Here is a 223,734-nt window from a genome sequence, read left to right on the forward strand (position 1 = left end):
CCGGCCTCCTTCATCCACCGCGCGGTCTCCAGGACCGCCGCGACCCCGCTGCCGTTGTCGTTGATCCCGGGCCCCTCCCGCACGGAGTCCAGGTGCCCGCCCACCACCACCGTGTTCCCGGCGTCCCCTGCGGTGTCGGCCAGGATGTTAAAGGACTCCACCGTCTTGCCGCGCCGGCCGTCCTCTTTGAACGTGAAGCTCTGCCGCACCGGCGAGTACCCCGCGGCACGCAGCTGTTCCTCGACATAGCGGGCCGACTCCTCATACCCGGAGGTCCCCGAGGCCCGGTTCCCGCCGTTGGCATCCGCCACCCGCTGCAGCGCCTGCAGGTGCCCCGACATGTCCCGGGACTTGAACGCCGCCAGCACGGCACGCGCATCCACCGTGCTCCCCGGGGTCAGCTGCGGGACCGCAGCACTCGGAGTGGCGGACTCGGGTGCGGCGGACTGGCTCGTGCCGCCGGATTTGCCCGTGGCGCCACCTGAGGGTGTGCCAGATGGTGTGCCACCGGACGGAATGCCGGCCGACGGGATGCCAGCCGCGACCCCGGAGGTACAGGCCGACGTCGAGAGCAGGACCAGGGCGAGGAGCGAGGGAAGTACGTGCTTGCGGAGAGTGATCATGCCGGGAGCCCATCACTAGTCGGTACAAGTTCGCTTGCTCCGGCTCGATCGGTCAGGACGCTCGCCACTGACGCTCCAGTAAGTCGCGGCCACCATCGCCCGGCAAATACTCCTATCAGGTCGAACCATTGTCGGTCGTCCCGCTGTATCCGCGATAGTGCCCCGCTGTGAATTTGCTGTGCAAATCGGGCCCCGCATAAACCGGCGGCCGGGGGAGTGTCCCCAGTTCAAATTCCGGAGTTTCTTAAAGCAATACAACTGTTGACTAGTGAGCAACTTCACAGTTACAGTTGCGAAACCGAAAAGCCGCCGGAAGGCGGACTCGAGATCTCCAGGTGGAATGGATGGCGCGCGCGAACCGCGGCTGTCACTTCTCCTTCTCTCTTCACTTCTTCTCCTTCACTGCGCCACACGCAATCACACGCACCGCACCCCGCTACGCCCGCAATCCTGCACGCCCTCTTTTGGCGTGCCCGCGTCCATGAGAGGCACTTCCCCCATGACAGCATTCCGTTCCACTCCCTTTGACCGCAGGCAGCTCCTCAAAGCGGCAGCGCTGACGCCATTTGCGGGTCTGGCGCTCTCCGGCTGCGCGGCGAAGCCCGCCGAAAGTGCCGCTGCCAACAAGACAGTGACCGTCACGTCCTATGGTGGCTCGTACAACGACCAGCTGACCCAGACAATCCTGGACCCGTTCTCCAAGCAGTCGGGGATCCAGACGACGCTGCTGGCCAACACCTCCCTGGCCGCGCTGAAGGCCCAGGTCCAGTCCGGCGACGTGCAGTGGGACCTCGTGGAAATCACGGCGCCGGAGTATGAGGTGGCCGTGGCCGAGGGGCTGTTAGAGAAGTTCGACTACAACATCATCAGCGACAAGGGCCTGCCCGGATACGCGAAGGCTGAATACGGCATCAACTACCTGAGCTTCCTGTTTGTCATGGCGTGGGACCAGAAGGTCATTTCCGACGCGCAGGCCCCGAAAGACTGGGCCCAATTCTTCGACCAGGGCAAGTACAACACCAAGCGCTCGGTGTACAACCAGCTCTCCGACAGCTCCGTCCTGGAAGCCGCGCTGCTGGCCGACGGTGTCCCCTTCGACAAGATCTACCCGCTCGACGTCGACCGGGCCCTGAGGGTTCTGGGCCAGCACCCGGGAAAGGACCGGCTGCTGTACCACGCCGCCAACCAGGAGCCCATCCAGCAGCTCACCTCCGGCGAGGTCTCACTCTCCACCAGCTTCAACAACCGCATTAACGCAGCCCGCAACGACGGCGCGAAACTGAACTTCTCCGCCGAAAACGCCGTCCTTGCCGGCGACTACTTCGTGGTTCCGAAGGGCGCCAAGAACAAGGAAGCGGCCTTCAAGCTGATGAACTTCATGTCCAACGACGCCGAGGCCGGCGCGGCGTTCGACAAGGTCACCAACCTGACCCTGGCCAACACCCCGGCGCTGTCCAAGCTGCCGAAGGAAATCGCCGACACGCTTCCCACCAGCCCCCGGCTCGCGGACAAGATCCTGGTCCGCGACGACAAGTGGTGGTCGCAGAACCTGAAGAAGACCGAGCAGCAGTTCAAGCTCTGGCAGGCCAGCTGACATGAGCAACGCAACTCTCGAGCGGCCCCGGCCGCGGGGCCGCGGTGCGCCTGCCTCCGCCGAGGCACCACCACGACGGCGGCGCAGCGGCTGGTGGCTGCTGCTGGCTCCGATCCTTGCCTTCGACGTCGTGCTGTTCCTGACGCCGCTGGGCAAACTGGTCGGCGCAAGCTTTGCCGACAACGCCTACCAGCGGGTCCTTGAGGACCCGCTGGTGGTGCGCGCCCTGGTCAACACCCTGACCATCAGCCTGGCCAGCACCATTGTCACCGTGGTGCTGGGCTACATCATCGCCATGGTGCTGTGGCGGGCCGGCAACGTCACCCGGGTGATCCTGTTCGCCGTCGTACTCCTGCCGTTCTGGACCGGCATCCTGGTGAAGAACTTCGCCTGGGCCGTCCTGCTTCAGGACAACGGCATTGTGAACGCCTTCCTGCAGGGAATCGGGCTGACCGGTGCGCCGATCCCGTTGCTGCACAACCGGTTCGCCGTGATCGTCGGCATGGTGCACTGCCTCCTGCCGTATGCGGTGTTCCCGATCTTCTCCTCGCTGACATCGATCGATGACCGGCTGGGGCTCGCGGCCCGCTCGCTTGGCGCGCGGGAAGGATCCGTCTTCCGCACGATCACGCTGCCGCTGAGCATGCCCGGCATTTCCGCGGCCGGGCTGCTGGTCTTCATCATCAGCACAGGCTTCTTCATCACCCCGGTGGTGATGGGCGGGCCCGGCGACATGATGATCGCCAACCAGATCGACTACTACGCCCGACAGCTGACTGACTTCTCCGGGGCCGCTGCGCTGGCCGTCATCCTGACGGTCATGGTCAGTATCCTCGTGGCCGTCTACCAGCGCGTCCTCAAGGCAGGAGGCCACCATGAAGACAACTAATCCGCAGCACCGGATGCTGGCGCTGCTTTCCATCCCGGCCTTCCTGTTCCTCGTCATTCCGACGGCGATTGTGGTGCCGGTCGCGCTGAACGACAGCCGCTACATCACCTTCCCGCCGGAGGGAATCTCCTTCGCCGCCGTAGCCGGATTCTTCGCCGACCGGGCCTGGACCTCCGCACTGACGGCCAGCCTGCAGTCGGCGGCGATCGCCGTCGTGATCGGCGTGCTGCTGGGCGCCACCGCGGCGATCGGCCTGCACGGGCGCAAGTTTCCCGGCCAGCCCGCCGTGGTGGGTCTGATTCTCGCGCCGATGATCGTGCCGACCGTGGTGCTGGCGCTGGCGTTCTACCAGTTCTTCATCTCGATCGGCATGGTGGGCAGCATTGTCCCCATCGGCCTGGCGCACGCCGTGATCGCGACCCCCTATGTGTACCTGACCACCCGCGCCAGCCTCGCCGGGCTCAACCCGGCCCTGGTCCGGTCGGCGCAGAGCCTCGGGGCCGGACCGCTCTCCGTCCTGCGGCACGTGTATCTGCCCATCATCCTGCCCGGCCTGATCTCCGGGGCGCTCTTCGCGTTCTCGGTCTCCATCGATGAGACGGTGATGTCCCTGTTCATGCAGTCCCCGGGGGCCACCACCTTGCCGGTGAAGATGTTCACGGATATCCAGTTCAACCTGACCCCGAAGATCGCGGTGTCCTCCGCCCTGCTGGTCAGCGTCGCCACCATCGGGCTGCTGCTCCAGGTCTTGTTTGTCCTCAAGCGCCGCTCTTCAACCCGGATGCTGCCGCTGGCCGTGTCCGCACAAACGTAAGGAAAGTCGATGACCGCATCAGTGATTTCCGCGGGGCCCCTTCCCGGCACGGGCAGGGCCGCCCAGGGCGCCATTGAGCTCCGCCAGGTCAGCAAGCACTACGGCGACGTCGTTGCCGTGGACGAACTGGACCTGACAGTCCAGCCGGGGGAGTTCGTGACCCTCCTGGGCCCCAGCGGCTCCGGCAAGACGACCACCATGATGATGGTGGCGGGATTTGAAGAACACACCGCCGGAGCCATCCTCATTGACGGCAAACCCGTGGACACGCTGCCGCCGCGGGACCGCAATCTCGGTGTGGTGTTTCAGAACTACGCCCTGTTCCCGCACATGAGCGCGCTGGAAAACGTGGAGTTTGCTCTGCGCATGAGGAAGGTGCCGCGCGCGGAACGCCGCCAGCGCGCCGAGGAAGCTCTCGACCGTGTGGGACTGGGCAAGATGGGCGGGCGCAAGCCGCGCCAGCTCTCCGGCGGACAGCAGCAGCGGGTGGCGCTGGCCCGGGCACTGGTCTTCAACCCGGCGGCCCTGCTGCTGGATGAGCCGATGGCAGCCCTGGACAAGCGCCTTCGCGAGCAGATGCAGGAGGAGATCAAGACCCTGCAGAAGGGCCTGGGCATCTCCGTGCTGTTCGTGACACACGACCAGGACGAGGCCATGGCCATGTCGGACCGGATCGTGGTGATGCGGGACGGGAAGATCGTGCAGTCCGGCCCGCCGGAGGAGGTGTACAACCACCCCATGACCGACTGGGTGGCCAGCTTCCTGGGCGACACCAACCTCATCCCGTGCACCATCGTGGGGCGCAACGGCGAGGAAGCCGTGGTGGACCTCGGCGGACTGGGTATGGCAAAGGTCCGGGACCGCGGGGCAAGCGGTGAGAACTACGCCGTCTCCATCCGCCCGGAGCACCTCAAATTCAGGACACGGGCCGCGGCGGGCAACGGATGCGCCGCGACCCTGGTGTCCTCCACGAATCTTGGCGCCACGGTCCGCCACCGCCTCACGGCCGGCGGCCACGACCTCCAGCTCCGTGAGCTGAGCTCCGACAGTGTCGCCCGGATCCGGCCGGATGAGGAGCTGTGGGTGGGCTGGGACGCGGACAAGGCCCAGCTGCTGGTCCTGGAGTCCTGACCGCCGGATGCTGTGACGGCCGGGCCGGTTCCGGCACCCCTCCGCGGGACATGCCCTCCTCCGGCGCCCAGGGATGGACATATGCCCACTATGTCCATCCCTGAGCCGCGCCGGGGGACAAGTCCATTCCTGAAAAGGGGGCATGTCCACTGCCGGACACGCTGACTCTGGCCGGTAGTACTCAGCCGAACTCTTTGATGAAGTCCAGGGCGGTTTGGGCGACTTCAGGCCAGCCGTGATCGATCGTGAGAGAGTGGCCGCGGTCCTGCAGCTCCTTGATTGCCGTGTGCGCCGAATTTCCTTTTTGACGCTTGTAGGACGCATTGGCGATGGCCCACGGCACGGTGTGGTCTTTCTCCCCGGAGATGATCAGCAACGGCCCCCGATCCGGATTCTTCGTGTCGACCTTGGCCTCGGTGAACGGGTTGAGGTTTGCGGTTGCAGCCTGGAACAGAGGCACGCCAGAGGCCGCGACATGAAAGGTGTCAAACAATTGGCGGGCTTCGTCCTCGTCCACGGCATTGGCCCAGCCGAAACGGAATTCGTCAAAAGTCAGAGACACTGCACGCTTGGCGTTGGCGGGATTCGCGATCACAGGCGCTGCTGACTTTAGGGCTGAGGCCGGCAGCGGCAGGACTCCCCGGAACGGTGCGGGGTCGATCGCCACCGTGACTGCGGAGGCTCCGGTTCCGGCGATCCTCTGGGCGATGAGTCCGCCGAAGGAATGCCCCACGACAGCGGGCTTGATGGTGAGCTGGCCAATCGCGTCGAGGTAGTGCTCCGTGACTTGCCTGACCATCTTCTTGGCAAAGACCTCCGGGCTGCGTCTGGCCTCATCGACGCTTTCGGGATCATCGGGCCACGTGGGGGCGAGCGTGGTGTAGCCGTTCTCCTCATAGAGGGCCCGCCACCGGTCCCAACTGCTGGACAGGAGCCATAGTCCGTGGACGAAGACGACGGGTTTGAGGCCGGAAGCGTTCGCCCGGTCCACCTGCTGTTGCTCGAGGTTGGTCATATCAGCCATGGCGCTCATCCGTTCGCGTGTGCATCGCGGGCCGTCTGTGGGGGACGCGGGGACGTCCTCCCGCAGGCACGAGTATGCCTGCGGGCCATGGCGAAGGCAATGACTTTGCTGAATACCGGTACGGGCTGCAGGCCGCATGGGGCATGTCCGTGGCCGGTCGGCGACGCGGAGTGCAGCCATGGTCTGCGGTCCGCCACGCGCACCGGGTCCCAAACCCGTGGCTTGTCAGGACCGGCCCTACAATGGTCTCGATGATGCCAGGACATATAGCAGCTGCTGACGGAAAGAACGTGCTGAGCATCAGTGCGGGCATCATCACATCCGTCTGGCAGCCGGGCACGTTTGTTGATGTCGACGATGCCAGGGACGCGATGCTGGCCGTAGCGCAGATCAGCGGCGGAATACCGATGCCGATGCTCTCCGAAATGACGGACGTTGAGATCAGCGCGGCCGCCAGGTACGAGTTCGCGCAGACAACAGGGGTTCTGGCGATTGCCGTGCTTGGATCCAGCACCGTGGATCGTGTGATCGCGGCGGCCATGAGCCGGCACACCCGCTACCCCCACGAATTCTTCACTTCCCGGGACAAGGCCACGGCCTGGCTGAGCAACTTTACCTCCAGCGGCCAGTCCGGTGGATACACGGACGGCATATCCGCCCTGGCGTGAGAGTGCCGGCTGCCCCGGTCAGGTCTTGTCCACAGTAAAAGCCGCCCCGGCCTCCTTGGCTTGCTGGTTGGTCGCGGCCCAGCTGGCCAGCAGCCGCAGCGCATCTTCCGACGCGGAGCCGGGCTCGGCGTTGTAGACCAGCAGGGACAGCCCGGCGTCGGCGGAGACGTCCATTGCCTCGTACATCAGGTGGAGATCCCCGACCACAGGGTGGTGCAAGTGTTTGAGCCCGGTGTAGTGCTGGCGCACGTTATGCGCCGCCCACAGGGTGCGGAATTCCTCGCTCCGCGTCGAGAGTTCCCCGATCAGGTCGGTCAGCCCGCGGTCGTAGGGATCCCGGCCGGCCTCGGTGCGCAGGATCGCGACGGTGTCGCTCGCCGCACGGTCCCAGCCCGGGTAGAAGCTGCGCGATCGCGCGTCCAGGAAGATGAACCGGGCATGGTTGGCCGGGCGGGCCGGACCCGCGTACATGTCCGAATACAGGGCATGGCCCAGCGGGTTGGCCGCAAGGATGTCCATGCGTCCGTTCCGCACAAAGGCGGGCGCGTTGGCGATGGCGTTCAGCGTCAGCTGAACGCTGCGCCGGACGGACTCCGCGGGACGGGGACGACGGCGGGTCCGGCTGCCCGGGGCCGCTGCCCGGGCCAGATCGAAGAGGTGGGCCCGTTCGGCGTCGTCGAGTTGGAGGGCCCTGGCCACAGCGTCCAGAACTCCCTCCGAAACGCCGGACAGGTTTCCCCGCTCCAGCCTCGTGTAGTACTCGACGCTGACGCCGGCCAGCATGGCGACTTCCCCGCGGCGGAGTCCGGGGACCCGGCGTTTCGCGCCGTAGATCGGCAATCCCGACTCTTCGGGGGTGATCTTGGCCCGGCGCGAGGCAAGGAACTCGCGGGTCGCCTCTCGATTGTCCATGCCATCAACGTTAGGCCTTTGGGCTCTCTGAGGGAGGCCCTGCCAGTACCCCTATCAGCAGGGACTCCCTCACGGCTGCGTTACCGGGTTTGATGGATGGTGTTCCGTTGAACAACCCCCAACGATCAACAAGCAGGAGATTCATTGCTTACTGTCAACGCTTACGCATCACCGTCCGCGACCGGGCCGCTCGCCCTCACCACCATCGAGCGCCGCGACGTGGGACCCCACGATGTCCTGATCGAGATCAAGTACGCCGGGATCTGCCATTCCGATATCCACACTGTCCGCGGCGACTGGGGCCCGCAGACCTATCCGCTGGTTCCCGGCCATGAAATTGCCGGCATTGTCACCGAGGTGGGAACGGCCGTGACCAAGCACGCCGTCGGTGACCGGGTCGGCGTCGGCTGCATGGTCAATTCCTGCGGCGAGTGCGTCAACTGCCAGGCCGGCGAGGAGCAGTACTGCCTCGTCGGGAACACCGGCACCTATGGCGCCGTCGACCGAGACGGCACCATCACCCAGGGCGGCTACTCCACCCACGTCGTTGTGACCGAAGATTTCGTGGTCACCATTCCCGAGGGCATCGAGCTCGACGTCGCCGCGCCGCTGCTGTGCGCCGGCATCACCACCTACTCGCCGCTGAACCACTGGGGCGCGGGTCCCGGTAAAAAGGTCGCGATCGTCGGCCTCGGCGGACTGGGCCACATGGCAGTCAAGATCGCCCACGCCATGGGCGCCGAGGTCACGGTCCTGTCGCAGTCGCTGAAGAAGCAGGAAGACGGGCTGAAGCTGGGCGCGGACCACTACTACGCCACGAGCGACGAGAACACTTTCACGGACCTTGCCGGCACTTTTGACCTGATCATCAACACGGTCAGTGCCGCGATCGACATCAGCTCCTACCTGCAGCTGCTGACCCTCGACGGCGCACTGGTCAACGTCGGCGCCCCCGCGGAACCGCTCCCGGTGAACGCGTTCGCCCTGATCATGGGCCGCCGTTCCTTCGCCGGCTCGATGATCGGCGGCATCCGTGAAACTCAGGAAATGCTCAACTTCTGCGCCGAGCACGGCCTGGGCGCCGAAATCGAGGTCATCCCGGCCGCGAAGATCAACGACGCCTACGAGCGCGTCCTGGCCTCCGACGTCCGCTACCGCTTCGTGATCGACACCGCGACCCTGAACTAGGACGCAGCGCACCACCTCGCGATGTGGGAAGCGCCAGCAGAGGGCGCGGAGTCCGAGTGGGGTGACCTCGTGACCGACGAGGAATACAACGGCGCCAAGTAGCGCGACCGCCAGGCAGTTAGCGCGGCTGCGCTAAAACATCCGGCGCTGCCGGTGCGGGGCCAGCCCGGGGGACTGGCCCCGCACTGACATGAGCGGTTTCATGTGCAGGTTCACGGCGCCGGTGGAATTGATCATCAGTGACAGGGCGACGGCGTCGGCCTGGTCGGGGATATCGAAGACTCCGACAACGTCGGTCTCCCCGAAGGCGTAGTAGAAGCTTTCCAGCGAGCCGTCCACCGATTTGAGGGCTTCGACAACGGCATCACGCCGTTTGGTGCCGCCCTCACGCATGAGTCCCTTGATTCCGTCGCCGACGTAGTTCGCTTCGAACAGATATTTGCTCATCGTTTTTCCTATCCTGTGTTCGCCCAGGACATCGGCATCCGAACGTGTGCCCGCTCCCAACGATGGAAGGTCCGAGGCTGGCCCCAGAGTGGGGGTCTGCCCACATGCTAGGCCTTCCACTGCACCCTTACAACGGTTCATTTGCCGCCACAACCGGGCTCCGGGCGGTCCGGGACTACCGCCGGCCGGAGGACAGGAACATAATCGGCGTATCAACCCGTACGGACAATGGAGGCGATCGACGTGTCTGTTTATACGCTCGGAATCTGGCTGGTGCATCCCGGCCGCGAGAACGATTTTGTGCAGGCCTGGCGGGATCTGGCCAGGAAGACGAAGGAAGACTTTCCCAACGCCAAAGCCGTGCTGATGCACGATCGCGACGTCAAGAACAGGTTCATCAGCACCGGCCCGTGGGAGTCCCTGGAACAGATTGAACAGTGGCGGGATTCTGCCCTGTTCAAGCAGGGCCTCGAGGCAATGAAGGACATGCTGGAGCATTTCGAGGCGCGCACCCTGGACGAGGCCGCGAGCATCGGGTGGGATGCGACCGATATGTGAATTTACCGGGAACCGGGTCGCCGCCGGCTGCGCGGCGCGCGTTCCCGCCGGCTAAGCGGCCTGCAGCGCCTCGAGTACGGCGGCCAACAGGACATCGTTCCGGCCCCAGACGGGATCGAAGATTTCCACGTACCAGGCATCCGCCAGGACCAGGGCCAAGGTCTCGTTGGTCTCGGCTGCCCAGTCCCTGAGCTGGTCCTCCCCAACGGGCCCCTCGCTGCTGCCGAGCAAGGTCGCGACGTCGTCGTCCTGTACGGTCACCGGGATGGAGACGCTGCTCGCCTCACCGGGGTCGTGGACGACCGTCACCAGGCCGGTCCGTGCGGACAGGGCCAGGAGTGCCGTCGCCGCCTCCGGGCCGCAGAAGGCCGTCACGTAGGCGCGCTGGGCGAGGCCCCCGGCCTGAACGCCCGGCTGCGATTCCTTGGTGAAGAGCCCGTTGCGGTTCAGCCGGGCGAGCTCTCCGGCGATGGCCGCGGTCTCCTCGTCGAACCCGGGCGCGAAGACGCCCGGCTGGTATTGGCTGTTGCCCTCCAGCCAACGGGCGGTCAGTTCGCCGGCCGCCGGGATGGTGGAGGCCTGCCGCCAGACTTCGCGGTCCGCGAGAAGGCGGCCGAAGCTGTCCCGTTCCGTCGTGAACCTGGCGTCTGACATTTAGGCCTCCTGTGCTGTGGGGTGCGGGGTGGACTGCGCCGTGAGATGTGGGGTGGGGTGCGCCTGCGGGGCGTGGTGCTGCAGGAGGACGGACAACCGTTCGCAGCTGATCCGCAGCGCCTCCAGTTCACGCCGGCTGTAGTCCTCGATGATCGAACGGATCCGCTCGGTGAGGTGCTCGTCGTCGACCTCGAACTCGTGGTTCAGCGTGACCACGGAGAGCCCGTCCGCCGGCCGGATCTCCCAGTCGCCGCCGAGCTCCCGGAACGGGGGCTCGAGGTCCAGCTGGTGGAACTGGGCGCGGTGGCTGGCGGTGTCAAAGACGCGCCAGCAGTGGCTTGAACTGAGTGAGCCGTTGGACACCACGGAGGTGCGCAGCTCGTGGCCGGCGTCGTCGCCGCTGACGCGCTCCGAGTACACCGTCAGGCCCTCGAGGTAGGGCCAGTGTGAGGCGTCGCGCAGCATGCTGAAGACAAGGTCCGCCGGGGCGTTGATGCCGAGCCGGTGCGTGGTCCGGTGCGTTTGCTGGTGCGTGCTCACTGACAAGTTCACCCCTCCTGTGTCGTGCTGTCACCTTGCAGGTCTTCTATGCAGGCTAGGCCAGTTGCGGCCTGCCGTGAACAATTCCGTCCCGTCGCGTCACGCAGGGCAATCTTCGGTAACACAGGGCGTCCGCAGGCAGCGTCCGCGGACGCCGGATGAACGGGTATTACCGCCTGTATCCCTTGGTTTCACCCGGTTTCACGGCGCTTTGACTGGCTCTCCCGGGCCCCGGATAGTTGCTGGCACCAGCACCATTTCAGTCCACTCTCAAGGGGAGAACATGTCCAGTCTTTCGTTTAAATCAGGCGCCGCGGTCGCGTTGGCGGCCACCACTGTCCTGGGTCTGGCGGCCTGCTCCGATCCCGGCGCCGCTGCTGCCGGCGGCCCGTCGGCGGCGCCGTCGTCGTCCACCGGGGTGAAGCAGTTCAACCTCTCGCCGCAGCAGGACCGCGTCAAGGCCACGGTGGATGCCGCGGCCGCCGCGCTCGTCCCGGAAGCCGTTAAGAAGGACGGGAAGCTGACGGTGGCGGTGAGCCCGTTTGCGGCACCGCTGGCCGTTTACGCCACCGACAACAAGACCCCGGTGGGCAACGAGGTGGATATCGCCGTCGCTCTGGCCGAGTCCCTGGGCCTGGAGGCAGACATTGTCCCGACGGCCTGGGCCGACTGGCCGCTCGGCGTCGACTCCGGCAAGTACGAGGCTGTGCTGTCCAATGTCACCGTCACGGAGGAGCGCAAGCTCAAGTTCGACTTCGCCAGCTACCGTGAAGACAAGCTCGGCTTCTATGCCAAGGCGGACAGCAGCGTCACCAAGGTCGAATCGGCCCCGGACGTCGCCGGCAAGCGCGTGATCGTCGGTTCCGGCACCAACCAGGAGGCAATCCTGCTGCGCTGGGATGAGGAGAACAAGAAAGACGGCCTCAAGCCCGTGGAGTTCCAGTATTACGACGACGACTCCGCCTCCCAGCTCGCCATCCAGTCCGGACGGGCGGACGTCACGTTCGGCCCCAACGCCACGGCGGCCTACAAGGCGGCCTCCGACGCCAAGACTAAGCTCGTGGGCCTGGTCGACGGCGGCTGGCCGCTGAAGGCCAGCATCGCCGTCACCACGAAGAAGGACAACGGGTTTGCCGCAGCGGCCCAGGCCGGACTGAACCACCTGATCCAGGACGGAAGCTACGCCAAGATCCTGGACCGTTGGGGGTTGTCCGCGGAAGCCGTCGCGAAGTCGGAGCTGAACCCGGCGGGCCTGCCGAAGAAGTAGCCCGCCCGCGTTGGTTGAATGAACGGTACCGAAAGCCAACGAATCCCCGCCGGGAACGTCTCCGGCGGGGATTCGTTGTGGCTGTCTGGTGACCCAGCGGAGATCGTCTAGGCCTGTGCCGTGACGGAGGCCGCCTCGACGCTGGCGCCTGTGCGGGCCGGGGTGGCCAGGCCGAGGTTCTCCCGCAGCGTGCTGCCCGCGTACTCCGTGGGGTACACACCGCGCTGCTGCAGTTCCGGCACGAGGTGGTTGACGATGTCGTCGAGGCCGGACGGGATGAGCCACGGCGAGATGTTGAAGCCATCGACGGCGCCGGTCCGGGCATACTCGCTGAGCCGGTCCGCGACCTCGGTGTACGAGCCGGTGAAGGTGGAGTCGCCCCGGCTGGTCTTGGCCGAGACGAATTGGCGGATGGACAGGCCCTTCTCCTTGGCCTCGGCCCGCCACTGGTCGGCCAGCTGGCGTGCCTTGGCGCCGTGGAAGCCGCTGCCGCGCGTTTCGGAGGTTTCTTCCACCACGGGGTCGATGTCCGGCAGCGGGCCGTCGGGATCGTAGCCCTGCAGCTCCCGGCCCCAGAACTGTTCGAGGTACGCGATGGCCTGCTGCGGGCCGATCTGCAGACTGCGGACCCAGGCCTTCTTCTCGAGGGCCTCCCGCGGCGTGGCGGCGAGGATGAACTCGCTGGCGGGCATGATCTTCACGTCCTGGGCGCCGCGGCCGGCCCGGAGGGTGCGCTCCACGATGTCGCGGCGGAACTCCAGGGCATCATCGAGCTGCGGGTGCGCGGAAAAGATGACGTCCGCCTGCCGGGCGGCGAAGTCCCTGCCCTCGGGCGAATCCCCGGCCTGGAACAGCACCGGCCGATACTGGGCGCTGCGCGGCAGCCGCGGGGTGACGTCGACGGTGTAGTGCCGGCCGGTGTGGCGCACCCGCCGGACCGCGCCCTCCGCCGACCGCCGCTCGGCGGAGGCTGAGCCCGCGACGGCGCCGTCGTCCCACGCGTCCCAGATCCGCTTGGCGGTTTCCACGAAGGCCTCGGCGTGGGTGTACCGGTCTGCGTGGTCCAGGTAGCCGCCGCGGCGGAAGTTGGCGCCGGTCCAGGCGTTGTCCGTGGTGACGATGTTCCAGGCGGCGCGGCCGCCGGACAGCAGGTCCAGCGTGGAGAGCCGGTGCGCCAGGTCTGCGGGGTCGTTGTACGTGGTGTTCTGGGTTGCGACGAGCCCGATCTTGGTGGTCACCGCGGCGAGGGCGGCGAGGGCGGTCTGCGCGTCGGGACGGCCGGCGACGTCGAGCGCGTGCGGGCGGCCAAGGTGCTCGCGCAGCCGCAGGCCTTCGCCGAGGAAGAACGCCGCGAACAGGCCGCGCTCGGCGGTTTGGGCGATGCGCCGGAACGATTCGAAGTCGGTCTGGGAGCCGGATTCGGCTGACTTCCAGACGGTTCCGGAGTTGACGCCCTGGAAGAACACGCCCAGCTGGAGCTGACCTGAGGGGATGAACCCGGACGCGGTGAATTCAGCGGCGGGGTGGGTGCTGTGGCTCATGGTGGGCTCCTTAGTTTTCCGCGCCGGGGGCGCTGGATGCGGCGGCGTAGCGGCTGGCTGGCCGTGCCAGCCCCAGCTGATCGCGGAATGTGGCGTCCGGGCTGGTGGGGGCGAGGACCCCGCGCCGGCGCAGTTCGGGCAGCACCAGCCGCGTCAGTTCCTCAAGATCCGTGTCCAGCGCGGCGGGGTGCAGGCGGACCCCTTCGGCCCAGGCCAGCACCTCGGTGAGCAGATCGGTAAGCCCGGCCGCCGAGCCGATGAACTGTGCGCGCGGGCTCTGCCACGGGGTGTGGCCGTTCAGTCCGGCCAGCCGCTCAGCGGCGGCCTGGCCGCGGGAGTCCAGCACGACGTCGAGCTCGGCGATCAGCGCAGGCCCGTTGCCGCCGGCGGCGAGTCCTGCGCGCGTCGCCGCGAGCTCGGCGGCCAGGAGCCCGGGCGTCGGGGCCGAGACCAGGAGCGCGTCGGCTGCCCCGGCCGCGACGGCCTCCGCGGTGAGGAGCCCGGCCGGGGCCAGTACGGGCAGCTGGCCCTGGGGCGGCCGCGGAATGATCGACGGACCCTTGACGGAATAGCTGCCGTTTTCGACGTCGATGTAATGCAGCTTGTCGACGTCGAGGTAGCGCCCGGTGGGGACATCGCGGATCACGGCGTTGTCCTCCCAGGAGTCCCAGAGCCTGCGGCTGACCTCGATCGAATCGGCGGCCTCGCGGGAGAGCCGGTCCCCGCGCACCGTGTCGCGTCCGACGGCGGCGGCATCGGCCGCGCTTGATGAAGCGGCTACCAGCCAGCCGGCCCGTCCGCCGGAGACGTAGTCGAGGCTGGCGAGCTGGGTGGAGATGTGGAAGGGCTCGGTGTAGGCGGTGTCCACTTCCGGAATCAGTGCGAGGGAGCGGGTCACGGGGCCGGCGAACGCGGCGCGCTGCAGGGCGTTGAGCCGGGCCGCGGCGTCCGGGTGCCCGGGGGCCGGCAGGCCGGGGTCGGAAAACGTCGCCGCGTGGAACCCGGCGGACTCGGCGGCGAGCACGGCGCCGCGGAGGTGTTCCGGTCCCAGCACAGCTGCCGGGGCCGTGCGGGAAACCCGCCACGCGGCCGGGTGGCTGCCGGCACCGTCGAGCTCCAGCAGGAGGAGGCCGTGTTCGCGGGGCCCGTCCTGGGCGGGATGGGTGCTCATGATGCGTCCTGTCGTTCGTAGGGGATCTGTTCGCCGGCCTCGATGGGCACCGGCAGGCGGTTCTCCGCCGCCGGCAGCGGGCACGTGGCGAGGTCCGTGTAGGCGCACGGCAGGTTCACCGCCCGGTTGAAGTCGAGCCAGACCGTGCCGTCGGGGCCCGGAGCGGCCACGGTGAGCGAGCGGTTGGCCGCGTAGGTGCTCTTGCCCGAGGTCGCGTCCGTGAAAAGCACGGACAGCGTGCCCGGAGTGTGGCCGTTTAAGGCGGTGAGGCTCAGGTCTTTGCCGTGGAGCCGGAAGCGGATTTCCCCCGGGGCTTCGTAGACGTGGTGGATTCCTTCGACCGCCGCGCCCACGGTGGTGGGCCGCGGTTCGGCGAACGGCACAAATATTCCTGAAATGGCATATTCGATGCTGGGGGCGTAGGCGGGGGTGCCGCGGTAGCCGGTGAGCAGCGGGTTCAGGGGATGCCGCGGCCGCACGACATAGCGGCCGCCGCGCTTGGCGAGCTCGATCACGGTATGGCCGGCGCCGGCATCCTCGACCCGCAGATTCAGGCCATCGCGCTCGGGAATCGGGCCGAGGAACACGGTAGCTCCGGTCCCGTCCGCGTTCAGTTCCTGCCCGTCGCGAAGGACGCGGTCGCCTGCCCCCAAAGCCAGGCGGACGACGTCGTCCTCGACGCTCCAGGTGCCCGGCGCACCGTCCAGCCGGGCGGGTGAGCACTCGAGCCAGTGCAGGTGGGTGACGGCGAGGAAGCCGTGGGGGCTGGCGCGGTGGCGTTCGTGCGCGGCATGCCAGTCCGCCCAGGCGGCTTCGAATTCCAGGTCGGGGTGGCGGTCGGGACGAAGGTCAGGACGGCCGTCGGTGTCAGTGGGCGTGGACATGGGAACTCCCGTGGTGGTTGTGGTCGGCTGTGACGCGGGTGGCGTCGGTCTCAGTAGTGCCGGCGAATGCCGGCCGGCCGGCGTACGGGTCGCCGTCGCCCCAGAGCGTGGTGGGCGCGGCGGCGCGGACGGCCGGAATGACTTCCAGGGCGAAGCGCTCCAGGATTTCCAGCTGCTGGGCGAAGGGCAGCGTGGTGGGCAGCGCGATGGACTGCAGGTCGTGGCCGTAGAGCGCGTGGTAGCTGAGGATCTTGTCGATCACCTGCTCCGGGCTGCCCACCAGAGCCGGACCGTCGGCGACGGCGTGGTCGATGTCCCGGTAGGGGGAGTTGTTGCCGGGAACGTTCCGGCCGGTCGTGAGGGCCTCGTAGACCGGGCCGAATTGCCGCTTGGCCTCCTGCGTGGTGTCCGCGATGAACACCCCGCCGGCGCCCGATCCGGAGCCCAGGTACTGGTGCCGGGGATCGTGGCCGTGGCGTGCGTATTCCTCGCGGTAGTGGTCGATGAGCACCTTGTAGTTTTCCCGCGGCTGGATCGCGTTGGCCGTGAACAGCGGATCGCCCCACTGCGCGGCGAGGGCCGCCGAGGCCAGGCTGGTGGCGGAGCCGTGCCAGACCCGCGGCGCCCCGGCGAACGGCCGCGGCGTGGTGGTGGTGGGCTCCGTCAGCGCGGCCCGGAACCTCCCGGACCACGTGACGTTTTCCTCGGTCCAAAGCCGGCGGAGCAGGGCATATTTCTCCGCGAGGAGCTCCCACTGGTCCGCCAGGTCCAGGCCGAACAACGGGTACTGCAGCACCTCATTGCCCTTGCCGATCACCAGTTCCAGCCGGCCGCGGCTGAGCTGGTCGATCGTGGCGTAGTCTTCCGCGACCCGCACCGGGTCCAGCACGGACAGCACCGTCACGCCGCTCTGCAGCCGGATCCTGGTGGTCACGGCGGCGATGGCGGCGAGCACGGTGGTGGGGGAGGAGGAGATGAACTCACCCGCGTGGCGTTCCCCGATGGAGAGGCTGTCGTAACCGAGCTCCTCCGCCCGGCGCGCGGTCTCCACCACCTGGTTGAGCCGGTCCGCGGTGGAGACGATCTCCCCGGTGACCGGGTTCTTCAGGTGCGGGATGATGTCGAGGACCTGGAACCTCACTGTGTTTTCCCTGTCTGTGCTTTCCCTGAAGGGGCTGTCCCGAAGTTGGCCTCAGTGACGGTCGTGGACTCGGGAAGGGCTTCCTCGGAGAGTCCCCAGCGGTCCAGGACCTTGGCGTAGGAGCCGTCCTTGATGGCGGAGTTCAGGGCGTCCGTGATGGCCGGGGCCAGGCCGTTGCCCTTGAGCGTGGTGGCCGCGACCAGGGTCTCGGACGGCCACCCGGCGTTGACCTTGCCCACCACCTTGAGGTCGTCGCGGGTGTTTTCCCGGTACGTGACGGACGGGTAGGGCGCGAGGTTCAGGTCAGTGCGGCCGGAGGACAGGGCCAGGATGGTGTCGGCGTCGGAGGAGTAGTACTGCAGCACCGCGGGTGCCTTGCCCTTGGCCTCGAGCTCCTTGTTCCAGGCGATCAGGATCTTCTCCTGGTTGGTGCCCGAGCCCACCGAGATCTTCAGCCCGGAGATGTCGTCGGAGCCCTTGATGTTGTAGCCGGAGCTCTTCTTGGCCTCGAAGCCCATGTACGCGGCGCGGTAGCTGGAGAAGTCGAAGAGCTTCACCCGGGCGGCGTTGATGCCCACATTGGAGAACACGGCCTCGAAGTCACCGGACTGGGTCTTCAACGGCCAGTTCTCCCAGGAGGTCACCTGGACGTCCAGGTCCAGGCCCAGCTTGTCCGCGATTAGCTGGGCCAGGTCCACCTCCACGCCGATTGGGGTCTTGTCGTCCGTGGCGTGGAAGGACAGCGGAATCGCGCCCGCCGTCGTCGCGACGGTCAGCTTGCCGTCCTTGCCGATCAGCGCAGGGACCTTCGCGGCCAGGGCGGCGTCCTTATCCGCCCGGATCCGCTGCTGGTCCGGCGAGGTGTTGTAGACGACGCCGTTGCGCGCCGCCGTCGTCGCCGGCTGCCCGCCGGCAGCCGCGGAGGCGCCGGGATCCGCGCAGCCACTCAGGGCCAGGGTGCCGGACAGGGTGCCGATAAGGACGACGGCGGGAAGCGCCGCACGCGTCCGCCGGGGACCAGTACTCGCGCGGGCGGTGCGGGGGGCGGAGCTGATTGCCATGGGGTTCCTTAGATGTTGAAAGCGGGTTCGATGACTTTGGAGAAGAAGCTCCGGGTGCGAACTTCGCGCGGGTTGGTGAAAATTTCCTGGGGGGTGCCTTGCTCGACGATCTGGCCCTGGTCCATGAACACCACCGTGTCGGCGACGTCGCGGGCGAAGCCCATCTCATGCGTGACGATGATCAGCGTGGTGCCGGACTTGGCCAGCCCGCGGATGACGTCCAGGACCTCGTTGACCAGTTCCGGGTCCAGGGCCGACGTGGGCTCGTCGAAGAGCAGGATCTTCGGGTCCAGGGCAAGCGCCCGGGCGATCGCGACGCGCTGCTGCTGGCCGCCGGACAGCTGGCGCGGGTAGGCGCCGGCACGGTCCTTCAGGCCCACGCGGTCCAGCAGTTCCAGCCCGCGGTCGCGGGCCTCGGCCTTGGAGAGCCGGGGTTTTCCGGCCCGCGGCGCGACGATCGGTGCCTCGGTGACGTTTTCCAGCGCGGTCAGGTGCGGGAAGAGGTTGAAGTTCTGGAACACCATGCCGATCTCGGTGCGCTGCTTCAGGATTTCCTTTTCGCGCAACTCGTGGAGCCGGCGCCCGCGGACCTCGTAGCCCACCAGCGTGCCGTCGATCGCGATGAACCCGGCGTCGACCTTTTCGAGGTGGTTGATGGTGCGCAGGAGGGTGGATTTGCCGGATCCGGACGGTCCGACGATCACGGCGACACCCCCGGGCTCGACCGTCAGCGTGATGCCCTTGAGGACTTCCGCGGCGCCGAAGGACTTGCGGACCTTCGTGATCTCGACGAGGCCGCGGGTTGTTACGGCGTCCGTGGCAGCGGCCGCGGACGGGGTCTGGGTGGTCGTACGGAGTGCGGTGCTCATCGGGTGCCCCTTTCCTGGTTCGATTCCCGGGCGGCGGGCGTATGGACGGCGAGGAATTTGCGGGCCTTCTGCAGCGGCGTCAGGGGCAGCGTACGGACCGCGCCCTTGGAGTAGTGCCGCTCGATGTAGTACTGGAAGACGCTCAGGACCGAGGTGATGACGACGTACCAGAGCGTGGCCACGAGCAGCAGCGGCAGGACCTGCTGGGTGCGGTTGTAAATGACCTGGACGGTGTAGAAAAGCTCGGAATAGGCCAGGACGTAAACGATTGAGGTGCCCTTGACCAGGCCGATCACCTCGTTGAAGGCGGTGGGCAGGATGGCCCGCATGGCCTGGGGCAGGACGATCCTGGTGGAACGCCGCCAGGCCGGAATGCCCAGGGCGGTTGCGGCCTCGAGCTGGCCCTGGTCCACGGACAGGATGCCGCCGCGGATGATCTCGGCGGAGTAGGCGGCCTGGTTCAGGGTCAGGCCGAGGACTGCCGCGGCGAACTGGCTGATCAGGGTGGTGGTCTGCGCCTCAAAGAAGCGCACGTCCGTGAAGGGGAGCCCCAGGCTGATTTTCTCGTAGAGGTAGCCCAGGTTGTACCAGAGCAGCATCTGCACCAGCAGCGGCGTGGAGCGGAAAATCCAGGAGAACGTCCAGGAGACGGAGACCAGCAGGGGCGACGCCGAGAGCCGCATCAGCGCCAGGATGAAACCCAGGATGAAGCCGAGCGCCCCGGAGATCGCCGTCAGCTTCAGGGTCTCCAGCAGGCCGTTCACGATCGACTGCGCGGTGAACCACTGCGCCACCACGCCCCACTCCCAGCGCGGGTTGGTGGCCAGCGACCAGGCAATGCCGGCCACGCCCACGGCGACGACGGCGGTGCCCACCCAGCGCCACGGGTGGCGGGCCGGGACCAGCCGGTAGTCGGCGTAGTCGGTGGCGGCCTTGCGGCCCACCGAACCGGAGCCGACCGTTCCGGCCGGTGCGGTCTCGCCGGCGGGTACGGGTCCTGCGGCCCGGACCTCCGCGGTCTCAGGTGCGGATTCGATGCCGGCGGACGCCGGCTCCGGGGCGGACTGTGCCACCGGGGTTGCTGTTGAACTCATGCGCCACCTCGCTTCTTCCAGTTGCTGTGGGGGTAGTTGGCTGCCAATCTAGGGCCGTGCGAAATCGCGCGGCAAGGCGGCAGGTTGCATACGTTCACGCAGGTTCGCACGGCGTCACACGACGAATTCTTGCCTCGATTTACGCCGCGTGACGCGGGGTGAACGGCCGTGACCGGCGCCTCGACCGGCTCCATTTCGGGTGCCTAGCATGAGGGCTCCGCACCCGAGCCAGGAGACCGTCATGCCAGTGAATGCCCCGTCCGTGGTCCTCATCGGCGGCGGCCCGCGCGCGGCCGGGCTGTTGGAACGCCTCGCCGCCAACCGGCCGGAGCTGCTCGACGGCGCCCTGCAGATCCACGTCGTGGAGCCGTACACCCCGGGTGCCGGCAGGATCTGGCGTTACGAGCAGCATCCCGGGCTGATGCTCAACTCCGCGGCGGCGGACGTCACGATGTTCACGGATGCCTCCGTCCAATGCGAGGGACCCGCGGTCGACGGCCCCGGCCTGGCAAAGTGGGCCGCCGGGGTCCTGGACGGGTCCATCGCGGATGTTCCGGAGCTGCCGGCGGAACTCCGGCGCCAGCTGACCGCTCTCACCGGTGCCACCTTCCCCACCCGGCAGCTGCAGAGTGTCTACCTGGAATGGTTCTTCCGCCGCTCCGTCGCCGCCCTCGGACCGGACACCACCGTCACCGTGCACCGGGACACGGCGTCCGCCGTCGAGCCGGTGCAGCATGTAGCCGAACAGGGTCCGGAACGCTACCGCGTCCGGCTGGCCGGCGGCGCGGTGCTGCCCGCCGACGTCGTAATCGCCTCCCTGGGGCACGCGGATTCGCTGCCCGATGCGGAGTCTGCGGCGTGGGCCGGTTTTGCCGCCCGGCACGGCGCGTTTCACGCGGCGCCCAGCTACACCACCGACGTCGACTACTCACCCCTCGCCGCCGGCCAGGACGTGATTGTCTCCGGCATGGGCCTGGCCTTCGTGGACCTGCTGGTCCTGCTCATGGAGGGCCGCGGCGGCAGGTTCGAGGAGCTGCCAGGCGGCGGCCTGCGCTACGTGCCCTCCGGTGCCGAGCCGCGGCTGTGGGCCGGCTCCCGCCGCGGCGTGCCCTACCACTCCAAGATCACGTCCGCCCTGCGCGGCGACGCGGCGGGCGAGCCGGCGTTCTTCACGGCTGACGCCGTCGCGGCGCTGCTGGATGCGCCCGGCGAGGTGGACTTCCGCGCCCAGCTGTGGCCCCTGATCGCCAAGGACGCCGGTTACGCGTACTACCGCGAGCTGTTCACCGGTTACCCGGAACGGGTCCGGACCGGCTGGCAGGAATTCGCCGAACGGTTCGCCGCGGCGGACTGGTACAGCCAGGAGCGCCGGCGGCTCGTCGCCGGGTCCGTCCCGGACGCAGGGCTCCACCTGGACCTCGAACGGTTGGACCATCCCTTCGCCGGCCGCGTTTACGCGGGTCACGCAGACTTCCAGTCGGCGGTGGCAACGTACATTGGCCGCGACCTTGAGCTGCGCACCGGGCCGGACCATTCGGAAACCCTGGCCCTGTTCACTTCCTTGCTGAAGTCCTACATGGACCTGGGTCGGCTGGTGCCGTCCGAGCGGCTGAACGCGCGGTCGCAGCGGGAGGTCCAGGGCTGGTGGCACGGCTTCTTCAGCTTCGTCGATTCCGGGCCGCCGCCGCGCAGGCTGCGGGAGATGCTGGCGATCCACCGGGCCGGGCTGCTGCAGTTCATTGGCCCGGGGCTGGAGATCGAGACCGCGGAGCGCGCGGGCCGGTTCGTCGCCCGCTCGGCCCAGTCCGGGATCACCGTGTCAGCGCCGGCCCTGATCGAGGCCCGGCTCCCGGCGCCGTCGGTGGCCCGCTCCGCGAACCCGCTGCTGCGCCAGCTGCACGCCTCCGGGCTCGGCACCGAACAGCAGCTCCTCACTGCCGACGGCACGCACGCGACCGGACGGCTCCTGGTGTCCGCCCACAACGAGCTCATCAGCCCGGTGGGGGAGCGGCGCGAGCGGCTGTTCGGCGTCGGGCCCGGTACTTCCGGCTGGGGCGCCGGCGCCTTCGCCCGGCCCGGCACCAACGCCGCGCCGTTCCGCGAAAACGATGCCCTGGCCCGGCGCGTCCTGAACCTGCTGGCGAAGCCCAACAACGGCCCGGCCGACAGCGGCCTGGCCAACAACGATCAAACCGACGCCGGCCGGGCGGTGCCGCAGGCCGCCGCCGGCGGAAAGGACCCGTCATGACCCCGCCCCCACTACACACCCCGCCCGTGGACACCCCGCCCGTGGACACCCCACCCGTGGACACAGCCGCGCTGACGGTCCTCAATCTGCCGATGAGCGATCCCAGGGTCCGTCCGCTCCTGGATGAGCTCGCGCTCGAATACGACACCCGCTACGGCAACCTTTTTGGCCGCGGGGCCGCCGCGGAGGAACTCAACCGCTACCCGGCCGAGGAATTCGCCGCGCCGGGCGGGGTCCTGCTGATTGTGCGCGAGAACGGCGAATCCGTGGCCGGCGGCGCGTTCCGCCGGCACGGCCCGCAGACCGCCGAGTTCAAGCGGATCTGGACGCATTCGGCGCACCGCCGCCGCGGACTGGCCCGGTTTGTCCTGGCCGAGCTGGAGGCGCTGGCCGGCCGCCGCGGCTACCGGAAGGTCTACCTGACAACCGGCCCGCGCCAGCCGGAGGCGAAACACCTTTACCTGAGCACCGGTTACGAGGCACAGTTCGATCTCTCCGCCGACCCGGAAACCATCGGGCCGCTGGCATTCACCAAGGACCTGCCCGCCGCAAACCCCGCCGCGCTGCTTGGTGGGCGTGGGCCGGGAACCGGTGCTTCGGGCTAGAGTTCACACAGGGGGTCTGCCCTGAAACAACGTATTAACGAGCCGCCGCGGACCCGGCGCAGAAACAGCCGGGAGTCAGCAGTGCGGCCTGGATCCAAGCCCACCATCCGCGATGTCGCGCAGACGGCCGGGGTCTCCCTGACCACCGTCTCCTATGTGCTCTCCGGCCGCTCCGGCGGAACCACCCGGATCAGCGAGGCCACCCAGGACCGGGTGCACGCCGCGGTCCGCGAACTTGGCTATGTGGCCAACAGCGCCGCCCGGGGAATGCGCCGGGGCCGGACGGAGCTGGTGGCCGTGGCCGTACCGGACCTCGAGCAGCCCCGGGACAGGGCCATCGCCACGGTGCTGGCCAGGATCCTGCCGGAGCACGGCTACCAGTCGGTCATCCTGCTGGGCGGGAACTGGCGGCAGTTCATGCTCTCCGGCGGTGCCGACGGCGTGATCCACACCAGCGCGCCGGAGGCAGACGACGATTCCGGTGCCATGGCAGAGCTCGCCGGCCGCGGCGCGCCCCGCGTGCTCATCACGGACGACGCCGGGCCCGGCAGCCCTGGTGTCCAGGGCGGACACGAGGTGGTCCCCGCCGGAACGGACACCCCCGAGATCCTGGCCGGGCGCGCCGTCACTCGGCTGCTGGCACAGTTGCGAGGCTAGGACCCCTTAGGCTTCCAGCGCGGCCTCCGGTGCCGCGTCCCGCGTTGCGGCCTCCTGGGTTGCGGCCTCCCGGAGGGGACGCCGGGCCAGCCACGCGGCCACAATCGCGCCGGAGACGTTGTGCCACAGGGAGAAGACCGCAGACGGCAGCGCCGCCAGCGCGCCGAAGTGCGCGGTGGCGAGGGTGGCGGCCAAGCCGGAATTCTGCATCCCTACCTCGAAGGCGAGGGCCCTGCGCGCCTTGTCATCCAGGCGCCCCAGCTTGCCGGCCAGGTAGCCCAGGCCCAGGCCGAAGCCGTTGTGCAGCACCACGGCGAGGAACACGATGCCACCCGCGGCCACCATCTTGCTGGCGCTGCCGGCCACCACAATCGCGACGATCAGGGAAATCACGACGGCCGAGGCCCACGGCAGCGCGGGCAGGACCTTGGCCACGAGCTTCTTGAGGAAGAGGCGGGCCAGCAGGCCGGCGATGACCGGCAGGAGGACGGTCTTGACGATGTCCTGGACCATGCCCCCGGCGTCGATGTTCAGGTACGAGCCGGCCAGGAACAGCACCAGCAGCGGCGTCACGATCGGCGCGATCAGGGTGGACACGGAGGCGACGGCCACGGACAGGGCGACGTCGCCCTTGGCGAGGAACGCCATCACGTTGGAGGCGGTGCCCGACGGCGCGCAGCCCACCAGGATCAGGCCCACCGCAAGCTCCGGCTCGAGGTGGAGTCCGACGGCGATCAGCCAGCCGGCCCCCGGCATGATGACGTAGTGCGCCACGATTCCCAGGGCCACGGCCCAGGGCCGCTTGGCCACCGAGGCGAAATCGGGCGGCGTCAGGGTCAGGCCCATGCAGAACATGATGATGCCCAGCAGGAAGGGCACGCTGGGGGCGAGGGGTTTGAACGCACCGGGGAGCAGGAAGCCGGCGAGCCCGGCCACCACCACAAGGACCGGGAAGACCGTCACCGCGATGCGGGCAATCTTTGCCTCGGCGGCGAGGGCGGGATTGGCCGGGACGTCGGCGGCAGTGCCCGCGTCCCGGGCGGTATTCGGAGTTTTAGTTGCCTCAAGCATCCAAGAATGGTGCCATCGGCGTCCACGGGGTGGCCACTTCGTGACCACCTGTCGGACAAATATGTCAGATTTTTAGGCCGCCGTGCGGGCGGGAGTCCGGCGGGTAGGGTTCATTGCGTGGGTGAGCCCAAAAAGGCGAACTCCCCACCCCGGCGCGACGCAGCGCCCCACCTTCCCTGAATTGTGCACATTCTTTGACATCTGGCGGCCGTTGGGCCTCCTTGACCACGAACGGAGCCAGCGATGGCCACCAGTATCGACGCGCCGGCCCCGGCCGCCACGCCTGCACAACTGCAATCGGTCCGAGGCGCCTTGACGTCCCCGCGACGGCTCAAGACCGAGGTTTTGGGCGGCCTCGTGGTGGCACTGGCGCTGATTCCTGAGGCGATCGCCTTCTCGATCATCGCCGGCGTGGACCCGAGGATCGGACTCTTCGCGTCCTTCACGATGGCAGTGACCATCGCCTTCGTCGGCGGCCGGCCGGCGATGATCTCGGCGGCCACCGGCGCCGTCGCCCTGGTAATCGCCCCACTGGTGAAGTCCCACGGACTGGATTACCTTGTGGCGACGGTGATTCTGGCCGGCATTTTCCAGATCGTGCTGGGCCTCTCCGGGGTGGCGAAACTGATGCGGTTCATCCCCCGTCCGGTCATGGTGGGGTTTGTGAACGCCCTGGCCATCCTGATCTTTCTGTCGCAGGTGCCCGAGCTGGTCGGCGTGCCCTGGCTGGTCTACCCGCTCACCGCGCTGGGCCTGCTGATCGTCTTCGGCCTGCCCAGGCTCACCAAAGCCGTCCCCGCACCCCTCGTGGCCATTGTGGCCATGACGCTCATCACGGTGACGGCCGCCGTCGTCGTTCCCACTGTGGGGGACAAGGGTGCACTGCCGGACTCGCTGCCCTCTTTGTCACTGCCCAACGTGCCGTTCACACTCGAAACGTTGCAGGTCATCTTCCCGTTCGCGCTGGCCATGGCCTTCGTGGGCCTGCTCGAATCCCTCATGACCGCGAAGCTCGTGGATGACATCACGGACACGCGTTCAGCCAAAACCCGCGAGGCCTGGGGGCAGGGTGTCGCGAACATTGTCACCGGCATCTTCGGCGGCATGGGCGGCTGCGCCATGATCGGCCAGACCATGATCAACGTCAAAGCCTCCGGCGCCCGGACCCGGATCTCCACCCTTCTGGCCGGCGTCTTCCTGCTCATCCTCGTGGTGGCACTCGGAGACATTGTGTCCCTCATCCCGATGGCCGCGCTCGTGGCCGTCATGATTTTCGTATCAGTCGCCACCTTTGACTGGCACAGCATCCGGCCCGCCACCCTCAAGGCCCTGCCCAAGAGTGAAACCGCCGTCATGGCAGTGACGGTGGCGGTCACCGTTGCCACGCACAACCTGGCAACCGGCGTCGGGGTCGGCGTACTCGTCGCGATGGTCCTGTTCGCCAGGCGGGTGGCCCACTTCGTCACCGTCGAGCGCACCGTGACGGGGCACGACGGCGGCCGGGCCACGTATCGCGTGGACGGCGAGCTGTTCTTCGCCTCCGCGAATGACCTCTACACCCAGTTCGAGTACGCACTGGACCCCGAACGCGTCGTCATCGACATGCGCGACTCCCACCTGTGGGACACCTCCACGATCGCCGCTTTGGATGCCATCACGGAGAAGTACCGGCAGCACGGCAAGAGCGTTGACGTCGTGGGCCTGAACCAGGCCAGCGCCCTGATGCGCGAACGCCTGGCCGGCAAGCTCGGCGCGGGGAATTGACGGTGCGGCGCGACCGGGCGGACCGGTATTAGGTCACACGTTTGGGTCTTTTTGTTTGCCTTGGTGCGGCCTAGCGTGGATTTACGGCGCCGCCCGTCCGGGTGGCCGGAGCATGGAGGAAATCCAATGACGACGCACGTAGCCGACTGCAGCGTGAGCAATTGCTCCTTCAATGACCACTCCCACTGCAACGCCGCCGCCATTACCGTCGGCGGCGCCGCAGACCATGCCTCCTGCGCGACCTTCATCGACATCGGTGTGCACGGCGGGCTCCCCAAGGTGCTGGCCGACGTCGGCGCCTGCCAGCGTTCCGAGTGCACCCACAACGACCATCTGATGTGCAAGGCGCCCGAAGTTCACGTGGGCCCGGGCGTCGACAACGCCGACTGCCTCACCTACGCCCACACGTAGCCGCACCCGCCGTCCGCGTCCATCGACCATCCGCCCCGCTGGCGCTGAAATTCCCCACCTTTGGTCGCCGCACCCGGCGTGTCGGGCGGACCGCCGGTGAGGCCCGGCGTCGCTGGTTCAAAGGTGGGGAGGATCGGTGGTGGCAGAGGGCACCCGCGGAGGCAGGCACGCGCTAGCCCTGGGTGAGCCGGTACCGTTCGATCTGCTTGAGCCGGCGCAGGAGGCTGTCGCGCCGCGGGTGCGGGACGGCGTCGGCCGGCTCGGCGGTGAGCTCGATGTGTTCGGTGCCGTACTGCCACAGCAGCAGGTCATCGAGGAGCCGGTCCGGGCCGGGGGAGTAGCGGTGGTCCAAGGCCTTGCGGACCTCGGTGATCCGGTTGGCGCTAAGCAGCCCGGCGAGCTGCATGGTCTGGTTGAGGCCGTGGGCGGCCATGAGCTCCGCGGCCCAGCCCCAGTCGTCGTCGACCTTCCGGTCCACGTGCGGAAGCAGGGTCCGCCAGACGTCGCGGATCCGGTTGGGCGTCAGCTGCGCCGCACCCTCCCCGTCCATGTCCCAGTAGCCGCGGACCTCCTCGTAGCGTTCGTGCAGGTCCGAGAACGCGCTCTCCACGGTCTCCAGCATGGCGGCCGTCGCGGTGAACTGGCGGTCGAAGTGCGGGGTCCACGCCCGCGGGTCCTCGGCCTTGAAGCGGATGTCGTGCTCGATCTCGCTCCAGGCGTGGGCGAAGACGGTCCGGATTTGGCACTCGAAGAAGTAGCTGCCGTTCGGCGGGACGTCCGGGTTGAAGGCCAGCTGGTAGTCCTTGACGGCCTCGTTCTGGATGGTCCGCAGGATCAGGTGCCGGCTGGAGTAGCCGTATGTGCCGGACTCGATCGAGCCGATGTCCTTTTCCCGGTCCCCCCGGCAGTCAAAGAGCTGGCGCTGGCGCTTGATCAGATTCGCCACCACCGCGTTTTCCGCCGGCAGCTTGGTGATCACACGGATTCCCACCATGTCATTCAGGGTCCGGAACGGGTCCGGGAACTTCAGCACAGGTGGCCCGCCCGGCTCCAGCGGTTCTTCAGTGCGGGAGATCTTCTCGCGGAAGGATTCAACGGTCTTGGTGCGTCCGGTGACGAACAACGGCGTGACTTCGGTGTCCTTGAGCATGGTCCGCAGCGTGAGCAGGACCTCCCGGGTGACCAGCTTCAGGGCAGGCCGGACCCGCTCGTACAACTCCACGTTCTCCTGCACGGAATCGCGCAGGCTCACGTCCAAACGGTCCCAGTTGCTCGCCATGGATCCAGCTTACGGCGCACCACCGACACCGGCCCGCAGGCTGGCACCGCCGGGCACGCCCGCAGGCAAGTGCAGCGGAGCAGGCATGGGAGGGGTCCGGCATGGGAGGGGTCCGGCCTGCGCTGGGCCGCTTGGTGCCCAAGGTAGGCTCAACACATGGCTGAAATGCGGCGGCGGACTATGATCGCGGCCGCAGCGGCGGTGACTCTGGGGGCAGTCTCCGCCGCCTGTTCACCGGGCCCCAAGGAGGACGCTGTGAAGAGGCACAAGTACCAATATGGCGAGGACCCCAGCCAGTGGGGTGAGCTCTTCCTCCCGGAGGTTGCCGCGCCCAAGGGTGTGGTGGTGGTGATCCATGGCGGGTACTGGCGTTCGCAGTACGGCGCAGAACTGGGGGAGCCTCTTGCCAAGGACCTCGCCGCGCACGGCATGGCAGCCTGGAACCTGGAGTACCGGCGGGCCGGCAACGGCGGAGGCTGGCCCAACACCTTCGCCGACGTCCTGGCCGGCATCGACAAGCTCGGTGAACTGGCCGACGAGCACGGGCTGGGACTGGACCGCGTGGTGGCCCTGGGCCACTCGGCTGGCGGCCACCTCGCCGTCTGGGCGGCGGGACGCCGCCGGCTCGCGGGGCTTGGTGCCCCGGACGCGGACCGCCAGCTGACGCGTCGGGGCGACGACGACGGCGCGGTGCAGCTCACCGGCGTCGTCAGCCAGTCGGGGGTACTTAACCTCGCGGCCGCCGAGCGGCTTAACCTCAGCAACGGCGCCGTGAGCAACTTCCTGGGCGGCTCGTCGGAGAAATATCCCAAACGGCATAAATTTGCGGACCCCATGAGTGCGGTGCCGCTGGGCGTGCCCGTATATGCCGTTCACGGCACGGAGGACGATACCGTGCCGGTAAGCCAGTCCGAGACCTACGCCGGCGCAGCCAAGGCCGCCGGTGCGCCGGTCCAGCTGCTCAAGGTCCCGGGCGACCACTTTGCGCTCATCGATCCAAAGGCACCCGCGTACCGGAAATGCCGTGAACTCGTGCAGCAGCTGCTGGTCTGACGCCCGGACGCCGCCAGGCCGGCATGCCCGCCGCCAGGCCGGCCCGCCCGGCGGCCGGGATGGGGTTTCCGGTGTCCCTGACGGCATCCCCTGGCCGGCGAAAGCGCATAGACTGGAGCGCAGGTGCGCCGGGAAGTCTGGTCGGCATAGTTTCGCCGACCCATTTTGAGGATCCCATGAGCGCCCTGCCCCCTTCGCCAACACCCTCTTCACCCACACCGCCTCCTCCTTCGCCGCCGCGCCTCACCATTTTCGGCCGGGGCAGCTATGCCGAGGCCTTGCGGATCGGCGAGATCCTCCGTAAGGAAACCGTGGGCGGCGCCCTGCTGGTCGCCGCGGCGATGGTGGCCCTTATCTGGGCCAACTCCCCGGCCTCGGAGAGTTACTTCGCACTGCGCGACTTCACCATCGGCTACGCGCCCTGGCATCTGGACCTGAGCCTGGGCGCTTGGGCCGCCGACGGCCTGCTGGCCATCTTCTTCTTCCTGGTGGGGCTCGAACTCAAGCGCGAGTTTGTCGCCGGAGACCTGCGCGAGCCGAGCAAATCCGTGGTTCCGGTGGCCGCCGCCGTTGGCGGTGTGGCCGTTCCGGCGCTCATCTACGCGGCCATCAACCTCTCCGGTCCCGAAACGCTGCACGGCTGGGCCATTCCCACCGCCACCGACATCGCCTTCGCCGTCGCGGTGCTGGCGCTCATCGGTTCCCACCTGCCCAGTGCGCTGCGGATCTTCCTGCTGACCCTCGCCGTCGTCGACGACCTCCTGGCCATCGCCATCATCGCGATCTTCTACACCAGCGATCTCCACCCCGAGCCGTTCCTGCTGGCCCTGCTCCCGCTGGGCCTCTACACGTTCCTGGCGCACAAATACCGGCGGTTCTTCGGCACGCACGCAGCCGCAGCCTGGGTGATCCTGCTGCCGCTCGGCTTCGCGACGTGGGCCCTCGTGCACGCATCAGGCATCCACGCCACCGTGGCCGGGGTCCTGCTCGGATTTGCCGTTCCGGTCAAACGTTCGAAGGCCAGCGGCGGCCCTGATGCCGGCCCGGGGCTGGCGGAGATTTTCGAACACCGGTTCCGCCCCATCTCGGCCGGGATCGCGGTCCCGGTGTTCGCGTTCTTTTCCGCCGGGGTGGCCATTGGCGGCTGGCAGGGCCTCGGTGCGGCCCTGACGGACCCCGTGGCGGTGGGCATCATCGTGGCGCTGGTTGCCGGAAAGCCGGCGGGGATCCTCGGCACCACATGGCTCATCACCAAAGTCACGCGGGCCCGCCTGGACGCGTCCTTCAAGTGGATCGACGTCTTCGGCCTCGCCATCCTCGCGGGCATCGGTTTCACGGTCTCGCTGCTGCTTGCCGAGTTGAGCTTCGGCCAGGGCACTGCGCATGAAGACCACGCGAAGGTAGGGATCCTCGCGGCCTCACTGCTCGCCGCGCTCCTCGCCACCACGGTGCTCCGCACACGCAACCACCAGTACCGGCGTGCGGAGGAGGCGGAACAGGTCGACTCGGACCAGGACGGCATCCCGGACGTCTACCAGCAGGACCGCCCCGCAGGCTAGGTTGGCGGGCCAGGCCGACGGGCTATATTTGGGGGTGTGGCGGGAGGGGCCGTCCGGAGGGTCAATGATACCCCAAGGGGTATCATGATTGAGCTGGAATACGCGCGCCGGGCCGTCCGGCGCCCGCGAAAGGAACAGGCATGAAGAGCATTTCCGTCAAGGACCTGGCCGCCCTGGGCGATGCCACCGAAATCGTCGATGTCCGCGAGGAAGACGAATACGTCGCCGTCCGCGTTCCCGGCGCCCGGAGCATCCCGCTCTCGCGGTTCGTCCAGTCCCTCGCCGAGGTCCCGGCCAGCGGCACCGTCTACGTCATGTGCGCCGCCGGGAGCCGCAGTGCCCAGGCCGCCACCTACCTGGAGGACCAGGGATACGACGCCGTCAACGTCACCGGCGGGATCATGAAGTGGCAGGACGAAGGACACCCCGTCAACCGGGGCTGACCTTCAAGGGGCTGACCGCACCGGAGGGACCATGGAAGTCATCGTCATCGAGACCCCGCAGCTCGGGGACCGCAGCTACCTGGTCCACGACGGCTCGGTGGCGCTGGCGATCGACCCGCAGCGCGACACGGACCGCATCGAGGCGGCCGCCCGTGACGCCGGAGTAGCCATCACGCACGTGGCCGAAACGCACATGCACAATGACTACATCACCGGCGGGCTGATCCTGGCCCGCGCCCACGGCGCCAGCTATCTCGTCAACGCCGCCGACGCCGTCGGGTTCGAGCGCACTCCCATCACGGACGGCCAAACGGTCCGCGTGGGCTCGCTTACGGTCAAGGCGGTCGCCACGCCGGGCCACACGCATACCCACCTGTCGTTCATCGTGGACGACGGCGGGAAGCAGGCCGTCTTCTCGGGCGGCAGCCTCCTGTATGGCTCGGTGGGCCGCACGGACCTTGTCGCCGAGGCGGACACGGTTGGCTTGACCCACGACCAGTACGCCTCGGTCCGTCGCCTCGCCGCCGAGGCCGGCCCTGACGCGGCACTGTTTCCGACCCATGGATTCGGCTCGTTCTGCTCCTCCGGACCCGCCAGCGGTGCCCGGTCCTCCACCATCGGCGAGCAGCTTGCCGCGAACCACGCCCTAACGGACCCCGATGAGGACCACTTCGTCCGCCAGCTCATCGCCAACCTCACGGACCACCCCTCCTACTACGCCCACATGAGCCCGGCCAATGTCCGGGGCCCGGGCCCCGCGGAGCTGGCCGTTCCGGCATCGCTCGATGCCGCCGAACTCACCCGGCGCCTGGACGGCGGCCAGTGGGTGGTGGACCTGCGCCGGCGCGTGGCGTTCGCCAACAGCCACCTCAAGGGCAGCGTCAGTTTTGAGTACGCCTCCGGCTCCAGTTTCACCACCTATCTCGGCTGGGTGCTGCCTTGGCGCGAACCGCTGACCCTGGTGGGCTCGCGGGAAGATGTTGAGAACGCCATCCGCGACCTCTCCCGGATCGGCATCGAATCCCCCGACGCCGCGCTCGGTTCCGAGCCGCACGCCCTCGCCCCGCAGGCCGGCCTCGCCTCCTACCCGCGGGTGGGCTGGGACGGCATGCTCGCCGGCCGGGCGCCTGATGACACCGTCCTGGACGTGCGCCGGGCCGACGAATTCGCCGCCGCCCGCGTGGTGGGCGCGGTCAACGTGCCGCTGCACGAGCTGTTGCTGCGCCTCGGGGACATTCCCGCCGGGAAACTTTGGGTGCACTGCGGTTCCGGGTACCGTGCCGGGGTCGCCGCCAGCCTCCTGCAACGGGCAGGCCGGGACGTGGTCCACATCGACGCCAGGTTTGCCCATGCCGCGTCCGCTGGGATCGCGCTGGACACCTCCGCGGCCTGAGCGCCGGCGGCCCGGGAGCGCCGGCAGTGACGCCGGCACGGCGGACGCGGGAGGTGGGCGCAACACACGGCACCGGAGCGCATTCTCTGGCAGAGTATGGTCATGCTCACAGTTATTGGCGAGGGGCTGGTTGATGTAGTCCAGCGGTCCTCCGGCGTCCAGGCCCATGTCGGCGGCAGCCCCCTCAACGTGGCCGTGGGGCTGGCGCGGCTGGACCATCCGGTCCAGTTCATCGGCCGCTACGGCCGCGATGCGTATGGTGAGGCCCTCGCCGCGCACCTGAAGTCGAGCTCCGTGCTGCTCCCGCTGGGACCCGACGAGCTGCCCACCAGTGTGGCCGCCGCCCTGATCGACGACGCCGGCGCCGCCACGTACACGTTCGACCTCGCCTGGGAGCTTCCCGGCGTCGCGGCGCGACTGCCGTTCCTGCTCCAGGGAACCACGCTGCTGCACACCGGTTCGATCGCCACCATGCTGGCCCCGGGCGCCGCCGACGTGTTTGCCGCCGTCGAGCGCGCCCACCCGTCCGCCACCATCAGCTTCGACCCCAATTGCCGTCCCAGCATCATCCCGGACGTGGACTACGCCCGCGGGCAGGCCGAAAAGTTCGTGCGCCTCGCCGACGTTGTGAAGGCCTCCGACGAGGACCTCGAATGGCTCTACCCAGGCGTGGACCCGCTGGACTCGGCCCGCCGCTGGCAGGCGCTGGGCGGTTCCGAAGGGCCGGCAATGGTGGTGGTGACCCGCGGCAGCAAGGGGCCCTGGGCCATCAACGCCGCCGGTGAGGCGCAGTTCCCCGCCCCTGAGATCAACGTCGCGGACACAGTCGGCGCCGGGGATTCCTTCATGGCCGCGCTCCTGTCCGGCGTGGTGGATCTGGGCCTGGACGGGGCACAAAACCGCAAGGGCCTGCGCGAACTCTCCGCCGAAAGCCTCCGCGATGTCCTCGCCCATGCCTCCCGGGCAGCGGCGGTCACCGTGTCCCGCGCCGGCGCGAACCCGCCCACGCGCGCGGAACTGGCACGGATGGAAATGGGGGCCCAGCCCCTGCAGTGAGTGAAAGGCAGCCATGACACGCCACGATGTTCCGGTGTTCCCCGTCCGCAGTGAATCCTTCGCGGAGGGCCAGACGCTCCCGGCCGCCCAGCGCAGCGGCAAAATGCGCGCCGGCGGCCAGGACGAATCCCCGCAGCTGAGCTGGAGCGGCGCCCCGGCCGGCACCAAGGGCTACGCGGTGACGATGTTCGACCCCGACGCCCCGGGGCGCGGCGGCTTCTGGCACTGGGCCGTGCTGGACGTCCCCGCCGACGTCACCTCGTTGCCGGCAGGAGCGGGCGCCGAGGGCGGCAGGCTCCTTCCCGCGGGCGCCATCCAGTTGAAGAACGACGCCGGGTTCCACGGCTACCTGGGCGCCGCACCGCCTCCCGGACACGGGCCGCACCGGTACGTCATCACCGTCCACGCGCTCGACATCGCACCGTCCGGACTCAACGAGCACACCGCCCCTGGCAGCCTGGAAGCGAAGCTGTCGCAGCACACCCTGGGCCGGGGCACGCTGACCGGCATCTTCGAACGTCACTGAGCCCCCCGCCGCCCGCCTGCCGCCGCGCTCCGCCCATGACGCCGATTTCGCCGGAACCTGCCCAATTCGCCGTGATTGTCCGGCGAACCCGACGCCGTCCGGCGAACTCGGCGAACCCGGCCGCGAGGGCCTGCCGCCCCGGCGCACGTAGACTGGCACTATGCGGCTGGTAGCAAGTGACATTGACGGAACGATCCTCGGCCATGACGGCAAAATCAGCGACCGGACCGTCCGCGCGTTCCACGCCTGCCGCGACGCCGGGCTGGAACTGGTGTTTGTCACCGGGCGGCCGCCGCGCTGGCTCCACCCCCTGCAGGACCAGCTGGGGCATACCGGAACGGTCATCTGCTCCAACGGCGCCGTCGTGTGGGACCTCGAGGCGGACCGCCTGCTCTCGGCGCGGACACTGGACCTCGACGCCGTGTTCGAGGTCCGCCGCATCATCAAGCGGCTGCGTCCCTCCGCGCTGTTTGCCGCCGAAACCCTGACCGGCTTCCATCTGGAACCGGGCTTTATCGAAAACGGCTCGAGCGAACTGCTCGCGGATTTCACCCCGGCCCCGCTTCACACCACCCTCACCGAGGCGGACGCCGTGGCGAAGTTCCTGGCCATTGTCCGCGAAGGCACCGCCGACGAGTTCCTGGCCGAGGTGACGCCCGCCGTCGCCCATCTGGCCGCCGCGACGCACTCGGCGCCGAAGATGGCCCTCCTCGAGCTGTCCCTGCCAGGCGTGAACAAGGCCGTGGCCCTGGCTGAATATGCGTCGTCCCTCGGCATCGGCGCCGCGGACGTGGTGGCATTCGGGGACATGCCCAACGACATCGAGATGCTTCGCTGGGCCGGGCACGGCTACGCGATGGCCAGCGGCCACCCGGAAGCGATCCGGGCCGCCGGGCGGCAGGCCCCGCACTTCGACGACGACGGCGTCGCCCAGATCCTCGAGTCCAAGCTCGCCGAACTCGGCGTCCGGCTGCCCTAAAACCCCGACCCAGGACCCGGTCTCCTCGTCCCAGCAGCCGGCGCCGGCCTCACGTCCCCGCACCCGGCCCGGTCCCCGCACCGATCGCACGGTTCACGGCGGACACCGGATTCCCAGCGGACGGTCAACTGGCGTTCACCTTGGCCTCCTAGGCTGAAAGCTCGCGACGAAACGTTTGACCGAGAGTGGGGACATCATGGCCAGGCACCGCATCAACAACACGGACGAACAACCCCTGCACCCGGTGGAACCGGACCGGCACTGGCGGCAGCTGCGCCAGGGCGACCGCGTCAGCGTCCGGCTCGCCCCGGGCGTTGAGACCGGTGGGCTTGTGGACGCCGTGACGGCGGACCACAGCGTGGTCTGGGTCGACCTCGACGGCGGCCGCGGCCGCACGCTGCTGCACTGCAGCGACGGCGTCGAAATCCGCCGGCAGGCTGCTGACACCCCGTCCCGCTGAGGCCGCTGACCCGGCCCCGCTGACCTGGCCCCGATGGGCCCGGGCCGCCAGTACCGGCCCGCAAGCCCCGGTCCCGTCAGACCAAGGTACGCTTCAGGAGTGACTGACCTGCACCCCTACTTTGCCCCTCGCGGGGATCGCGACGGCGGCCCGGAGGGCGCCGCCACCCCGGCCCCGGGCGGTTCCCGGGCGCCGCTGGCGCTGGCCCACCGGGGCTTTTCGCTGGACGGGCTGGAGAACTCGATGGCCGCGTTCCGAGCTGCGGTCGACCTCGGGTTCCGGCATCTGGAGACGGACGTGCACACCACGGCCGACGGCGTGTTGGTGCTCTTCCACGACAAGACCCTGGACCGGATCACGGAGGGCCGGGGCCAAATCGCGGACCTTCCGGCCTCAACCGTGGCCCGGGCCAGGATCGGCGGGACCGAACCGATCCCGCGGTTCGATGAGTTGATCGCTGCCTTCCCGGACGTCCGGCTCAATATCGACGTCAAGGACTGGAACTCCGTGGGCACCCTGGCCTCGGCGATTGAACGCCACGGATTGCACGACCGCGTGCTGGTGGCCAGTTTCTCGGACCGGCGGCGCCGGGCAGTGCTGAAGCAGCTGAGCCGTCCGGCCGCGAGCTCGGCCGGTATCGTGTCCAACGCCGTGTTCGTCCTGCTGGGCCCCGTGCTGCCGACGCAGCTGATGTCCGCCGTGGTGCGCCGGGAACTGCGCGGAGTCCACGCCCTGCAGGTCCCCGTCCGCTACGGTGCCGTGCCGGTGGTGACGCCGGGCTTCATCCGCCGGGCACACCGGCACGGACTGCAGGTCCACGTGTGGACAATCAACGAGCCCGCGGAAATGCACCGGCTGCTTGACCTCGGCGTCGACGGGATTGTCACGGACCGCGCGGACCTGCTCAAGTCGGTCCTCCAGGAGCGCGGGACCTGGTCCTGAAGGATCGCTCCGCTCAGGCGGAAAGTTCCATCATGAGTGGCGGCAATTCGTCGGTTAGCTCCCGGGCGAGATAGCCCAGCCCGCCCAGCCGGCTGGCAAGGCGGTCTCCGGCCGCAGCATGCAGATGCGTTCCCCAGCAGGCGGCCTGCGCATTGCCCGTTCCCCTGGCGCGGAGGCCGGTGATGGCGCCGGAGAGGACATCCCCGCTGCCCGAGGTGCCCAGCCCGCTGTGCCCTGTGGTGATTTCCCAGAGGCCGGCCCCGGACGCGGCAGCCCTGCTGCTGCGGGGTTCTGCGATGGCCCCCTGACACGTGACTACGGCCCGGTATTTGTCGGCCACCTCAGGGAGCTGGCGGTGCAGGTCCTCGACCTCCCGCCCGAGCAGGATGCCCGCCTCCGGGATGTTCGGGGTCAGGATCAGCCGGCCGGCCCACGGCGCCAGTTCGGCTTCGAGTTCCGGGACACTGGCCAGGGCAAAAGCATCCAGGACAATGCACGGCGGGCTGCCCGGGGTGGCTTGGAGGAGTTCGCGCAGCAGCGCCGTGGTCTGGTCCTTGTCGTCCAGGCCCGGCCCCACCAGGACGGCGTCGGCGGTTTCCAGCTCGGCGGCCAGGGACCCGGCGGCGGAGCCGACCAGGGTCCCGGCCGTCGTTTCCGGCAGGCCAATGACGCCGGCTTCGGGCAGGGCGATGGCGAGCGGCACCGCCACGGACTCCGCCACGGCCAGGGTCAGCCGGCCCGCGCCCGCGCGGAGGGCGGCGACGCCGGCGAGCAAGGCCGCTCCGGGCGTCTTGCGCGCACCGCCGATCACCAGCACGGAGCCCCGGTCATCCTTTCCGGAGCCGCCGTCAGGGAGCGGCCAGGCGCGCAACAAAGAGGGGGTGACGGCCTCGGCCTGGGGGCGGCGTTTCGCCTGCCGGGAGTTAGCGGGGGTGGACATCGGCGTCTCCCGAGTGCTGGGTTACCGGGACACCTTCGCTCGTGAGGTGGTCGGCCATATTGAACGCCTCCAGCTGCCATTCCCCCCGGCCGCCGGGCCGGACGAAGCGGCTGACGGAGGCGTTGAGGATGGTGGACGCGGCCGCGATGTCCAGCAGCTGCTCCTCCGAGAGCCCCTCCAGGATGTAGCGGATGAGCAGGATCACGGCGTCGTGGCAGACCAGCAGGACGCCCCCGCCCGGATGCCTGTTGTCGAGGTCGGCGAGCAGCGAGCGAAGCCGCAGCACGACGTCCGCCCAGGACTCGCCGCCCGGGGGCCGATAGTAGAACTTGCCGAGCCACCGCCGCCGGCCGGCCTCCTCCGGGAGGCGGGCTTCCACCCCGGCCGAAGTGAGCATGTCCAGGATGCCGAGCTCACGGTCGCGCAGCCGCTCATCGATCAGGACAGATGTTTGCCAGCCGCCGGTCTGGACGGCGAGTTCCGCGGTCTGGCGTGCGCGCAGGTAGGGCGAGGACCAGACTGGCGTGCGCCGGCCGTCCGGGTAGCCCGCGAGGAGCCTGCCCAGGGCCAGCGCCTGCTCCCGTCCCGTGTCCGACAATCCGACATCCGCATCCCGGGCCGGGACATCAATGACATGCGCGCCGGCCTGCTGAGCCAGCGTGGCGGCAACGTTGCCCTGGCTTTCACCGTGCCGCACCAGCAGTAACTCGGTCACGCCCGGAACGCCGTGTCCGTAGTGGCTCACCGATCCCCCTATCCGTTGCTTTCCAACGTTGTCCTCTGCCGGGGCTGGCCCGGGCTGGAATATGTGTGGCAGACAGGTTACTCCCAGTGGCATGGATTTGTCCCTGCACCGGCGATGGGGCAACATCGGGGGCCGCCGGGCTGGCAGGATAGAGCCATGCGCATCCTCATCGCCCCGGACAAGTTCAAGGGCTCCCTCACCGCCGTCGAGGCCGCCGCGGCCATTGCCGAAGGCGCCCTGCGCGTCTACCCCGAGGCCGACGCCATCCAGTTTCCGGTGGCCGACGGCGGCGAAGGGACCCTCGAGGCGGCCGTCGCGGCCGGCTACGAGGAACGGCTCAACGCGGTTGTCGGCCCGATCCTGGCCCCGATCGGTGCCGCGTGGGCCATCCGGCCGGATGCTTTCGGCGGGGCCACCGCGGTGATTGAAACGGCGCAGGCCTCAGGGCTGGCGCACATGGAGCCCACACCGGCCAACGCGCTGCGCGCCCACAGCTATGGCTGCGGCCAGCTGATCGCCGCCGCGCTGGACGCCGGTGCCACGGAAATTGTGCTGGGCGTGGGCGGTTCGGCCATGAGCGACGGCGGCAGCGGCGCCCTCCGCGCCCTCGGACTCAAGCCGTTGGACGCCGCCGGCAACGTGGTGCCCCTCGGCGGCGGGTCGCTTGCCGACGTCGCGTCCGTGGACATCAGCGGCCTCGACCCGCGGCTGGCCGGGGTGAAGTTCAGGATCGCCGTCGATGTCCAAAACCCGCTGTTCGGCAGCGACGGCGCGGCACACGTGTTCGGCCCGCAAAAAGGCGCCGACGCCGATGCGGTGGAGCTGCTCGACGCAGGCCTGCGCAACTGGGCCTCGGTCCTGCGCCAGAGGACCGGCCGGGACGTCAACGTGCCCGGCGCCGGAGCGGCCGGCGGGTTTCCGGCGTCGTTCCTGGCCTTCAGCACGGCCGCCCTGGAAGGCGGCTTCGAGCTGGTGGCCGGCCTCACCGGGCTGGACGCGAAACTCGCGGTGGCTGATTTGGTCATCACCGGAGAAGGCTCCATGGACAGCCAATCGCTGACAGGCAAGGCGCCGATCGCCCTCGCCGATGCCGCCCAGGCCCTTGGCATTCCGGTGGTCGTGGTGGCCGGACGGATCCTCGTCACCCCAGAGGACCTTGCCCGTCACGGCGTGGTGGCCGCGGCGCAGCTGCTGGACGTCGCCGGCAGCCCCCAGGACGCAGTAGCAAACGCCGCAAAGTACCTTACCTGGGTCACCAGCCAGGTCCTCGAAGGCGCCTGAAGCCCCTGATGGCCGGCCGTGCCGGCCGGCCTGCCCTCTAGGCGCCGGTCTCGTAGTGCGGTTCGGCCACGGGTTTGGACTCGGGGGAGCCCTTCTCGCGCAGGTAGACCGAGGCGCCCACCAGGACCGCCACGGCGAGGAACTCGCTCTGCCAGTTCTGGAAGGACTCGAACCAGAATCGGCTCGTCGCCAGATAGCCCAGCACAGTCACGGTGGGCTGTCCGTGCGCCTCCTGGTCACTGTTGTAGTCCTCCGCGCCGCCAACCGCGTGCAGGGCGATCGACGCCAGGAACAGCAGGAGGAACATGATCGAAAGCGAGTGTTCGTAGAGCTTGAGGACCCAGCCGCCGTGCCGCACCGGCCACGGCGTGGACTCTTTGAGCTTTGCCTGCCGGGGGTCCTCGTCCTGCGGGGAGGTCCGGCCCATCGGCTTGGACTCGGAGGACCCCTTCTGGAACAGGAAGACGGTGAGGATGACGTACATGCCCATCTGCAGGAATTCCGACTCCCAGTTCTCGAAAGTCGCCTCGAGGAAGTTCCCGGTGCCAAGGTACTGCAGGACGGTCACGGCAGGTTCGCCGTGGGCAAGCTGCTCGTCGCTGTAGGTGCTTGCCCCGCTCAGGACCATGCCGCCGAAAAACACGACGAACAGCCCGATATTGGCCAGAAGCAGTCCATGTTCCTTGACCCACTTGCCCATGGTTCCCGTGCCTGCGGTGTGGCGCTCATGTGAAACGTTTGTCATAGCGACTCCTCTTTGCGGGCCCGTCGACGGATCCAGGCAGGGACAAGTACCAGCAGCAGCACCAGCACGGCGAGCAGCCCGACGCCGGCGATCACGCCCGCCGTCCGGCCTACCGTGACATCGAAGATGAGTGAGGTGGTGCCCACGCTCAGCAGCCCCACCCCGGTCAACGAAAACCTGACGATGATGTCCGCGCTGCTCACGAGGGCCTGCTTCAGCCCTTGCCGGAACAGACGGCGGTGCACGCTCACAGGCAGCAGGATCGTGGCCGTGGTCAGGGCAGCCAGGACGACGTTGGCGAGATACAGGCGGGTCTGGTAGTCATCGAGCGTCTCGAAGCGCGACTGGAACGGCAGCGTCAGGAGGAAGCCGGCGAGAATCTGGACGCCGGTCTGCAGTACGCGCAGTTCCTGCAGCAGTTCGACCCAGTTGCGGTCCATCCGCTCCGCAACGGACTCGTCCCTGCCGTCGTTCTTCGGCACTACTGGGCCAGTCATCGGTACTCCTCCGCAAAATCCTGAAACCAAGGAAACCGCCACAACATGCGGCCCCACCCTCAACCTAGGCTTGAGAGTTGCCAAAAACAAGTTGGTACTAAGCTTGCTGACGATATTGTGGTTAGGGTAGAAACTGATTACTTCGCCGGGATGGATTCAGCGGACCCCCGCCACACGGGACCGATGAACCTCCCTGGAAACCGACACGTTGTTAGGTGGACTATGAGCGACTCAAGCGAACGGCAGGACCAGCCCAAGCAGCCCGAACAGCCCCGCGATCCGCGCGCCGGCTACCATTCCGGCCCGTTCCCGGAACAGGTCCAAAAGCAGCCCGGCCTCACCGCGCCTATGGAGCCCAAGCCGGACCACGGCGAGGAAAGCTACCGCGGCAGCGGTGCCCTGAGCGGCAAGGCCGCCCTGATCACGGGCGGCGACTCCGGGATCGGCAGGGCGGTGGCGATCGCCTTCGCACGTGAGGGGGCCGACGTCGCCATCTCCTACCTGCCGGATGAAGAAGACGACGCGCAGGACACCGCCGAGTGGATCCGAAAGGCCGGCCGCAAGGCCCTGCTGCTCCCCGGCGACGGCCGCAGCGAGGACTTCGCGGCGGACATCGTGAAGGCGACGCTGGCCGAATTCGGGCGCCTCGACGTCCTGGTGCTCAATGCGGCCTACCAGAAGAACCGCGAGAGCTTCGAATCACTGCCCACCGAAGAGTTTGACCGAGTTTTCAAAACCAATCTGTACTCCCTGCTCTGGACGGCCCGTGCCGCGGTCCCGCATCTGGAAGCGGGTGCGTCGATCATCACCACTGCGTCAATCCAGGCCTTCAACCCGTCCCCGGAACTCATTGACTACGCCATGACCAAGGCGGCCCAGGTGGCCTTCACCAAAGCCCTGGCCCAGGAGCTCGGACCCAAGGGCATCAGGGTCAACGCCGTGGCCCCGGGTCCCATCTGGACGCCGCTGATTCCGGCCACCGAATGGCCCGACAAGCTCCCGTCCTTCGGCCAGGACACGCCCCTGCAGCGGGCGGGGCAGCCGGCGGAGCTCGCGGCCGCCTATGTCCTTCTCGCCTCCGACCACGGTTCCTACATTTCCGGAGCCGTGCTTCCGGTCACCGGAGGCAAAGGCCTCTGAACCCGCTCCGGACCCGTCCACTGCCAGCTAGTCCCATTTCCAGCACCAGTTTCCAGTACCAGGAGGAATGACATGACTGAAAACCAGCAGTATCCCAAGACCGTCACCGAGGAAGCGGGCGGCTACGGCACACCGACCGCCGAGCAGGAGATGGGCGGCGATGGGAAGAAATTCGCCCAGCCCCGCGAGGAGGAGGCCTTCGACGCCGCCGGGCTGAACCAGGACAGCCCCGACGGCGAGACGTATCCGGCCGGCGCGCCGGACCTGAGCCAGTTCGGTGCAGAAGATCAAGACAGTGCAGGAGAACCCGGAGCAGGTCGCTTCGGAGGAGCGGAGGAACAAATGAGTTCAGAAAACGCCAGCGCAACCCCCGGCTTCGACCCGGACGCCTCGGAGAATTCCGAGGCGGCAGTGCCGTCGTCGGAAGCGGAGATGGACGGGGCCAACACGGAAGAGCCCGACGCCGGGCGGCCCTTCTCCTCTGAGTCCGGACAGGACGCGGCGGGGCTGCCGGACGGCTCCGGGACGGACCTGCCGGAGAACAAGTCGCCGAAGGACCGCGACGATGACAAGGACGCCTTCGACGCCGGCTAGTCCCAGGGCCGTCGCGCCCCGCCACTGCCGGCGCTGCCGGCCGTGACAGCGAAAAGGCCGGACTCCTGCCCGTGGGTGGAGTCCGGCCTTTCTCGTCGGCGGGGTTGCCCGCCCGCCGCGCGCTTCCGGGCGGCGTTCTTTAGCGGCGCTTCTTGGGGGAGCGCTTGACGGCTGCCTTGACCGCGGCCGTCGAAGCTGCGGCCGGCGCGGGATCTTCGGTTTCCGGTTCGGCCACCGTGCCGCGCACCCTCGCGATCGCCTTCATGCCGTGGTAGATCACCAGGGCCGCGGCCGAGCCGAGCGCAATCCCGGTGAACTTCAAGTCGCCGATGGTCCAGGTGTAGTCGGCAATCCCGACAATAAGGGCGACGGCGGCCGTGGTCAGGTTGATCGAGTTGGAGAAGTTCACCTTGTTCTGGACCCAGATTTTCACGCCCAGCACGCCGATCATGCCGTACAGCATCGTGGCCGCACCGCCCAGGACGCCGGCGGGGACCGTGGCGATAAGCTCGCCAAACTTCGGCGAGAAGCTCAGGATCACTGCGAAGCCGCCGGCCACCCAGTACGCCGCCGTCGAATACACCTTGGTGGCGGCCATGACGCCGATGTTCTCGGCGTAGGTGGTCGTCCCGGACCCGCCGCCGAGACCGGCAAGTACGGTGGCGGCGCCGTCGGCCAGCAGCGCGCGGCCGGAGACGCCGTCGAGGTTCTGCCCCGTCATGGCGGACACGGATTTCACGTGGCCGATGTTCTCTGCCACCAGCACCAGAACGACCGGCACGAAGAGGCCCACGACGCCGAGGTGGAATTCGGGGGTCTGGAAATGCGGCAGGCCCACCCACCCAGCACTGTCCACCTTGGAGAAGTCCACCTCGCCCCGGATCATCGCAACAAGGTAGCCCACCAGGACACCCACCAGGATGCTCAGCCGGCCCAGCATGCCGCGGAACAGCACGCTGACCACGATGATGACGGCCAGGGTGATGAAGGCGGTCACGGGGGCCTGGTCGAAGTTGGCCTTCGCCGCGGGTGCCAGGTTCAGGCCGATCAGCGCCACGATCGCGCCGGTCACGATCGGCGGCATGACCCGGTTGATCCAGCCGGCGCCGAACTTCTGCACCACGGCGCCGACGACGGCGAGGGTCGCGCCTGCCAGGACCACGCCGCCGAGTGCCCCGGGGACGCCGAACTGCTGCTGGGAAGCCATGATCGGCGCGATGAACGCGAAGCTGGAACCGAGGTAGCTGGGCACCCGTCCCTGCGTGATGACCAGGAACAGGAGCGTGCCAATGCCGGAGAAGAACAGGGTGGTGGCTGGCGGCATGCCCGTGATGATCGGGACCAGGAAGGTGGCACCGAACATGGCCACAACATGCTGCATCCCGATCCCCACCGTCAGGGGCCAGGTGAGCCGCTCATCCGGCCTGACGACCTCACCGGGGCGGACGGACTTGCCGTTGCCGTGGAGCTTCCATTTGGTGCCGAGCATGCTCATGCCGGGAGCCTTTCAGAGAATGTGGGGCGGGCGGGAAGGAATCTTCCCGAGCAACTTTACCGCGCAGCATTTCCCGGCCGGCCCGTCGGGCCGGCGTGCTGCGTGCGGGGCCGATGTGCCCGAGGTCACAGGGCGTAGCGGGAAGCAGGCGTCGTCCGTTGAAGTTGCAACTATTGATAGCAGGAGACGCCGGCCGCCCAAGTGCGCCGGCCCAGCGAAAGGGATGCCCATGACACTCGCCCACGATGAAGCAGTAATCGAGGCAGCCGCCGTCGACGCCATCTTTGCCGAAGCCCGCACGGCGAACGCCTTCACCGGCGACGTCACCGACGAGCAGGCCCGCGCGATTTACGAACTGACGAAGTTCGGCCCCACGGCGTTCAACTCCCAGCCCCTGCGCGTTACGTACGTGCGCTCCGACGAAGCCCGCGCCACGCTTGTAGATGCGCTGGCCGCCGGAAACCGCGCCAAGACGGCATCAGCGCCGCTCGTCGCGGTCCTGAGCTACGACACCGCCTGGCAGGACCAGTGGGACGCGTTCCTTCCCGGCTACAACGCCCCCAAGGCCATGTATGACGCCGCGCCGGAACTCGCAGCGGCCACGGGCAACAACAACGCCCACCTGCAGGCCGGCTACTTCATCCTCGCGGTCCGCACCCTGGGCCTCGCGGCAGGTCCCATGACCGGTGCCGACTTCGCCAAGATCGACGCCGCGTTCTTCCCCGACGGGAACCAGAAGAGCTTCCTGGTGGTCAACATCGGCCAGCCCGGGGCAGACGCCTGGGGCGAAGCCAAGCCGAAATTCGCCTACGAGGACGTCGTCCGCACCGTCTAACAGCCCCCCGCGCCGTTCTCCGGCACTGTCCTCCCGCGGAGGTGCCTCCGGCACTGTCCTCCCGCGGAGGTGCCTCCGGCACTGTCCTCCCGCGGAGGTGCCTCCGGCACCATGGGGGACAGGCCGGAGGCACTCGGGATGCGATTCTGCGGTTCAGCGCAAGGCCCACATCCAGGGCCACTTCCCATTTTAGTCCGCGCCGTCGCCGCCGGCACTGTGAGTTTGAGGCGCCCGCCCGGCCCCGGAGGCGCCGCGGCGTGGCACACTTTTCCCATGCGGAACCTGATCGCGGTGGCCTTCGTGGAACCGGTAGCCGAGGGGCTCGAGTTTCCCCGGGATGACTGGCCGCTGCACCTCACCCTGGTCAAATTCGACGTGGTCAAGGCCGGCGTCCTGAAGTCCGACGTCGTCGAACCCGGCCAGGAAACCCGCGCGGAACCCGCGCCGGGCACGCCGCCAGCCGCGGGCGATCCGCTCGCCGGCCACATCGCCGCCCTCATGGCGGACCCGGTGGCCGCTGCCCTGGGCTGCCGGATCAGCGTGGGCGGCGAAGCCGGGTTCGGGCGCGCAGGGTCAATCCCGGTCAACCTGATTGAACCCAGCGATGAGCTGCAGGTCCTCCACAACGAGCTGGTCCGGATCGTGGATCAGCTGCCCGGCCGGATCTCCACGCCTGCCTTCACCCTGGAGGGGTACCGGCCGCACGTCTCGCACCACGGCGACAAACGGCTCCGGCAGGGCGACACGTTCGCGCTTGACCGAATAGCGCTCGTGGACATGGCGCCCGACGGCGGGCACGCCACGCGCCGGATCCTGAAGTTGTGGACTGTCGGCCAGGCGTAGGCGCCAGAACGGCGTCTGGGGAGGGCACGACGTCATATCCGCGACGCCGGCGCTGGATTCCTGCGGACCGGGTGCCATACTTGGGTCAACTTCGGCAGCTATTCGACGGTAATTCGAAGACGAAGTGAGTATTTAGGGCAAGTCACAGCGGACCGGGGGGACCACTAAATGATGCTTGACGCCGCGACACTGCGGGTTGCCTTGGCGCTTGTCGACCTCACACTGCTCATGCTTTTCTACTTCATTACATTCCGGCGCACCCGGTCGCACTACAGCGGCTGGTGGTGCATGGCGCTCCTGCTGTTCCTGGTCGGCAACGGCGCGTACCTGCTGGAGGGTACGACGCAGCAGGGGTGGGCCATCCCTGCCGGCAACGTCCTGCTGGTCGCCGGTGCCGCCAGCATCTGGGCCGGCGGTCGATCCCTCCGCGCCCCCTCACTCCGGCCTTGGCAGCTCGCGGCCGGTCCTGCCGCGACCGCCGTCGCTTCCTTCCTCGGCCACCCGGCCACCAACGTCTGGGCGGGAGGCCCGGTGTACCTGGGATTCATGGCCGTGTTGATCGGCCTGGCATCCCGGGAGCTGTTCCTGCTCGAGCGCGACTACTCGCGCGTCCACCGTCCCCTCGCCGTGGGCGCCGGCATCCTGGCCGTGTTCTACCTGGGCCGCCTTGTCGCTTTCCTGGCGAACGGACCGGATGGTGCCGTCTTCACGTCGGTGTTCGGCTCCGTCCCGATGACGGTCTTCTCGACGATCACGCTCGTGGTTGCTTCCTTCACCATGGCCGAGCTGAGCTACGAACAGCAGACCCAGGACCTCCGGGCACGGGCCACCGTGGACGGCCTCACGGGCCTGCTCAACCGTTCAGCGTTCCTGGACCTCGCGGAAAACGAACTGCGCCGTTTGCGCCGGACCGGCACCACGGCATCGATCATCCTCGCGGACCTGGACCACTTCAAGGCCATCAACGATCAGTTCGGCCACTCGGCAGGGGACTCCGCGCTGCAGGCCTTTGCCAGGGCCTGCTCCGGCACCGTCCGCTCCACCGACCTCGTGGGCCGTTACGGCGGTGAGGAATTCATCCTCCTGCTGCCTGGCGTCACGCCGGACCGGGCACGGGAAATCGCTGCCGACATCAGCGTCCGGCTCCATCAATCCGGGTCCGCAGTGATTCCCCGGCTGCCCACCGTGAGCTACGGCATCGCGTCCACCGGCGCCGGAGCGGGCAGCCTCGACGCCGCAGTGATCTCGGCCGACGCGGCCCTCTACCAGGCAAAGACGCTTGGCAGGGACCGCGCCGAGTTGGCCACCGGCGGCTGAACTACGAGATAACCCCGTCCACCAGCGCCTTCGCCTCGGCCTGGACCTGCTTGAGGTGCTCGGCACCCTTGAAGGACTCGGCGTAGATCTTGTAGACATCTTCCGTGCCGGAGGGCCGGGCTGCGAACCAGGCGTTTTCGGTAACGACCTTGAGGCCGCCAATCGCGGCCCCGTTGCCCGGCGCCTCGGTCAGTTTGGCCGTGATCGTTTCGCCGGCCAGTTCGGTCGCGGTAACGTCCGACGGCGAGAGCTTGCCCAGCGCCGCCTTCTGCTCCCGGGTGGCGGCCGCGTCGATCCGGGCGTAGACGGGGTCGCCGAACTGGTCGGTGAGGCCCTTGTACAGCTGCGACGGTGATTTGCCCGTCACCGCCGTGATCTCCGAGGCCAGCAGGGCCAGCAGGATGCCATCCTTGTCGGTGGTCCAGACGCTCCCGTCCATCTTGTTAAAGGAGGCGCCGGCGGATTCCTCGCCGCCGAAGGCGCCCTCTCCGGACAGCAGCCCGGGGACGAACCACTTGAAGCCCACGGGCACTTCGACAAGTTTGCGGCCCAGGCTCTCGGCCACGCGGTCGATGATGGATGAGGAAACCAGGGTCTTGCCGATCACGGACTGCGGGTTCCAGCCGGTCCGGTGCCGGTACAGATAATCGATGGCGACGGCGAGGTAGTGGTTCGGGTTCATCAGCCCGCCGTCGGGGGTGACGATCCCGTGGCGGTCGGCGTCGGCGTCGTTGCCGGTGGCGACGTCGAACTTGGCGCCGTCGGACATGCGGTTGATCAGGGACGCCATCGCCGACGGCGAGGAGCAATCCATCCGGATCTTCTCGTCCCAGTCCAGCGTCATGAAAGCCCACTGCGGGTCGACGGTGGGGTTGACCACGGTGAGGTTCAGGTGGTGGCGCTCACCGATCTCGCCCCAGTAGTCCACCGACGCTCCGCCCATCGGGTCGGCGCCGATCCGGACGCCCGCCTCGCGGATCGCGTTGAGATCCAGTACCGAGGGGAGGTCGTCGACGTAGCTGCTCAGGAAGTCGAACTTGCCGGTGGTCCCGGCGGCCAGGGCCTCGGCCACCGGAATCCGCTTGACGCCGCGCAGGCCGTTTTCAAGCAGCTCGTTGGCGCGGTTGGCGATCCAGCCGGTGGCGTCGGTGTCCGCGGGTCCGCCGTGCGGAGGGTTGTACTTGAATCCGCCGTCGCCCGGGGGGTTGTGGCTGGGGGTCACCACGATGCCGTCGGCCTGCGGCGCGCCAGGGGCGGCATTGCGGTTGTGCGTCAGGATGGCGTGGCTCAGGGCAGGGGTGGGCGTGTAGCCGTGGCGGGCGTCGATGAGGACGTGCACGCCGTTGGCGGCCAGCACCTCAAGGGCGGAGTTTTGTGCGGGCTCGCTCAGGCCATGGGTGTCCTTGGCCATGTAGAGGGGGCCGGTGATGCCCTGGCCTGCCCGGTATTCCACGATCGCCTGCGTGATGGCGAGGATGTGGGGTTCGTTAAAGGACGCCTTCAGGCTCGATCCACGATGCCCGGAGGTGCCGAAGGCCACCCGCTGGCCCGGGTCCGAGAGGTCCGGCGAAACGTCGTAGTACGCATCCAAAAGCGCAGTGAGGTCAACAAGGTCTTGGGGTTGGGCAACTGTGCCCGCGCGGCTAGCCATGGCACCAGCATGCCAGACGAGGGCGGGGTGCAACACGGTTTCGCGCCAAACCCGCTCCTGTGACGAAAGAAAACCCGCCAATAGGCCCGGTCCCAAGCCAACCGTGCGGCGGTACTCTGGATCCAGGGACTTCTTGAGGGGACAAGCCATGACTGAACAGCCAAAACAAGGCAAAGACGAGACCCCGGAGGGCTACCAGCCGACCCTGCGCCTCCCGGACCAGCAACCCGACGTTCCGCCGGGGCAGACACCACCCGCCGGCCAGGACCAGGGACCGTCGGCGACGCAGCAGTTCGCGCAACCCGAATCCCCGCAGCAGCCCTACCCGGGCCAGCAGCCTCACACAGGCCAGCAGCCCGACACGGGGGAGCAGCCCCACGTCGGACAGCAGCCATACACCGGACAACAGCCCTACACCGGCCAGGCGGCACCTGACCGCGGCCAGTACTCAAGCCCGTACCCCCCGATCTACAGCCAGCCGTCCGCCCCGTATGGCCAGCCGTCGCCGTATGCCCAGCCGGGCAGCCCCAACGCCTACGGCCAGCCCGCGTACTACGGCCCGCCGCCGTCGCCCAAGAGTCTGAGCATCGCCAGCATGTGTTGCGGCATCGCCGCGCTGGTGGGATTCGGATTCTTCCTGCTCCCGCAGCTGGCCGCCGTGATTCTGGGGCACCTGGCCCTGCGGCGCGAACCGGCCGGCCGGGGCATGGCGATCGCCGGCCTGGTGATGGGTTACGTGGGCATCGCCGTGACCATCCTGGTCCTGGTCATTTTCGGACTGGTCATCGGCACCGCGCGCAACAGCGGGTACGGAGCCTAGGTCTGCCCTGTGGCGCCGGAGCCGCGCCTGGTCAGGTTGTCAGTGCAGCCACCAGGGGCTTCGCGTTGGCCTCAAGCCAAGCGCGCCGGCGGTTGATCTGGCCGCCCACGCCGTCCTGCCACATCCGCGCCCAGCCGCCGCCCAGGGCCGCGGCGTTGTGCCGCATCCGCTCATAGCTGAGCGCCGCGGCGTCGATCCCGGCGCCGGGAACCCGGCGTCGTTCATCCTCGCTCCAGCCGTAGGCGTCGGCGAAGATGCGCAGCCGGCGGAACGGATTCTGGTCTTCCCAGCCCGGCCACGCATCTGCCGGGTCGTGGAGCGGCACCCAGTGCATGGCGGTGTTGAGCGAATCGTGAAGTGCCGTGGCGGGCCCGGCGAGGTCAAAATCCACCAGTCCCGCGGCCACGCCGTCCCGGACCACCACGTTCTGGGGTGTCACGTCCAGGTGGCAGATGAGTCCGGCGGCGTCGGTGGGGTTAGGCCGGACCGGCCGGGGCGGGAACGCGTGGGCCCGCGGCACGAAGCCGGCGGAGGCGGTGTGCAGGCGCCGCACCAGGCGGGCCACGGAGGCCAGCAGGTCCTCGGACTGCACCCAGGATTCCGGCGGCGACCCGGCGCAGTCTCCCGGCACGAAGGTCAGGACGTCCCGGCCCTGCGGGTCGCGGCCGAGGAAGCGGGGGGAGCCCTCAAAACCGGCGTCGTCCAGCCAGTCGAGGTACTCGGCGACGGCGAGGGATTGCGGCTGGTGCGGGCGGCGGATAGTTCCGCCAACCCGCACCACGCCGTCGGTGACATCGCCTGCCGGCATGAGTTCGACGTCGGACGCCTCGCCGGGGGCGGGGGTGTAGCCGCGCGAAGCAACCGGAACGCGATGTGCGGTGCTCATCGGGTCAGCGTACGCCGCCCATGAGCTTCTTGATCGCCGGGGAGGCGACCGCCAGGCCCACAGCCAGCAGCATTGCGGTTCCGCCGATGCCGATGAAGTAGGGCAGCTCGTCCTGCGGGTTGTACAGACCGGACAGGATGCCGGCCAGGGTGGTGCCCAGGGACACGGACAGGAAGAACAGTGCCACCATCTGGGTGTGGAAGGCCTTGGGCGCCAGCTTGGTGGTCACAGATAGGCCGATGGGGGAGAGGAACAGCTCTGCAAGCGTGAACAGAAGCAGGATTCCGACCAGGGCCAGCAGAGGGGTCTTGCCATCGCCGGCCAGCGGAATGAATGCCAGGAACGCAAGGCCCATCACGAACAGGCCGATCGAGAACTTCAGGGCCGAACCGGGCTGCTTGCGGCCGAGCCGAGTCCAGAGGGCGGCCATGATGCCGGCGAAAATGATGATGAACACCGGGTTGATGGACTGGACCCAGGCGGCAGGCATTTCCCAGCCGAACAGGTTCCGGTCCAGCTTCTCCTCCGAGTACACGGCGATGAAGGTGAACTGCTGCTGGAACAGGGCCCAGAACGCGGCGGAGGCGATGTACAGCGGGATGAATGCTGCGACCCGTCCGCGCTCGGTGGGGGTGACCTTCTTGCTGCTGAAGATCAGCGCGAAGTACAGCACCGACGCGCCGATTGCGGCGTAGGCCATGGACATGGCCAGGTTTTCGGCGTTCACCGTGCCGGTCACGAGCAGCACGGCGATGATCAGGGCGATGCCGGCGAATACGAGGCCGTAGCGGGTGCGCTGGGCGGCCGGGAGCGGGTTCGGTACCCGGTGTGCTTCTTCGGGCAGCTTCTTGCGGCCCAGCGAGTAGATGACAAGGCCAATGGCCATGCCGACGGCGGCAGCGCCGAAGCCCCAGTGGAAGCCCTGGCTTTCCTGCAGCCAGCCGGTGACCAGCGGGCCGATCAGCGCACCGGCGTTGATGCCCATGTAGAAGATGGAGAACCCGGCGTCGCGGCGTTCGTCCTTCTCCCCATACAGGCTGCCGACGAGGGCGGTGGCATTGGCCTTTAGGCCGCCGGAGCCGACGCCCACCAGCACCAGTCCGGCGATCAGGCCGGGTATGCCGGGCACGAGTGCCAGCCCGATGTGGCCGGCCATGATCAGGACGGCCGCGCCGAACAGCACCCGCTCGGACCCGAAGAGCCGGTCCGCGAGCCAGGCGCCGAGGATTGTGGAGAGGTAGACGCCGCCACCGTAGGCGCCGACGAGGCCGGCCGCCAAAGCTTGTGGGATCTCAAGGCCGCCCTGGGCAGCCGTGAAGTACATGTAGTAAAGGAGGATCCCCTGCATTCCGTAGAAGGAGAAGCGCTCCCACATCTCTACGGAGAAAAGGCTGGCCAGCATCTTTGGGTGGCCAAAAAACGAGGTGTCGCCCGGTGTTTTGGTGGGGGGACGTAACGAGGGATCGCCCGGCGTTATAGCGGGGGGATTGGATAAATGAGTTGTGCTCATTTACTTAATGGTGACATTGTGACGCGCGATTGTCACATTCGAGCAGGCCCGAGGCAAGCAGCCCGGATGGTGTTTTGCCTCTCTTTCGCCTCTCTTTCCGCCGGTTTCGCGGGCGTTCCGGGCTGGGCGGTCGTGTCCTAGACGGGCTTGCCGGCGGGCTCCTGGGCGGGCTCGCCGGCGTCGAACATAATGATCTGCCGGATGGCGTGGCCGTCTGCCAGCTGGTCCATGGCCCGGTTGATATCGGCCAGGGCGATGCGGTCCGAGATCAGCTCCTCGACGGGCAGTTTCCCGTCCCGCCACAACTGGGCGTATTTCGGGATGTCCCGCGACGGGACGGCGGAGCCCAGGTAGCTGCCCACGATCGTCCGGGCTTCGGCGGTGACGGTCAGCGGTGCCAGCTGGGCGCGGGCCTCGGGGGAGGGCAGTCCGGCCGTGACGGTGGTGCCGCCGGGGGAGGTGGCGGCAAAAGCGGTCTCGAACGCGCGGGGATTTCCCGCGCACTCGATCACGAACCTGGCTTTGACCCCGGCGTCGAGGACCTGCTGCGGGGTGTATGTCTCGTGGGCGCCGAGGCGGCGGGCGTGATCGAGTTTCTGCTCCAGCGTGTCCACGGCGATGATCCGCGAGATTCCTTGCGAGACGGCGGTGATGAGCGCCGCCATCCCCACCCCTCCGAGGCCGACGATCATGATGCTGTCCTGCGGGCGGGGCCGGGCCGCGTTGAGCACCGCGCCGCCGCCGGTCAGCACGGCGCAGCCCAGCACTGCCGCAATGTCCGCGGGGATGTCGTCGTCCACCGGCACGGCGGAAGCGCGGTCCACGACGGCGTGGGTGGCGAAGCCTGAGACGCCCAGGTGGTGGTGGACGGGCTCGCCGTCGCGGCTCAGGAGCCGGGATCCGTGCAGCAGGGTCCCGTCGTTGTTGCTCTTGGACCCTGCCGTGCAGGGCAGCCGGCCGTCCTCGGCGCAGTTCGCGCAGTTCTCGCAGCGGGGCAGGAAGGACATGACCACGCGCTGGCCGGGCTGCAGGTCCGTGACGCCGGAACCGACCGTCACGATGCGGCCCGCGGCCTCGTGGCCCAGCAGCATGGGAACGGGCCGGACCCGGTTGCCGTCGACGACGCTCAGGTCCGAGTGGCAGATTCCGGCGGCCTCCATCCGGACAAGGATCTCGGTGGGCCCGGGAGCCGCCAGTTCCAGCTCGGAGATGCTGATCGGCCGGGACTCCGCGAAGGGGCGGGGGCGGCCGATTTCCTCAAGTACTGCACCGGTGATCTTCATCGATCCTCTTTCGCGGCCTGGTCGGGTTTGAGTGAACGATAGCCGCCTGCCGCCGCCAGCGTCCATTTGGGGGAAGGGGAGGTCCGACGGCGTCCGCGGGCTTGGGGTGGCTGGGGGCTTGGGTTGGCTGGTTTCCTGGGCCTCACCGGGGGACATGCCCATTCTTGGTGCCCGGGCGTGTGCGTGTGTTGGCTGAGTTCCTGGATGCCAGTTGGGGACATGCCCGTTCTTGGTGCCCGCGTGCGTGTGTTGGCTGAGTTCCTGGGCCTCACCGGGGGACATGCCCATTCTTGGTGCCCGGGCGTGGACAAGATGGCATTATGTCCATCCGCCCCGGCCGCAGGCGGACATGTCCGTGATGAGCACTGGGCATGTCCATTGCGCGGCGTGAGGGGCGGGCGGGTCCGATGCGGGGCCTGAGGAACGGGCACGTCCCGGCTGGTGGAGGACGGACATGTCCGGTGCCCGATGTGAGTTCCGGACATGTCCCCTGCGCGGCGTCAGGAGTGGGCATGTCCCCAGGTGAGTGCCGGGTCCGCGGCTAGAAGCCCAATTGGGCGGCCACCTGCAGCAGGAGCCCCTCGGAGTCCATCGGCCCGATCAGCTGGATGCCCATCGGCAGGCCGGAACCAGGGGCGCCGCCGGTCCAGTGCACCGGGATGCTGATGGCCGGCAGCCCGCAGACGTTGACCATGGATGACCACGGCGCGTACTCGCACTGTTTGCGGTAGTCGCCGTCGGCGTCGCCTGCCCATTCCGCGGCCGGCCAGTAGCCTCCGCCGTGGGTCGCGCCAGTGAACCAGCCCACCGGACGGGGTGTCTGCGCCAGGGCCGGCGTCACTATGAGGTCCCATTGGGCGTACTGGACAATGGTGTCCTGCTGGAACTGCCGGAGGAACCCGAGGGATTCGTTGAGTTTGGCTGCACTGCGCTGCTGTGCCCGCCGGCGGAAAGTCCTCGTGAGCGGCGTCAGGAGCGCCTCGCGCTGCGGCGAGATGCGCGCGCTGCCAATGCCGGCCGTCCACGCTGTGGTGAAAGCATCCGGGTAGCGGTTGTCGTAGCGAATCGCCGCTTCCATGGCCTCGTGCCCCGCCGCCTCCAGCCGCGAGATGCCGTCCGCGAGTGCGTCGAGCGCCTCACTGTCCGGGATGAAGGGAAACTTCGCTTGCCACGGGCTGTCGAGACTTATGCCGATCCTCAGTGGGCGGGGCTCCCTGGCGGTCAGCTCGAAGTAGCTGGCGTGCGCCCGGCCGCCCATGCCCGGACCGCCCGCACCCTGTCCGCCCGCACCCTGATTGTCCGGGCCCGGCACCAGGGCATCCAGCAGCAGCGCGGCGTCGGCGGCGGAGCGGGCGAGCGGTCCGGCAACCACGAGCTGCGCGGGATCGCCCGAGCTTTCCCCGGCCGGCACCAGCCCACGTCCGGGCTTCAACCCGACCAGCCCGCATGCCGCGGCAGGGATCCGCACGGAGCCCCCGCCGTCGGACCCTGGGGCGAACGGCAACAGCCCCGCGGCCACCGCGGCAGCGCTGCCGCCCGAGGAGCCGCCCGAACTGCGGCTGAGTGCATACGGATTGCGCGACGGCGGGGCGATCCGGTTCTCGCTGTAGGCGGTCAGGCCGAACTCCGGGACCTGTGTCTTGCCCAGCGAGAGGACCCCGGCGGCCTTGAGCGCGGCGGGAACTGCGCCGTCGGCCAGGGCCGGCTTGCGTTCCAGGGCCGCGCTTCCATGCGTGGTGACGACCCCTGCCACATCCGTCAGGTCCTTGAAGGCGACCGGCATTCCATGCAGCAGGGGCAAGTCGCCGCCGTTCCGGCTCCGGAGGGCGTAGCGCCGGTCGGCTGCCGTGGCGTCTTTCCGCGCCTGTTCCGCGGTGACCGTGATGAAGGCACCGAGGTGCGGGTTCTGGGCTTCGACCCGGTCCAGGAAATGATCGGCGGCGGCCCTGGCGGACAGCTCCCCGGAACGGAGCGCATCGCGGAGCTCGACGGCGGAGAGTTCGTGGATTTCAGCCAAGGAGGCGGGACTCCGGCCGTACCTGGGGCCGCGCGGGCCGGCTACCCGGGGGACATGCCCATTCCTGGGACCGGCGGAAGGACACATTTGCATCATGCCCAGCGCTCGCGGCCAGGGCAGGGCATGTCCCGTGGCGGGGGCCGCGGACCGGCCGCTCCGCGGGCTGTTCGGCAGCCATGAGGTCTCCTTTGTGGTCCCCAGAAGCGTAACGTGCCGCCAGCGGGGGTGCGGTGCCAGCGGCGGGGGATACGCTGGGATCGGAGCTTGAATTCTGCGGAAAGGGTCAACATGAGCGACTTCCAGAGCGTAAGCGTGTCTGGCATCCCCGATGGCGCCAAGATCGTGGACGTCCGCGAGGACTATGAGTGGGCTGCGGGCCACGCCGAGGGTGCCCTGCACATTCCCATGGACCAGTTGCCCTCCCGGATTGAGGAGCTGGACCCGGACGAGGACGTCTACGTCATCTGCCGCACCGGCGGCCGCTCCTTCCGGGCCACCCAGTGGCTGGTCGGAATGGGATATTCCGCCGTGAATGTGGCCGGCGGCATGGACCGGTGGGTTGAGACCGGCATGCCGCTGGTGTCCGACAACGGCCTCAAACCGGTTGTCCTGTAACTGAAGAAGGAAGAACTGATGCCCGCACCGACGCTCACCTACACATTCCTCGGACCCGAGGGCACCTTCACCGAAGCGGCCCTGATGCAGGTCCCGGACGCGGCGGAGGCCATCCGCATCCCGTCCTCGAATGTGAACACGGCGCTGGACAAGGTGCGGGACGGCTCCGCCGATGCGGCCATGGTACCGATCGAAAATTCGGTCGAGGGCGGGGTCACCGCCACCCTCGACGCCATCGCCACCGGCCAGGAACTCAGGATCCTCCGGGAGGCCCTGGTGCCCATCAGCTTCGTCTTGGTGGCCAGGCCCGGCGTGGCGCTCGGGGACATCCGGCGCGTCTCCACCCACGGGCATGCCTGGGCCCAGTGCAGGCTCTGGGTGGACGCCAATATTCCCAATGCGGAATACATCCCCGGTTCTTCCACCGCCGCTGCCGCCATGGGCTTGCTGGATGGTGACGGCGCCCACTACGACGCCGCGATCTGCGCCCCGATCGTGGCCACCGAACAGCCGGGCCTGATGGTGCTGGCGGAAAACATCGGCGACAACCCCGGAGCCGTCACCCGGTTCGTGCTGGTGGGCCGCCCGGGTGAACTGCCGGCCCCCACCGGAGCCGACAAGACCACTGTCGTGGTGCCGCTGCCCGAAGACCGGCCGGGTGCGCTGATGGAGATCCTGGACCAGTTCGCCACCCGCGGCGTGAACCTGAGCCGGATCGAATCCCGGCCCACCGGGCAGTACCTGGGCCACTATTTCTTCAGCATTGACGCCGACGGCCATGTCGCCGACGCCCGGGTGGCCGACGCGCTCGCGGGTCTTCACCGGATCAGCCCGGCCACCCGCTTCCTCGGGTCCTACCAGCGTGCCGACGGCCACCGAACCAGCGTCGCGCCGCATACCTCCGACCAGGCATTCCGCGCCGCGCATGCGTGGGTGAAAGACATACTGGGGGGCGCATCTGCTGTGCCGGAATATACCCCGGGGGCTTCGCCCAGAGCGTAGGCAAATGCCATATGGCGCACTTCCACCCCCTCCCAACTGTGCGTATGCTTGCCTGATCCATATTGGGGAATTCCCCTACGGGAGGGAGCGGGTCATGTCAGGCACCAGCACAGAAAATGACGGCCAGGGAATGATTGTCAATCCCAAGCCGACAGCTGAAAATCAGGACTGGGACGGCGACGACGCCGACCGCGCGGACCGCCTGCGCTTCGAAGAGGAGCAGGCAATGATCCGTGAGCAGTCCGAAGCCCGGGCCGCCAAGGCTGCGGCCGAGGCGAAGAAGGCGGCAGAGGCCAAGAAGGCCGCTAGCGCCTAGTCCCTCGCTCCTGGCGCGCTGCAGTGGCGCGCTCCAGCCGCCGTCGGCCTAGCGGCCTTCGGTGCCGTCCTTGACCCTCACCAACAGGGATCCCGGGTCCACCTCGACGGTGACCATCGTGGCCTCGCCGGAAGGATCGCCGTCGACCTGGGTGGGCATAGGTTCCGGGCACCGGATAGTGATCTTGCCGCACCGGTAATACGTCATGACCGGCAGGTCCTTCTTGTGCTTCAGGACGATCTTTGTGTACATGGCCAGCCAGCCGATCGCACTGCGCGGGCTCATCACCACCACGTCCAGCATCCCGTCATCGATCATGGCCTGCGGGATGAAGTCGATTCCCCCGGGGATCAGGCCGCAGTTCGCGAACAGGACGCTGCGGATCTTCCGGGCCTGCTCAGGCTGGCCATCCAGCGCGATGGAGACCTTCTTGCGGCGCCCCAGAAGGTGCCTGGCCCCGGCTTCCGTGTACGCCAGCCAGCCCACCGCCCTCTTCAGGCCGTCAAGGGTGTCGCTGACTACTTCGGCGTCCATGCCGATGCCTGCAATCACCAGGAACGTGTGTTGCGCTGACTCCCCGGTGAGCGAATTTTCCAGGGTGAGCCGCGCCGTATCGATGAACCGCTGGTCCCCGAACAGGGCGGCCTGCACGTTGCCGGGCAGGTCGTTGACCTCCAGATGCACATTGCGGGCCAGGAGGTTTGCGGTGCCCAGCGGGATCACGCCCATGGCGGTGTCCGTCCCGGCGAGGACCTCCGCCACCACACGCACGGTACCGTCGCCGCCGCCGGCCAGGACGACGTCGGCCCCGTAGGCCACCGCAGCCCGCGCCTGCGAGAAGCCGGGGTCCTCTGCGGTGGTTTCAAAGACGCGGGGCGCCGGCCAGCCGGCCGCCGCGCACGCTGCTTCAATCAGGCCACGGGCCTCGGCAGACTTGGCCTTGATGGGGTTCAGGACCACGGCCACCTTCTGGCGGCCCGGGCCCGGGCTGTGGGTTTCCTCCCACACGGCACTGCGGGTGTGCTTGGCCTTCAGCCGGCGCACCCCCCACCAGCTGGAGACGGCAAAGACCAGGGCCCCAGCGATGACGAGGTAGAGCAGCCAGTCGCGCATTGTGATCCAACAGTATCCCGCCAGCGCATGCAGGCCGGCTTGCCGGGCAACCGTGACCGGATTGGATACTCTTGTCTGGTGATCGACGTAAAAGACCTCAGCGAAAATCCGGACAAGTTCCGTGCCAGCCAGCGCGCCCGAGGCGCCGACGAATCCGCGGTGGACGCGATCATCGCTGGGGACTCGGCCCGGCGGGCAGCCCTGATCCGGTTCGAGAACCTGCGGGCCGAGCAGAATGCGTACGGGAAGAAGGTCGCGCAGGCCAAGGGCGAGGAAAAGCAGGCCCTCCTCGCCGAGGTCAAGGCTCTGGCGGCCTCCGTCAAAGCGGCATCGGCCGAGGCCGATCTCGTCCAGGCCGCCCAGGACGAACTCCTCCGGACCATCCCCAACCTGATCGAGGACGGCGTCCCGGCCGGTGGTGAGGACGACTACATTGTGGTCAAGACGGTGGGCGCGCCGCGCGAATTCCCCGACTTCGAGCCGAAGGACCACCTCGAGATCGGTGAGCTGATCGGGGCCATCGACATGGAACGCGGGGCGAAGGTTTCCGGTTCACGCTTCTACTTCCTGCGCGGCGTCGGCGCCCGGCTTGAAATGGCGCTGCTCCAGATGGCCATGGAACAGGCGATCGACGCCGGGTTCGTCCCCATGATCACGCCCACCCTGGTCCGCCCGGAAACCATGCAGGGCACCGGCTTTGACGTCAAGCACGACGCCGAGATCTACCGTCTCGCCGAAGACGACCTGTACCTCGTGGGCACCTCGGAGGTGGCCCTCGCCGGCTACCACGCCGACGAGATCCTGGACCTTTCGGCCGGCCCCATCCGCTATGCCGGCCAGAGCTCGTGCTACCGGCGCGAGGCGGGCTCGCACGGCAAGGACACCCGCGGCATCATCCGCGTCCACCAGTTCAACAAGGTGGAGATGTTCATCTACACCACGGTTGAGGACGCTGCCGCCGAGCACGCCCGCCTGCTGGCATGGGAAGAGGAGATGCTGGCCAAGTGCGAGCTCCCGTACCGCGTCATTGACACCGCCGCCGGCGATCTGGGCAATTCCGCGGCCCGGAAGTTTGACTGTGAGGCCTGGGTCCCCACCCAGGGCGCATACCGGGAGCTGACCTCGACGTCGAACTGCACCACGTTCCAGGCGCGCCGGCTGAACATCCGGGAACGGGTTCTGAACGAGGACGGCGCGCCCAAGGGCACGCGGGCGGTCGCCACGCTCAACGGCACCCTGGCCACCACCCGCTGGATCGTCGCCATCCTGGAGCACCACCAGAACCCCGACGGCTCCGTCAACGTCCCCGCCGCCCTGCAGAAGTACCTCGGCGGCATGACGGTTTTCCCCGTCCTCTAACCCCGGTCCCGACCCCAGCCAGGCCTCCGATGGCCGCCGGGTAAACGCCCACAACGGGGACATTATGTGGGTGTTTACCGCAAGTTCACGCCTTGCTGTGGCGTGTGTCCTAGCGGCAGTCGGGGGTCTCTGCTCTACTTGTGAGATGACAACAATGACTGAATCCTCAGTCGCCGGCAACGATGACCGGCGCACCACACACCAGAACATGACAGACCAGAACACGGCGGCCCCGAATACGGCGGCCCCGGCCAGCGCGGCCCGGGTGGGAAACTCCCGGAACCGAGCCGGCGACAAGATGCTGATCGCCCTGGACGTCGATGGCACCCTTGTGGACCACGACGGGCATATGTCGGTTCCTGTCCGCGAGGCCGCCCAGGCCGTGGTGGCCGCGGGCCACCACGTCATGATCGCGACCGGCCGCTCCCTCAACGCCACATTGCCCGTCATCGAACATATCGGGATCGAGAACGGTTACGCCGTGTGCTCCAACGGCGGTGTGATCCTGCGCGTCGACTCCGGACTGCCCGAGGGCTACGAAATCCTCCACAAGGCAACGTTTGACCCCGGGCCGGTCCTTCGCGCGCTGCGCAAGCGGTTGCCCTCGGCCAAGTACGCGCTCGAGGACGGGGACGGCAACTTCCTGTCCACAGAACGCTTCCAGGACGCCAGCTTCGGCGTCGAAGCGGTCGGCGTCGACTTCCAGACCATGCTGGAGGCTACCGCCGTGCGCGTGGTGGTCTTCAGCTCGGAGAATACGCCCGAAGAATTCAACACCGCGATCCGCCACATCGGGCTCGCCGGCGTCACGTATTCGGTGGGCTGGACGGCGTGGCTGGACATCGCCGCTGCCGGTGTCACGAAGGCCAGCGCACTGGAACAGCTCCGCGACCGGCTCAGCATAGAAACGCACCGCACTGTCGCCGTCGGCGACGGCCGCAATGACATCGAGATGCTGACCTGGGCGCGCCGCGGCGTGGCCATGGGCCAGGCCCCCGTTGAGGTGATTGCCGCCGCTGACGAAGTGACGAAATCGGTCTACGACGACGGCGCCGCGCACGTGCTTCGCAGCCTCCTCTAAGGCCTCAAGGGCGCGGCAAACGGTCGGGCGGTTCCGAGGAAGGGCCGGGACGGCTAGCGGACGTCGAGGATGAGGCTCAGGAGCCGCGCCGCAGCGGGCCGGGCCGCGTGCTCTTCGTTCCACTGAGACCGGGCCACGGCCTTGCTCACGGCCTGGGTGGTGATCCCGAGTTCCTCTGCGACCGCCTTCTGCTGACCCCGCACCCCCGGGGTGAGCAGGTCCAGTACCCGCCATTCCGCCTGGCTGCGGTCGTGCACAATGTGGCCCAGGAGGCGCAGCACGGCTTCCGCCTCTGCGGCAAGATCGGCCAGCGGGCCCTCCACGGCCACCCGGACGCGGTCCTTGTGGTTCCGGAGACGATCCACCGCGCGCCGGGCGTAGATCAGCCCGTGCCCGGAGGCGTCCTTGATCTGGTTCGGCAGGGGTTCATTGACCGGGCCCACGCCAATGCCCACGTACCAGCTGCCGCTGCGAAGGGCGATCATGGCCGCTTCCACCGTCTGATGCGGACAGTCCAGGATCCCTTGGACCTCATCTTCAACGGAACGATCGAAATCAAGGCGCGCCGGAATGTGCCGCAGGTCCTTGAGGAGCTGCGGCACGCGGTCGCCGTCGCGCCGGCTGTCGGTTTGATTGATGGTCAGCGTGAACATTCTGGATGACACACTACCTGCTGGCACTTGCGGGGCAAGTTGCCGGCGGCCGGTGACGGACCGGGGTTGTGCCCCGTCCGCCGAACGTGTTGCGATGGACCAAATGTGCCGACGCAGGACCCACGAGGCGAGGATCCCAGTGAGCAATGACGTGAATGGAACCACCCGCGCACAGATGCCGGCCGACGGCCCGTCCCTGGACAATGCGGTCCTGGAGACAGGGATCCTGGACGCCGCGGCCCTGGACCTGGTGGACCGCTGGTGGCGGGCGGCGAACTACGTCTCGGTGGGGCAAATCTACCTCCGGTCCAATCCGCTGCTGCGCGAACCCCTCCGCGCGGAACACACGAAGTCCAGGCTCCTTGGTCACTGGGGGACCACACCCGGACTGAATTTTGTCTATGCCCACCTGAACCGGGCTATCCGCCGGGACAGCCAGCAGATGCTCTTCATCGCCGGTCCCGGCCATGGCGGCCCCGCGGTGGTCGCCAACGCCTGGCTGGAGGGGACCTATTCGGAAATTTACGGCCACGTTGGTGACGACGAAGCCGGCCTGTCCGAGCTGTTCAGGCAGTTCTCCTACCCCGGCGGCATTCCAAGCCACGCCGCCCCGGAGACCCCCGGTTCGATCAGCGAAGGCGGCGAGCTCGGCTACTCGCTGGCACACGCGTATGGGTCTGTCTTCGACAACCCGGACCTGATCACGGCCGTCGTCATCGGTGACGGCGAAGCCGAGACCGGGCCGCTGGCTGCCAGCTGGCATTCGCACAACTTCCTGAACCCGGCGGCCGACGGCGCCGTGCTGCCCATCCTGCACCTCAACGGTTACAAGATCGCCAACCCCACGATTTTGGCCCGTATGCCCGAGGCCCAGCTGGAACAGCTGCTGCGCGGCTACGGGCACGTCCCCCATTTCGTCACCGTGGCCGATCCGGCCGACACAGCCGCGGCGCACCGGGATTTCGCGGCCGCACTGGACGCCTGCCTGGCCGGGATCCGGACCATCCAGCAGCGCCACCGCAGCGGCACTGCGCAGGACGGCACTGCGCAGGACGGTGCTGCGCAGTGGCCCATGATCGTGCTCCGTTCGCCCAAGGGCTGGACCGGGCCCAAGACGGTGGACGGGGAGCGGGTGGAGGGCACCTGGCGCAGCCACCAGGTTCCGCTGAACGAGGTCCGCACCAATCCTGGGCACCTGAGCCAGCTGCAACAGTGGCTCGAGTCCTACCGGCCGGCGGAACTCTTCGACGACCGCGGACGCCTGAGGCCGGAGACGGCCAGGAACGCCCCGGCCGGTGCGCTGCGGATGAGCGCAACCCCCCATGCCAACGGCGGGATCCTGCTGCGCCCGCTCAACCTGCCGGACTACCGCCGGCACGCCGTCGACGTCGCCGAGCCCGGCATCGAAAGGATCAGCCCCATGGTGACGCTCGGCCCCTGGCTGCGCGACGTCATTGCGCTGAACCCCGAGGCCTTCCGGCTCTTCGGCCCCGACGAGACGGCATCGAACCGGCTGCAGGACGTCTACGAGGCCACCGACAAGGTCTGGCAGTACAGGATTGATGCGCTGGATGAGCATATTGCCCGCGCCGGGCGGGTAATGGAAGTCCTCAGCGAACACCTCTGCCAGGGCTGGCTGGAGGGATATCTGCTGACGGGACGGCACGGGGTGTTCAACTGCTACGAGGCGTTCATCCACATCATCGATTCGATGTTCAACCAGCACGCCAAATGGCTCAAAGTCCACCGGCAGCTGCCGTGGCGCCAGCCCGTGGCCTCACTAAACTACCTCTTGTCCTCCCACGTGTGGCAGCAGGACCACAACGGCTTTTCGCACCAGGATCCCGGCTTCATCGACCACGCCGTGAACAAGAAGGCCGAAATCATCCGGGTCTACCTGCCCCCGGACGCCAACACGCTTCTGGCCGTGATGGAGCATTGCCTGGCCTCCCGCGACTACGTCAACATCGTGGTCAGCGGCAAGCAGCCCTCGCCAACCTGGCTCGGGCCCGACGCGGCCTCGCACCATTGCCGCCGGGGCCTGGGCATCTGGGAGTTCGCCGGCTCCGAAGTCGCCGGTGAGGAGCCCGACGTCGTCCTTGCCTGCGCCGGCGACGTCCCCACGGTCGAAACCGTCGCCGCGGCCGAGCTCCTGAAGCAGGGGGCGCCCGGGCTGAAAGTGCGGGTGGTCAACGTCGTGGACCTCATGCGGCTCCAGGACGCCAGCGAGCACCCGCACGGGCTGACGGCCCGGGACTTCGACGGCATCTTCACGGCGGACAAACCGGTGATCTTCGCCTATCACGGCTACCCCGCGCTGATCCACCGGCTCACCTACCGGCGCACCAACCGGGAGGGCCTGCATGTTCGCGGCTACAAGGAGGAAGGCACCACCACGACCCCCTTCGACATGGCCATGCTGAACGGAATCGACCGCTTCCAGCTGGCAATTGACGCGATCGACCGGGTCCCCGGACTGCCCGGGAGGCACTCGCTGCTGCGCCAGTCCCTGCAGGACAGCCGCATGCGGGCCCGCGACCACACCCGGGAGCACGGCGAGGACCCGGCGGAGATCAGCACCTGGTCGCTGCGGATTTGAGCAGCGCCCGCCCGGGACTAGCCCGGGAGCTCCTGCAGCCCGCCCCGGGGCAGATGGATCCAGCCTTCGGTCAGGGCGGCCGCGGCGTGCCCGGGACCGGGCCGCAGCGTCGCGCCGACGGCGACGGCCCGCGCGGACAGGGCGGCGATGAGGGCATCGAACATGTCATCGGACGCCGCAAGATCGGCCCGGTACTCCGCCGGGTCCAGCCATGGCGCCTTCACGGCCAGATCCGCTACCGCTGAGGACAGCTTTCCCGCCTCCGGCGCCCCGCGCCCCTTGTAGCCGCGGGCATGGATCCCCCAGAGCTTCAGCGACGCCGCCGGGTACACCTCGGCAAGCCGGCCGCTGCCGTCCCTGGCCTGCGGCCCGTACTCCCTTGCGATCTTCGCCTGGATCACCGCGCAACGCATCGCCGGGTGGGCCAGCCGGTCCGCGGAGACGCTGAGCGGGATCAGGCCGGTGTTGCCGGTGACGAAACGGTCGGTGTCGCGGTAGGCGAGCAGCCGGCGGCCCTCGATCCCGTCATGGTCCAGCACTGGATGGGGTTCGAAGCTCAGGTGCCCGGCGATGAAGGGAAGAAACGCGTCCGGCCAGCCCAGCGGGGAATCGATCCCCGTCATGGCGCTGGTGCCGAAGAGGCGGAGGATCTCCTCGTCGCCCACGTCCAACGACAGATGCGCCAGGCGCGCCAGGCGCGCCGCGCCGTGATCCCATTCGATGACGGCCGCTGCCGTCTTCTTCGCGGCGGCAGCGAGGTCGACGCCGAGAGTCCGCATCACCGCGCCCCAGCCACTTGACTGAACGCCAATCGAAAAACGCCCAACAAAAACGCGGGGTCACGTACCGCCCGTTCCGGAACCCCGGATGGGCGGTACGTGACGCTTCGGCGGCGGCACGGTCGCCCCAGCCCTCGGCCTTGACCCACTTGCCCGGCTCCAGGTCCTTGTAACGGGTAAAGAAGTGCTCGATTTCCTTGATCAGGAACTCGCTGACATCGCTGATCTCTTTGATGTGGTCGAACCGCGCATCGGTCGGGACGCACAGGACCTTGGCGTCGCCGCCGCCGTCGTCGGTCATGTTGAACACGCCGATCGGGCGGGACTCGACTATCACGCCGGGGTAGAGGTCGAAGTCCTGCAGGAGCACCAGCGCGTCCAGCGGATCCCCATCCTCACCCAGGGTGTTCTCGAAGAAACCGTAGTGGGTGGGGTACTGCATCGACGTGAACAGGACGCGGTCCAGGCGGACGCGGCCGGTCTCGTGGTCGACTTCGTACTTGACGCGCGATCCCTTGGGGATCTCGATGGTCACGTCATGCTTCATGGAATGCTCCTTGACGAATTCAGGGGGTGCGCGGCACGTGCATAAGGGCTGTCGGTGCCGCCGACTACTATTGAGGATATAGCGAGAGGCGCTGGTTTCAGGAACTAGTGGGGACATTTCAGGACTAAGGACCAGCAGCAGCATGAAACCGAGAACCAGCCGCGAGGGTACCCAGCCGGTGCCCGGCAGGGGTCGCAGGATGCCCGCGCTGCTGCTCCAGACAATCCTCGTGGTGGCAGTGGCTGTGCCGGCCGGCATCGCCATCTCCCCGGCGTTCCTCAGCCATGACGGGTCCTCCGACGCCTCGCAGACAGCACCGCCCTGGCAGCAGATCCCCGCCACATTGAGCCCTCCCGGCAACAGTTTGGGGGCAGTCGGGCCCCTCAGCACTTCCGCCCCGGTTCCGGCCGGGGCCGCCGTCGCCGCGCAGTTGAACAAGACCCTTAGGCCCGACGGCGCCGGCACCTTCACCGGCATCGTCCAGGACGCCGCGACGGGGAAGGTCCTCTTCGACCGGGCTGCCGACGAGGCCCGCGTTCCGGCGTCGAACATGAAGCTCCTCACAGCCGGTGCGGCCCTGCGTGTCCTGGGCACCGACCGCCGCTTCAGTACCCGCGTGCTGGCAGGGCCGACCCCCGGCTCGGTGGTCCTGACCGGCGGAGGTGATGTCCTCCTGGGCGCCGGAGAATCGGCCCCGGGCGCCGTTCTGGGCCGCGCCGGGCTGACCACGCTCGCGAAGGCCACTATCGATGCCCTCAAAGCCGGCGGCGTCACCGGCACGGTGAACGTCCTGCTGGATGACTCCCTCTTCAGCGGCCCCTCGCTCAGCCAGGCGTGGAGCCCAGAGGACGTCGCCGCCGGCGAGATGGCCCCGCTGTACCCGCTGGCGCTGAACTCCGCCAGGTTCGATCCCGCCAAGACCACCGGACCCCGCCCGCAGGACGCCGCCATGACCACCGCCGAGGTGTTCGCCGCCCGGCTCACGGCGGCCGCGGCGGCCGGGGGGCTGTCCGTGGCCCCCGGCGTCGCCCGGGGCCGGCCCGGTGACGCGCCGGAGGGCGGGCACGCCAAAGTCCTGGCCGAGGTCCAGTCCGCCACGGTGGGGCAGCAGGTGGACTTGATGCTGCAGACCTCGGACAACTACCTCGCCGAGGTGATGGGACGGATGACTGCCCTCGGCGTCGGCCGGCCCGGCAGCAGCGACGACGCCATTGCCGCCGTGCTGCAGCAGGTCAAGGACATGGGCGTTCCCACTGACTCGCTCCGGGCCGCGGACGTCTCCGGCCTGGCCCTGGCCAACAGGGTCTCGGCCCGGCAGCTCACGGACGTGGTCCGGGCCATGACCTCGGGCACAGACCCCCGGCTGCGCGCCGCCCTGAGCGGGTTCCCGGTCGCCGGGCTCACCGGCACCCTGGGGGACCGCTACACGGATGCGTCCTCGGCCGCGGGCGCCGGGCTGGTCCGCGCCAAGACGGGCACACTGAACACAGTCATTGCGCTTAGCGGTTCCGTGGTCGACGCCGACGGCCGGCTCCTGGTCTTTTCCTTCGTCGGCAACGGGCTGACCCCCGGCGCCGCGAACAAAGCCGCGCTGGACCGCTCCGCCGCCGTCCTCGCCGGCTGCGGCTGCCGCTGACGGCGCGGGCCGGCCGGGACCCCGCGCAGGTCTGGCTCTTCGCGCCGGTCTGGCCCTTCGGCCGGAGGTCCCGGAGCCCCGGCCGGTTCGCCGGTCAGCGAAAATTAAGGCGCATTGTCGGGGCCCTGTGATCTGATGGACCCCATGGAGTCCTCTGCAAGCGAGACATCACCCAAGACGCCGAGTGCGGCATCGGTCCAGGTCCCGGATCTCATCAACTGGGAGCTCGCCGCGTCCACGGCAGCCCGGCTGACGCCGGCGGGCCCCGTCCTGGGCAGCGCCGAGATCGGCGCCGCCGTCGAAAATCTGCGGCTCATGGCGGACATTTCCGTGCCGCACGTCCACCACATCACCGGCCTGGACGCCGCCCGGGACCTGCGTGACTCCGAGGTCCTCGTCGTGGACCGGGCCTCATGGGCCAAGGCCAACACGCAGAGCTTCGCCGTCATGCTCAAGCCCGCCATGGGAAAGCTGCTGGAGGGCCGCGGTTCCATCAGCCCCGGCGCTGCCGGGGTCAGCGCAGCCATCACCGGCAGCCAGCTCGGCGCCATCCTGGCCTTCCTTTCGAGCAAAGTCCTGGGCCAGTACGATCCCTTCTCAGCGCTGGCCGAAAACTCCACGGCCCCCGCTTCCGGACGGCTGCTGCTCGTAGCGCCGAACATCATCTCCGTGGAACGCGAACTGAAAGTCGAACCCGCGGACTTCCGGCTCTGGGTCTGCCTCCACGAACAAACCCACCGGGTGCAGTTCGCCGCCGCACCGTGGCTGCGGCACCACATGCTCCAGGAGATCGAAAACCTCAGCGGACTGTTGCTGGGCAATGTCGATTCCCTGATGGAACGGGCCTCGGCGGCCGCGAAATCGCTGAAGGACCGCGCGGCACCCGGCGCCGCGCCCGGACGCGGCGCCATCCTGGACCTGCTCCAGAACCCGGAGGAAAAGGCGGCCCTGTCCCGCCTGACTGCCCTCATGAGCCTGCTCGAAGGTCACGCCAATGTGGTCATGGACGCCGTGGACGCCAGCATCGTTCCCTCAGTGAAGACCATCCGGCAACGTTTCAACGACCGCGGCCAGGACCGCGGCATGATCGAGAAATTCATCCGCAACCTGCTCGGCCTCGACGCCAAGATGCGCCAGTACAGTGACGGCGCCAAGTTCGTCCGGGAAGTGGTGGCCGCCGCCGGCATGGGAGGCTTCAACAAAGTCTGGGAGTCCGCGGACCACCTCCCCAGCGAACCCGAGATCCACGACTCCCGGCTCTGGCTCGACCGGATGGGCCTCTAGCCGCCATGACTGCCGCCGACGGCGCCGGTTCGACCTCGATTTCCAGCGGACGACGCCGGCCCGGCCGCCTCGCGCCGGTGGTCGGCACGGCCCGAAAAATGCTGCAGGACGCCCTCGCCGCGGCCGGCTACCCGGACCGCGTCCTGGTTGCCTGCAGCGGCGGGCCGGACTCGCTGGCTCTCGCCGCCGTCGCCGCCTATTTCGGGCGCCGGGGCCACGTGGACGGCCATCCTGTTTCTGTCGGCGCCGTCGTCGTGGACCACCAGCTGCAGCCGGGCTCGGCCGCGGTCGCGGCCACCACGGCCCGGACCCTCGAGGAGCTCGGGCTCTCTCCCGTGACGATCAGGACTGTCGACGTCGCCTCCAGCGGCGCGGGCCCCGAGGCCGCCGCCCGGGACGCCCGCCATGCGGCCCTTGAGGCCGCCGCGGACGAGGCAGGTGCAGCCGCGATCCTGCTCGGCCACACCCTCGATGACCAGGCCGAACAAGTGCTCCTGGGCCTGGCGCGCGGGTCGGGCACCCGGTCCCTCGCCGGGATGCGGCCGGCCCGCGGCCGGCTGCTGCGCCCGTTCCTGGGCCTGCGGCGCGCGGACACCTTGGAGATCTGCCGGGTGGAGGACCTGGAGCCCTGGCACGACCCGTCCAACACCGATCCCGTGTACGCGCGTTCCCGGACCCGGGTTGAGGTGCTGCCCCTGCTGGAGGACAAGCTTGGCCCCGGCGTTGCCGAATCGCTCGCCCGCACGGCCGCGATCCTGCAGCTCGACGCCGATTATCTGGAGGACGTGGCGAACGACACGTTCGAGCGGCTGCGCCAGCAGACAGGGGAGGAGATCAGCCTTCCGGAGGCCGGGCTGAGGGATCTTGCCCCGGCCGTGAGGTTCCGGGTGATCGCCAAGGCCGCCGCCGCCGTCGGCGGTCAGCAGCCCAGCTACCAGCGGCTGCTCGCGGCGGAAGCGCTCCTGCGCCGGCAGGGATCGGCCGGCCCGGTGGAGCTTCCCGGCGGGGTCAGCGTCTTCCGGCTCTCGCTCGCGCAGCTCCTTGCGGCGGAGCCGCCCGCCGCCGGTGTTCCCCGCGAAGCCGCCCGCTGTGGGAAGCTTGTATTCCGGCCTCAACAGCCGCCCCGAAATTAGTCGCACCCCGCATCTACACAGGAGCCATTGGTGGATTCAAACGACGTCCAGGCAGACCTCAAACACGTTCTCTACACCAAGGAACAGATCCAGCAACGGATCACCGAACTCGCGGCGCAGATCGACAAGGACTACGAGGGCCGCGACCTCCTGATCGTCGGCGTGCTCAAGGGCGCCGTCATGGTCATGGCAGATCTGGCCCGTGCGCTGCACACCCACGTCTCCATGGACTGGATGGCCGTCTCCTCGTACGGCTCGGGCACGCAGTCCTCAGGCGTGGTCCGCATCCTGAAGGACCTCGACACCGACCTCATGGGCAAAGACGTCCTGATCGTCGAGGACATCATCGATTCCGGCCTCACGCTGTCCTGGCTCAAGACGAACCTGGAATCGCGCGGCACGGCGTCGGTGGAAATCTGCACCGCCTTCCGTAAGCCGACGGCCGCCAAGGTCAAGATCGACGTCAAGTACGTCGGCTATGACATCCCCAACGAGTTCGTGGTGGGCTATGGCCTGGACTACGCCGAGAAGTACCGCAACCTGGACTTCGTCGGCACCCTGGCTCCGCACGTCTACGAGTAAATCGTTCACGCGAAGGCAACCCCGTCCGGGCCCCGGGCGGCCGGAGGCCCGGCCCCGCTACGCCCACAGGGAACTTTTGCCCTTTGCCGTGCGTGAGGTAGTGCGACGGTGTATAGCTAGAAGCTGACGCAGCACCACACGCGCGCAGACCGGTCGCCGTGCAGCACTACCAGGAGGGACGGGGCCAGCCCCGAACAGATGAAAGCTAAGAGTTTCTTCAAGGGCCCCGGCATCTGGATTGTCGTCGTGGTGGCCATGCTGCTGCTGGCATTTGCCACGCTTGCGCCGGGCGGCGCCAGCCGGATCGACACCGACAAGGGCCTTGAGCTGCTGACAGCCGGCGGCAAAGTTGAACAGGCCAAGATTTTTGACGCCGAGAACCGGGTGGACCTGGTCCTGAAGGACAACCTTCAGGTCGACGGGCAGGACAAGGGCAAGAACGTCCAGTTCTACTTCGTCAACGCCCGCGCCCAGGACGTCGTCAAGGCCGTCACGGACTCCAAACCGTCCGGCGGCTTCACCGACCAGCCGATCGAAAACAACTGGTTCTCCGGGCTCTTCTCCCTGCTGGTGCCCGTGCTGTTGCTCGGCGTCCTGTTCTGGTTCCTGCTCTCCCGGATGCAGGGCGGCGGGTCCAAGGTGATGCAGTTCGGCAAGTCCAAGGCCAAGCTCGTCAACAAGGACATGCCCCAGGTGACCTTCAGCGATGTCGCCGGCGCCGATGAGGCCGTCGAGGAACTCGAGGAGATCAAGGAATTCCTGCAGGAACCGGCCAAGTTCCAGGCCGTTGGCGCCAAAATCCCCAAGGGCGTGCTGCTCTACGGCCCTCCGGGCACCGGCAAAACCCTCCTGGCCCGCGCGGTTGCCGGCGAGGCCGGCGTACCCTTCTTCTCCATCTCAGGCTCCGACTTCGTGGAAATGTTCGTCGGCGTGGGTGCCTCCCGTGTCCGCGACCTCTTCGAGCAGGCCAAGTCCAACGCGCCGGCGATCATCTTCGTCGATGAGATCGACGCCGTCGGCCGGCACCGCGGCGCCGGAATCGGCGGCGGCAACGACGAGCGCGAGCAGACCCTGAACCAGCTGCTGGTGGAAATGGACGGCTTCGACGTCAAGACCAACGTCATCCTGATTGCCGCCACGAACCGCCCCGACGTCCTGGACCCCGCCCTGCTGCGTCCGGGCCGCTTTGACCGGCAGATCGGGGTTGAGGCCCCCGATTTGATCGGCCGCGACCAGATCCTGCAGGTGCACGCCAAGGGCAAGCCGATGGCTGCCGGCGTCGACCTCAAGGCTGTTGCCAAGAAGACCCCCGGCTACACGGGCGCGGACCTGGCCAACGTTTTGAACGAGGCCGCCCTGCTGACGGCCCGGTCCAACGCCAACCTGATCGATGACCGCGCCCTGGACGAGGCGATCGACCGCGTCATGGCCGGCCCGCAGAAGCGCAGCCGGGTCATGAAGGAACACGAACGCAAAGTCACCGCGTACCACGAAGGCGGCCACGCCCTCGTCGCGGCTGCCCTGCGGAACTCCGCCCCGGTCACCAAGATCACCATCCTGCCCCGCGGCCGTGCCCTCGGCTACACCATGGTGGTCCCGGAAAACGACAAGTACTCCATCACCCGCAACGAACTGCTTGACCAGATGGCCTACGCCATGGGCGGCCGCGTCGCCGAGGAACTCGTCTTCCACGATCCGTCCACGGGTGCATCCAATGACATCGAGAAGGCCACCGGGATCGCCCGGAAGATGGTCACCGAGTTCGGCATGAGCGAACGGGTCGGGTCCGTGCGCCTCGGTCAGGGCGGCGGCGAGCCGTTCCTGGGCCGCGACGCCGGCCACGAGCGCAACTACTCGGACCAGATCGCCTACATCGTCGACGAGGAAGTGCGCCGCCTGATCGACGGCGCCCATGATGAGGCCTACGCCATCCTGACCGAGAACCGGGATGTCCTGGACGAGCTGGCGCTGGAACTGCTCGAACGCGAAACACTGAACCAGGCCGAAATCGCGCAAATATTCACCCACATCCGCAAGCGCGACTTCCGCGACGTCTGGCTCTCCAAGGAGACCCGCACGCTCCAGACCGCCGGCCCGGTGGAGTCACGCCGTGAAAAGGCGGAGCGTGAAGCCCAGGAGGAAGCCACCCACGCCCGGCTCGAAGAGCCGCTGGACGCCCAGCCCCCGCATGCCCAGGGCGTCGGCGGGCAGGAGTCCTTCCAGGGCGGTGCAACAGATATCGGGACTGATGGTCATCCCGGCTAGGCTTCTTCTGTGACTTCTAACTTCGACGACGACGTTCCCGCCCCCGCCGCTGCTTCGGCGGGGGACGGGGGAGCCCCGCATTCAAAGTCCAAAGTGGACCGCCCCAGGATCGAAGCGGCAGTACGGGAAATCCTGCTGGCGATCGGTGAGGACCCGGACCGCGGCGGCCTCATTGACACCCCGAAGCGGGTGGCCAAGGCCTACGTGGAAATGTTCGCAGGCCTGCACCACGACCCCGCCGAGATCCTGGCCACCACCTTCGACCTCGAGCACGAGGAACTCGTGCTGGTCAAGGACATTCCGTTCTATTCCACCTGCGAGCACCACCTGGTGCCGTTCCACGGGGTGGCGCATGTGGGCTACATCCCGTCCCACGACGGCAAGGTCACGGGCCTGAGCAAGCTGGCGCGCGTGGTGGACATGTTCGCCAAGCGCCCGCAGGTCCAGGAACGCCTGACCACCCAGATCGTCGAGGCCCTCGTTACGCACCTCAATCCGCGTGGCGCGATCGTCGTCGTCGAATGTGAACACCTGTGCATGTCCATGCGGGGAATCCGCAAGCCCGGCGCCAAGACCGTCACCAGCGCAGTGCGCGGGCAACTCCATGACCCGGCCACCCGTGCCGAAGCCATGAGCCTCATACTCGGAAGGTAAGAACACAGACCATGGACTCCCTAGCTGCAGCCCCGGGCACCGGCCCCGCCACTTCGCCCCTGCCCATCCTGCGCAAACCGCGCCCGGCGGCGAAGTTCCAGGACCTGCCCACGGACCGGACACTGGTGATGGGAATCCTCAACGTCACCCCTGATTCCTTCAGCGACGGCGGAGCCCACGCGACGGCGGACACGGCGATCGCGGCCGGGCTGCGGATGTTCTACGCCGGGGCGGACATCATTGACGTCGGCGGCGAATCCACCCGCCCGGGTGCCACGGCAGTCGGCGCTGACGAGGAACAGCGCCGCGTCCTGCCGGTCATCGAGGCCCTGGTCAAGGCCGGCGCCCTGGTCAGCATCGACACCACCCACGCCGCGACGGCTGCCGCGGCCCTGAAGGCCGGCGCCGCGATCATCAACGACGTCTCGGGCCTGACCATGGAACCGGAAATGGCCGAACTCGCCGCCCGCACCAAGGTCCCCTACATCCTCACGCACCGCCGCGGCGACGCCAGCACCATGAACTCCCTGACGGACTACCGTGACGTCGCCGGGGAAGTCGTGACGGAGCTCGCCGGCGTCCGCGACAAGCTGTACGCCGCCGGGGTCGCGCCGGAACAGATTATTGTGGACCCGGGACTGGGCTTCGCCAAGAACGAGGGCCAGAACTGGGAGCTCCTGCAGCACCTGGATGTCCTGCAGGCCATGGGCCATAAGGTCCTCGTCGCCGGCTCACGCAAACGCTTCCTGGGCAGTCTCCTGACCGTGGCCGGCAAGGCCGCCCAGCCGGTTGAACGCGACGCCGCCACCGCCGCCATGACCGCCATCAGCGCCTTCCGCGGCGCCTGGGCTGTGCGCGTGCACGACGTAGGCGCGAGCCTGGACGCCGTCAAGGTCGCCGCCCACATGGTTCCCCCGGCACCGGCCGGTTCCGCCAACGCCGGCACGAACTGACCGGCCGGCACCATGGATCAGATCACGCTGAGCGGCGTCACCGCCGTCGGCCATCACGGTGTGTTCGATTTCGAGCGCCGCGACGGGCAGCCATTCGTTGTCGACGCGGTGCTGCACCTGGACTTCAGCAAAGCGGCCGCTTCCGACGACGTCGTGGACACCGCGCATTACGGCGAGGTGGCCAACTGCATCCGGGACTGGATCACCGGTGAGCCGCTGAACCTGATTGAGGCCCTCGCGGTGCGGATTGCCGAGGACGTCCTGCAGAAATTCGCCGTCGCCGCCGTGGACATCACCGTGCACAAGCCCAAGGCCCCGATCGAAGTCGACTTTGGCGACGTCGCCGTCAGCGTGCACCGGAGGCGGACGTGAGCCCGCTCTACACCCGTGCCGTGATCGCGCTCGGCAGCAACCTGGGGGAGCGCAGCGACACCCTGTCCGCCGCCGTTGCAGACCTCGTCGACCCGCCGGAGGTGCGCCTGCTGGCCATCTCGCCGATCGTCCAGACCAAGGCCGTGGGAGGTCCGCCGGACCAGCCCGACTTCCTGAACATGGTGATTGCCGTCGAGACGTCGCTGCCGCCGCTCGGACTGCTCGAGCACTGCCAGGACGTGGAGCAGAAGCATTTGCGCGTGCGCGAGGTCCGGTGGGGGCCTCGGACCCTGGACGTGGACATCATCACGTACGGGGATGTGGTCAGCTCCGATCCCGAGCTCACCCTGCCCCACCCCCGGGCCGCGGAACGGGCGTTCGTGCTCTATCCGTGGTCGCTGATCGATCCCGTGGCGGAGCTCAACGGCGAACGCGTGGGCGACCTCGCGGCGAAAGCCGCCGATTTCGCCGACCTTGCCACCTTTGACGGCTTCCAGAACTCCGCCGCAGCGGATGTCACTGCCACGGAGATCACCGGCGTGCCCGGTGCGGCGGAGCGGCCGTGAAGCTGACCAGCCCCCTGCTCCTGCTGGCCATTTGCGTGGTCCTGGCCGTGGCCGGCTGGTTCGCCACCATGCTCTCCGGCCGCTACGGCCTGGCCACCCCGGTGCTGCCGCTGACGGGCCTGGTGACCATGGGCGTGATCGTGGCCCTCACGCTGGTGCTGGGCATCCGCGTGCTCCGGTGGCGCAACGGCAAGAAGAAGAAAATCCTCAACCCCATCCTGGCTGCCTGGACCCTGGTCCTCGCGCAGGCCTGCGCCTACACCGGGTCGGTCCTGCTGGGCTGGCACGCGGGAATCGTGGTGGAGCAACTGAGGCTGTGGAACCTGCGCAGCAACCAGGAGATCACCTGGCAGGCCCTGGCTATGGCTGGCGGCGGGCTGATCATGGTGATCGTCGGGCTCGTCGTCGAGCGGTTCTGCCGGATTCCCCCCGAGGACGGCGACGCCGATTCCCGGCCAGGCGTGCAGGGAAAACGCAGCAAGCCCTCGGCGGAAGGCGAATATGCCTACCGAAGCGATTGATCCTCCGGGCATCGACTGGCTCCGGATCTCCCCGAAGTACGTCACCGTGCGCCTCGCGGGATGGGCGCTGGGAACCCTGGTCGCGGTGGCCCTGCTGTCGCTTCCCCTCATCCTGGTGCTGACCGGCGGGTGGACTTGGCTGCCGGTCTGGCTGGCCGTCGCCCTGCCCGCGGTAGCGCTGCTGCTGGCCCTGTGGCGGCTCGCGCTGATTCCCCGGCAGGTGCGCTCGATCGGCTACGCCGAGCGTGAGGATGACCTCCTGATCCGGCGCGGCATTTTCTTCCAGCGCACCCTCGTGGTTCCTTACGGGCGGATGCAGTACGTCGACATCGCGGTGGGCCCGGTCGAACGCCAGCTGGGCCTGTGCACACTGAAGCTGCACACCGCGGCCGCCGCGACCAGCGCCGAGATTCCGGGGCTGCCCGCGAGCGAAGGCGCCCGGCTCCGCGAACAACTGTCCGCCCGCGGCGAAGCCCGGCTGGCCGGGCTGTGACGGGAAGGCCGTGACGGGATGGCGCTGACACCGGAGGATGCCGGACGCGCCGCCGACGCAACCGCCGTCGGCTCCGGAATCGAAGGAACCGCCGACGCCGGCTGGCTGCGCGTGCACCCCGCCTCACCCTTTGTCCGCGGCTGGGTGGCGCTGGCTGCGCTGCTGTTCTTTTTTGGGCGCGACAGTTTCGAACGGTTCCTGCAGGGCGGCCCGCTCTTTGACGAGCGGCTGGCCGGACGGGCGCCCTGGCTGCTGCTCGGCGGCGGCGCCCTGATTCTGCTGACCGTTCTCGGCTACGTCCTGAGCTGGTACTTCACCCGCTACCAGGTGGCCGGCGGCTACGTGCGCGTCAACACCGGTTTCCTGTTCAAGCAGCAGCGGCAGGCCAGGCTGGACCGGGTGCAGGCGATCGACGTCGTGCAACCTCTACTAGCACGGATCTTCGGACTGGCTGAATTGCGGTTCGAAGTCGCCGACGCCGGCCAGTCCGCGGTGCGCCTGGCGTACCTGCGCGCGGACGAGGCCCGGCAGCTCCGCGCGACAATCCTGGCCCGCGCCTCCGGTGCCGCGGGCGGAACGCCGGTGCGGGAACCGGGAGACCCGGAGTCCGGAGAGCTGGAGGCCGCCGCCGTGGAAGCCCCGGAACAGGCCGTGCTCACCGTGCCGCCGCCGCGCCTGGTGGGCTCGCTGCTTCTGAGCGAACAAAGTGTCGTGATCCTGGCTGGCGGCATTGCCTCGGTGATGCTCTCCGCCGTCACGGAGAACCGGAACTTCACGGTCTTCCTGATCCCTGCCGCGATCGGACTCATCGCCTCCTACTGGTCCTCGTTCAACAAGGGCTACAACTTCACGGCCGCCATTTCCCCGGACGGCATCCGGCTGCGGTACGGCCTGCTGGACACGCAGGCGCAGACCGTTCCGCCGGGCCGGATCCAGGCGCTGAAGGTCAGCCAGCCGCCGCTGTGGCGGATGTTCGGCTGGTACCGGATCCAGGTCAACGTGGCCGGCTACGGCCTGGCCGGCAGCGCCGGCGAAGGATCGGCCCGAACCACGCTGCTTCCGGTGGGATACCTCGGCGACGTCATGGATATCCTCTCCCTGGTGCTCCCGGATCCTGGGACCCCGGACCCGGTGGGGCTGTTCACCGCGGGGATCACCGGCCTCGCGGACCCTGCCGGGATCCCGGGCAGCGCAGCAGGGAAGGACGCCGACGGCGGCTTCGTCACCAGCCCGCGCCGGGCCCGGTTCCTGGCGCCGCTGGGCTGGCGGCGCAACGGCTTCGCGGCAACGGAGACCGCCCTGCTCCTGAGGTCGGGCCGCTGGTGGCGGAACTTCGTGGTGGTGCCGCACCAGCGCACCCAGTCCATGGCGCTCCAGCAGGGCCCGCTCGCCCGGCGGTTCCGGGTGGCGGACCTGGTCCTGCACACCACGGCCGGTCCGGTGGCCCCGCGGCTCATCCAGGCCGGGCTCGACGAGGCCCGGGCCCTGTTCGATGCCCAGTCCGCCCGTGCCCGCGCCGCGCGCAAGCACCAGAAGAGCGAACACTGGCTGGAGCCGGCGGCCCAGCCGGCCGCACCACCCGTCGAAGACCCCCAGGAAGGCCCGCATCATGGCTAAACCAGGACGCCTCGGCGTCGGAATCATTGGCGCAGGGAAGGTCGGCGCCGTCCTGGGGGCGGCGCTGCGCGGAGCCGAGCACGCCGTCATCGGGGCGTCCGCCGTTTCGGACGCCAGCAAAGAACGCGTCGAAACGCTCCTGCCCGGCGTCCCGATCCTGGACGTGCAGGACATCGTGGAGCGGGCCGAACTGGTCCTGCTCGCCGTCCCGGACGATGCCCTGGGCCCGCTGGTGAACGGACTGGCCAAGCTCGGCGCCTGGCAGCCCGGCCAGCTCGTGGCACACACCTCCGGGCGCTTCGGCGTCGGGATCCTGCATCCGGTCCGCGCCGCCGGTGCCGTGCCGCTCGCGCTGCACCCGGCCATGACGTTCACGGGCATGAGCCTGGACCTCACCAGGCTCCTGGACTGCACCTTTGGCGTCACGGCCGACGCCGCGATGCTGCCGATCGCCCAGGCACTCGTCGTCGAAATGGGCGCCGAGCCCGTCGCGATCGCCGAGGCCGACCGCGTCCTCTACCACGCTGCCCTCGCGCACGGATCCAACCACCTGGTCACGCTCGTGGCGCAGGCCTCGCAGCTGCTCCGCGACGTCGGCGTCGACGCCCCGGACCGGATGCTGGGCCCGCTGCTGCGCGCCACCCTCGAGAACGCCCTCGCCTCCGGTGAAACGGCCCTGACCGGGCCCGTGGCCCGCGGCGACACCGGCACGGTGGCCGCGCACGCCGGCGCCCTCCGCGAGTACGACGGCGGCGCGGCCGGCGATATTCTTGAGGCGTACCTGGCCATGGCCCGGGCGACAGCCCGCCGGGCAGGAAGCCGCGGGCTCCTGAAGCCGGAACAACTCGACGGCATCGAACAGGCGCTCGGCGGCCCCGGCCAGAACGGGACGCCCGCCCCGGAAGGACCCTGACATGGCAATCCAACTCGTCACCACTGCTGCCCAGCTCCGCGCCGCAAGCGCCCGGCTGCTGGCACAGAAAGGCGGCACGTCCCAGGGTCTCGTGCCCACCATGGGCGCCCTGCACGAGGGACATGCCCAGCTGGCCCGGACGGCCGTCGCCCAGAACGACGTCGTGGCGGCCACCATCTTCGTCAACCCGCTGCAGTTTGGCGAGGCCGCGGACCTCGAACGCTACCCCCGGACGCTCGACGCCGACCTCGCGCTGCTCGACGCCGAAGGGGTGGACCTGGCGTTCGCGCCGGGTGTTGAGGAGGTCTACCCCGGCGGGGCACCCCTTGTGCGGATCACGGCGGGACCCCTGGGCGAAAAATGGGAAGGCGCGTCCCGGCCGGGGCACTTCGACGGCGCGCTGACCGTCGTCGCGAAACTGCTCCACTACGGCATTCCTGGGGCCGGCCTGCCCGGGGGCGGCCAGCCCGCGTACCGCGCCTATTTCGGCCAGAAGGACGCGCAGCAGCTGGCCCTGGTCCAGCGCATGGTGGCTGACCTGAATTTTCCCGTGGAGATCGTGCCGGTGCCCATTGTGCGCTCGGCCGACGGCTTGGCGCTGTCCAGCCGCAACCGCTTCCTCTCCGAAGACCAGCGCGAGGCGGCCCTGGTGCTCGCCCGCGCGCTGCGGCTCATCGAGGAGCGCGCCAACGCCCATGAGCCGCTGGACATCGATTCCGCGCAGGCCCTCGTCCGGTCCCAGCCGCTCGTGGAGCTGGACTATTTCGAGGTGGTGGATCCGCGCACTCTCGAGCCCCTGGCGGAGAACTGCCGGGACACCCCGTTCCGCGGCGAGGGGCTGGCGATCATCGCTGCCAAGGTCGGCCCCGTCCGCCTCATCGACAACGCGCCCCTGAACTCCTAGCCCCAACCCCACCACCAATAAGCAACGCGGGGTCAGATACGGCCCATGCCGCCGCCCGTCATCGGCTTATCCGAACCCGCGTTGTTTTCGCGGTGACGGGAATGCCCCCGGGCCCTAGACTGTTGGAACCTGCAGCAGCGCCGACGCTCGCCGGACCCACACCAAACTCCCTGAGGGAATTCCCATGTCAACAGACGTCTCTTCCAACGCCTCTGGCGATCCCGCACCGGGCGCTGCCCCCGCCATCCCCGGATCGGCCACGCCGGCCGCGCCCGCGGCATCCACCGCGCCCACCGCGCCGGCAAAGATGCCCCGGGAGTCCGTGGCCATCATCGCCACGCTGCTGGTGGCCACCTTCGTCGTGATCCTCAACGAGACCATCATGAACGTGGCCCTGCAGCGGCTGATGGTGGATCTGAACATCGATGCGCCTACCGTGCAGTGGCTATCCACGGGTTTCATGCTCACCATGGCCGTCGTGATCCCCACCACCGGGTTCATCCTGCAGCGGCTGACCACCCGTGCCGTGTTCATGCTGGCCATGGGACTCTTTTCCGGCGGCACCCTGCTGGCCGCCCTCGCGCCGGGCTTCGAAGTCCTGCTGCTGGCCCGCATCGTCCAGGCCGGCGGCACCGCCATCATGCTCCCGCTCCTGATGACCACCATCCTCACTCTCGTGCCGCTGGAGCGCCGCGGCGCAGTCATGGGCAACGTCAGCATCGCCATTTCGGTTGCGCCGGCACTGGGCCCGACAGTTTCCGGCCTGATCCTCCAGCATTTTTCCTGGCGGTTCATGTTCGTCTTCGTGCTGCCGATCGCCCTCGCCGCGCTCGCCATCGGGGCCAGGTATCTGACCAACATCGGTGAGACCGAGAAAACCCGGCTCGATGCCCTCTCCGTGGTGCTCACGGTCCCCGCCTTCGGCGGCCTGGTGTACGGCCTGAGCCAGATCGGCGGCGGCCAGGCGGGCTCCCGCACCCCCGCCGTGGTGGCACTGGCCGTTGGTGTGCTGGCCATGGCAGCTTTCGTCCTGCGCCAGTTGAAGCTCCAGAAGACCGGCGGCCCCCTGCTGGACTTGCGCGCCTTCACGTTCCGGATGTTCACCGTTTCCGTGCTGCTGCTGGTCGTGGCCATGATCGCGCTGTTCGGCGCGGTGATCCTGCTGCCGTTGTACCTGCAGGAAATCCGCGGCCTGACCTCCCTCGAGACCGGCCTGGTCCTGCTGCCCGGCGGCCTCGCCATGGGCCTGCTGGGGCCCTTCATCGGCCGCGTATTCGACAGGGTCGGGCCCTTGCCGCTGACAGTGACAGGCTCGATCATGATGGTGCTGTCCCTCTGGCAGTTCTCCATGCTGGACGCAACGTCGCCGCTGGGGTGGATCATCGCCCTGCACGTGGCACTCAGCCTGGGCCTGGCGCTGCTGTTCACCCCCGCCTTCACGACCGGGCTGAACCCGCTGCCGCCGCACCTGTACTCCCACGGCTCGGCCATCATGAGCACGCTGCAGCAGGTGGCCGGCGCCGCCGGCACGGCGCTCCTGGTCTCGATCTACGCCTTCGTGGCCGTTGCCTCGGGCATGGTCGCCGGCATGCATGCCGCATTCCTGACGGCGGCCGTCATAGCCGTCGCCGCCGTCGTACTGTCCACCATGATGCGCAAAACCGAAGGTGCGGGACACCCGGCCGCCCACTAGCTGCAATTAAAAAAACAACGCGGGGTGACTTAGCGCCGGTCCGGACCTCCGGAATGGGCGCCAAGTGACCCAGCGTTGCTTGATAGGGCGTTGCGTTTAGGGCGTTGCGTGGTGCGGGTTAGCCTGCGTAAAACGCGCTCAGCTCGGCGATCAGCTTGTCCGGCGCCTTGTTGACACCGTCGTGGCCCATGCCCGGCAGGATCGTATAGCTGGAGCCGGAGAGGACATCGTGGATCTGGGCGCAGGCCACCCCGAAATAGGCCGGACTCTTCTCGCCCACGATGATCAGCGTTTCCAGCGGCAGTTCCAGGAAGGGTTCGGCCGGCATGTCCGCGGCGATGATCGCCTTGATCTCGCGGACGCCGGTCTGCATGAGGTCGCGCAGCTGCTTGCCGATCGGGGTGCCCGCCGAAAGCTTGTTCGCCAGCGTCAGCATGGACAGCGGCATCCGGGACAGGGCGCTGCCGGTCTCCAGGCCCTTGAGCAGGACGGCGAGGGCGCGGTCGTCGTCGCCGGCTGCGGTCGCCCGCTCGTATTCGGGCGTCCAGTCCGCCGTGACGCTGTGGTTGACGGACACGGCGGGGTCATACACGGCCAGCCGTTCCACCGGCAGGGTGCGGGCCGCGTGCAGGGCCACTGCCCCGCCGAAGCTATGGCCGAAGACGTCCGTGCTGGCGGTGTGCTTCATGACGGCGTCGAGGTCGTGGATGTCCACGTCGAGGGTGTAATCCTCAGGCTGCGGGGAGGACGAGCCGCGGCCGCGACGGTTGAAGGTGTGCACCGGCCGTCCAAGTGACGCGCTGAGCTTCTGCGCGAAACGGGTGTAGTCGGCGGCCGTCACCATCGAGGCCGGCACGACAACGATGCCCGAACCCGCCGAGGCGAGCTCGGCGCCCGTGCTCAAAAGCTCGATCGTTCCGCCGTTGGGGGTTCTGATGTTCTCGCGGGTCATGCTCCGAGCCTAGCCGAGGCCACGCCCCAGTGCAGTAAGCCGCGGTGCACTATGGCGCCAGTCCAGTAGGGCGCAGCCCACTATGACCGCAATCCACTATGACCGCAGTTCAGTTGTGGTCCCGTCGCAGCGGCGCCGCACGATCGCGCCGTCGCTAGTTGCCCAGCCGGCCGCCGGACACCTCGAGGTAGCAGGCGCCGCAGAGTGACTCGTACCAGACGTCCTGGCCATCGATCGCAACCTGGTTCCCGTCGAACACCACGTGGTCCCCGATCCGGCGCGTGTTGAAGATGGCCTTCCGTCCGCAGCGGCAGATGGTCTTGAGCTCTTCGAGGGTGTGCGCGATCTCCAGCAGGCGCAGGGAACCTGGGAACGCGCGGGTCCGGAAGTCGGTGCGGATGCCGTAGGCGAGGACGGGGACGTTGTCCAGGACCGCGATGCGGAAGAGGTCGTCCACCTGCTCCGGTTCCAGGAACTGGGCCTCGTCCACCAGCAGGCAGGCCACCGGCGGGGTGTCCACGTGCTGCAGGAGGGCGTCGGGATCGTCGCCGTGGGCCTGGGCGGTGAACAGGTCGCGGGCCGACGCGCCGGCGGGGATCAAGAAGTCCACCGAACGGGTCATGCCCAGGCGGGACACGACGTCGGAGTCGCCCTTGGTGTCCACGTCCGGCTTGGCCAGCAGGACCCGCTGGCCGCGTTCCTCATAGTTGAAGGCCGCCTGCAGAAGCCCCGTAGATTTGCCGGAGTTCATGGCGCCGTAGCGGAAGTAGAGCTTGGCCAAGGGGGTCCTTTCGAAAGGGTCGCCCCCGATTCTAGCGGTCGGTCGCGTCGCAGCACTCAGCGGCCGGGCCCACTGCGCCGCCACCGGGCCGGCACGCCCGCGGCTGCAAGGCTGCCGGCCAGGCTGACGGGCGGCGGGGTCGCAGCCCCGGGTCCGCCGTGGAGGAACCGGGCCGTGCGGAGGGCCAGCCGGCTTCCCGGCCGGATGGGGCCTTCGTGGAGCTGCCCGGGGACCACGGCGAAGCTGACCGCGGGGACGGCGTCGGCAAGCTGGTGGCTCGTGTCGGCGAAGTAGCCGGGGCTCCAGCCGCCGCTGAGCATGAGGGTGGGGGTGGTGATGGCGGCAAAATCCTCGAGTTCGGCGTCGGCATCCAGTACGGCGCGCATCTCGGCGACGGCCGTGGGCAGCAGTTGCCGCATTTCGGCGCCGAGCCTGGTCCGGGCCGAGAGGATGCTGAGCATGCGCAGTGCGCCCAGGGGCAGCATGGACACCGGGCCGGCCGTCTCCAGGCCTTGCACCAAATGCGCCCAGGCGTGGTCGAGTTCGCCGGCAGCCACGGACCTTTCCAGTTCGGGCCGCCAGCGCTGGGTGAGGTTCCCGGAGAGGCTCACGGCGGCGTCGTAAGTCACCATCCTGCGGATCGGCATGCGCCGGGCGGCCTCGAGGGCCACGAACCCGCCATAGCTGTGGGCCACGACGTCGCTGGCGCCGGTCTCGCGGAGCACCGTTGCCAGGTCGGCCACCTCGGTGGCGGCGGAATAGTCGGCCGGCTGGTGCGAGGAGCCGGCGCGTCCGCGGCGGTTGTAGCAGTGCACCGGCTGGTCCAGCAGCCGGCAAAGTTTTCGGGCAAAGGACCGGTAGAGCGCATCGGTGATCAGGGTCCCGTGCACGACGACGACGCCGGATCCTTCGCCGCGGGACGCCACGGCGGCGTCGGACGCGGCTGTTCTGCCCGGTGCGTGCCCCGCCGGGCGGATGGTGTGCAGCTCAAGGTGTCCCTTGCCGTCGTCGGTCCTCACTGTCCATGTCTCCACAACTTCGAGTCTATTCCCGCACCCCGTCCGCCTGGCTGCCGCCCGGGCAGAACCGGGCCGGGACCTTCCCGGACGCAAATCGACGGTAAACTTGGGGATTGTGACTTCCCAAAACACCCCCACCCCGAACACCGCCGCCGAGCCGCATGATGCCAGCGAACAGACCCGCATCCGCATGGAGAAGCGCGCCAAGCTGATCGAACGCGGCGTCGAGGCATATCCGGTGGGTGTCGAACGCACGCACTCGCTCACGGAAATCCGGGAGAAATACGCCTACCTGCAGGCCGATGAAACCACCGGCGACGCCGTTGGCGTGACCGGCCGCATCGTCTTCATCCGCAACACGGGCAAACTCTGCTTCGCCACCCTCCAGGAGGGCGGCCTGGACGGCAAAGCCGTGCGGCTGCAGGTCATGCTGAGCCTGGCCAACATCGGTGAGGAGGCACTCGCGGAGTGGAAGTCCCTCGTGGACCTCGGCGATCACGTCTTCATCAAGGGCGAGGTCATTTCCTCACGCCGCGGCGAACTCTCCGTCATGGCGGATTCCTGGACCATGGCCTCGAAGGCGCTGCGCCCGCTGCCCGTGCTGCACGCCGGGCTGAACGAAGAAACGCGTGTCCGCCAGCGCTACGTGGACCTCATTGTCCGCGACGAAGCCCGCGAGATGGTGTACACCCGCGCCGCGATCACCCGCTCCATCCGCGAAACCCTGCACCGCCAGGGCTACGTTGAGGTTGAAACCCCCATGCTGCAGCTGGTTCACGGCGGCGCCACGGCCCGTCCCTTCGAGACGCACATGAACGCCTTCGACCAGAAGATGACGTTGCGCATCGCTACCGAGCTCTACCTCAAGCGCACGGTGGTCGGCGGGATCGACCGCGTCTACGACATGGGCCGGGTCTTCCGCAACGAGGGCGTGGACTCCACGCACAGCCCCGAGTTCACCACCCTGGAGTCCTACGAGGCGTGGGCGGACCAGTTCGTCATGGCGGACCGGATCAAGGAGATCATCCTGGACGCCGCCGACGCCGCCGGTGTGGGCCGCGTGCTGCAGACCGAAGCCGGGGAGATCAAGCTCGACGGCGAATGGACCTGGCTGGCGGTCTACCCCGGGCTGTCCGACTTCGTGGGCCAGGAAGTAACCCCCGATACCCCGGTTACCGAGCTGCTGGAGCTGGCTGCCAAGCACGAGGTTAAGGTCGACGCCGCCTGGGAAGCCGAGAAGCTCGTCGTCGAACTCTTCGGCGAACTGGTGGAGCCGACGTTGCTCAACCCCACGTTCGTCTACGACTATCCGCCGTCCGCGCAGCCGCTGGCCCGCCAGCACCGCGAAGACGGCCGCCTGATCGAGGCCTGGGACCTCATCATCGGCGGCATGGAGCGGGGCACGGCGTTCTCCGAACTGATCGACCCGGTCATCCAGCGCGAACGCCTCACCGAACAGTCCCGCCGTTCCGCCGCGGGTGACGTGGAGGCAATGCAGCTGGACGAAGACTTCCTCCGTGCGCTCGAGTACGGTGCGCCGCCGATGGGCGGGATCGGCCTGGGCATCGACCGGCTCGTGATGCTGTTCACCGGAGCCGGCATCCGCGAAACGATCCTCTTCCCCCTGTTGAAGCCCGAAGGACACTGAGCATGGACTATATTGCCGTATTGCTGCCCCCCATCGTGGTGGGCCTGCTTTTCTGGTTTGCCATGAAATCCATATTCAATGCCGACAAATCAGAGCGGCAGGCAGAAGCCCGCGCCCATGCCGAAGCCGAAACTAGGGCCAAAGGACCGGATTCCGGGACCCTGGGAAGCTAATTACCCGAAAGAAGTAATAGTTCCCTATTGCCGCCTTCGGTTTTCCTTTGGGCAGAGTTTTGCGCTTTGACTCCCTGCTGTAACGCGGAGGATACTTATTCCAGATACATCCTGCTTTTCTAAACGCTCGATCTTTGGAAAGAGAGTCCTTTATGGCACAGAAAGTAAAAATCATCCTCGTTGATGATCTGGATGGGGGATCCGCGGACGAAACTGTCCGGTTTGGCCTTGACGGCGTCAGTTACGAAATAGACCTGTCGTCAAGCAATGCATCAGAACTGCGCTCCGCGGTGGACCGATTTGTGACGCACGCGCGCAAAACGTCAAGCGGACGCGCCACGCGCACGAAAATTTCCAGCGGACGGAATCAGGACTCTGCCCAGATCCGCCAGTGGGCACGGGACAACGGCTATGCGGTAAACAGCCGCGGACGCATCCAGGCTGAAATTCAGGAAGCCTACCAAAAGGCTAATTCCTAGCAGGGACCCGCGTCAGGGTGCAGTGCCGGGCCCGTCATGAGGGCGCAGTATCAAGCCGCAATCACGTTTCATGCCGTCGTAATCGAGCGTCTGTCAAATGCCAATGCCCCCGTTATCTGACGGGGGCATTGCCATGCCCGCAGCGGAGCGCCCGTCCGGCAGAGCGGAGCGCCCGTCCGGCAGGGCGGCCCGCCCGTCCGGCGATGAACAGGCTCCGCCGCCCGGCCGGAACGGCCCGCTTAGCAGCCGGTTGAGGCCGTCCGGCTCGGCAGGATGCGCCCTTCCGGAAGGGCCGGATGCGCCGGTCCGGAGGGGTTCGGGGCGGTTCTTGCCCCTGGCCGGGGACCCGTCCGGGCGCGGTTGCGCAACCCTCCGGTTTCCCCTGTGGCGAACAAGCCCCAAATCTGGAACCCGGCCACGTAGCATCAAAGTACGTCGTAGCTAGGAGTGTGGCGAAATGTTTGAGCGATTTACGGACCGTGCCCGTCGCGTAGTTGTGCTTGCCCAAGAAGAGGCACGCATGCTGAACCACAATTACATTGGTACCGAACACATCCTCTTGGGTCTGATCCATGAGGGTGAAGGTGTTGCCGCCAAAGCCCTTGAATCCTTGAGCATTTCGCTCGACGGTGTCCGCGAGCAGGTCCAGGAGATCATCGGCCAGGGCCAGCAGGCGCCCTCCGGCCACATCCCCTTTACCCCCCGCGCCAAGAAGGTCCTGGAGCTCTCGCTGCGCGAGGCGCTGCAGCTGGGCCATAACTACATTGGTACCGAGCACATCCTCCTCGGCCTTATCCGGGAGGGCGAAGGCGTTGCCGCCCAGGTGCTCGTCAAGCTCGGCGCAGACCTGAACCGGGTCCGCTCGCAGGTTATCCAGCTGCTCTCGGGTTACCAGGGCAAGGAAGCCACGGGCGCCGGTGTAGGCCCCGGGCAGGCTGAGGGGACCCCGGCCGGGTCCGTTGTCCTGGACCAGTTCGGCCGCAACCTGACCCAGGCGGCGCGCGAGAACAAACTGGACCCTGTGATCGGCCGCGAGCAGGAAATGGAACGCGTCATGCAGGTCCTTTCCCGCCGCACCAAGAACAACCCTGTGCTGATTGGTGAGCCCGGCGTCGGCAAGACCGCCGTCGTCGAGGGCCTGGCCCAGGCGATCGTCCGCGGGGACGTCCCGGAGACCATCAAGGACAAGCAGCTGTACACGCTGGACCTCGGGTCCCTCGTGGCCGGCTCCCGCTACCGCGGCGACTTCGAAGAGCGCCTGAAGAAGGTCCTCAAGGAGATCCGCACGCGCGGCGACATCATCCTGTTCATCGATGAGATCCACACCCTGGTGGGCGCCGGTGCCGCCGAAGGCGCCATCGATGCGGCCTCGATCCTGAAGCCCATGCTGGCCCGCGGCGAGCTCCAGACCATCGGTGCCACCACACTGGACGAATACCGCAAGCACATCGAGAAGGATGCCGCGCTGGAGCGCCGCTTCCAGCCGATCCAGGTCAAGGAACCCTCCGTCGCGCACGCGATCGAGATCCTCAAGGGCCTCCGCGACCGGTACGAGGCACACCACCGCGTCACCATCACCGACGGCGCCCTCGCCTCGGCGGCGGCCCTTTCCGAGCGCTACATCTCGGACCGCTTCCTGCCGGACAAGGCAATCGACCTGATCGACGAGGCCGGTGCGCGGCTCCGCATCCGCCGCATGACTGCCCCGCCGGAGCTCAAGATCATGGACGAGAAGATCGCCGCCATGAAGCTGGAGAAGGAATCCGCGATCGACGCGCAGGACTTCGAAGGCGCCGCTTCGCTGCGCGACAAGGAGCAGAAGCTCATTGCCGAGCGCGCCGAGAAGGAACGCCAGTGGAAGACCGGCGGCATGGACGACATCTCCGAAGTTGATGAAGACCTCATCGCCGAGGTGCTGGCGAACTCCACCGGCATCCCGGTCTTCAAGCTGACCGAGGAAGAGTCCTCGCGCCTGCTGAAGATGGAAGACGAGCTCCACAAGCGCGTGGTCGGCCAGAACGAGGCCATCAAGGCCTTGTCCCAGGCGATCCGGCGCACCCGTGCAGGCCTCAAGGACCCCAAGCGTCCGGGCGGCTCGTTCATTTTCGCCGGCCCCACCGGCGTCGGCAAGACCGAACTGGCCAAGGCCCTCGCCGAGTTCCTGTTCGGCGAGGAAGACGCCCTGATCACCCTGGACATGTCCGAGTACTCGGAGAAGCACACGGTGTCGCGGCTCTTCGGTGCCCCTCCGGGCTACGTGGGCTACGAGGAAGGCGGGCAGCTGACCGAGAAGGTCCGCCGTCGTCCGTTCTCCGTGGTCCTGTTCGATGAAGTGGAGAAGGCGCACGCCGATCTCTTCAACTCGCTCCTGCAGATCCTGGAAGACGGCCGCCTGACCGACTCCCAGGGCCGCGTGGTGGACTTCAAGAACACCGTGATCATCATGACCACGAACCTGGGCACCCGGGACATCTCCAAGAGCGTTGCCACCGGCTTCCAGTCCGGCACGGACACGCAGACCGGCTACAACCGGATGCGGGCCCGGGTCACGGAAGAGCTCAAGCAGCACTTCCGCCCCGAGTTCCTGAACCGTGTTGACGATGTTGTGGTCTTCCCGCAGCTGACCCAGGACGAGATCATCGAGATCGTGGACATGTTCGTCGCCCGCCTGGAGAAGCGCCTCAAGGACAAGGACATGGGCATCGAGCTCACGTCCGCGGCCAAGGTGCTCCTGGCGACCCGCGGCTACGACCCCGCCATGGGTGCCCGGCCGCTGCGCCGCACCATCCAGCGCGAGATCGAGGACCAGCTCTCCGAGAAGATCCTCTTCGGCGAACTGCACTCCGGCGACATCGTGGTGGTGGACGTGGAAGGCGAAGGCGACGACGCGAAGTTCACCTTCGCCGGCAACGCCAAGCCGCGCATCCCGGAGATCGCTCCGAGCGTCTAAGCACCATCAACAACGGCCCCGCTGCCCCGAAAGGGGCGGCGGGGCCTTTGCGTTGCCCGCCGCACTGAACCATTTGCCAGAGATGGCCGCTATGGGAGCTGGCTTAGCGGCCATCTTCGGCGAACGGCGAACGGTGGCCGTGCTGAAGCGCCAGGGCCCGTCCCGCATGATTCGGGAGCTGTGTCTGAAAGCAATGTTTCACTCTTAGTGAACGTTTTGTGATCGATACCACATACGGTGTTGAATCGGTGCATGGCTGCTAAGGACTCAGAGACCCTGAGCGAACAACCCGAGACCCCCTTCCACGATCTGGACCACTACCTCGCGATCCCCAGAGTGAGCGGTTTGACGCTGAGCCCGGACGGCGCCCGGCTGGTGACCACCGTGGCGACCCTCGGCGCGAAGGGCACCGAATACTGCACCGCGCTGTGGGAGGTGGATCCGGGCGGGGCCAAACAGGCCCGCCGGATCACGCGCAGCGCCAATGGGGAGGCCGGTGCGGTGTTTGCCGCCAACGGCGACCTGTACTTCACCTCGGCCCGTCCCGATCCGGAGAGCCCCGAGGCAGACCCGGTGAACGCCCTCTGGATCCTGCCGTCCGACGGTGGCGAAGCCCGGGTGGCCTTGTCCCGGGCCGGCGGAATCGGCGGGGTCCACGCCGCCAAGGACGCCGACACCGTGGTGGTCGCGGCCTCGGTCCTGGCCGGCTCCACGGACGAGGACAATGACGAGGAACGCCGGAAAGCGCGCAAGGACAACAAGGTCGCGGCCATCCTGCACAGCGGATACCCTGTCCGCTACTGGGATGCGGACCTGGGCCCGGCGCAGCCGCGGCTGTTCGCCGTCGAACCCGGAGACCCGTTGGAGGCCGGAAAGCCGGCCACCATCGACGCCGCGCCGCCGCTGAAGATGCGCAACCTGACGCCCGACGCCGGCACGCGGCTCAGGGACGCCGAATCGGTGCTCAGCCCGGACGGCACGACGATTTACAGCAGCTTCGCCAAGCCCCTCGCCAATGCCGATTCACGTTCCGTCCTGGTCGCCATCGACGTCGCCACCGGCACCCGCACGGTCCTGCTGGACACGGAAGGCCAGAGCTACTTCCCGGGCCCGGTCAGTCCGGACGGCCGGAGCCTGGTGGTGGTCAGCGAAAGCGACACCACGCCGCTGGCGGCCCCGCGGGTCCTGCTGCACCTCCTCGACGTCGCCGGCCCGGCGGCCGGGGACGGCGCCCTGACGCCGCTCGCCCATGACTGGGACCGCTGGGCCCGCCCTGCCGCATGGCTGCCGGACGGATCGGCCCTGCTGGTCACCGCCGACGAGGACGGCGCATCGCCGGTATTCCGGATCGGTGTGGCCGGAGACCCGGGCGGGGCGGCCCAGGTGCTGCGCCTGACGGCCGACGCCGCGGCGTACACCGACGTCGTCGTCGCACCGGACGGACGCAGCGCCTACGCCCTGCGCAGCTCCTACGAATTCCCCGCCGAACCTGTACGGATCGACCTCGCCTCCGGTGACGTCGTCCGCCTGCCCGCGCCCGCGGAACGCCCGCACTTCACGGGCACGCTGGAGCGCGTGGAGACGACGGCGGCCGACGGCGCCCGTGTGCCCGCGTACCTGGCTCTGCCGGAGGGCGCGTCCGCCGCGGCCCCGGCCCCGCTGCTGCTCTGGATCCATGGCGGCCCGCTGGGATCCTGGAACGCCTGGACGTGGCGCTGGAACCCGTGGCTGCTGGTGGCGCGCGGCTACGCGGTGCTGCTCCCGGACCCCGCCCTCTCCACCGGCTACGGCCAGGACCACATCCAGCGCGGCTGGGGGGAATGGGGCAAGGCTCCGTTCACCGATCTGATGGCCATCACCGACGCCGTCGTGCAGCGCCCCGACATCGACCAGACGCGCACGGCCGCCATGGGCGGCTCGTTCGGCGGGTACATGGCCAACTGGGTGGCCGGGCAGACGGACCGCTTCAAGGCGATCGTCACGCACGCCAGCCTCTGGGCCCTGGACCAGTTCGGCCCCACCACCGACGCCGCGCAGTACTGGCTCAAGGAGATGACGGCCGAGATGGCGCTGGAGAACTCCCCGCACCTGCACGTGGAGAACATCCGAACTCCCATGCTGGTCATCCATGGCGACAAGGACTACCGCGTGCCGATCGGCGAGGGACTCCGGCTCTGGTACGAACTGCTCGCCAAGTCGCAGCTGGCGGCGGACGGGAACGGCGAAACGGACCACCGGTTCCTGTATTTCCCGGACGAGAACCACTGGATCCTGCAGCCGCAGCACGCCAAGGTCTGGTACGGCGTGGTGGAGCACTTCCTGGCCAGGAACCTGCTGGACAAGGACGTTCCCGTCCCCGACGAACTCGGTCTCTGACGGACCGGGCCCGGGGCACCCGTAAGATTGGGCTGTGACTGAGACCGTGACTGAGACCGCGACTGAGACGATCCGCATCCGCCCCGCCCGCACCGACGACGTTGGCGCCATCAAGACCCTCGTGGCGCCCCTGGCCGACCAGCGGATCCTCATGGCCAAGGAAACCGTGGCCTATTACGAAAGCCTGCAGGAGTTCCGGATCGCCGAATCCGAAGACGGCGGGGTGATCGGCTGCGGGGCGCTGCACGTCATGTGGGAGGATCTCGCGGAGGTCCGCACCCTCGCAGCCTCGGACGCTTGGCGCGGCAAGGGCGTGGGCCACGCGCTGGTGGAGCGCCTGCTGGAGGATGCCCGCTCGCTGGGAGTCTCCCGGGTCTTCTGCCTGACCTTCGAAGTGGAGTTCTTCAAGAAGCACGGCTTTGAAGTCATGGCTGACCAGACCGCCGTCGATCCCGTGGTGTATTCCGAGCTCCTGCGCTCGCACGACGAAGGCGTGGCCGAGTTCCTGGACCTGGCGCGGGTCAAACCGAACACGCTGGGCAACACCAGGATGATCAAGGAGCTGTAGCCCCCGCCGGGTTGCGGCTGCGCGCGGCTGTTCGCCGGCCAGCGAAGGCGGCTCCAGGCCGGCCCCCCGGCCAGCGAAGGTGGCTCCAGGCCGGCGCCGGCAGCCGCCAGGAACTCGACGTCCACGCAGGGCTTCCCTTCAGTAAATTTGGTGGATAAACTGATGCCGGCCCAGGGGGTGGGCCGCCATACTTCCGGAGGCAAAAAATTGCACAAAGCCGTGATTTTTCCCGATCTCTCCGCAATCCACGGGTCAATCGCCAGCGCTCCGGCAGGGCCGCCGGACCAGCCGCTGGAAGCGCTGCCGCCCGAACCCGCCAAGCACTCCTCGCCCGGCACCGGCGCGCCCGTGACGGGGCAAACCGCCGAGGCGGTATCTGCCGCGTCAGGACCGCCGGCCACGTCCCGCGCCCGCAAGGGCCGGCTCGCCGCGCCGCCGTTCTCGTGGCTGGGCGTCGATGCCTGGCCGCATTCTCCGGCCTGGGCCGACCAACAGGCCTGAAGCGCGGGGGTTCGGAACGCACGGCCACAACCCCGCCGCCCCGGGATTCGCAGCCCATCAGGGAGCCCGGGCCGGGGGAACGGGGAGCCTACCGCCGGCCGTGCCCCGGTAGTAGGGTCTAAGCAAGCAGCCAGGACACCATCCAGGGAGCACCGCCATGAAGAAACTCATCAATGATCCCAAAGCCGTGGTCGACGAGTCAGTGGAAGGGTTCGGGCTTGCTCACGCCGACCTCGTGACCGTCTTCCCGGACCCGAAATACATCGTGCGCAAGGACGCTCCCGTCGCAGGGAAAGTCGGGCTCGTCTCCGGCGGCGGCAGCGGACACGAACCGCTGCACGGCGGGTACGTGGGCCTGGGCATGCTCGACGCCGCCGTCCCGGGCGCCGTGTTCACCTCTCCCACTCCGGACCAGATCCTGCCGGCCACGCTGGCCGTAAGCTCCGGCGCCGGCGTCGTGCACATCGTGAAGAACTACACCGGTGACGTCCTGAACTTCGAAACCGCCGCCGAACTCGCGCAGGCCGAAGGCGTCGAGATCCGCACCGTGCTCGTCAACGACGACGTCGCAGTGCAGGATTCGCTGTACACGGCCGGGCGCCGGGGCGTCGGCGGCACCGTCCTGGTCGAGAAAATCGCCGGTGCGGCCGCCGCGCGCGGTGACAACCTGCACGCCGTCGCCGCGATCGGTGACCGCGTCAACCAGAACGTGCGCAGCATGGGCGTGGCGTTGTCCGCCTGCACCGTTCCGCATGCCGGCGTGCCCAGTTTTGAGCTCGAGGAAAACGAGATCGAGATCGGCATCGGTATCCACGGCGAACCGGGACGGCACCGCATCCCGATGGAAAACGCCGACGGCATCACCGACCGGCTCCTGGATCCGGTGGTCAGCGACCTCGGCCTTGCTTCCGGGGACCAGGTGCTCCTGTTCGTCAACGGCATGGGCGGCACCCCACAAAGCGAGCTGTACATCGTCTACCGCAGGGCCGCCCAGAAACTGGCCGAGCAGGGCGTCACCGTGGCCCGCTCACTGGTGGGCAACTACATCACGTCCCTCGAAATGCAGGGCTGCTCCATCACTGTCCTGCGCCTCGATGACGAGATGACAACACTCTGGGACGCTCCCGTGCATACTCCGGCCCTTCGCTGGGGCGTCTGACCGTGGGCTTGGACGTCGGCTGGGCGGTGCGGTGGCTGACGCTTTCGGCGCAGGCCATGGCGGAGCACCGGGTGGAACTAATCGAGCTGGACCGTCCCATCGGCGACTCGGACCACGGCGAGAACATGGACCGCGGCTTCAAGGCCGTGATGGACAAACTTGCCGAGGCGCCGCCGGAAACCCCGGCCGCGGCCCTGAAACTGACGGCCATGACGCTGATGTCCAAGGTCGGCGGGGCGGCCGGCCCGCTGTATGGCACGGCGTTCCTGCGGGCCGCCACGGCCCTGGGTGAGGCCTCCGACGTCGACGCCGCCACCCTCGCTGCCGCGCTGCAGGCCGCCCGCGACGGGATCGTCGCCCGCGGAAAGGCCGAATCCGGCGACAAGACCATGGTGGATGCCTGGACGCCCGCGATCGAGGCGGCCGCCGCAGCGGCTGGCGACGGCGACGGCGATGTCAGAAAGGTGCTGCTAGCCGCGGCGGAGGCCGCCGAAGCCGGCGCCGTGTCCACGGATCCGATGCTCGCCCGTAAGGGCCGTGCCAGCTACCTGGGGGAGCGCAGCATCGGCCACCGCGACCCCGGAGCGGTCTCCAGCGCGCTGATTCTGCGCGCCGCGGCCGGAGCGGCCGAATGACAGTCCGGCTGGTGGTCGTCTCGCACAGCTCCAAGATCGCGGACGGCGCCGTCGAACTCGCCGCGCAGATGGCTCCCGACGTCCTGATCCTGCCCGCCGGCGGCACCGACGACGGCCGCATCGGCACGAGCCTGGACAAGGTCATGGCGGCCCTGGAGCAGGCAGCCGGTGACGGTGTGGTGGTGCTCGCCGACCTCGGCTCCGCGGTGATGACGGCCGAGTCCGCTGCGGAGTTTGCAGCCGAGCCGGGCTCGGTGCTGATTGCTGACGCGCCCCTCGTCGAAGGACTCGTCGCGGCCGCGGTGGCTGCCCAGGCAGGGGCCGAAGCGGCGGCGGTGAAGGACGCGGCCGAGGCCGTCTACCGGCCGCCGGCCCATCCCGCGGAGGCGGGGCATGTGCACCAGCAGCCGCCGGACGCCACCGGGGACTTTGAGCTCGTCAACCAAGCCGGCATGCATGCCCGGCCGGCAGCGAAGATCGCCGGAGGCCTGTCCGCCATGGACGCCGAGGTGACCGTGAACGGCGCCGACGGCGCCTCCATGACCGAGCTCATGATGCTTGCCGCCGGCAAGGGAACCGTCCTGCACGTGGAGGCCAGCGGCCCGGACGCCGCCAAGGCGGTCGACTACCTGGAACGCCTGGTCGGCTCGGGGTTCGGAGAACCGTAAGCGCTAGGGTGCCTGGCGGAGGCCGGTTGCGTCGAGCACCACGCTGGCGGTGATGAAGGTTCCGCACTGCTCACCAAACGGGTGCGCCGCGCGGGGCGTGAACGCCGCGGTCCGGGCCGGCAGCGGGTTCCCGGCGGTGTCCGTGCCCGTGGCCGTCACCTCGATCCGGCTGGCGCTCAGCGTCTCCATCATCAGCATTCCGGTCAGGGTGCCGTCGGGTGAAGAAGTGGCCGAGCAGACGCCGTCGCCGCCGTAGGGGCCCGGCTCGCAGCCTTGGTCCACGGCCGTGCTTCCGGGAACCAGTTCGAGGTCCGCCTCTTTGCAGCGGCCCTCCTGGCAGGCGGCCAGGTGGATGGTCCGCACTGACGGGGCGTACTCACGGTCCACCGTGAGCGACACAACGGGCGCCTGGGCGATCGCCGGGCAGGCGGCCTCCGGCCGGCACGAGACAGCCAGGACTGCGGTGAGGACCAGCACGGCCGCGGCCGCCAGCTTGCGCATGCTCCAGCGTAGATCCTCAGCCCGGGAGCCGGAAGCCGCCATGGTGCAGTTCGGCGAGGCCGTCGCCCAGCAGCCCTGCCAGCGCCCGTTCCAGCTGCTCGGGGGCCGCGTTGAGCCGGTGCAGGGCCGCGAGCGGGATGCCGACGCCCTCCGGTTCGAAGCCCAGGTCCGCGGGAGCCTGGTGGAACAGGACCGGCGCCACCGGCTCCTCGGCTGCCCGCAGGACGGCCATCACGGCGCCGCGCACCTGCCGGTCCGTGCCGTGCCAGGCCTGGCCCTTGGGCGTGTACGCCGGCGCCGGCTCCCCGGCCGCCAGCCAGGCGCAGGACTCCCGGACAGGGCACTGGCCGCACTTGGGGGTCCGCGCAGTGCAGACCAGGGCGCCGAGTTCCATGACGGCGGCGTTCCAGCGCACCGAGGCGTCGGGGCGGTCCGGGAGCAGCGATGCGGCCAGCCGCATTTCGGCGGCGGTCAGGGCCTGCGCCGGCAGGGCAGAGCCGGTGACCAGCCGCGCGTGGACCCGGCGGATGTTGGTGTCCACCACCGTTTCGCGGCGTCCGTAGGCGAAGGCGGCGACGGCCGCGGCCGTGTAGCTGCCCACGCCCGGCAGGTCCAGGAGTTCGGTGTAGGTGCCGGGGACGGCCCCGCCGTGGCTGTCCCTGATGGCGACGGCGGCGGCATGCAGGCGCAGGGCGCGCCGGGGATATCCCAGCCGGCCCCAGGACCGGACGGCCTCCCCGGCGGGTTCGCCGGCCAGATCTGCAGGTTCCGGCCAGCGGCGCAGCCACTCTTCCCAGACCGGCAGGACCCGGACCACCGGCGTCTGCTGGAGCATCACTTCGCTGACCAGCACACCCCAGGGCGTGCAGTCCGCGGCCCGCCACGGCAGGTCCCTGGCATTGGACGCGAACCAGTCGTCCAGGGCCGTATAGAGCGCTGGGAGATTGCCGGCGCGGGCGGGCGCCCCGGCGGGCAGGGAGTCACGCGGTGCCGCGGCGGATACGGGGGGCGTGGGGGTTAGAGTTTCGATCCATTCAGCGTAATAGATCGGGGTAACGGATCGGGACGGCGTCCGGTCCCGCGGCGTGGCCGGGCGCCAGAGCCCGCGCGGTTCTCTAGGCTAGAACAATGGTCAGGCAAGGCACTTCAGGTACGGGCGGTTCGCGGCCGAAAGGTTCGGCCCCGGGGCAATCCGGGCGCAAATCCGGACGGCCCCCGCTGCGCCGGGTCTACCGCCGCCGCCGGCTGTTTGCAGGGGTGGTCCTGCTGCTCGTCATCGCGGTGGCCTTCGGCGGCTTTGTGGCGGTCTCGAACGCCCTGGGCGGGGGCCAGTCTGCCGGCGCCCAGCCGTCCGGGGCAGGAACGTCGCCGGCGGCCAGCCCGGCTGACTCCGCGTCGGGGAGCCCGACGGCGTCCGGGGAGGCTTCGGCCTCTCCCACGGCCACATCGGGGGAGGGCTGCGAGCAGAATCTGATCACCGTTACGGCCGCCACCGACAAACAGGCTTATGCGGCCGGTGAGAAGCCGCTGCTGAGCCTCACGGTGACCAACAACAACAAGGTCCCGTGCGAGGTCAACATCGGGACCTCGCAGATGGAGTACATGATCACCAGCGGCTCGGACCGGATCTTCTCCTCCAAGGACTGCCAGGCGGAGAGCACGGACCTGATGAAGACCATTGCTCCGGGCAAGAGCGAGACGGCGAACTTCCCGTGGGAGCGCAACCGCACGGTGCAGGGCTGCGAGCCCGTCGAGGCCACGCCCGGTGCCGGCGGCGCCTACTACGTCTTCACCGCCCGGCTGGCGAACAAGAACAGCCCCAAGGCCGTGTTCCAGCTCAGCTGACCCGTGTAACTCCTGTTACCCCCCGACGGGTTTGTGGAGGGGGTTAGAGGAAGCGGTCCAGCAGGCTGGCCTCGGCCATGCGGCTCAGGCCCTCCCTGACGGTCCTGGCACGCTGGTCACCGATCCCGTCGACGGTCATGAGGTCATCGATTGTTGCCGCCATCAGGAACTGCAGGCCGCCGAAGTGGTCGACGAGCCGGTCGGCGACGGCCTTCGGCACGGCCTTGAGCCCGGAGAGCAAGCGGTAGCCGCGCGGCTGCACGACGGCGTCGAGGTTGGCCTCGCCGCCGGCGAAGCCGACGATGCCGGCGATCTTGCCCAGGTCGATCAGCTCGGTTGGGCCCAGGCTGACGAGTGCCTTGACCGCTTTGTCGATGTCCTCCGCTGTTGCGGCCGGCCCGGAGTAGTCGCGGATGATGACGTCGCTGCCCGGGCCGCGGCCGACGGTGAGCTCGTCCAGCTGCAGCGAGAGCAGGCGGCCGTCCTCGCCCAGTTCCAGGACGTACTGGGAGATTTCCTCGGAGATCCTGCGCACCATTTCCTGGCGCTGCAGCGTGACCGCGACGTCACGGACCGTCACCATGGCCTCGATTTCCAGGGCGGAGAGCGAGCTGGTGACCTGGTCCAGGCGCGAACGGTAGCGTTCCAGGGTTGCCAGGGCCTGGTTGGCGCGGGCCAGGACCTTTTCGGAGCCCTCCAGGACGTGGCGCAGCCCGTGCACGTACAGCGCGATGATCTGCATTGACTGGCTGACCGAAATGACCGGGACGCCCGTCTGGATGGCCACGCGTTCCGCGGTCCGGTGCCTGGTGCCCGATTCCTGCGTTTCGATACTCGAATCCGGGACGAGCTGGACCGCCGCGCGCAGGATGTTGCTGGCATCCTTGTCGCAGACGATGGCGCCGTCCATCTTCGCCAGTTCCCGCAGCCGGGTGGGGGAGAAATCGATGCCGATCTCGAAGCCGCCCGAACAGATGGACTCGATGGTCCTGTCGATGCCCAGCACGATCAGCGCGCCGGTCCGGCCGCGGAGGATGCGTTCCAGGCCGTCGCGGAGGGCTGTGCCCGGTGCCACCCTGGCCAAGGTCGCCTTGAGCGCGTCTTCAGGGCTCCGAGCCATAGATTTCCCTTCAAAGGTGCAGGGACGAGCCTGCAAGTGCGCCGGATTCCAGGGTCTCCCGGCAGGATCAAAGTACTCAGTTCCCCGCTCTCCCCATGATAGGGGTAAAGCAAGGCCACTTCCGCACAGGCAAGCCTTAAAGTGGTCCATTGCGGCGTGCCGCCGCGGGCCTCCTGAAGGGCTGCCCCGGGCGCCGTCCGTGACGGCATTTTGGCGCCTTAACGCCGCAGCTTCGTGCCCGGGCCTCGCGTAGCTTCATACGCGGTCCGGCCGCAGCTTCGTCCGCGGTCCGCGGCCTGCGATAAACTTGGATCCTTGGGTGTACCGCGGGCTCTCCGCGCCGTGACCCGTCCACTGCCGCAGCGAAAGTAGCATCGTGTCTCAAGAAGTCCTCAGCCCCGCCCGAGTCCAGGAGATTCACAAGCAGGCGGCCCGGCGCCGGACTTTCGCGGTCATTTCGCACCCCGACGCCGGCAAATCCACCCTGACGGAGGCCCTGGCGCTGCACGCAAAGGTGATCGGCACGGCCGGCGCCTCCAGCGGAAAGGCCAACCGCAAGGAGACGGTCTCGGACTGGATGCAGATGGAAAAGGACCGCGGCATCTCCATCAGCTCTGCCGCTTTGCAGTTCGCCTACCGGGACACCGTCATCAACCTCCTGGACACCCCGGGCCACGCCGACTTTTCCGAGGACACCTACCGCGTGCTCGCGGCCGTGGACTGTGCTGTCATGCTGGTCGACGCAGCGAAGGGCCTGGAAACCCAGACCATGAAGCTCTTCGAGGTCTGCAAGCAGCGCAACCTGCCCATCATCACTGTCATCAACAAGTGGGACCGGCCCGGCCTGGACGCCCTGGCGCTGATGGACGAGATCACCGAACGCACCGGCCTGCAGCCGATGCCGCTGACCTGGGCCGTTGGCATCTCCGGCGACTTCCGCGGCGTCTGGGACCTGCGCAACGACCGCTTCGCGCAGTTCAAGCGCAACAACGCCGGGGCCAACATCGCCCTGACCGAATACTTCACCCCCGACGAGGCCGCCGCCAGCCAGGGCGACGACTGGTCCAACGCCGTGGACGAGGCCGGGCTGGTCATCGAATCCAACCTGGCGTTCGACGTCGCAGCCTTCCACGCCGGCAAGGCGACGCCGATCCTGTTCAGCTCGGCCGCGCTGAACTTCGGCGTCAAGGAAATCCTCGACGCCCTCGTCGACTTCGCCCCGCCCGCTGCCCCGCGGCCCGACGTCGACGGCGACCCCCGCCCCGTGGATGCCCCGTTCGCCGGGTTCGTCTTCAAGGTCCAGGCCGGCATGAACAAGGCCCACCGCGACCACGTTGCCTTCATCCGTGTCTGCTCCGGCATGTTCGAGCGCGGCATGGTGGTCACCCAGACCCGGACGGGGAAATCCTTCGCCACCAAGTACGCCCAGCAGGTTTTCGGCCGCGAACGCGAGGTGATCGACGAGGCTTTCCCGGGCGACGTGGTGGGCCTCGTGAACGCCTCCTCCCTCCGGGTGGGGGACAGCCTGTTCCTGGACCAGCCCGTGGAATTCCCGGCGATCCCGCTTTTCGCCCCGGAGCACTTCCAGGTGGCGCGCTCCAAGGACCCGAGCCGGTTCAAGCAGTTCCGCCGCGGCATCGAACAACTTGAGCACGAGGGCGTCATCCAGGTGCTCCGCTCGGACATCCGGGGTGACCAGGCGCCCGTTCTTGCCGCCGTCGGCCCCATGCAGTTCGAAGTGGTCGAGGACCGCATGGCGCACGACTTCAGCGCCCCGATGCGGCTGGAGCGGCTCCCGTATTCCATGGCCCGGATCTCGACCGCCGACGCCATGCCGGCGCTGGCCAACGTCCCCGGCGCCGAAGTCCTGTTGCGCTCCGACGGGGAATACCTGGCCCTGTTCAACGACGTCTGGGCCCTGCGCCGGATCGAAAAGAACCACCCTGACCTCACCCTGGTGCCGATCGGGACCCACAACCCCGCAAAATAGCCCAAGGCGGCGGACCGAAGACTTCCGGGAAGTCTTCCGGAATCCGGTTTCCGCGTTATGATAAGTAAGCTTGCTTATGATGCGGGTGCCGGGATTTGTCCCGGCTTTGGACTGATCCGCCCCGCCTCCAGCGGCGGCCCCATTAGAGGGACCACGTAGACCTTTGACAACCATGGACCCCGGTTCCCTGCTCAGCGGGCGCTACCGGATCGAAGAGCTCATTGGCCGGGGCAGCCAATCGAGCGTGTACCGTGCCACGGACGAGGTCCTGGGGCGTGAAGTGGCAGTCAAACTCTTCCGCGACGGGACAGTGGACGAAGAACGGGCCCGCAGGCAAGCCGATGAAGTGCGGATCCTGGCGGGGATGGCCCACCACGCCCTCGTGACATTGTTCGACGCCGGCACGGACCTCAGTGACCCGACCCGCCGGCTCAGTTATCTGGTGATGGAACTCGTCCGCGGCCCCGACCTGCGCCGCCGCTCGGCCGAGGGCCCGCTGTCGGCGGCCCACATGGCGCTGATCGGACACGATCTCGCGGACGGTCTTGCGCACATCCACCACCACGGCATCATCCACCGGGACGTCAAGCCGGCCAACATCCTGCTCGTGGACTACAGCGTCGAGGACCGGCGCGCCCGCGCCAAACTCAGCGACTTCGGCGTGGCCATCACCATCCGCGAAGGCCACCACGGCGACCCCGATGACAGCTCCGGCACCCCGGCCTACCTCAGCCCCGAACAGGCTGCCGGCGAACCGGCGGGCCCCGCCAGCGACGTCTATTCGCTGGGGCTGGTCCTCCTGGAAGGCCTGACCGGGAAAATGGCCTATCCCGGCGCGCCGGTGCAGTCCGCCCTGGCCCGGCTGCTCCACGACCCGGACGTCCCTGAAGACATCGCGCCCATGTGGGCGGCCCTGCTGACCTCCATGCTGGACAGGGATCCGGCCGCCCGCCCGCCGGCCCGGGAAGTGTCCCTGGCCCTGCGCCAGGAAGTCATCAACGGCACGGGACGCCGCCGCCGGGACCCGGCCGCGCTGTTGACCGACGAAGAAGGGCGCATGCAGGCGGTCGAGCGGTACCGGATCCTGGACACTCCCGCGGACGGCGTCTTTGACCGGATCGCGGCGCTGGCCGCACGCATGTTCTCGGTGCCCGTGGCGATTGTCAGTGTTGTGGACCATGACCGGATCTGGTTCAAGTCCCACCACGGCACGGATGTCACGGAAATCGGCCGGGACCCCGGATTGTGCGCCTCCGCCGTCCTGCAGGGCGATGCCTGGATTGTCCGGGACGCCGTCAACGATCCCCGGACGCTGGCCAACCCCCTCGTGGCAGGCGAGTTCGGCCTGCAGTTCTATGCCGGGGTGCCGCTGCGCACTCCGGACGGCTACAACCTGGGCACCTTCTGCATCCTGGACCGTGAGCCCCGCGAGTTCAGCGATGAGGACACTGCTGCGCTGGAGGACCTGGCGGCGCTCGTGATGCACGACCTGGAGTTGCGGCTCCACAGCCGGCGGGCGCTCGCCGGGTAACCCGCGGTCCGCCTGACGGGCTGGCCTACCGCCGGCCGGCGTGAAGGGCCAGTTCGAGTTCGAAGCGCGCCGTTGGGTCCTCGAGGGCGTCGCCAAAGAGCTCGCGCAGCTGCGCTGCCCGGTAGCCCACGGTCTGCGGGTGGATCCCGAGCTCGGCGGCCACGGGCGCCCGCTGGCCCCAGTGGCGCAACCAGGAGAGCAGGGTTTCGGCGAGCCGGTCGCGCTGTGCGGGCCGAAGCCCTTCCAGCGGCGCGAGCCGGCGGTTGGCGAGTTCCGTGATCGCAGAGGGTTCTGCACCGAGAATCACCTGCGCCAGGTGCTCGTCGGCCCAGATCGGGGGATCATCCGGTCCCTCCCGCGGAGGCAGTGCTGCGGCCGCCAGCACGGCCAGCCGCAGCGAATCCGGAACCCTCTCCCAGCCCCCGGCCGGTCCCACGGAAGCGCCGCGCCCCTTCAGGGCACGGTCCAGGTCGTCCCGGGCGGAGCGCGACATCCGCGCCGGCACCAGGGCGACAACATCGGTCTCGCGCTCAATCACAAGGGTGCCCGGGCCCAGGCGCAGCCGCAGCCCGGCCGCCCGGTCCAGCGGCAGCGTCACCACCGCCATGCGCTGGGGCAGGGACCAGTCCGCCATCGCCGCCGTCTGGCGCAGGGCCGCCTCGTCGGCCTGGCCTAGCAGGAGCAGGTCCAGCAGTTCGGTGCGCCGCCGGTCCACTGCTCCGGCCCGTTCGGACTGCTCAAAGGCGTAGGCCTCGGCGCTGACCGCCGACAGCTCATCGATGTACGCGAGGATCGATTCGCCCAGGTCCACCACGACGCCCTGGCCCAGATGGTGTTCCACTGAGACTTTGGACATCTCCCGGAACGTCACGCGGGCGCCCATCCGGTAGGCGCTCAGGAGCGCGTCCATGCTCCGCCCCTGCCGGAACTCGCCGCTGCCCAGCCCGGCCACCAGCTCCCGGCTTTCCTCGGACAGCGCCGGCAGCCGGGTCCCGGGCAGTTGCAGGAAGCGGTCCAGCGCCGCGGCCACGCCCCTGCGCAGCCCCCTGCCAAAGCGCCCCTCGATCGGCCTGGCGTACGCCGGGACGAGCTGCGGGACGGCCTCGATGATGGCCTCGACAATGCCGGGCATCCGCGGCCGCAGCATGTCGCTGACCTCCCGCGGCAGGGCCAGCCAGGGAGGATCGTAGGCGGGGGCGGGGCCGGCAGGCTCCCGGGCAGGGGATGTGTTCATGGAAAGTCCGATGAGTTGTTGCGGCGGGATAGTTTTCTCGAGTCGATCGTATGCCTTGGGTGAAGAAGTATGGCGCAATCTGACATAAGCTTGATGAATGATCCGGCTCCGTAAGCTGGCGCGCGCCGCATCTCTACTGACCACCCCACTAGCTCCAGAAGACATTCTGTCGCTGTTCAATCCCGTGTTTTCCGCCCGCCAATTGCGCGGCGTGGTCACCAGGGTGGTTCCAGAAACGGCCGATTCCGCCACCATTTTCTTCCGTCCCGGCCGCGGCTGGCAAGCACATCTTGCCGGCCAGTGGGCCCGTATTGGCGTCGAGCTCGACGGTGTCCGCCACTGGCGGTCCTACTCGCTCAGCGCCCCCGCCGGACAGGACCCGGCAATCACCGTGACCGACATGGGCGCCGTCTCCGGGGCCCTCGTACGCGGCACCAAGCCCGGCGATGTCCTGTTCCTGGCGCCCCCGCAGGGCGATTTCGTCCTTCCCGAGCATCCGCGGCCGCTGCTCATGCTCACGGCCGGCAGCGGGATCACCCCGGTGATGTCGATGATCCGCACGCTCGTTCCGCACCGCCCGGATTCGGACGTCGTCCTGATCCACACCGCCCGCACCGCCGCGGACACCATCTTCCGTGAAGAACTCGCCGAGCTCGCCGACCAGTTCCCCAACCTGCGCGTCACGCACTGGTTCACCGGTGAGAGCGGACGGCTGGACTTCACCTCGGCCGCCGACCTGGACCGGCTCTGCCCGGACTGGCGCCAGCGCGCCGCCTACGCATGCGGTCCGGAAGGGTACCTCAACGACGCCGAGGCGTTGTGGGAGGCCGAAGCGGAGGACGCCCAGCAGGCCGCGGCCAGCTCGGGCACCCTGACCATCGAACGCTTCAGCACCAGCCTCGCCGGCGGCGCCGGGCACGACGGCGGCCTGGTCACCTTCGAGGCCTCCGACCGTGAAGTCGAGGCCGATGGCGACACCCCGCTGCTCGATGTCGGCGAGGACGCCGGCATCCTCATGCCCAGCGGCTGCCGGATGGGTATCTGCCACAGCTGCCTCATCCCGCTGCGGGCCGGCCACGTCCGTGACCTGCGCACCAACGAAGTGCACGGCGAGCCCGGCCAACTAATCCAGACGTGCGTGTCGGCAGCCGCCGGCCCCGTTAACCTCGACCTCTGAGGAGTATCACCGCATGACGATTGTTTCCAACAAACCGGACCTTTCCGACGCCGACACCCCCGCCACCAGCGGTTCAGCCGACACAGCAAAGGTCGTCACGGTCGCGAAGACGCGGCCCGGCGCCCTCGCCGAAACCGGCAGCCCGCTGCTGCGCCCGCCCGCGGCCGCCCACCTCTCCGACGAGCAGGTGGCGGAGCTGGGGCGCGAACTCGACGCCATCAAGGATGACATCCTCGCCAAGCGCGGGTCCGCCGATGCCGCCTACATCCGCCGCATGATCAAGATCCAGCGCGGCCTGGAGCTCTCCGGCCGTGCCCTGCTCCTTGTCAGCAAGAAGAAGCCCGCCTGGTTCGCCGGCACCGCGCTGCTGAGCTTCGCCAAGATCCTGGAAAACATGGAACTTGGGCACAACATCCTGCACGGGCAGTGGGACTGGATGCGGGACCCGGACATCCACTCCACCACCTGGGAATGGGACTTCGTCACCCCCGCGCGCTCCTGGCAGCACACCCACAACGACCTCCACCACCGCTGGACAAATGTGGTCGGCAAGGACAACGACATCGGATACAACCTGCTGCGGATGGATCCGGACCAGAAATGGACTCCCTTCAACCTGGGCAACCCGCTGTACAACGCGCTGCTGGCACCGGTCTTCGAGTGGGGCATCGCGATCTACGACCTCGAACTGGTGGACTACAAAGAGGGCCGGAAATCGAAGGAAGCCCTGACCAAGGACCTGAAGGCCCTCGGCCGCAAGGCACTGACGCAGTTCACCAAGGACTACGCCGCCACTCCCGCCGTCGCCATGCTGACCGGTTCCGGCAAGCAGGCCCTTTACGGCACGCTGACCGCCAACGCCGTCCGCAACGTGTGGGCGCACGCAGTGATCTTCTGCGGCCACTTCCCCGAAGGCACTGACACCTTCACCGAGGAAATGGTGGAGGGCGAGACCCGCGGTGACTGGTATGTGCGGCAGATGATTGGCTCGGCCAACATCTCCGGCTCCAAGTTCATGCACCTCATGACCGGCAACCTCTCGCACCAGATTGAGCACCACCTGTTCCCGGACCTGCCCTCGAACCGCTACGCGGAGGTGCAGCCGAAGGTGCAGGAGATCTGCAAGCGCTACGGACTGCCGTACACCACGGGCCCGCTGCTGAAGCAGGTCGGCTCCACGTGGGCGAAGATCTTCAAGCTGGCCCTGCCTCCCAAGAAGGCCTAGCAAACCCAGGCCGGCTCAGCCGGAGTGAAATCAGAAGAGGGGCGTCTGCCATCGCGGCAGGCGCCCCCTTTTCGTTGTGCCGGAACGCGCTCAGGATTTGCCCGCCACACCGAGGACGTGGGCCAGCCGCGGATTGCCGGGAAGCACCGAAAAGCCGAAGCGCTCGATGCCCTGCACGCTCAGGCCTGCCGCGGCGATCATGGCGGCGGTGTCACGGTTCGGGTGGCATCCGCCTGCCAGCCGGCCCCACAGCGGTGTGAGCAGGTCTTCGGCGGCCCCCAGCAGGCGGTGCGCTGAGCGGACGTGTTCGTAGAACAGCAGCAGGCCGCCGGGCCGCAGGACCCGGACCACCTCCGCCAGGGCGAGGGACGGGTCCGGCACGCTGCACAGCACCAAGCTGGAGACAACGACGTCGGCCGAGGCATCCGCCGCCGGCAGCGCTTCCGCCACGCCGTCCCTCACCGTGACGGGCACAGGCGCCTTACCGGCGGCGGCGAGGGCCAGCGCACGGAGCGTGGGGTCCGGTTCGAGGGCCAGCACACCGGATACCGCGGAAGGGTAGAACGGGAAGGTGGCCCCGTAGCCCGCCCCGATTTCGATGACGAAGCCGTGCGCCGGCGCCACGAGCCGGCGGCGGTGCTCTGCTGCGCCGCGGGCGTCCATCCGCGGACCCACCCGGGCATACGATCTCCCGAATGATGACTCACGGCGGGTGGTTTCCGGCATCGGGGCCTCCAACAGGTCAGCTGACCGCGGCCGGGTTGAGCTTGAGCCTGCGCAGCAACTGGGCGTTCAGGGCAACCACAATGGTCGACGCCGACATCATCACGGCGCCCGCGGCGGGGGACAGGACAATTCCGGCGAAGGCGAGGACACCGGCAGCCAGCGGCACCGAGATCACGTTGTATCCGGTGGCCCACACGAGGTTTTGCCACATCTTCCGGTAGCTCGCACTGGAAAGATCGAGCATTGACAGCACAGCCCGCGGATCGTTGCCGGCCAGGACCACACCGGCGGATTCCACGGCCACATCCGTGCCGCCTCCAATCGCGATCCCCACCTCCGCCCGTGCCAGCGCGGGGGAGTCGTTCACGCCGTCGCCGACCATGGCCACCTTCAGCCCGCGGCCCTGGAGCTCCGCCACTTTCTTGTCCTTGTCGGCCGGGAGCACCTCGGCGAACACTTCGTCGATGCCGAGCTCGGCGGCGACGGCGTGCGCCACCTGCCGGGCGTCGCCGGTGACCATGGCCACCTTGATGCCGCGTGCCTGCAGGGCGCGGACGGCCTGGCGGGACTCGGGCCGCACGGCATCCTCGAGGCTGACAGCACCCAGGACCCTGCCGCCGTCCACGACATGAAGCACCGCCGCGCCGCGCTCCAGCCAGGCGCCGGTCGTGGCGGCCAAATCCGGCGGCTCCTGCAAACCCAGCTCCCGGAGCAGGGCCGGGCCGCCCACCTGGATCGTGCGGCCATCGACCGTGGCGCGGACTCCGCGGCCAGTCAGCGACGTGAACCCGTCCGCCGTAGGAAGCTTAAGTCCCCGTTCGCGGGCCGCGGCAACGATTGAGCGGGCCAAGGGATGTTCGCTGTCAGCCTCCACGGCGGCCGCGAGTGCCAGCACCGTATTCTGCGCAGCGTCTTGGCCGGTTGTTCCCGCGTCTGCGGCGGCGACTTCCTTGAGTTCCGGTTCGCCCCTGGTCAGGGTTCCGGTCTTGTCGAACAGCACGACATCGACTGTCCGCATGCGCTCCAGCGCCATCCGGTTCTTGATCAGGACGCCCGCCCGGGCGGCGCGCTCGGTGGAAATGGCGATGACGAGCGGGATGGCTAGGCCGAGGGCGTGGGGGCAGGCGATCACCAGGACCGTCACAGTGCGGGTGACCGCGTCTCCTAGGCTGCCCATCAGGGTCCAGAAGATGAAGGTCAGGACGCCGGTGCCGGCCGCGAAGTAGAAGAGGAAGGCCGCAGCCCGGTCGGCCAGGGCCTGGGCCCGGGAGGAGGACGCCTGCGCCTCGGCCACGAGGCGCCGGATCCCGGCGAGGGCCGTGTCCTCGCCGATGGCCGACACCCGGACCCGCACGGAGTTGTCAGTGGCGATGGTGCCGGCCACCACGGGATCCCCCGGGGCCCGCAGGACGGTTTTTGATTCGCCCGTGATCATGGATTCGTCGAATTCGGCCTGCCCGCCGCTGACGGTGCCGTCGGCCGGCATCCGGCCGCCGGGGCGGACCAGGATGGTGTCCCCGGCACGGAGTTCGGCGAGGCTGACGGTCTCCGTGCCGGCAGCCGTGACGCGTTCCGCTTCGTCGGGCAGCAGCGCCGCCAGGGCATCCAGCGCACCCTGCGCCGAGCCGAGGGCGCGCATCTCGATCCAGTGGCCCAGCAGCATGATGGGGACCAGCAGCGCCAGCTCCCACCAGAAGTCGAGATCGAAACCGCCGATGCCGAGGCTGGTCACCCAGGAGGCGATAAAGGCGACGCTGATGGCCATGGCAATCAGCAGCATCATCCCCGGTTTTCGCGTCTTCAGTTCATTGAGTCCGCCCTGGAGGAACGGACGGCCGCCGTAGAGGTAGATCGCCGTGCCGAAGACCGGCGGGATCCATGCTGAGCCGGGGAAGGCGGGAGGAGCGTAGCCCAGGAGTTCCGCGAACATGGGGCTGAAGAAGACCACCGGCACGGCCAGGGCCAGTGACAGCCAGAACCTGTCCCTGAACATCGCGACGCTGTGCCCGGCATGCTGGCCGTGAGTGTGTACCGTGTGCTCGTCCGCGGCGGAGCTCACAGCATGGTTGCCGTGCGGCGTCCCGCCCGGGCTGTGGTCTCGGAGGCCCTGGTCCGCGCCGGGGCTGCTGTGCCGGTGTTCCATGGTGTGTGCTCCTGACGGATGCTCAGTCATCTGCGGCTACGCCCAACATACCCCCGGGGGGTATCTTTGGCAAGAGGGCATTTCCAGCCTCAGCGGACCTCTGGCAACTCGCATCGTCCCCAGGTCCCAGACCACCGGGGCGCCCGGCTTCCACGGCGTCAGCTGATCAGCAGTCCCAGGGCCTCGGCCAAGTGGCCGACCTCGCGGACCGAGAAGCCCGCCGGAACCGGTCCGTGCCCGTTGGGGCTGGCCGGTACCACGGCATGGGTGAAGCCGAGCCGGTGCGCCTCCTGGATGCGCTGGTTGATGCCGGGCACCGGGCGGACTTCGCCCGCCAGGCCCACCTCGCCGAAGGCTATGAGCCGCTGGGGGAGCGGCTTCCTGGCCTTGGCCGAAGCCACCGCCAGGGCCACGGCGAGGTCCGTGGCGGGTTCGCTGAGCTTGACCCCGCCGACCGTTGCCACGTACGAGTCGTCCTTGTTCAGCAGGCAGCCGGCGCGCTGCTGCAGGACGGCCAGCAGCATCGCGACGCGCGAGCTGTCGAGCCCGCTGGTGGCGCGGCGGGGCTGGGAGCTGGCACTCTCGGCGAGCAGCGCCTGCACCTCGGCCAGCAGCGGCCGGCGGCCCTCCAGCGTGACCGTGATGCAGGTTCCCGAAACGGGCTCCTTGGTCCGGGAGACGAACAGCCCACTGGGATCGGCGAGGCCCTCGATGCCGTCCTCGTTCAGATCGAAGCAGCCGACGTCATCGGTGGGTCCGTAGCGGTTCTTGACCGCGCGCAGCAGCCGCAGCCGCGAGTGCCGTTCGCCTTCGAACTGGCAGACGACGTCCACGAGGTGTTCCAGCAGCCGGGGCCCGGCGATGGAGCCGTCCTTGGTCACGTGCCCGACCAGCAGCGTGGTCATGTTGCGGCGCTTGGCCGCGGCGATCAGGGACGCCGCCACCTCGCGCACCTGGGACACGCCGCCGGCGCTGCCCTCGACGTCGGCGCTGCTGAGGGTCTGCACGGAGTCCACCACCAGCAGGCGCGGCTCCAGCTTCTCCACCTGCCCCAGGGCCTGCCCCAGGTCAGTTTCGGCGGACAGGTACAGGGATTCGGCGACGGCGTCGATCCGGTCCGCGCGGAGTTTGACCTGGGCCGCGGATTCCTCGCCGGTGATGTAGAGGACGTCCTGCGCCGTGCGGGCGAACTTGGCCGCAACGTCCAGCAGCAGCGTCGACTTGCCCACCCCGGGCTCGCCCGCCAGCAGGATCACGGCGCCTGGCACCAGCCCGCCGCCGAGCACGCGGTCGAGTTCATCCACGCCGGTGGGCAGGAACGCGGCGGTAGTGGCGTCGACGTCGGCGATCCGGCGGGCCGGTTCCAGGACCGTCGTGGCCGCCGTCGTCCGGGCGACGGCGGTGCCGGTCTCCTCCACGCTGCCCCACGCCTGGCACTCGCCGCAGCGGCCCACCCACTTGGCCGTCGTCCAGCCGCATTCGGCGCATTTATAGCCGGGCGCCTTCGGCCCCCGGGAAGTCTTCGTAGCCATTGGTCCACACTATCGGGGGCCAGCGACAACAAGTGCGCCGGCGGCGGGGCCAGCAGGGCCCGTGCGCCAGCTGCAGCAGCTACAGCGGGGGCAGGATGTCCCGGGCTTCCTTGGAATCCAGCCCGGCGGCCTCGAGCAGGTCCACCATGAGCGGGCGGAACAGCATGACCACCGTTTCGCCCTCGAGCCGCTGGACGTCCAGTATCCGCGGATGCAGCCGGCCTGCGATCTCCCGCAGCTCCGAGCGTGCTGTCCGCAGGTGGGCGCGGCGGGCGCCGTCGTGGACTTCCGCCAGGCCGAGCGAGAGCTCGTCGACGGCGGCGGCCGTCTCCTGCAGGACCTCGGCGATGTTCTGGGTGGCCTCGTCCGAGAGCGCCGCATGGTTGATGGCGCTGGTCAGTCGGCGCGCAAAGACCCGGCTGTTGCGCAGCGCGAGATCGATGTAGTCCAGCGACTGCTCCATCTGGTCCAGTTCGTCCCGGTGCCGCCGGTAGGCTGGGGCCAGGGTTGCCACTTCGCCGGAGGCACGCAGCGACTGGCGCATGGCGTCGACGAGCGGCTGGCAGTTCCGGCCCCGGATGAGGGCATGCCAGGCCTGGGTGGAATCGCTGTAGCTCAGCGCCGAGGCGCATTCCCGCAGCACCTCGGCGAGCTCGTGCAGGAGCTTCTTGACGTCGCTGCGGGGTTCACGCCGCGGATCCTTGGGAACGAGGACGGTCATCAGCAGCGCGAACACTCCGCCCACCACGGCGTCGATGCTGCGGGTGAACGGGCCCCCGATCGGTGCGGGCAGGAGCACCACGAGCACCGACTGCAGGCCCAGTTGCGTCGTGAAAATCGTCCCGCTGTCCAGGAACCTGGCCAGCAGGATGGAGAAAAGGAGCACGACGGCGGCCTGCCAGATTCCGGAGCCCAGCCAGTGCAGCAGCAGGTCTCCGACCACGATTCCGAGCGTGCAGCCCAAGCCCACCTCGATGACGCGGCGCAGCCGGGGGTCGCGGGAAAAACCGAGCGCAATAAGGGATGACGTGGCCGCAAACAACGGCCCGCTGTGACCCAGGACGTATTCTGCGAAAGCGTAAGCGCCCACGGCGCAAGTGGTCATCTGGATGGCCGGGCCCAGGGAGTTCCGGCTCCGGACAAAGCCGGTGCGGACCCGGCCGCGCAGAAATCGTGCGCTTGCGGAGAGTCCAGTCGCGGAGGCCATGCCCTCCAGTCTATTTGCTGCGCCGGGACGGCCGGCACGGCAGGACACGGCACGGGCCGCGGGCACTGTGCGGCTGATACGACTGTGACGCACAGAACACAATGGCGGCCCGGCATATGTAAGCCAATAGTCCCGCGTCGTTCACCGGCCGTTCACTTTGGTCCGCAATTCTCTTCACCTGGGCCACTTACGGTCGGTAAAGGTACAAACCCGTACGCATCCCTGCGGGCCTTCTCCAGGCCCGGCACTCACAGCCCTGGAAGGGGTACAACTCAGTGAAGGCTCTCCGCTTCGGCCGCAACGCGGCTATCGCTGTAATCGCCGTCGGCGCACTTGCGCTGACCGCCTGCGGTTCGGACAACGCAACCAACACGGCCCAGACCGCGGCGCCGTCCGCCTCGGGTCCCGCGGTCACCGGCACCCTGACCGGCATCGGTTCTTCCGCCCAGGGCGCAGCCATGGATGTCTGGAAGACCAACTTCGCTACCGCGAACCAGGGCGCAACTGTGCAGTACTCCCCGGACGGTTCCGGCGCCGGACGCAAGGCGATCCTCGACGGCTCGGCCCAGTTCGCCGGCTCCGATGCCTACCTCAAGGATGACGAACTCGCCAGCTCCAAGGAAAAGTGTGGTCCCGACGGAGCCATTGACATCCCGGTCTACATTTCCCCGATCGCCGTCGCCTTCAACGTCCCTGGCATCACGGACCTGAAGCTCGACGCCGCCACCGTCGCAAAGATCTTCCGCGGCGAGGTCGCCAACTGGAATGACCCCGCCATCGCGGCGATGAACCCGGGCGTCCAGCTTCCGGACCTCAAGGTCACCCCGGTGAACCGCTCCGATGACTCGGGCACCACCACCAACTTCACCGACTACCTGTCCGCCGTAGCCCCCACCGTGTGGACCGACAAGGCAGCCGGCGTCTGGCCCGCCAGCCTGAAGGGCGAGAACGCCAAGGGCACCTCCGGCGTCGTCAAGACTGTCACCGACACCCCCGGCGCCGTGACCTACGCCGACGACTCCGCTGTCAGCGGCAAGCTCGGCACCGCGCAGATCAAGGTCGGCGACTCCTTCACGAAGATCTCCGCCGAGGCAGCTTCCAAGGCAGTCGACCAGGGCAAGCCGGTCGAGGGCCGCAACGCCAACGACCTCGCCATCAAGCTGGACCGCACCACCACGGCCGCGGGCGCCTACCCGATCGTCCTGGTGTCCTACCACATCGTCTGCACCACCTACGACACGCAGGCCACCGCTGACCTGGTCAAGGCCTTCGTCAAGTACGCCGCCTCCGACGCGGGCCAGCAGGCCGCGGCCGACGCCGCCAAGTCGGCGCCGCTGTCCAAGACCCTCCAGGACAAGGCAATGGCTGCCGTCGACTCCGTCAAGGCCAAGGCCTAGGAATACGCTGCGCCGCGAGGCGAAGTGGAAAAGGGCATAGTGGAAACACGGGCCTGATCAAGGTTCCCTGCTCCATGGCGGCCGTCACCGGCGGCCGCCATGGAGCAGGGAACTGACGCGTTTGTTCCATACATCAAGATTTGCCGGGCACCGGCCGCGGAGGCCTCCGCACCCGGCGCCCGGATCCCATCCAAACCGAAGGACCGTGAAGTGACCACCACCTCCCTGACCAAGTCCCGGGGCGCAGGCCACGCCGGTGACAAAGTCTTTTCCGCAGCCACCTTGGCAGCAGGGTGTTTGATCCTCGTCGTGCTCTTCGGCGTGGCACTGTTTCTCGTGATCCAGGCGCTCCCCGCCCTCGTGGCTCCGGCGGACAAGATCCAGGGCGGCGAAGGATTCTTCACCTACATCTGGCCGCTCGTCATCGGCACCCTCATCGCCTCGGTGATCGCTCTCGTGATCGCGACGCCGATCGCGATCGGCGTCGCGCTGTTCATTTCGCACTTCGCGCCGCGCCAGCTCGCCTCCGGCCTGGGTTACGTGATTGACCTCCTCGCCGCCATCCCGTCCGTGGTCTACGGCGCCTGGGGCGTCGCGTTCCTGGCCAAGGAAATCTCGCCGTCGTACAACTGGCTGGCCGAGAACATGGGCTGGCTGCCGATCTTCCAGGGCCCCGCCTCCGCCACCGGCAAGACCATCCTGACGGCCGGAATCGTGCTCGCCGTCATGGTCCTGCCGATCATCACCTCTCTGACCCGCGAAATCTTCCTGCAGACCCCCAAGCTGCACGAAGAGGCCGCGCTGGCGCTCGGGGCCACCCGCTGGGAGATGATCCGGATGACCGTGCTGCCGTTCGGCCGGCCGGGAATCATCAGCGCCGTGATGCTGGGACTGGGCCGGGCCCTCGGCGAGACCATGGCCGTCGCGCTGGTGCTGTCCTCCGGAGCCCTGACCGCCAGCCTGATCCAGACCGGCAACCAGACCATCGCCGCCGAAATCGCCCTGAACTTCCCCGAGGCCAGCGGGCTCAAGGTCAGCACGCTGATCGCCGCGGGCCTGGTGCTGTTCGTCATTACCCTCGGAGTAAACATGATTGCCCGGGGAATCATCAGCCGGCACAAAGAATTCTCGGGAGCCAACTAAATGACCTCCACCCTGACTCCGGTACGCAAGCGCTCGGCGCTGACCAGGGGCCAACTGCCCAAGGCCGCGCCGTACATCGTCCTGGCCGTTGCCTTGATCCTCGGCGCGGCGATCCTCGCGCTGATCGGCTTCAATGCCTTCGGCTGGGGAATCGTCTCCGCCATTCTCTTCGCCGCCGGCCTGGTGGGCTGGAGCCTTGTTGTGGAAGGCGCCCGCAAAGCCAAGGACAAGCTGGCCACCTACCTGGTTGTGGGGGCCTTCCTGGTTGCCCTGTTGCCCCTGTTCTCGGTGATCTGGACCGTACTGATCAATGGGCTCCCCGGGCTCCTGGATCCCGGTTTCCTCACCACCTCCATGAACGGGGTCACCGGCGCCTTCGACAACAAGACGGTGGAGGAAGGCGCCCCCCTGCTGGGCGGCATCTACCACGCGCTCATGGGCACCTTGCTGATCACGGTGCTCGCCACCCTCATCTCGGTCCCCGTGGGCCTGCTGACCGCGATCTACCTCGTGGAATACGGTGAGGACCGCGCACTGGCCCGGGCCATCACCTTCTTCGTGGACGTCATGACCGGCATTCCCTCGATTGTCGCCGGCCTGTTCGCCGCCGCCGCGTTCTTCGCGGTGGTCGGCCCGGGCACCAAGACCGGCGCCGTCGCCGCCGTCGCACTGTCGGTGCTGATGATCCCGGTGGTGGTCCGCTCCAGCGAGGAAATGCTCAAGATCGTGCCCAACGAACTCCGCGAGGCCGCCTACGCCCTCGGCGTCCGCAAGTGGCGGACCATCCTCAAGGTGGTCCTCCCGACGGCGATCTCCGGCATCGCGTCCGGCATCACCCTGGCGATCGCCCGCGTGATCGGCGAAACCGCGCCGATTCTGGTCACCGCCGGATTCGCGACCACCATCAACACCAACGTGTTCAGCGGCTGGATGGCCTCCCTGCCGACCTTCATCTACACCCAGATCCTGAACCCCACCTCGCCGTCGAACCCGGATCCGTCCTCCCAGCGGGCCTGGGGCGCGGCCCTGGTACTCATCATCCTGGTGATGCTGCTCAACCTCGGCGCACGCCTGATTGCCCGCATCTTCGCCCCCAAGACAGGCCGCTAGGCCATCCGCGCCCGCCGCCCCTACCTCCAGCAAGTGAAGGAACACCATGTCTAAGCGCATCGACGTCAAGGACCTGAACGTCTACTACAGCAAATTCCTGGCCGTCGAAGGCGTCAACATCAACATCGACGCCAAGTCCGTCACGGCCTTCATCGGCCCCTCGGGTTGCGGCAAGTCCACCTTCCTGCGCACCCTGAACCGCATGCACGAGGTCATTCCCGGTGCGAGGGTTGAAGGCGAAGTGCTGCTGGACGGGGACAACCTGTACGGCCCCGGCGTCGACCCGGTCACCGTCCGGTCCCAGATCGGCATGGTGTTCCAGCGCCCCAACCCGTTCCCCACCATGTCCATCCGGGACAACGTGCTGGCCGGCGTGAAGCTGAACAACACGAAGATCTCCAAGGGCGAGGCCGATGTCCTGGTGGAGCGGTCCCTGCAGGGGGCCAACCTCTGGAACGAGGTCAAGGACCGCCTGGCCAAGCCCGGCTCCGGGCTGTCCGGCGGCCAGCAGCAGCGCCTGTGCATTGCGCGCGCGATTGCCGTTGAACCCCAGGTGATCCTCATGGACGAGCCCTGCTCCGCCCTGGACCCGATCTCGACGCTGGCCATTGAGGACCTCATCAACGAGCTCAAGGACCAGTACACGGTGGTGATCGTGACGCACAACATGCAGCAGGCGGCCCGCGTGTCGGACAAGACGGCCTTCTTCAACATTGCCGGCACCGGCAAGCCGGGCAAGCTGATCGAGTTCGGCGACACCCCCACGATCTTCAGCAACCCGACCGAGAAGGCCACCGAGGACTACGTCTCCGGCCGCTTCGGATAAACCAGCCTGCTACAGGCCGGCCACCGTCGAGAGCGCCAACTGCAGGACGAACGCGGCGGCAGCGGTGACAACCGGGGTCGCTACCCAGAACACCAGGATGCGGATCACCAGCCGCCGGTCGGTGCCCGGGAAACACTGGTTGGCGCCGGCGCCAAGGGTTGCCGCCGTCACCGTGTGCGTGGTGGAGACGGGCCAGTGCAGCCCGATCGCGCCCACCAACAGCATCACCGCACTGTACATCTGCGCGACAAATCCGCGCAGGGGATCGACCCGGGTCAGCCGGTAGCCGATGGTGTAGGAAATCCGCCACCCGCCCGCGAGGGTTCCCGCCGACAGCAAGACGGCCGTCAGCAGGGCCACCCACACCGGCACTGAACCGCCGTCGGAGAGCCCGGCCGCCAGCAGCGCCAGGATCACCACCGCGCTTGTGCGTTGGCCGTCCTGCAGCCCGTGCCCGAAGGCGACGGCGCCCGCGGCAATGGCCTGGGCCCGCCGGGAGCGGGTGTTGACGACATTGGGCGGCGTGTACCGGGCCGCCCAGCCCGCGGGCCAGACCAGCAGGAACGACCCCGCATAGGCGATCACCGGTGAGATCAGCAGCGGGAGCACTACCTGGGACAGGAGCGAGGCGTCAACGCCCATGACGGGGTTTCCGCCGACGGCGACGCTGGCGACCCCCGCCCCGGCGAGCCCGCCGACCAGGGCATGGGTGGAGGACGAGGGGATGCCGCGCCACCACAAGTAGACGCCCCAGAGGATGGCGCTCAGCAGCGCGGCCAGCAGAATCGTCAGGCCGTTTGTGCCCGGCGGCAGCGACAGCCACGCCTGGCTGACGGCCAGAGCCAGGGCGGCGCTCAGCCCGGCACCGATGAAGTTGAACAGGCTGGCCAGAATCACCGCCACTGTTGGGGTCAGCGCGCGCGTCCGCACGGCCAGCGCCACCGACGAGGACGCGTCCCTGAACCCGTTGAGGAATGCAAAGGCCCCGGCGCAGAGCAGCACCAGGGCAAGGAAGAAGAGCACCACGTCAGGATTCCTTGACGATGATGCTGCCCACCTGGGTGGCGATCCGGCGCATGTCCTTCGTGACTTCCACGAGCTGGTTCGCGACATCGCGGTTGCGCGCGTACTGCATGGCCTTCATCTCGTGGAGCATGTCCGCGACCCAGACCCGGTGCGTGCGCTCGGCACGCTTGGCCAGGCGCAGGATCTCGATCCAGTAGTCCTCGAGGTCGTCCAGATTGTTCAGCCGCCGCATCGCATCGACCGTTAGTTCGGCCTGGCGGCTGATGATTTCCAGCTGGTCGGCGGCCCGTCTGGGCAGCCGTTCGAGCTTGTAGAGGGAGACGAGCTCGGCGGCGGCGTCGAGCTTCTCCATGGCCTCGTTGAGGAACCGGGACAGCGTGTACATGTCCTCGCGCGGCAGCGGGTTCACGAAGCTGGTGCGCATGTGGGTCAGGAGGGCAAAGTGCAGCTCCGCGGATTTGGCCTCGTGGTTGTGCATGTCCTCCACCAGCCGGGCATGCTCGCTGGCCGGGGCGCCGAGGATCTCCGAGAGCGTTCCTGTCCCCAGCACGATCTGGCGCGCCATTTGGGAGAGCAGGTTCAGTCCGGCGGACTCCTGGGGGAACAGGCGCAGCTTCACGTGGTGTCACCGGTCTTCCGGGAGGAGGTTCGCGGGTGGAGCCGGCCGGCCGTGTGACTTGACGGTGACCAGTGCATACGCATCACTTTACCGTCCGCGGCGGGTCCGGCCCGGCCCGACGCGGCGTGTGACGGCGCAGGTGAAAACCGGGCGAACATTAGGGTAAGAAGGCATGAAAATGGTGCCGAACCGGATACGCCTCTCGGCGGTAGGCCGCTCTAGGCGGCTAAATGTTGAAGCCCGGGGGTTTCGCGGTTCGGCACCGCTTTTAGTTTTCTACGTAGGTTCATGCAAGTCAACATTGACAGCCTGCCCGCGTCGTGCGTGTCCTGGGTGCTGCGGGCCCGTCATCCGGCGCCTGCCGCCCGGCCCAGCCGGCCCCTCAGTCCAGTTCGCCCAGCCGCCACGCGTTGGCGGCGTGCTCGAGGTCCTCGGCCGTCTTGACGAGCAGATGCGAGTTGCGGGTGAGTTTGCTGGCGTGGTTTTCGTTGCTGTGCTCGGCGTTGTCCGCAAGCGTTGCCTGGCCCAGGGCCACCACGCGGCAGAACGCTGCGGAGCGTTCCAGGGCGACGTCGAATTCGCCGTCGAACGCCCCGGAGAGGATGGCGTCCGCCATGGATTTCATCTCATCGGCGCCGGGCGGTTCGGCCGCGCCGGCGACCACATGCGAAACCTGGGCCGTGTCCTTGCCCGCCTTGAAGTAGACGGAGATCCGCTCGGGATCCTGGATGGTGGCGGCCCGCAGGGCGTACAGGCGCCACAGCGCGCCGGGGAGGGACCGGGCGGGGCTTTCGGCCCACATTTCGGCGATTGCTTCCAGGCCCTGCTCATCGGCGAGTTTGACGAGCCGTTTGGTGACTTTGGGATCGTCGCTGTCCCGGCCGCGGCGCACGAGAGCCTGCGCGGCCAGATGGGCCGCCTCCGAGACGCGGGCAGGATCGGCCCCTCCGGCGAAAGGCTCAAAGTCGATCGGTGCGAAGGGTTTCGGCTTGTGGTGCCGCGGGCCGGGGGCGCTTGATCCTGCTTGCTCGCTCATGCCCCCACGCTACTCCAGTGCCGCAAGGGAATCGAGGATCGGTGCGCGCTGCTGCCATAGACGCAGGGGGCCGACGACGCCGGTGCGGCCAACGTGAAAAAAGCCGGCCCGGGTCTGGGGTACAGTGTTAACGTCCAGAAATGGACTGGGCCGAAACGCGCTGCACCAGCGGATTTATCCGCTGGTTCGGGGCTCTCGGCTGGGGCCTTTAGCTCAGTTGGTAGAGCATCGGACTTTTAATCCGTGGGTCGTGGGTTCGATCCCCACAGGGCCCACTCTTTTAGCGAAGAGTGGAAAAACCCCGGTTTCCTGGCAACAGGAAACCGGGGTTTTTTGTGCCCGCCACCGGGGTCCTGTCCTGGCGGCCGGGGCCCCAGACCCCACGGCTCCGGGGCCCTGGGGCCCTGTGGCTGCAGCCACCCGGATTGTACGACTGGCTAGTTACCAGTTCCGCTAGGCTTGGCGAATGGACTCCCACGGCGCCTCCGGATACTGGTATGGCCCCGATGACAGCCTGGATCCTCCGGCGGCGATCCTGCAGGCCCTCCGCGACTATCGGATCTCGGAGGTGGCGACCAGGCGGTCCGCCCGCGATTCGATGGGGATGGGTGAGACCGACCTGCTGGCTTTGCGCTACCTGCTGCGGGCCAAAGCGACAGGCGAACGGGTTGGCCCGAAGGATCTCAGCCGCGTCCTGGGCATCACCACCGCTTCCACAACGTCCCTGATCGACCGGCTGGTAGCAAGCGGGCACGTCCGGCGGGAGCCGCACCCAACGGACCGTCGCTCCCTTGTGATCGTGCCGACGGTGGCGACGGACTCCGAAGTCCGCGCCACGCTTGGACACATGCACCGGCGCATGATGGAGGTGGCAGAGTCCATGAGCGCGGAGGACGCCCGCGTGGTCATCACTTTCCTCCGCCGGATGAGCGCGGCCATCGGCGCCGAGCGGCATAACTAGCTCGTTTAACTAGTTATATGTATGCTTACTACTTGTTTTTCAGATCTCAACGAGAGTAGGCGCCGTGGCTGAATCCGCAACCCTGACCGGGGACCCCGCGACAGAGCTCCCGCCCGGTGCCCCGCTGCACTGCGGCGCACCCATGCAGTGGACCTCGCCGGAGCCCGCGATGCCCTCCTACTCGTTCGGGCCCGCGGACCCGTCCCTCGATCTCCCGGCCCTGTGGCGCTGTCCCTGTGGCTTCCAGCTCGACGGCGGTATCCAATTGGTGGACGGACTCCACTTCGCCGACGGTTTCCAGGCGGAGAGCGTGTTCCAGCCGGAGGTCGGGTTCCAGTTGGGCGGGATCCAGCTGGATGGTGGCGAACAGGGCGTCGATCAGGCTGCCGCGGGGCTTGCCGCGGCCTGCTGACCCAGCGGCCGCTTCTCACCAGCCCGCTCTTCACCGCAGCACCGCGTCAGCCGGGCCCCGGCTCCTCACCCCGGGGCACCAGCCGGGGCCGGGCCGGCACCAGCGCGGTGGGGGAGGCCACCTGCAGCCGGTCCGCAGGGAGACCCGGCAACCCGGATGCCGCGTCCAGAGGAAACGTTACGACGTCGCCGGAGCGTTCGTGGGCGACGTGCAGCAAACCGTCGCGGACCAGATGGTGCCGGGGCCAGTTGCCGCCGCTGGGGACGTCGGCCACCGGACGCAGCGCCGCGCCCCCGGCCTCCACCTCCAGCACGCAGATCCGGTTCGAACCGCGGACGCCCACATAGGCGTACCTGCCGTCGGCCGCCAACGCGATCTCTGCCGCCGAATCATCCGGCTGCGCCCCGCCGGCGGCGGCGGGCCCGACGAAAGCGAGCCGGAAGTCCCCGGAGTCCGGCGACAACCCGGCCACAGCCACCTCGATTGAATACTCGGTCACCACAAAGACGTGGCCGCCCGGATGCTGGACCAGGTGCCGGGGGCCGCTGCCCCGCGGCAGGACCACCTCGTGGTCCAGGACCGGGCCCAGAGCCCGCTCCGGTCCGGAGCCGACACTCCAGATCCGCAGCAGGTCGTGGCCGAGGTCGGTGGTCATCACCCTGCCGTCGGCCAGCATGAGTGCCGCGTGAGCGCGGCTCGGCCGTTTTTCCCGTTCGCCGGGGCCGCCGCCGGGAGCCTCGCCGTACGGGTCTCGCGATTCGACGCCGGCCGTCCGGTCAACGATGCCGCCGTCAGCGTCGAGCTCATAGAACAGCACCTGGCCGCCGCCCCAGCAGCAGACAACGAGGAAACGGCCGGAAGGCTCGACGGCGACATGGCAGGCCGCGTCACCGGCCGGCCACGCCGGGCCCGCGGGCTCCAAGCCAAACCCGCCGGCCCGGCGGTAGGCCCGGACGGTCCGGGCCTGCTCGGCCACGGCATAGACCACGGGGAGAGAAGGGTGGACCGCCAGGAAGGACGGCGAGTCGGCCGGCGCCGCAACACCCAGCCACCGCATTGTGCCGTCCGCCGCCGCGGCAACCGCGCCGATCCCCGTGCCGCGGCCGCCGGAATCTGCCGTGTAGGAGCCGGTCCAGACGAGATCGTGTGCAGGCAGGGAGTCCATGCTGCCATCCTGCCAGCCGCCGCCGCCAAGGCATCCTAAGCAGGCATCCCAAGCAGGCGGCACAATCCGCCGCCGCAACCCGCCGCCGCAATCCGCCGCCGCAAAACCCGACCAATCACAGCAGACCCAATCACGGCTGGCCGCGGACGGCTTCGGTAGCATGGGGCAATCGAGCAACTGCAGCAAAGGAGGTGGGTCCCGTTCACGCAAGTCCAGCAAGGATGCCCGCCCAGCAGCGCCGGCCGCTGCCGGCTCACGGTGAGGGCGTCTGACACCCGACCGAAAGGCGCTCCCATGCCAGTAATCCGCCATCTTTCCCCGCACGAGATACTCACGGCCAGGCTCCGTTCAGCCGGCTGCGTGTTTGCCGAAGACGAGGCCCGCCTGCTGATCGAGGCGGCCCCGACGCCGGAGGCGCTCGAACGGATGGCCGGCCGGAGGGTCGCCGGCCTTCCCCTCGAACACATTCTCGGTTGGGCGGAATTCTGCGGACTCCGCATCGCGGTCGGCACCGGAGTCTTCGTGCCCCGACGCCGGACGGAATTCCTCGTCCGGCAGGCCGCTGCGCTGCTGGACGCAAGCCGCATGGCGCGGGGCGACGCCCCGGCACCGGTCGTTGTCGATCTGTGCTGCGGGTCCGGCGCTGTCGGTGCGGCGCTCGCGGCCCTCGCCGGCCCCGCCGAACTCCACTGCGCCGACATTGACCCCGCGGCCGTGTCCTGTGCACGCACCAACGTCCTGCCCCTGGGCGGGGAGGTCCACGAGGGTGATCTCTATGCTCCCCTCCCGGAAGGCCTCCGGGGCCGGGTCCGGCTGCTGGCCGTCAACGCCCCCTACGTTCCCTCGGCAGACATCGAAACCATGCCGCAGGAAGCGCGCGTCCACGAGCCGCGGGCCTGCCTCGACGGCGGCGCCGACGGGCTTCAGGTACAGCGGCGGGTCGCCGCCGGCGCACGGCAGTGGCTGGCGCCCGGCGGCCACGTGCTGATAGAGACCAGCCGCCGGCAGTCCGCGCAGACGGCCGGAATCCTCCGCGGGCACGGGCTGGCGGCCCGGGTGCTGCGCTCGGAGGAACTGGGGGCCACCGTGGTGGCCGGCGAGCTGCTGCCCTCCGGCGGGCGGTAGCCGGCAGAGGCGGCGACGGTGGCCCCTCAAAGAACCCCTAGGGCAGTTTGTCCTCGTTCACGTTGGTGGCCGGGCCCGCCGGGGTGGCACCGCCCTCGTCCGACCAGTCCTGGCCGGTCTGGTCGGTGAGCGCAGGGTCGGAATGGACATCGCGGGCCGCGGGTGCCGGCGTTCCGGGCGTGGCTGCGGACGTGCTTCCGTGGCCGGCATCGCGGTGTACAGCGGAGCTTATGACGGTACCGGCACGGCGGGCGGCTTCGCCGAGATGCTCGGAGACCTCGGGGGCTTTGTCTTTGACCGTTTCTGCTGCCGCGGCCACCTTGTCCTGGACCGGCTGGCTGTGCCAGAGCTCTGCCGACTTGGCCTTGAGCTTGTCATAGGCTGCGCGGCCTGACCGCGATCCCAGGACGTACCCTGCTGCCAGTCCGGTGGCGAAAAGAAGTTTGCCTTTCATGCTGTGCTCCTGCTCCCTGACGTAGGTGAAAAGTAGACGTTGTTGTACAGTTCCTGGACAGTGGGCGGCGGTGCCGGCCCGTGCGGCCGGCAGGCCGCCTTGCTGTCAAAATAGTGCAAAAAACCGGCCCCGGGAACAACCCAGGGCCGGTTTCCGGTCAGCTTCCGTATTAGCGGGCTGAGCGCTTGCTGATCATGCCGTAAACGAGCAGGACGATGATCGCACCGCCGATGGCCAGCAGCCAGGTCGACAGCGAGAAGAACTCGTTGATGCCCACGCCGAACAGTGCGCTGCCAATGAATCCGCCGAGCAGGGCGCCGACGACGCCCAGGATCAGAGTGATGATGATGCCACCGCCCTGACGGCCCGGGAGGATAGCCTTAGCGATCGCGCCGGCGATGAGGCCCAGAATCAGAAATGCGAGAAAACCCATTTTTTCGTTCCTTCTTCTTTCATAGAGGAGGCACCCGGATCGCCGGGTGCGCTACATCCTTCTGCCCTAATACTAATCATGCTTAGTATCAAAGAGCCACCCGACACCCGTGGGTTCGGCGGGCGGGGTGCCAAAACAGCCGAATGCGCCCTACCATGCGTAGTCTTCCGGAGCCGTCCGGTGGCCCGGGAAAATCTCGTCGAGGCGCTTGAGCGCATCGGTGTCGAGCTTCAATTTGTGCGCCCTGACGGAGGCTTCGAGCTGCTCGAGGGTACGCGGGCCGATGATCGGAGCGGTGACTGCCGGCTGGTGGAGCAGCCACGCGAGTGCCACGTCCGCGGGTTCCTGACCCAGTTCGGCGGCGAATTCCTCGTATCGCCGGATCTGTTTCTGGTGCGACTTGAGCGCATCGAGGGCCCGGCCCGCGATGCGCCGGACGCCGTCGTTCTCCTTCTTCAGCACTCCGCCGAGCAGGCCGCCGTGCAACGGCGACCATGGCAGGATCCCCAGGCCATACTGCTGGGCGGCCGGGATGACCTCCAGTTCCACGTCCCGGGTCAGCAGGTTGTAAATCGACTGCTCGCTGACCAGCCCGTTGTAGTTGCGGCGGCCGGCGGTTTCCTGGGCCCGGGCGATGTGCCAGCCGGCGAAGTTGCTGCTGCCGGAGTATAGGATCTTGCCTTGCTGGACGGCGACCTCGATAGCCTGCCAGATCTCATCCCAAGGCGTGTTCCGGTCCACGTGATGGAACTGGTACAGATCGATGTAGTCCGTCTGCAGCCGTTTCAGGCTGGCGTCGAGCGCCCGGCGGATGTGTAGTGCCGAGAGTTTGGACTCGTTGGGCCGGTCGGTCATGGTGCCGAACAACTTGGTGGCAAGCACCGTGCGCTCGCGGCGCTCGCCCCCCTGGGCGAACCAGCGGCCGACTATCTCCTCCGTCCAGCCGCGGTGGCTGGACCCGCCATACACATTGGCCGTGTCGACGAAGTTGATGCCGGCGGCCTGCGCGGTGTCCAGGATGGCGAAGGCCTGCGTCTCCTCGGTCTGCGGGCCAAAGTTCATGGTGCCCAGGCAAAGGCGCGAGACTGTCAGGCCGGAGCGGCCCAGATGCGTATAGCGCATGAAGTTTTCCTCTCCGCCCTGGCCTCCTCTGCCCTGACGGGTTGCGGGTTTCTCCGGAGCAAGGCGGTGCGTGCCGGCCCGCTCCGGAGTCTGGCGTCAACGCTCCAGGCGGAACCCCAGCTTGATGGTGACCTGCCAGTCGGCGACCTGCCCGTTTTCAAGGTGGCCGCGGATCTCCTTGACTTCGAACCAGTCAAGGTTCCGGAGGGTCTTGGCGGCCTCGGCGATGCCGTTCCGGACGGCCGCATCGACGCCCTCGCTCGAGGTTCCGACAATTTCAGAAATGCTGTAAGTGTGATTAGACAACTTCGCTCCTCGTGATCGCCATCGATGCCCGGCTGTGGGCCGTTCCTGCAGACTAGCCGACCGAACCCGGCCGGACTAGGGGTTTGTGCCCGGAGTCCGGGACCCCGGGAGGCGGTCCGGGCAGCGGGCGTTTGGCCTGCCGGGGCGGGGCGTCTGCGCGCGGCCTGATCCGGCTCACCATCCAGGGCAGCATGTAGTGCGCCATCCAAGCCAGGTCGCCGGCCCGGGTCTCCCGCCAGTTGCCCGGCGGCATCGGCTTCGGCTCCAGCGGCCGCAGGCGGTGTGGCACGCTGAGCGTGTCCAGGACCATGGCCGCAATGGTGTGGTGTCCCAGCGGCGAGAAGTGCAGGCGGTCCGGATCCCACATCCGCGGATCGCTCAGTTGCCGCAGGGCCCACAAGTCGGCGATGACGACATCATGCCGGGCGGCGATGACACGGATGTTCTCGTTGAATACCGCGACCTTCCCCCGGATGTGTCCGAACACAGCGGTCTCGCCCCAGTCCGGCCCGGTGAACAGGACCACCGTGGCCCCGGTGGCGGAGAGGGCTGCCACGGCGTCGTCCAGGGCCGCGGCCATCCGGTCCGGATCGCCGCGATGAAACACGAGATCGTTCCCGCCGGCGGAGAGCGAGACGAGGTCAGGCTTCAGGTTCAGGGCCGGTCCGAGTTGCTGGTCGAGGATTTCGCGCAGGACCAGGCCGCTGATGGCAAGGTTTGCGTAGCCGAACTCGCGGCGGCCCTCGCCGAGTTCCTCGGCGATGCGGTCCGCCCACCCCCGAATGCCCCCGGGGCTCAGCGGTTCCGGGTCGCCGACGCCTGCCGTGAACGAGTCGCCCAAGGCGACATACCGGCTCCAGGGCCGGGAACGCAGGTCACCGGCACGCCCGCGTGCGGAGCTCTGATCCCCTGGATGCCACGGCCCCGCGGCGGGGAGGTTGACGCCGGTACCGCCGGCGTCCGGCTCTAGGAACCTGGCGGCGTTCACATCACCAGCAATACGCCGATATTCCATGCCTCGCTAGGTACTTATGCCCCTAGCGGGGCGGCATGAGGCCGCGGCGGCCACCCCCGGCCGCCCGCCACCCGGGAGGCGAAATACTCAGGGGGGTATAATGTGGAGCCTGACGCATCGAACCGGAGGAACCAATGGAACTCGATCCCACCGACATGAAGCCTGTTATTAACCGGCTTCGCCGCGCCCAGGGCCAGCTCGCGGCCGTCACCAGGATGATCGAGGAGGGCCGTGACTGCAAGAGCGTCGTGACCCAGCTGGCGGCCGTGTCGAGTGCCCTGGACAAGGCTGGATTCTCCATCATTGCCACGGGCCTGCAGCAGTGCATGCAGCAGGAAGACCCCAGCCTGGACCGCGCCGAACTCGAGAAGCTCTTCCTCTCGCTCGCCTGAGCTCATCATCCGGGCAAAGCGCGGGTCCGCGTCAGGCGGGGCCGCCGGCCAGCACGAAGGTCTTCAGGTCGTCAAGGGTCTGCTGCATGTGGGCGTCCATGGCGTCGCGGGCGCGGTGCGGGTCGCGGGAGGCCAGGGCGTCAGCGATGTTCTGATGGTGCCCGATGGCGTGCTCCTGGATCTCCGGCACCTTGGAGGTTTCCGTCCGCCGTTTTTCCAGCACGCGGTGCAAGGGTTCGAATAACACGGCGACGAAGACGTTTTCCGAGGCCTGCAGGATGAGGTCGTGGAAAGCGAGGTCTTCCTCCACGAATGCCGCGAGATCATTCCTCTCGTGGGCCAGCCGCATCCTGTCGACGTGCGCGCGGAGGGCCTGGATATCCGTGTCCGACATCCGCCCGGCAGCCAGTTCGCAGGCGCCCGTCTCCAGCATCCGCCGGAGCTCGATGAGCTGGATTGCGGCCGAGGCGTCATTTGTGCCCTCCGAGGCTGCCCGCAGTACGGCGTCCAAGGAGCCCCAGCGGTTCACCGGGTTCACGAACGTGCCCCGGCCGCGTTCCACGCTGAGGATCCGCTGGGCTTCAAGGGTCTTCATGGCCTCGCGCACGGTCATGCGGCTGACTTCGTGCCGGGAGCTGAGCTCCAGTTCGCCGGGGACGCTCGCGCCGGGCGGAAACTCGCCGCCAATAATCCGGTCCAGCAGTTCGTCGGCCACAACGCCGACCAGCGATTTCCTAGCCAATTCTCCCCGTCCAGCGACTTGTTGCCTGATGGCGTGCTCCGTGATGGCCAAGTCTACTTGCGCGTCGTTGTGCCATATGCCACACTAGCATTCATATGCAAGATGTCTGACATCTTACATTTTGTTCCTGCTGCGGCTCGCGGAGAACCGCAGTTTTCCACTGACAGATCCACACACAATGGAGTGCATAGTGCCCCTCGAAGCAGACGTGCTGGCCGCTTTCCCCGCGGAAGTACAGATCCCCGCCCGGCTGGTGGCAGACAGCGTGGCCGCCTCCTCCGTGGCATCCCCCCGTGTCCTGGTCGTACTCGACGACGACCCCACCGGCACCCAGTCCGTGGCGAACCTGCCGGTCCTCACCCGCTGGGAAGTGGCGGACTTTGCCTGGGCGTTCGCCTACGAAGTCAACGGCCAGCGCCAGCGCGCGGTCTACGTGCTGACCAACACCCGCAGCCTTGACCCTGCCGAGGCGGCTGCCCGCAACGAGGAGATCGTCCGTAACGCACTCGCGGCCGCAGCGTCCGCTGAACCCGCGCTTCGGCTCAGCTTTGTCAGCCGCAGCGACTCCACCCTCCGCGGACACTACCCGCTCGAACCGGACGTCATCGCCGCCACCGTCACCGCCGTCAACGGCGAGAAGACGGACGGCGTCGTGATCGTTCCCGCGTTCCCCGACGCCGGCCGCGTGACGGTCGGCGGCGTGCACTTCACCCGCGGCACAGGCAAGGACGCCGGGCAGCTCACCCCCGTGGCCGAGACCGAATTCGCCCGCGACGCCAGCTTCGGCTTCGCCAACTCGGAGATGGCCAAGTACGTCGAGGAGAAGTCGAACGGCCGGTTCCCCGCGGATTCGGTGATCGTGCTGGATCTGGACATCATCCGGGCGTCCGCCGATCCGATGATCTCCGCCAAGGCCATTGCCGATGCCATCGATGCCGCCACGGATTCGACTCCGATCGTGGCGGACATCGTCACCGAAAACGACCTGCGGGCACTGGCCCTGGGCCTGGAAGAAGCGGAAAGCCGCGGCAAGAAGCTGCTCTACCGCGTGGGCCCGCCGTTTGTCCGGGCACGGATCGGCCAGGAAATCCGCACCGAACTCAGCGGCGAGGAAGCCTATGCGGGCAATACCCCCTCGGAAGCCGGTGGCCTGATCGTGGTCGGTTCGCACGTCGGTGTCACCACCCGCCAGCTCAACGCCCTCACCGTGCAGCACAGCGCGGCCCGGATCGTGGAGATCGACGTCGAGAAGCTCCTCGGCGACAACGCGGGGGATTACCTGGACGAAACCGTGGACACGGTGGTCGCTGCACTCCGCGACGGCGACGTGATCGTGCACACGAGCCGGCTCCTGATCAAGACCTCCGACGCCGCCGAAAGCCTGCGGATCGCCCGCACCGTCTCCGCCGCCGTCGTCGCGGTGGTGAACCGCACGCTGAAGACTTTCCCGCCCCGCTTCGTGATCGCCAAGGGCGGCATCACGTCCTCGGACGTGGCCGCACACGGCCTGGAAATCCGGCACGCGATAGTCCGCGGGCCCATGCTGCCGGGCATCGTCAGCCTGTGGGAACCGGTGGACGGACCGGCCAAGGGCATCCCGTACATCGTCTTCGCCGGCAACGTGGGCGACGACCAGTCCCTCGCCGATGTCACGCGCAAGCTCAGCAACACCTTCTAATCCACGCCGGCTCCCAGCCTTCACAACCTCAGGCAGGGCCCCCGCCGGTATGGGCCCAGCACCACACGTCATTCGATGGAGAACACCATGACCAGCAACTACACCATCACCGTCCTTGGCCTTGGCGCCATGGGCCTGCCCATGGCCACGCGCCTGGCAAGCGAGCTCACCGTCCACGGCTTCGACATCGCCGAACCGCGCCTGAAGCTGGCCGAAGAGGCAGGCATCCGCACCTTCGCCTCCGCACGGGAAGCCTCGAAAGGCGCCGACGCGCTGCTGCTGGCAGTGCGCAACGGTGAACAGCTGGGCGATGTCCTGTTCGGCGAGAACGGCGTGGCCTCCGTGCTCAAGCCGGGCGCCGTCGTGATCCTCGGCAGCACCGTGGGCACCGACGCCATCCCGGCCACCGTCGACCGCCTGGCCGAATACGGCGTCGAACTGGTTGATGCCCCGCTGTCCGGCGGCCCCAAGCGTGCCGGCGAGGGCGACCTCCTGATCGTGGTGGGCGCCTCGCCCGAGGCCCGGGAAAAGGCCCGCCCGGCCCTTGAGCTGCTGGCCTCCACCCTGACCGTGGTCGGCGACAAGCCCGGCGACGGCCAGGCCCTCAAGACCGTCAACCAGCTGCTCTGCGGCATCCACATCGCCGCCGCCGCCGAGGCGATGGCCCTGGCCGACGCCCTCGGCCTGGACCAGGCCAAGACCCTCGCCGCCCTCGAAGCCGGCGCAGCGGGCTCCTTCATGCTCTCCAACCGCGGACCGCGCATCCTGGAGGCCTACACCGAGGACGGCGCCGAAGTCCTCAGCCGGCTGGACATCTTCGTCAAGGACATGGGGATCGTCGGCAAGGCCACCCGCGCCGCCGGCCTCGCCGCCCCGGTAGCCGCCGCCGCCGAGCAGCTCTACCTCCTTGGCCAGGCCCAGGGCCTCGCCGCCGCCGATGACTCCGCCGTCATCAAGGTCGTCGCGCCCACCAGGCGCACCGCCTAACCAGCCATCCCATCCCCGGCGACTGACTCGTTGGGCGACCTTCCTGTCAAAGGAGACACCTCTTCATGACCCCCCTGCTCAATTCCCTGATGGTGCGCGCCGCCGACGCGCCCGTCATCAAGCCGGCCGTGGAGCTGGGAACTCCGCTGCTGCTGACAATCGCGGCGGCCGGCGTCGCCCTGCTGCTGGTGATGATCATCCGCTTCAAGATCCAGGCCTTCGTTGCCCTGCTGACCGTCAGCATCCTGGTGGCCGTGGCCGCGCAGATCCCGCTCAAGGACGTGTTCACCGTGGTGGCCGCCGGGGTGGGAGGCACCATGGGCAAGGTCGCCCTCCTGATTGCGCTCGGCGCGATCCTGGGGCGGATGATCGAGGTCTCCGGCGGCGTCCAGTCCCTCGCCGACCACTTCACCGCCAAGCTCGGCGCCACCCGGGTGGCCGTGGCCCTCACCGCCGTCGGTTTCCTGGTCGCGATTCCGGTGTTCTTCGAGGTCGGCATCATTGTCCTGGTGCCGGTCGTCTACGCCTTCGCTAAAATCGCCAACGTCCACCCGGTGAAGTTCGGCCTGCCCATGGCCGGCATCATGCTGGCCATCCACGTGGCCGTCCCCCCGCACCCGGGGATTGTTGCCGGCGCCGGCGTGCTCGGCGCCGACATCGGGCTGATCGCCCTGATCTCGCTGACGATCTGCGTGCCGCTGGGCTTCCTGTCCTACTGGGTCGCCTCCATCATGAACCGCAAGACCTACGAGCTGCTGCCGGCCGTCAGAACCCAGGTGGACGAGTTCGGCTCCGCCACCATGGTCCGCGTTGGCCACGAGGGCCCGGGCAGCAAAGCCATCGCCCCGCCCCGTCCGGGACTGATCATCTTCCTCATCGCCACCCCGATCGTGCTGATCCTCCTCGGCACCGTCGGCACCCTGGTGATCGACAAGAACGACTTCTGGTACGGCGTCGCGGCGTTCGTAGGCAACCCCGTCTTCGCCCTGCTGGTGGCCGTTGCGCTCTGCTTCTTCCTCCTGGCCGTCCGCCGGCAGTGGTCGCTGACGGAAACCGGCGAAATCTTCGAAGGCGCGCTGCCTCCGATCGCGTCCATCCTGATGGTTGTTGCGGCAGGCGGCGTGTTCGGCAGCGTCCTGCAGGTGAGCGGAATCGGCAAGGCTCTCTCCGAATCCCTCGACACGCTCGGCGTTCCGCTGCTGCTGCTTGGCTTCATCATCTCCCTCGCCCTCCGCGCAGCCCAGGGCTCGGCCACCGTCGCGATCGTCACCACGGCCGGCCTGCTCTCCTCCGCCGTCGCCGGCGGCGGATACACGCCGGCGCAGACCGCCGTGATCGTGATCGCCATCGGATTCGGCGCCCTCGGCCTCTCCCACGTGACCGACGCCGGTTTCTGGGTGGTTGTGCGCTACTACGGACTGACCGTCGCCGACGGCCTCAGGACCTGGACCGTGCTCACCACCGTGCTGGGACTGGCAGGCTTCGCCCTGACATTCGTCGCCTGGATGCTGGTGGGGGGACTGAGCGCCTGATGCGTACCCAACTGGACACCCTGGTGACCGGCGCCCTGCAGCAAGGCTCTGCCGTTCCGGCGTTCACCTGTTACGACTTCACCACCGCGCTCGCCGTTGTGGGGGCGGCCGAGGAATCCGGCCGGGGCGCCATCCTGCTGGTCGCGCCGAAGACCGCGGCAACGCCCAACGGGCTGCGGCTGATCGCCGCCCTGCGCGGACTCGCCGACGCAGCCTCGGTGCCGATTGCGGTGCAGCTGGATCATGCCACCGACCCGCAGGTGATCGCCGACGCCGTCAGCGCCGGGGCCGACTCGGTGCTGGTCGACGGGTCCTCGCTGCCGTACGAGGACAACATCGACCTGGTCCGGAACGTCCGCGCGGCCTTGGCGGCGCAGGGCCGGGCCGACGTCGTCATTGAAGCAGAACTCGGCGGACTCGCCGGCGACGAGGACCGGGCCTTCGGGACCGACGCCGCGGATAACGCAGGCAACGCCGCAGATAACGCAGGCAATGTGGAGTCGGACGCCCCCGCCGGGCTCACTGACTCCGCCCAGGTGGAGGACTTCGTGGCCCGCACCGGGGCGCAGTTGCTCGCCGTGGCTGTGGGCAATGTCCATGGCAAGTACAAAGGCGAGCCCCGGCTGCGCTGGGACGTGCTGCAGGACATCGCCGTGCGGACCCGGATCCCGCTGGTCCTGCACGGCGCCTCCGGCATTCCGGCCGAGGAACTGGTCAAGGCCGCCGCGATGAACGTGGGCAAGGTCAACTTCAACACGGAGCTGCGCACCGGCGTCCTGGCGGTCCTTGAGGAACAGACCGCAGCGCACCGGGCCGACGGCGAGAACCTCCAGGCACTGCTGGGCCTGTGGAATGCCTCGGCCAGGACCTTCGCGGCCACCGCCCTGGCCACACTCTCGCGCTGACACTGTGACTGCCAGAGCAGTATGGCCCGCAGCCGGCGCGCATCCGGGCCATACTGCTCTGGCAGCCAGGGCGCCCCGGCCCGACAATGATGGCACCACAGCCTGCCTTCCCGAGGGGTGCCATGCTTGCGCAGCAGCGGCCAGCCGGCGACCCGGCGCCGACGCCGGACCGAGACCCGGTGATCGACCTTGTCCGCTTCTTTTGCCTGGCATTGGTGGTGGTCGCGCACACCATGATGGTGAGTCCCGTCCTGCACCCGGACGGCACCGTGACGTCCGAGAACACCTTGGGCGATCAGCACTGGTTTGAACCAGTGGTGTGGGTCTTCCAGATCATGCCGCTGTTCTTTGTGGCCGGAGGCATCACCGGGCTGCAGTCCTGGCGCCGGCTCCGCGCCAGGGGCGGCAACGCCTTCGATTTCATGCAGGCCCGGCTGCTGCGCCTGATCCGGCCGGCCGCCGTCCTGCTGGCGGTCATGTTCGTTGGCCTGTCGGCGGCCCGCCTCGCAGGGGTTGACCCTCAGGTCGTCGAGCTTCTCACCAGCGGGGCCGGCATGCCGCTGTGGTTCCTGGCCGCATACCTCGCCGCGCAACTCAACCTTCCCTGGCTGGCGGCCCTCCACGCCCGCGCGCCATGGATGACCTTCGCCGGCCTCACCGCCCTGGTGGTGACGGTCGATTGCCTGCGGGGAGTGCTGCCGCTGCTGGCATACCTGAACATGCTGTTCCTGTGGTGCGCCGTGCAGCAGCTCGGATTCATCGTGGCGGATGGCCCGCGGCTGCTGCCGGGCCGGCCGGCGCACCTGGGCATCATGGTTGCCAGCAACATGCTGCTGGGGTTGCTAGTCCTGCTGGGGCTGTATTCCGGGAACATGCTGGTGAACCTCAATCCGCCCAATGTGACCCTGCTGCTCCTGGGCATCTCGCAGGCCGCCGCCCTCCAGCTCTTCCGGCCCGTTCTGTCACGGATCGCGTCCGTGGCCGGGGTGCGCCGGATGATGGGCGTGGCCGGCCGGCGGTCCATGACTGTTTATCTGTGGCATCTGCCCCTGCTGGCGGCGATGTCCGGTTTGCTGCTGCTGACGGATTTCCCGCAGCCCCCCGGGGGTAGTGCGGCCTGGTGGTGGGGGCGGCCCCTGGTGCTGTTGGGGGTCATCGCCCTGCTGCTGCCGGTGGTGGCATTGTTTGGCAGGCTGGAGGAGCGGCCGACGGCGTCCGGCCCGTCGCCGAGCCGGCCGGCGGCCGCCGTGCTGCTGGCCGCCGTCGCCGTTTTTGTCCCGGCAGTCAACGCCGCGCTCACCGGCCTCACGCCCGGGCTCCTCGGCGGGGGCGCCGCCTGCTTCGCGCTCGCCGTCGTGCTCCTGGGCCGGATTCCGGTTCGGCTCACGACGCCACCTGACGGGCAGGGCGGATCGGAACCGCCATTGCCACGCCCGCCATTAAGTGCCAATGTCGAACCATGACGGAGAACTCGGCAACCACGGAAGACACCTTCACCCCGGACGTCTCCACCACCCGGAACGACGAGCTGCACCGTTACGAACTCCGTGTCGGCGACAAGCTGGCCGTCCAGGTGCGCTTCATCGACAGGCCGGGCCATATCGACTTCATCCACACGGATACCGCAGAGCAGTTCCAGGGCCAAGGGCTCGCCAAAGTGCTGGCGCACTTCGCCCTCGATGACGTGGTTGCCTCCGGCAAGCGGATTATCCCGAATTGCCCGTTCATGTACCGCTACCTGCGCAAACATGAGTCGTACCACCAGTATGTGGACTGGCCGGAGCGGGTCCCCGAGGGAGCCTGAGCGCCTGGCCCGGGGGCCGGAACGGCGTCATCGGCCTGCCCGCTTGTGGGCAGCGGACCAACCTCGTAAAGTTTGACCAGAGTTATGCAGTTGGCTCTTGGACAGGTGACTTTGGAGTACCCCATGAACCATAAACTGCGTGTGCTTGTCCGGGTGGACGTCGATCCCGCACAGGTCACCCTCGAAATTACCGGCTGCGTTACCCAGTCTGACGCAGCAGCCCTCCTGCACATCGTGCGCCGCGCCTGCCGCCTCGAACCGGGCGCCGCCGTGGTCATCGACCTCCACGGCGCCTCCCACCTGGACCCTGAGGTGCTGCTGGACCTCCGGCGTCTCGCTGGTGCCGGACACCTGCCCGCTCCCGATGCCGGGGGCTCCGCAGAGGCCGGGCCGCTTCGTTTCGCCCTCGATGAGCCGGCGGTGCTGCCAATTTGCCTCGTGCACGTCGGCGCCGACGCCGAGGTCCTCGCCGGACTCGACACCGACCACCGCCCGGCCCCCGTCGCCGTCGCCGGGAACGGAGACAGCGAAGCTGCCGGACTGCTCGACGTCGGGCCCGGCTCCGGATCCGACTCCGGGCTGGGGGAGGCCAACAGCCCGCTGGCCGCGGAAACCGGCGGTCCCAGCGACCTTGGCTCCATCGACGGGCTGGCGCTTTCGGAGTACTTCGAGGGAACGCTGGATCCTGTGGCCACGGTCCGGGCACTGTCCGACACGGCGCTGTGCCGGCTCGCGGACGCTCTCTACCGCCACCTCGACACCAGCAGCCCGTCTTTCGGGGCGCACACCTGGTACGAGCTTGCGGCCGAAGAGCTTCAGAACCGCCACCTGCTCGATGACGGTGACCCGGCAGGGGACGAACTGGCGCAAGACACGGCCCTGGCCTGAGCCGGGACGAGACTAGGCTGTCGCTATGAACCCTCAAACAGCCTCTACATCCGGCAGCACAGCCCTGGTCACGGGCGCGACGGCAGGCCTTGGCGCCGAGTTCGCCCGCCAGCTCGCCGAGCAGGGCCACCGCGTGGTGCTCGTGGCCCGCGACGCCGGCCGCCTCGCGGCCACCGCGACGGAGCTGGGGAACAGCTACGGGACCGCGACGGAGACGATCGCCGCGGACCTGACCGACGACGCCGGGATTGCCGCCGTCGTCGCGCGCCTCAGTGACCCCGCGCGGCCGGTGGAGATCCTGGTCAACAACGCGGGAATCGGCCTGCTGCGGCCCTTCGAGGACAACGACATTGCCGAGGAGAAGAAACACCTGAAGCTCCATGTCGAAACCGCCATGGAGCTCAGCCATGCCGCCCTGCAAGGCATGCTCGGGCGCCAGTCCGGCAGGATCATCAACGTCGCCAGCGTGGCGGCCTTCCTGCCCCGCGGCACGTACTCGGCAGCGAAGGCCTGGCTGCTGAGTTTCTCGCGCTCGGCCAACATGGCCTATGCGGCGCGCGGGGTGAAGGTCACCGCCGTGTGCCCCGGCTTCACCCACACCGAGTTCCACGACCGGATGGGGATGGACAAGACGGCGACGCCGCGGTGGATGTGGCTCGAGGCCCGGCAGGTGGTCAGCGAGGGACTGGCGGATAACGCCAAGGGCAAGGCCGTCTCGATCCCCAGCAAGCGCTACAAAGTCCTGACCTCGGTTTCGCGGGTGCTGCCCTCAAAGCTCGTCGCCGGGCCGGCGCGGCGCGCCAAGTAACCGCCGGGTACGTCAGCGGACGGCCGGGCGCCGTCGGCGGATCAGTACGACGACGGCGATCCCGACGGCGGCGCCCACCAGTGTCTCGACGGCCCGTTCGGTCACCAGTACGGCGGGATTGGCCGGCGCGGCAAGCTGTCCGACCAGCAGGATCACCGGGGTGAAGGAGACCATGGCGAGGCCGTAGTGCCGGGTCATGAACAGCTCGGTGCTGAACTGCAACACGATCACGAGGCAGACCAGGACGGCGGCCTCCTGCCCGGGGAAGGCCAGCAGCGGTGACCCCGGCCACGGGAACAGGACCGCCGCGACCACCACGAGGCCGATCAGGGTGCCGACAATCCGGTGGATGCCGCGGTACACGCTGCTGGGCAGGTCCGCCCCGGCAAGCGGCACCGCCGCCGCGGCCATGGCCCAGTGCGGGTGGCCGCTGCCACTGAGGACCCCCAGGGTGCCGGCGCCGCCGACAGCGGTGACGTAGCGGGCGGCATGCAGCCACGCCGCCCGGCGCCCTGCCCCGCGCAGTATTATGACGTCCCGTCGCCTCCCGCGCTGCCAGGTGCGGCCGACAAACCAGCCGCCAAAGCCGACCAAGATGGAGAACGCGGCCGATCCCGCGGCGATGAGAAGGCCCGTGTGCCAGGGGGCGGCGGCGGGAACGGAGGCGCACGCGCCTAGGGCCAGGATCCCGAAGAAGGGACCGGCGGGTTTCAGGGCAGTCTTGTCCGTGAACAGCGAGCCCACGCCGGCGAACGCGGCCTCAATGATCACCAGGGCCCACGAATGAATGTGGTGGGCCGAGAGGAAGACGCCGACTCCTACGCCGGCAACCAGAAGGACAGCCGCCTGGCCTTGATGGCGGAGTCGGAGCTGGTGCGGCTCGGTGCGGCCGTACATGCCGGTCAGCGCGCCGAAAACGGCGTAGCCGGCCAGCTCGGGGCGACCGGCTGCCAGGAGCGCCAGGGACGGAACGGCCACGCTGATCGCCATCCGCCAAGCCGACACGTGGTCCTTGTTGGCCGGGGACAGGGTGTGCAGCGAACGGATGTGGTGCAGCAGGGACATCACGACCGCCTTTCCGGTTCCTGTGGTTTCAGTGGTTTCAGTGGTTCCCCGGATCCCGGGGGTTGGCGGGGGCCCCGGCGCCCGGGTGCTGATAGCGGTTCGGACACGCCTAAGGCCTGCCCGGATGCGTCCCCCAATGGGTAAGTATCCGGAACAGGCCTCAAAGGGCGGGGCTGTCAGCTACGTAGCCTGGACTACTGCTGCCGGTCCGGTCGGACCGGCGGGCTTAGGCTGTGGCCGGGACTTTCTCGGCTTCCCCGCGCCCTGCGGTGGAATCGACGGCCGGTGCGACCATGGGCATGTCCATGTGCTCGAGGTCGATCAGCGGGTTCTCGTCCTGCGTCGCGACCAGCTCGCGGGCCTCAGCCTGGGTGTCCACGCTCGGCATGGAGCCGGGCAGCGGCATCTGGGCGGATTCCTTGAGGAAGTAGATCGCTACTGCGCCGATCGCCGAGGTGGCCATCAGGTAGTAGGCCGGCATCATGTCGTTGCCGGTTGCGCTGATCAGGGCGGCAACGATGAACGGCGTGGTGCCGCCGAAGATGGCCACCGAGAAGTTGTACGCGATGCCCATGGCGCCGTAACGGCTGGCCGTCGGGAACTGGGCCGGCAGGGCCGACGCCAGGTTGGCCACGTAGAACGTCACGGGGAAGGCAATCAGGGAAAGGCCGGCCAGCGTGGACCAGATTTCACCGATGCCGATCAGCAGGAAGGCGGGGGTGGCGAGGACGACGGTGCTGATGGCGCCGATCCACAGCACGGGGCGGCGGCCGATCCGGTCGGAAAGCTTGCCGGTCAGCGGGATGCAGAGGCTCATGATGACCAGCACGGGGATGGTCAGCAGCGTGCCGTGCAGCTCGTCGTAGCCCTTGGATTCCGTCAGGTACGTCGGCATGTAGGAGGTCAGTGCGTAGCCGGCGGTGTTTGCCGCCGCGACCAGGATCATCGCGACGATGAGGGAGCGCCAGTACGCCTTCACGATGCCCACCGGGCCCTTGGAGGCTGTGATGTCCGAGGCGGTTGCGTCCTTGGCGAGGTTCTCCTGGGCATCCAGGGTTGCCTGGAACTGGGGGGATTCCTCGATCTTGCTCCGGAAGTACACGGCGATCAGGCCGAGCGGGCCGGCAAGGAGGAACGGGATGCGCCAGCCCCACTGCTCCATGGTGTCCTGGCCGAGGGTCAGCTGCAGCACCGAAACGAGGGCCGCGCCAAGGGCGAAACCGAGGTAGCTGCCCATGTCCAGGAAGCTGGCGAAGAATCCGCGGCGCTTGTCAGGGGCGTACTCGCTCACAAAGGTCGTGGCGCCGGCGTATTCACCGCCGGTAGAGAAGCCCTGGATAACTTTGAACAGGACCAGCAGGACCGCAGCCCAGATGCCGATCTGTGCGTAGCCGGGCAGGAGCCCGACGGCGAAGGTGCTGGCGGCCATGATCATCAGGGTCGCGGCGAGGACCTTCTGGCGGCCGATCTTGTCGCCAAGCCAGCCGAACACGACTCCGCCGAGGGGGCGGGCGATGAAGGTTGCGGCGAAGGTTCCGAGCAGGAACAGGGTCTGGACGGACTTGTCCGCCTCCGGCAGGAACACCGGTCCCATGGTGGTGATCAGGTAGCCGAACACGCCGACGTCGTACCACTCCATGGTGTTACCCACGATGGTGCCGCCGAGTGCCTTCTTGAGCATCGGCTGGTCGACAACGTTGACGTCGGACTCGCGGAGTCGACGGCGACGTAGCTTCGGTTTCTTCACACCCTTGGGTGCGCCTTGGTTGGTTCCGCTGGCGTCGATGACGCCTGCTGAAGAGTCGGTCGTGCTTCGGTCTGTGGGCATTTGGGAAGCTCCTAGGGAGATCATTTGCTTGCGACTTGTAGCTGCCCCGCTCTGGGCAGGCTTTCAATTTTACGGGAATTCTATGGAGTTTCCGAGTTGTGTGCCGTATGATCGCCCATTTCGGGTGCGAATTGGGGGCAATTCACTAATTTCTTTGCCCGCTTTCACCGCGCGGATACTGGGAACCGGCCATCCCTGCGGCGCCGCGCCCAAAATTTTCCGCGCCAGCCCTCGATTGCGGGGGTTTCCGACGGGATTCGGGCCGCCGGAAAGTCAGACGGCGGGCGCTACAGACATCTCCCCGGGGCAGTCCTACGATTGATGGACACTTCATTTCACAGCGGTTAATTACAGCGGAAAGGAAGATCAATGGCGGATCATCAGTTCGGAGAAGAAATCGAGCCCGAGGTCGCGAGCCATCTGGCGCAGTCCATGGCTGAAGCCCCGGGACCCGAGGCCCTGCACCACGCTCCCCCCGGGCCCGGCCAAGGACAGCAATGGCCGGACGGCAGCGGCAAGCAGCGGCACCCCAAGGACCGCGACAGCGCCCGCGGGCGGCAGGGCCAGCAGGTGGCCGCCGGCGCCATGCACCGGCAAAGCCGTCCGCAGCTGCCCCACCACGACTAGCCCCATCACCGCTGGCCCCCACACGGCTAGGGGCCGGCGGCAGGGTCTGCGACGACGTCGGCTGGCGCCTTATGCGCCACACCGGGTGCCGGAGCTTCCCGCTGCCGGTCCATTCCCCGAAGGTGACCTCACCGACGAGTTTTGCGCTCACCCAGTTGGCGTCTGCCGCGTCAGCGTCCGGCACGTCCCGGAACGGGGAGGTCTTCCGTGGCAGGGCGTCGAGTTGTTGCCTGAGTTCCTTGAGTTCACGGGTGCTGAAGCCGCTGCCCACCCGGCCTACATACCGTAGTTTCGAGCCGTCCGGAATCCCCAGCAGCAGCGAGCCCACGGATTCCCGGCGGCCCCCTTTCCCGGGCCGCCAGCCGCCCACCACCACCTCCTGGGTCCGTTCAACCTTGAGCTTGAGCCAGGACCGGCTCCGCTGGCCGACGTAGCGCCCGTCCGTGCGCTTGGCCATGACTCCCTCGAGCCCGAGCTCGGCGGCGCTTTCCAGGATGTGCGCGACGTCGCCATCGATCACGCCGGAGAGCTCCACCGGGGCGGCGGAAGAGCGGAAGAATTGCTCCAGCCGGCGGCGCCGCTCACTCAGCGGCTGGCGCCGCAGGTCCTGGCCGGCGTCGAAGAGCAGATCGAACAGCATCAGCCGCACGGGCGTCGACTCCTGCGCCCGGGCGACGTCGGCGGCCCTGCTCAGTTTCATCCGGCCCTGCAGCAGCCCGAAGTCGGGCCGGCCGGAGCGGCCGACGGCGATGATCTCGCCGTCGGCGACGAAGCCCTGCTCCGGCCAGCAGGACCGGGCCGTCAGCTCGGGGTAGCTCACTGACATGTCGATGCCGTTGCGGCTGATGAGCCGGACTGTCGTTGCGTCGCCGATCACCAGGGCCCGCACCCCGTCCCATTTGAGCTCGATCTGCCAGTCCAGGTCCGGAAGGTCCGCCAGGGTCCCGGAGGTGGCCAACATCGGGCTGAACCCGGAGGCGTCCGGGGCTCGTTCGGTGCCAGCGGCGGTTTCCGCTCCGCCCTCGCCGTGGCCGCGGCCGTCCGCTGAGCCGTCCTCCCCGCCGTCGTCCGCGGCCTCGTCGGTGTCTTTCTCCGTATTGTCCGCCGTGCCGGCCGGGCGCGGCGGCCCGGGACGGCCTTGCGGGCCCGCGGGGTCCATCAGGTGGATCAGCCACTGGTCATCGGCCCGGCCGGTGTGGATCAGGGCGAACCTGCGCGGTCCGCCGAGGCCGCCGCCCTCCGCTCCGGTCAGGGTGGCGATGACCTCCTTGCCCGCGATCCATTTTTCGCATTCGTAGTGTCCGTGGTCCCAGATGCTGACCGTCCCGGCGCCGTACTGGCCCTTGGGAATGTCACCCTCGAAGTCGGCGTAGTCCAGCGGGTGGTCCTCGGTCTGGACCGCGAGGTGGTTCTTGGTTTTGCTGGTCGGGACGCCCTTGGGCAGCGCCCAGGACACCAGCACGCCGTCGCGTTCCAGCCGGAAGTCGTAGTGCAGCCGGCTGGCGTGGTGCTCCTGGATGACGAACTTCTCCCGGCGTGTCCCGCCGTCGTCCCCGGCGTGGTGCCGGTCCGCGGTGAAGGGCTCGGGAGTGGCCGACCTGTCCCGTTTGGTGCGGTACTTTTCCAGCCGCGGATCGGTGTCGCCGCCGTCGCCGGCCGGCTCGGGAGAGATTTCTGCCAGTCCGCTGAGCCGGTGGTCCGCCCGGTGGTCCGGCGCGTGCGCCGGGGCTCCGGCGCCGTGCCGGCCGCCGGAAACCGGGGCGAACGGATCCTTGCCGGCTGCGACGCGCTTCATCACCTCCTGGAAATCCAGCTGGTGCAGCGACGCGGAGCTGAGTTCCCTCCATGTCCGCGGGGCGGCCACCGTAGGCCGGAGCCGGCCGCGCAGCGAGTACGGCACGATGGTGGTCTTGGCGGCGTTGTTCTGGCTCCAGTCCACCAGCACCTTGCCCGTGCGCAGGGTCTTTTTCATGTCACTGACAGCGAGATCCGGGTGGTCTGCCTCGAGCGAGCGGGCCAGTTCGCGGGCGAAGTCGGAAATCCGGTCCGAGCTCTGGGACCCGTCCAGGGCCGCGTAGAGGTGGATGCCCTTACTGCCGCTCGTCACCGGCACGGGGTCCAGACCAACGTCCTGGAGGATGGTGCGGGCCAACCTGGCCACCTCCACGCACTGCGCCAGACCCGCGCCCTCGCCCGGGTCCAGGTCCAGCACCAGCCGGTCGGGCGGCATGGCGTTGCCGTGGGAGTCAACCCGCCACTGCGGCACGTGGATCTCCAGGGCCGCGATCTGGGCCAGCCAGGTGAGGGTGGCGGGATCATTGACCAGGGGATATTGGATGGTCCGGTCCTTGTGCGTGATGGCGGCACGGGGCACCCAGCCGGGCGTTGAATGGTCCAGGTGCTTCTGGAAGAACATGTCCCCGGGGGCATCTGCGGTCCCGACGCCGTGGACCCAGCGCTTCCGCGTGGCCGGCCGGTTGCGGGCGGCGGGGATCAGCACCGGCGCGACGGCGGCGTAGTAGGCCAGGACGTCGGCCTTGGTGGTGCCCGTCTCCGGGTACATGATTTTTTCCAGGTTGGTGAGCACCAGTTCGCGTCCGTCCACGCGGACGCGTTCCTTACCGTTGGGCAAAACCCTTCACCTCCGCGCAACTGTGATGTTCACTTGATCCATGAGAGCCATCTGGAAAGGCGCAATAGCGTTCGGGCTGGTCAACGTGCCGGTCAAGGTCTACAGCGCCACCGAGGACCACGACATCAGCCTCCACCAGGTCCACAACGCCGACGGCGGCCGGATCCGCTACCAGCGCCGTTGCGAGGTCTGCAGCAAGATCATCGACTACGAGGACATCGACAAGGCCTACGAGGACGACGGCCGCACGGTGGTCCTGACGCGCGACGAGCTCAAGTCCATCCCGGCGGAAAACAGCCACGAAATCGAAGTGGTCCAGTTCGTCCCGGTCGACCAGCTCGATCCGATGATGTTTGAAAAGAGCTATTACCTTGAACCCGACTCCAAGTCGCCCAAGGCGTATGTGCTGCTGCGGCGCGCCCTCGAGGACACGGACCGGGTGGCAATTGTGCAGTTCGCGCTGCGGGACAAGACCCGGCTTGGCGCGCTGAGGATTCGTGACGAGGTCCTGGTGCTGCAGTCGCTGCTGTGGGCCGACGAGGTCCGTGAGGCCAGCTTTCCCGCACTCGAGACCTCCATCCGGATCTCGGCGCAGGAACGCGAGATGTCCGCGGCCCTGGTTGACTCGATGGCCTCCGACTTTGAGCCGGACCAGTTCACGGACGATTACCAGGAGCAGTTGCGCCAGCTGATTGAGGCCAAGCTGGACAAGGGGGAGTCGCTGGACACGGAGGAGACCTTCGGCGTCCCCGCCGAGGCCGGCGAGGGCGAAGTTATCGACCTGATGGAAGCCCTCAAGCGCAGCATCGAGAAAAAGCGCGGCGGTGGGCCGGCGGAGACTCCTGCCGGGGACTCCGGTTCTGCTGCGAAGGCCGCCCCGAGGACCTCCGCCACGACGGCGGCAGCCAAGTCCACAGGCACTAAATCCACGGCCGCCAAGACGGCGGCAACCAGGACTGGTTCGAAGACTGCGGCGGCTTCCAAGACTGAAGCGGCGCCTAAAGTGACGGCGTCGAAGCCGGCGCGAAAGCGTGCCTGAGCCCGGATGCCGGCTGGCGCCGTCGTGCACGTTAATCAGGAGTTCCGCAGGGCGGAGATGAGTTCGCTCTTCTTCTTGGCCGAGTAGCCTTTGAGGCCGATATCCTTGGCGCGTGCCTTCAGCTGCGGCACCGTCCAGTCCTCGTAGTCTCCGGCCTTGCCGCCCTTGCGGCCGACCGAGGAACGGCCCCGCTTGGCGGCGGCGTTGGAGATCCTGGCGGCTTTTTGCTTGGAGGCGCCGTCCTCGAGCAACTTCTCATAGAACTCGGGGTCCTTGATGCTGGGGCTCTCTGAGCCTTGGGGCTCGCCCTTCTTCGTTGGCATGGCTGCGCGATCATCTCCTTCGGCCGGGAACCACATGGGCGGCGGCCCGCGGTCGGTGCCGCCGGGGATTCCAAACTAGCCGCGCCTCGGGGCCGTGACAAGCATTTGCTAAGGCCCCTTATAAAAGTTGCCCTGACGGTCCGCCGCCAGAGCAACGCGGCAGGCAACGCGAAGGCCCGGCCGGCCCCTGATCGGGGGCGGCCGGGCCAACTGAAGCTGCCGGTGTTCCGGCGCGGGGCCGGAAGGTGAGGCTATTCGGCGTCGTGATCCGTCTCAAGGATCTGCACGAGGCGGTCAAGTGCGGCGTCGGCGCCCTCCCCTTCGGCACGCAACACCACAACTTCGCCGTGCGATGCGCCGAGGCTCATCAGCGACAGGATGCTGGCGGCGTCCATCGCCTCGTCCTCCGGCTCGCCCAGCCGGGCAATCGTGATCTCGAGGTTGTCGAACTCGCCTGCAGCCTCGGCGAAGATGGCGGCCGGACGGGCGTGCAGCCCGACCCGGCTGGCAATGGTGGCGTTACGTTCGGTCATTTCTGCTCCTTGAAGTCAGCTTGGGTGTTTGTCAGCTGTGAGTATCTGCTGGGAAAAGCGTCCTGGTTCAGGCGGCTACGGGAACCGTTTCCACCGTATCAACCGGCTTCTTGACTGCCCAGCGCTTGAGCCCGATCACGGCGAAGGCGCCGACAACGGTACCGGCCGCAATGGCGATGCAGAACCACAGGAACGAATCGATCGCGAAGAAGACGAAGATTCCGCCGTGGGGGGCCTTCGAGCCCACGCCGGCCGCCATCGAGATGGCACCGGTCACGGCGCCGCCGAGCATGCTGGCGGGGATGACGCGGAGCGGGTCAGCGGCGGCGAACGGGATGGCGCCTTCGGTGATGAAGGAGGCCCCCAGCAGCCAGGCAGCCTTGCCGTTTTCCTGTTCCGCAAGGCTGAAGAGCCTCTTGTTCAGCACGGTCGCGGCCAACGCCATGGCCAGTGGCGGGACCATGCCGGCGGCCATGACGGCCGCCATGATCTGCCACGGGGCCTGGTTGGTGATGGAGGCTGCGCCCAGGCCGGCGACTGCGAAGGAATAGGCAACCTTGTTGACGGGACCGCCGAGGTCGAAGCACATCATCAGGCCCAGGATGACGCCCAGGGCGATGGCGCTGGCACCGGTGAGGCCGGACAGGAACTCGTTGAGCCCGACAGTGACCCGGGCGATGTAGGCGCCCAGGAACACGAACAACAGGCCCGACGCCGCGAGCGACGCCACGAGCGGGATAACGACCACCGGCATCAGTCCGCGCAGCCAGCGGGCCACTTTAAGCTTGCCGATCGAATGGGCCACGTAGCCGGCGATCAGGCCGCCCACGATGCCGCCGAGGAACCCGGCACCCATGAAGACGGCAACGGCGCCGGAAACGAAGCCCGGGGCGATGCCGGGCCGGTCAGCAATGGCGTAGGCGATGTAGCCGGCCAGCGCGGGTACGAGGAAGCCCAGGGACAGGGCGCCGATCTTGAAGAGCACGGCCCCCAGGTAGGCGCCCAGCGGGCCCCAGGCCAGTTCCGGGTACGCGGTGGGCAGGTTAGTGAGGCTGTTCTCCGCCAGGATCTTGTCCGCGAAGGCGGTGATGTTGTAGCCACCCAGCAGGAAGCCGAGGGCGATCAGCAGACCGCCGCCAGCCACGAACGGGATCATGTAGCTGACACCGGTCAGGAGGGCCTTCTTCAGCTTCGTGCCGATGTGCTCACTCTTTTCCTCGGCGGCCATCTCGGCCTGCTCCTCGGCGCCGAAGTGGGGCACGCGGTGGGCGTGCGGGTTGTCCGCTGCGGCGAGAGCCTCGGCGACCATCTTGTCCGGTTCGTCGATGCCGCGCTTGACCGGCGCGTTGATCACCGGCATGCCGGCGAAGCGCTCCTTGCCGCGCACGTCGACGTCCACGGCGAAGATCACGGCATCGGCGGCGGCGATCACGGCGGGGTCGAGGGCCTTGGCGCCGGAGGATCCCTGGGTTTCGACCTGCAGGTCCACGCCGACCTCCTTGGCCGCGGCGACGAGCGAGTCGGCGGCCATGTAGGTGTGGGCGATGCCGGTGGGGCACGCGGTGACGGCGACGAGGCGCTTGGGCCCCTTGGCCTTCGCCGCGCCGGCACCTTCACCGGTTGCGGCCGCCGCGGCTGTGGCGCCGGCCGCGGATGCGGCGCCGGTCGCTTCGGCAGCGGTGTGGGCGGCCGGCTTGTCCGCCAGGGCGGCGTCGACGAGGTCGACAATTTCCGCCTGGGAGGTCGCGGCGCGCAGGCTGGCCGTGAAGTCCTTCTTGATCAGCGACCGCGCCAGCTTCGAAAGCAGCTTCAAGTGGTCCTGGTCCGCGCCCTCGGGAGCGGCGATGAAGAAGATGATGTCCGCGGGCCCGTCCTTGGCGCCGAAGTCGACCGGCTGGGACAGCCGCGCCATCGCCAGAGTGGGTTCGGTGACCGCCGTCGAACGGCAGTGCGGGATCGCGATGCCGCCCGGGACGCCCGTGGCGGTCTTGGATTCCCGGGCGTAGGCGTCGGCGAAAAGCCCTTCGGCCTCGGTGGCGCGTCCGGTGGCTGCAACCCTGCCTGCCAGATGCCGGATCACGTCCTCGGGCGAGCTGCCCAGATTCTGGTCGAGCTCGACCAGTTCGGTAGTAATGAGCTGTGTCACTGTCAATCCTTCCGGAGGGCCGTGATGGTTACGGCATCAGGGGTGGTTTGGTTGACTGCCGGGACAGTGGAGCCAGGCAGGGAAGCGGCGGCGGCACCATGGGCCACCGCCTGACGGAGGCAATCGACCGGGGCGGCGCCCTGGCTGGATGCGAGCAGGTATCCGGCCAGCGAGGAATCGCCGGCGCCGACAGTGCTGACCGCGGTGACCGGCGGGTGCGTGGCCAGCCACGCGCCGTCGGCCGTCACAAGAACGGCACCCTTGGAGCCGAGGGTGGCCAGTACGGCACCCACTCCGGAGCGCACGACGGCGGAGGCGGCAGCTGCTGCAGCTTCCGGGTCCGCTTCGAGCTCCTCGGCGGACTTGTTCGTGGCGAAACCGGCTGCGGCAGCCAGTTCCACCAGTTCCTCGGCGTTGGGTTTCAAGAGGTCCGGTTTTCCCGAGGTGTCGCCGGAGACCGCTGCGGCGAGGGGTTCGCCGGATGAATCGACGGCGACCCGTGGTGCGGCCTCGCCGTCGAACAGGGAACGCAGCCGCCGGGTGACGGTCGCGTAGAAGTCGGCCGGGACCCCGGGTGGGAGCGAGCCGGCCAGGACTACCCAGGCGGCACCGCGGGCGTGGTCCAGCAGCAGGCTGATCAGGGCCTCCTGCTGGTCCTCGCTGAGGGCCGGTCCGGGTTCATTGATCTTGGTGGTGACGCCGCCGGGCTCGGTGAGGGCCACGTTGCTGCGCAGCGGCTCGCCAATCGGCAGGGCCGCGAACGGAACGTCGGTCTCCCGCAGACCGGTGAGGACGGGGTCGGCCTCGGCGCCGGGGAGAACGGCGACTGTCTTCAGCCCCGACGCGACGAGGGCGCGGGAGACGTTGACTCCCTTGCCGCCGGATTCCTGGCGGACGGAGATGGCCCGCTGAACTTCCCCGCGGAGGAGGGGGCCGGGCAGCGCCACGGTGCGGTCCAGGCTGGGGTTGGCGGTGAGGGTGACAATCACGCGACCACCACCTCCACTCCGGCTTCCGCAAGGGCGTCGGCGAGTTCCCGGCTGGGTTGCGAGTCTGTGATCACGGTGTCCAGATCTTTCAACGAGGCGAACTGGACCAGCGTTTCCGCGTCCAGCTTGGAGGAGTCAGCCAGCACTACAATGCGGCGCGCTGATTGGACGAAGGCAGCCTTGACAGCGGCTTCTTCAGGATCGGGTGTGCTCAGCCCGAAGGCTGCATGGATGCCGTTGGTGCCGATGAAGGCGATGTCCGGGCGGATCCGGCGGGCGGCTTCCACCGTGGACTGGCCGACCGCGGCCTGGGTCAGGCCGCGGACCTTGCCGCCGAGCAGGTGCAGGGCGATCCCGGGTCCGCCGGACAGCCGGGACGCGATGGGCAGGGAGTGGGTGATGACGACGAGTTCGGCGTCGGACCCAGATGCCGCAACGGTGCCCTGCGCGGCGGCTCCGGCGGCCCGGGCGGACAGGAGTTCGGCGAGGGCCTCCGTGGTGGAGCCGGCATCGATCAGGATGCTGCCGGTGAGGCCCTGGGGAATGAGGGCCAGGGCGGCCTCGGCGATCCGGGTCTTCTCGGGCTGCCGCTGGACGGTCCGTTCCAGGATGCTTTCTTCCGTGGTGCTGAAGCGGTCCGGGGAGACCGCGCCGCCGTGCACCCGGCGGACGCTTCCGGAGGCTTCCAGGGCGGCGAGGTCCCGGCGGATGGTTTCGGTGGTGATGCTGAAACGCTCGGCCAGGTCCGTGACACTGGCCCGGCCGCTGGCGTAGATGAGCCCCACGATCAGCTGCTGGCGTTCTTCGGCGAACACTTACCCTCCATTGCGTACTGCGTCTGACTTGTTTTCTGTTCTGGCCGTGCGTTGGGCTGGAAATGCGCCCCGGCCGCTTCGGTGACTCCCGTCACATGAAGTGGAATTATTTGACTTTATCTTTGTTCTTGTTGGTTTGTCAATGAAAAACCACATGAACGCAGAAGGGTGGGCTTTCGCCGCGGGACATGCCCAGTGGCCGGGCCGGTCCCGCCGGGGACATGTCCAGTGTTCGGGCCGCGGAGTGGGCACTTGGGGGATATGTCCATGGGCTGCCGCGGGGGTTGGGCATGTGCTGCGCTTGGTGTGGTTGCGGGCCGGGCATCTGGGGGCATGTCCAGTGTTCGGGCCGCGGAGTGGGCATTTGGGGGATATGTCCATGGGCTGCCGCGGGGGTTGGGCATGTGCTGCGGTTGGGGTGGTTGCGGGGCGGGCGCCGGGGGACATGTCCAGTGGTCGGGCCGGGGAGTGGGCCCGGATGGCGGAAGCCGGGCCCGACCTCGAGGTCCGGCCCGGCTTCCGGGTCGTTGGATTCCGCGCCGCTTAGTGGGTGCGGGGAAATCTCAGATGCCTGCGTCGCGGCTCTCATTGCGGGTGATGGTCTCGCCGGTGTTGGGGTCCACTACCGTGCGGCTTTCGCTGACCCGGCGCGTGCGGCCCCGTCCTGGGCCGGCGAGGACGAGAGAAGCGATGAGTCCAAGCACGCCGACCGCCATCAGGATGTAGCCGATCATGGCCTGGTTCACATTGGGGATCAGCCCCGGGGCGACGGCCCAGGCGAGGATGGCGCCGATGGCGATGAGGAAGATTGCGGAACCGATTCTCATAACGTGCTCCTTGATGCCCGGGGGCGGGCTGATGATGGTAAGCATGCTGTCCAGCGTCACGCTACAACCCCGCCCCGGCTGTTTCAATGAAGCGCCCTCCGCCCCGCGGGGAAATTTCCGCGCCGGTTTCGGCCAGCCGCGCCTTTTCCGGACGGATGCGCCACGGATCCGGGGGGGGCGGAGGTCCGCTTACGCCGCGGAAACCGCGGAGCGCGGCCCGTGCGGGGCGGGACGCGTGGCGGTGCTGGATAGGCTGAGCCAATGGAGACGGTGATCTGGTCGAAACCCGAACACGAACGCGGTGGCACCCCGCTGCTGGTGATGCTGCACGGCTACGGTACGGACGAATTCCGCATGTCCAAGCTGTTCGCTTCCCTGCCGCCCGAGTTCAGCTGCGCCGCCCTGCGTGGACCCAAGGACATTGGAGACCACTACGGCTGGTTCCTGCTGGACTATTTCCTCACCCACGACTTTGCCGACGTCATCGCCTCCACGAACGCGGTCTTCGCCTGGATTGAGTCGGTCAAAGCCCGGCACAGCAGCGTCAGCCTGTTCGGATTTTCGCAGGGGATGGCGATGGCCAGCACGCTCCTGCGGCTCCGGCCGGAACAATTCCGCGCAGCTGTGGGGCTCTCGGGTTTTGTCCTGGACAACGAACTGCTGGCGATGAGCGAATCGTTCACCGCCCGGCCGCCGTTCTTTTGGGGCCGGGACAAGGGCGACGTCGTCATCAACGACGCGGCTACCGAGCACACCGAGGCGTGGCTGAACCGGAATACCCAGCTCACGGCCAGGACTTATCCGGGCATGGGCCACACGATTTCGAAGCCCGAACTCGTGGACGTCAGCGCGTTCCTGCGGCACTACGTCCTGCGCTGACCGGGCGCTGACCGGGCGCTACATCCTGCGTGACCAAGGCGCTACCAAGGCGCTGACCGGGCGCTACATCCTGCGTGACCAAGGCGCTACCAAGGCGCCGACCGGGCGCTGACCAGGACGCCCGCCGGGCCCTGCCAACCCCCGGCCAAGCGGGCCTGCCAACCCGCTCCCAATCCGCTGCCAAACTCCGGATCATCCACTTGCATGCCAAATATGTAAGCGCTTACAATCGACCTCGGCCATGAACACCGGGCCCACTACTTCGGGGGGAAGAAAGGGCTGAGCCCGTGCCGCAGGCCAACACCCCGCGCGTGAGCATCCAGGACGTCCCCGCGCTCCCCGGACTCTCCATCTGCACCGTCTCCTCCGGACCTCGTGCTCGACGCCGGCTCCGGCATCGAAGGCGGCCGGCTGGCCATGGTGGAGCCTGTGGAAAACCCAGGGATGCCGTCCGCGATCCTCGCTCGTTGCGACGGGACAGCCTGCTGTGTGCTCATGGCCATTCGGGAGCCCGGTTTGTCAGCGCCGGAAAACGTGTCCATCATAGGAATAGACGATCATCAGATGAGTTGGTTCCTGGGCCTGACCACAATTGCCCAGCCACTGGCCGACCAGGGCGCGTTCGCGGCCAACCTGCTGATTGAAAGACTTCATCGCTCAGGACTTGCCAATCCGCCGCCTGCCAGTCCGCCGTCGAACCATCTGCCGGACACCACATTCGTAGAGCGCACCGGCACACGCCGACGCTGATCCGCACGGCGTCCGACGCCGGAACGGCCCCAAACGAGCAGCCCTGAACTGCCTGCCTTAGACCATCGCTTTGACCAAACCGTCTTGCCTGCCCGTCGTCTGAAAGGACCTCGACTCATGACTGTAGTTCCCGACACCTCCGGCCTCGCCGGTGCGCTCTCCGGTGCAACCGCCATCCTTTTTGACCTCGACGGCGTCCTGACCCCCACCGCCGTGGTGCACGAGCACGCCTGGAAGCAGCTCTTTGACGGCTTCCTGGCCTCGGTCCCCGGTGCTGAGCCGTACCGTGAGAGCGACTATTTCGACCACATCGACGGCAAGCCGCGGTTTGACGGGGTCCGGGACTTCCTGGCCTCCCGCGGGATTGTGCTGCCCGAGGGCCCGGTGAACGACGAGCCCGCGCATGACACGGTCCACGGACTCGGCAACCGCAAGAATAAGGTCTTCAACGACATCGTCGAGGCCGGTGGAGTCCAGCCGTACGAGGGCTCCGTCCGGCTGGTTGAGGCCGCGCTGGCCCGCGGGCTCAAGCTCGCCGTCGTCTCCTCTTCCCGCAATGCCCCTGCCGTGCTGAAGGCTGCCGGCCTGTCCGACTACTTCCCGGTGGTGGTCGACGGCGTCGTCGCCGTCGCCGAGGGACTGCCCGGCAAGCCCAGCCCGGCCACCTACGAATACGCCGCGCGGCTCTTGGGCCTGCCGAGCCAGGAGTGCGTCGTGGTGGAGGATGCCGTCTCCGGCGTCCAGGCCGGCAGCGCGGGAGACTTCCGCTCGGTGATCGGCGTCGACCGCGGCGCCGGCCGGCAGACCCTGCTCGACGCCGGGGCCACGGTCGTGGTCAACGACCTCGCCGAACTGCTCTAGCCCGGCCCGCTCACCCCACCGCCCAACCCACTGCCACTCCCGCCGAAGGAACCCCCCAAACCATGGCTCTCATCACCTCGGACCGCGCCCGGTTCCCCAACGATCCCTGGCAGCTGGTCGAGACCGTTCACCTCCCCGGCAATGCCGGCACCCTGGAGACCCTGTTCAGCCTCGGCAACGGGCACCTGGGCATCCGCGGCGCGCACTGGGGTGCCGCGGACGCCGAACTTCCGGGAAGCTTCATCAACGGCTTCCACGAGACCTGGGACATCAAGCACGCGGAAAACGCGTACGGCTTCGCCCGCACCGGCCAGCGGATCCTCTACGTCCCGGACGCCAACAACTTCACCGTCATCATCGACGGCGAGCCGCTGAGCCTGGAGGAGTCCACCGTGCTGGACTACCGCCGGTCGGTGGATTTCGCCACGGGTATCTACGAGTGCCGGATCACCTGGCAGTGCCGTTCCGGTGCGACCGTGACCACCACGGAACGGCGCGCCGTCGGTTACGCAACCCGCGGGGCGCTGGGCATCAGCCTCGAAGTGGCGGCCGACCGGGATATCTCCGCGGACGTCACGTCCTCGGTCATCAACCGCCAGGACCAGCCGGTGGAGGACCACTCCGCCCATGATCCGCGCCGCGCCGGCCGGCACGCCGGCCGCGTGCTGCTGCCCCTTCGGCTCGACGGCGGGGACGGCTCCCTGCGCCTGTCCTGGGAAGCCTCGGAATCCAAGCAGCGGCTCGGGATGGCCGTGGATCACTGGACCTCGGCCGGCGTGCAGCCGTTCGACACCCAGGTGGACCAGGACGACAGCAGCGTGCGCTACGTGCTCGCCGTCAGCGCGGACGCACCGTTCCTGTTGGAGAAGAGCGTCAGCTACGCCGTGGGCCAGGCCGCCGAGGACCTCGCCGACAGTGCCGAAGCCAGCCTCAAGCCGGTCAGCGAGATCTTCGCCGAGAGCGAGGACCACTACCGCGCCTACTGGAGCACGGGCGACATCGTCCTGGCGGGCCAGACCGAGCTCCAGCAGGGGGTGCGCTGGAACCTCTTCCAGCTCGCGCAGGCCACGGCCTGCGCCGATGTGGCCGGCATCCCGGCCAAGGGCGTGTCCGGCTCCGGCTACGACGGCCACTACTTCTGGGACCAGGAGGTGTACCTGCTGCCCTACCTGACCTACACGAACCCGGGCAACGCCCGCCAGGTCCTGGAATTCCGCCACGACCTCCTGCCCGAGGCGAAGATCCGCGCCAAGGAACTCAGCGTCGACGGCGCGCTCTTCCCCTGGCGCACCATCAACGGACTCGAGGCCAGCGCCTACTACGCGGCCGGCACAGCACAGTTCCACATCGCCGCCGCGATCGCCTTCGCGACCAACCGGTACATCTGGGCCAGCGGGGACGCCGAGTTCCAGGCCACCCTAGGCTCCGATCTGCTGATCGAGACTGCACGGATGTGGGTCTCACTCGGCTTCTTCGGCAAGGACGGACTGTTCCACATCCACGGCGTCACGGGCCCCGACGAGTACACCGCCGTCGTCAACGACAACCTGTACACGAACGTCATGGCGCGCTTCAACCTGCGCGCCGCGGCGGCGCTGGACCACCCGGAGATCGACGACGCCGAACGCCAGCTCTGGGAGCAGGCAGCCAACCGCATGCAGCTGCCCTACGACGAGGACCTCCAGGTCCATTCCCAGGACAACGACTTCATGACGCTGGAACCGTGGGACTGGACCACGCCCCGGTCCAAGTACCCGCTCCTGCTGCACTTCCACCCGTTGGTGATCTACCGGCACCAGGTCCTTAAGCAGGCCGACACCGTGCTGGCCATGTTCCTGCAGTGGCAGGACTTCACCGCCGAGGAAAAGCGGCGCGCCTTCGATTTCTACGACCCCATCACCACGGGCGACTCCACGCTGTCCGCCTGCGTCCAGGGCATCATGGCGGCCGAGGTCGGCTATGGCAAGGCCGCGCTGGACCACTTCACCCACGCCCTGTTCATCGACCTCGACGACACCCACGGCAACACGATCGACGGCGTCCACATCGCCTCCACCGGCGGGGTGTGGAGCTCGCTGGTGAGCGGCTTCGCCGGGCTGCGGGACCAGGGCGCGGTGCCGTACTTCGATCCCCGGTTGCCTGCCGAATGGGACGGCCTCGAGTTCCACCTGAAGATCCAGGGCAGGCTCCTGCACGTCGGGCTCGAGCAGGATTCGATCAGCCTGACCGTCCGCGACGGCGCGCCGCTGGAGGTCGACGTGCGCGGGGAACTGCTCACGGTCGACGGCGGCCCGGTCCGGGTCCCGCTGGCGCCCGTCACCGCCCCGGAACCGACCATCTTCCCCAGCGGCCTTCCGACGTCGTCGATCCCGGTGGTGCGCGCCGCAGTCTAAACCGGGCCGGGCTGCCCTGGTCCGGAGGATTCGGCAGGGGTCGGGGCGTCGGCGGGCTCCTCACCGCCGGCAAGGGGGTGGGCCAGTTCATCGGCCGGCATCCGCGCCACGGCCATCGCGACGACGGCCATCGCCGGGCACACGGTCCCGGCGACGAGGAAGATCAGCCACACCGGCAGCACCTCGGCGGCCGGCCCGGCGAGTGCCATGGAGACCGGCATGAGGGCCAGGGATACAAAGAAGTCCAGGCTCGAGATGCGGCCCAGCAGATGCGGCGGCACCCGGCGCTGGAGCAATGTTCCCCAGATCACCATGCCCACGCCGCCGGTGGCGCCGAAGATGAAGAGGGCGGCGGCCACGGCCCAGAAACTGTCCATGATTCCGACGGCGGCGATCGGCAGGCTTCCCGCTCCCCAGGACACCATCATCACGGTGAGGTAGCGGCGCGGGAGGGGAAAAGAAGCCGTGGCCAGCGAGGCTGCGGCACCGCCCACGCCCATGATGGCGAGCAGGAAACCGAACATGCGCGCGTCCCCGCCGAGCTGGTCCCGGACCACGAAGGGGATCAGGACCTCGATGGGGCCGATCAGGAACAGCACCGAAATGCAGGCCCAGAGCAGGGTCCACAGCAGCCAGAGCGTCCGGACGGTGTAGCTGACGCCCTCGCGGAGATCGTGGCGCAGGGACGCCTTGGCCCGCGACTGGCCAGATTCGGTAGCCTCTCCGCTGACCGGGACCCCTGCCGCGGGCTGGCGGTGGAGGAGGTTCAGGATGCAGAAGGCCACCAGATGGCAGGCCGCCACTCCGGTGACGGCGTAGGCGGGGGACAGGGCCGCCACCAGGATGCCCGCAACGGCCGGTCCGGCGGCCTGCTGCAACAGCGGCCGCATGGTGCCTTCCAGGCCGTTGGCCGCCAGCAGGTCCTCGGGCGGCAGGATCCGCGGCAGGATGGCGGAGTAGGCGGGGAAGAAGAACGCAGCCCCGACGCCGAGCACGAAGGCCCCCAGCGCGAGATGCCACAGCTCGAGCAAGCCGGCCAGGGCCAGCCCGCTGACAGCGGCAACGACGGCGAGGTTGGCGCCCTCGACCGCGATGATCAGGAGCCGCTGGGGCAAACGGTCCGCGGCGATGCCGCCGGCCAGCAGAAACGTCACCAGCCCGACGCTGCCCGCCGCAGCCACGACCGAAAGCTCCAGCGGTCCGCCGCCCAGGTGGATCACCTCGTAGACCATCGCGACGGCCCACATCCCGGAACCGAAGATGGAGATGGCCAGCGCCGTGATCAGCACGCGGTACTCCCGGTGCGCGAAGGGGCGGAGGGCTCGCAGGGCGGGCATGGGCCCAGTCTAGTAGCCAGCCGCGCGGCCGGGCTGAGACCCCTCCGGGGCGCAGCGGCGACCCCGCCTGCCTGCCCGTGTGTAGTGTTAAGTGCACTTAGTTTTATGGTTCCGACGAGAGGCGATCATGGCCAAGCGCAGCAACCCGGCAATGAAGATTGCCCAGGAAACAGCCCACAGCGCGATGTTCGACGCCGCAGGCCAGCCCCGGCCCGGCCTGCACAAGGTGCTCCTGCGGGCGGTTGAAGTCCAGCGGCCGCTGGTGCTGGCCAATATCCGCAGGCTTCAGCGCAGGCATCCGCACGCCACCGCGGCGCAGCTCGCCGCCATCCTGGAGCGCGACTACCTGCTGGCCGTCACCGGCGGCGGTGCGCTGGTCGGCGGGGCCGCCGTGATTCCGGGCGTCGGAACTGCGGCCGCACTGGGTCTCTCGGCCGCCGCAGCAGTCGGGTTCCTCGAAGCCACCGCACTGTATTCCACGGCTCTTGCTGAACTGCACGGCATCCGGATGGTGGACCCGGACAGAGCCAGCACCCTGGTCATGGCGGTCATGCTGGGCGAGGAAGGCACCCAGCTGCTGAGCTCGCTGAGCGGACAGGCGGCGGGCCGGGGCAAGGGGCCCACCCAGGCGTGGACCGCGGCCTTCACCCGCCGCGTCCCTCTCGCCGGCTTCGGTACAGTGCGGGCCAAGATGCAGACGATGTTCCTGCGCTCCCTGCTCAAGACCCAGGGCACAGCCTGGCTGGGCCGTGCCCTGCCCTTCGGTATCGGCGCCGTCGTAGGCGGCGTGGGCAACCGGGTGATGGGCCATGCGGTCGTCGCGAACGCCAAGGAAGCCTTCGGGCCCATCCCGGACACGATTCCGGGAGAACTGCAGGCCCTTGCGGAAACCACCGGCCCGGCCGCGCTCTACGAAACTTCCCTGGACGCGCAGCCGGACGGCGGCGCGTCGGGCGGCGGCACCCAGGACAGCGGCCGCCCGGACGGCGGCACCCGGGGCAGCGGCGCTCCGAAGACTTCAACGAAGGACGGCGGCACGTTTTGGATCTGAACACTGACCTGGGGGAGTCCTTCGGGACCTGGACCAAGGGCGCCGACGCCGCGATGTTTCCGCTGGTCACGAGCGCCAGCGTGGCCTGCGGGATGCACGCCGGGGACCCCGTGACCATGCTGGACACCTGCCGGGCGGCGTACGAGCTCGACGTCAACGTCGGTGCCCACATCGGCTACCCGGACCTGGCCGGCTTTGGCCTGCGCTCGCTGGATATGACCTTTGACGATCTCTTCGGCGCGGTCCTCTACCAGCTCGGGGCGCTCGACGGCGTCGCCCATGCCGTGGGCGCCTCGGTGGACTACGTCAAGCTGCACGGGGCGCTCTACGACCGCACCGTGCACGACGGCGAGCAGGCCTCCGCCGTGATCGCCGCTATCCAGGCCTACGATCCCGGACTGCCCGTCCTCGGCTTCCCCGGCTCAGCCCTGCTGGAAATCGCCAAGGAAGCCGGGCACCCCGTCTTCTCCGAGGCCTTCGCCGACCGTGCCTACTTCCCCGACGGCACCCTCGTGCCGCGCACCGAGGTGGGGGCGGTGATGCTCGACGCCGGACAGGTTGCCGAGCGGGCGGTCAGGCTCGCCACAAAGGGCGAAATCGAGGCCGTCGACGGCACCGTGCTCCGGATCGAGCCGCAGTCGCTGTGCCTCCAGGGCGACACCCCCGGCTCCGTTGCCGCGGCGACCGCGATCCGTGCGGCGCTGGAGGCTGCCGGCGTCGAGCTGGAAAGCTTCGCCTGAACCGCTGGCCCTGACCCGCTGGCCCTGAACTGCGGGGCCGGCCGGGCAGCTCCCGGGCCGATTGGACCCGGGGATGCCACGGTGTCCTAAGGCCCTGTTCCGGCCAGAAGGGGCACCCTAGCTTGAAGGAATGACTGCCGGAGACGCGGCGGGGCTGGACGGGCCCGCCTCGGATGCAATGTTGAAGCTGGGCCGATTCTTTACGAAATGGGACCAGACCGACGACGGCAGGGCGGTGTTCCGCGAGGGTGGCCGCAAGGGCGACATCTTCTACCGGGACCGCTGGAGCCACGACAAGGTGGTCCGGTCCACGCACGGGGTGAACTGCACCGGCTCCTGCTCCTGGAAGGTGTACGTCAAGGACGGCATCATCACCTGGGAATCCCAGCAGACCGACTACCCCTCCGTGGGGCCGGACAGCCCGGAATACGAGCCGCGGGGCTGCCCGCGCGGCGCGGCCTTCTCCTGGTACACCTATTCACCCACCCGGGTGCGTTTTCCGTATGCGCGGGGCGTCCTCGTCGAGATGTACCGCGAGGCCAAGGCCCGGCTGGGTGACCCGGTGCTGGCCTTTGCCGACGTCGTGGGCGACCCCGAGCGGCGCCGCCGCTACCAGCAGGCCCGCGGCAAGGGCGGCCTGGTGCGGGTCTCCTGGCAGGAGGCGATCGAAATCGCCGCCGCCGCGCACGTGAACACCATCAAGGCCTACGGCCCGGACCGCTGCGCCGGGTTCTCGCCCATCCCAGCGATGTCCATGGTCTCGCACGCCGTGGGGACCCGCTTCATCCAGCTGATCGGCGGGGTGATGACGTCCTTCTACGACTGGTACGCAGACCTCCCCGTGGCCAGCCCACAGGTGTTCGGGGACCAGACCGACGTCCCGGAATCGGGGGACTGGTGGGACGCCCGTTATCTGATGATGTGGGGATCCAACGTCCCCGTCACCCGCACCCCGGACGCGCACTGGATGGCCGAGGTGCGGTACCGCGGCACCAAGGTGGTCACGGTCAGCCCGGACTACGCGGACAACACGAAGTTCGCCGACGAATGGCTCCCCGCGCAGGCCGGAACCGACGCCGCGCTGGCCATGGCGATGGGGCACGTCATGCTCAAGGAATTCTTCGTCGACCGTGAGGTGCCGTTCTTCGCCGACTACGTCCGCCAGTACACCGACCTGCCGTTCCTGGTCCGTCTCGAACGGCGCGATGACGGCTCCCTGACACCGGCCAAGTTCCTCACCGCCAAAGACCTTCCCGCCGCTGCCGGGGCGGAGGACGCCGCGTTCCGCACGGTCCTGTTCGACAAGAAGACCGGGCTGCCGGCGGTCCCCAACGGCTCCATGGGCTTCCGCTACTCAGAGAGCGGCGAGGGCAAGTGGAACCTGGACCTCGGAGCGATCGAACCGGCGCTGTCCCTCCGGGAAGTGTCAACGGAAAGCGCCGAGATCCTGCTGCCGTGCTTCGAGGACGCCGGCGGGGACGGCAGCGTGCTCCGCCGCGGCGTGCCCGTCCTGGAGGTGGAAGGCCAGCTGGTCACCACCGTCTTCGACCTCATGCTGGCCCAGTACGGGGTCGGCCGCGACGGGCTCCCGGGGGACTGGGCCGCCGGCTACCACGACGCAGCGACACCCTACACGCCGGCCTGGCAGGAGGAGATCACCTCCGTCCCGGCGCAGGCCTGCATCCGGGTGGCCCGCGAATTCGCCCGCAACGCCGAACAGTCCAAGGGCCGGTCCATGATCATCATGGGTGCCGGGATCTGCCAGTGGTTCCACGGCGACACCACCTACCGGGCGGTGCTGGCCCTGGTGATGCTGACCGGCTGCATGGGCCGTAACGGCGGCGGCTGGGCGCACTACGTCGGCCAGGAAAAGACCCGGCCGGTCACCGGCTGGCTGTCGCTGGCCAACGCGCTGGACTGGTCCCGGCCGCCGCGGACCATGATCGGCACCGGCTACTGGTACATGCACACGGACCAGTGGCGGCAGGACGGCTACTGCGCGGATGCGCTGAAGTCCCCGCTCTCCACCGGGGCCCTGGACGGCATGCACACCGCGGACGCCCTGGCCCAGTCCGCGCGGCTGGGCTGGATGCCGTTTTACCCGCAGTTCGACCGGAACCCGCTGGACCTCGCGGACGAGGCCGGGGCGGCCGTCGCCGCCGGCACCGCGACGGACGCCGCCGGCTACATCGCCGATGCCCTGAAGAGCCGCACCCTGAACCCGGCGATCGAGGACGTGGACGCCCCGGAAAACTGGCCGCGGACCCTCGTGCTGTGGCGCTCCAACCTGTTCGGCTCCTCGGCCAAGGGCAACGAGTACTTCCTGCGGAACCTGCTGGGAACCCACAACAATGTCCTGGGCCAGGACCATGCCGAGGGGCTCAAGCCCAAGGATGTGAAATGGCATGAGCAGGCGCCCGAAGGGAAGCTGGACCTGCTGGTTTCCGCTGACTTCCGGATGACCTCCACCACCCTGCTGTCCGACGTCGTGTTCCCGGCCGCCACCTGGTACGAAAAGCACGACCTGTCCTCCACCGACATGCACCCGTTCGTGCACGCCTTCACCCCCGCGATTGACCCGCCGTGGGAGACCAAGACGGACTTCGACACCTTCCACCTGCTGGCCCAGGAGTTCTCCCGGCAGGCCAAAACCCACCTCGGCGTCCGCCGGGACCTGGTGAGCGTGCCGCTGCAGCACGACACGCCCGGCCAGCTGGCCCAGCCCGGCGGGATTGTGCGGGACTGGCGGGACATGTCCATCCCCGCGGTTCCGGGTCAGAACATGCCCATTTTTTCCGTCGTCGAGCGGGACTACACCGCCATCGCGGACAAGCTCGCCGCCGTCGGGCCGCTGGCGGACAAACTGGGCTTCACGGTCAAGAACGTCACGTACAAACTTGCCGGCCCGTTGGACCGGCTCAGCCGTTCCAACGGGGTGATGCTTGGCGGGGCAGCGGACGGCCGCCCCGCGATCGACACGGACGCGAAGATGGCCGAGGCCATCCTGGCGTTCTCCGGCACCACCAACGGGGCGCTGGCCGTGCAGGGCTTCAAGGACCTGGAAATCCGCACCGGGAGGAAACTGGCGGACCTGGCCGAAGGCTCCGAAGAAAAATTCATCTCTTTCGCCCAGACCCAGGCCGGCCCTGTTCCGGTGATCACCTCGCCGGAATGGTCCGGCTCCGAGACCGGCGGCAGGCGCTATGCGCCCTTCACCATCAACGTCGAGCGGCTCAAGCCCTTCCACACGCTGACCGGCCGGATGCACTTCTTCCTGGACCACGACTGGATCCGGGACATCGGCGAGTCCCTGCCGATCTACCGGCCGCCGCTGGACATGCACCGGCTCTTCGGCGAACCCAAACTCGGCCAGGACGGGAAACTGGAGGTGGTGGTCCGCTACCTGACCCCGCACTCCAAGTGGTCCATCCACTCCGAATACCAGGACAACCTGCTGATGCTCTCGCTCTCCCGAGGCGGCCCGACCGTCTGGATGAGCCCCGCCGACGCGGCGGCCATCGAGGTCAAGGACAACGACTGGGTGGAGTGCCTGAACATCAACGGCGTCCTGGTGGCCCGGGCGATCGTCAGCCACCGGATGCCGGCCGGCGTGGTCTACGTCCACCACGCGCAGGAACGCACCATTGACGTGCCCAAGTCCGAGGCCACCGGCCGCCGCGGCGGCATCCACAACTCCGTGACCCGGCTGCTGGTCAAGCCCTCGCACCTGATCGGCGGCTACGCCCAGCTCGCCTACGCGTTCAACTACCTTGGCCCCACCGGAAACCAGCGCGACATGGTGGCCACCGTCCGGCGTCGTTCCCAGGAGGTGCAGTACTGATGCGTGTCATGGCCCAAATGGGCATGGTCATGAACCTGGACAAATGCATCGGCTGCCACACCTGTTCCGTGACCTGCAAGCAGGCCTGGACCAACCGTGCCGGCACCGAATACGTGTGGTTCAACAACGTCGAAACCCGCCCAGGGCAGGGCTATCCGCGCCGCTACGAGGACCAGGAGAAGTGGCACGGCGGCTGGGCGCTGAACAAGCGCGGGAAACTGGTGCTCAAGGCCGGCGGCCGGGTCAAGAAGCTCTTCGGGATCTTCGCCAGCCCGGTCCAGCCCCAGCTCAAGGACTACTACGAGCCATGGACCTACGACTACAAGACCCTCGTTGACGCGCCCCTGGGCGACGACTTCCCGGTGGCCCGGCCCAAGTCCCTGATCACCGGGGAGGACACCAAGATCACCTGGTCCGCGAACTGGGACGATGACCTCGGCGGCTCCGCCGAGAACGGCCATCTGGACCCGATCGTGGAGAAGGTCCGGCGGGAATCCGAGGACAAGATCAAGTTCGCGTACGAACAAACCTTCATGTTCTACCTGCCGCGGATCTGCGAGCACTGCCTGAACCCGTCCTGCATGGCTTCCTGCCCCTCCGGCGCGATCTACAAGCGGGTGGAGGACGGGATTGTGCTGGTGGACCAGGACAAATGCCGCGGCTGGCGCCAGTGCGTCACCGGCTGCCCCTACAAGAAGATCTACTTCAACCACAAGACCGGCAAAGCCGAGAAGTGCACCTTCTGCTACCCGCGGGTGGAGGTGGGGCTCCCGACAGTCTGCTCCGAGACCTGCGTGGGCCGGCTGCGGTACCTGGGGCTGTTCCTGTACGACGCCGACGCCGTCACCGCGGCGGCCGCCGTCACGGACCCCCGGGAACTCTACGACGCCCAGATGGACGTGCTGCTGGACCCGAACGACCCCGCCGTCCAGGCCGAGGCCCGGGCCCAGGGCATCCCCGAAGACTGGATCGACGCCGCCGGGCGCTCTCCGGTCTACGCCCTGGCCAAGGTCTACAAGGTGGCGCTGCCGCTGCACCCGGAATACCGGACCATGCCGATGGTCTGGTACGTGCCGCCGCTCTCACCCGTGGTGGACCTGCTGCGCGACCAGGGCCACGACGGCGAGGACACCGGCAACCTTTTCGGCGCCATCGACGCGCTGCGCATCCCGGTGGAATACCTCGCTGAACTCTTCACCGCCGGCGACGCGGACCGGGTCACCGCGGTGCTGAAGAAGCTCGCAGCCATGCGCTCCTTCATGCGCGGCATCAGCCTCGGCGATGACCCGGACGACGCCATCCCGGAGGCCGTGGGGATGGACAGCCAGAGCATGTACGAGATGTACCGGCTGATGGCGATCGCGAAATACGAGGAGCGCTACGTCATCCCGAAGGCCCACGTGGAACAGGCCCACGACCTCGAGGAAATGGGCTGTTCGCTCGACTTCGAGGGCGGCCCCGGCATGCAGGATACCGCCCGATTCGGCGAAGCCAGCGGCCGGCCCGTCCCCGTGGCGGTGGAAACCTTCAACGCCCTCCGGGACCGGCAGACCTCCGGCTCCGCGCCCGGCGAAACCACCCTGCGCGGCAGGGTGAACCTGCTGAACTGGGACGGCACCGGAGCACCCTCCGGGCTTTTTCCGGAAAAGGCGTTGCTTCCGGAAAAACCGCCTCCGGCGGAACCGCCGCCGTCGAAACCGGCGGGCCCCGCGGAATCCCCTCCGGCGGGGGAGCAGCCATGACCCGCCGCCAGCAGGTCCTCTACCTCGCTGCGGCCTGGTGCCTGTCCTACCCTGACGAGGAACTGACCGGCCGGGTCCCGCTGATGCGGGCCGCGCTGGCAGAGTTCCCCGGCGCCACGGCGGACTTCGTGGCGGTCCTGGACCAGCTGGAGTCCACGCCGCCGATCCAGCTCCAGTCCCAGTACGTGCGCGAGTTCGACCTCGGAAAGCGCCACGCCCTGCACCTGTCCTACTGGACTGACGGGGACACCCGGCGCCGCGGCGAGGTTCTGGGCAATTTCAAGAAGACCTACCGGCAAAGCGACATCCTCGTGGACACCCACGGCGAACTGCCCGACTACCTCCCGATGGTCCTCGAATACGCCGCGCTGGTGGACCTGGCGGCCGGCCGCGAGCTGCTGACGCGCTTCCGGGCGAGCCTGGAGATGCTCCGCTTCGGGCTGCTCCGGGACCAGCTGCCGCACGCCCGGATCCTGCAGGCCGTCTGCGCCACGCTGCCCGGGAAATCCCCGGCGGACGAGCAGGCCGTCATGCGGATGGCCGGCTACGGCCCGCCCACCGAGGCCGTGGGCCTGGACCCGTACGATCCGCGCCTGCTGCCCGTGAAGGGGGCCTGAGCATGCTGGCATTCGAAGCGGAACCCGGATCCGCCGTCGGACTCTCCGCACTGGACATCGTGGTGTGGGGCGTTCTCCCTTACGTCATGGTGGTGGTCTTGGTCGGCGGACTTCTCTGGCGTTACAAGTACGACCAGTTCGGCTGGACCACGAGGTCTTCCCAGCTCTATGAGTCCAGGCTGCTGAGGATTGCGTCCCCGTTGTTCCACTTTGGCCTGCTCGCCGTGATCGCCGGTCACTTCTTCGGCCTGGTCATTCCGATGGCGTGGACCCAGGCGGCCGGGATGAGCCAGGAGTTCTACCACTTCAACGCCCTGCTGGTCGGCGGGATCGCCGGGGTGGGAACGCTGGGCGGGATCCTCCTGCTGATCTACCGCCGCCGGACCACCGGGCCGGTCTTCATGGCCACGACCGGCAATGACAAGACCATGTATGTGGTGCTCACCGCGGCCATTGTGTTCGGGCTGTGGACCACCTTGGCGAGTGTTTTCGAGGGCGAGCACGGGCACAATTACCGCGAGACCGTGGCCCCGTGGTTCCGTTCGCTGTTCATCTTCCAGCCAGACATCGCGGCGATGGCCGCGGCGCCGTTCTCGTTCCACCTGCACACCCTGGTAGGCATGGCGCTGTTCGTGATCTGGCCGTTCACGCGCCTGGTCCATGCCTTCACGGCCCCGTTCCACTACCTCTTCCGCCCCTACATCGTTTACCGCTCCCGGGACCGGGACACCGGCGGGGCCGGGGCCAAAGGCACAGCTGGCGCCCGGAGCTCCACGGCCGGCGCGCGGCGGGGCTGGTCCGCCGTCGGAACCCGGGACCGGGACACCAGGAACCGGTGACCCGGCGCCATCGCTGAAGCTGCGTTGCTGAAGCTGCGTTGCTGAACCGCTGTTGAACCAGGAAGGAGACCGCCGTGGCCGGAGCAGTGTCCCCGCCCGTCGCCGCCCCTGCGGGCCGGGCGCTCAATCTGACGCTCGCCACCTCGACCTCCGTGGTGTGCTTCTGGGCCTGGAACTCCATCGCCACGCTGAGCGCGTTCTACACCCAGCATCTGCACCTCAATCCGGCCACCACCGGCGTGCTCGTGGCCATGCCCGTCTTCGTCGGCTCGCTGGGGCGGATCGTCGTCGGCGCCTTGACGGACAAGTACGGCGGCCGCGCCATGTTCACTTTTGTCCTGCTGGCCTCCATCGTCCCGATCCTGCTGGTGGCCGTCGGCGGCAGCCTCGACTCCTTCGCCCTGGTGCTGGCTGCCGGGGTGCTGCTGGGGGTCGCCGGAACCGTCTTCGCCGTCGGGATCCCCTTCGTCAGCGCTTGGTACGAGCCCGCCCGGCGGGGTTTCGCCACCGGCGTCTTCGGCGCGGGCATGGGCGGAACGGCCCTGGCCGCTTTCCTGAACCCCCGGCTTGTCGCCGCCATCGGCTACGTTCCCACCCACCTGCTGATCGCCGCGATTCTGGCGGTCATGGCCGCCATCATCTGGTTCCGAATGAAGGAGGCGCCGGGCTGGACCCGCAGCAACGCGCCCGTGATGCCCAAGCTGATCGACGCGGCGAAGACCCCGGTCACGTGGAAGCTGTGCTTCCTCTACGCAGTCCTCTTCGGTGGCTTCGTTTCCTTCGCCACGTATCTGCCCACGTACCTCCGGGATGTCTACAGCTTCGATCCCAGCGCGGCCGGCGCCCGCACCGCGGGGTTTGCGCTCGCCGCCGTGCTGGCGCGGCCGGTGGGCGGCGTACTCGCCGACAAGATCGGTCCCAAGCCCGTGGTGATCGCCGCCCTCGCCGGCGTCGCCGTCCTCGCCTGGGTGGTGAACCTGCAACCCGACGGTGATGTCCCCGCCGGCCTGACGTTCGTCGCCATGGCGGCGGCGCTGGGCCTGGGCACGGGCGGGGTATTCGCCTGGGTGGGCGTGCTCGCGCCGGAGGGCAAGGTCGGCAGCATCAGCGGGGTGGTCAGCGCGGCCGGCGGCCTGGGCGGCTACTTCCCGCCGCTGATCATGGGCGCCACCTATGACGCCGTGGCGCACAGCTACGCGATCGGGCTGCTGCTGCTCGTCGCCACAGCGCTCGCGGCGCTGGTCTTCACCATCTTCGCCATGCACGGCAGGACCAAGGCCAAGGTCGCGGCCGCCTAGCGCAGCCCAGGGACTAGCCGAACAGCAGGGTGGCCAGCGTAAAGATGGCCAGCCCGGCCAGGGCGCCCACCACCGTGCCGTTGATCCGGATGAACTGCAGGTCCCTGCCGACCTGCAGCTCGATCTTCTGCGACGTCTCTTCGGCATCCCAGCGGGCCACGGTGTCCGTGATGACCCCCGCGATGTCCGAGCGGTAGGTCTTCACGAGGTAGCCGGCCGCGTCGCCGATCCAGGCGTTCACCTTGCCGGCGAGCTCGGGATCGACCAGCAGCCGGGTGCCGAAGTCATGCACGGCCGCCTTGAACTTGACGGTCAGTTCACTGTGCGGGTCATCGACGGCGGTGAGCAGGGCCGTCTTGATGGTGTCCCAGGTGCGGGAGGCGAGCTCGCGGACCTCCGGGTCGCCGAGCACCTGGGCCTTGATGCCCTCGGCGCGGGCGATCATGACGGGATCATGCTGCAGGTCCTGCGCGAGTTCCTTGAGGTACTTGTCGATCGAGAGGCGGACCTGGTGCTGCGGGTCGGACTGCACGGCGCGGGTGAACTTGAGGATCTCCACGTACACTTTGTCGCCCACCAGCCCGTCCACGAACGAGGGCACCCACGTCGGGGACCGGTCGGTGACCAGCCTGTTGACCGTCTCCTGGTTGTCCCGCACCCAGTCCACGGTGCGGTCCACCATTAGGTCCACCAGCGCATGGTGGTGCCCGTCGTCGAAAATCCGCTCGGCGAGGCGGCCCACCGGCGGCCCCCACGGCGGGGTGAGCAGGTGCTTGCGGACCATGGACTCGATCACGGCCTGGACGTCGTCGTCGTTGAGGACCTTGAACGCGCCGCGGATGACGGCGGCACCCTCCTTGGCGACCCGGTCCGGGCCGCCGGGGCTGGACAGCCAGGCGCCGGCCTTGCGCGCAATGTCTGCGGACGCCAGCTTCTCCTGGACCACCTGTTCGGAGAGGAAATTGGTTTCCACGAATTCGCCCAGCGAGGCGCCGATCTGGTCCTTGCGGCGCGGGATGATCGCGGTGTGCGGGATCTTGATGCCCATGGGGTACTTGAACAGGGCCGTGACGGCGAACCAGTCCGCGAGGGCACCGACCATGCCGCCCTCGGCCGCGGCGCGGACGTATTCGAACCCCGGATACTGCTTCTGCAGGGCGAACGCGACGATGAAGATCACCGCCATGACGACCAGCAGCGAGAGGGCCAGGAGCTTCATCCGGCGCAGCGCCGCGGCCTTCTCGACGTCGCTGGAGGCAGCGGAACGCTGTCCGGGGGGACCGCCCGGTCGGGCGCCGCCCGGACGTCCCGCGGCGCCGGTCAGGGAAGTTGACTCAGTATTGACCTGCATGAGCCCAGCCTAGCCCGCCACCGAAACGGACGTTCCGCTAACGTGGCACCATGACCACTGATGAGCCTGCCGCTGCCCGGCCTTTGGTCTATGCCCACCGCGGCGCCAGCGGAACCTTCGCCGAGCACACCCGGGCCGCGTACCTGCAGGCCATCGCCGACGGCGCCGACGGCGTGGAATGCGATGTCCACCTGACCCGGGACCAGCACGTGGTGCTCCTGCACGATGCCACCCTGGACCGCACCTCGGACGGCACCGGCCAGGTGGCCGACCGGACCCTGCAGGAACTCCAGGAACTGGACTTCTCCTCCTGGAAGGGAGCCCGGATCCCGGAGGCCTACGGCGCCAAGTCCGGGCAGTTCCTGACCCTGCCGGACCTGCTCGACATCCTGCGCGCGGCCGGCCGCGGGATCGGGCTGGCGATCGAGTTCAAACACCCGAGCCCGTACCAGCTCAGACTCGAGGACCGGGCGCTGGAGGTCCTGAGGGCCCAGGGCTGGGATCCGCGGACGTCGATGCTGGAGAACATCACGGTTTCCTTCATGAGCTTTAGCCCCGACTCCGTAAAACACCTCCTGGAGTCCGTACCGGCCGCGGCTGTCTGCCAGCTCGTGGACGACGTCAATGTGGCGGACATCCGGGAGGAACTGGGCCTCGGTGCCCTGACCGGCGGGGCGCTGGCCAACGTGATGAAGGCCGCCCAGGCTGAGGGGGAACGGATCCTGGCTGCGGCCGAGGCGGGCATTGCCGGCCCTGGCATCGGGTACGTCCGCACGCACGCCCCGGCCGTTCAGCGCTGGCTCGCCTCGGGGCTGCGGTGCCGGGTGTGGACGGTCGACACCGAGGACGACGTCGAACGGTGCCGGAAACTCGGGATCCAGGAAATCACCACCAACTGGCCGGCCCAGGTCCTCTCCCAGCTCATGGCGGACAGCCGGCCCCCACGGTAGCCGCCTGGCCGCTCCACGGAACCTGGGCCGACATCTTCACATCCCCTGCGTCCCCGCGGATTACGGCCGGCGTGGCCGCTGTGGTTGAGTTGTTGCATGCCATTTCGCCGGCCCGTCCCGGACCTCCAGACGCTGTCCGCGGCACTGCTGAGCGCGCTGCTGCTCAGCAGCCCGTGAGGAATGGGTGGCAGTGAGCGGGCTGCTGGAAGCCGCCGCCGCCGTCGGGCTCCTGGTCCCGGCCACCCGGAGGGCCGCCGCGGGCTGTGTCACGGCGCTGTTCGCCGCTTTCCTCGCCGGCCACGTGGACGCCCTGCGCAAAGCCTACGGGCCGGAGGGCTCGCCGCGCCGGCGACGCGTGCACACCCTGCGGCTCCCGCTCCAGGCGCCCCTCATCGCATGGGCCTGGACTTTGACACGGCGGAACCGGCGCTCGTGAAGATCCTGCAGTCACCGGCGGTGCGGATCGGTTTGTCGATCAGCATCGCCACCGGCCTCTACGGCGTCTCCTTCGGCGCGCTGTCCGTAACCTCAGGCCTGGATTTCTGGCAGACCATGGCGCTGAGCCTGCTGCTGTTCAGCGGCGGCTCGCAGTTCGCCTTCATCGGTGTGGTGGCCGGCGGCGGGTCCGGCGTCGCCGCGATGGGTGCCGCGACGCTGCTGGGCATGCGCAACGGCATCTACGGCATGCAGATCAACGCCCTCCTGCAGCCGCGCGGGTGGCGGAAGTTTGCCGCGGCCCAGCTGACCATCGACGAGTCCACCGCCACCAGCACCGGGCAGACGGACCCCGACGAGCAGAAACGCGGCTTCTGGACCGCCGGAATCGGCGTCTTTGTCCTCTGGAACCTGTTCACCGCCCTCGGCGCACTGGCCGGCGGGGCACTCGGGGATCCCAAACAGTGGGGACTGGACGGCGCCGCCGTGGCGGCCTTCCTAGGCCTGCTCTGGCCGCGGCTGAAAGGCAGGGAACCTGTGGCCATCGCGGTGGTCTGCGCGCTGGCCACCGTGCTGGCCGTGCCGTACGTGCCCCCGGGAGTGCCGATCCTCGTCGCCGCCGTGGTCGCGGCGGGGATCGGCTGGTTCAGCCACGGCCGCAGCGACGAGGGCCTGGAACCGGACGTCGATCCGTACGCGGAGGACCACGTGCACCACCACCACCACGACCCTGCCCGCGATTCCCGCGGCGAACGCACCGGAGACGACGCATGAACCTCTGGATGTGGCTGCTGCTCTCCTGCCTGCTCGCCTACGCCTGGAAGCTGCTCGGCTACCTGGTGCCGGCCAGCCTGCTCCGCAACCCGCGGACGTCCAGGATTGCCGGGACCACGACAATCGGGCTGCTGGCGTCCCTGACGGTGGTCAATGCTGTGGCCACCGGCCAGTCGCTCGTCTTGGACGCCCGGCTTGGCGCCTTGGCGGCGGCGGCCATCGCCTTGTGGTTGCGCGCGCCGTTCCTGGTGGTGGTGATCGCCGGCGCGGCCGCGGCCGCCGGGCTCCGGCTGCTCGGCTGGGACTGACCCGTTCGTGGGACGCCTGACCGCGCTGGGCCGCGGACCGGCTGTGGGTGCGGCCGGAACGGTCTTTAGTCCCTACTTGGTGCCGGGATCGCATGGGAGCATTCGAACATGACTGAACACGACGGCGAGCTGCCGGCTGCCGACCGGGAGGCTGCCGACGAGCAGGCCGCGGAGCAGCAGACCGCAGAGCAGCAGGCCGCGGAGCAGCAGGCCGCGGAGCCGCGCAAGGATCAGCGCACCAAGCAGCACGAGCCGTATGTTTCCGGCGGGGCTGAGTCCACCCGTGAAATGCGCGAAATGTCCCGCCGCCGTCGGGAAGCCGAAGAGAAGCTTCAGCAACACCTTCTCGAAGCCAAGGAAAAGCCGGCCGAAGACTAGCGCCGGGCACCGGGCTGTCGGGGCACCTGCAGGAACCGGCGCTTATGGGTGCTAGCCGAGAACGGCGTCGAACGCGGTGCCCGTCAGCGGGGCCTGCGGCGGCAACGCCCGGTCCGGCCGCTCCGTCCGGATGGCGTCCTCAACCAGCGCCACGGGCCGGCGCCACGCGTCGGAGCCCGGCTCCATGGTGTCCACGACGCCGATCAGCATGGCCAGCAGGCGGATCATGTCCGTCATGGAAATATCGCTGCGCAGGGTGCCCTGCCCCTGGCCCCGGCCCAGCAGCACGGCGATGGATTCAATCAGACCGCCCGTGATCCCGGTCAGCAGCCCGCGCCGGCCCGCGACAGCTCCCAGCAGGTTGGCTTCTTCGCTGGCGACATGCATCGTGGCATCGATGACCCGAAAGAGCCCTGCGGCGGCGTCAGGATCGGCCAGGGCCTCATCGATGGCCGGATCCACCTGCAGCCGGAGCTGCTGGTTCAGGGCAGCGAGCACCAGCTCTTCCTTGTCGGCGAAATTCCGGAAAAGGGTGGCGGGACCCACGCCGGCGGTGACGGCAATGGTCTGCAGCGGCACCTCGGGGCCGTGCTCGCGGAAGCACTGGCGGGCCGCGGCGATGATTTTGTCCACGTTGCGCGCGGCATCTGCGCGGAGCGGCCTGCGGTCTACTGCCCGGTTCATTTGCCTAGGGTAGCAACGCGAAGGGTGCGCGAACCTGTTACCGGCGGGTAGTGACTTATGTGACGGTGGCGGAGGTGCCCCCGGCCGCTGCCGGGCTGGAATCGCGTGAAAGACTGGTGCCGGACAGCCCGGAAGTTTTCGCCCCCGGTGTCCTGACTGAGTGAAGGGAACCACCACATGCTGGTCGCATTCTCCGTAGCACCCTCCGGTGACCCAGCCAACGCGCAAGCGCCCGGCGACGCGTCGGTCCACGACGCCGTCGCGGCCGCGGTGCGGATCGTCCGGGAGTCGGGCCTGCCCAACCGGACGAGTTCCATGTTCACCGAGATCGAGGGCGACTGGGACGAGGTCATGGACGTCGTCAAGCGGGCCACGGACGCGGTGGGCGCCTACGGTTCGCGCGTCTCGCTGGTCCTCAAGGCGGACATCCGGCCGGGCTACAGCGGCGAGCTGACCGGCAAGGTGGAACGGCTGGAAAACGCCATCGACGGGCAGGGCGCCGGCGGGACCGGCCCGCAAATCCCAACCCGGCCGGGAAACTAGGCGTACTGAGCCGGACCGGACGCCGAAACGCCGGCGGGAACGGCGCGCCCGGAGGGGTACCGCCGGGCGCGGGCGGCTGGAACACTGGGGGCATGATCGAGCATCAATCCGCCCCCGGCTGGGTCGCCGTCGAGAACTTCCTCTCCGACGCGGTGGTCCGCCCGGACCGTTCACTCAAGCGCGCCGTCACCAGCGCGCTTGAGGCAGGCATGCCGCCCATCGAAGTCGCCCCCAACGCCGGCAAACTCCTGAAACTGCTGGTCCAGCTCTCCGGTGCCCGCCGCGTCCTGGAGATCGGCACGCTGGCCGGCTTCAGCACCATCTGGATGGCCCAGGGACTGCCCGACGACGGCCGGCTGGTCACCTGCGAATACCTCCCCCTGCACGCCCGCGTCGCGCGCACCAACGTTGACGACGCCGGGCTGGGCCACAAGGTGGACATCCGGGTCGGCGCGGCGCTGGACACCCTGCCCGAGCTGGAAAGCGAGGCCGGGCCGCCCTTCGATTTCGTGTTCATCGATGCCGACAAGGAAAACAACCCGCACTACCTGGACTGGGCCATCCGGCTTGGCCGGCCCGGCACCACCATCGTGGTGGACAACGTCGTGTGGGAGGGTGCGGTGCTGGACGCGTCGATGGACCCGGTCAACGCCCCCGGAATCATCAGCACCCTCCAGATGATGGGCGATGACCCTCGGCTGGACGGCACCGTGATCCAGACCGTGGGTTCGAAAGGCTGGGACGGCTTCGCCCTCGCGATCGTCCGCTAGGTGCAAGAGATTGTCCGCCGGGGCGAACGCGCCGGTGGCAGCCGACCCCGTGAAGCGCCCGGCCACCCCCAAGTGCTAAGTATGCTTAGATTACTTGTCGACGGCGCCAGCGATGGCGGCGCGGCCGCGGACGCGCAGGACTTCAGCCACGTGGCCGGGCCCAGCCCGATCCGCCCAGCCCGATCCGCCCAGCCCGAAGGAACACAGGCCGCCGAAATGAACGGGATCCCCATCTCGCACCACCCCCTACCTGTCCGGATCAGCTCCGCGGCCGCGGAACTGGAGACGATCAGCCCCCTGCTGTCCGAGGCGCAGGACGCCGTCGGCGATGTGCCGGCGCTGCTGGAGCTGGCCAAGGCGGCCGCGGTGGCGGCGCCCAAACCAGGGGACGGCCGGACCGCGTTCCTGTGGGAGATTCTGGCCTCCGTGACCGCCGTCGATGTCGCCGCCGGACGGGTGCTGGAACCACACCTGGATGCCGTGGCGATCCTGGCCCAAGCCGGCGATGAGGCGGCACGGCACGGCCGGGACTGCCCGGACCCGGACGATGCCGACTTCGAGGGGACCTGGGGTGTGTTCGCCGCCGAGGCGCCCGGCCTGCGGCTCGAAGCCAAGGAAGCCGCAGATGGCTGGATCCTGCAGGGATCCAAGCCCTGGTGCTCGCTCGCCGCCCAGCTGGACCATGCCGTGCTGACGGCCCATCTGGAGGCCGGCGGCCGGGCCGCCTTCGCCGTCGACCTCCACGCGAACGGGGTGGGCTTCGCGAATCCGGAGTGGACCAGCCGGGGGCTGCGCGAGATTCCCAGCGGCACAGTCCACTTCGAGGCCGTTTCCGCCGTGCCCCTCGGCGGCGCCGGCTGGTACTATCAGCGCCCGGGTTTCGCGTGGGGCGGCATGGGCGTGGCCGCCTGCTGGCTCGGCGGCGCCGTCGCCGTGGCGCGCAGCTTCGCCGACTCCCTGCGGCACGCCGCCGACGGCGGACGGGAACCGGACCAGATTGCACTGGCCCACCTCGGCGAGATTGACCGAACGCTGGCCGCCCTGACCGCCTACCTGGCCGGCACGGCCGCGAGGATCGACGCCGGCGAACTCTCGGACCGCGGTGCGTGGCAGGAAGCCCTGCGCGTGCGCGGCAGCGTGGCCGCCGCCGTCGAACGCGTCCAGACGCTCGTGAGCCAAAATCTCGGTCCGGCCCCGCTCGCCTTTGACGAGCGCTACGGAAAACGGATGGCCGATCTCGCCCTGTACATCCGCCAGCACCACGCAATGCGCGACGACGCGCAGCTGGGCGCCCTGGCGCTGGCCGAAAGCAACCCATGGTGACCTTCACCCACAACGACGCCGGGACCACCGAGGCCGCCTGGGCCGGCAGCCGTGCCGCCGGGCTGCCGGACCTGCCGCTGGATGACGCGGCGCTCGCCGGCCGGGCCTTCGTTGTCCTGGCCGCGCACCCGGACGACGAATCGCTCGGGGCCGGCGGGCTGCTGGCCCGGCTGCACGCCGTCGGCGCCACGGTCCGGGTGCTGCTGTGCACGGCGGGGGAAGGATCCCACCCCGGCTCGCCAACGACGACGCCGGAACAGCTCGCGGCGGTCCGGCTGCAGGAGTTCGGCGACGCCCTGAAACGCCTTTCCGGAGCCGGGAACGGGGCCGGGGACGTGGCGTGGCAGTGCCTGGGCCTGCCCGACGGTCACCTCGCCGGGCACCGCGAAGAGATCCGGAAGGCCGTCCGGGACGCGGTCCGGGAGGCGGCGGCCGTGTGCGGTCGCGCCGCCGACGAGGTGGTCCTCGTGGCGCCCTACCGCTCCGATGGACACACCGACCACGACGTCCTCGGATCCGTTGCCGCCGGGCTCAGCGCCGCGGCGGGCCACGCCCTCCTCGAGTACCCCATCTGGTACTGGCTGTGGGCGGCACCAGGCGCGCCGGACGCCGGCGACGACCCGGCCGGGGCGGCCGGCCTGACCGGACCCGGCGACCCGGCCGGCGGCGCATGGCGCGACTGGTTCCGGCTGCCGCTGCGCCCGGCAGAGCTTGAGGCCAAGGCCGCCGCGATGGCGGCACATGTGTCCCAGGTCCGCCCGCTCTCCGGGCTGCCGGGCGACGAAGTGCTCCTGCCTCCGGCCTTCCTGGCACACTTTGCGCGGACCTGGGAGACGTTTGCCTGGCACCCCGCGGTCGCCCCGCCCGACGGCCAGGCGGTCAGCCCTGCGGACGGCCCGGGCGATGGCGGGTCCCGGCGGCCCTTCGTCGCGGGCGACGCGGAGCGCGTGTTCGATGCGGTCCACGCCCGGGAGGAGGACCCCTGGCAGTACACCTCGAGCTGGTACGAGCAGCGCAAACGCACCCTCACGCTCGCCGCGCTGCCCGGCAGCAGCTACACGTCCGGGTTGGAGATCGGCTGCTCCATCGGGACTCTGAGCGTGGAACTCGCGCCGCGGTGCGGAAGCTTCCTCGCCGTCGATGCCAGCGGCGCCGCGCTGGACCGTGCCGCCAGGCGGCTCGCGCACCTGCCCGCGGCGACGACGCGACACCTGACCGTCCCGAACGAGTGGCCGGACGGATCGTTCGACCTGATCGTGGTTTCAGAGGTGGGCTACTACCTCTCACCGGCAGAGCTCGCCGGACTGTTCGACCGGATTCAAGGCTCGCTCATGCCCGGCGGGACCCTCGCGCTGTGCCACTGGCGGCACCCCATTTCCGGCTGGGAACTCGACGGCGACGCGGTCCACGCCGCGGCCCGGCGGCACCTGGGCTGGGCCGGCAGCGGGAGCTACCAGGAGCGCGACTTTGTGCTCGAGGTGTTCCTTGCCCCGGACGCTGTACCGGGTGCCGCGCCGGGCCTGGGCGGCCCGGAACGGATGCGGTGACCCCGATGACGGCGTTGCCATTGCCGCGCGGGCACCGCATCGACCGGGTCGCCGTCGTCATGCCCGCAAACAACGAGGAAGACCACCTGGAACTGGCGTTGGAGGCCGTCCAGCGGTCCGCGGACGCCCTCCGCAGGGTCCGGTCCGACGTCGAGACCCGGGTGACGGTGGTACTGGACAGCTGCACGGACGGCTCCGCCGCCGTCATGGCCGGCTTCGCAGCCTCGGACCCGCGTTTCAGCGCACTGGCGGTCAGCTACCGCAGCGCCGGCGCCAGCCGGGCCGCTGGCGTCCGGGCCTCCGGCATCGGCGTGACCCGGCGGCGGCCGCCCGGCCAGCGCTGGACGCCGCCGCCCTGGGCCGGTCGGACCTGGCTGGCCAACACCGACGCCGATTCCCGGGTGCCGGAGAACTGGCTGGTGCACCAGCTGGCGTTCGCCGAGGCCGGGGCCGACGCCGTGCTGGGTTCCGTGGAACCGGACCCCGCCGGGATGGACCCTGAGCTGCTCCGGCGCTGGCACGAACGCCACCCCTTCCGCGAGGACCACCCCCATATCTATGGCGCGAATTTCGGGGTCCGGGCTTCCGCCTATCTTGCCGCCGGAGGGTTCGCCCGGGTCACGTCCGAAGAAGACCGGACCCTGGTGCACAGCCTCCGCAGCCGCGCCTTTACGGTCACCGCAACGGACAGCATCAGGGTCATGACCTCCGGCCGGACCCATGCCCGGGCGCCCCACGGCTTTGGCACCTACCTGCGGAGCCTGGGCCACCTGCTGCCGCCTGCCGGCTGAAGATTCATTGACGCCGGGACCCGGCCGCTCCACACTGAAGAAGTGACGGACGATGCGAAAGAACCCAGCATTGATCAGGTTGTCGAGCGTCTGGCTGCCAGGTTTCCGCACGTACCGCGGATGCACATCGCCGGTATCGTCGGCGAGGAATTCGATGCCCTGAACGCAGGCCGGATCCGGACCTACATACCCACACTGGTTGAGCGCGGTGCCCGCGTGCGGCTCAAGAGCGAGTTCGGGATCAGCGCCGCCGAAGACTAACGCACGTGACGCCGCCCCCTAGCCGCGAGTTCGCCGGATGCGCGCGACCCGGCACCCCCGCACCCCGCGTGACCCCGCACCCTCGAGTTCGCCGGATCCGCGCGACATCGCCGTATAGTTCCGGCGATCCCGCAGGTGTCCGGCGATTTCGACGGCGGCGGCCCGGGGCAGGCGGCACAGTAGCCGGAGGGGGCGCGCGGGTCCAAAGCCCCTGACCCCGGAACACCGATCCCGCGCAGTATGGGTCCACCGACAATCCACAGGAGTGCTGTGATGGCTGAATCGCCCGTGTTGTGGTTTGACGAGATCGGCATGGCCGACGTCCCGCTGGTCGGCGGGAAGAACGCCTCGCTCGGCGAGCTCATCCGGACCCTCCAAGGCGAGGGGATACGGGTCCCTGACGGGTTCGCCACCACAGCCGCCGCGTACCGCTCGTTCGTCGCGGCCAACGGGATCGACGCCGCCATGCGATCGCGCATTGCCGCCTACCGGGCCGGGGACGCCACACTGCGCGCCACCGGAGACGCCATCCGGGACCTGTTCCTGGCCAGCGAGTTCCCCGGCGACATCGCCGACGCCATCCGCGCCCACTACCGGACCCTGGGGGACCGGGCCGGCATGGACCGGCTCGCCGTGGCCGTGCGCAGCAGCGCGACGGCGGAGGACCTCCCGGACGCGAGCTTCGCCGGGCAGCAGGAGACCTTCCTGAACATCGCGGGTGAGCGGGAACTGCTGGACGCCTGCCGCCGCTGTTACGCCTCACTCTTCACGGACCGGGCCATCAGCTACCGCGAGGTCAAGGGCTTCGACCACATGGACGTCGCCCTCTCGATCGGCGTCCAGCGGATGGTGCGCTCCGACGTCGGCGCCTCCGGGGTGATGTTCTCCATCGATACCGACTCGGGCTTTCCCCGCGCCGCCGTCATCAGCGCGGCCTGGGGCCTTGGCGAAACCGTCGTCCAGGGCACCATCAATCCGGACAAGTACCTGGTCTTCAAGCCGCTCCTGACAGAGTCCGCGGCCGCAGAGGGCATCACCCCGATCATCGAGAAATCGCTCGGCTCCAAGGCCCGGAAAATGGTCTACAGCCGCGGCGGGAGCGCCCGCACCCGGATGGTGGACACCTCGGAGGCCGAGCGCCGGGCCTTCGTGCTGGGCGACGCCGAGATCCTCGCCCTCGCCCGCTGGGCCGTCACGGTCGAAAACCACTACGGCCGGCCCATGGACATGGAATGGGCCCGCGACGGCGAGACCGGGGAACTCTTCATGGTCCAGGCCCGGCCCGAGACGGTCCAGTCACGCCGGACCGGGCCGCAGTTCACCATCCACCACCTGCTGGAACAGGGGCCCGTGCTCGCCACCGGATCGGCCATCGGCGACTCGATTGCGCACGGCACGGCCTGCGTCATCCGGACCGCGGCGGACATCGCGACGTTCCGCGACGGCGCCATCCTCGTGACCGAAATGACCGACCCGGACTGGGTGCCCATCATGAAACGGGCAGCCGGCATCGTCACGGACCACGGCGGCCCCACGAGCCACGCGGCGATCGTCAGCCGCGAGCTGGGTGTCCCCGCCGTCGTCGGAAGCGGCAACGCCACGGCCGTCCTGGCCGAGGGCCGGCCCGTGACGATCTCCTGCGCCGAAGGTGATCTGGGCCGGGTCTACGACGGCACCCTGGCGTTCGAAACCGAAGAGGTGGACCTCGGCGCGCTGCCTGCGACGCGCACGGCCGTCATGGTCAACATCGCCAGCCCAGCCGCGGCCTTCCAGTGGTGGCGGCTGCCGGCGGACGGCGTCGGGCTTGCCCGGATGGAATTCATCATCAGCAGCCTGATCCGCGTCCATCCCATGGCGCTTGTCCACCCGGAACGGGTCACGGATCCGGCCGAGGCGCACCAGATCCGGGAGCTGGCGCAGGCCTATGCGGACCCGGCCGAGTACTTCGTGGACGCCCTGTCGCTGGGGATCGCCAAGATCGCCGCGCCGTATTACCCGCGCCCCGTGATCGTCCGGCTCAGCGACTTCAAGACCAACGAATACGCCCACCTGCTCGGCGGTGGCGCCTTCGAGGAACCGGAAGAGAATCCCATGCTCGGGTTCCGCGGCGCCTCGCGCTACTACGACCCCCGTTACCGCGAGGGGTTCGCGCTCGAATGCGCCGCGCTCAAACGTGTCCGCGAGAAGCTCGGGTTCACCAACGTGATTGTCATGGTGCCGTTTTGCCGCACGCCGCAGGAGGCGGACAAGGTCCTGGCCGTGATGGCCGAGCATGGTTTGGTCCGCGGCAGCAACGGGCTGCAGGTCTACATGATGTGCGAAATCCCCTCCAACGTGGTCCTGGCCGAGAAGTTCGCCACGCGGTTCGACGGGTTCTCGATCGGCTCCAACGACCTCACCCAGCTGGTCCTGGGCGTGGACCGTGACTCCGGCCAGCTCGCGGCGCTCTTCGATGAGCGGGACGAGGCCGTGATGGCGATGATCAGCGAGGCCATCCGCAAGGCCCACGCCGCCGGCATCAAGATCGGCATTTGCGGGCAGGGACCGAGCAACCACCCGGAGTTCGCCGCGTTCCTGGTGCGCGAAGGGATCGACTCGATCTCCCTGAACCCGGACAGCTACCTCAAGACCGTGCCGCGGATCGCGGAAGCGGAGACTGAGTCAGCCGTCGCGGCAGCAGAGACAGAGTCTGCCAGGAAATAGTCATCCCGGTAGCGGGGCCTGCCGCGCGCTTTCCCGGGACCGCACCGGGCTGGCGGCGCCGTGGCGGCCGGGGCCGAGTGAACGCAGGGCATTGAGGATCGTGGCGAGGTCCACCAGTTCCTGGGACAGGGCGCCGGCGATGGCCGGCACGTAGCCCGCGGCCGCGGCCAGCATGAGGGCCACGCTCAGGCCGATGCCGATCCAGATGCTCTGCAGGGCCACCTGCACGGTGCGTTGCCCGATCCGGACGGCGGTCCCCACCTTGGAAAGGTCATCGAGGATGATCACGACGTCGGCCGACTCGCCGGCCGCCGTCGAGCCGCGGGCGCCCATGGCGATTCCGACGTCGGCGACCGCCAGGACGGGGGCATCGTTGACGCCGTCGCCGACCATCATGACCGGACGGTCCGGCAGCGACCTGACGGCCTCGACCTTGTCCCGCGGCAGGCATTCGGCGCGGACGTCGGTGAGCCCTGCCTCGTCCGCGATGTGCCGGGCCGTGGCGAGCGCGTCACCGGTCAGCATGACCGTTCGGCGTACGCCCAGGGCCTTGAGGTCGGCGAGGGTGCGGCGGGTCTCTTTGCGGATGGGATCGCTCATCACCAGGGCGCCCACGAATTTTCCGCCGGCACCGACGTAGATGGCGAGCTCGCCGCTGGCCAGCCCCTCCTCCGCAACGCCGGACGCCCACTCTGCGACGAACGCGGGCTTGCCCACCACCACGTCCTGGCCGTCGAACCTGGCGCGGACCCCGTGGGTGGCGAATTCGGTGGCTTCGGTGGCGGCCGCGAAGGGCAGGGCCCGGTTCCGGGCGGCCTCCATCACCGAGGCGGCCAGGACATGCGAGGAATACTGTTCCGCGGACGCCGCCAACTGCAGGACCTCGTCCTCTGCGAGGGGCCCGGCGGTCCGGATACGCAGCAGGGACGGGCGGCCGTACGTGAGGGTCCCTGTCTTGTCGAAGGCGGCCGTTTTGATCCGGCTCAGCTGTTCCAGCACCCCGGCGTACTTGACGATGACACCGGAGTGCGCGGCGCGGCTCATGCCGCCGAGGAACGCCACCGGCGCTGCGATCAGCAGGGGGCACGGCGTGGCCACCACGAGGACCTCGGCGAAGCGTTCCGGGCTGCCGCTGATGATCCAGCCCACGGCGCCGAGCACGTACGCGAGGGCCGTGAACGGCACGGCATAGCGGTCGGCGAGCCGGACCATGGGCGCCTTGCTGTCCGCCGCCTCCTGCACGAGGGCGACGATCCGGCTGTACTGCGAATCCTCCATGCGCGCCGTGACCCGCATCCGGACCGCGGCCTCACCGTTCAGCGAACCACTCATGAGGCCGTCCCCGGCGGACCGCTCCACCGGCAGGCTCTCCCCGGTGAGCGAGGACTCATCGAACGAGCCGGACTCGGAGAGCAGGACGCCGTCCAGCGGGACCACCTCGCCGGGCCTGACCAGCAGGATGTCCCCGATCTCGACGTCGGCGGCCGCCACGTCCTCGTGTTGGCTCTCCGTTGGGGTTCCGGCGGCGGCGGGGGTTCCGGCTGTGTGGGTTCCGGCTGTGTGGGTTCCGGCGGCGGAGCCGTTGCGCTCCCGGTGGGCCGTCTGCGGGACGCGTTCGAGCAACGCGGTGAGTTCGCCCTTGGCCCGGCCGGCGGCGTAGTCCTCAAGGGCAGTGCCGCCCGCGAGCATGAGTACGACGATCATCGAGGCGACGTACTCGCCCACCAGCACGGTGCTGACGATTGCGGTGACGGCCAGGATGTCGATGCCGAACTGGCCGCCTGCGAGCCGGCGCGCCATCCCGACGGCGAGGTAGGCCGCCACGGCCAGGGCATAGACGCTCGCAACGGCCCGTGCTATGCCTTCTTGCCCGGAGAACAGCAAGACCAGCACGGCCAGCAGGACGACGAGGGTCCCGGCCACGAGCGGATACCGGAGTACGAATTTCACGGATGTTCCGCCTTAGCTTCGTATCAGTTTTGGCGTCTCCCTGAATCCTACTGCGCGGCCGCGACCGGCTTGCCGGGACGGCCTCCCGGACCGTCCCCGGACCTCGGCATGAGAGGCTGGAAGAGCATCCGTCCCGATCAAGCGGGCCGGCGCGCAGGGACCCGATACAGGCGATGGGCGCGGCGCAGCACAAGCGATGCCAGGAGGAATGACGTGCGAAGCAGTTCAGAGACCGTCGACACCCGGACCGCCCTGGTGGTGGGGGCAAGCGGAATTGCCGGATCCGCCCTGGTGGACAGGCTCGTCGAGGAGGGCTGGGACGTGGTGGGGCTCTCCCGCAATCCCCTCCGCCGCCGTGACGTACGCCATGTGAGCGCGGATCTGACATCCGTGGAGAACCTGCGCGAGGCCCTGGCAGGTGTTTCGCCCACCCATGTGTTCTACACCGCCTGGTCCAGGCGGAAGACCGAACAAGAGAACATCGACACAAACGCGGGCATGCTGCGGAACGTCCTCGCCAGCCTCAACGGCAAGCCTGTGAAGCACGTCGCCCTCATGACCGGGCTGAAGCACTATCTGGGCCCGTTTGAGGCGTATGCGGCCGGGGAAATGCCGGACACCCCCTTTCGGGAGAGCGAGCCGAGGCTGCCGACGCCGAACTTCTACTACGCCCAGGAAGACGAGTTGTGGGCTGCGGCCGCGAAGCAGGGCTTTGGCTGGTCCGTGCACCGGGCGCATACGGTGATCGGGCATGCGGTCGGGAACGCCATGAACATGGGGCTCACCCTCGCCGTTCAGGCATCCATCTGTAAGGAACTGGGCCAGCCGTTCATCTTCCCGGGCTCCGAGACGCAGTGGAACAGCCTCACGGACATGACCGACAGCGGACTGCTGGCGGACCACATGATCTGGGCGGCCACAGCGGACAACGTTGGCGACCAGGCCTACAACATCGTCAACGGCGATGTCTTCCGCTGGCGGCGCATGTGGCCTGCGCTGGCCGACTACTTCGGGGTCGAGCCGGTGGGTTACAGCAACGAACCGCGGCCATTGGAGCAGCAAATGAGCGGCATGGAAGGCGTGTGGTCGGGCATCGCCGCCCGCCATGGGCTGGCCGAACCCGACCTCGCGCAGGTCGCCTCCTGGTGGCACACGGACGGCGACCTGGGCCGGAACCTCGAGGTGGTCACGGACATGAGCAAGAGCCGGCTCGCCGGTTTCACCGGGTACCGCCGCACGGAAGACGCCTTCCTGCAGCTGTTCGACCGGTACCGTGCGGACGGCCTGATTCCAGCTTGATTCCGGCTTGATTCCGGCGTCCTCCTACGCTGCGACAAGGCCGCGCGGGCCTTTCAGCACTGGACCGGCCGTGACCGGTGGGGCCACAGTGAACCATGCGGTCCATGATTAGCGGCGGCCGGCGCCGGCTGATGATGATCGCGGCCGTCGTGGCTGCGCTCGGGCTGCTCGCCGCCGGCGTCGCGGTCCTGCTGTTGCCGGGGACGCCGACGGCGTTCCCGCCCGCATTTACGCCTGTCACCGCGACGGCATCCGGATCCGCCTCCGCAACTGCCTCCATCCCCGCAACTGCCTCCGCCTCCGAGACACAGACCCCTGCCTTGACGACCGCGGCATCGCCGCCCCCGGGCACCAGCCTGCCTGCGCCGGCCGTGCCGGTTCCCGTCCCGCCGCCGGCACCAGAACCAACCGAAGCCGCTCCCGTGCCGCCTGCGGTGCCCCCCGCGGCGCGGTTCCCCGCCGCGCTCGCCGGCCACGACGTCGAGAGCATCCCGGGCGCCGGAACCGTAGTGGCCCTGACCTTCGACGCCGGCGCCAACGCTGCCGGACTGCCGAGCATCCTGCAGAGTCTCGCCGCCGCGGACGTGCGGGCCACGTTCTTCCTTACCGGCAGCTGGGCTGCCGCGAACCCCGGAGGAGTGGCGGCGATCGTCGCCGGCGGGCACCGGGTGGGCAACCATTCCATGACGCATCCGGCATTCACCGGGCTGCCCGACGTCGGCATCAAGGACCAGGTCCGGTCGGCCGAAGAGGCCATCCGGACGGCCGGGGCTGACCCGCGGCCGCTCTTCCGGTTTCCCTTCGGCGACCGCGATGCCAGGACCATCGCCACCGTCAACAACCTCGGCTACCTTCCCGTCCGCTGGAGCGTCGACACCCTGGGCTGGAAAGGCACCAGCGGCGGAGTGACGGCGCAGGTCGTGGCGGACCGCGTCCTGTCGGGCCTGCAGCCGGGGGAAATTGTCCTGATGCACATCGGCTCCAACCCCGACGACGGCACCACCCTGGACGCCGCTGCCCTGCCCCAGGTCATCAGCCGCATCCGCCAGGCCGGCTACGGCTTCACCACCCTCGATGCAGTCCTGGGCTGAGCGCGGCCGGGCCAAAGGCCGCTGTTACTCCGCAGCGACCGCCGGTAGGACTGGGCCATGACGGAGTCGCCCACAGCTGCCGCCGCGCTGGCGTGTCCCTGGCGTCGGTGCGGTGACTTGCTTGGGGTGGTTCCGGGCTATGTCGCGTCCATGTGCAGCACGGCTGCTCCGGTGATCCGGTCCTCCGCCAGGTCCCGCAGGGCCCGGTCCGCGGCCTCGAACGGGTACGGCACAGTGGTCGGGCGGAGCGGGATCTCGGCGGCGAGCCGGAAGAACTCCTCGCCGTCGGCCCTGGTGTTGGCTGTGACACTGCGCAACTGGCGCTCTTCGAAGAGCTCGTCGGCGTAGTGCAGCGACGGAATATCGCTCAGGTGGATGCCCGCGACGGCGAGCGTCCCGCCGCGGTCCAGGGCCCGGAGCGCAACCGGCACCAGCCCGCCCGCGGGGGCGAAGAGGATCGCGGCATCCAGGGGATCGGGCGGTTGTTCCTCGGCCCCGCCCGCGAACGTCGCGCCCAGGTCCAGGGCCAGCGCGCGAGCCTGCGCGGACCGGGTCATGACGTACACGCGCGCACCCCGGTAAAGGGCGATTTGGGCCGCCAGATGCGCGGAGCCGCCGAACCCATAGATGCCCAGCCGTCCGCCGATCGGCAGTTCGGCCCGGGTCAGGGCCCGGTAGCCGATGATGCCTGCGCACAGGAGCGGCGCAGCCTCCTCATCGCTGAACGTCTCCGGGATCCGGTAGGCGAAGTTCTCCGCCACGGTGATGAGCTCGGCGTACCCGCCGTCGCGGTCCCAGCCGGTAAACGTGGGGGACAGGCAGAGGTTTTCCTGGCCGCGCAGGCAGAACCGGCAGGCGCCACAGGTGCCGCCCAGCCAGGCCACGCCCACCCGTTCGCCGATGCCGAACCTGGCGGCCCCCGGTCCCTGCCCGATCACCTCACCCACTACCTCGTGGCCCGGGATGACCCCGGCATGGCGCGGCGTGAGGTCGCCCTCGGCCAGGTGCAAGTCCGTGCGGCACACACCGCAGACCCGCACTTTCAGCAGGACTTCGCCGCGTCCCGGCACAGGATCCGGGCGGTCGGCTGCCACGAGGGGGCCGGTGGACATGGGGCCCGGAAGTCCAACTTGCCATGCTCGCACCGCGGCCTCCTTCTTGCAGCGTCTGCAGGTCCGAATCGGTTGCGCTGGCGGCGGCTAGCGGGTGACTAGCACGTTGCAGCGCGCCTTGTGCAGCACGGCGGAGACCGTGTTGCCGGCTCCGGCCGCAGGGTTGTGGGTCCCGAGCACCAGCACGTCGGCGTCGTCCGCGGCGTCGAGGAGCTCCCGGGCCGCATGGCCCTCACGCAGGACGCCGGCAACCTCCAGCCCGGGCGCCATCCCGCGGGCCTCGTCGATGGCGCGCTCGAGCAGATCCTGGCCGTGGAGCAGGGCATGGCGGCCGTGCTCTTCCCGTGCCCCGCCGCGCAATGGATCGACGTGGACGAGGTGCAGCGGGGCGCCGAGGACTTTGGCCAACCGGATGGCCTCGGCCACCGTGGCGGGGCTGCGGGGCGAGGCGTCGACTCCCACGACAACGGGGTGGGCCCGGCGGCGCGGGCGCCGGATTATCATCACCGGGCAGGGTGCCGAGCCGGCCAGATCGACGCAGACCGAGCCGGCCACCTGGCCCAGGACGGCGCCGAGGCCCCGGCTGCCCACTACCAGCAGCCGTGCGTCCCGGGAGGCGTCGCGCAGCACGGGCGCCGGGAGCCCGGCCTCCATGACGCCGTCGACGGCGGGGCCCGGACGTTCCGGCTGTTGCCCGGTAACGGCGCGCTCGGCCCCCAGCGGTGCGCCAGCGGCCGCTTCGCGTGCGGCGCCGCGTGCCAGCTCGATGCCCTCGGCGAGGACGGCTTCCGCGGAATGCCGCAGCCCGCTGCCGGCCACGCCCTTGACAGGGCCCAGGTTCTTCGTGAAAACCGGCCACACCCAGGCGTGGATCACCAGGAGGTCCAGCCCGGCCGCGGCCGCGTATTCGGCCGCCCAGCGAACAGCGAGTTGGGCGGCCCCGGATCCGCCGTAGCCGACCGCCACGGTGCCGCCCTGCTGCCCTGTGGGTGCCGACATTTTTCCTCCCGGCTCGTCGGACGCACCCCTTCGCCCGGCACTATGTGCAGCCCCAGTAGAACCCTGCGGCCCGGGAATGTGTAGGGGCTTTGGTCCCGCGGGCTGGCCGCGTCCGGGGCCGCGTCAGGGGCTGCCGGTGAACTAGGGTTGAAACATGCACAATGCGGGGGATAGCTGATGGCCAAGCGGGGCAAAGGGCGGGGCGTCCAAGCCGCCGGGCCGGGTGTTGTGGAAGTGCCCAAGGGTTCCCGCCCGGCCGGTCCTTTGGCCGGGGTGTACTACATCGATACCGGGGACTGCGAGCTGATCCCGGACCAGGACAATTCCACCGGCTGGCTCCTGCGCATCAACGGCGTCATGAGCTCGCACATTGACCTCGCGGACCCGTTGTTCCTCGACTTCGAGTACATGCGCTGGATAGCAGCCCTGGTGGAGTCGCGCTGGCCGCGGGAGCCTGGGCCCAAGCTGCGCGCCCTGCACCTTGGCGGGGGAGCATGCTCACTGGCGCGCTATTTCCACGCCGCCTACCCGGACGCCCGCCAGGTGGTGGTGGAGCTGGACGGCAAGCTCGCCGACTACGTCCGGGGCTGGTTCGACCTGCCCAAGGCGCCGTTGCTGCGCCTGCGCGTGGGAGAGGCCCGCGAGGTCACCGAGAGCCTGACCCCGCAGACCCGGGACCTGATCATCCGCGACGTCTTCGCCGGCTCGCTGACCCCGCGGCCGCTGACCACCCGGGAATTCATCGAGCACGCCAAGCGCGTCCTGGCCCCCGGCGGGATATATGTAGTCAACTCCGGCGACGCCCCGGACCTCAAGAATGCCCGCGAGGACGCCGCGACCATCGCCGACGCCTTTGCCTACACCGTGATCATCGCGGATCCGGCCATGCTGAAGGGCCGGCGCTTCGGCAACATGGTCATGGCCGGCAGCGATGTCCCGTTCGACGACGACCCCGGCCTCGCGCGGCGCCTGCTCGGCGGTGCGGTACCGGCCCACATCTGGAACGACGAAAAGGTGCGGGCGTTCGCGGCCGGCGCCGCCGTCCGGCATGACCCGAAGTCGCCCGTGCCCGCTGAGCCGGCCGCGGAACCGCCCGTTCCCGCTCAGCCGCCCGCCGAGCCCCCGGCCGGGCCCCGCGCAGGGACGCCGACTGCTCCGTAGCGGCCCTTTTGCGGCACTATATTTGCGGCACGATAAAGGCGGCTACGGAGCAATCGATGGGGCTGCTCCCCGTCCCAGCAGGGCATCGCGGTGCGCCGCGGTCTGCTCCCGCAGCGCCTGCACGAGCGCGGCCACCGCCGGCCGGCGCATCGAATCGGGCCGGAGCACCATCCAGTAGGGCAGCAGCTCCGCGAATTCGTCCGGCAGGAGCCGGACGAGGTCCGGATGCAGGTCGGCCGCGAAACAGGGCAGGAACCCAATCCCGGCGCCGGCCCGGGTGGCCTCCACGTGGACGAAGACGTTGGTGGAGCTCAGCCCGTCCCGCATGGTGGGCACCAGCCGCCGCGGGGCGTCCAGATCGTCCACCTGCAGCATCGAATCGACGAAGTAGACCAGTGAGTGGGCCGTCAGCTCCTCCACGGTGGCCGGGGTGCCGTACTCGGCGAGGTAGCCGCGGGAGGCGTACATTCCCAGCATGTACTCGCCGAGCCGCGCGGCCTCTGCCCGGTGCACCTGCGGCTCGCCGACCACCACCTCGATGTCCAGGCCGGACCGCTGCTGGAGCGCCCGGCGCGTCACGGTGATGATCTCGACGCTGAGGCCGGGATGGTCGCGGCGGAGCCGGGCCACGGCCGGGGCGGCGATGTAGGCGCTGAATCCATCCGTCGCGGTCATCCGAACTACGCCGGTGATGGGGTCCGGGGTGTGCCCGGGCTGCTCGAGGGTGCGCACGGCACTCTCGACCTGCTCGGCCACCCGAACGGCCTCGGCACCGAGTTCGGTGAGCTCCCAGCCTCCCGAGGCGCGGGAGAGCACGCGGCCACCCAGCGCCTTCTCCAGCGCCGCGATCCGGCGGGAAACGGTGGTGTGGTTCAGTCCGAGCGTCTGTGCCGCCGTCGTGAATTTAGCCGAACGGGAGACCGCGAGCAGGACCAGCAGGTCATCGGGATTGGCGTTCATATCTGCAATTCTGCACATAGCGGGTGCTGGTTTGGCCATTGAATCGCCGTGGATGTGCGGCAATACTCAATGAAGCCATTTCAGTGCTGTGCGTCACAGCGCGTGTCACCGTGGACACTAAGGAGAATCAGATGAGCGTAAACGAACGCTCTGCAACAACCGCCGCAGCACCCGCATCCAAGGGTTCCGGGCTCAAGAAAATCGTCGCCGCATCGATGGTGGGAACCGTCGTCGAGTGGTACGAATTCTTCCTCTACGCCACCGCCGCCACCCTGGTGTTCGGCAAGTACTTCTTCCCCGCCACGGGCAACGAACTGGACGGCATCATCCAGGCGTTCCTGACCTACGCCGTCGGTTTCGTGGCCCGACCCCTGGGCGGCATTGTCTTCGGCCAGATCGGCGACAAGCTCGGCCGCAAGCCCACCCTGCAGCTCACCATCATCATCATCGGTGTCTCCACCTTCCTGATGGGCTGCCTCCCGGGCTTCGCCACCCTCGGCTACCTGGCGCCGGCGCTGCTGGTCCTCCTGCGCTTCATCCAGGGCTTCGCCCTCGGCGGCGAATGGGGCGGTGCAGTCCTGCTCGTCGCCGAGCACAGCCCCAACAAGTCCCGTGGCTTCTGGTCCAGCTGGCCCCAGGCCGCCGTTCCCGTGGGCAACCTGCTGGCCACCCTGGTCCTGTTCATCATGTCCAACGTGCTCAGCTCCGCCGACTTCCTCAGCTGGGGCTGGCGGGTGGCGTTCTGGCTTTCCGCCGTGATCGTGTTCGTCGGTTACTACATCCGCACCCACGTCTCCGAATCGCCCATCTTCCTCGAGGCCAAGGCCCAGCTGGAAGAGGATCAGTCCGCCAGCTACGGCGTCCGCGAAGTCATCCGCAAATACCCCAAGGGCATCCTGCAGGCCATGGGGCTCCGGTTCGCGGAAAACATCATGTACTACCTCGTGGTCAGCTTCGCGATCGTCTACCTGAAGTCCGTGCACAAGTACGACACCTCCTCGCTGCTGCTGGCCCTGCTGATCGCCCACGTCGTCCACTTCCTGGTCATCCCGCAGGTCGGGCGCCTCGTGGACAGCTGGGGCCGGAAGCCGGTCTACCTCATCGGTGCTGTCACCGGTGCCACCTGGCCGTTCTTCGCCTTCCCGATGTTCGATACCCGCAACCCGGTGATCATCGTCCTGGCCGTCACGATCGGCCTGTGCCTGCACGCCTTCATGTATGCCGGCCAGCCGGCCCTCATGTCGGAGCTGTTCCCGACCCGGATGCGCTACGCCGGGGTCTCCCTTGGCTCGCAGGTCACCTCGATCTTCGCCGGTTCGCTGGCGCCGCTCCTGGCCACCCAGTGGCTCAAGGACACCGGCTCCTGGCTGCCTACCGCGATCTACCTGCTGGTCGCCTGCGCCATCACCACCGTCGCAGTGCTGACCCTGAAGGAAACCAAGGGCATCGCGCTGGAGGACGTGGACCGGGCCGACGCCGAACGCGAAGGCCTGCCCGTAGCAGCCACCCGCTGAGCTGCTTGAGTTTTGGGSCSGCTCCAGCCCCCCGGGGGCCCGCACGGAAGGCTGAGTTATGGAAAACACGCTGAACGGACGCAAGGCCCTGGTCACCGGCGGCGCCGGCGGGATCGGCGCGGCGAGCGTCCGGGCCCTGGCTGCGCGCGGGGCCAAGGTGGTGATCGCGGATATGGACGAGGCCGCAGCCGCCGCGCTCGCCGACGAGGTCGGCGGCACCGCGTGGGCCGTCAACCTGCTCGACGTCGAATCCCTCCAGACGCTCAGCCTGGACTGCGACATCCTGGTGAACAACGCCGGAATCCAGCGCATCAGCCCCATCGAGGAGTTCGATCCGGCCGACTTCCGCCGCATCATCACCCTCATGCTGGAGGCCCCGTTCCTGCTGATCCGGGCCGCGTTGCCGCACATGTACGCCAACAACTTCGGCCGCATCATCAACCTGTCCTCCGTGCACGGGCTCCGGGCCTCGCCGTTCAAGAGCGCCTACGTCTCGGCCAAGCACGGGCTCGAGGGCCTGAGCAAGGTAACGGCCCTCGAAGGCGGGGCGCACGGGGTCACCTCCAACTGCATCAACCCCGGCTACGTCCGCACGCCCCTGGTTGAATCGCAGATCGCGGACCAGGCCAAGGTTCACGGCATCCCGGAGTCCGAGGTGCTCGCCAAGATCATGCTGACCGAATCAGCGGTCAAGCGGCTCGTGGAGCCCGAGGAAGTGGCGTCCCTGGTGGCGTGGCTGGCATCCGACGACGCCGGCATGGTCACCGGCGCCAGCTACACGATGGACGGCGGCTGGTCCGCGCGGTAGCCCGGGCCGGGCTGCCGTGCGGGCGGCACGGACATGGTCCGCGTGCTCGCTCGTTCCTCCCCGCCGTCTCCCTGGCCTCGCAAGCTCGGCCAAGGAACCCGGACGGCGTGGGCCCTGCTTAGACGCACGCTTCCACATGCCCGCCGCCGCCCGCTTCCATCTGCTGGGCGACAGGAATCCGCTAGTTCTTGTTGCCCACGAGCGCCAGGGTGCCGCCCAGCCCGATCATCATCACGCCGCCGGTGGTGCTGAGAGCGGCGATCCGCCGGGGGGAGCGCGCAAACCAGTGCCGGGCCGTCCCGGCCGCGAGGGACCACGTGCTGTCCGAGACCAGGGCAATGAGCAGGAAGACCGCACCCAAGGCGGCGAGCTGCACGGGAATCGCTCCGGCCGAGTAGTCCACGAACTGGGGAAGCACGGCCACGAAAAACACAATCGACTTGGGGTTGGTCGCGCCGACGATGAAGCCCTCCCGGAGCACGCGGGCGGTCGAGGCCGGGTTCGAGGACGACGCCGCCGCCGCGCCGCCGCCGCGGTGCCGGATCGCCTGGATCCCGAGGTAGACCAGATAGGCGGCGCCGGCGAATTTCACCACGCTGAACAGCAGCAGGGACTGTGCCAGCACCACGCCGACGCCCAGGGCCACGGCGGCGATCTGCACCACCTCTCCCGCCGCGTTTCCCATGACGCTCAACAGCCCGCCCCTGCGTCCCAGGGCCAGCGTCCGTCCGATCACGAACAGCACGCTGGGCCCCGGGATGGCGATGAGCACGAGGGCGGCAAGGGCAAAGGCCAAGAGGTTGGTGGCGGGGACCATGCCTGATCCTAACCCCGTGAGGGCCCGCCCGGGAGCGTCTTAATCCCTTGGGTGCGAGCCCCCATCACCGCCCGGCGGGAACCTGCGGGAGCTGGGCGGTTTCGTCGACCAGTTCCGCCCGCGCCCGGCCGTGGCCGCGGACCCAGAGGCGGTAAGCAAGTACCAGGACGCCCAGCCAGACGGCGCCCACGTACAGCGCCACCCGGGTGTCCTCGAAGGCGCCCAGAATCACGATCACCAGGGCCATGAACGCGATGGTCAGTATGGAGGCGGCGGGCCACCACGGTGACGGGAACTCCGACGCCGGCAGGGACTTGCGGGCGATCTCGCGTTTCATGGCGACATGGGAGGCCAGGATCATGGCCCAGACCCAGACGGTCGCGAAGGTGGCGATCGAGGCGATCAGCAGGAAGACGTCTTCCGGGATCACGGCGTTCAGCACCACCCCCACCAGCAGGATGCCGGTCATCATCACCACGGTCATCCACGGCACCCCGTGACGGGAAACCTTGCCGAAGCTCGCCGGTGCGTGGCCCTGCCGGGCCAGGCCGAAGAGGATCCGGCCGGCGCCGAAGATGTCGCTGTTGACTGCCGAGAGCGCCGCCGTGATCACCACGGCGTTGAGGATGTGGGGTGCGGCGGGGATGCCCAGGCCGCTGAAGATCTGCACGAAGGGGCTGCCGTTGCTGCCAATTTCGTCCCACGGGAACAGGCTCATCAGCACGCCGAGGGTCAGCACATAGAACAGCAGGACCCGGACGGGCACGGTATTGACGGCCTTGGGGATGACCTTTTTCGGATCGGCGGCCTCACCGGCGGTGATGCCGAGGGTCTCCACGCCGCCAAACGCGAACATCACCACGGCGAAGGAGGCAAGGAGTCCTTCGAACCCGTTGGGGAACAGGCCTCCGTGATCCACGAGGTTGCCGAGCCCTGGTGCCACGGTGGCGCCGCCGGCCTGGAAGCCGAAGACGATGATCGCCGCCCCGCCCGCGATCATGGCGATGATGGCCGCCACCTTGATCAGGGAGAACCAGAATTCCAGCTCGCCGAACACCTTGACGCTGAGCAGGTTCAGGGCAGCCAGGAAGAAGATGATGGCCAGGATCCAGACCCAGCGCTCCACGCCGGGGAACCAGAATCCCATGTAGATGCTGAACGCCGTGACATCCGCGATGGCCACGATCGCCATCTCAAAGACATAGGTCCAGCCCGTCATAAACCCGGCCAGCGGTCCCAGGTAGCGGCTCGCGTACTGGCCGAAGGACCCGGACACCGGATGCCGCACCGCCATTTCGCCGAGGGCACGCATCACCATGAAGACCGCGGCGCCGCCGATCATGTAGGCCAGCAGGACGGCGGGCCCGGCCTTCTGGATGGCGGAGGCGGAGCCGTAGAACAGCCCCGTGCCGATCGCCGAGCCCAGCGCCATGAAGCGGATGTGGCGGACGTTGAGTCCCCGGCTGAGTACGGAGTCGACGGCTGCGCCGACGGCGGTGGCAGCGCTGCCGGTGCCGGCCTCGGCAGGAGCCGCCTTCGTGGCGGTTTGGGCTTGTTGCATGCGAATACCTTCTCGTCATTGGGAGGGGGATCGCCATCCAGCAGACCACGTCCGGCCTTGCTGTGAGGAGTCTCACGGGAACTTCGTGTCTTTGATTTCAGACTGTGCGGCGCCCCCGCGCGGCGCCGGTCGCCGGCGTCGTCGAACCCCAACCGGCGGGGGAGCGGCGAAAGAGCTTGACAACATGTCAGGATTTCTTCACATTCAAGGTGTCGCGCGGCGCCTGCGGTTACGGAATGGCGAGCTGACCCAGAGGAGAAGCACCATGAAAGCGATCGTCCAGGATGTTTACGGTTCCGTTGAAGTGCTGGAACTGCGCGACGTCGACGCCCCCGTGCCCGGCGACGACGATGTGCTGATCCGGGTCCGGGCAGCCGGTGTCGACCAGGGCGTCTGGCACCTCATGACGGGCCTTCCGTACCTGACCCGCGTGGTCGGCTACGGGCTCAGGAAACCGAAGACCCGCATCCGGGGCCGGGCCGTGGCCGGCCGGGTGGAGGCTGTCGGCCGGAATATTGTCGGCTTCCGGACCGGGGATGAGGTGTACGGCACCTGTGAGGGATCCTTCGCCGAATACGCGTGCGCAAAGGAAGGCCGGCTCGCGCTGAAGCCGAAAAACCTCAGCTTCGAACAGGCCGCCGCCGTCCCGATCTCGGCCGTCACTGCCCTGCAGGCGCTCCGGAACGCCGGCAGGATCCAGGCCGGGCAGGAGGTCCTCGTCATCGGCGCGGCCGGCGGTGTCGGCGCGTACGCGGTGCAGCTCGCCAAGGCGTTCGGGGCGCAGGTGACGGGGGTGTGCAGCACCGCGAAAACCGATCTGGTCCGCTCGATCGGCGCGGACCACGTCATCGACTACACACATGACGATTTCGCAGACGGATCCCGGCAATTCGACCTCATTGTGGACACCGCCGGCAACCGCCCGCTCACCGTCCTGCGGCGGGCGCTCAAGCCGAAGGGCACGCTCGCGATCGTCGGCGGGGAAGGCGGAGGGCGGCTGACGGGCGGATTTCAACGCTCGCTCGGCGCCGGGCTGCTCTCCGTGTTTGTCGGCCAGCGGCTCAGGGGCGTCATGGCCGCAGAGCGGGCGGAGGACCTCCGGTTCCTGACCGGGCTCATCGAGGCGGGCGCGGTGACCCCGGTCATCGGCAAGAGCTACGCCCTGGCGGACGCGCCGGCGGCAATCCGGGACCTGCGTGATGGACACCTCCGCGGGCAGGCCGTCGTCACTATTTGAGCCGGAGCGGTCAGGCCTTAGCCGCCGCCTACGGTGTGCCGGCCGGGAAGCGGGCGACGTACTGCCGCTGCCACGGGGTTTCCACTGTCCGGCGCCGGTACTGGCGGCGGACGTAGGACACAGCCTGGCCGGGCGGGACTCCGTCCAGGATCGCGATGCAGGCCAGCGCAGTGCCGGTCCTGCCGATCCCGCGCCAGCAGGCCACTTCAACCCGTTCGGCCTCGGCCCGGCGCCAGGCCTCCCGGAACGCCTCCAGGGCGTCCGGCTGGTCGACAGGCAGCCGAAGGTCGGGCCAGGGCACCCATCGGGACTCCCACCCCACGGGCGGCGGCTGCTTGCCCAGCAAATACACGCCGAACTCGGGAAACGGCCCGGCCGGAAGGGGGTAGTGCAGGCCGCGGCCACGAACGAGCCGGCCGGACGGAAGAGCCATGATGCCGTCCGCGGAAGCTTCCCACGTGTGCTTCATGAACCGATCGTAGTCCGTCCTGCCGCCGGTTGTCCGTGACCAGGAAGGGGCGGATGTCAGCGGTATCCGGCGGCATCGGCGTCGAGTCCTGCTTCCTGGACCTCAACGAGGTACCTCCAACAGTCCGGCTGCGAGCCGTCGGTGTCGGTGAAGCCGTACTCGCGGGCCAGCGCGCCGGACGAATACGAGCCGCCCGTGCGGCCGAGCACATTGGGATCCGCCGCCAGGGCCGCGACCGCACGCCCGACGAACAGCGGGCTTTCCGAGATCGCGGCGAAGTGCGGTTGCGTCCCGGCGGACTCCCGCCAGTTTGCCTCGGTGACGCCAAAGTGTTCGAGCATCATCTCCGAACGCATCCAGCCGGGCGTCAGCGCCACCGCCGCGCAGCCGGAGGATCTCAGCTCCTCCGCCTGGCTGAACGCCAGGCGGAGCACCGCGGTCTTGACGAGGTCGTAAAACACGGAGACCCGGTAGTGCTCTGCGTTGTACTCGCGCGTGCCGTCGGTCATCTCCACCACCAGGCCGCCGGGGCGGCGGGTGAGCAGCGGCAGCGCGAAGTGGCTCGTAATGAGGTGGGTGTCCAGGCCGAGGTGGAGCATCTGCAGCCCGGCATTCAGATCGTGGGCCCAGAGCGGAGTGTTCCATTCGATGAAGTCCTCGCCGCCCCAGATGTCGTTGACAAGGATGTCCAGCCGGCCCTGCTCGGCGTCGATCCGTTGCACGAGGGCTTCCACCTCGGCGGTCTGGCGGTGATCGACCTCGACGGCGATTCCAGTGCCGCCCGCGGCGCTGACAAGCCCGGACGTCTCCTCGATCGTCTCGGGCCGGTTGTAGTCGGAACGGTGGCGGGAGGTGGTGCGCCCGGTGCAGTACACCACCGCTCCTGCCTCGCCGAGGGCGACGGCGGTGCCGCGCCCCGCGCCCCGGGTGGCCCCGGCAACCAGGGCGACCCTGCCCGACAGTGCTGTATTCACGTCTTGCCTTCCCTCCGGGACCTTACGGGCTGGGCTCAGCCGGCGACGGGCCGGCTCCTATGGCGGGGTCCGATGGCGGGGCACGCACCGGAAAGCCGGCGCCCATGTTCATCGGAACACCGGGGGTCGGCCCGGGCTAGGGGCGGAAGGCCCGCCATCGGAACGTGGCACTTGTCCGGCATTCCAGACAGCCGTTCCTGTGGGAGGCTGTCGGTTGACCGTCGCCGGGCGCATGCTTAAGTACGGGATACCGGACACCACCCGACCGTGAAGAGGATCAATGCCACCCACCAGCACCGCAGTGAGCCCCGCCGCCGCCACGTTGTCCGCAGCGCCTGACACGCCCGCGCCCAAGGCCGTCCACAGGGCCGCCGGAACCAAGGCGGCGTCGAAGGTGCCGGCCGCCGAGAACACGCTGCGCATCCTCAAGCTGCTGGCCTCCCGGCGCGGGCCGATGGCGGCGTCGAACATTGCCACCGCGCTGGGACTGCCGCGCTCCAGCGTCTACCACCTGCTCGGGGTGATGGAGGCGAACGGCTTCGTGCTGCACCTGCACGAGGAGCAGCGCTACGGCCTGGGCATCAGTGCATTCGAGCTCAGCTCGGCCTATTCCCGGCAGGAGCCGCTGTCCCGGCTGGGCCGGCCAATGCTCGCCTCGCTCGTGGACGTGATCGGCGAAAGCGCGCACCTGGCGGTGCTGCACGGCCGCGACGTGCTCTACATCGTGGAGGAGCGGGCCAAGAACCGGCCGTCCCTGGTGACCGACGTCGGCGTCCGGCTGCCCAGCCATCTGACCGCCAGTGGACGGGCCATCCTCGCCGCGCTGCCGAAGTCGCAGGTGCGGGCGCTGTACCCGAACGCTGCCGCCTTCACAGCCCGGCACGAAACCGAATCGCCCATCATGAAGTACTCCGCGCTGTCTTCGCATCTGGACCAGGTCCGCCAGCGCGGCTACGCCACCGAACATGGCGAGGTGACCCCCGGATTCGGTTCGATCGCCGCCGCCGTGACCGACCACGTAGGGTGGCCCACCGCCGCCGTCGCCGTGACGTTCCTGGAGGACAAGCTGCCCGCGGATCATTGGCCGGTCCTGGCCGCCCGGGTCCAGAAGGTCGCCAACGAGCTCTCGGTCCGGATCCACGGCCGCCCCGCCTGACCGGCTGCCCATCCCACCCCTATCCCCACCCCCCGGTTGCGCTGTCACTTAGGGCTCCCATTCGCCCTTTTTAGCAACCGGAAGTGATCGCGCAACGGGGGAGGGGAAGGGTCTGGAATCCCGGACAGCACCCCTCCGGCAGGCCTGTTTCCGCGGCCGCGAAGGGGCTTTAGTTGATACAGAACCTCATTCCTCCGGATACACCAGGACACCCGTCCGAACAGACATCATCCGGCCACATATCCAGCGACAAAGGAGACCCTCATGGCACCCGCCGATTTCACCACCGGTGCCCGCCCGGTCAAAGCAGCCCGCGGCACCGAGCTCACCGCCAAGAGCTGGCAGACGGAAGCCCCGCTGCGCATGCTCATGAACAACCTCGATCCCGAGGTCGCCGAGCGCCCCGATGACCTGGTGGTCTACGGCGGCACCGGCCGCGCCGTCCGGTCCTGGGCCGCGTTCGACGCCATCACCCGCACCCTGGAAACCATGGAAAAGGACGAGACCCTCCTGGTCCAGTCCGGCAAGCCGGTCGGCGTCTTCCGCACCAACGAATGGGCACCGCGCGTGCTGCTGGCCAACTCCAACCTCGTCGGCGACTGGGCGAACTGGCCCGAGTTCCGCCGGCTCGAGGCCGAGGGCCTGATGATGTACGGCCAGATGACCGCCGGGTCCTGGATCTATATCGGCACCCAGGGCATCCTGCAGGGCACCTTCGAGACCTTCGCCGCGATCGCCCGTAAGCTCACCGGGGACGAGAACGGCACGCTCGCCGGCACCCTGACCCTCACCGGGGGCTGCGGCGGCATGGGCGGCGCCCAGCCGCTCGCCGTCACCCTGAACGACGGCGCCTGCCTGATTGTCGACGTCGACGAGACCCGCCTGCGCCGCCGGGCCGGGAAGCGTTACCTCGACGAGGTCGAAACTGATCTCGACGCCGCGATCGCCAAGGTCCTGAAGGCCAAGGAAGAGCGCCGCGGCTGGTCCGTGGGCTACGTCGGCAACGCCGCCGAGGTCTTCCCCGAGATCCTGCGCCGCCACAACGCCGGCGAGCTCACCGTCGATATCGTCACGGACCAGACCTCCGCGCACGACCCCCTGAGCTACCTGCCCGAGGGCATCACGGTCGAGGAATGGCACAGCGAGGCCGCGGCCGATCCCGAAGGCTTCACCAAGAAGGCCCAGGCCTCGATGGCCAAGCACGTCCAGGCCATGGTCGAGTTCCAGGACGCCGGCGCCGAGGTCTTCGACTACGGCAACTCCATCCGTGACGAGGCTCGCAAGGGCGGCTACAACCGCGCCTTCGAATTCCCCGGCTTCGTCCCGGCCTACATCCGGCCGCTGTTCTGCGAGGGCCTCGGCCCGTTCCGCTGGGTGGCCCTCTCCGGCGACCCCGAGGACATCGCAGTCACAGACAAGGCCATCAAAGAGCTCTTCCCCGAGAACAAGCATCTGCACCGCTGGCTCGATGCCGCCGCCGAACGGGTCGAGTTCGAAGGCCTGCCGGCCCGCATCTGCTGGCTCGGCTATGGCGAACGCGCCAAGGCCGGCCTGCTGTTCAACCAGCTCGTCAAGGAGGGCAAGGTCAAGGCGCCCATCGTGATCGGCCGCGACCACCTCGACTCCGGCTCCGTCGCCTCCCCGTACCGCGAGACCGAGGCCATGGCCGACGGCTCCGACGCGATCGCCGACTGGCCGCTGCTCAACGCCCTTCTCAACACGGCCTCCGGCGCCACCTGGGTTTCCATCCACCACGGGGGCGGGGTCGGCATCGGCCGCTCCATCCACGCCGGCCAGGTCTCCGTTGCCGACGGCACCGATCTCGCCGCGGAAAAGCTCGCGCGCCTCCTGACCAACGATCCCGGCATGGGCGTCATCCGCCACGCCGACGCCGGCTACGACCGCGCCGTCGAGGTCGCCAAGGAACGCGGCGTCCGCATCCCGATGAACGAAAAGAAGTAGGAACACCATGACTGTTACAACCCACGAACCGCTCACCGTCACCCTCGGCTCCAGCGGTGTCACCCCCGAGGACGTCGTGGCCGTTGCCCGCCACGACGCCCACGTCACCATCGCCCAGGACGCCCTGGACGCCGTCGCCAAGGTCCGTGCCCACATCGACGACCTCGCCCACAGCGAGGTCCCGGCCTACGGGATCTCCACCGGCTTCGGGGCGCTGGCCAACCGGCACATCCCCAACGAGCTGCGCACCCAGCTGCAGAAATCCCTAATCCGCAGCCACGCCGCCGGCATGGGCCCGGCCGTGGAACGCGAAGTGGTCCGCGGCATCATGTTCCTGCGTGCCAAGACCCTGGCCTCCGGCCGCACCGGCGTCCGCCCGGTGGTGCTGCAGACCATGGTGGACGTGCTCAACGCCGGCATCACCCCGGTGGTCCGCGAATTCGGCTCCCTCGGCTGCTCGGGCGACCTCGCGCCGCTGTCCCACTGCGCCCTGGTCCTGATGGGCGAAGGTGAGGCGACCGGCCCCGACGGCACGCTGTACGGGAGCAAGGATGCCCGCCCGGTCGCCGAGCTCCTCGCCGCGCACGGCATCGAACCCGTCACGCTGGCCGAAAAGGAGGGCCTGGCCCTCGTCAACGGCACCGAGGGCATGCTCGGCATGCTGCTGATGGCCATCGCGGACATCCGCCAGCTGCTTACGACGGCGGACATCACCGCCGCGCTCAGCGTCGAGGCGCTGCTCGGCACCGACCAGGTGTTCCTGCCGGAGCTGCACGCGGCGCTGCGCCCGCACCCGGGCCAGGCCGCCGCCGCGGACAACATGCTCCGTGTGCTGTCCAACTCCCCGATCGTGGCCTCGCACCGGATCAACGACACCAAGGTCCAGGACGCCTACTCGCTGCGCTGCGCACCCCAGGTGGCCGGCGCCGTCCGCGACACCGTGGACCATGCCGCCCTGGTCGCCTCCCGCGAACTGGCCGCCGCGATCGACAACCCGGTGGTCCTGCCCGACGGCCGGGTCAGCTCCAACGGCAACTTCCACGGCGCCCCGGTGGCCTACGTGCTGGACTTCCTGGCGATCGCCGTCGCGGACCTGAGCTCCATCGCCGAGCGCCGGACCGACCGGATGCTGGACCCGGCCCGCTCGCACGGGCTGCCCGCCTTCCTGGCCTCGGACCCCGGCGTCGACTCCGGCCTCATGATCGCCCAGTACACGCAGGCCGGCCTGGTCTCGGACAACAAGCGGCTGGCCGTCCCGGCGTCGGTGGACTCGATCCCGAGCTCGGCGATGCAGGAGGACCACGTCTCCATGGGCTGGCACGCGGCCCGCAAGCTCCGCCGCGCGGTGGAGAACCTGCGCCGGGTCCTGGCGATCGAACTGGTGACCTCGGCCCGGGCGCTGGACATCCGCACCCAGCTCTCCGGCGGCGAACTCACGCCGGGACCTGCGGGCGCGGCCGTGATCGCCGCGCTGCGCGACGTCGTCGACGGTCCGGGCACCGACAGGTTCCTGTCACCGGAGCTCGAAGCGGCGGATGCCCTCGTGGCCTCGGGCAAGGTCCGGGCGGCGGCCGAATCCGCCGTCGGAAATCTCGCCTGAGAAGAAACAAAATGCAGGGCAGCTGAACAATTCCCGGCGCCCCCGAAATCTTTGGCGACACGGACGGCGGGGGCCCGGGAACTGTAGTACAAATGGAGAGTCCACACCAACGAAGTTGTGGCAAAGAACACATACAAAGGGGTAAGAGTTCTATGAAAGCACGCGGCACGGTACTGTCCAGGCGCCTAGCATCCGCAGCTACGGTTTCCGACTGGAGCGGCCTCCGGGTCGGCGAACGCGTCGAAATTGTCAAGCACGCACAGGTCATTGCGGCCGGTGAGGTCGAAGAGGTCTCGGTAAGCGGGAATGTGCTCTGGCTGGTCCCCGCGGGGCCGTCGGAAACGCAGCTTTTCCTGCAGTCCGACGGCGTGCAGGTCCGCCGCAGCTAGGCTGGCCGGGTTTTACGCGTTCACGCGTATCGTTGGGTGAGGGGCGCCGTTCCACAGGGACGGGGCCCCGACTCATCCCCCGGGCATCCGGGCCCGGGCAGGAGGACCACGCAGTGTTTGAGGCTCCCAGCATCGTTTTTGCCGCGGCAGGCATGGCCGTTTTCGCCGCCGCACTCCTGCCCAAGCTGCTGCGAAACGCGCCGCTGTCCATGCCGATGGTCTTCCTGGCCGCCGGCATACTCGCCTTCACATTCATCCCCGGCCTGCCGGCGCCAGATCCCCTGCAATATGGGGAGTTCACCACCCACGTGACGGAAGTCTGCGTCATCATTTCCCTGATGGGCGCGGGCCTCGCACTCGACCGTCCCGTGGGACGACGCGAATGGTCCACCACCTGGCGGATGCTGGGGATCGCCATGCCGGTCTGCATTGTTGCACTGACCCTGCTGGGGCTCTGGGCGCTGGGGCTGGGGCTCGGAGCGGCACTGCTGGTCGCAGCCGCGCTCGCCCCAACCGACCCGGTGCTGGCCTCTGAAGTGCAGGTGGGCGAGCCCGCCGACGACGAGCACGAAACCGAGCGTGGCGAAGACGAGATCCGTTTCGGCCTCACCTCCGAGGCAGGCCTGAATGACGGGCTGGCCTTTCCGTTTGTCTACCTGGCCATCGCCATCAGCCTGTCCGGGTCGGCGCCGTCCGAGTGGTTTTGGCCCTGGTTCCTCACCGATGTCCTGTGGCGGATCGGCATGGGGCTACTCGTCGGCTGGCTGGCCGGGAAAGCGTTGAGCCAGCTGTTCTTCTCCGCCCGCGACAGCATCCGGCTGTCCAACCACTCGGAGGGCTTCGTGGCGCTGGCGGCGACGTTCCTCGCGTACGGGGTGACGGAAATGCTGGAAGGCTACGGGTTCATCGCCGTCTTTGTATGCGCCGTGACCATTCGGGCCGCTGAACGCACGCATGGGTTTCACCGTGTCATGCACGCCTATGTGGAGCAGCTCGAACGTCTCATGACGGTGGTCATCCTGGTGCTGCTGGGCGGCGCGATTGCACGAGGTCTGCTGGCCGGCATTGGCTGGGCGGAGGTTCTGGTGGCGCTGGCGTTCCTGCTGCTCGTCCGTCCGCTGGCCGGCTGGACCGGCCTCGCCCGGGGTAAGACCGGCCCGCGGGAACGGATCGCCATCGCCTTTTTCGGCATCCGCGGCATCGGCTCGCTCTACTATCTCGCATACGCGCTCAGCAACGGCGACTTTGGAGCCCAGGCCGAGGAATTGTGGGCGTTCATCGGCCTGGTGGTGGGGATGTCCATCGTGTTGCATGGGGCGACAACGGCTCCCGTCATGAACCGGCTGGACCGGCTACGCGAACGGAAGGCTGTGCAGCAACATGGCGACGAGGGCAAGGCGCCGAAAACGCCTATCTGAGGCGGCGGCTGACCGTTCCCGCCGCCCCGCCTATCCCAGCAGCGTATTGACCAGCCGGGCGGCCACTTTGGCGGTGCGGCCGTCGATGTCGAACTCCGGGTTCAGCTCGGCGATATCCAGATGCAGGAGCTTCCCGCTCGCGGCCACCTGGCGGCACACGGCGCTGATCACCGGCAGCGGCACACCAAAGGCCGCGGGAGCGCTCACCCCGGGGGCCACGGAGGCCGGCAGCACGTCCAGGTCGATGGTCAGGTACACCGCGTCCACCTGTGCCAGGAAGGCTGCCACAAACGCGTGCGCGGCGTCCGCCGAGCAGTCCTCGTCCAGCAGGTAATCCACGCCGAGCTCGTCTGCCGTCCGGAACAGCGTGCGGGTGTTGTTCGGCTCGGAAATCCCGACGACGGCGTAGCGCAGTTCGCGGCCGGCGGCTGCTTCGGTGCGGGCCATCTGGAGGAACGGCGTGCCGGAGCTGGGCACCGGCTCATCGCGGAGGTCGAAGTGCGCATCGAGATTCAGCACGCCGACGCTCAGGCCCTCGCGCACGGCCGCCGACCCGGCCACGCCGAGATAGCTGGCAAAGGCGGTCTCGTGTCCGCCGCCGAGCACCACGGGAAGCCCGCCGGCGTCGAGCAGACTGGTGATCGCGAGCCCGGCGCGTGCCTGTCCTGCCTCGAGCGCGTCCCCGGCCACGGTGACGTCGCCGGCGTCGTGCACGGCCCGCGTCAGGTGGAACGCGAGCGGGCCGAGCGCGGCCCGGATGGCGGCGGGGGCGGCCGCGGCGCCGGTCCGGCCCTTGTTCCGCCGCACCCCGGCGTCGCTGCCGAAGCCGAGGATGACGGCGGGGCGCGCAGCAGGGACACCCGCCGGAACCGTGCCGGGAGCGTAGGGGGTCACCGCCTGCCACCAGCGCCGGTGCTCGTCGCCGTCGCCGTCGAACCTGCCGGTCCAGGGCTGGGGCGGGACATCAACGGGGAGCGCGGGAGAAACCATGCCCCTAGCTCACCGCAGCCCGGGCCGGAAAACCAGCCGGACCGCCGTCGGACTGTCCGGAATCCCGGAAACCGAGCTTAAACGCCGCCGGGCGGGCCACGCCGGGKGGGCGKGGCCCACCCGGCGGGCGTGACCGCGGGCGGGGCTGCGTTAGTGGATCCCCAGGGCGGCCTCGATCGGGCCGATCGCGAAGAAGAGCAGGAACGCGGACGCCACGGCCCACATCAGCGGGTGCACCTCGCGGGCACGGCCCTCGAACAGGCGGATCAGCACGAAGCTGATGAAGCCAGCGCCCAGGCCGTTGGCGATCGAGTACGTGAACGGCATGAGGGTGAAGGTCAGGAAGGCCGGAATCGCGATGCCCCAGTCCTGCCAGTCGATCTTGCCCACCTGGGAGACCATCATGAAGCCGACCACCACGAGGGCGGGGGCCACGGCCTCGAACGGCACGAGGTTGATCAGCGGGGTGAAGAACATCGCCACGAGGAACAGCAGGCCGGTGACGACGGAGGCCAGGCCGGTGCGTGCGCCTTCGCCGATGCCGGCACCGGACTCGACGTAGATCTGGTTCGAGGAGACGGAGGCGCCGCCGCCGATGATCGCGCCCAGGGCGTCCACCTGCAGCACGCGGTCGACGTCGGGGATGTTGCCGTCCTTGTCGATGGTGCCGGCCTCGGTGGCCAGTCCCACCATCGTGCCCATGGCGTCGAAGAAGATGCTGAGCAGGATCACGAACGCCAGCAGGGTCGCCGCGACGAAGCCGAGGTGTTCAAAGGCGCCGAAGGGGTTGGCCTTGCCGATCAGGGACAGGTCCGGGGCCGTCCACTCGGAGAACTGCGGTGCCACGAGGGACCAGCCCTGCGGGTTGTGGGTCTTGCCGTCAAAGCTGGGCCCGATGTGCAGGATGGATTCCAGGATCACGGACAGGATGGTCGAGGCCACGATGCCGATCAGGATGGCGCCCTTGACCTTCCGGACCACCAGCGCGATGGTCAGGATCAGGCCGAAGACGAACACGAAGGTCGGCCAGCCCAGGAGCTTGCCGTCGAAGCCCAGGCCGACCGGGACGGTGGTGCCGGCGACATCGGGGACGCGGCGCACGAAGCCCGCGTTGACGAGACCGATCAGGGCGATGAACAGGCCGATGCCCACCACGATCGCGGTCTTCAGCCCCTCGGGTACGGCCTTGAACACGGCCGTCCGGAAGCCGGTGAGGACCAGGATCAGCATGGTGATGCCCGAGAGCATCACCAGGCCCATCATGTCCGGCCAGGTCAGGCCGGGGTTCGTGGCCACCGTGACGGCGACGAACGCGTTGACGCCGAGCCCGGTGGCCAGGGCGAAGGGATGCTTGGCCCACGCGCCCATGAGGATGGTCAGGATGCCGGCCACGAACGCGGTGACGGCGGCGACGGCGGGGAAGCCCAGCGTGGCGCCCGAGGAGTCCGGCCCGGAGAGGATCAGCGGATTCAGCACCACGATGTAGCTCATGGCGAAGAACGTGGCGAACCCTCCGCGGATCTCGCGCGAGACGTTCGACCCCCGCTCGGATATCTTGAAATACCGGTCGAGTGCCGAGCCCTGCTTGAGCATTAGGTCTTGCATTAGTCCTCCGGGAGTGATGGGTGTTGCATATATCTTATTTGGCGCCCGAGGGCCAACCCTGCGTTTTCGCCTAGTCTGTAAGGAAGCCAACACTAGGAGTAGCCTGCCCATGCGCCGTATCCGCCAGCTTCGCAGCGCCCTGCTGGGCGCCGTCGTCCTTGTGGCCGTCCTGCTGGGAGCAGTGAGCCCGGCGGCGGCGCACGACACCGCGGAGTCCACCAGCCCGGCTGCCGGGGCAACCGTCGCGGCACCGCCGGAGCAGGTCTCGGTCACGTTCAACCACAATCCGCTCGCCCTGGGGTCGCAGATCCTGGTCAATGACGCCACCGGCGCCAACTGGTCGGACGGTCCCGTGGAAATCGTGGACAACGTCGCTGCGCAGAAGCTGAAGTCCGGCGCCCCCGCAGGGCCGTACACCGTGCACTGGCGGGTGGCCAGCTCCGACGGCCACCCGATCGAGGGCAGCTTCACGTTCACCGCGACGGCGGCTGCGGCAGGCACGACGGCGGCTGCCGGCGTCCCCACGATGGGCACCGCCCAGCCGGGGACCACACCGGCGCCTGCCCCTGCGCCAGCCGGGTCGCAGCAGTTTCCCTGGAGCGTCATGGTCTTCGTCGCCGTCGGGGTCGGCATCCTGGTGGCCCTGGGCCTGATGGCCAAACGCCGCCTCACACCGGACGATGGCGGCGACACCGAAGGCTGAAACAAACCGACGCGACTCCGGCAACGCGGCCAAAGCGCTGCTAGGCGGGGGCGGCCAGGGCAAAGCCGCCGGGCAGCAGCGCGGGGATCCCGTTCGGGTGGACCTTGGCGGAGATTGCCTGTCCCACCACTTTGGCCTGGCGCAGGACTTCCTTGGGCGTCGGGGTAATGAGCTCGCCCACCCCCACGAGGTACATTCCCAAGGCATGCATCGCCGCCATGAGGTTCTGCCCGGCTGCCATGCCAAGTTCCGAGAGCATGCGGCGCAGCTGGCTGTGGGCGCAGCGGGTCAGGACAAGGTGGTCGGCCAGCAGGACGCCGCCCGGGGTCTGGACGGCCCACTTCTCGGTGGGTGAGCCGTCCGTGCCGGCCTCCAGGAGGTCCAGCTGCAGGGCCCGGATGTTGTTCCGCACGTCGAGCTTGTGGCTTGCGGCGTAGTTGCGCAGGTGCCGCAGGATTTCGTTGCGCTCCCTCAGGCTTGCGGCGTCCGCCGCGTCGCAGCGCTGAAGCGAGGAGGTGTTGGCCGGATGGCCGGCACCCAGGAGGTCGAGCCCGTCCACAATGATGGACGCAACGCCCCGGCGCTGGAGCTCGCTGGCCACAGCCAGGCCGGAGAGCCCCGTCCCGATGACTACGGCCGTGGTCCGCTCAATCCCGCCGTACAAAGGCATGCTCGACACTGCAGGGTACCTCCTTGAAATGGTGCGAGTCGCGGGGGAAACCCCGGACGCCAACCCGTGCCTGGTTCCACAGCCCCAGCGGCTGCTTTCTGGAACACCAGTCTCGGTTCAGCAATGCCTCGAAGGATACCTAAGATTCCCGCCCGTGGATAGGGGAGGTAGGACATTGGCTGTGGTGCCGGATTCCGGCGGTTTCCGTGCCCCCGCTCCAGCGGAAACCGGCTCAAAAGCCTGAATTTCCGGGCCGGGAAACGGCGTGTTAACTCTGCGTAAATCCTTCCGCCGCGGGCGGCCGGGGACGCCGTGCCGCCGTCTTGAATGTTCGCAATTAACCGAGAATAGTGAGGAAAATCAGGGGTTCCTGCACGCAGATTCCGGGTCGCCTCGCCGGTGGACGCCGGGCGGCAGTACTTCTGGCAGAATAGCCGCAACATCAGGCAAGAATCGCGAGGAGGCGGACCCTATGGGCCGTGAACAGGTGCATCCGGACCCGGCATGGGAGACCGGTGGCGAGCCGGCGCCGCCCCGCGGAATCGTCGTGGGAGTGGACGGCTCGGACCACAGCCACTGCGCCCTGGTGTGGGCGGCCCGCGAGGCGGAGCGCCGCCGCCGCCCGCTGCACATCGTGACCGCCTATTCCGTTCCGATCTTCGCCGCTTCCGGGCTCGACGGCGGCTACGCCACGGTGGACGACTCCGTGATCCGCGAGGGCGCCGAAGCCATCCTCAAGCACGCCATGGACAAGATCGCCTTCTACAACATCGACGTCGACGCGTCCGTCGAAAACGGGGACGCGTCCGGCGTGCTGCTGGAAATCAGCGAAACCGCGGAGCTTCTGGTCTTCGGCACCCGCGGCCGCGGTGGCTTCGTGGGCCGGCTGCTCGGCTCCGTCAGCAGCGCGCTGCCCGCCCACTCGAAGTGCCCCACCGTGACCGTGCCGCTGATCTGCGCGGACCGCCTGGGCGAAACCACAGACGACAAGCACGTCCTCGCCGAACGTGCCAGGTCGGGCAGCCAGCCGGTGGAGAACGTCGTGGTCGTCGGTGTCGACGGTTCCGAGCAGGCCCGCGTCGCCGTGCTGGAGGCCGCAGCGCAGGCCGAGCGGCTCTCCGCCCGGCTCCGCGTGGTGTGCGCGGTGCCGCAGTACACCGGCTCGCTGGCATGGGTGCCCACCCCGATGGATCGCGACGCACTGTTCGCCGACATCAAGGTACAGCTCGACGCCGGCGTGGCCTGGCTGCGGAGCCACTTCCCGGCCCTGCAGGTGGAGACGCAGCTCGTCGACGGCTCGCCCGTCGACATCCTCGTCGACGCCAGCCGGCACGTGGAGCTCGTGGTGGTCGGCACCCGAGGGCGCGGCGGATTCACCGGGATGCTGCTGGGCTCCACGTCCGACGGCGTCCTCCACCACGCCAAGGGCCCGGTCATGGTGGTGCCGGACCGCGACGACCCGCGGCTGGCGGACAGAGCCAGCTTCGGCCCGATGCTCGGCGACTCCTAGAAGGCGACGGGCCCGGCGTCGGAAGGACGGTTAACGGATGGAGCACCCCGGGACGCCGGACCCTGCCGAGGGCGGGCCGGTCCTGGCCCTTGAACGCCTTGGCCCGGACATGCTGGCCACCGTCGGCGGGAAGGCGGCGAACCTGGGCGAACTGGCACGCGCCGGCCTACCGGTGCCCGCCGGCTTCTGCCTGGCCACCAGGGCGTATCTGGACGCCACGGCATCCCCGGCGCTGGCGGACGTGCACCGCGCCCTCGCCGCAACAGCCCCCGACGACCTGGCGGGGCTGGCTGCGCTTGCCGCGAAGGCCCGCGCGCTGGTGCTCGACGCCGATGTCCCCGCCGGCATCGACGCCGCCGTGCGCGCCGCCTATGCGGCGCTGGGCACCGACACGGCGGTCGCCGTGCGGTCCTCCGCGACCGCCGAAGACCTGCCGTTTGCCAGCTTCGCCGGCCAGCAGGACACTTTCCTGAACGTGGTGGGTGCGGATGCCGTGCTGGCAGCCGTCCGCCGGTGCTGGGCCTCGCTGTGGACAGACCGCGCGGTGACCTACCGCGCGGTGCAGGGGATTGAGCCCTCGGCGGTGTCCCTCGCCGTGGTGGTCCAGCGCATGGTGGACGCGGCCGTGGCCGGGGTGCTGTTCACGGCCAATCCCGTGACCGGCCGGCGGCACGAGGCCGTCATCGACGCCAGCCCGGGGCTGGGGGAGGCCGTGGTGTCCGGGGCGGTCAACCCTGACCACTTCGTGCTCGATGGCACCACGGGACGGATCCTCGAGCGGCGAATTGGGGACAAGGGCCTGCTCATCCGTCCCCTGCCCGGCGGCGGCACCGAGCGGGTGGCGCAACCGGACGCCGGGCTGGCGCCCAGCCTGGACGACGCCCAACTGGCAGCCCTGGAGCTCCTGGGCCGCCGCGCGGAGGTGCACTTCGGCTCGCCGCAGGACCTCGAATGGGCCATCGGCCGGGACGGTGCCGTGTGGCTGACGCAGTCCAGGCCCATCACCACGCTCTATCCGATGCCGGACCGGCCTCCCTCCGGGCCGACGCCGCGGGTCTATTTGTGCTTCAGCCTGGCCCAGGGGCTGACCCGGCCCCTCACCCCGATGGGACTCGCCGGCATCCGGCTGATTGCGTCCTCGGTTGCGGGGGCGGCGCATTTCCCGGTGCCGGTGCCCCGTGACGGGCCCGCGCCGTACGCGGAGGCCGGCCAGCGGATTTTCTTCGATCTCACGCCGGTGCTCCGGAGCCAGACGGGGCGCGCCATCGTCCCCCGCGTGTTTGACGTCATGGAGGCGCGTTCGGCCGTCGTGTTGCGCCAACTTTTCGCCGACCCCCGGTTCTCCGTCGTCTCAACCTCGCCCTGGCGGCTCCTGCGCCACATCGCCCCGGTGGCGGCGCGGGCGAGAGTCCCGGAGACGCTGATCCGTGCCTTGATCCGGCCCGAGGACGCGCTGCGCCGGGCAGACCGGGTGGGCGAACAGCTCAGGGCCTCACTCACGGTGCCCGCCGGCGCCACGGCCGCGCAGCGCCTGGACCACGTTGAGCGGATCCTCGGCCGGAACGTCTTTCCGGTGGTTCCCGCCCTCCTGCCGTTGCCCGCGTTGGGGTTCGCCTTGCTGGCCGTGGCCGGAAAACTCGCCGGGAAACAGGGGAACGGGGCGCTGCAGGAAGTCCTGCGGGGGCTGCCCAACAACGTGACCACCGAAATGGACCTGGACCTGTGGTCGCTCGCAACTGCCATCCGCCACGACCCGGCGTCGGCGGCGGTGTTCGGGGAAGCCGCATTGCCCGAGATAGCCCGGCGTTACCGGGCGGGGGACCTGCCCGGCGTCGTGCAATCCGGGCTGCGGGATTTCCTGGGCCGGTACGGCCACCGGGCCGTGGCGGAGATCGACGTCGGCATGCCCCGCTGGTCTGATGACCCGACCCACATCCTCGGGGTCCTGGCCAACTATCTGCGCATGGATGATCCTGCGCTCGCCCCGGACCGGCAGTTCGGCAAGGCGGCCCGCGAGGCGGAGGCGCAGGTGGCCGGGCTGGTGGCCGCGGCGGGGCAGCGCAGCCGCCTTCGCGGTGCACTCGCCCGCGCCGCGCTGCGGCGGACCCGGATGTTCGCCGGGCTGCGTGAGCTGCCCAAGTACCACCTCGTGGAAGCGCTCGGCGCCGTCCGGCAACAGCTCGCAGCCGTCGGGGCCGAACTCGCCGCGGCCGGGGCCATCGATGCGGCGGACGATATCTTCTTCCTCGACCTGGCTGACGCGCACCGGGGGCTCGGCGGCGCCGCGCTGCAGGGGCTCGTGGCACGGCGCCGGGAGGCGTACGCGGCCGAACTGGGGCGCCGGCACATTCCCCGCGTGCTGCTCTCGGACGGTACCGAGCCCGAGGCGGTGCAGATCACTGCGATACAGACCACAGCCGGCGGAAGGGGGCCGGCGGGTTCTGACGGCGGCGCGGGGCGGCTCTCCGGCACGCCAGCTTCGGCCGGCACCATCACGGCCCGGGCCCGGGTGATCCTGGACCCCCAGGGCGCGCACCTGGAACCGGGCGAGATCCTCGTGGCGCCGTCCACCGATCCGGGCTGGACGCCGTTGTTCCTGACGGCCGGCGGCCTCGTGATGGAAATGGGCGGGCCCAACTCCCACGGCGCCGTCGTCGCCCGGGAATACGGGATCCCCGCAGTGGTGGGGGTCCCCGACGCGACGTCGAGGATCGCCACGGGCCACAGCATTACGGTCGACGGCGCCGCCGGCACCGTGACGCCGTCAACGCCGCCGGCACCCTGACGCCGTCACCCTGACGCCGGCCACTTCGCGCCGGGCCGCCGGCGGCGGCGGGCTCCGCACCATGGTGTCGGCCGGCTCGCTACAGTGGGGCCATGAGCGAAGTGCGCGGCTCCGAGGGCCGGGAGCCCGGGAGCGCCGGAGTTCCCGCGGCGGGCAACTCGGCGCCTGACACCCGGCCGCCCGGCAGCCCCGCGCCTGCGACTGACGCGACCCCCGCTGACGCGACCCCCGCGCCCGCGGACCCTGACGCGTGGCTGCCGGAGTGGTTCGTGGGGCGTCCGCTCACCGCCGGCTGGGCGTGGGCAGGGTTCTGGGCGGTGCTGATCGTGGCCGACGAGTTCCTGGATCTGGCCGGCTGGTCCTGGTATGTGCTGGTTGGCCTCGCCGCCCTGCCGACGCTGCTGGCAAGCATCGCCCTTCTGCACGCCACCCCGCGCCGCTACCTGAAGCCGCGCCGGGACACGGTCCTGGGCCACTTCTTCGTCCGCTTCCTGGCCCTGATCGCCGCCTTCCTCGTGTGGGGCGTGTCCGTGGTCATGAGCGCCTCGATCTCAACCACCCTCCAGTCACTCGTCGGGGCGTCCGAACGCGAGGTCACCGCGGTGGGCTTCAACCTCCTGCTGGCCGCGATCCCGCTGGTGGTCTCCGTACTGTGGCTGGCCTTCATCATTCGCTGCGCCTGGTTCCTGCGGCGGCTCCGGGGCTGGAAACAAACGCCGGAACCGGGCGCCGTGCCCAAGAAGTTCCTGCGGGACAGGCCGCGGCTGAGGCGGGTGGTGGTGGGCCTGGCCCACCCCGGCCTGCTGCTCGTGGCGGGCCTGGGCACCTCCGTGCTCGCGTTCCTGCTGGGCGCCGTGGAACTGACCATTAATGTGCTGAAGTAGGATAACCGGGCCGCCGGGGCCAGGCGTACTGTTGACCTATGAGCTGCACTGAAGCGCGCATTCCCCAGGCGCGGATAGTTGGAACATCTCTTTCCGGAGCGCGGTCGCGATGACGCGCACGTGGCTGCGCTGGCTGCCTGCTGCCGCCGTTCCTGCCGTTATTGCCGCCGGCGCACTGGCCGGATCCCTGCCCGCCAGCGCCGGGGATCCCCTGCCGCCCAAGACGCCGGAGCAGGTGCTGCAGTTGATTGCCCAGCACCGCGAGCCCGCCCTCTCCGGAACCCTGGAACAGTCCTCTGCGCTCGGGCTTCCCGAGCTGCCCAAGACCGGTGCCGGCTCGGACGCGTCAGGTACGGCATGGCTCGAACTGCTGACGGGGCCGCACACCGCGCGGGTTTATCGCGACGGCCCGGACAACGCCCGCGTCCAGGTGATGGACCGGCTGGCCGAACGCAACGCCATCCGCCACGGCAGCGACGTGTGGTTCTACAACTCCAAGGACAACACGGCCGCCCATGCCCAGCTCCCGGCCGGCGACGCCGGTGACACAGGCCGTCACAGCGCCGGCAGCGACGTCACCGCCACCCCCGACCAGCTCGCCGCGATGCTTCTGGCCAAGATCGAACCGGGCACCGACGTGGCGGTGGGAGCCGATGTCCAGGTAGCCGGCCGGCCAGCCTACAACCTGGTGCTGACACCAAAGTCCGATGCGACGCTGGTCGGGTCCATCGCAGTAGCCGTTGACGGCCAGACCGGTCTGCCGCTGGGCGTCGAGATCAAGGCGCGCGGTCAGTCGGATCCCGCCTTCCGCGTCGCCTACACCAGCCTGAGCCTCGGGGCCCCAGACGCGTCGGTCTTCACATTCACCCCGCCGCCGGGTGCCACGGTCGAGGAGATTCCGGTAAAGGAGCACAAGCACGGAAACGACGCCGGGAACGCGACGGCGCCGGCGGCCAAGGACCCCGCCGGCAAGCCGGCCGTCACCGGCTCCGGCTGGGACTCGGTTGTTGAGTTCCCGGCGGGAACGGCCGGCCCGGCGTCGGACGCCACGGCCCTCCTCGAACAGGCCACCGTCCCGGTCCAGGGCGGCCGGCTCGTGTCCACGGCGCTGGTGAACGTGTTGGTGCTCGACGACGGCCGGGTCGTCGCCGGCTCCGTGCCACTGGAGCGGCTCCAGGCCGCTGCCGCACAGAAGTGATGTCCGGCGCGGTATCCGGCGGCCGACGGTTGCTCCCTGACCATCCGGTGACGGCCGCGTGAGCGCCGCCGGGCCGGCGGCCGAGCTGAGCATTGAGACCACGGGCCTGACCAAACGGTTCGGCCAGCAGATGGCTGTTGACGGCGTCGACCTGGCCGTGCCGAAAGGCGCGGTCTTTGGTTTCCTGGGCCCGAACGGTTCGGGGAAGACCACCACCATCAGGCTCCTGCTCGGCCTGGCCACGGCCACGGGAGGTTCCGTGCGCGTGCTGGGCGAGGAGATGCCCGGCAAACTCAATGACGTGCTGCCCCGGGTCGGGGCGCTGGTGGAAGGACCGGCGTTCTACCCGTTCCTCTCCGGCGCCGCCAATCTGCGCCGCATGGACGCCGCGGACCCTTATGGTTCGGGCGCGACGCGGCGTGCCCGCGTCCAGTCAGCCCTGGAACGGGTGGGTTTGACGCACGCCGCGGACAAGCTGGTCCGGGCCTACTCGCTGGGGATGAAGCAGCGGCTGGGGATCGCCAACGCACTGCTCGCCCCGCGGGAACTGCTGGTGCTGGACGAGCCCACCAACGGGCTGGATCCGCAGGGCACCCGTGAGGTGCGGAGCCTGGTGCGATCGCTCGCGGCCGACGGCGCCACGGTGTTCGTCTCCAGCCACTTGCTGGCCGAGGTCGAGCAGATCTGCACCCATGCGGCCATCATGAGCGCCGGCCGGCTTGTGGCGCAGGGAACCCTGGCGGAACTGCGCGGGGCCGGCCAGGCAAGGATCCGCGTGTTGACCCCGGATCCGGGTACCGCGGCGCAGGTGCTGGCCGGCCTGGGCCTGACCGCGACCCTGGGCATCGACGGCCATACTCCCGGTGCCGCTGGTTCCGGTGCCGCCGGCTCCGGGACCGACGCGGCCCTGTTCGCGTCACTGCCTGGGGCTCCGGCTGCGGGTCCGGCTGTGGCTCCGCCAGGGGCGGCAGCCCGGGAAGACGGAGGATCGTCCCGGTCCGTGGAGACCGTGCAGCCGGAGGCCGTGGTGGCGGCCCTCGTGGCGGCGGGGGTCCGGGTCCGCGGTTTCGCGACCGAACAGGCCAGCCTTGAGGACCGGTTTGTGGCATTGACGGGGGAGGGGTTCGACGTTGTCCAGTAACAGCTCATCCGCGGGCGATCCGGCAGCAGGCCCGTCAGTTGCCCCGGCGCCGGGACACAGCGAAGCGGCCGGTGGCCGCAGCGGCGCGGCCGCAGACGCTGTCGGGGACAGCGGGGCCGGCGCTGCGCCGGTCCGGCGCGGGTCCCTGACCGGTGATCTGCTGGCGTCCGAGCTCGGGGTGCTGTTCCGCCGCCGCAGGACGTGGGCCATGTTGTGCGCGCTGGCGGCCATCCCGATCCTGATCGCGGTCGCGGTGCGGGTCTCCTCGGCCGTGCCGGCAGGCCGCGGGCCGGCCTTCCTGGACCGGATCGCCCAGAACGGCCTGTTCGTGGGCGTCACGGCAATGGTGGTCTCCGTTCCGCTGTTCCTGCCCCTTACCGTCGGCGTCGTGGCCGGAGACACGATCGCCGGGGAGGCCGGACAGGGGACCCTGAGGTACCTGCTGGTGGCTCCCGCCGGGCGGATCCGCCTGCTGATCGTCAAATATGCCGGGGCGGCCGTGTTCGTGATCGTTGCCCCGCTCGTGGTGGCCCTGACCGGGGCCGGAATCGGCGCGGCGCTCTTCCCTGTGGGGCCGGTGACCCTGCTCTCCGGCGACACGATCGGCACCGGAGAGGCCATGGTCCGGCTCCTGCTGATCGCCGCCTACCTGGCGGTTTCGCTGCTGGGGTTATCGGCGATCGGGCTGTTCATCTCCACCCTGACCGATGTTCCGGTGGGGGCCATGGCGGCCACCGTGGTGCTCTCGGTCGTCGCGCAGGTCCTGGACGCGCTGCCGCAACTCGAGTGGCTGCATCCCTGGCTTTTCAGCCACTACTGGCTGGACTTTGGCGATCTGCTCCGGCAGCCGGTTTCCTGGGATTCCTTGGCCGCCAATGCCCTCCTCCAGGGCGGCTACGTCGCCGTCTTCGGCGCGCTGGCCTACGGCAGGTTCATCACCAAGGACGTGCTCTCCTAGCCGCCAGTCTCAGTAACGGGCCGCGTAGCCGTACAGCTGCATCCCGGACATGGCGGCAACATCGGTCACGGTAATGCCGGCGTCGGGGTTCAGCGCCTGGACCACGCGGCCGCCGCCGAGGTAGATGGCCACGTGGTAGAAGCCCGGGGCCGAACCCCAGACGAACAGATCGCCCGGACGCGCCTGGGAGAGCGGGACATGGACCGGGGCCTGGGCGAACTGCTGGGAGGCAGTGCGGGGCAGGTACTTCCCTGCCGCAGCGAACGCATTCTGCACCAGGCCCGAGCAGTCAAACCCATAGCTCCCGGTTCCGCCGTACTGGTAGAAGAATGGCGATCCGGTCTTGCCGAGCGCCACCGAAATCGCGGTCTGGTTTGACCCGCCAGAAATCGGCGCCGGAACCGGAACAGGTACTGGCGCCGGAACCGGGGCAGGAATCGGTGCGGGGACCGGAGCAGGTACTGGCGCGGGATCCGGCGCGGATGCCGGATCCGGCGCGGGTGCGGGTGCGGGTGCGGGCGCGGGTGCGGGTGCGGGCGCTGCAGCGGGGGCCGGCACGTCGGCGGGAGCCGGAGCGGCTGGCTGTCCTGCTGCCGAATCGTCCCGTCCCGGAGCTGTTGGTGCCGGCTGTGAACCCGTGCCAGGCTGCGGCGCGGGGCCCGCCGCCGCGGTCAGTGCTGCGAGCCGAGCCTGCTGGCGCTGGCGGTCGAGGGCGTCCACCCGGGCCGATTCCAGCGCCGCGGTGGTGTTTCTCAGGCTTGCCAGCTGGTCCACGAGCGCGCTGCGCTGCGCTTTGGCATCGGCCACGACCTGGCGCTGGGCTGCAGCGGCGCGGTCGGCGTCGGCCTTGCGGTCCGCGGCAGTCGCGGCGGCCTCGTCGGCGGCGCGGTTGGCGTCCGCTGCGGCTTCGGTCAGGGACTGCGCGGCCGTGGCCGCGTTTTCCGCGGACTCGAAGGCCCGCGCGCGTCCGGCCGTTACAGCCTCCAGCGTGGCGGCATCCTCCAGGGCCCGCCCGGAGCCGCTGACAAAGCTGCTGAGGGCCGGGTTCAGGCCGCCGTTGCGGTACAGGTCACCGGCCAGCTGGCCGAGCTGTTTGCGGGTTTTGGCCTGTTCTGCCCCGGCGGCGGCAGCCCTGGCGGCCGCCACAGCCGCCGCGTCACGGCGTGTGGCCAGCTCCACGAGGGCCTCGCCGTACGCGTTGTTAGCTTGCAGGGATGCGGCGAGGCTGGTTTCCTGACCGGCCGACGCGTCGGCCAAAAGCCCGTCGATCCTGGTGACCTCTGCCGCCGTCGAGCTCGCACTGGACTTGGCGGCAGCGATCTCTTCCGGTGAGGGGATCTCCGGCGACGCCGGAACCCGGCCGGCAGTCTCCAGCGGCGGGCGCCCCTGCGCAGAAAGCTGCGAAGAAATCAGCGCGGAGGTCAGCGGCGCGGCCTGGGCCGGGAGCGCGAGCGTTCCGAGGAGGACGACGGCGGTGCAGAGCACAGCCGTCTTGCGGCCGGATCGGATCCAACTCATGGGCAACCTCGCTGAAGTCTCAGGCTGGAGTGAGCGAGGTCGGATTTGGCGCGTGAAAGCCCTCTGCGGATCACCCAGCAGGCATGAGGCTACGTGCCAAAGGCTACTTTGGCAACACGAGTCACATGAATAACATAAACAACACGAGTGTCATTTGGCCACGTCCGTGACGGGCGTGTCCTGCCGACGGTCAGGCGTGCTGGTGTGCCTCGTGCTCTGAATGCGTGGTGGGCTCGAGCTGGAACGTGCAGTGTTCGGTGTCGAAATGGGAGCCAAGGCAGCTGGTGAGTTTGTCCAGGACCCGGTCGGCGCCCTTGGCGCCGAGCGCTGCGTCCTCCACCACCACATGGGCGGAGAAGACGGGGACACCAGAGGTAATGGTCCAGATGTGGATGTCGTGGACGGATACCACGCCGTCCACCGCCAGGATGTGGTCGCGGATCATCTGAACGTCCACGCCCTTGGGCGTGGCCTCGAGGAGCACGTCCACGACGTCGCGCAGCAGGTGCCAGGCACGGGGCAGGATCATGAGGGCGATGAGGATCGAGGCAATGGTGTCGGCCGCCTGGAACCCGGTGACCATGATGACCACCGCCGCCGCGATGACGGCAAAGGACCCCAGCAGATCCCCCAGGACTTCGAGGTAGGCGCCGCGGACGTTCAGGCTTTCCTTCTGGGCGCCGCGCAGGATCAGCAGGGAGACCAGGTTGGCGACGGCGCCGAGGACCGCCGCGGCGAGCATGACGTCGGTGTGAACCTCCGGGGTGGTGCCGAGCCTGCGGATGGCCTCGGTGAAGATGACCACCGAGATGACGATCAGGACCAGTGCGTTGGCCAGCGCCGCCAGAACCTCGGCGCGCTGGTAACCGTAGGTGCGCAGATCGCTGGCGGGCCGGGTGGCGATCCATGCGGCCAGCAGGGCGATGAAGACGCCGGCTGCGTCCGAGAGCATGTGTCCGGCATCGGCGAGCAGGGCCAGGGAGCCGGAGACCACCGCACCGATCGTCTGCACGAGCACCACGGCGAGCGTGATGGCCAGGACGGCGACCAGGCGCTTGCGGTGCTTGCCGGTGGCAGTCAGGCCGTGCGAGTGGCTGTGGTCGTGTCCCATGCCTACAAGGCTATCCCCAGCCGAGCTCGTGCAGGCGCGCGTCGCTGATGCCGAAGTGGTGGGCGATCTCGTGCACCACGGTGACGGTGACTTCCTCGATCACGTCCTCCCGGGAGGTGCAGATGTCCAGGATGGGTTGGCGGAAAATGGTGATCCGGTCCGGCAGCGAGCCGGCGTCCCACCAGGAGTCCCGCTCGGTCAGGGGCACCCCCTCATAGAGCCCCAGCAGCACGGTGTCCGGATCCTCCCCGGGCTGCGGGGTGTAGTCGTCCTCGATGAAGATCGCGACATTGCTCATGGTCTTTGCCAGATCCGGCGGGATCCGGTCGAGGGCATCACTCACGGCAGCCTCGAAATCGGCCTCGGACATCGGGAAGGGGCCGTCACCACCGTCCCCGCCGTTCGGAACGATCGGCAGGCCGGGCGGGAGGGAGGAGGGCATAGGCAAACTCTAGCGGGACCGGCGCCGGGTCAGCCCCACGCCCACAAGGCAGATCACGCCGCCCACCAGGCCCCAGATGGTCGGAATCTCGCCCAGAACCAGCCAGGAGATCAGGATTGTGGTGCCCGGGACCAGGTAGGTGGTGGCCGCGAGGCGTCCCGCATCAATCATCGAGAGCGCATAGGCCCAGGTGGTGAACGCGATCGCAGTGGGGAAGATGCCCAGATAGACCAGGCCCAGGGTGGCCGGCAGGGGCGCGGCCTGCAGCTCGGTGACCAACTGGCCGCTGAAGGGCAGGCAGCACAGGGCGCCCACCATGATGCCGAACCAGGTGGCCTGGGCGGCCGGGAACTTGCGGAGCACCGGTTTTTGGACGATCACGCTCACGGCGGCCAGCCCGGCAGCGAGCAGGCAGAGCAGCACGCCGGCCACGTCCGCCGTCGACCGCTGGCCGGAACCAAGCGCAATCACGGCCACGCCGCCGAACGCGATCAGGCTGCCGATGATGAGCCAGCGCGGGAACCCTTCCTTCAGGATCACACCGGCCATGACGGCGACCAGGATGGGGTTGACGTTGATCAGCAGGGCGGCCGTGCCCGCGTCGAGCATGTGTTCGGCGGCGTTCAGGGCCACGTTGTAGCCTCCGAACCACATGACGCCATAGGCCAGGATGGGCCACCACTCGCGGCCCCGGGGCAGGCCCCTGAGCTTGGGCACCACCAGCAGGCCCAGCACGACGGCGGCAACGGCCAGCCGGCCGAGGGTCAGGGAGCCGGGGGAGAAGCTCGGGCCCACGGCCCGGATGCCCACGAAGGCGGAGGCCCACAGGACCACGGTGACGACGACGGCGGCGATGCCGAGCCTGCTGATCGTGGCCGGCTGCCCGGGAGGGGGCGGCGCGGGTTGCGGGGCGGGTGCGGGGGCAGCGTGCGGAGACCCTTCGTGGGGGCCTGCGGACGGAGTGGGGCCGGATGCGGCTGTTGTTGCCATGCTGCCAATGTAGCCGTTCCCGCCTCCTCCCGGCTGGCGGGAATCGGTCACGTCTAGTCGAGATCCTGCCAACATCCCGAATGGCCTCAGCGCAGGACGCGCGCCGCCGTCCGGACAGCGGCCGCGACGTCGTTCAGAGCCGCCGAGCCGCGCCGCCACTGCTGCCAGTAGAGGGCAACGTCCACGTGCGCCCGCGGGGCGAGGGCCTCGAGCCTGCCGGCCAACAGGTCCTCGCCGATTTCGATCTCGGGCATCATGCCCCAGCCCATGCCCCAGCGGATGGCGTCGCCAAACTCCTGGGCGGCCGGGACATAGTGGCGCGGCGGCTGCAGGGAGGCCCGGCTGACCCGGCGCAGCCAGCGGTCCTGCAGGTCGTCCTTGCGGTCGAAGACCACAACGGGAGCCGCGGCGAGCGTCGCGCCGGTCGCACCCGCCCCAAACCAGCGGCGGGTGAAGTCCGGAGCGCACACCGGCAAATAGCGCATGGTGCCCAGCTTGCTCGACGAGCAGCCGGGCACGGGCTGGGCTGTTTCCGTGATGGCGGCCGCGGCGGCTCCGGCGCGCAGCAGGTCCAACGAGTGCTCCTGGTCCTCACGCAGGATCTCGAGCTGGACGTTGTCACTGGCCGCCGCGAGGCCGGCCAACGCCCAGGTGTGCAAGGAATCGCTGTTGATCACCAGCGTCAGGCGCGTCCCTCCGCGGGGGTGCTCCGGCTGCAGCTCCTCGGCCAGGTCCGCGGAGAGCATTTCCAGTTGCCGGGCGAAGCGCACCACGGCCTCGCCGGACTCCGTGAGTCCGGGCGGCCGCGCCCGGGTCAGGACCGGCCGGCCGACGGCGGTCTCGAGGGCCCGGACCCGCTGGCTGATCGCCGACGGCGTCACGGACAGGTGCGCGGCCGCGGCGTCGAAGCTCCCGTGCGTCAGAATCGCGGCCAGCGTCCGGGCCTGTTCGGGGGTAATCTCCATCATTAGCCCATCTTACGTAAAAGCAGAATCTTTAACTGGCTTCATCTCTGGCGGGCGCCTACCGTGGAGTGGTGATCCTTCCCCTGTTTTCCGGTCTTTCCGCCGGACTGTCCCTCATTGTTGCTATCGGCGCGCAGAACGCTTTTGTCCTCCGGCAGGGCATCCAGCGCTCGCACGTCGTCATGGTGGTGGCAGTCTGCGCGGTCTCGGACCTCGTGCTGATCCTGCTGGGCGTCGCGGGCATCGGCATCCTCCTGGACCGGGCGCCCGCTGCCCTCGTCGTGATCCGGTGGGCCGGGGCGGCGTTCCTCCTTGCCTACGGGGCGCTCGCGGCCCGGCGTGCGGTCCGCGGAGAGCAGATGGAGAATCCTGGCAACAAGCCCGCCGCCGGCCGGGCCGCCGTCCTTGGCACTTGCCTGGCCTTTACCTGGCTGAACCCGCACGTCTACCTGGACACGGTGCTGCTGCTCGGGTCCCTCGCTGCCGCCCAGGGCGAAGCCGGGCGCTGGTGGTTCGCCGCCGGGGCCGGCCTGGGAAGCATTGCCTGGTTCACCGCCCTCGGCGCGGGTGCGCGGTTCCTGACGTCCCTGTTCCGGCGCCGGACGGCCTGGCGCGTCCTCGACGCCGGAATCGCCGTCGTGATGGTCACCCTTGCCGTGCTGCTGCTGACCTGACACGCGCCCGCCCACCGCTCCGCCCCGCCGCGCTCCGCCCCGCCGCGCGCCGCCCGCCGCCCACCGCGCGTCCACGCAAAGCGTCGGGAAAGCTGAGGCTGATCCAACGTCCCCTGGGTTGGGCCGGCGGGCCCTTGTCCGTTTAACGTGGCGGGGTCACGATTGCTGGTATGACAGCATCCCCAGCCTCGGCCAGCGAACGACGGTGTGCAGCCATCGGCACAGCCGTCTTCGCGGTCGCCCCCGCAACCGCCGCCGGCGTGGTGCCGTGGCTGCTGACCCGCTGGAAAGTGGAGTCGCCGGTCCCCGGCGGGGTGCCCGCGCAGATCGCGGGCGCAATGATGATCGGTGCGGGCGCCGCCGTCATCGCGAACTCCTTTGTGCATTTCGCCGTCGAGGGCATCGGGACCCCCGCGCCATTTGCCCCGCCCAGGCAACTGGTGGTTGGCGGCCTCTACCGGTACGTGCGGAATCCGATGTACGTATCCATTGCCGCGGCCGTCGCGGGGCAGGGGCTCCTGCTGGGCCAGCCAAAGCTCTTCCTGGCCGTGGGCATCGGCGCCATCCCGGTGGTGGCTTTCGTCCGGCAGTTCGAGGAGCCCACACTGGCCCGGAAGTTCGGTGCGGCGTACGAGGAATACCGCAGCAACGTCCCGCGCTGGCTGCCCAGGCCCACGCCGTGGCGGCCCGACGGGCCGGAGCCGTCCCGGCCCTAGGCGTTGGCGGTCTGGGCCTCGGCGGGCAGGCATTGGCGGGCTGGGCATCCGCGGGCTGGGGTAGCCATGGAGCCTGGCCCAGGGCATTTGTCCGGCCGCTATTTGCCGCTGCCGGCCCACTCCAGCAGCCGATCCAGCGGCCAGGTGGTGACGATCCGCTCGGCGGGTACCCCGTTCGAGGCCGCGCGCTCGGCACCGTACTGCAGGAAATCCAGCTGGCCCGGCGCATGGGCGTCGCTGTCGATGCTGAACAGACAGCCGGCATCGAGGGCCAGCCGGATCAGCTCGTCCGGCGGATCCTGCCGTTCGGGGCGGGAATTGATTTCGACGGCCACATTATTGCCGGCGCACGCCGCGAACACGCGCGCGGCGTCGAACTCGGACTGCGGGCGGGTTCCCCTCGACCCCTGCAGCAGCCGGCCGGTGCAGTGGCCGAGGACGTTCGTGTGCGGATCATTGATGGCGCCCAGCATCCGCTCGGTCATGGTGCTCCGGTCGGAGCGGAGCTTCGAGTGGACGCTCGCCACCACGATGTCCAGCCGGTCCAGCATCTCCGGGGACTGGTCCAGGGTGCCGTCCTCCAGGATGTCCACCTCGATCCCGGCCAGGAGGCGGAAGTCCCCGCCGTCCGCGTTGATGTCCGCAACAACGTCCAGCTGTTCCCGAAGGCGTTCGGCGCTCAGGCCGTTGGCGATCTTGAGGTTGGGGGAGTGGTCCGTCAGGGCGAGGTAATCCCGGCCCAGTGTCCGGGCGGCGTCGGCCATCAGTCCGATCGGGGATCCGCCGTCGGACCAGTCGCTGTGGCTGTGCAGGTCCCCGCGGAGGGCCGAGCGCAGTTCGGCCCCGCCGGTCGCGAGGGGTTGCTGCCCGCGTTGGCGCAGGTCCTCAAGATAGTCGGGCACGCCGCCGTCGACCGCCTGCCGGATGACCTCGAACGTTCTGTCGCCGATCCCCTTCATGCTCTTGAGCCGGCCGTTGCGTGCCCGCGCTGCGACCTCCTGCGGGTCCAGGGCGCCGATAATCCCGGCTGCCTTGCGGAACGCCTGGATCTTGAAGGTGGGGGCGAGCCCGCGTTCGAGCCAGAACGCAATCTCATTGAGGGCATCAACGGCATCCATCAGTCCATCTTGCACCCACCCTGCCCGGATCCGCCCCCATCTTGGCCCGGCTTTTGTATCGGCGGGAGGGGCCGATTTTGGATAATCCGGGGGTCTGCCCTTATAGTTTTATAGTCCAGTTCGGAGGAACCCGAAAGGACAAAAACGACAGGCTTCGGCCCTTAATTTTTGCCCTGATATGTTTCACCGGATGGCGTCCTGGCCCCCATCGTCTAGCGGCCTAGGACACCGCCCTTTCACGGCGGCGGCACGGGTTCGAATCCCGTTGGGGGTACGCAAGGAACTGGTCAAACCGGGTGAAAAAGTCTGGTAGGCTAAAGGCCTTGAAAATCTGCGGTAGCGATATCGCAGGCAGCAAGAACAAGCAGTAAACAAGCAAGGCCCTGTAGCGCAGTTGGTTAGCGCGCCGCCCTGTCACGGCGGAGGTCGCGGGTTCAAGTCCCGTCAGGGTCGCTCTGATTGCCGGAAGAAATTCCGGCCTTCAAGGTGACATGTCACCTAGGCTCTGTAGCTCAGTTGGTAGAGCGTTCGACTGAAAATCGAAAGGTCACCGGATCGACGCCGGTCGGAGCCACCAGCTAGAACCCCGCAGTTCCCAGTGTTTACACGGGCCTGCGGGGTTTTTTCGTTGCCTGATGGACGTGACCATTCAGGCTGGATCAGCCAGAATCAGCCAAGTTATGAGACAGGCCTCTGGTATTCCCTTGGTAGAAGGGGACACTGGCAGAAGGCCTCCGGCGTAGAAGACGAGAGGCCCGGCCGATTGCGTTCCGTGGCGTTGGTCTGACCCCTCGCTGGACTTGGGGAGGATATCGACATGACCAAGAACGTTCCGCTCAAGGCCATCCTTAAGCTCGCAAAGGCGGGGCTGACGGCAGCCACTTCGTGTTGTCGGAGTCGTAGTGGTTGATGAGAGAGCGACTCATAATCGTGAGGTCGGGAGATCGGGCCCTCCTCACCGCTACCAAAAGCGCAGGTCAGGGGCACATAGCCCCTGGCCTGCTTTTGATTTAGCAACCGATCCAACGCTTACCCAACGAAATCGCCATCAACGCGAGGAAGCAGCCCGCTTTCCCATCCTTGGTCGATGAGCGCCACGGCTCCCCGCAGGTAGTAGCAGCTCGTGCGGCAGCGGACTTCCGCCGCCTTGACGTACATGGCCCGCGTCATGGCGCCGAGAGTCTCGAGATGCAGAGCTTTGTCGGCGTCGAAGTGGAACAGGTCCCCGTATAGGACGGCTTGGGCCATATCCCAGTCGGAGATCTTGTCGCCGCCATCCCTCTCGACCATGGCCGCGATCTCAGCGGGCGGGCCCGAGTGTATCGCGGTCACCCTGTGCTCGCCCTTGGGGAGCGCGTCCATCGGCGTAAGCTTGCTCATATCCACTGAGTAGAAGTACGCGGTCCTGCGCCATGCCATGAACGCATTCAATACGGCGTCAGACTGGATCTTGAGCGTGGGTGCCTTGGTAGTAGAGTTGTTCCTTCCCGGCGACGGTCAGGGCTTCGTCCAAGACCGCCCTGACCGTGGGCAGGCGCAGCCGGACAGTCGTGCACCTTTCGAGATGTGGCGGGAGTCGCGGCGGGCCAGATCGGCCACTTGGGTGCGGCAGGAGAACCCGTCGGCCAGGATGGCCCGATCCGGGGCGTTCGCGATCTTGCCCAGAATGCCCTGTTCGGCAATCGCCACAGAGACGTCGTAGTGGCCCTTTTCCATGCCGAAGTTGCCGGCGAGGCCGCAACATCCACTGGAGATGTCCACGTCGCAGCCCATGGACTTCAGCAGCTCCAGATCCTTGCCGTACCCCATGACAGCGTTTTGATGGCAGTGAGGCTGCGCAAGAATCCGTTCCTCGCTGGTAGGTGGTTGCCAGTTGATGGACGTCAGAAATTCCGAGACCGTCTGTGTCCGGGCGGAGACCTGCCGGGCGCGTTCGTCGTCGGGCAGCAATTCGAGCAGGTCCGAGCGGAGCACTGCCGTGCAGGACGGTTCGAGCCCGATGATGGTTCTGCCGTCGACTACATGCGGGTGCAAGACGTCAAGGGTCTTCCTGAGGGTGGCCTTGGCCGCGGTTAGCTGTCCTGTGGAAATCAGTGTTAATCCGCAGCATGCTCCGGGGCCGGCAATTTTGATATCGCATCCCGCGGCCTGGAGTACCTTGACCGCGGCAAGGGGGACATTGGGGCTAAGCGCGTCAGAGAACGAATCCACCCAGAGCAGCACCTTGTGGGAAGAGTTTGCCGTGTGCGGTGCAGGTCCGTCTGCCGCCACGGCCGCCGGGACCCGCGATGTGTTCAGTGTTGCGGGATGAGCCGTCGCCAGGGAATGGAACGGCGTCTTGGGGAATGTCGGCAGGGACCGGCGGGGATCAGCGCCGGCAAACCGGAGCATGGTCCGGCGGAGGATCCCGATGGAGGCAACCTTGTTGACCAGGGGGCCGAGGGGTCCGATCAGTCCCAGCCAGGTGGGCAGCCGGCCGAGGGTGTAGTGGCTGAGCGGACGGAGGCGGCCCTTGTAACTCTGGTGCAGTGCCTCCGACTTGTACATGGCCATGTCGATGCCGGTGGGGCAGTCGCTGGCGCAGGCCTTGCAGCTCAGGCAAAGATCGAGGGCCTCATGGACTTCCGGGGACTTCCAGGACATGTCCACGATGCCGCCGTTGAGCATTTCCTGCAGGACGCGCGCCCGGCCCCTGGTCGCGTCCTTTTCATCCTTGGTGGCGAGGTACGAGGGGCACATGAACCCGCCCTCCTCTCGGAGATCGGCCCGGCACTTTCCCACGCCTACGCAGCGGTGTAGCGCGTTGGTGATGTTGCCGCCGTCGTGGGCAAACGCGAAACCATCTGAAGCCAGCAGGTTGCCGGCTTGCGGGCGGCGCAGGTGCGCGTCGAAGGAATCAGGCTTGATGATGACGCCCGGATTGAAGATGTCCTGGAGGTCGAAAAGTGCCTTGAACCCGGCCATCGCCGCCAGGGCCCGGGACGAATACATTGTTTTCAGCAGCTCGCCGCGCGCCCGGCCATCGCCGTGTTCCCCCGAGAGCGAGCCGCCGTACTTGGCGACTAGGTCCGCCGCGGCCGTCAGGAAGCGGCGCATCACGGCGGCATCATGATCCAGCGGAAAGTCGATCCTGACGTGGACGCAGCCGTCACCAAAGTGGCCATATGCCAACCCCGAAACGTTCTCGCGGGCCATGAGCAGTTCAAGATCACGAAGGTAGTCGCCCAGATGTTCGGGCGGGACGGCCGAATCCTCCCAGCCCGGCCATGCCTGGTTCCCGGCTGCGGTTCTCCCGGCCAGACCGGCGCCGTCGGACCGAATCTGCCACAGCCGTTTGGCCTCCGGTCCGGCCGGAAGGATCATTGAGTCGATCGCGCCCGCGTCAAGGACCATCCGCTCTGCGGCAGCTACCGAATCATCCGACGTCGCTCCGCCCACTTCCACCATGAGCCAGCCGTTCCCCGCCGGCATGCTGGGGACGGCGTGCTCGCCTTTGGCGTTGCGGATCACGTTGACCAGCTGCGCGTCCAGTCCCTCCAAGGCCAGCGGATGGTGCGGAAGCAAGCCGGGAACCGCGTCGGCCGCAGTCGGCATATCCGGATATCCCAACACGGCCAACGCCGGGGCGGCCGCCTGCGGAACCAGCCGGACTTCGGCCTCCAGGATGATGCCGCAGGTTCCTTCCGTCCCAGTCAGGGCAGCGGCCAGGTTTCCGCCGTTCTCGGGCAGGAGATGCTCAAGGCTATAGCCCGAGATTTGGCGGCCGAACCGGCCGAACTCCAGCCGAAGGACGTCCAGATTGGCGGTGATGAACTCATCGAGTCCGGGGATTTGGGCCGTGGCTTCCTTGCCCGAGCCCAGCTCCACAACTTGTCCCGAGCCGGTCAGCCAGCGAAGGCGGCGCACGTTATCCGCCGTCCGCCCATAAGAGAGCCCATGGGGGCCGCACGCGTTGTTGCCGATCATGCCTCCGATGGTGCACCGAGTGGACGTGGACGGATCAGGCCCGAACCGAAGCCCGTGGACGCCGGCAGCCCGCTGCAGGTCACTGAGGACGACGCCGGGCTGGACCACCGCCGTCCGGTTCTCCGCATCGATGCTGATGATCTGGTTCATGAACCTGCTGAAGTCCAGCACCAATCCGGGTCCCACGGCGTTGCCGGCGCACGACGTGCCGGCACCGCGGCCTGTGACAGCCAGTCCGTGCCGGCGGGCAATCCTGACCGCCTCGACCACGTCGTCCGCGTTCTTGGGCATGACTACCACCTGGGGCACTACCCGGTAGTTCGAGGCGTCCGTGGAATATTCCGCGCGTCGACGGGTGCTGCTGTCAACGATGCCCGCAACGGCTGCGGTGAGTTCTTCGACAATCTGGTCAATGTTCATGCGTGGTGCTCGTCCTTGTCCCTGCGGCGGTGTGGTGGGAGGCTAGTACTGCAGGGGCTTGCCGCGCAGCTCCATGGCCCGGCGCACGCGGCTTTGTGCCAGCGAACGGGCG

General features: G+C 68.6%; 205 protein-coding genes, 4 tRNA genes and 2 pseudogenes (1 of these 211 only partly in view). 129 read left to right on the forward strand and 82 right to left on the reverse strand.

The window, feature by feature from the left end; genetic code table 11:
- Positions 1-623 (reverse strand): M28 family peptidase (locus tag AC1DZV_RS08040; protein WP_476953414.1); only part of this gene is annotated, 623 nt, incomplete at its 3' end.
- Positions 624-1,122: 499 nt separating this feature from the next.
- Here AC1DZV_RS08040 and AC1DZV_RS08045 point away from each other — a divergent pair.
- Genes AC1DZV_RS08045 through AC1DZV_RS08060 form a run of 4 tightly spaced genes read left to right on the forward strand, consistent with a single transcriptional unit; the run spans position 1,123 to position 5,051 of the window.
- A complete protein-coding gene (locus AC1DZV_RS08045) occupies positions 1,123-2,217 on the forward strand; it encodes an extracellular solute-binding protein (protein ID WP_476953415.1) in 1,095 nt (364 codons plus the stop codon).
- A 1-nt stretch (position 2,218) separates the two neighbouring features.
- Positions 2,219-3,106 carry an ABC transporter permease gene (locus AC1DZV_RS08050; protein WP_476950617.1) on the forward strand — a complete coding sequence of 296 codons (888 nt, stop codon included), beginning with the start codon at positions 2,219-2,221 and terminating at the stop codon, positions 3,104-3,106.
- Entirely contained in the window at positions 3,093-3,920 is an 828-nt protein-coding gene (locus tag AC1DZV_RS08055; RefSeq protein WP_028275936.1) for an ABC transporter permease, read from the forward strand. The genes AC1DZV_RS08050 and AC1DZV_RS08055 overlap by 14 nt, the downstream gene beginning before the upstream one ends.
- A 9-nt stretch (positions 3,921-3,929) precedes the next feature.
- Complete coding sequence (locus AC1DZV_RS08060; RefSeq protein ID WP_476953416.1) at positions 3,930-5,051, forward strand: ABC transporter ATP-binding protein; 1,122 nt, start codon at positions 3,930-3,932, stop codon at positions 5,049-5,051.
- A 181-nt stretch (positions 5,052-5,232) separates the two neighbouring features.
- Here AC1DZV_RS08060 and AC1DZV_RS08065 read toward each other — a convergent pair whose 3' ends face one another.
- Complete coding sequence (locus tag AC1DZV_RS08065) at positions 5,233-6,075, reverse strand: alpha/beta hydrolase (protein ID WP_476950619.1); 843 nt, start codon at positions 6,073-6,075, stop codon at positions 5,233-5,235.
- 251 nt (positions 6,076-6,326) lie between these two features.
- Here AC1DZV_RS08065 and AC1DZV_RS08070 point away from each other — a divergent pair, with 251 nt between their 5' ends.
- Entirely contained in the window at positions 6,327-6,743 is a 417-nt protein-coding gene (locus AC1DZV_RS08070) for a DUF7793 family protein (protein ID WP_164468552.1), read from the forward strand.
- Positions 6,744-6,761: 18 nt separating this feature from the next.
- Here the strand turns inward: AC1DZV_RS08070 and AC1DZV_RS08075 are convergent, their stop codons facing one another.
- Positions 6,762-7,655 carry a helix-turn-helix transcriptional regulator gene (locus AC1DZV_RS08075; RefSeq protein ID WP_476953417.1) on the reverse strand — a complete coding sequence of 298 codons (894 nt, stop codon included), beginning with the start codon at positions 7,653-7,655 and terminating at the stop codon, positions 6,762-6,764.
- 144 nt (positions 7,656-7,799) lie between these two features.
- On the opposite strand from AC1DZV_RS08075, the gene AC1DZV_RS08080 reads away from it, so the two are divergent.
- Positions 7,800-8,843, forward strand: coding sequence for an NAD(P)-dependent alcohol dehydrogenase (locus tag AC1DZV_RS08080; RefSeq protein ID WP_476953418.1), 1,044 nt, complete (start codon positions 7,800-7,802; stop codon positions 8,841-8,843).
- Positions 8,844-8,975: 132 nt separating this feature from the next.
- Here the strand turns inward: AC1DZV_RS08080 and AC1DZV_RS08085 are convergent, their stop codons facing one another.
- Positions 8,976-9,290, reverse strand: coding sequence for a GYD domain-containing protein (locus AC1DZV_RS08085; RefSeq protein ID WP_476953419.1), 315 nt, complete (start codon positions 9,288-9,290; stop codon positions 8,976-8,978).
- 228 nt (positions 9,291-9,518) lie between these two features.
- Here AC1DZV_RS08085 and AC1DZV_RS08090 point away from each other — a divergent pair, with 228 nt between their 5' ends.
- Entirely contained in the window at positions 9,519-9,848 is a 330-nt protein-coding gene (locus tag AC1DZV_RS08090; protein ID WP_028275943.1) for an antibiotic biosynthesis monooxygenase family protein, read from the forward strand.
- A 51-nt stretch (positions 9,849-9,899) separates the two neighbouring features.
- On the opposite strand, the gene AC1DZV_RS08095 is transcribed toward AC1DZV_RS08090, so the two are convergent.
- Together AC1DZV_RS08095 and AC1DZV_RS08100 are read right to left on the reverse strand one after the other, a co-directional pair.
- Positions 9,900-10,502: a DUF6919 domain-containing protein gene (locus AC1DZV_RS08095; RefSeq protein ID WP_476953420.1), complete on the reverse strand. Its 603-nt coding sequence runs from the start codon at positions 10,500-10,502 to the stop codon at positions 9,900-9,902.
- Positions 10,503-11,042 carry an SRPBCC family protein gene (locus tag AC1DZV_RS08100; protein WP_476950622.1) on the reverse strand — a complete coding sequence of 180 codons (540 nt, stop codon included), beginning with the start codon at positions 11,040-11,042 and terminating at the stop codon, positions 10,503-10,505. It abuts the gene before it with no gap.
- Between the two features lie 283 nt (positions 11,043-11,325).
- On the opposite strand from AC1DZV_RS08100, the gene AC1DZV_RS08105 reads away from it, so the two are divergent.
- Positions 11,326-12,309 (forward strand): ABC transporter substrate-binding protein, encoded by a 984-nt coding sequence (locus AC1DZV_RS08105; protein ID WP_476953421.1) that lies wholly within the window; start codon positions 11,326-11,328, stop codon positions 12,307-12,309.
- 107 nt (positions 12,310-12,416) lie between these two features.
- On the opposite strand, the gene AC1DZV_RS08110 is transcribed toward AC1DZV_RS08105, so the two are convergent.
- From AC1DZV_RS08110 to AC1DZV_RS08140, 7 genes are read right to left on the reverse strand one after another with little or no spacing between them, the layout of a single operon-like run.
- Positions 12,417-13,850 carry an NtaA/DmoA family FMN-dependent monooxygenase gene (locus AC1DZV_RS08110; RefSeq protein ID WP_476953422.1) on the reverse strand — a complete coding sequence of 478 codons (1,434 nt, stop codon included), beginning with the start codon at positions 13,848-13,850 and terminating at the stop codon, positions 12,417-12,419.
- Positions 13,851-13,860: 10 nt separating this feature from the next.
- Positions 13,861-15,021: an LLM class flavin-dependent oxidoreductase gene (locus AC1DZV_RS08115; RefSeq protein WP_476953423.1), complete on the reverse strand. Its 1,161-nt coding sequence runs from the start codon at positions 15,019-15,021 to the stop codon at positions 13,861-13,863.
- Complete coding sequence (locus AC1DZV_RS08120; RefSeq protein WP_476953424.1) at positions 15,018-15,905, reverse strand: DUF1684 domain-containing protein; 888 nt, start codon at positions 15,903-15,905, stop codon at positions 15,018-15,020. Before AC1DZV_RS08120 ends, AC1DZV_RS08115 begins: the two co-directional genes overlap by 4 nt.
- Entirely contained in the window at positions 15,889-17,046 is a 1,158-nt protein-coding gene (locus AC1DZV_RS08125; protein WP_476953425.1) for an LLM class flavin-dependent oxidoreductase, read from the reverse strand. The genes AC1DZV_RS08120 and AC1DZV_RS08125 overlap by 17 nt, the downstream gene beginning before the upstream one ends.
- Entirely contained in the window at positions 17,043-18,107 is a 1,065-nt protein-coding gene (locus AC1DZV_RS08130) for an ABC transporter substrate-binding protein (protein ID WP_476953426.1), read from the reverse strand. The genes AC1DZV_RS08125 and AC1DZV_RS08130 overlap by 4 nt, the downstream gene beginning before the upstream one ends.
- An 8-nt stretch (positions 18,108-18,115) precedes the next feature.
- The gene (locus tag AC1DZV_RS08135) at positions 18,116-18,976 is read right to left on the reverse strand and encodes an amino acid ABC transporter ATP-binding protein (RefSeq protein WP_476950628.1); all 861 of its coding nucleotides are present in this window, start codon (positions 18,974-18,976) and stop codon (positions 18,116-18,118) included.
- Positions 18,973-20,070 carry an amino acid ABC transporter permease gene (locus AC1DZV_RS08140; RefSeq protein WP_476953427.1) on the reverse strand — a complete coding sequence of 366 codons (1,098 nt, stop codon included), beginning with the start codon at positions 20,068-20,070 and terminating at the stop codon, positions 18,973-18,975. The genes AC1DZV_RS08135 and AC1DZV_RS08140 overlap by 4 nt, the downstream gene beginning before the upstream one ends.
- A gap of 241 nt (positions 20,071-20,311) precedes the next feature.
- On the opposite strand from AC1DZV_RS08140, the gene AC1DZV_RS08145 reads away from it, so the two are divergent.
- The 3 genes from AC1DZV_RS08145 to AC1DZV_RS08155 all read left to right on the forward strand — a co-directional run bounded on the left by AC1DZV_RS08145 (position 20,312) and on the right by AC1DZV_RS08155 (position 23,580).
- Positions 20,312-22,318, forward strand: coding sequence for an FAD/NAD(P)-binding protein (locus tag AC1DZV_RS08145; protein WP_476953428.1), 2,007 nt, complete (start codon positions 20,312-20,314; stop codon positions 22,316-22,318).
- A complete protein-coding gene (locus AC1DZV_RS08150) occupies positions 22,315-22,923 on the forward strand; it encodes a GNAT family N-acetyltransferase (RefSeq protein WP_476953429.1) in 609 nt (202 codons plus the stop codon). The genes AC1DZV_RS08145 and AC1DZV_RS08150 overlap by 4 nt, the downstream gene beginning before the upstream one ends.
- Before the next feature lie 81 nt (positions 22,924-23,004).
- The gene (locus AC1DZV_RS08155) at positions 23,005-23,580 is read left to right on the forward strand and encodes a LacI family DNA-binding transcriptional regulator (protein ID WP_476950632.1); all 576 of its coding nucleotides are present in this window, start codon (positions 23,005-23,007) and stop codon (positions 23,578-23,580) included.
- 6 nt (positions 23,581-23,586) lie between these two features.
- On the opposite strand, the gene AC1DZV_RS08160 is transcribed toward AC1DZV_RS08155, so the two are convergent.
- Entirely contained in the window at positions 23,587-24,651 is a 1,065-nt protein-coding gene (locus AC1DZV_RS08160; protein WP_476953430.1) for a bile acid:sodium symporter family protein, read from the reverse strand.
- Between the two features lie 243 nt (positions 24,652-24,894).
- Here AC1DZV_RS08160 and AC1DZV_RS08165 point away from each other — a divergent pair, with 243 nt between their 5' ends.
- Entirely contained in the window at positions 24,895-26,415 is a 1,521-nt protein-coding gene (locus tag AC1DZV_RS08165; protein ID WP_476950634.1) for a SulP family inorganic anion transporter, read from the forward strand.
- Positions 26,416-26,541: 126 nt separating this feature from the next.
- A complete protein-coding gene (locus tag AC1DZV_RS08170) occupies positions 26,542-26,826 on the forward strand; it encodes a DUF1540 domain-containing protein (RefSeq protein ID WP_028275954.1) in 285 nt (94 codons plus the stop codon).
- Between the two features lie 172 nt (positions 26,827-26,998).
- Here AC1DZV_RS08170 and AC1DZV_RS08175 read toward each other — a convergent pair whose 3' ends face one another.
- Entirely contained in the window at positions 26,999-28,105 is a 1,107-nt protein-coding gene (locus AC1DZV_RS08175) for a GTP pyrophosphokinase (protein WP_028275955.1), read from the reverse strand.
- 255 nt (positions 28,106-28,360) lie between these two features.
- Here AC1DZV_RS08175 and AC1DZV_RS08180 point away from each other — a divergent pair, with 255 nt between their 5' ends.
- The 9 genes from AC1DZV_RS08180 to AC1DZV_RS08220 all read left to right on the forward strand — a co-directional run bounded on the left by AC1DZV_RS08180 (position 28,361) and on the right by AC1DZV_RS08220 (position 36,516).
- Positions 28,361-29,158: an alpha/beta hydrolase gene (locus AC1DZV_RS08180; RefSeq protein ID WP_079555271.1), complete on the forward strand. Its 798-nt coding sequence runs from the start codon at positions 28,361-28,363 to the stop codon at positions 29,156-29,158.
- A 176-nt stretch (positions 29,159-29,334) separates the two neighbouring features.
- Positions 29,335-30,717, forward strand: coding sequence for a Na+/H+ antiporter NhaA (gene nhaA / locus AC1DZV_RS08185; protein ID WP_476950636.1), 1,383 nt, complete (start codon positions 29,335-29,337; stop codon positions 30,715-30,717).
- A 140-nt stretch (positions 30,718-30,857) separates the two neighbouring features.
- A complete protein-coding gene (locus AC1DZV_RS08190; RefSeq protein ID WP_476950637.1) occupies positions 30,858-31,160 on the forward strand; it encodes a rhodanese-like domain-containing protein in 303 nt (100 codons plus the stop codon).
- Positions 31,161-31,191: 31 nt separating this feature from the next.
- Positions 31,192-32,553 (forward strand): MBL fold metallo-hydrolase, encoded by a 1,362-nt coding sequence (locus AC1DZV_RS08195; protein ID WP_476953431.1) that lies wholly within the window; start codon positions 31,192-31,194, stop codon positions 32,551-32,553.
- A gap of 102 nt (positions 32,554-32,655) precedes the next feature.
- Positions 32,656-33,609 (forward strand): carbohydrate kinase family protein, encoded by a 954-nt coding sequence (locus AC1DZV_RS08200; RefSeq protein ID WP_476953432.1) that lies wholly within the window; start codon positions 32,656-32,658, stop codon positions 33,607-33,609.
- 13 nt (positions 33,610-33,622) lie between these two features.
- The gene (locus AC1DZV_RS08205; RefSeq protein WP_476953433.1) at positions 33,623-34,135 is read left to right on the forward strand and encodes a YbhB/YbcL family Raf kinase inhibitor-like protein; all 513 of its coding nucleotides are present in this window, start codon (positions 33,623-33,625) and stop codon (positions 34,133-34,135) included.
- Positions 34,136-34,295: 160 nt separating this feature from the next.
- Entirely contained in the window at positions 34,296-35,114 is an 819-nt protein-coding gene (locus AC1DZV_RS08210) for an HAD family hydrolase (RefSeq protein ID WP_476953434.1), read from the forward strand.
- A 196-nt stretch (positions 35,115-35,310) separates the two neighbouring features.
- Entirely contained in the window at positions 35,311-35,574 is a 264-nt protein-coding gene (locus AC1DZV_RS08215; RefSeq protein ID WP_476950762.1) for a hypothetical protein, read from the forward strand.
- Positions 35,575-35,673: 99 nt separating this feature from the next.
- Positions 35,674-36,516, forward strand: coding sequence for a glycerophosphodiester phosphodiesterase family protein (locus AC1DZV_RS08220; protein ID WP_476953435.1), 843 nt, complete (start codon positions 35,674-35,676; stop codon positions 36,514-36,516).
- A 13-nt stretch (positions 36,517-36,529) separates the two neighbouring features.
- Here AC1DZV_RS08220 and AC1DZV_RS08225 read toward each other — a convergent pair whose 3' ends face one another.
- Complete coding sequence (locus AC1DZV_RS08225; protein WP_476953436.1) at positions 36,530-37,456, reverse strand: NAD(P)H-hydrate dehydratase; 927 nt, start codon at positions 37,454-37,456, stop codon at positions 36,530-36,532.
- Positions 37,440-38,201, reverse strand: coding sequence for a histidine phosphatase family protein (locus AC1DZV_RS08230; protein WP_243178285.1), 762 nt, complete (start codon positions 38,199-38,201; stop codon positions 37,440-37,442). Before AC1DZV_RS08230 ends, AC1DZV_RS08225 begins: the two co-directional genes overlap by 17 nt.
- Before the next feature lie 156 nt (positions 38,202-38,357).
- On the opposite strand from AC1DZV_RS08230, the gene AC1DZV_RS08235 reads away from it, so the two are divergent.
- Positions 38,358-39,482, forward strand: a complete 1,125-nt coding sequence (locus tag AC1DZV_RS08235) for a glycerate kinase (RefSeq protein WP_476953437.1) — start codon at positions 38,358-38,360, stop codon at positions 39,480-39,482.
- A 37-nt stretch (positions 39,483-39,519) separates the two neighbouring features.
- On the opposite strand, the gene AC1DZV_RS08240 is transcribed toward AC1DZV_RS08235, so the two are convergent.
- Positions 39,520-40,227 carry a DUF6766 family protein gene (locus tag AC1DZV_RS08240; RefSeq protein ID WP_476942710.1) on the reverse strand — a complete coding sequence of 236 codons (708 nt, stop codon included), beginning with the start codon at positions 40,225-40,227 and terminating at the stop codon, positions 39,520-39,522.
- Positions 40,224-40,724 carry a DUF6328 family protein gene (locus AC1DZV_RS08245; RefSeq protein ID WP_028275968.1) on the reverse strand — a complete coding sequence of 167 codons (501 nt, stop codon included), beginning with the start codon at positions 40,722-40,724 and terminating at the stop codon, positions 40,224-40,226. The genes AC1DZV_RS08240 and AC1DZV_RS08245 overlap by 4 nt, the downstream gene beginning before the upstream one ends.
- A 222-nt stretch (positions 40,725-40,946) precedes the next feature.
- Between AC1DZV_RS08245 and AC1DZV_RS08250 the strand changes: the two genes are divergently transcribed.
- Entirely contained in the window at positions 40,947-41,864 is a 918-nt protein-coding gene (locus AC1DZV_RS08250; RefSeq protein ID WP_476942708.1) for an SDR family oxidoreductase, read from the forward strand.
- Positions 41,865-41,936: 72 nt separating this feature from the next.
- Positions 41,937-42,458: a hypothetical protein gene (locus AC1DZV_RS08255; protein WP_476953438.1), complete on the forward strand. Its 522-nt coding sequence runs from the start codon at positions 41,937-41,939 to the stop codon at positions 42,456-42,458.
- Positions 42,459-42,597: 139 nt separating this feature from the next.
- Here AC1DZV_RS08255 and AC1DZV_RS08260 read toward each other — a convergent pair whose 3' ends face one another.
- Positions 42,598-43,953 carry a uracil-xanthine permease family protein gene (locus AC1DZV_RS08260; protein ID WP_476953439.1) on the reverse strand — a complete coding sequence of 452 codons (1,356 nt, stop codon included), beginning with the start codon at positions 43,951-43,953 and terminating at the stop codon, positions 42,598-42,600.
- 229 nt (positions 43,954-44,182) lie between these two features.
- Between AC1DZV_RS08260 and AC1DZV_RS08265 the strand changes: the two genes are divergently transcribed.
- The 3 genes from AC1DZV_RS08265 to AC1DZV_RS08275 all read left to right on the forward strand — a co-directional run bounded on the left by AC1DZV_RS08265 (position 44,183) and on the right by AC1DZV_RS08275 (position 46,948).
- Entirely contained in the window at positions 44,183-44,788 is a 606-nt protein-coding gene (locus AC1DZV_RS08265; protein WP_476953440.1) for a malonic semialdehyde reductase, read from the forward strand.
- A gap of 273 nt (positions 44,789-45,061) precedes the next feature.
- Positions 45,062-45,631 carry a hypothetical protein gene (locus AC1DZV_RS08270; protein ID WP_476953441.1) on the forward strand — a complete coding sequence of 190 codons (570 nt, stop codon included), beginning with the start codon at positions 45,062-45,064 and terminating at the stop codon, positions 45,629-45,631.
- Positions 45,632-45,799: 168 nt separating this feature from the next.
- Positions 45,800-46,948, forward strand: a complete 1,149-nt coding sequence (locus AC1DZV_RS08275) for a GGDEF domain-containing protein (RefSeq protein ID WP_476950650.1) — start codon at positions 45,800-45,802, stop codon at positions 46,946-46,948.
- 1 nt (position 46,949) lies between these two features.
- On the opposite strand, the gene pgm is transcribed toward AC1DZV_RS08275, so the two are convergent.
- A complete protein-coding gene (gene pgm, locus AC1DZV_RS08280; protein ID WP_243178293.1) occupies positions 46,950-48,599 on the reverse strand; it encodes a phosphoglucomutase (alpha-D-glucose-1,6-bisphosphate-dependent) in 1,650 nt (549 codons plus the stop codon).
- 148 nt (positions 48,600-48,747) lie between these two features.
- Here pgm and AC1DZV_RS08285 point away from each other — a divergent pair, with 148 nt between their 5' ends.
- Positions 48,748-49,419 (forward strand): DUF4190 domain-containing protein, encoded by a 672-nt coding sequence (locus AC1DZV_RS08285; protein ID WP_476953442.1) that lies wholly within the window; start codon positions 48,748-48,750, stop codon positions 49,417-49,419.
- 31 nt (positions 49,420-49,450) lie between these two features.
- Here the strand turns inward: AC1DZV_RS08285 and AC1DZV_RS08290 are convergent, their stop codons facing one another.
- From AC1DZV_RS08290 to AC1DZV_RS08305, 4 genes are all read right to left on the reverse strand, one after another.
- Positions 49,451-50,305, reverse strand: a complete 855-nt coding sequence (locus AC1DZV_RS08290; protein ID WP_476953443.1) for a phosphotransferase — start codon at positions 50,303-50,305, stop codon at positions 49,451-49,453.
- Between the two features lie 4 nt (positions 50,306-50,309).
- Complete coding sequence (locus AC1DZV_RS08295; protein ID WP_476953444.1) at positions 50,310-51,815, reverse strand: peptide MFS transporter; 1,506 nt, start codon at positions 51,813-51,815, stop codon at positions 50,310-50,312.
- 137 nt (positions 51,816-51,952) lie between these two features.
- Positions 51,953-53,098 carry an alcohol dehydrogenase catalytic domain-containing protein gene (locus tag AC1DZV_RS08300; protein ID WP_476953445.1) on the reverse strand — a complete coding sequence of 382 codons (1,146 nt, stop codon included), beginning with the start codon at positions 53,096-53,098 and terminating at the stop codon, positions 51,953-51,955.
- A gap of 541 nt (positions 53,099-53,639) precedes the next feature.
- Positions 53,640-55,115: an amidase gene (locus AC1DZV_RS08305; RefSeq protein ID WP_476953446.1), complete on the reverse strand. Its 1,476-nt coding sequence runs from the start codon at positions 55,113-55,115 to the stop codon at positions 53,640-53,642.
- Positions 55,116-55,403: 288 nt separating this feature from the next.
- On the opposite strand from AC1DZV_RS08305, the gene AC1DZV_RS08310 reads away from it, so the two are divergent.
- The 3 genes from AC1DZV_RS08310 to AC1DZV_RS08320 all read left to right on the forward strand — a co-directional run bounded on the left by AC1DZV_RS08310 (position 55,404) and on the right by AC1DZV_RS08320 (position 57,048).
- Positions 55,404-55,730: a rhodanese-like domain-containing protein gene (locus AC1DZV_RS08310; RefSeq protein ID WP_476953447.1), complete on the forward strand. Its 327-nt coding sequence runs from the start codon at positions 55,404-55,406 to the stop codon at positions 55,728-55,730.
- Between the two features lie 18 nt (positions 55,731-55,748).
- On the forward strand, positions 55,749-56,732 hold the full coding sequence (gene pheA / locus AC1DZV_RS08315; protein WP_243178298.1) for a prephenate dehydratase: 984 nt from the start codon (positions 55,749-55,751) through the stop codon (positions 56,730-56,732).
- Between the two features lie 94 nt (positions 56,733-56,826).
- Positions 56,827-57,048 (forward strand): hypothetical protein, encoded by a 222-nt coding sequence (locus AC1DZV_RS08320; RefSeq protein ID WP_018774949.1) that lies wholly within the window; start codon positions 56,827-56,829, stop codon positions 57,046-57,048.
- Positions 57,049-57,096: 48 nt separating this feature from the next.
- Here AC1DZV_RS08320 and AC1DZV_RS08325 read toward each other — a convergent pair whose 3' ends face one another.
- The gene (locus AC1DZV_RS08325; RefSeq protein WP_028275984.1) at positions 57,097-58,161 is read right to left on the reverse strand and encodes a diacylglycerol/lipid kinase family protein; all 1,065 of its coding nucleotides are present in this window, start codon (positions 58,159-58,161) and stop codon (positions 57,097-57,099) included.
- A 78-nt stretch (positions 58,162-58,239) separates the two neighbouring features.
- On the opposite strand from AC1DZV_RS08325, the gene serS reads away from it, so the two are divergent.
- Both serS and AC1DZV_RS08335 read left to right on the forward strand, forming a co-directional pair.
- Positions 58,240-59,520, forward strand: coding sequence for a serine--tRNA ligase (serS, locus tag AC1DZV_RS08330; protein WP_028275985.1), 1,281 nt, complete (start codon positions 58,240-58,242; stop codon positions 59,518-59,520).
- A 145-nt stretch (positions 59,521-59,665) separates the two neighbouring features.
- Positions 59,666-60,601 carry an HAD family hydrolase gene (locus AC1DZV_RS08335; protein WP_476953448.1) on the forward strand — a complete coding sequence of 312 codons (936 nt, stop codon included), beginning with the start codon at positions 59,666-59,668 and terminating at the stop codon, positions 60,599-60,601.
- A gap of 53 nt (positions 60,602-60,654) precedes the next feature.
- Here the strand turns inward: AC1DZV_RS08335 and AC1DZV_RS08340 are convergent, their stop codons facing one another.
- Positions 60,655-61,254 carry a MarR family transcriptional regulator gene (locus tag AC1DZV_RS08340; protein WP_079555228.1) on the reverse strand — a complete coding sequence of 200 codons (600 nt, stop codon included), beginning with the start codon at positions 61,252-61,254 and terminating at the stop codon, positions 60,655-60,657.
- A gap of 175 nt (positions 61,255-61,429) precedes the next feature.
- Here AC1DZV_RS08340 and AC1DZV_RS08345 point away from each other — a divergent pair, with 175 nt between their 5' ends.
- Positions 61,430-63,853, forward strand: a complete 2,424-nt coding sequence (locus AC1DZV_RS08345) for a phosphoketolase family protein (protein ID WP_476953514.1) — start codon at positions 61,430-61,432, stop codon at positions 63,851-63,853.
- Between the two features lie 17 nt (positions 63,854-63,870).
- On the opposite strand, the gene AC1DZV_RS08350 is transcribed toward AC1DZV_RS08345, so the two are convergent.
- Both AC1DZV_RS08350 and AC1DZV_RS08355 read right to left on the reverse strand, forming a co-directional pair.
- Positions 63,871-64,632, reverse strand: a complete 762-nt coding sequence (locus AC1DZV_RS08350) for a DUF429 domain-containing protein (protein ID WP_476953449.1) — start codon at positions 64,630-64,632, stop codon at positions 63,871-63,873.
- Between the two features lie 91 nt (positions 64,633-64,723).
- Positions 64,724-65,179 (reverse strand): annotated as a pseudogene (locus tag AC1DZV_RS08355) (inorganic diphosphatase); the annotation flags it as partial.
- Between the two features lie 142 nt (positions 65,180-65,321).
- On the opposite strand from AC1DZV_RS08355, the gene dacB reads away from it, so the two are divergent.
- From dacB to AC1DZV_RS08430, 15 genes are all read left to right on the forward strand, one after another.
- Positions 65,322-66,815 (forward strand): D-alanyl-D-alanine carboxypeptidase/D-alanyl-D-alanine endopeptidase, encoded by a 1,494-nt coding sequence (gene dacB, locus AC1DZV_RS08360; protein WP_476953450.1) that lies wholly within the window; start codon positions 65,322-65,324, stop codon positions 66,813-66,815.
- A 144-nt stretch (positions 66,816-66,959) separates the two neighbouring features.
- Positions 66,960-68,099 (forward strand): zinc-dependent metalloprotease, encoded by a 1,140-nt coding sequence (locus AC1DZV_RS08365; RefSeq protein WP_476950660.1) that lies wholly within the window; start codon positions 66,960-66,962, stop codon positions 68,097-68,099.
- A gap of 98 nt (positions 68,100-68,197) precedes the next feature.
- Positions 68,198-69,232 (forward strand): tRNA lysidine(34) synthetase TilS, encoded by a 1,035-nt coding sequence (tilS, locus tag AC1DZV_RS08370; RefSeq protein WP_476950764.1) that lies wholly within the window; start codon positions 68,198-68,200, stop codon positions 69,230-69,232.
- A 30-nt stretch (positions 69,233-69,262) separates the two neighbouring features.
- Positions 69,263-69,814, forward strand: a complete 552-nt coding sequence (gene hpt, locus AC1DZV_RS08375; RefSeq protein WP_018774939.1) for a hypoxanthine phosphoribosyltransferase — start codon at positions 69,263-69,265, stop codon at positions 69,812-69,814.
- A 198-nt stretch (positions 69,815-70,012) separates the two neighbouring features.
- Positions 70,013-72,079 (forward strand): ATP-dependent zinc metalloprotease FtsH, encoded by a 2,067-nt coding sequence (ftsH, locus tag AC1DZV_RS08380; protein WP_028276931.1) that lies wholly within the window; start codon positions 70,013-70,015, stop codon positions 72,077-72,079.
- 9 nt (positions 72,080-72,088) lie between these two features.
- Complete coding sequence (folE, locus tag AC1DZV_RS08385) at positions 72,089-72,733, forward strand: GTP cyclohydrolase I FolE (protein ID WP_230007204.1); 645 nt, start codon at positions 72,089-72,091, stop codon at positions 72,731-72,733.
- Positions 72,734-72,744: 11 nt separating this feature from the next.
- Entirely contained in the window at positions 72,745-73,686 is a 942-nt protein-coding gene (folP, locus tag AC1DZV_RS08390) for a dihydropteroate synthase (RefSeq protein ID WP_476953451.1), read from the forward strand.
- 12 nt (positions 73,687-73,698) lie between these two features.
- The gene (gene folB, locus AC1DZV_RS08395) at positions 73,699-74,058 is read left to right on the forward strand and encodes a dihydroneopterin aldolase (protein WP_028276929.1); all 360 of its coding nucleotides are present in this window, start codon (positions 73,699-73,701) and stop codon (positions 74,056-74,058) included.
- Positions 74,055-74,624: a 2-amino-4-hydroxy-6-hydroxymethyldihydropteridine diphosphokinase gene (folK, locus tag AC1DZV_RS08400; RefSeq protein WP_476950662.1), complete on the forward strand. Its 570-nt coding sequence runs from the start codon at positions 74,055-74,057 to the stop codon at positions 74,622-74,624. Before folB ends, folK begins: the two co-directional genes overlap by 4 nt.
- Positions 74,621-75,145, forward strand: coding sequence for a DUF3180 domain-containing protein (locus tag AC1DZV_RS08405; protein WP_028276927.1), 525 nt, complete (start codon positions 74,621-74,623; stop codon positions 75,143-75,145). The genes folK and AC1DZV_RS08405 overlap by 4 nt, the downstream gene beginning before the upstream one ends.
- A complete protein-coding gene (locus AC1DZV_RS08410; protein WP_476953452.1) occupies positions 75,126-75,638 on the forward strand; it encodes a PH domain-containing protein in 513 nt (170 codons plus the stop codon). Before AC1DZV_RS08405 ends, AC1DZV_RS08410 begins: the two co-directional genes overlap by 20 nt.
- An 18-nt stretch (positions 75,639-75,656) precedes the next feature.
- Positions 75,657-77,255: a PH domain-containing protein gene (locus AC1DZV_RS08415; RefSeq protein WP_476950665.1), complete on the forward strand. Its 1,599-nt coding sequence runs from the start codon at positions 75,657-75,659 to the stop codon at positions 77,253-77,255.
- The gene (locus AC1DZV_RS08420; protein ID WP_223914698.1) at positions 77,248-78,168 is read left to right on the forward strand and encodes a Rossmann-like and DUF2520 domain-containing protein; all 921 of its coding nucleotides are present in this window, start codon (positions 77,248-77,250) and stop codon (positions 78,166-78,168) included. Before AC1DZV_RS08415 ends, AC1DZV_RS08420 begins: the two co-directional genes overlap by 8 nt.
- 1 nt (position 78,169) lies before the next feature.
- Positions 78,170-79,072, forward strand: coding sequence for a pantoate--beta-alanine ligase (gene panC, locus AC1DZV_RS08425; RefSeq protein WP_476950666.1), 903 nt, complete (start codon positions 78,170-78,172; stop codon positions 79,070-79,072).
- A gap of 184 nt (positions 79,073-79,256) precedes the next feature.
- Positions 79,257-80,765, forward strand: coding sequence for an MDR family MFS transporter (locus tag AC1DZV_RS08430; protein WP_476950667.1), 1,509 nt, complete (start codon positions 79,257-79,259; stop codon positions 80,763-80,765).
- Positions 80,766-80,883: 118 nt separating this feature from the next.
- Here the strand turns inward: AC1DZV_RS08430 and AC1DZV_RS08435 are convergent, their stop codons facing one another.
- The 3 genes from AC1DZV_RS08435 to AC1DZV_RS08445 all read right to left on the reverse strand — a co-directional run bounded on the left by AC1DZV_RS08435 (position 80,884) and on the right by AC1DZV_RS08445 (position 83,532).
- The gene (locus AC1DZV_RS08435; RefSeq protein WP_028276921.1) at positions 80,884-81,717 is read right to left on the reverse strand and encodes an alpha/beta fold hydrolase; all 834 of its coding nucleotides are present in this window, start codon (positions 81,715-81,717) and stop codon (positions 80,884-80,886) included.
- 154 nt (positions 81,718-81,871) lie between these two features.
- A complete protein-coding gene (locus tag AC1DZV_RS08440) occupies positions 81,872-82,498 on the reverse strand; it encodes a thymidine kinase (RefSeq protein ID WP_028276920.1) in 627 nt (208 codons plus the stop codon).
- A gap of 56 nt (positions 82,499-82,554) precedes the next feature.
- Positions 82,555-83,532 carry an alpha/beta fold hydrolase gene (locus AC1DZV_RS08445; RefSeq protein ID WP_476950668.1) on the reverse strand — a complete coding sequence of 326 codons (978 nt, stop codon included), beginning with the start codon at positions 83,530-83,532 and terminating at the stop codon, positions 82,555-82,557.
- A 100-nt stretch (positions 83,533-83,632) separates the two neighbouring features.
- On the opposite strand from AC1DZV_RS08445, the gene lysS reads away from it, so the two are divergent.
- The 10 genes from lysS (at position 83,633) to dhaM (ending at position 94,674) form a co-directional block, all read left to right on the forward strand.
- Entirely contained in the window at positions 83,633-85,165 is a 1,533-nt protein-coding gene (gene lysS, locus AC1DZV_RS08450) for a lysine--tRNA ligase (RefSeq protein ID WP_476950669.1), read from the forward strand.
- A gap of 2 nt (positions 85,166-85,167) precedes the next feature.
- Entirely contained in the window at positions 85,168-85,338 is a 171-nt protein-coding gene (locus tag AC1DZV_RS08455; RefSeq protein ID WP_476950670.1) for a hypothetical protein, read from the forward strand.
- A 152-nt stretch (positions 85,339-85,490) separates the two neighbouring features.
- Positions 85,491-85,817 carry a histone-like nucleoid-structuring protein Lsr2 gene (locus AC1DZV_RS08460; protein ID WP_028276918.1) on the forward strand — a complete coding sequence of 109 codons (327 nt, stop codon included), beginning with the start codon at positions 85,491-85,493 and terminating at the stop codon, positions 85,815-85,817.
- 457 nt (positions 85,818-86,274) lie between these two features.
- The gene (locus tag AC1DZV_RS08465; protein WP_028276917.1) at positions 86,275-88,767 is read left to right on the forward strand and encodes an ATP-dependent Clp protease ATP-binding subunit; all 2,493 of its coding nucleotides are present in this window, start codon (positions 86,275-86,277) and stop codon (positions 88,765-88,767) included.
- 252 nt (positions 88,768-89,019) lie between these two features.
- Positions 89,020-91,143: a S9 family peptidase gene (locus AC1DZV_RS08470; RefSeq protein WP_476953453.1), complete on the forward strand. Its 2,124-nt coding sequence runs from the start codon at positions 89,020-89,022 to the stop codon at positions 91,141-91,143.
- Positions 91,144-91,177: 34 nt separating this feature from the next.
- Positions 91,178-91,711, forward strand: coding sequence for an amino-acid N-acetyltransferase (locus AC1DZV_RS08475; protein ID WP_476953454.1), 534 nt, complete (start codon positions 91,178-91,180; stop codon positions 91,709-91,711).
- Between the two features lie 219 nt (positions 91,712-91,930).
- The gene (locus tag AC1DZV_RS08480) at positions 91,931-92,212 is read left to right on the forward strand and encodes a hypothetical protein (RefSeq protein WP_476953455.1); all 282 of its coding nucleotides are present in this window, start codon (positions 91,931-91,933) and stop codon (positions 92,210-92,212) included.
- 157 nt (positions 92,213-92,369) lie between these two features.
- Complete coding sequence (dhaK, locus tag AC1DZV_RS08485; RefSeq protein WP_476953456.1) at positions 92,370-93,371, forward strand: dihydroxyacetone kinase subunit DhaK; 1,002 nt, start codon at positions 92,370-92,372, stop codon at positions 93,369-93,371.
- Between the two features lie 2 nt (positions 93,372-93,373).
- Positions 93,374-94,006, forward strand: a complete 633-nt coding sequence (gene dhaL / locus AC1DZV_RS08490) for a dihydroxyacetone kinase subunit DhaL (RefSeq protein ID WP_026266688.1) — start codon at positions 93,374-93,376, stop codon at positions 94,004-94,006.
- Positions 94,003-94,674: a dihydroxyacetone kinase phosphoryl donor subunit DhaM gene (gene dhaM, locus AC1DZV_RS08495; RefSeq protein WP_476950673.1), complete on the forward strand. Its 672-nt coding sequence runs from the start codon at positions 94,003-94,005 to the stop codon at positions 94,672-94,674. Before dhaL ends, dhaM begins: the two co-directional genes overlap by 4 nt.
- Positions 94,675-94,677: 3 nt before the next feature.
- On the opposite strand, the gene AC1DZV_RS08500 is transcribed toward dhaM, so the two are convergent.
- Positions 94,678-95,175 carry a hypothetical protein gene (locus tag AC1DZV_RS08500; protein ID WP_476953457.1) on the reverse strand — a complete coding sequence of 166 codons (498 nt, stop codon included), beginning with the start codon at positions 95,173-95,175 and terminating at the stop codon, positions 94,678-94,680.
- A 16-nt stretch (positions 95,176-95,191) separates the two neighbouring features.
- Entirely contained in the window at positions 95,192-96,028 is an 837-nt protein-coding gene (locus AC1DZV_RS08505) for an HhH-GPD family protein (RefSeq protein ID WP_476953458.1), read from the reverse strand.
- Positions 96,029-96,303: 275 nt separating this feature from the next.
- On the opposite strand from AC1DZV_RS08505, the gene AC1DZV_RS08510 reads away from it, so the two are divergent.
- Entirely contained in the window at positions 96,304-97,020 is a 717-nt protein-coding gene (locus AC1DZV_RS08510) for a hypothetical protein (protein WP_476953459.1), read from the forward strand.
- Positions 97,021-97,063: 43 nt separating this feature from the next.
- Here the strand turns inward: AC1DZV_RS08510 and disA are convergent, their stop codons facing one another.
- Entirely contained in the window at positions 97,064-98,140 is a 1,077-nt protein-coding gene (disA, locus tag AC1DZV_RS08515; RefSeq protein WP_018774911.1) for a DNA integrity scanning diadenylate cyclase DisA, read from the reverse strand.
- Between the two features lie 376 nt (positions 98,141-98,516).
- Here disA and AC1DZV_RS08520 point away from each other — a divergent pair, with 376 nt between their 5' ends.
- Together AC1DZV_RS08520 and AC1DZV_RS08525 are read left to right on the forward strand one after the other, a co-directional pair.
- Positions 98,517-100,130 carry a peptide chain release factor 3 gene (locus tag AC1DZV_RS08520; RefSeq protein WP_028276909.1) on the forward strand — a complete coding sequence of 538 codons (1,614 nt, stop codon included), beginning with the start codon at positions 98,517-98,519 and terminating at the stop codon, positions 100,128-100,130.
- A gap of 172 nt (positions 100,131-100,302) precedes the next feature.
- Positions 100,303-101,661 carry a protein kinase domain-containing protein gene (locus tag AC1DZV_RS08525; protein ID WP_476950678.1) on the forward strand — a complete coding sequence of 453 codons (1,359 nt, stop codon included), beginning with the start codon at positions 100,303-100,305 and terminating at the stop codon, positions 101,659-101,661.
- A gap of 25 nt (positions 101,662-101,686) precedes the next feature.
- Here the strand turns inward: AC1DZV_RS08525 and AC1DZV_RS08530 are convergent, their stop codons facing one another.
- On the reverse strand, positions 101,687-102,895 hold the full coding sequence (locus AC1DZV_RS08530; RefSeq protein WP_028276908.1) for a PucR family transcriptional regulator: 1,209 nt from the start codon (positions 102,893-102,895) through the stop codon (positions 101,687-101,689).
- 97 nt (positions 102,896-102,992) lie between these two features.
- Here AC1DZV_RS08530 and AC1DZV_RS08535 point away from each other — a divergent pair, with 97 nt between their 5' ends.
- Together AC1DZV_RS08535 and AC1DZV_RS08540 are read left to right on the forward strand one after the other, a co-directional pair.
- Positions 102,993-104,072, forward strand: a complete 1,080-nt coding sequence (locus AC1DZV_RS08535; RefSeq protein ID WP_243178327.1) for a ferredoxin reductase — start codon at positions 102,993-102,995, stop codon at positions 104,070-104,072.
- A gap of 13 nt (positions 104,073-104,085) precedes the next feature.
- A complete protein-coding gene (locus AC1DZV_RS08540; protein ID WP_243178328.1) occupies positions 104,086-105,297 on the forward strand; it encodes a fatty acid desaturase family protein in 1,212 nt (403 codons plus the stop codon).
- Between the two features lie 90 nt (positions 105,298-105,387).
- Here AC1DZV_RS08540 and AC1DZV_RS08545 read toward each other — a convergent pair whose 3' ends face one another.
- From AC1DZV_RS08545 to AC1DZV_RS08560, 4 genes are all read right to left on the reverse strand, one after another.
- Positions 105,388-106,023, reverse strand: a complete 636-nt coding sequence (locus tag AC1DZV_RS08545) for a class I SAM-dependent methyltransferase (RefSeq protein WP_476953460.1) — start codon at positions 106,021-106,023, stop codon at positions 105,388-105,390.
- A 16-nt stretch (positions 106,024-106,039) separates the two neighbouring features.
- On the reverse strand, positions 106,040-108,166 hold the full coding sequence (locus tag AC1DZV_RS08550; protein ID WP_476950680.1) for a copper-translocating P-type ATPase: 2,127 nt from the start codon (positions 108,164-108,166) through the stop codon (positions 106,040-106,042).
- Between the two features lie 158 nt (positions 108,167-108,324).
- Positions 108,325-109,698, reverse strand: a complete 1,374-nt coding sequence (gene radA / locus AC1DZV_RS08555) for a DNA repair protein RadA (RefSeq protein ID WP_223914678.1) — start codon at positions 109,696-109,698, stop codon at positions 108,325-108,327.
- 79 nt (positions 109,699-109,777) lie between these two features.
- Complete coding sequence (locus tag AC1DZV_RS08560; RefSeq protein WP_028276614.1) at positions 109,778-110,905, reverse strand: FUSC family protein; 1,128 nt, start codon at positions 110,903-110,905, stop codon at positions 109,778-109,780.
- A gap of 275 nt (positions 110,906-111,180) precedes the next feature.
- On the opposite strand from AC1DZV_RS08560, the gene pstS reads away from it, so the two are divergent.
- The 4 genes from pstS (at position 111,181) to pstB (ending at position 115,381) form a co-directional block, all read left to right on the forward strand.
- Positions 111,181-112,302, forward strand: coding sequence for a phosphate ABC transporter substrate-binding protein PstS (pstS, locus tag AC1DZV_RS08565; RefSeq protein WP_028276613.1), 1,122 nt, complete (start codon positions 111,181-111,183; stop codon positions 112,300-112,302).
- 210 nt (positions 112,303-112,512) lie between these two features.
- Positions 112,513-113,445 carry a phosphate ABC transporter permease subunit PstC gene (gene pstC, locus AC1DZV_RS08570; RefSeq protein ID WP_230007456.1) on the forward strand — a complete coding sequence of 311 codons (933 nt, stop codon included), beginning with the start codon at positions 112,513-112,515 and terminating at the stop codon, positions 113,443-113,445.
- Positions 113,446-114,555, forward strand: coding sequence for a phosphate ABC transporter permease PstA (pstA, locus tag AC1DZV_RS08575; protein WP_476953461.1), 1,110 nt, complete (start codon positions 113,446-113,448; stop codon positions 114,553-114,555).
- 46 nt (positions 114,556-114,601) lie between these two features.
- On the forward strand, positions 114,602-115,381 hold the full coding sequence (gene pstB, locus AC1DZV_RS08580; protein WP_018774898.1) for a phosphate ABC transporter ATP-binding protein PstB: 780 nt from the start codon (positions 114,602-114,604) through the stop codon (positions 115,379-115,381).
- Between the two features lie 9 nt (positions 115,382-115,390).
- On the opposite strand, the gene AC1DZV_RS08585 is transcribed toward pstB, so the two are convergent.
- The 3 genes from AC1DZV_RS08585 to AC1DZV_RS08595 form a co-directional block, all read right to left on the reverse strand.
- Positions 115,391-116,407: an inorganic phosphate transporter gene (locus tag AC1DZV_RS08585; protein WP_459383617.1), complete on the reverse strand. Its 1,017-nt coding sequence runs from the start codon at positions 116,405-116,407 to the stop codon at positions 115,391-115,393.
- A gap of 1 nt (position 116,408) precedes the next feature.
- Positions 116,409-117,026, reverse strand: a complete 618-nt coding sequence (locus AC1DZV_RS08590) for a DUF47 domain-containing protein (protein ID WP_028276610.1) — start codon at positions 117,024-117,026, stop codon at positions 116,409-116,411.
- Positions 117,027-117,408: 382 nt separating this feature from the next.
- Positions 117,409-118,062 (reverse strand): hypothetical protein, encoded by a 654-nt coding sequence (locus AC1DZV_RS08595; protein ID WP_018774895.1) that lies wholly within the window; start codon positions 118,060-118,062, stop codon positions 117,409-117,411.
- Between the two features lie 202 nt (positions 118,063-118,264).
- Between AC1DZV_RS08595 and AC1DZV_RS08600 the strand changes: the two genes are divergently transcribed.
- The 3 genes from AC1DZV_RS08600 to AC1DZV_RS08610 all read left to right on the forward strand — a co-directional run bounded on the left by AC1DZV_RS08600 (position 118,265) and on the right by AC1DZV_RS08610 (position 119,435).
- Positions 118,265-118,337 (forward strand) — tRNA-Lys (locus AC1DZV_RS08600).
- 191 nt (positions 118,338-118,528) lie between these two features.
- Positions 118,529-119,023 (forward strand): MarR family winged helix-turn-helix transcriptional regulator, encoded by a 495-nt coding sequence (locus AC1DZV_RS08605; RefSeq protein WP_476953462.1) that lies wholly within the window; start codon positions 118,529-118,531, stop codon positions 119,021-119,023.
- A 64-nt stretch (positions 119,024-119,087) separates the two neighbouring features.
- Positions 119,088-119,435, forward strand: a complete 348-nt coding sequence (locus tag AC1DZV_RS08610; RefSeq protein ID WP_476953463.1) for a hypothetical protein — start codon at positions 119,088-119,090, stop codon at positions 119,433-119,435.
- 46 nt (positions 119,436-119,481) lie between these two features.
- Here AC1DZV_RS08610 and AC1DZV_RS08615 read toward each other — a convergent pair whose 3' ends face one another.
- Positions 119,482-120,600 carry a lactonase family protein gene (locus AC1DZV_RS08615; protein WP_476953464.1) on the reverse strand — a complete coding sequence of 373 codons (1,119 nt, stop codon included), beginning with the start codon at positions 120,598-120,600 and terminating at the stop codon, positions 119,482-119,484.
- Between the two features lie 294 nt (positions 120,601-120,894).
- Between AC1DZV_RS08615 and AC1DZV_RS08620 the strand changes: the two genes are divergently transcribed.
- Positions 120,895-121,725: a putative protein N(5)-glutamine methyltransferase gene (locus AC1DZV_RS08620; protein ID WP_476953465.1), complete on the forward strand. Its 831-nt coding sequence runs from the start codon at positions 120,895-120,897 to the stop codon at positions 121,723-121,725.
- A 37-nt stretch (positions 121,726-121,762) separates the two neighbouring features.
- Here AC1DZV_RS08620 and AC1DZV_RS08625 read toward each other — a convergent pair whose 3' ends face one another.
- The 5 genes from AC1DZV_RS08625 to AC1DZV_RS08645 all read right to left on the reverse strand — a co-directional run bounded on the left by AC1DZV_RS08625 (position 121,763) and on the right by AC1DZV_RS08645 (position 125,055).
- The gene (locus AC1DZV_RS08625) at positions 121,763-122,179 is read right to left on the reverse strand and encodes a hypothetical protein (protein ID WP_476953466.1); all 417 of its coding nucleotides are present in this window, start codon (positions 122,177-122,179) and stop codon (positions 121,763-121,765) included.
- A gap of 169 nt (positions 122,180-122,348) precedes the next feature.
- Positions 122,349-122,612 carry a GlsB/YeaQ/YmgE family stress response membrane protein gene (locus AC1DZV_RS08630; protein WP_018774889.1) on the reverse strand — a complete coding sequence of 88 codons (264 nt, stop codon included), beginning with the start codon at positions 122,610-122,612 and terminating at the stop codon, positions 122,349-122,351.
- Between the two features lie 150 nt (positions 122,613-122,762).
- Positions 122,763-123,734, reverse strand: coding sequence for an aldo/keto reductase (locus tag AC1DZV_RS08635; protein ID WP_243178339.1), 972 nt, complete (start codon positions 123,732-123,734; stop codon positions 122,763-122,765).
- 96 nt (positions 123,735-123,830) lie between these two features.
- A complete protein-coding gene (locus AC1DZV_RS08640; RefSeq protein WP_243178340.1) occupies positions 123,831-124,040 on the reverse strand; it encodes a dodecin in 210 nt (69 codons plus the stop codon).
- A gap of 52 nt (positions 124,041-124,092) precedes the next feature.
- Positions 124,093-125,055, reverse strand: coding sequence for an SGNH/GDSL hydrolase family protein (locus AC1DZV_RS08645; RefSeq protein WP_476953467.1), 963 nt, complete (start codon positions 125,053-125,055; stop codon positions 124,093-124,095).
- Positions 125,056-125,189: 134 nt separating this feature from the next.
- On the opposite strand from AC1DZV_RS08645, the gene AC1DZV_RS08650 reads away from it, so the two are divergent.
- The gene (locus AC1DZV_RS08650; protein ID WP_018774886.1) at positions 125,190-125,447 is read left to right on the forward strand and encodes a metal-sensitive transcriptional regulator; all 258 of its coding nucleotides are present in this window, start codon (positions 125,190-125,192) and stop codon (positions 125,445-125,447) included.
- A 31-nt stretch (positions 125,448-125,478) separates the two neighbouring features.
- On the opposite strand, the gene AC1DZV_RS08655 is transcribed toward AC1DZV_RS08650, so the two are convergent.
- A complete protein-coding gene (locus AC1DZV_RS08655) occupies positions 125,479-126,189 on the reverse strand; it encodes a FadR/GntR family transcriptional regulator (protein ID WP_223914664.1) in 711 nt (236 codons plus the stop codon).
- A 190-nt stretch (positions 126,190-126,379) separates the two neighbouring features.
- Here AC1DZV_RS08655 and AC1DZV_RS08660 point away from each other — a divergent pair, with 190 nt between their 5' ends.
- The 8 genes from AC1DZV_RS08660 (at position 126,380) to AC1DZV_RS08695 (ending at position 134,791) form a co-directional block, all read left to right on the forward strand.
- Positions 126,380-127,867, forward strand: coding sequence for a four-carbon acid sugar kinase family protein (locus tag AC1DZV_RS08660; RefSeq protein WP_476953468.1), 1,488 nt, complete (start codon positions 126,380-126,382; stop codon positions 127,865-127,867).
- Between the two features lie 87 nt (positions 127,868-127,954).
- The gene (locus AC1DZV_RS08665) at positions 127,955-128,854 is read left to right on the forward strand and encodes an NAD(P)-dependent oxidoreductase (RefSeq protein WP_476950688.1); all 900 of its coding nucleotides are present in this window, start codon (positions 127,955-127,957) and stop codon (positions 128,852-128,854) included.
- A gap of 65 nt (positions 128,855-128,919) precedes the next feature.
- Positions 128,920-130,386, forward strand: coding sequence for a GntP family transporter (locus tag AC1DZV_RS08670; RefSeq protein ID WP_476953469.1), 1,467 nt, complete (start codon positions 128,920-128,922; stop codon positions 130,384-130,386).
- Positions 130,386-131,291, forward strand: a complete 906-nt coding sequence (locus AC1DZV_RS08675) for a class II fructose-bisphosphate aldolase (RefSeq protein ID WP_476953470.1) — start codon at positions 130,386-130,388, stop codon at positions 131,289-131,291. The genes AC1DZV_RS08670 and AC1DZV_RS08675 overlap by 1 nt, the downstream gene beginning before the upstream one ends.
- A gap of 122 nt (positions 131,292-131,413) precedes the next feature.
- Positions 131,414-132,754 carry an acyltransferase family protein gene (locus AC1DZV_RS08680; RefSeq protein ID WP_476950690.1) on the forward strand — a complete coding sequence of 447 codons (1,341 nt, stop codon included), beginning with the start codon at positions 131,414-131,416 and terminating at the stop codon, positions 132,752-132,754.
- Entirely contained in the window at positions 132,751-133,095 is a 345-nt protein-coding gene (locus tag AC1DZV_RS08685) for a GNAT family N-acetyltransferase (protein WP_028276599.1), read from the forward strand. The genes AC1DZV_RS08680 and AC1DZV_RS08685 overlap by 4 nt, the downstream gene beginning before the upstream one ends.
- A gap of 123 nt (positions 133,096-133,218) precedes the next feature.
- The gene (locus AC1DZV_RS08690) at positions 133,219-133,983 is read left to right on the forward strand and encodes a hypothetical protein (protein ID WP_476950691.1); all 765 of its coding nucleotides are present in this window, start codon (positions 133,219-133,221) and stop codon (positions 133,981-133,983) included.
- Between the two features lie 25 nt (positions 133,984-134,008).
- Positions 134,009-134,791: an SDR family NAD(P)-dependent oxidoreductase gene (locus AC1DZV_RS08695; RefSeq protein WP_476950692.1), complete on the forward strand. Its 783-nt coding sequence runs from the start codon at positions 134,009-134,011 to the stop codon at positions 134,789-134,791.
- Between the two features lie 12 nt (positions 134,792-134,803).
- Here AC1DZV_RS08695 and AC1DZV_RS08700 read toward each other — a convergent pair whose 3' ends face one another.
- The 3 genes from AC1DZV_RS08700 to AC1DZV_RS08710 all read right to left on the reverse strand — a co-directional run bounded on the left by AC1DZV_RS08700 (position 134,804) and on the right by AC1DZV_RS08710 (position 140,916).
- Positions 134,804-135,856, reverse strand: coding sequence for an FUSC family protein (locus tag AC1DZV_RS08700; protein WP_476950693.1), 1,053 nt, complete (start codon positions 135,854-135,856; stop codon positions 134,804-134,806).
- 226 nt (positions 135,857-136,082) lie between these two features.
- Positions 136,083-137,684, reverse strand: a complete 1,602-nt coding sequence (locus tag AC1DZV_RS08705; RefSeq protein WP_476953471.1) for an MFS transporter — start codon at positions 137,682-137,684, stop codon at positions 136,083-136,085.
- A gap of 145 nt (positions 137,685-137,829) precedes the next feature.
- Positions 137,830-140,916 (reverse strand): ATP-dependent DNA ligase, encoded by a 3,087-nt coding sequence (locus AC1DZV_RS08710; RefSeq protein WP_476953472.1) that lies wholly within the window; start codon positions 140,914-140,916, stop codon positions 137,830-137,832.
- A 67-nt stretch (positions 140,917-140,983) separates the two neighbouring features.
- Between AC1DZV_RS08710 and ku the strand changes: the two genes are divergently transcribed.
- The gene (gene ku, locus AC1DZV_RS08715) at positions 140,984-141,982 is read left to right on the forward strand and encodes a non-homologous end joining protein Ku (protein ID WP_476953473.1); all 999 of its coding nucleotides are present in this window, start codon (positions 140,984-140,986) and stop codon (positions 141,980-141,982) included.
- Positions 141,983-142,017: 35 nt separating this feature from the next.
- Here ku and AC1DZV_RS08720 read toward each other — a convergent pair whose 3' ends face one another.
- The 6 genes from AC1DZV_RS08720 to AC1DZV_RS08745 form a co-directional block, all read right to left on the reverse strand.
- Positions 142,018-142,305, reverse strand: a complete 288-nt coding sequence (locus AC1DZV_RS08720; RefSeq protein WP_476953474.1) for a DUF7218 family protein — start codon at positions 142,303-142,305, stop codon at positions 142,018-142,020.
- A 251-nt stretch (positions 142,306-142,556) separates the two neighbouring features.
- Positions 142,557-142,838 (reverse strand): HPr family phosphocarrier protein, encoded by a 282-nt coding sequence (locus AC1DZV_RS08725; RefSeq protein ID WP_018774864.1) that lies wholly within the window; start codon positions 142,836-142,838, stop codon positions 142,557-142,559.
- A gap of 67 nt (positions 142,839-142,905) precedes the next feature.
- The gene (locus AC1DZV_RS08730) at positions 142,906-144,984 is read right to left on the reverse strand and encodes a PTS fructose transporter subunit IIABC (protein WP_476953475.1); all 2,079 of its coding nucleotides are present in this window, start codon (positions 144,982-144,984) and stop codon (positions 142,906-142,908) included.
- A gap of 2 nt (positions 144,985-144,986) precedes the next feature.
- The gene (locus AC1DZV_RS08735) at positions 144,987-145,973 is read right to left on the reverse strand and encodes a 1-phosphofructokinase family hexose kinase (protein ID WP_018774862.1); all 987 of its coding nucleotides are present in this window, start codon (positions 145,971-145,973) and stop codon (positions 144,987-144,989) included.
- Positions 145,970-146,788, reverse strand: coding sequence for a DeoR/GlpR family DNA-binding transcription regulator (locus tag AC1DZV_RS08740; protein ID WP_223914650.1), 819 nt, complete (start codon positions 146,786-146,788; stop codon positions 145,970-145,972). Before AC1DZV_RS08740 ends, AC1DZV_RS08735 begins: the two co-directional genes overlap by 4 nt.
- 563 nt (positions 146,789-147,351) lie before the next feature.
- A complete protein-coding gene (locus AC1DZV_RS08745; RefSeq protein ID WP_476953515.1) occupies positions 147,352-147,615 on the reverse strand; it encodes a DUF6458 family protein in 264 nt (87 codons plus the stop codon).
- 261 nt (positions 147,616-147,876) lie between these two features.
- Between AC1DZV_RS08745 and AC1DZV_RS08750 the strand changes: the two genes are divergently transcribed.
- The 4 genes from AC1DZV_RS08750 to AC1DZV_RS08765 all read left to right on the forward strand — a co-directional run bounded on the left by AC1DZV_RS08750 (position 147,877) and on the right by AC1DZV_RS08765 (position 152,498).
- Entirely contained in the window at positions 147,877-148,494 is a 618-nt protein-coding gene (locus AC1DZV_RS08750) for an alpha/beta hydrolase (protein WP_476945447.1), read from the forward strand.
- A gap of 375 nt (positions 148,495-148,869) precedes the next feature.
- A complete protein-coding gene (locus AC1DZV_RS08755; protein ID WP_476953476.1) occupies positions 148,870-149,244 on the forward strand; it encodes a substrate-binding domain-containing protein in 375 nt (124 codons plus the stop codon).
- A gap of 117 nt (positions 149,245-149,361) precedes the next feature.
- A complete protein-coding gene (locus AC1DZV_RS08760) occupies positions 149,362-150,105 on the forward strand; it encodes an HAD family hydrolase (protein WP_223914646.1) in 744 nt (247 codons plus the stop codon).
- 62 nt (positions 150,106-150,167) lie between these two features.
- Positions 150,168-152,498, forward strand: a complete 2,331-nt coding sequence (locus AC1DZV_RS08765) for a glycoside hydrolase family 65 protein (protein WP_476950698.1) — start codon at positions 150,168-150,170, stop codon at positions 152,496-152,498.
- Here the strand turns inward: AC1DZV_RS08765 and AC1DZV_RS08770 are convergent.
- Positions 152,495-153,835 carry an MFS transporter gene (locus tag AC1DZV_RS08770; protein ID WP_476953477.1) on the reverse strand — a complete coding sequence of 447 codons (1,341 nt, stop codon included), beginning with the start codon at positions 153,833-153,835 and terminating at the stop codon, positions 152,495-152,497. The genes AC1DZV_RS08765 and AC1DZV_RS08770 overlap by 4 nt on opposite strands.
- A gap of 127 nt (positions 153,836-153,962) precedes the next feature.
- Between AC1DZV_RS08770 and AC1DZV_RS08775 the strand changes: the two genes are divergently transcribed.
- From AC1DZV_RS08775 to AC1DZV_RS08805, 7 genes are all read left to right on the forward strand, one after another.
- Positions 153,963-154,886: a hypothetical protein gene (locus tag AC1DZV_RS08775; protein ID WP_028276584.1), complete on the forward strand. Its 924-nt coding sequence runs from the start codon at positions 153,963-153,965 to the stop codon at positions 154,884-154,886.
- Positions 154,877-155,626, forward strand: a complete 750-nt coding sequence (locus tag AC1DZV_RS08780) for a LamB/YcsF family protein (RefSeq protein WP_476950700.1) — start codon at positions 154,877-154,879, stop codon at positions 155,624-155,626. The genes AC1DZV_RS08775 and AC1DZV_RS08780 overlap by 10 nt, the downstream gene beginning before the upstream one ends.
- Positions 155,627-155,756: 130 nt before the next feature.
- Entirely contained in the window at positions 155,757-159,467 is a 3,711-nt protein-coding gene (locus AC1DZV_RS08785) for a nitrate reductase subunit alpha (RefSeq protein ID WP_476953478.1), read from the forward strand.
- Positions 159,467-161,209 carry a nitrate reductase subunit beta gene (gene narH / locus AC1DZV_RS08790; RefSeq protein ID WP_476953479.1) on the forward strand — a complete coding sequence of 581 codons (1,743 nt, stop codon included), beginning with the start codon at positions 159,467-159,469 and terminating at the stop codon, positions 161,207-161,209. The genes AC1DZV_RS08785 and narH overlap by 1 nt, the downstream gene beginning before the upstream one ends.
- The gene (narJ, locus tag AC1DZV_RS08795) at positions 161,206-161,826 is read left to right on the forward strand and encodes a nitrate reductase molybdenum cofactor assembly chaperone (protein ID WP_243178363.1); all 621 of its coding nucleotides are present in this window, start codon (positions 161,206-161,208) and stop codon (positions 161,824-161,826) included. Before narH ends, narJ begins: the two co-directional genes overlap by 4 nt.
- Positions 161,827-161,828: 2 nt before the next feature.
- Positions 161,829-162,665, forward strand: coding sequence for a respiratory nitrate reductase subunit gamma (gene narI / locus AC1DZV_RS08800; RefSeq protein WP_476950703.1), 837 nt, complete (start codon positions 161,829-161,831; stop codon positions 162,663-162,665).
- Positions 162,666-162,739: 74 nt separating this feature from the next.
- Positions 162,740-163,963: an MFS transporter gene (locus AC1DZV_RS08805; protein ID WP_476953480.1), complete on the forward strand. Its 1,224-nt coding sequence runs from the start codon at positions 162,740-162,742 to the stop codon at positions 163,961-163,963.
- Positions 163,964-163,976: 13 nt separating this feature from the next.
- On the opposite strand, the gene AC1DZV_RS08810 is transcribed toward AC1DZV_RS08805, so the two are convergent.
- The gene (locus tag AC1DZV_RS08810; protein WP_374208314.1) at positions 163,977-165,314 is read right to left on the reverse strand and encodes a DUF445 domain-containing protein; all 1,338 of its coding nucleotides are present in this window, start codon (positions 165,312-165,314) and stop codon (positions 163,977-163,979) included.
- A gap of 50 nt (positions 165,315-165,364) precedes the next feature.
- Between AC1DZV_RS08810 and AC1DZV_RS08815 the strand changes: the two genes are divergently transcribed.
- From AC1DZV_RS08815 to AC1DZV_RS08835, 5 genes and pseudogenes are all read left to right on the forward strand, one after another.
- Positions 165,365-166,264, forward strand: coding sequence for a glycerophosphodiester phosphodiesterase (locus tag AC1DZV_RS08815; protein WP_223914636.1), 900 nt, complete (start codon positions 165,365-165,367; stop codon positions 166,262-166,264).
- A 169-nt stretch (positions 166,265-166,433) separates the two neighbouring features.
- Positions 166,434-166,700 (forward strand): annotated as a pseudogene (locus AC1DZV_RS08820) (DoxX family protein); the annotation flags it as partial.
- A complete protein-coding gene (locus AC1DZV_RS08825) occupies positions 166,661-167,473 on the forward strand; it encodes an AzlC family ABC transporter permease (protein WP_476953481.1) in 813 nt (270 codons plus the stop codon). The pseudogene AC1DZV_RS08820 and the gene AC1DZV_RS08825, both read left to right, overlap by 40 nt.
- Positions 167,470-167,781 carry an AzlD domain-containing protein gene (locus AC1DZV_RS08830; RefSeq protein WP_476953482.1) on the forward strand — a complete coding sequence of 104 codons (312 nt, stop codon included), beginning with the start codon at positions 167,470-167,472 and terminating at the stop codon, positions 167,779-167,781. Before AC1DZV_RS08825 ends, AC1DZV_RS08830 begins: the two co-directional genes overlap by 4 nt.
- Positions 167,782-167,889: 108 nt before the next feature.
- The gene (locus AC1DZV_RS08835; protein WP_476953483.1) at positions 167,890-168,159 is read left to right on the forward strand and encodes a hypothetical protein; all 270 of its coding nucleotides are present in this window, start codon (positions 167,890-167,892) and stop codon (positions 168,157-168,159) included.
- A 51-nt stretch (positions 168,160-168,210) separates the two neighbouring features.
- Here the strand turns inward: AC1DZV_RS08835 and AC1DZV_RS08840 are convergent, their stop codons facing one another.
- The gene (locus AC1DZV_RS08840) at positions 168,211-168,843 is read right to left on the reverse strand and encodes a TetR/AcrR family transcriptional regulator (protein ID WP_028275272.1); all 633 of its coding nucleotides are present in this window, start codon (positions 168,841-168,843) and stop codon (positions 168,211-168,213) included.
- 177 nt (positions 168,844-169,020) lie between these two features.
- On the opposite strand from AC1DZV_RS08840, the gene AC1DZV_RS08845 reads away from it, so the two are divergent.
- The 7 genes from AC1DZV_RS08845 (at position 169,021) to ppsA (ending at position 176,781) form a co-directional block, all read left to right on the forward strand.
- Positions 169,021-169,386, forward strand: a complete 366-nt coding sequence (locus AC1DZV_RS08845; RefSeq protein WP_476950709.1) for a thiamine-binding protein — start codon at positions 169,021-169,023, stop codon at positions 169,384-169,386.
- Positions 169,387-169,478: 92 nt separating this feature from the next.
- Entirely contained in the window at positions 169,479-170,156 is a 678-nt protein-coding gene (locus tag AC1DZV_RS08850) for an O-methyltransferase (RefSeq protein ID WP_028275270.1), read from the forward strand.
- A 216-nt stretch (positions 170,157-170,372) separates the two neighbouring features.
- Positions 170,373-171,479 (forward strand): acyl-CoA dehydrogenase family protein, encoded by a 1,107-nt coding sequence (locus tag AC1DZV_RS08855; RefSeq protein ID WP_476953516.1) that lies wholly within the window; start codon positions 170,373-170,375, stop codon positions 171,477-171,479.
- Positions 171,473-173,026, forward strand: a complete 1,554-nt coding sequence (locus AC1DZV_RS08860) for a PIG-L family deacetylase (RefSeq protein ID WP_476953484.1) — start codon at positions 171,473-171,475, stop codon at positions 173,024-173,026. The genes AC1DZV_RS08855 and AC1DZV_RS08860 overlap by 7 nt, the downstream gene beginning before the upstream one ends.
- 5 nt (positions 173,027-173,031) lie before the next feature.
- Entirely contained in the window at positions 173,032-173,817 is a 786-nt protein-coding gene (locus AC1DZV_RS08865) for a glycosyltransferase family 2 protein (protein WP_476953485.1), read from the forward strand.
- Positions 173,818-173,859: 42 nt separating this feature from the next.
- Positions 173,860-174,078 (forward strand): three-helix bundle dimerization domain-containing protein, encoded by a 219-nt coding sequence (locus tag AC1DZV_RS08870; protein WP_028277122.1) that lies wholly within the window; start codon positions 173,860-173,862, stop codon positions 174,076-174,078.
- A gap of 273 nt (positions 174,079-174,351) precedes the next feature.
- Complete coding sequence (ppsA, locus tag AC1DZV_RS08875; protein ID WP_476953486.1) at positions 174,352-176,781, forward strand: phosphoenolpyruvate synthase; 2,430 nt, start codon at positions 174,352-174,354, stop codon at positions 176,779-176,781.
- On the opposite strand, the gene AC1DZV_RS08880 is transcribed toward ppsA, so the two are convergent.
- Complete coding sequence (locus AC1DZV_RS08880) at positions 176,782-178,731, reverse strand: heavy metal translocating P-type ATPase (RefSeq protein ID WP_476953487.1); 1,950 nt, start codon at positions 178,729-178,731, stop codon at positions 176,782-176,784.
- Between the two features lie 213 nt (positions 178,732-178,944).
- Here AC1DZV_RS08880 and AC1DZV_RS08885 point away from each other — a divergent pair, with 213 nt between their 5' ends.
- Positions 178,945-180,030: an SDR family oxidoreductase gene (locus AC1DZV_RS08885; protein WP_476953488.1), complete on the forward strand. Its 1,086-nt coding sequence runs from the start codon at positions 178,945-178,947 to the stop codon at positions 180,028-180,030.
- A 104-nt stretch (positions 180,031-180,134) separates the two neighbouring features.
- Positions 180,135-181,121 carry a polysaccharide deacetylase family protein gene (locus AC1DZV_RS08890; protein WP_476950715.1) on the forward strand — a complete coding sequence of 329 codons (987 nt, stop codon included), beginning with the start codon at positions 180,135-180,137 and terminating at the stop codon, positions 181,119-181,121.
- Between the two features lie 137 nt (positions 181,122-181,258).
- Here AC1DZV_RS08890 and AC1DZV_RS08895 read toward each other — a convergent pair whose 3' ends face one another.
- The gene (locus AC1DZV_RS08895; RefSeq protein WP_476950716.1) at positions 181,259-182,266 is read right to left on the reverse strand and encodes a zinc-dependent alcohol dehydrogenase family protein; all 1,008 of its coding nucleotides are present in this window, start codon (positions 182,264-182,266) and stop codon (positions 181,259-181,261) included.
- A 54-nt stretch (positions 182,267-182,320) separates the two neighbouring features.
- Positions 182,321-183,232: a universal stress protein gene (locus AC1DZV_RS08900; protein WP_476950717.1), complete on the reverse strand. Its 912-nt coding sequence runs from the start codon at positions 183,230-183,232 to the stop codon at positions 182,321-182,323.
- Between the two features lie 177 nt (positions 183,233-183,409).
- Here AC1DZV_RS08900 and AC1DZV_RS08905 point away from each other — a divergent pair, with 177 nt between their 5' ends.
- Positions 183,410-184,393, forward strand: coding sequence for a spermidine synthase (locus tag AC1DZV_RS08905; RefSeq protein WP_476950718.1), 984 nt, complete (start codon positions 183,410-183,412; stop codon positions 184,391-184,393).
- Positions 184,394-184,435: 42 nt separating this feature from the next.
- On the opposite strand, the gene AC1DZV_RS08910 is transcribed toward AC1DZV_RS08905, so the two are convergent.
- On the reverse strand, positions 184,436-185,353 hold the full coding sequence (locus tag AC1DZV_RS08910; RefSeq protein ID WP_476849839.1) for a LysR family transcriptional regulator: 918 nt from the start codon (positions 185,351-185,353) through the stop codon (positions 184,436-184,438).
- Between the two features lie 131 nt (positions 185,354-185,484).
- Between AC1DZV_RS08910 and AC1DZV_RS08915 the strand changes: the two genes are divergently transcribed.
- Together AC1DZV_RS08915 and AC1DZV_RS08920 are read left to right on the forward strand one after the other, a co-directional pair.
- A complete protein-coding gene (locus AC1DZV_RS08915) occupies positions 185,485-186,867 on the forward strand; it encodes an MFS transporter (RefSeq protein ID WP_028277130.1) in 1,383 nt (460 codons plus the stop codon).
- 58 nt (positions 186,868-186,925) lie between these two features.
- Complete coding sequence (locus AC1DZV_RS08920; protein WP_028277131.1) at positions 186,926-187,675, forward strand: 3-hydroxybutyrate dehydrogenase; 750 nt, start codon at positions 186,926-186,928, stop codon at positions 187,673-187,675.
- 181 nt (positions 187,676-187,856) lie between these two features.
- On the opposite strand, the gene AC1DZV_RS08925 is transcribed toward AC1DZV_RS08920, so the two are convergent.
- Complete coding sequence (locus tag AC1DZV_RS08925; RefSeq protein ID WP_476950719.1) at positions 187,857-188,492, reverse strand: LysE family translocator; 636 nt, start codon at positions 188,490-188,492, stop codon at positions 187,857-187,859.
- Positions 188,493-188,556: 64 nt separating this feature from the next.
- On the reverse strand, positions 188,557-190,053 hold the full coding sequence (locus tag AC1DZV_RS08930) for an amino acid permease (protein WP_476953489.1): 1,497 nt from the start codon (positions 190,051-190,053) through the stop codon (positions 188,557-188,559).
- Positions 190,054-190,318: 265 nt separating this feature from the next.
- Here AC1DZV_RS08930 and AC1DZV_RS08935 point away from each other — a divergent pair, with 265 nt between their 5' ends.
- A complete protein-coding gene (locus tag AC1DZV_RS08935) occupies positions 190,319-191,290 on the forward strand; it encodes an NAD(P)-dependent alcohol dehydrogenase (protein WP_459383657.1) in 972 nt (323 codons plus the stop codon).
- A gap of 28 nt (positions 191,291-191,318) precedes the next feature.
- On the opposite strand, the gene AC1DZV_RS08940 is transcribed toward AC1DZV_RS08935, so the two are convergent.
- Positions 191,319-191,759 carry a protein-tyrosine phosphatase family protein gene (locus AC1DZV_RS08940; RefSeq protein ID WP_028277136.1) on the reverse strand — a complete coding sequence of 147 codons (441 nt, stop codon included), beginning with the start codon at positions 191,757-191,759 and terminating at the stop codon, positions 191,319-191,321.
- A 56-nt stretch (positions 191,760-191,815) separates the two neighbouring features.
- Complete coding sequence (locus AC1DZV_RS08945) at positions 191,816-192,733, reverse strand: SDR family oxidoreductase (RefSeq protein ID WP_476953490.1); 918 nt, start codon at positions 192,731-192,733, stop codon at positions 191,816-191,818.
- Positions 192,734-193,013: 280 nt separating this feature from the next.
- Between AC1DZV_RS08945 and AC1DZV_RS08950 the strand changes: the two genes are divergently transcribed.
- From AC1DZV_RS08950 to AC1DZV_RS08970, 5 genes are all read left to right on the forward strand, one after another.
- Positions 193,014-193,889, forward strand: a complete 876-nt coding sequence (locus tag AC1DZV_RS08950; RefSeq protein ID WP_476953491.1) for an IclR family transcriptional regulator — start codon at positions 193,014-193,016, stop codon at positions 193,887-193,889.
- Between the two features lie 264 nt (positions 193,890-194,153).
- Positions 194,154-195,851, forward strand: coding sequence for a urocanate hydratase (hutU, locus tag AC1DZV_RS08955; protein WP_243181347.1), 1,698 nt, complete (start codon positions 194,154-194,156; stop codon positions 195,849-195,851).
- Positions 195,852-195,858: 7 nt separating this feature from the next.
- Positions 195,859-197,451 carry a histidine ammonia-lyase gene (gene hutH, locus AC1DZV_RS08960; RefSeq protein ID WP_476950723.1) on the forward strand — a complete coding sequence of 531 codons (1,593 nt, stop codon included), beginning with the start codon at positions 195,859-195,861 and terminating at the stop codon, positions 197,449-197,451.
- 152 nt (positions 197,452-197,603) lie between these two features.
- Positions 197,604-197,840 carry a hypothetical protein gene (locus AC1DZV_RS08965; protein WP_018774814.1) on the forward strand — a complete coding sequence of 79 codons (237 nt, stop codon included), beginning with the start codon at positions 197,604-197,606 and terminating at the stop codon, positions 197,838-197,840.
- A 113-nt stretch (positions 197,841-197,953) separates the two neighbouring features.
- Positions 197,954-199,258 (forward strand): cation:proton antiporter, encoded by a 1,305-nt coding sequence (locus AC1DZV_RS08970; protein ID WP_476950724.1) that lies wholly within the window; start codon positions 197,954-197,956, stop codon positions 199,256-199,258.
- Between the two features lie 30 nt (positions 199,259-199,288).
- Here AC1DZV_RS08970 and hutG read toward each other — a convergent pair whose 3' ends face one another.
- Both hutG and AC1DZV_RS08980 read right to left on the reverse strand, forming a co-directional pair.
- Positions 199,289-200,248 (reverse strand): formimidoylglutamase, encoded by a 960-nt coding sequence (gene hutG, locus AC1DZV_RS08975; RefSeq protein WP_476950725.1) that lies wholly within the window; start codon positions 200,246-200,248, stop codon positions 199,289-199,291.
- A 150-nt stretch (positions 200,249-200,398) separates the two neighbouring features.
- A complete protein-coding gene (locus AC1DZV_RS08980) occupies positions 200,399-201,841 on the reverse strand; it encodes an NCS2 family permease (RefSeq protein ID WP_028277143.1) in 1,443 nt (480 codons plus the stop codon).
- 121 nt (positions 201,842-201,962) lie between these two features.
- On the opposite strand from AC1DZV_RS08980, the gene AC1DZV_RS08985 reads away from it, so the two are divergent.
- Positions 201,963-202,556 (forward strand): copper resistance CopC family protein, encoded by a 594-nt coding sequence (locus AC1DZV_RS08985; protein ID WP_476953492.1) that lies wholly within the window; start codon positions 201,963-201,965, stop codon positions 202,554-202,556.
- A gap of 40 nt (positions 202,557-202,596) precedes the next feature.
- Here AC1DZV_RS08985 and AC1DZV_RS08990 read toward each other — a convergent pair whose 3' ends face one another.
- The gene (locus tag AC1DZV_RS08990) at positions 202,597-203,226 is read right to left on the reverse strand and encodes an NAD(P)/FAD-dependent oxidoreductase (protein ID WP_043436212.1); all 630 of its coding nucleotides are present in this window, start codon (positions 203,224-203,226) and stop codon (positions 202,597-202,599) included.
- Between the two features lie 472 nt (positions 203,227-203,698).
- Here AC1DZV_RS08990 and AC1DZV_RS08995 point away from each other — a divergent pair, with 472 nt between their 5' ends.
- The 6 genes from AC1DZV_RS08995 to AC1DZV_RS09020 all read left to right on the forward strand — a co-directional run bounded on the left by AC1DZV_RS08995 (position 203,699) and on the right by AC1DZV_RS09020 (position 211,702).
- The gene (locus AC1DZV_RS08995; protein ID WP_476950727.1) at positions 203,699-204,736 is read left to right on the forward strand and encodes a universal stress protein; all 1,038 of its coding nucleotides are present in this window, start codon (positions 203,699-203,701) and stop codon (positions 204,734-204,736) included.
- 37 nt (positions 204,737-204,773) lie between these two features.
- Positions 204,774-207,521 (forward strand): PEP/pyruvate-binding domain-containing protein, encoded by a 2,748-nt coding sequence (locus AC1DZV_RS09000; protein ID WP_476950728.1) that lies wholly within the window; start codon positions 204,774-204,776, stop codon positions 207,519-207,521.
- 92 nt (positions 207,522-207,613) lie between these two features.
- A complete protein-coding gene (locus AC1DZV_RS09005; RefSeq protein WP_476950729.1) occupies positions 207,614-208,405 on the forward strand; it encodes a hypothetical protein in 792 nt (263 codons plus the stop codon).
- Positions 208,406-208,514: 109 nt separating this feature from the next.
- On the forward strand, positions 208,515-209,603 hold the full coding sequence (locus AC1DZV_RS09010) for a LolA family protein (RefSeq protein ID WP_476953493.1): 1,089 nt from the start codon (positions 208,515-208,517) through the stop codon (positions 209,601-209,603).
- Between the two features lie 58 nt (positions 209,604-209,661).
- Positions 209,662-210,744 (forward strand): ABC transporter ATP-binding protein, encoded by a 1,083-nt coding sequence (locus AC1DZV_RS09015; protein WP_476953494.1) that lies wholly within the window; start codon positions 209,662-209,664, stop codon positions 210,742-210,744.
- A 145-nt stretch (positions 210,745-210,889) separates the two neighbouring features.
- Positions 210,890-211,702: an ABC transporter permease gene (locus AC1DZV_RS09020; RefSeq protein ID WP_459385941.1), complete on the forward strand. Its 813-nt coding sequence runs from the start codon at positions 210,890-210,892 to the stop codon at positions 211,700-211,702.
- A gap of 9 nt (positions 211,703-211,711) precedes the next feature.
- On the opposite strand, the gene AC1DZV_RS09025 is transcribed toward AC1DZV_RS09020, so the two are convergent.
- The 5 genes from AC1DZV_RS09025 to AC1DZV_RS09045 all read right to left on the reverse strand — a co-directional run bounded on the left by AC1DZV_RS09025 (position 211,712) and on the right by AC1DZV_RS09045 (position 216,731).
- A complete protein-coding gene (locus AC1DZV_RS09025; RefSeq protein WP_476953495.1) occupies positions 211,712-213,220 on the reverse strand; it encodes a C40 family peptidase in 1,509 nt (502 codons plus the stop codon).
- Positions 213,221-213,410: 190 nt separating this feature from the next.
- Entirely contained in the window at positions 213,411-214,331 is a 921-nt protein-coding gene (locus AC1DZV_RS09030; RefSeq protein ID WP_459383669.1) for a cation diffusion facilitator family transporter, read from the reverse strand.
- Between the two features lie 10 nt (positions 214,332-214,341).
- Positions 214,342-214,773 carry a metallopeptidase family protein gene (locus AC1DZV_RS09035; protein WP_476950733.1) on the reverse strand — a complete coding sequence of 144 codons (432 nt, stop codon included), beginning with the start codon at positions 214,771-214,773 and terminating at the stop codon, positions 214,342-214,344.
- Positions 214,774-214,782: 9 nt separating this feature from the next.
- Positions 214,783-215,763, reverse strand: coding sequence for a DMT family transporter (locus AC1DZV_RS09040; protein ID WP_476953496.1), 981 nt, complete (start codon positions 215,761-215,763; stop codon positions 214,783-214,785).
- A gap of 86 nt (positions 215,764-215,849) precedes the next feature.
- Positions 215,850-216,731, reverse strand: a complete 882-nt coding sequence (locus tag AC1DZV_RS09045) for an ArgP/LysG family DNA-binding transcriptional regulator (protein ID WP_476950735.1) — start codon at positions 216,729-216,731, stop codon at positions 215,850-215,852.
- A 68-nt stretch (positions 216,732-216,799) separates the two neighbouring features.
- On the opposite strand from AC1DZV_RS09045, the gene AC1DZV_RS09050 reads away from it, so the two are divergent.
- Together AC1DZV_RS09050 and AC1DZV_RS09055 are read left to right on the forward strand one after the other, a co-directional pair.
- A complete protein-coding gene (locus AC1DZV_RS09050) occupies positions 216,800-217,402 on the forward strand; it encodes a LysE/ArgO family amino acid transporter (RefSeq protein ID WP_243181364.1) in 603 nt (200 codons plus the stop codon).
- Positions 217,403-217,572: 170 nt separating this feature from the next.
- On the forward strand, positions 217,573-218,118 hold the full coding sequence (locus tag AC1DZV_RS09055; protein ID WP_476953497.1) for a methyltransferase family protein: 546 nt from the start codon (positions 217,573-217,575) through the stop codon (positions 218,116-218,118).
- A gap of 98 nt (positions 218,119-218,216) precedes the next feature.
- Here the strand turns inward: AC1DZV_RS09055 and AC1DZV_RS09060 are convergent, their stop codons facing one another.
- Complete coding sequence (locus AC1DZV_RS09060) at positions 218,217-219,236, reverse strand: PHP domain-containing protein (RefSeq protein WP_476953498.1); 1,020 nt, start codon at positions 219,234-219,236, stop codon at positions 218,217-218,219.
- 201 nt (positions 219,237-219,437) lie between these two features.
- On the opposite strand from AC1DZV_RS09060, the gene AC1DZV_RS09065 reads away from it, so the two are divergent.
- The 3 genes from AC1DZV_RS09065 (at position 219,438) to AC1DZV_RS09075 (ending at position 219,813) form a co-directional block, all read left to right on the forward strand.
- A tRNA-Glu gene (locus tag AC1DZV_RS09065) sits at positions 219,438-219,510 on the forward strand.
- 105 nt (positions 219,511-219,615) lie between these two features.
- Positions 219,616-219,689 (forward strand) — tRNA-Asp (locus AC1DZV_RS09070).
- A 48-nt stretch (positions 219,690-219,737) separates the two neighbouring features.
- A tRNA-Phe gene (locus AC1DZV_RS09075) sits at positions 219,738-219,813 on the forward strand.
- 452 nt (positions 219,814-220,265) lie between these two features.
- Here the strand turns inward: AC1DZV_RS09075 and AC1DZV_RS09080 are convergent.
- The 3 genes from AC1DZV_RS09080 to AC1DZV_RS09090 form a co-directional block, all read right to left on the reverse strand.
- A complete protein-coding gene (locus AC1DZV_RS09080) occupies positions 220,266-220,616 on the reverse strand; it encodes a hypothetical protein (RefSeq protein ID WP_476953499.1) in 351 nt (116 codons plus the stop codon).
- A gap of 117 nt (positions 220,617-220,733) precedes the next feature.
- Entirely contained in the window at positions 220,734-223,622 is a 2,889-nt protein-coding gene (locus AC1DZV_RS09085; protein WP_476953500.1) for an FAD-binding and (Fe-S)-binding domain-containing protein, read from the reverse strand.
- Positions 223,623-223,664: 42 nt separating this feature from the next.
- Positions 223,665-223,734, reverse strand: partial view of a Glu/Leu/Phe/Val family dehydrogenase gene (locus AC1DZV_RS09090; RefSeq protein WP_476953501.1) — the end only. 1,070 nt of this gene lie beyond the right edge of the window; 70 of the gene's 1,140 nt are visible here — the last part of the coding sequence; the start codon falls outside the window, past its right edge — the gene reads right to left on this strand; the stop codon is at positions 223,665-223,667.

It is taken from the genome of Arthrobacter sp. P1_D12 (assembly GCF_056406175.1).

What these genes read in the sequence shown, in the direction of transcription:
- AC1DZV_RS08920 (WP_028277131.1), top strand. Translation starts at nt 186,926, where the DNA reads ATGGAAAACACGCTGAACGGACGCAAGGCCCTGGTCACCGGCGGCGCC.
- AC1DZV_RS08325 (WP_028275984.1), bottom strand. Translation starts at nt 58,161, where the DNA reads ATGCGCGACTGGCTGCTCTACCTCGTCATCGCTGGGGCCCTGGTCTTT.
- AC1DZV_RS08540 (WP_243178328.1), top strand. Translation starts at nt 104,086, where the DNA reads ATGACGATTGTTTCCAACAAACCGGACCTTTCCGACGCCGACACCCCC.
- ftsH (WP_028276931.1), top strand. Translation starts at nt 70,013, where the DNA reads ATGAAAGCTAAGAGTTTCTTCAAGGGCCCCGGCATCTGGATTGTCGTC.
- ku (WP_476953473.1), top strand. Translation starts at nt 140,984, where the DNA reads ATGAGAGCCATCTGGAAAGGCGCAATAGCGTTCGGGCTGGTCAACGTG.
- ppsA (WP_476953486.1), top strand. Translation starts at nt 174,352, where the DNA reads ATGGCTGAATCGCCCGTGTTGTGGTTTGACGAGATCGGCATGGCCGAC.
- AC1DZV_RS08930 (WP_476953489.1), bottom strand. Translation starts at nt 190,053, where the DNA reads ATGCAACAAGCCCAAACCGCCACGAAGGCGGCTCCTGCCGAGGCCGGC.
- AC1DZV_RS08725 (WP_018774864.1), bottom strand. Translation starts at nt 142,838, where the DNA reads ATGACCGAACGTAACGCCACCATTGCCAGCCGGGTCGGGCTGCACGCC.
- AC1DZV_RS08285 (WP_476953442.1), top strand. Translation starts at nt 48,748, where the DNA reads ATGACTGAACAGCCAAAACAAGGCAAAGACGAGACCCCGGAGGGCTAC.
- AC1DZV_RS09055 (WP_476953497.1), top strand. Translation starts at nt 217,573, where the DNA reads ATGACAGCATCCCCAGCCTCGGCCAGCGAACGACGGTGTGCAGCCATC.
- AC1DZV_RS08965 (WP_018774814.1), top strand. Translation starts at nt 197,604, where the DNA reads ATGAAAGCACGCGGCACGGTACTGTCCAGGCGCCTAGCATCCGCAGCT.
- pstA (WP_476953461.1), top strand. Translation starts at nt 113,446, where the DNA reads ATGACCTCCACCCTGACTCCGGTACGCAAGCGCTCGGCGCTGACCAGG.
- AC1DZV_RS08695 (WP_476950692.1), top strand. Translation starts at nt 134,009, where the DNA reads ATGAACCCTCAAACAGCCTCTACATCCGGCAGCACAGCCCTGGTCACG.
- AC1DZV_RS08170 (WP_028275954.1), top strand. Translation starts at nt 26,542, where the DNA reads ATGACGACGCACGTAGCCGACTGCAGCGTGAGCAATTGCTCCTTCAAT.
- AC1DZV_RS08625 (WP_476953466.1), bottom strand. Translation starts at nt 122,179, where the DNA reads ATGAAAGGCAAACTTCTTTTCGCCACCGGACTGGCAGCAGGGTACGTC.
- AC1DZV_RS08900 (WP_476950717.1), bottom strand. Translation starts at nt 183,232, where the DNA reads ATGTCGGCACCCACAGGGCAGCAGGGCGGCACCGTGGCGGTCGGCTAC.
- AC1DZV_RS08320 (WP_018774949.1), top strand. Translation starts at nt 56,827, where the DNA reads ATGTCAGGCACCAGCACAGAAAATGACGGCCAGGGAATGATTGTCAAT.
- AC1DZV_RS08765 (WP_476950698.1), top strand. Translation starts at nt 150,168, where the DNA reads ATGGCTCTCATCACCTCGGACCGCGCCCGGTTCCCCAACGATCCCTGG.
- AC1DZV_RS08620 (WP_476953465.1), top strand. Translation starts at nt 120,895, where the DNA reads ATGCCAGTAATCCGCCATCTTTCCCCGCACGAGATACTCACGGCCAGG.
- AC1DZV_RS08545 (WP_476953460.1), bottom strand. Translation starts at nt 106,023, where the DNA reads ATGCCGGAAACCACCCGCCGTGAGTCATCATTCGGGAGATCGTATGCC.
- AC1DZV_RS08290 (WP_476953443.1), bottom strand. Translation starts at nt 50,305, where the DNA reads ATGAGCACCGCACATCGCGTTCCGGTTGCTTCGCGCGGCTACACCCCC.
- AC1DZV_RS08135 (WP_476950628.1), bottom strand. Translation starts at nt 18,976, where the DNA reads ATGAGCACCGCACTCCGTACGACCACCCAGACCCCGTCCGCGGCCGCT.
- AC1DZV_RS08925 (WP_476950719.1), bottom strand. Translation starts at nt 188,492, where the DNA reads ATGGTCCCCGCCACCAACCTCTTGGCCTTTGCCCTTGCCGCCCTCGTG.
- AC1DZV_RS08255 (WP_476953438.1), top strand. Translation starts at nt 41,937, where the DNA reads ATGACTGAAAACCAGCAGTATCCCAAGACCGTCACCGAGGAAGCGGGC.
- AC1DZV_RS08530 (WP_028276908.1), bottom strand. Translation starts at nt 102,895, where the DNA reads ATGAACACATCCCCTGCCCGGGAGCCTGCCGGCCCCGCCCCCGCCTAC.
- nhaA (WP_476950636.1), top strand. Translation starts at nt 29,335, where the DNA reads ATGAGCGCCCTGCCCCCTTCGCCAACACCCTCTTCACCCACACCGCCT.
- AC1DZV_RS08750 (WP_476945447.1), top strand. Translation starts at nt 147,877, where the DNA reads ATGGAGACGGTGATCTGGTCGAAACCCGAACACGAACGCGGTGGCACC.
- AC1DZV_RS08065 (WP_476950619.1), bottom strand. Translation starts at nt 6,075, where the DNA reads ATGGCTGATATGACCAACCTCGAGCAACAGCAGGTGGACCGGGCGAAC.
- narH (WP_476953479.1), top strand. Translation starts at nt 159,467, where the DNA reads ATGCGTGTCATGGCCCAAATGGGCATGGTCATGAACCTGGACAAATGC.
- pheA (WP_243178298.1), top strand. Translation starts at nt 55,749, where the DNA reads ATGCCCGCACCGACGCTCACCTACACATTCCTCGGACCCGAGGGCACC.
- disA (WP_018774911.1), bottom strand. Translation starts at nt 98,140, where the DNA reads ATGGCTCGGAGCCCTGAAGACGCGCTCAAGGCGACCTTGGCCAGGGTG.
- AC1DZV_RS08465 (WP_028276917.1), top strand. Translation starts at nt 86,275, where the DNA reads ATGTTTGAGCGATTTACGGACCGTGCCCGTCGCGTAGTTGTGCTTGCC.
- AC1DZV_RS08560 (WP_028276614.1), bottom strand. Translation starts at nt 110,905, where the DNA reads ATGGCCTCCGCGACTGGACTCTCCGCAAGCGCACGATTTCTGCGCGGC.
- AC1DZV_RS08055 (WP_028275936.1), top strand. Translation starts at nt 3,093, where the DNA reads ATGAAGACAACTAATCCGCAGCACCGGATGCTGGCGCTGCTTTCCATC.
- AC1DZV_RS08105 (WP_476953421.1), top strand. Translation starts at nt 11,326, where the DNA reads ATGTCCAGTCTTTCGTTTAAATCAGGCGCCGCGGTCGCGTTGGCGGCC.
- AC1DZV_RS09060 (WP_476953498.1), bottom strand. Translation starts at nt 219,236, where the DNA reads ATGGATGCCGTTGATGCCCTCAATGAGATTGCGTTCTGGCTCGAACGC.
- AC1DZV_RS08910 (WP_476849839.1), bottom strand. Translation starts at nt 185,353, where the DNA reads ATGAACGCCAATCCCGATGACCTGCTGGTCCTGCTCGCGGTCTCCCGT.
- AC1DZV_RS08090 (WP_028275943.1), top strand. Translation starts at nt 9,519, where the DNA reads ATGGAGGCGATCGACGTGTCTGTTTATACGCTCGGAATCTGGCTGGTG.
- AC1DZV_RS09000 (WP_476950728.1), top strand. Translation starts at nt 204,774, where the DNA reads ATGGAGCACCCCGGGACGCCGGACCCTGCCGAGGGCGGGCCGGTCCTG.
- AC1DZV_RS08835 (WP_476953483.1), top strand. Translation starts at nt 167,890, where the DNA reads ATGACTGAACACGACGGCGAGCTGCCGGCTGCCGACCGGGAGGCTGCC.
- AC1DZV_RS08840 (WP_028275272.1), bottom strand. Translation starts at nt 168,843, where the DNA reads ATGAACCGGGCAGTAGACCGCAGGCCGCTCCGCGCAGATGCCGCGCGC.
- AC1DZV_RS08145 (WP_476953428.1), top strand. Translation starts at nt 20,312, where the DNA reads ATGCCAGTGAATGCCCCGTCCGTGGTCCTCATCGGCGGCGGCCCGCGC.
- AC1DZV_RS08890 (WP_476950715.1), top strand. Translation starts at nt 180,135, where the DNA reads ATGATTAGCGGCGGCCGGCGCCGGCTGATGATGATCGCGGCCGTCGTG.
- AC1DZV_RS08685 (WP_028276599.1), top strand. Translation starts at nt 132,751, where the DNA reads ATGACGGAGAACTCGGCAACCACGGAAGACACCTTCACCCCGGACGTC.
- AC1DZV_RS08720 (WP_476953474.1), bottom strand. Translation starts at nt 142,305, where the DNA reads ATGCCAACGAAGAAGGGCGAGCCCCAAGGCTCAGAGAGCCCCAGCATC.
- AC1DZV_RS08460 (WP_028276918.1), top strand. Translation starts at nt 85,491, where the DNA reads ATGGCACAGAAAGTAAAAATCATCCTCGTTGATGATCTGGATGGGGGA.
- pstB (WP_018774898.1), top strand. Translation starts at nt 114,602, where the DNA reads ATGTCTAAGCGCATCGACGTCAAGGACCTGAACGTCTACTACAGCAAA.
- dacB (WP_476953450.1), top strand. Translation starts at nt 65,322, where the DNA reads ATGAAACCGAGAACCAGCCGCGAGGGTACCCAGCCGGTGCCCGGCAGG.
- AC1DZV_RS08855 (WP_476953516.1), top strand. Translation starts at nt 170,373, where the DNA reads ATGAACGGGATCCCCATCTCGCACCACCCCCTACCTGTCCGGATCAGC.
- AC1DZV_RS08150 (WP_476953429.1), top strand. Translation starts at nt 22,315, where the DNA reads ATGACCCCGCCCCCACTACACACCCCGCCCGTGGACACCCCGCCCGTG.
- AC1DZV_RS08200 (WP_476953432.1), top strand. Translation starts at nt 32,656, where the DNA reads ATGCTCACAGTTATTGGCGAGGGGCTGGTTGATGTAGTCCAGCGGTCC.
- AC1DZV_RS08045 (WP_476953415.1), top strand. Translation starts at nt 1,123, where the DNA reads ATGACAGCATTCCGTTCCACTCCCTTTGACCGCAGGCAGCTCCTCAAA.
- AC1DZV_RS08825 (WP_476953481.1), top strand. Translation starts at nt 166,661, where the DNA reads ATGGGCCTGGACTTTGACACGGCGGAACCGGCGCTCGTGAAGATCCTG.
- AC1DZV_RS08845 (WP_476950709.1), top strand. Translation starts at nt 169,021, where the DNA reads ATGCTGGTCGCATTCTCCGTAGCACCCTCCGGTGACCCAGCCAACGCG.
- AC1DZV_RS08985 (WP_476953492.1), top strand. Translation starts at nt 201,963, where the DNA reads ATGCGCCGTATCCGCCAGCTTCGCAGCGCCCTGCTGGGCGCCGTCGTC.
- AC1DZV_RS08295 (WP_476953444.1), bottom strand. Translation starts at nt 51,815, where the DNA reads ATGAGCACAACTCATTTATCCAATCCCCCCGCTATAACGCCGGGCGAT.
- AC1DZV_RS08160 (WP_476953430.1), bottom strand. Translation starts at nt 24,651, where the DNA reads ATGCTTGAGGCAACTAAAACTCCGAATACCGCCCGGGACGCGGGCACT.
- AC1DZV_RS09080 (WP_476953499.1), bottom strand. Translation starts at nt 220,616, where the DNA reads ATGAGCAAGCTTACGCCGATGGACGCGCTCCCCAAGGGCGAGCACAGG.
- hutH (WP_476950723.1), top strand. Translation starts at nt 195,859, where the DNA reads ATGACTGTTACAACCCACGAACCGCTCACCGTCACCCTCGGCTCCAGC.
- AC1DZV_RS08535 (WP_243178327.1), top strand. Translation starts at nt 102,993, where the DNA reads ATGATCCGGCTCCGTAAGCTGGCGCGCGCCGCATCTCTACTGACCACC.
- AC1DZV_RS08940 (WP_028277136.1), bottom strand. Translation starts at nt 191,759, where the DNA reads ATGAAGCACACGTGGGAAGCTTCCGCGGACGGCATCATGGCTCTTCCG.
- dhaK (WP_476953456.1), top strand. Translation starts at nt 92,370, where the DNA reads ATGAAGAAACTCATCAATGATCCCAAAGCCGTGGTCGACGAGTCAGTG.
- AC1DZV_RS08605 (WP_476953462.1), top strand. Translation starts at nt 118,529, where the DNA reads ATGGACTCCCACGGCGCCTCCGGATACTGGTATGGCCCCGATGACAGC.
- AC1DZV_RS08670 (WP_476953469.1), top strand. Translation starts at nt 128,920, where the DNA reads ATGACCCCCCTGCTCAATTCCCTGATGGTGCGCGCCGCCGACGCGCCC.
- AC1DZV_RS09005 (WP_476950729.1), top strand. Translation starts at nt 207,614, where the DNA reads ATGAGCGAAGTGCGCGGCTCCGAGGGCCGGGAGCCCGGGAGCGCCGGA.
- AC1DZV_RS08915 (WP_028277130.1), top strand. Translation starts at nt 185,485, where the DNA reads ATGAGCGTAAACGAACGCTCTGCAACAACCGCCGCAGCACCCGCATCC.
- AC1DZV_RS08905 (WP_476950718.1), top strand. Translation starts at nt 183,410, where the DNA reads ATGGCCAAGCGGGGCAAAGGGCGGGGCGTCCAAGCCGCCGGGCCGGGT.
- AC1DZV_RS08110 (WP_476953422.1), bottom strand. Translation starts at nt 13,850, where the DNA reads ATGAGCCACAGCACCCACCCCGCCGCTGAATTCACCGCGTCCGGGTTC.
- AC1DZV_RS08680 (WP_476950690.1), top strand. Translation starts at nt 131,414, where the DNA reads ATGCTTGCGCAGCAGCGGCCAGCCGGCGACCCGGCGCCGACGCCGGAC.
- AC1DZV_RS08595 (WP_018774895.1), bottom strand. Translation starts at nt 118,062, where the DNA reads ATGAGCGAGCAAGCAGGATCAAGCGCCCCCGGCCCGCGGCACCACAAG.
- AC1DZV_RS08195 (WP_476953431.1), top strand. Translation starts at nt 31,192, where the DNA reads ATGGAAGTCATCGTCATCGAGACCCCGCAGCTCGGGGACCGCAGCTAC.
- AC1DZV_RS08345 (WP_476953514.1), top strand. Translation starts at nt 61,430, where the DNA reads ATGCCGGCCGACGGCCCGTCCCTGGACAATGCGGTCCTGGAGACAGGG.
- hutG (WP_476950725.1), bottom strand. Translation starts at nt 200,248, where the DNA reads ATGGTTTCTCCCGCGCTCCCCGTTGATGTCCCGCCCCAGCCCTGGACC.
- radA (WP_223914678.1), bottom strand. Translation starts at nt 109,698, where the DNA reads ATGGCTACGAAGACTTCCCGGGGGCCGAAGGCGCCCGGCTATAAATGC.
- panC (WP_476950666.1), top strand. Translation starts at nt 78,170, where the DNA reads ATGGCAATCCAACTCGTCACCACTGCTGCCCAGCTCCGCGCCGCAAGC.
- AC1DZV_RS08310 (WP_476953447.1), top strand. Translation starts at nt 55,404, where the DNA reads ATGAGCGACTTCCAGAGCGTAAGCGTGTCTGGCATCCCCGATGGCGCC.
- AC1DZV_RS08350 (WP_476953449.1), bottom strand. Translation starts at nt 64,632, where the DNA reads ATGCGGACTCTCGGCGTCGACCTCGCTGCCGCCGCGAAGAAGACGGCA.
- AC1DZV_RS08260 (WP_476953439.1), bottom strand. Translation starts at nt 43,953, where the DNA reads ATGAGCATGCTCGGCACCAAATGGAAGCTCCACGGCAACGGCAAGTCC.
- AC1DZV_RS08430 (WP_476950667.1), top strand. Translation starts at nt 79,257, where the DNA reads ATGTCAACAGACGTCTCTTCCAACGCCTCTGGCGATCCCGCACCGGGC.
- AC1DZV_RS08630 (WP_018774889.1), bottom strand. Translation starts at nt 122,612, where the DNA reads ATGGGTTTTCTCGCATTTCTGATTCTGGGCCTCATCGCCGGCGCGATC.
- AC1DZV_RS08865 (WP_476953485.1), top strand. Translation starts at nt 173,032, where the DNA reads ATGACGGCGTTGCCATTGCCGCGCGGGCACCGCATCGACCGGGTCGCC.
- AC1DZV_RS08665 (WP_476950688.1), top strand. Translation starts at nt 127,955, where the DNA reads ATGACCAGCAACTACACCATCACCGTCCTTGGCCTTGGCGCCATGGGC.
- AC1DZV_RS08645 (WP_476953467.1), bottom strand. Translation starts at nt 125,055, where the DNA reads ATGGAATATCGGCGTATTGCTGGTGATGTGAACGCCGCCAGGTTCCTA.
- AC1DZV_RS09085 (WP_476953500.1), bottom strand. Translation starts at nt 223,622, where the DNA reads ATGAACATTGACCAGATTGTCGAAGAACTCACCGCAGCCGTTGCGGGC.
- AC1DZV_RS08225 (WP_476953436.1), bottom strand. Translation starts at nt 37,456, where the DNA reads ATGTCCACCCCCGCTAACTCCCGGCAGGCGAAACGCCGCCCCCAGGCC.
- AC1DZV_RS08050 (WP_476950617.1), top strand. Translation starts at nt 2,219, where the DNA reads ATGAGCAACGCAACTCTCGAGCGGCCCCGGCCGCGGGGCCGCGGTGCG.
- AC1DZV_RS08470 (WP_476953453.1), top strand. Translation starts at nt 89,020, where the DNA reads ATGGCTGCTAAGGACTCAGAGACCCTGAGCGAACAACCCGAGACCCCC.
- AC1DZV_RS08455 (WP_476950670.1), top strand. Translation starts at nt 85,168, where the DNA reads ATGGACTATATTGCCGTATTGCTGCCCCCCATCGTGGTGGGCCTGCTT.
- AC1DZV_RS08095 (WP_476953420.1), bottom strand. Translation starts at nt 10,502, where the DNA reads ATGTCAGACGCCAGGTTCACGACGGAACGGGACAGCTTCGGCCGCCTT.
- AC1DZV_RS08830 (WP_476953482.1), top strand. Translation starts at nt 167,470, where the DNA reads ATGAACCTCTGGATGTGGCTGCTGCTCTCCTGCCTGCTCGCCTACGCC.
- AC1DZV_RS08745 (WP_476953515.1), bottom strand. Translation starts at nt 147,615, where the DNA reads ATGAGAATCGGTTCCGCAATCTTCCTCATCGCCATCGGCGCCATCCTC.
- AC1DZV_RS08815 (WP_223914636.1), top strand. Translation starts at nt 165,365, where the DNA reads ATGACCACTGATGAGCCTGCCGCTGCCCGGCCTTTGGTCTATGCCCAC.
- AC1DZV_RS08950 (WP_476953491.1), top strand. Translation starts at nt 193,014, where the DNA reads ATGCCACCCACCAGCACCGCAGTGAGCCCCGCCGCCGCCACGTTGTCC.
- AC1DZV_RS08250 (WP_476942708.1), top strand. Translation starts at nt 40,947, where the DNA reads ATGAGCGACTCAAGCGAACGGCAGGACCAGCCCAAGCAGCCCGAACAG.
- AC1DZV_RS08510 (WP_476953459.1), top strand. Translation starts at nt 96,304, where the DNA reads ATGGTCAGGCAAGGCACTTCAGGTACGGGCGGTTCGCGGCCGAAAGGT.
- AC1DZV_RS08240 (WP_476942710.1), bottom strand. Translation starts at nt 40,227, where the DNA reads ATGACAAACGTTTCACATGAGCGCCACACCGCAGGCACGGGAACCATG.
- AC1DZV_RS08550 (WP_476950680.1), bottom strand. Translation starts at nt 108,166, where the DNA reads ATGGAACACCGGCACAGCAGCCCCGGCGCGGACCAGGGCCTCCGAGAC.
- AC1DZV_RS08340 (WP_079555228.1), bottom strand. Translation starts at nt 61,254, where the DNA reads ATGTTCACGCTGACCATCAATCAAACCGACAGCCGGCGCGACGGCGAC.
- AC1DZV_RS08070 (WP_164468552.1), top strand. Translation starts at nt 6,327, where the DNA reads ATGATGCCAGGACATATAGCAGCTGCTGACGGAAAGAACGTGCTGAGC.
- AC1DZV_RS08265 (WP_476953440.1), top strand. Translation starts at nt 44,183, where the DNA reads ATGACACTCGCCCACGATGAAGCAGTAATCGAGGCAGCCGCCGTCGAC.
- AC1DZV_RS08810 (WP_374208314.1), bottom strand. Translation starts at nt 165,314, where the DNA reads ATGCAGGTCAATACTGAGTCAACTTCCCTGACCGGCGCCGCGGGACGT.
- AC1DZV_RS08700 (WP_476950693.1), bottom strand. Translation starts at nt 135,856, where the DNA reads ATGTCCCTGCTGCACCACATCCGTTCGCTGCACACCCTGTCCCCGGCC.
- AC1DZV_RS08205 (WP_476953433.1), top strand. Translation starts at nt 33,623, where the DNA reads ATGACACGCCACGATGTTCCGGTGTTCCCCGTCCGCAGTGAATCCTTC.
- AC1DZV_RS08210 (WP_476953434.1), top strand. Translation starts at nt 34,296, where the DNA reads ATGCGGCTGGTAGCAAGTGACATTGACGGAACGATCCTCGGCCATGAC.
- AC1DZV_RS08435 (WP_028276921.1), bottom strand. Translation starts at nt 81,717, where the DNA reads ATGACCCGCGAGAACATCAGAACCCCCAACGGCGGAACGATCGAGCTT.
- AC1DZV_RS08190 (WP_476950637.1), top strand. Translation starts at nt 30,858, where the DNA reads ATGAAGAGCATTTCCGTCAAGGACCTGGCCGCCCTGGGCGATGCCACC.
- AC1DZV_RS08120 (WP_476953424.1), bottom strand. Translation starts at nt 15,905, where the DNA reads ATGTCCACGCCCACTGACACCGACGGCCGTCCTGACCTTCGTCCCGAC.
- AC1DZV_RS08860 (WP_476953484.1), top strand. Translation starts at nt 171,473, where the DNA reads ATGGTGACCTTCACCCACAACGACGCCGGGACCACCGAGGCCGCCTGG.
- AC1DZV_RS09045 (WP_476950735.1), bottom strand. Translation starts at nt 216,731, where the DNA reads ATGATGGAGATTACCCCCGAACAGGCCCGGACGCTGGCCGCGATTCTG.
- AC1DZV_RS09010 (WP_476953493.1), top strand. Translation starts at nt 208,515, where the DNA reads ATGACGCGCACGTGGCTGCGCTGGCTGCCTGCTGCCGCCGTTCCTGCC.
- AC1DZV_RS08690 (WP_476950691.1), top strand. Translation starts at nt 133,219, where the DNA reads ATGAACCATAAACTGCGTGTGCTTGTCCGGGTGGACGTCGATCCCGCA.
- AC1DZV_RS08650 (WP_018774886.1), top strand. Translation starts at nt 125,190, where the DNA reads ATGGAACTCGATCCCACCGACATGAAGCCTGTTATTAACCGGCTTCGC.
- dhaM (WP_476950673.1), top strand. Translation starts at nt 94,003, where the DNA reads ATGACAGTCCGGCTGGTGGTCGTCTCGCACAGCTCCAAGATCGCGGAC.
- tilS (WP_476950764.1), top strand. Translation starts at nt 68,198, where the DNA reads ATGCTGCAGGACGCCCTCGCCGCGGCCGGCTACCCGGACCGCGTCCTG.
- AC1DZV_RS09040 (WP_476953496.1), bottom strand. Translation starts at nt 215,763, where the DNA reads ATGGCAACAACAGCCGCATCCGGCCCCACTCCGTCCGCAGGCCCCCAC.
- AC1DZV_RS08995 (WP_476950727.1), top strand. Translation starts at nt 203,699, where the DNA reads ATGGGCCGTGAACAGGTGCATCCGGACCCGGCATGGGAGACCGGTGGC.
- AC1DZV_RS08300 (WP_476953445.1), bottom strand. Translation starts at nt 53,098, where the DNA reads ATGAAGATCACCGGTGCAGTACTTGAGGAAATCGGCCGCCCCCGCCCC.
- AC1DZV_RS08525 (WP_476950678.1), top strand. Translation starts at nt 100,303, where the DNA reads ATGGACCCCGGTTCCCTGCTCAGCGGGCGCTACCGGATCGAAGAGCTC.
- AC1DZV_RS08175 (WP_028275955.1), bottom strand. Translation starts at nt 28,105, where the DNA reads ATGGCGAGCAACTGGGACCGTTTGGACGTGAGCCTGCGCGATTCCGTG.
- AC1DZV_RS08270 (WP_476953441.1), top strand. Translation starts at nt 45,062, where the DNA reads ATGCGGAACCTGATCGCGGTGGCCTTCGTGGAACCGGTAGCCGAGGGG.
- folB (WP_028276929.1), top strand. Translation starts at nt 73,699, where the DNA reads ATGGATCAGATCACGCTGAGCGGCGTCACCGCCGTCGGCCATCACGGT.
- AC1DZV_RS08615 (WP_476953464.1), bottom strand. Translation starts at nt 120,600, where the DNA reads ATGGACTCCCTGCCTGCACACGATCTCGTCTGGACCGGCTCCTACACG.
- AC1DZV_RS08235 (WP_476953437.1), top strand. Translation starts at nt 38,358, where the DNA reads ATGCGCATCCTCATCGCCCCGGACAAGTTCAAGGGCTCCCTCACCGCC.
- AC1DZV_RS08980 (WP_028277143.1), bottom strand. Translation starts at nt 201,841, where the DNA reads ATGCTCAAGCAGGGCTCGGCACTCGACCGGTATTTCAAGATATCCGAG.
- AC1DZV_RS08850 (WP_028275270.1), top strand. Translation starts at nt 169,479, where the DNA reads ATGATCGAGCATCAATCCGCCCCCGGCTGGGTCGCCGTCGAGAACTTC.
- AC1DZV_RS09035 (WP_476950733.1), bottom strand. Translation starts at nt 214,773, where the DNA reads ATGCCCTCCTCCCTCCCGCCCGGCCTGCCGATCGTTCCGAACGGCGGG.
- narI (WP_476950703.1), top strand. Translation starts at nt 161,829, where the DNA reads ATGCTGGCATTCGAAGCGGAACCCGGATCCGCCGTCGGACTCTCCGCA.
- AC1DZV_RS09025 (WP_476953495.1), bottom strand. Translation starts at nt 213,220, where the DNA reads ATGAGTTGGATCCGATCCGGCCGCAAGACGGCTGTGCTCTGCACCGCC.
- AC1DZV_RS08760 (WP_223914646.1), top strand. Translation starts at nt 149,362, where the DNA reads ATGACTGTAGTTCCCGACACCTCCGGCCTCGCCGGTGCGCTCTCCGGT.
- AC1DZV_RS08420 (WP_223914698.1), top strand. Translation starts at nt 77,248, where the DNA reads ATGGCTAAACCAGGACGCCTCGGCGTCGGAATCATTGGCGCAGGGAAG.
- AC1DZV_RS08075 (WP_476953417.1), bottom strand. Translation starts at nt 7,655, where the DNA reads ATGGACAATCGAGAGGCGACCCGCGAGTTCCTTGCCTCGCGCCGGGCC.
- AC1DZV_RS08675 (WP_476953470.1), top strand. Translation starts at nt 130,386, where the DNA reads ATGCGTACCCAACTGGACACCCTGGTGACCGGCGCCCTGCAGCAAGGC.
- AC1DZV_RS08500 (WP_476953457.1), bottom strand. Translation starts at nt 95,175, where the DNA reads ATGCGCAAGCTGGCGGCCGCGGCCGTGCTGGTCCTCACCGCAGTCCTG.
- AC1DZV_RS08140 (WP_476953427.1), bottom strand. Translation starts at nt 20,070, where the DNA reads ATGAGTTCAACAGCAACCCCGGTGGCACAGTCCGCCCCGGAGCCGGCG.
- AC1DZV_RS08130 (WP_476953426.1), bottom strand. Translation starts at nt 18,107, where the DNA reads ATGGCAATCAGCTCCGCCCCCCGCACCGCCCGCGCGAGTACTGGTCCC.
- AC1DZV_RS08770 (WP_476953477.1), bottom strand. Translation starts at nt 153,835, where the DNA reads ATGCCCGCCCTGCGAGCCCTCCGCCCCTTCGCGCACCGGGAGTACCGC.
- hutU (WP_243181347.1), top strand. Translation starts at nt 194,154, where the DNA reads ATGGCACCCGCCGATTTCACCACCGGTGCCCGCCCGGTCAAAGCAGCC.
- AC1DZV_RS08415 (WP_476950665.1), top strand. Translation starts at nt 75,657, where the DNA reads ATGGCGCTGACACCGGAGGATGCCGGACGCGCCGCCGACGCAACCGCC.
- AC1DZV_RS08335 (WP_476953448.1), top strand. Translation starts at nt 59,666, where the DNA reads ATGACAACAATGACTGAATCCTCAGTCGCCGGCAACGATGACCGGCGC.
- AC1DZV_RS08215 (WP_476950762.1), top strand. Translation starts at nt 35,311, where the DNA reads ATGGCCAGGCACCGCATCAACAACACGGACGAACAACCCCTGCACCCG.
- AC1DZV_RS08410 (WP_476953452.1), top strand. Translation starts at nt 75,126, where the DNA reads ATGCCTACCGAAGCGATTGATCCTCCGGGCATCGACTGGCTCCGGATC.
- AC1DZV_RS08635 (WP_243178339.1), bottom strand. Translation starts at nt 123,734, where the DNA reads ATGCGCTATACGCATCTGGGCCGCTCCGGCCTGACAGTCTCGCGCCTT.
- AC1DZV_RS08165 (WP_476950634.1), top strand. Translation starts at nt 24,895, where the DNA reads ATGGCCACCAGTATCGACGCGCCGGCCCCGGCCGCCACGCCTGCACAA.
- AC1DZV_RS08935 (WP_459383657.1), top strand. Translation starts at nt 190,319, where the DNA reads ATGAAAGCGATCGTCCAGGATGTTTACGGTTCCGTTGAAGTGCTGGAA.
- pgm (WP_243178293.1), bottom strand. Translation starts at nt 48,599, where the DNA reads ATGGCTAGCCGCGCGGGCACAGTTGCCCAACCCCAAGACCTTGTTGAC.
- AC1DZV_RS08245 (WP_028275968.1), bottom strand. Translation starts at nt 40,724, where the DNA reads ATGACTGGCCCAGTAGTGCCGAAGAACGACGGCAGGGACGAGTCCGTT.
- AC1DZV_RS09030 (WP_459383669.1), bottom strand. Translation starts at nt 214,331, where the DNA reads ATGGGACACGACCACAGCCACTCGCACGGCCTGACTGCCACCGGCAAG.
- AC1DZV_RS08275 (WP_476950650.1), top strand. Translation starts at nt 45,800, where the DNA reads ATGATGCTTGACGCCGCGACACTGCGGGTTGCCTTGGCGCTTGTCGAC.
- AC1DZV_RS08705 (WP_476953471.1), bottom strand. Translation starts at nt 137,684, where the DNA reads ATGCCCACAGACCGAAGCACGACCGACTCTTCAGCAGGCGTCATCGAC.
- AC1DZV_RS08785 (WP_476953478.1), top strand. Translation starts at nt 155,757, where the DNA reads ATGACTGCCGGAGACGCGGCGGGGCTGGACGGGCCCGCCTCGGATGCA.
- AC1DZV_RS08775 (WP_028276584.1), top strand. Translation starts at nt 153,963, where the DNA reads ATGGCCAAGCGCAGCAACCCGGCAATGAAGATTGCCCAGGAAACAGCC.
- folP (WP_476953451.1), top strand. Translation starts at nt 72,745, where the DNA reads ATGGACTCCCTAGCTGCAGCCCCGGGCACCGGCCCCGCCACTTCGCCC.
- AC1DZV_RS08115 (WP_476953423.1), bottom strand. Translation starts at nt 15,021, where the DNA reads ATGAGCACCCATCCCGCCCAGGACGGGCCCCGCGAACACGGCCTCCTC.
- AC1DZV_RS08085 (WP_476953419.1), bottom strand. Translation starts at nt 9,290, where the DNA reads ATGAGCAAATATCTGTTCGAAGCGAACTACGTCGGCGACGGAATCAAG.
- AC1DZV_RS08365 (WP_476950660.1), top strand. Translation starts at nt 66,960, where the DNA reads ATGGAGTCCTCTGCAAGCGAGACATCACCCAAGACGCCGAGTGCGGCA.
- AC1DZV_RS08060 (WP_476953416.1), top strand. Translation starts at nt 3,930, where the DNA reads ATGACCGCATCAGTGATTTCCGCGGGGCCCCTTCCCGGCACGGGCAGG.
- AC1DZV_RS08990 (WP_043436212.1), bottom strand. Translation starts at nt 203,226, where the DNA reads ATGCCTTTGTACGGCGGGATTGAGCGGACCACGGCCGTAGTCATCGGG.
- narJ (WP_243178363.1), top strand. Translation starts at nt 161,206, where the DNA reads ATGACCCGCCGCCAGCAGGTCCTCTACCTCGCTGCGGCCTGGTGCCTG.